Origin of the sequence: Streptomyces sp. NPDC092045, from assembly GCF_044756005.1 — a bacterium.
GTDB lineage: Bacteria > Actinomycetota > Actinomycetes > Streptomycetales > Streptomycetaceae > Streptomyces.
This window is the reverse complement of the sequence record NZ_JBIVSC010000002.1, coordinates 149,247-373,432: the sequence shown is the minus strand read 5'-3', so window position 1 is coordinate 373,432 and position 224,186 is coordinate 149,247. Positions and strand designations below refer to the sequence as shown.

Genomic DNA, 224,186 nt, shown 5'->3' with positions numbered 1-224,186 from the left:
CGACGAACACGAGGCCGAGCTGCCCGGCCCACACCTTCGCCACCTGCGGCGAGCGCCCGACGACCGCGATCACGTGCTCCTCCAGACCCGCCCCGCGCAGGGTCCGGCGGAAGGTCGGCAGGGTGTCCATGAGCCCCACCTCGGGGTCCACCACGGTCGGGTCGTGGTACTCCCAGCCGGGCTGCTGCTCCTCGCTGCCCCGGTGGTGGTCCACGGTGACCGCGACGGTCCCCGCCCGCCGGGCCGCGTCCGCGAGCAGGACCGTGGACCGCCCGCAGTACGTCCCGACCTCCAGGAGCGGCAGCCCCAGCTCCGCGGCCTCGACGGCCGCCCCGTACAGCGCGAGCCCCTCCCCGACGGGCATGAAGCCCTTCGCGGCCTCGAAGGCGGCAAGGATCTCGGGGCTGGGCTCGGACATGGTGGCTCCTACTGGCGAGTACGGCGGTACGGGCGCCCATCGTGCCCTACCCGTCGCACTCGAACCACACCGTCTTCCCGCCGGCCCGTTCCTCGACCCCCCACCGGTCCGTCACGGCCTCCACCAGGACCAGTCCCCGCCCGCCCTCGTCCAGCTCCCCGCCCGCCTTCGCGACCACGGTCCCCGGCGCCCCGTCCGCCACCTCCACCCGCAGCCCGTACGGCTCGCGCAGGATCAGCACGGAACACCGGCGGCCCGGCACGTGCCGGACGACGTTCGCGACCAGCTCGGTGAGCGCGAGGGTCGCGGAGTCGGACAATCGGACGAGCTCCCACCGCGTGAGGAACATGTGCAGGATGCGGCGCATGTGACCGGCGGAGTGCTCACCGACGGTGAAGCCCATGCGGTAACTCGACGTAAGTTCCGCAGGGTAGAGGTCTGTTGCCTGATTCATGCCACCAGGGTGGACGCTTTTCGTTACGCTCGGCTACGGCCCGAACACAACGCCTCATGGCGTCGATCTGGGGGGTGACCTCGCCGTGGTCAACATCCGCAACCTCGATCCCAGCGCCTCGCCGCTGGACTACTACGGAGCGGAATTACGCCGTCTGAGGGAGGCGGCGGGGCTGAACCAGTCGCAGCTCGGTGACGTCGTCCACTGCACGGGCTCGCTGATCGGCCAGATAGAGACGGCGAAGAAGGTTCCGACGAGGCGGTTCTCGGAACAACTCGACGCCGCGTTGATGACGGGCGGGACGTTCTCGCGGTTGGTGGGGCTGGTGCTGAAGAGCCAGTTGCCGACGTGGTTCCAGCCGTACGCGGACATGGAGGCGAGGGCGACCTACATCTACTCGTTCCAGCCCCAACTGGTCGTCGGCCTGCTCCAGGCGAAGGAGTACGCACGCGCTGTGCTCGGAGTCCGGACGGAAGGGGATCTCGATGCCAAGGTCGCTGCCCGAATGGATCGCCAGCGGATCCTGGAGAGGGAGACCCCGCCCCTGATGTGGGTCGTCCTGACCGAGGCGGTGCTGCGTCAGGAGGTCGGCGGCAAGGAGGTCATGCGAGAACAACTCGCCCACCTGTTGCGGATGCAGGAGCACGACTGGGTCAAGATCCAGATCCTGCCGTTTACTGCCGGGGCACACGCTGGCCTGCCAGGTGAGTTCAACCTGCTGCGCTTCGACGACGACCCCGACATCGTCTACACCGAGGACTTCGTCCAGGGGCATATGACCGCCGATCCGGCCGCGTTCAGGGAGGGTTCGCTCCGTTACGATCACCTGCAAGCGGCTGCCCTCTCGGTGGAAGACTCGGCCGCACTGATCGCCCGCGTCATGGAGGAGCAGTATGGGAACCAACCAGAACCTGACGGGCGCGCGCTGGCGTAAGTCTTCGTACAGCTCCGACACCGGCGGCAACTGCATCGAGTGCGCCCCGCTCGGTACCGCCGCCTGGCGCAAGTCGTCCTACAGCGGCGACAACGGCGGTGAATGCGTCGAGGTCGCCGACCTCGCCGCCCACGTCGCCGTGCGCGACTCCAAGAACCCCGAAGGCCCCGCCTTCCTCGCCGCCCCGGCCGCCTTCGCGGCCTTCGTGAGCGCCGCCGCCGAGGGGCGTCTCGGCCGCTGACCGCGGCGACCCTCCCCCCGCGGGAGCGGTGATCCCCGTCCCGGCGCCACCCGCCGGGGCGGGGATCGCGTGAATCCGGCTCCAACCCGCCGCCCGGCAGCGGCATTCGAGCCAATCTATGGCTGAAGAACACCATCTCGCGCCTCCCTTCTTCACAGGTTGCACACAGGTGGCACCCGGTATGACCTCGGGGATTGCGCGCGCCGCGCCGTGAGCCACCGGCAAGCGGTTTTCCGTTCCGCGTTCCGGACCCTCCGGCCGGGCCTTGCCGAGCTTTGTTGACTCGGGGTTAAGTAACGCCGCGCGCCGGGGACCGACCATCCCCATCGTGACGCGCTCACATCATCAACGGCGGCCGGGGGACAACGCCGCCACGGGGGAGAACGGCACCGCCATGCCTCGGTGCCGGCCCACTGTGAACGTCGCCCGGGTCATCCCTGCCCGCCTTCGTTCCCCGTGAAGGAAGCCCCCCTTGCGATTCACCCCGGGGTTGTTCAGCCCCCGCTCCCGCTCGTCCGGCACCCTCGCCGGCGCCCTCACCACCGCCGTCACGTCCACCGCCGCCCTGGCCGTCCTCGCCGGTCTCGGCGTCCGGCCCGACCTGGCCCCGCCGGACGCCGTGCCGGTGGCCGCGACGGCCGACTCGTACGACGGCTACGACGCCAAGGCGGCCCAGCAGCTCCGCGAGGACCAGTGCGTGGGCATGGAGGCCCTGCGCACGGGCGGCCCCAACCTGCACGCCCTCGCGCAGAGCGCCCTGCTCCTGCCGCCCGACCAGATGCACAAGCAGTTCGAGCGGGACCTGTTCAACGACAAGACCCCGCTGCACGTGGCCCGCGAAGCGGACGTCACCCTGACGAGCCAGGCGCTGGAGAAGGTCCGGCAGCAGGGACACGCGTGGTCGAGCGCCGCGAGCCTGGAGTCCTACCCCAACGAGCCGAAGGACCCGGAGAAGGTCTTCGAGCGGACCGGGCTCGAGCCGTGGCTCTCCCAGGGGTACTGGGCGTCGGTCGACGTGGTCAACCCGTGGCACGACTCCTCGCCCACCGCCGACGACCGTACGAAGGCCGCCGCGCTCGCGGTCGGCGACCCGCTCTACACCAACGCGGGCACGCCGAAGGAGCAGGAGGCGTGGGCGCTGTGGAAGAAGAACTCCGGGAAGGTCGAGGAGAACAACTTCTTCATCCCGCGGGTGTTCGCGGACGACGCCCGCATCTTCCTCGCCTCCGGCGGCTTCCCCCGCACGGCCCCCGAGCCGGACTCCCCGGAGTTCCGGATCGCGGTCGAGGACCTGAAGGCCCGCTTCGGGGCCTGCGGCTGGCACGACCCGATCGATCCGAACCGGGTCCTCGGCAAGCAGGTGGCGCAGGCCGCGGCCGAGTGGCAGCAGGAGATCGCCGGCCAGACCGCCCAGCGGCAGCAGATCCTCACCGCGGGCAAGGACGCCACGAAGGCGCTCCAGGACGGCACCCAGGCGCTCAGCATGCTCCTGGGCCAGTCCTGGCTCGCCGACTACTACACCCGCTGGCAGGACCACTGGACCCCCGGCGGCGTCGGCTGGATCGGCACCGGCTACACGGTCGTCGAGGTCCCGGGCGCGAAGGGCATGTGCCTGGACGTCCAGGGCGGCGGCAAGACCAACGGCACGCCGGTCCAGATCTACACCTGCAACGGCGGCGCCGCGCAGGAGTGGTCGCTGGAGGGCGGTGAGGAGGACCTCCACCTCCGCAACACCGGCTCCTTCAAGTGCCTGGACGTGGCCGGGAACGCCTCGGCCAACGGCACGAAGATCCAGATCACGGACTGCTACAGCACCAGGGGCCAGTCCTGGAAGGCCGACGTCCGCGCCCCCTCCGTCCTCAAGAGCGTGACCACGGGCAAGTGCCTGGACCTCAGCTCCTTCACCAAGAGCACGGACCTGCGGCTGTGGGACTGCAAGGACACCAGCGCGCAGAAGTACCTGATCAAGCCGAACGGCAAGAAGGGCCCCGGCAGCGCGCCCCAGCCCGCCAAGGCGGAGTTCGACACCGCGAAGAAGGGCCTCACCGACGCCCAGGCAGCCGCGAAGACGCACCTCGCCGCGGTCAGGGCCCAGCTGGAGAAGGCCAAGAAGTCGGCCACCGCCTCCGACACGGCCCTCCAGGCCGCGTACGGCGTCGCGGACGCCGCGGGCGCCCCGCGCGGCCGCGGCCTCCTGGTCGGCCGGCAGAAGGCGCAGATCACCAAGGGCGCCGTCGCCGCCCTGACCGCGATGGTGAAGGCCGGCGAGACCGCCGAGGCCGCCACCCGGGCCGCCGCGGCCGACAGCGCCACCATCACGCAGCGGGCCGTCGCCCAGACCGCCCAGGCCAACGCCGAGTTCCGCAAGGAGGCCGCGCACACCGCCGAACTCCAGGCGAAGGCGGCGGCCGACGGGGCCAAGCTGCACCGCGACAACGCGAAGAAGGACAAGGAGACGGCCGAGGCCAAGCTCGCCGTCGCCCTGAAGGCCGAGGGCGACGCCAAGGCCGCCGCGGCCGACGCGCACGCCAAGCGGCTCGCGGCCGAGGCCGAGGAGGCCAGGGCGAAGGCGGAGAAGGACACCGCCGCCGTCAAGCAGAACGAGGCCGCCCAGCACAAGAGGACCGCCGAGGCGGAGGCCGTGAAGGCCGACGACGCCAGGAAGGCGGCCGAAGCCTCCGAGGCGACCGCGGTCGCGCGGAAGGACGACGCGGTCAAGGCGCGCGACAAGGCCCGCGACCTCAACGCCGACGCGTGGGACGCCGCGCAGAAGGCGGACGCGGCCCGCGCCAAGGCCGACGCGAAGGAGGCGTACGCCCAGGCCCACGAGTCCGACGAGCAGGCCCAGGCGTCCAGGGCGGCGGCCGACGCGGCCTCCGCCCACGCGGACGACGCCGAGGCCGCCGCGGGCCGGGCCCGTTCCGCCGCCGACGCGGCGGGCGAGGCCGCGGCCGAGGCGGACGCCGCCGCCACCCGCGCCGAGGCCGCCGCCAAGCGGTCCCGCGCGTACGCGGACGGCGCCCGGGCCGCCAAGCTGAAGGCGGACGCCGCGGTGTGGACCGCGACCAGCGCCGCCGCCGACGCCCTCAAGGCGTCCGACCACGCCGCCGCCGAGGCGCGCACGGCGGTCGCGCTGGCCGACGAGGCCCAGCGCAGGGCGAAGGAGGCCAAGTCCCACGCGGACGCCGCCTCGAAGGAGGCCGCGACCGCGCGGGCCGCGTCGGTGAAGGCCGCCGGGTTCGCCTACGTCACCGCCCGCGCGGCGGCGGAAGCCGGCGCGGCCGCCTCCCAGGTCGCCAAGCCCGCCAACGACGCGATCCAGCTCGGCTCGCCGTACGCCGAGACGGACACCGCCGCGAGCCTGGTGGTCCTCACGGGCCAGGCGTCGAAGACGATCGCCGAGCAGCAGAAGGCCGTCGCCGACGCGCACGCCAAGAACGCGCAGGCCGAGGCGGTGGCCGCGAAGAGCCTCGCGGACCAGGCCACCGGCGACGCCAAGCAGGCCTACGTGCACGCGGCCGCCGCCGCCGGACACGCGGCCGACGCGCGCGGCTACGCGAAGGAGGCCCTCGGCCACGCGGCCGAGGCCGCCGCCGCGGCGGCGAAGGCCGCCCAGTCGCTGGCCCGCACCGTCGAGTACGACCGCAAGGCCGCCGAGGACGCCGCCGCCGCCGACCAGGCCGCCGGCCGCGCCGAGGGCCACGCCCGCGCGGCCCGCGACTCCGCCGACCAGGCCGCCCTCGACGCCGAGGGCGCCCGCCAGGCCGCGTCCCGCGCCGAGCAGTCCGCCAAGGACGCGCGGGCGGCGGCCGAACGCGCCGACACCGCCGCGACCGAGGCGGAGCAGGCGGCGAAGGACGCCCTGAAGTACGCCCAGGAGGCGCAGAAGGCGGCCGAGGAGGCGGCCCGCAACGCCGCGAACAAGCAGGTCTCGTCGGGCGCGGGAACCGGAGTCGGCGGGACGTGGTACGTCGTCGACGAGGACAGCATCGAGATCACCGACGCCGAGCAGCACGAGCCCTGCGAGATCACGATCGGCTTCGAGGGCTGCACCACCACCTTCACGGTCACCTTCAGCGCGGTGGTCGACTTCTTCCTCTGCACCGACCCCGAGGTGGCGGGCGGCGCCGGAAGCTGCCCGAAGGCCGACACCCTGCTCGTCGAGAGCAAGCGCGTCCCGGGCCTGAAGAAGGACGTCACCCGGTACTTCTCCAAGCTGGAGCTCATCCAGCAGACCCTCACCTACAAGCTCATCAAGGCGGTCCTCGTCCAGGACTTCGTCGACTGCTGGCACGGCAGCGCCAGCGGCTGCGCCTGGGCCGCGAGCAACTTCGTCCCCGGCAAGGCGTTCGGCACGGTCTTCGAGGGCATCCGCGCCCTCGACGCGGCCATGAAGACCGGCATCGGAGTGCGGGACGCGTTCAGGGCCCTCAACGTCCTCGACCTGGACCCGGGCACCCTCGCCAAGCTCAACGCCATCGTCAACGCCCACGAGGACCTCTACACCGCCTGCAAGCTGAACAGCTTCCCCGGCACCACCCGGGTGCTGATGGCGGACGGCTCGCAGCGGCCCATCAGCCGGGTGAGGGCGGGCGACCTCGTCAGGGCCACCGACCCGGCCACCGGCCGGCCGGAGGCCCGGCGGGTCACCGACACCTTCGCCCACGACACCCGGCGCCTGGTGGACATCACCGTCGCCGGGGGCGGGAAGCTGGCCAGCACCGCCGGCCACAAGTTCTACGTGGCCGACCGCGGCTGGACCCTGGTCTCCGACCTGAGGACCGGCGACCGCCTGCGCACCCCGGACGGCTCCGTCCGCGCGGTGACCGCCCTCCTGGACCGTCCGGGCCTGGCCCCGCGCACGGTCCACGACCTCACGGTCGACGACCTGCACACCTTCTTCGTGCTGGCGGGCGCCACCCCGGTCCTGGTCCACAACTGCAACGTGGCCCTGGGCTGGCAGCGCGGCGGCGAACTCGACAAGTGGGCCGGCGCGAACAAGTTCGCCACCTTCTCCATCGCGTCCCCGGCCGACTTCGCCCGGATCGCGGAGATGGCCATCGCCGACCCGAACGTGATCCTGCACATCAACCTGACGGGCCTGGACGGTCTCGGAGGCTTCATGGCGGCCGCGCAGCGAGGCCTCCGGGCCGGCGTGCACGGCCAGGCCACGGACTACGAGATGTCCATGATCGCCAGGGCCCTCCACAACGGGCAGCGCTCGTGGGACTCGATCAAGTTCTACTCGCCGACGGGCCCGAAGGGAGCCATGGAACTGAATCCCGGCACCCCCATGCCGGACCTGTCGACGCTGAAGGGGGACATGGACCGCGTGAAGGGTTCGATCATCGGTTACTGCCACTGCCGGGAAGACGCGCATGGAAGCCCGTGAGGAGGACCCGTACCCGGACGTGACCGCCGCGGGCGGCCTCGCACCGGCCCTGCGGGAGGAGGCGGAGCGGCGCGGCCGTGACGTCGGGCTGCCGCCCTGGGCCACCGACGCCCTCGGCATCGAGACGACGCGCGGCTACCTGTCGGTCGACACCGAGCCCGGGGAGCGGCTGTTCAGGCTGCGCGTCCACATCCCCGACTTCGGCTGGGACATCGGCTCCACGGACGACCTCGGAACGCTCGTGGAGGCGATCGCCGCGTGGCGGGAGGACGTGCTGCTCGACGAACTGGCGGCGAGGTTCGGCTTCCTGGACCTCGCCGGGTTCACCGGCGCGCTCGAAGCCGGAGAGCCCACGACCACCCAGTGGGCCGCCCTCCTCTCGTCCGAGTACCACCGGGGGCAGCGGAGCCTCCTGCTCCGCCTCCACGCGGACGAGGCGCTGCGGAACGCGTTCCCGACCATGACGCACCACGCCGTCCGCCTCCAGGCGAACCCGATGGACTGGGCGAGCCGCCAGGTCCTGGTGCGCGCAACGGACGGGGGGCGCCACGAGATCGTGCGCGTCGGGACGCCCGGGGCCGACTGGACCGAGGTGCCGGACGACGAGCTGATCACCCGCCTGCGGGCGGCGCTGGACGGCGAGCGGGCGTGACGGCCCGCTGAGACCGAAGCCCCGCCGGGCTCGTCCCGGCGGGGCTTCCCCGTGCCGTCGGAAGGCGTTCCGGACGGCCCTCACGCCCCCGCCAGGACCGCCCGCAGCCCCCGCACCCCCGCCTTCCACTCCTCCCCGTCCGACTCCTCCCACAGTTCGAGCAGCTCGGACGGCTCGGTGAGGATCCGGTCCAGGGCCTCGACGGCCTCCGGGCGGAGCGCGGCCGGGAGGGCGGGCAGGGGGGCCTTCGGGCCGTACGAGGTGGTGACCGGGGCGCCGCCGGGGCACTGCGCCGCGAGCAGGGCCGCCGAGGCGATCGCCTCCACCGCCAGGTCCGCGTCCAGGTAGTCGCCGCCGGTGCCGGTCACCTCGCGGAAGGCGCCGCGCAGCACCTCCGCCTTCCGCTCCGCCGGGGCCTCGTCCACCCGGTAGGAGAAGTCGGCCGCGGTGTCGTTGTCGAAGGGGCCGATGTCCCAGGTACCCATGGCGTGCTCGCTCTCTGTCTTCCGAGGCCGGAGGCCGTCTGCGCCCGCATCGTGACAGCCCCCACTGACAACGCTCGGGCCGGGGCCGTAGGACCCACGGCGTATGTACGGGGCTGAGGGCGTCTGCGACCATGACCGTCATGCCGCAGACCGACTCCGCCACCAGTACGTCCCCCCTCGTCCCTCCCGCCCCCGCGCCCCGCGCCTGGGCGGTCGTCCTGGTCGCCTGCGCGGGACAGTTCCTCGTGGTGCTCGACGTCTCCGTCGTGAACGTGGCGCTGCCGTCGCTGCGGGCCGACCTCGGGCTCTCGGCGCTCGGTCTCCAGTGGGTCCTCAACGCGTACTCGATCGCCTTCGCCGGGTTCATGCTGCTCGGCGGGCGGGCCGCCGACCTCTACGGGCGCAAGGCGATGTTCCTGCTCGGGCTCGTGGTGTTCACCGCCGGGTCCGTCGCGGGCGGCCTCGCCCAGGAGGGCTGGCAGCTCGTCGCCGGGCGCGCCGTGCAGGGGCTCGGCGCCGCCGTCCTGTCGCCCGCCACCCTGACCCTGGTCACCGGCGCGGTCGCCCCCGGGCCCGCCAGGAGCCGGGCCATCGGCACCTGGACGGCGGTCGGCGCGGCCGGCGGCGCGGCGGGCGGCTTCGTCGGCGGCCTCCTCGTCGACCTGCTGTCCTGGCGCTGGGTCCTCCTCGTCAACGTCCCCGTCGGCGCCCTCGTCCTCACCGGCGCGCTCCTCTGGCTCCGCGAGAGCCGCCCCGGCACCGGCCGCCGCCTCGACCTGCCGGGCGCGATCCTGGTCACCGGCGGGCTCGCCACCCTCGCGTACGGCATCGTCCAGACCGAGGAGGCGGGCTGGGGCGACCCGAAGACCCTCCTGACGCTCCTCGGCGCGCTCGTCCTGCTCGCCGTCTTCGTCGCGGTCGAGGCCCGCACGGCGGCCCCCCTGATGCCGCTGAAGATCTTCCGCACACGGACGGTGTCGGCGGCCAACACCGCGATCCTGCTGTTCGGTTCGAGCTCCTTCGGCATGTGGTTCTTCATGACGGTGTACGCGCAGAACGTCCTCGGCTACACCCCGCTCCAGGCCGGTCTCGCGCTCGTGCCCAGCTCCCTGAGCGTCGTCCTGGGCTCCAAGCTCGCGCCCCGCCTGATGCCGGCCCTCGGCGCCCGCACCGTCGCCGTCGTCGGCGCGCTCGTCGCCGCCTCCGGCTTCGCCTGGCAGTCCACGATGCAGGTCGACGGCACCTTCCTGACGACGATCCTGGGCCCGGGCATCCTCATGATGGGCGGCATCGGCCTGGCCACCACCCCGCTGGCCACCCTCGCCACCTCCAGCGCCGCCCCCGGCGACGCGGGCCTCGTCTCCGGCCTCGTCAACACCTCCCGCACCATGGGCGGCGCCCTCGGCCTCGCGACCCTCTCCACCGTCGCCGCCGCCGTCACCGGCCCGGTCCACGGCACCCCGGACCCGGCCGCCCTGACCTCGGGCTACGCGACGGCCTTCCGCGTCTCGGCGTCGGTCCTCCTCGGCGCGACCGTGCTGATGCTGTTGTGGCTGCCGAGGTCCGGGCGCCGGAACGCCGAGCAAGACATCCCCTAGGGCCTCTGTCGGAGGGGTGTGCCAGAGTCTGCGCATGCTCGACATCGTGGTGCAGACGGAGAACGGGGAGCGGCACGTCCGCGTGTCCGCCGGGGAACTGGCCGGGCTGGTCCGGCGCATCGGCGGCGACGAGGACCGGTTCCTGGTGGTCCAGCGGATACCCGACCTGCCCGACGTCTTCGCCCAGGTCTGGCACGAGACCGGCGGCGACTACACGCTGGAGCACCGCGACGGCGCTCCCGACCGGCACTTCCAGGTGGTGACCGGCGGGCCCGAGGCCGTGGCCGCGGCGATGACCGGCTGGGCCCGCGGGGAGGCGGGCTGGGACGACGGCCTGTCCTGGTCGCCGCTGGACATGGGTCCGGCCCGCGAGGTGCCGCCGCTCGACCTCGGCGAGGACGAGCGCGAGACGCTGGAGGGGCGCGTCCGCGAAGTGCTGGCCGGCGGCTACGCCTCCCGCGCCGAACTGGCCGAGCTCGCGGAGGAGTACCTGGTCACCGAGGGCCGCCGGCCCGTCTCCCGCGAGCAGGCGCACACACTGGCCGACCGGCTGTGGCTGGAGCGGGTCGCGGAGCAGGCCGCGTGGCGGGGCGAGACCGACCCCGAGCGGCTCACCCGCGCGTTCGCCGCCCTGGAGGAGTCCGGCATCACCGCCCGTGAGAATTTCACCTGCTGCCGCACCTGCGGCCGGTCCGAGATCGGCGACGCGGGAGGGCCCGACGCCCGCGGCTTCGTCTACTTCCACACCCAGTGCACGGACTCCGCCGCGGCCGGCCACGGGCTGATGCTCCTCTACGGGAGCTTCGACGGCTCGTCCGAGACCACCGCGGCCGTCGGCCACGAGGTGGTGGCCGCCCTCGCCGCGGTCGGCCTCCCCACCGAGTGGGACGGCGATCCCGGCCGGGCCGTCACCGTCACGCCCCTGGACTGGCGCCGCCGCCTCGTCGGTTAGGGCCGACCTCCGCGCCGAGGGCGACGACGGGGCCCGGCGGCCCCGTCGTCGTACCGGGTACGGCTCCAGCCCGCCTCGTCCGCGGGGCTGTCGACCCCCACCCGCCCTCGGCGGCCGAACGCCCGCCACCGGGCACGGGCGACCTCCGGACCGGCCCGGGGGCCGGCACCGAGCCGTGGACCACGTGCGGTCCGTGGGCGCGTCCCGTGTCGTGTCCGTTCGTGAGTTCGCTCATGGGGGAGGACGCGCGGACCGCCGCCCGCCGGTCTTGTACGGATGTCCGCGCGGAGCCGCCGGCCACCGGTCCCGTACCCACTCGGCGCGGAGCCGCCGGTCACCGGACCCGTACACACGCCCGTGCGCGGTCGTCGACCACCGGCCTCGTCCGTGCTTCTTCCGGAGTCGCCCCCCGTACGGCCTTTCCGCGCGGCGGTCGTCGTGCCGCGCGGCTCAGAGCCAGCCCTGCCGCCGGGCCGCCCTCACCGCCTCCATGCGGTTGCGGGTGCCCGTCTTGCCGATCGCGGAGGAGAGGTAGTTGCGGACCGTGGACTCCGAGAGGTGCAGGACCGCCGCGATGTCCGCGATCGTCGCGCCGTCCACCGAGGCCGCCAGCGCGTCCCGTTCGCGGGCCGTCAGGGGGTTCGGGCCCGCGCCGAGGGCCGCCGCGGCGAGGGCCGGGTCGACCACCGTCTCGCCCCGCAGGACCGTGCGGACCGCCTCGGCCAGCTCCTCCACCGGCCCGTCCTTCACCAGGAACCCGGCCGCCCCCGCCTCCATCGCCCGCCGCAGGTAGCCCGGCCGGCCGAACGTCGTCAGGATGAGGACCCGGCAGTCCGGCACCTCGTCCCGCAGGTCCGCCGCCGCGTCGAGGCCCGAACGCCCCGGCAGCTCGATGTCGAGCAGCGCCACGTCCGGCCGCGCCACGAGCGCCGCGTCCACGATCTCGTCGCCCCGCCCGACCTGCGCGACCACCTCGATGTCCGGCTCCATGCCGAGCAGCAGGGCCAGTGCCCCGCGCATCATCCCCTGGTCCTCGGCGAGCAGGACCCTCACGGACTTTCCCGGGCGGTGGTCCCTCGGCATCTCGGTCACGGGGACCAGGGTAGGGCGCGCGGAGGCCGGGTCACGGTGGGCGCGCTCCGGGGGGACGGGGCGGCGATCCGCAGAACGCACGGGTGCGGGGTGGGGAGATGCCGAAGCGCCGGCTGTCCGGAGTCGGCCGCGACTCCTGGGACGCCCCGGTCGCCCTCGTCGGCCGACGGCCCGTCAGCAGGCGTCGGTCCGGGCGTCCCCGAGGTCCGGACCCGGCCCGGCGGGCTCCACCGGGAGTTCCGCGACGACCCTGAACCCGCCGTCCGGCACCGGCCCCGACTCCAGGGTGCCGCCCGCCGCCGCGAGCCGTTCGCGCAGGCCGCGCAGACCGCTGCCGGGAGCGTGCGCGGGGCCGGCGGCCTGCGGACCCGGCCCGCCGTTCCGCCCGTCGTCGGTGACCGTCAGGCGGGCCCGGCCGTCCGAGCCGGAGATCTCGACGACGCAGCGGGACGCCCCGCTGTGCCGCACCGCGTTCGTCACGGACTCCCGCACCACCCAGCCGAACAGCGCCTCCGCCGCCGGTTCCAGGAGCGGGCCCGAGCGGCGCACGACCGGCTCGATGCCCGCCGAGGAGAGCGCGTCGCGCGCCCGGTCCAGCTCGGCCGCCAGACTGCCCTCCCGGTAGCCGGTCACCGCCTCCCGGATCTCCGTCAGCGCCTGGCGGCCCACCGACTCGATGTCCGCCACCTGCGCCAGGGCCGCGTCCAGGTCGTGCGGGGCGAGCCGCCGGGCGGCCTCCGACTTGACCACGACCACCGAGAGCGTGTGGCCCAGGAGGTCGTGGAGGTCGCGCGAGAACCGCAGCCGCTCCTTCTCCACCGCCGTCCGCGCCAGCTCCTCCCGGGTCGCCCGCAGCTGCCGGACCGTCTCGTTCAGGGCGAGGATCGCCGCCGTCACCATCACCGAGATGAACGTCCCGTACACGACCCCGAACGAGTCCCAGCCGTCCCGCCAGAACGTCACCGCCGCCACCCCGGCGACCAGCGGGAAGGTGATCCGGGACAGCAGCCTCCCGCGTCGCACCACCGCCCCGACCGCCAGGCCCAGGAGCGGGAAGAGCAGCAGCCACTCCCGGCCGTAGCCGGTGGCGAGCCCGAAGGTGAGCGCCGCGAGCGCGCCGAGCAGCCACCAGGTCAGCGGCGCCTCCCGGGCGCGCGGGTCGAAGGCGCGCAGGACGATCGCGATGTACAGGGTGTTGAAGGCGAGCAGGCCCAGGCCGCCGATCCACGGGTTCGGCGCCTCGCCGCCGAGGAGGTGCGAGAGCGCGCCCAGGCCCATGAGCAGCCAGGGGAGCAGGCTGAGCCCGCTCGGGCCCCGCTCGCGCAGCCTCTCCCGCCGTCGCCGCCGGATCTCCATGACCGCCCCCGTGTCCTCTCGTGGTTCCGCGTCCGTCACGCCGTCCGTGCCGAACGACGGTACGAGACCGCCGCGTACGCGCCGAACAGCGCCGCCCACCCGGCGAGCACCGCGAGGGCCGCCGTTCCCGGGGCCCGTCCGTCCGTCACCGCCACGCCCAGCTCCGCGAAGCGGTTCGTCGGCGTGTACTCCGAGAGCGTCCGGAGCCAGTCGGGGAAGAGCACGACCGGGAACCACAGGCCGCCGACGACCGCGAGCCCCAGGTTGCAGGCGACGTTCACGGCGCCGGTGGTCTGGGCGGTGAGACGGTAGCCGTTGCCGATGCCGAGCAGCGTGAAGGGGAGCGAGCCGAGCCACAGCGTGACGGCGACCGCGACCCACTGCCAGGCCGCCATCCGCACCCCGTTGGCGAGCCCGCCCGCGAGCAGGACCCCCGCGATGGCGGGCAGGACGACCACCGAACCGGTCAGGGCCCGCCCCGCCACCACCTGGCGGGGCGTCATCGGGGTGATCCTCAACTGCCGCAGCCAGCCGGTGGACTTGTCCTCGGCGACCCCGGTGCCGAGGGAGAGCGCGGCGCCCAGCGCCCCGTACGCCGCCATGCCGACCATCCCGGCCGTCCGGTACGCGCCGTCGTCCGTGCCGAGGTTGGTGAAGAGGAGGTACATCATCACCGGGATGCCGATCGTCGAGATCGCGAATCCGGTGTCGCGCAGGGTGCGGCGCACCTCCAGGCGTACGTACGCGGTGATCATCGGGTGGTCTCCGGGCTCGTGGTCGGTGCGGTCGGCGTGGTCTTCGTGGGCGGCGCGGTCGGTCCGGTCGGTACGGTCTTCGCGGGCGCGGGCGCGGGCGCGGGCGCGGGCGCGGGCGCGGGTCCGTCGGCCGTCGGCGGCTTCCGGGTGAGGGCGAGGAAGGTGTCGTTCAGGGAGGCCGGGGCGACCTCCAGGCCCCGGATCGCGTCCCGCTCCGCGAGCGCCCGGACCGTCGCGTCGGAGTCGGTGGTGCGGAGCCGGGCGCGGTCGCCCCGGATCTCGTACGAGGTCACGCCGGGCAGCGAGTCGAGCCGGGCGGTCGGCCCGCCGGCCAGGTCGAAGGAGACCAGGCTGCCGCCGACCGCCCGCTTGAGCTGCTCGCTCGTGCCGTCGGCGGCGACCCGGCCGGAGTCGAGCACGACGATCCGGTCCGCGTGCGCGTCGGCCTCCTCCAGGTAGTGGGTGGAGAACAGGACGGTGTTGCCCCGGCGGGCGTAGCCGCGCATCGCCGTCCAGAACTCCTGCCGGGCCTCGACGTCGAGCGCGGCCGTCGGCTCGTCCAGGACGATCAGCTCCGGGTTCCCGACGAGGGCCACGGCGAACCGGACCCGCTGCGCCTGGCCGCCGGAGAGCCGGTCCGCGCGGCGGCCGGCGAGGCCGGTCAGACCGGCGAGCGCCAGGGCCTCCGCGACCGGCATCGGGGCCGGGTGGGTGCGGGCGACGAAGCCGACGAGCTCGCGGACCGTGACCCGGGGGACCGGCCGGCCCTCCTGGAGCATCGCCCCGACCCGCCCGGCCGCGACGGCCCGGGCCGGGGGCCCGCCGAAGAGCTCGACCCGGCCGCCGTCGGGCTCGTCGAGGCCGAGGAGCAGGCCTATGGTGGTGGACTTGCCGGCGCCGTTGCGCCCCAGCAGGGCCACGGTCTCGCCCCGCCGGACGGTGAGGTCGAGCCCGTCGGCGGCGCGGACGGCGCCGTACGCCCTGGTCGCGCCCCGGAAGACGATCGCGGACTCGCCGGCCGGGTCCTGCTTCTCTCGCGTCTGCTGCTTCATGACCACGACGTTACGGAGAGTGAGGGAGGCTCGGGCAGGCCGTTGTGTACTCGTCCGACGGTGACAAATGTCCCGGGGGCCGATCCCGTAGGGGTGCTGACGTGCCGTCACCGAGGGTTCCCAAGCCCCGCCGCCTCGGCTATACATGGGGCCACCGAACTGGAACGCGTTCTAGGCGATCGCGGTCCGGAGCGACCGCGATCCGGGACGACCGCGTTCAGGACGGCCGCGTTCCGGGGCGATCCCGTGAGGAGCAGCAGCCCGATGCCCATCGACGCAGCCAAGGCCGTCGCCGCCGAACCCCGCAGCACCGAGATCGCCTGGGACCACAAGGACGTCCAGCTCTACCACCTCGGCCTCGGCGCGGGCGCGCCCGCCACCGACCCCGCCGAACTCCGCTACACCCTGGAGTCCCGGCTCCACGTCCTGCCCAGCTTCGCCACCGTCGCGGGCGGCGGCATGGGGATCGTCGACGGACTCTCCGCCCCCGGCGTCGACGTCGACCTCATGGCCGTCCTGCACGGCGCCCAGTCGATCACCCTCCACCGCCCGCTCCCCACCGGCGGACGCGCCGTCTCCACCTCCCGCGTCGCCGCCGTCCACGACAAGGGCAAGGCGGCCGTCCTCGTCCTGCGCTCCGAGACCGCCGACGCCGACGGCCCGCTGTGGACGAGCGACGCCCGGATCTTCGTGCGCGGCGAGGGCGGCTGGGGCGGCGACCGGGGCCCCTCCGACCGGCTCGTCCCGCCCGACCGCGCGCCCGACCTGACCGTGGAGCGCCGCGTGCGCGAGGAACAGGCCCTGCTCTACCGGCTCTCCGGCGACTGGAACCCGCTGCACGCCGACCCGGAGTTCGCGGCCCTCGCCGGCTTCGACCGGCCCATCCTGCACGGCCTCTGCACCTACGGGATGACCCTCAAGGCCGTCGTCGACACCCTGCTCGACGGGGACGTCACCCGCGTCCGCGCGTACCGGACCCGCTTCGCCGGGATCGTCTTCCCCGGCGAGACCCTGCGCATCCGGACGTGGACGGTGCCGGGCGGCATCCAGGCGACGGTCACGGTGGCGGAGCGCGACGACGCCCCCGTGCTCGCCGACACGTTCGTGGAGCACGCCTAGCACGGCGGGGCGAGGGCAGGGGCGGCGCGGCCGGGAACGCGGGAGGGCCCCGGGGTCTCCCCCCGGGGCCCTCCGGTTCACCCCGTGCGCCCGGTCACTGCGCGTCGGGTTCGCGGCGGTGGCGGCCGTGCGGCGAGGACGAGGAGTCCTCCGCCGGCGAGGCCTCACCACGATGCCGCCCGGAGCCGTGCGACTCCGTACCCTCCGTGCTTGTCTCCGACATGCTGCGACTCACCCCGTAGAAATCGATCTTTCCGTGCGGCCCGAAAGTCTAGGGCCTGCCCGGCGGATCGGCGGCGGGGTGCGCCGCCGTCGGGCGTGTCCGGCGGATCGGGGCCGGGGCGGGAACCGGTCGGCGGCCCGGCGACGACGGCGAGGCGGCGGCTGGCGGATCGGGGCCGGCGCGGGGCCCGGTCGGCGGATCAGGGCCGGGGCAGGGCCCGGTCGGCGGGCCGGCCGTCCGCGAGGGGGGCCTGCTGGAGCGGTACGGGGCGGCACGCCCGGGGCTCCTCCGGGACCGTCGCCGGCTCCGGCGCGGGGTCCGGCTCGGGCGGCGGCTCCAGGGCCGCGAGCCCGCACGGCGTCCCCGGCGCCGCGTACGGCAGCCGCAGGACGCCCCCGGGCGTCCACAGGCCCGCGCCCGCCAGCCAGCCCTGCGGGACCGCCAGCTGGTCCATCCGCCGGGACGAGGGCCGCCAGGTCCCCACCCAGCTCCCGGCCGCCGCGTCGATCCGCAGCGCCACCGCACAGCCCTCCGGCATGAGCACCTGCCCCGGCTGCACGGCGAACGGCGTCACCGCCGCGTCGTCGAGCCGCAGGCAGTCCGGGAAGCGCACCGGGAGCAGACTGCCGAGGACGCCCCAGCCGAGCCGGTCGTGGCCCGGCGACGGCGCGTCGGAGCGGATCAGGAGCAGCCCGCTGTCCGGGTCCGCGAGCAGCAGCCGGTCGTCGCTCTCCTCGGTGATCTGGAGCAGCGGCGTCACCTCGCCGCCCCGCTCCAGGTCCACGGCGACCGCCTTCACGGGCCCGTCGCCGAGCCGCCGGTCCAGGGCGAGCATCCGGCCCGTGCGGTCCAGCCACACCCCGCCCGAGCAGTGCCCCTCGACCTCCGCCACCGGCTCGGGGCCGAAGGCCCCGCCCGCCACCAGCCACAGCGTCGTGCTCCCGGGGCCGACGCACATCGCGTACGCGCAGATGCCGTCCGGCGAGGGCGGGAGCAGGACGAGGGCCTCGGAACCGGGCGCCTCCACCGAGCCGAGCCGGAGCTCCCCGGTGGCCGGGCCGGTCGGGTAGAGCAGGGAGAAGGAGTTCCGCCGCCCGTCCACGCGGCGGCAGACGAGGACCCGGCCGTCCGCGAGGGGCAGGAGCTGGGTGTGCGGCTCCTCCGGCTGGTCGAGGGGGAGCGGCACGGCGTACGGCTCCGGGCCGTCGAGGGTCCACCTCTCCACGTACAGGGCGTCCCCGACGCCCGCGAGCCTGGCCGCGTACGCGCCGTTCGCCGTGGTCGTGAACCCCGTCGGCCGGCCGTCGCTCCCGCCGTGCTTCCCTTCGCGGTCGTCGTCCTCGGCCGTCGTCTCGATGGCACACGCTGTCATCGACTCGTCACCTCCGGCGACGAAGCTAGTTTTCGCACTTCCAGCCGAACAACACGAGCCCGCTCACTTCACACGTAAGGATGGCCGTCCGGCGGTTCTGCTGAGCGGGAGCGGACGGGTGTGCTGGAGTCACCGGCGGTGACCCCGGGTAAGGGGAGCCTCAGTGGAGTCGGGGGCTCCGGTGGCGGGGTGCGGCCGGGGCGGGGCCGTCCGGGGGAGGGCCGGGCCCGGACGGGGTTGTCCACAGGCCAGGGCGGTGGAGCACGCGGGACAGGTAGCCTTTCCCCCGTGCCCCGTCTGTCTGAAGTCATCGCCGAGCTCGACGCCCTCTGGCCGCCCGACCGGGCCGAGCAGTGGGACGCCGTCGGCACCGTCTGCGGCGATCCCGACGCCCGGGTCGGCCGCGTCCTCTTCGCCGTCGACCCCGTCCAGGAGATCGTCGACGAGGCCGTCTCCCTCGGCGCCGACCTGATCGTCGCCCACCACCCGCTCTACCTGCGCGGTACGACGACGGTCGCGGCCGGCCACTTCAAGGGCCGCGTCGTGCACGAGCTCATCAAGAACGACATCGCCCTCCACGTCGCGCACACCAACGCCGACACCGCCGACCCCGGCGTCTCCGACGCCCTCGCCGGCGCCCTCGGCCTGCGCGTCACCGGCCCGCTCGTCCCGGAGAACGGCCTCGGCCGGATCTGCGAGCTCGACCGCCCGGAGACCCTCGCCGAGTTCGCCGCCCGCGCCGCCGCGCGGCTGCCCGCCACCGCGCAGGGCGTCCGGGTCGCCGGCGACCCCGGCATGCTCGTGCGCCGGGTCGCCGTCAGCGGCGGCTCCGGCGACGGCCTCTTCGACGCCGTGCGCGCCGCGGGCGTGGACGCCTTCCTCACCTCCGACCTGCGCCACCACCCGGTCTCCGAGGCCACCCAGCGCACTCCGCTGGGCCTGGTCGACGCCGCCCACTGGGCCACCGAGTGGCCCTGGTGCGAGCAGGCCGCCGCGCAGCTCGACGCGATCTCCGACCGTCACGGCTGGGACCTCCGCGTCCACGTCTCGAAGACGGTCACCGACCCCTGGTCCTCCCACCACACCTCTTCTCCTGGAGCCCCCAACTGAACGCCGCGCCCGCCGACCAGATCCGCCTCCTCGACGTCCAGGCCCTGGACACCCGCCTCCAGCAGCTCGCCCACAAGCGCCGCTCGCTGCCCGAGCACGCCGAGATCGAGGCGCTCACCAAGGACCTCACCCAGCTGCGCGACCTGCTCGTCGCCGCGCAGACCGAGGAGAGCGACTGCGGCCGCGAGCAGACCAAGGCCGAGCAGGACGTCGACCAGGTCCGCCAGCGCGCCGCGCGCGACCAGCAGCGCCTCGACTCCGGCGCCGTCTCCTCCCCGAAGGACCTGGAGAACCTCCAGCGCGAGATCGTCTCCCTCGCCAAGCGCCAGGGCGACCTGGAGGAGATCGTCCTGGAGGTCATGGAGCGCCGCGAGTCGGTCCAGGAGCGCCTCGCCGAGCTGACCGAGCGGGTCTCCGCCGTCCAGGCCAAGACCGACGACGCCACCGCCCGCCGCGACGCCGCCCAGGCCGAGCTGGACGCCGAGACCGCCTCCGTCACCAAGGAGCGCGAGCTCGTCGCGGGCTCGGTCCCGGCCGACCTGCTCAAGCTGTACGAGAAGCTGCGCGAGCAGCAGGGCGGCGTGGGCGCGGCCCGGCTCTACCAGCGCAAGTGCGAGGGCTGCCACATCGAGCTCAACATCACCGAGCTGAACGAGGTCCGCGCCGCCGCCAAGGACGCGGTCGTCCGGTGCGAGAACTGCCGCCGGATCCTCGTCCGCACCTCGGAGTCCGGCCTGTAATGACCTCCGCGCGCGAGCTCGTCGTCGAGGCGGACGGGGGTTCCCGGGGCAACCCGGGGCCCGCCGGGTACGGGGCCGTGGTCCTGGACGCGGCGACGGGCGAGACGCTCGCCGAGGCCGCCGAGTACATCGGTGTGGCGACGAACAACGTCGCCGAGTACAAGGGCCTGGTCGCGGGCCTCAAGGCGGCCCGGGAGCTCTTCCCGGACGCCACCGTCCACGTCCGCATGGACTCCAAGCTGGTCGTCGAGCAGATGTCCGGCCGCTGGAAGATCAAGCACCCGGACATGAAGCCGCTCGCGGCCGAGGCCGGCCGGGTCTTCCCGGCGGGCCGCGTCCGCTACGAGTGGATCCCGCGCGAGCGGAACAAGCACGCGGACCGGCTGGCGAACGAGGCGATGGACGCGGGGCGGCTCGGGCGCCGGTGGGAGCCGTCCGGCTCCACGGCGGTCCTGGACGCCTCGGCCGCCCGCAACGCCGCCGCCCCGCCGCCGTCGGGCCCGCCCGGCGACGCGCGGGCGGGAGCGGCCCGGGCGAGGGCGGCGCTGTCCGGCTCCCCGACCACCGGGACGCCCGGCCCGACGACGACCGACACCGCTGCGGGCACGGGCACGGGTGCGAGTACGGGTACGGGTACGGGTACGGGCGCCTGGCCGACCGCGGACGACGGCCTGTTCGCCGCCGAGGACGCCACCGCGACCTCGGCCGCCCCGGTCGCCTCGGGCGACTTCGAGGCCGAGGCCGGCGTCCTGGCGCCGACGGGCCACGCGGCCGAGAAGGCCGGCACGGCCCGCGCCGCCGGAGCCACCCGGTCCGACGCGCCCGCCTCCACCCCCGTACGGCCGCACGGCACCTCCCCGCAGGGCTGGGGAGCGGCCGACATGGGGGCGCCCGCGACCTTCGTGCTGCTGCGGCACGGGGAGACCGCGCTCACGCCCGAGAAGCGGTTCTCCGGGAGCGGGGGGAGCGACCCCGAGCTGTCGGCGGCCGGGCTGCGGCAGGCCGAGGCCGTGGCCGCGGCGCTCGCCGCCCGGGGCACGATCCAGGAGATCGTCAGCTCGCCCCTGACCCGCTGCCGCCAGACCGCCGCCGCCGTCGCCGCCCGCCTCGGGCTCGACGTGCGGATCGAACAGGGCCTGCGGGAGACCGACTTCGGCGCCTGGGAGGGGCTGACCTTCGGCGAGGTCCGCGAGCGGCACCCCGAGGACCTCGACGCCTGGCTCGCCTCCCCGAAGGCCGCGCCGACCGGCGGCGGGGAGAGCTTCGCGACCGTCTCCCGGCGCGTCGCCGCGGCCCGGGACCGGCTGACCGCCGCCCACGCGGGCCGCACCGTCCTCCTCGTCACCCACGTCACCCCGATCAAGACCCTGGTCCGGCTCGCCCTCGGCGCCCCGCCGGAGTCCCTGTTCCGCATGGAGCTGTCCGCCGCCTCGCTCTCGGCCGTCGCCTACTACACGGACGGCAACGCCTCCGTACGCCTCCTCAACGACACCTCGCACCTCCGGTAGGGAGGACGCACCTCCGGGAGGAGGACGGCGGGGACGGTGGAAAACGGGTGGCGGGGGGACCCGCCCCCGTACCACCATCACCGTCCATGACCTGGCACTTCACCGAGGAACCCGCCGTCTTCCGCGCGGCGGCCGGAGCCCTGCTGTCCGCCGGGTCCGCCCGCAACACCGGTGTGCTCGCGCTCGTGGACGCGGCCGGGCGGTTCGGCTGGTGGACCGGTCCGGACGGGCGGGTCACCGGGGTGCTCGTGGTGGCCGCGCCGGGGGAGCCGACCTTCGGGACGGTGACGCCGGAGGCGGCCCGCGCCCTCGCCTCCTCGCCGGACCTCCCCGGGAACGGGGGACCGACGGTCGTACGGGGCGAGACGGCGGCCGTCGAGGCGTTCGCGGAGGCCACCGGCCGCCCCTGGACCCCCACCGTCCGGATGCGGCTCTTCCGGCTCGGGACGCCGACCCCGCCGGACCCCGCTCCCGCCGGCCGCGCCCGCGTCGCCACCGCCGCCGACGTACCGCTCGCCGCAGCCTGGGCGCGGGAGTTCGTCCGCGACATCGGCGAGGAGCCGGGGGACGACTGCACCGGACCCGTCACGGAGCGGATCTCCGACGGCCGGCTGTTCCTCTGGGAGGACGGCGGACGGCCCGTCTCGATGGCGTGCTTCTCGCCCGTCACCGAGGGCCAGTCCCGCGTCCACCTCGTCTACACCCCGCCCGCCGCCCGCGGCCGCGGGTACGCCGCCGGGGCCACCACCGCCGTCGGTCGCGCCGCCCGGGACGCCGGGGCCGCGCAGGTCCTGCTCTTCGCGGACGTGGCCAACCCCACCAGCAACGCCCTGTACCTGCGGCTCGGCTACCGGCCGGTGGCCGAGCACCTCACGGCGGAGGTCACCGGCCGCTGACCGGTGTCCGCAGCGCCGCCGCCTCGCGGGCGAGGGCCTCGACCCGGGCCCAGTCGCGGGCCGCGAGGGCGTCGGGCGGCAGCATCCACGTACCGCCGACGCAGCCGACGTTCGGCAGGGCGAGGTAGGCGGGGGCGGAGGCGGGCGAGACGCCGCCGGTCGGGCAGAAGCGCGCCTGCGGGAGCGGGCCCGCCAGGGACTTCAGGTACGGGACGCCGCCCGCCGCCTCCGCCGGGAAGAACTTCATGGCGTCCACGCCCTGTTCGAGCAGCGCCACGACCTCGGAGACCGTCGAGACCCCCGGCAGGAAGGGCACCCCCGACTCCCGCATCGCGCCGAGCAGCCGCCCGGTCCACCCGGGGCTGACCAGGAACCGGGCCCCGACGCCGACCGCGTCCGCGACCCCGGCCGCCGAGACGACGGTCCCGGCACCGACGACCGCCCCCGGCACCCCGTCCGCGATCGCCCGCAGAGCGTCGAGCGCGGCCGGGGTGCGCAGGGTGACCTCGATCAGCGGCAGCCCGCCGGCCACCAGGGCGCGGGCCAGGGGGACCGCGTCGGCGGCGTCCTCGATCACCACCACGGGGACGACGGGGGCTGCCGGGGCAAGGTCGAACACGCTCGTCATGGGCTCATCCTGACGAGGACCGACGCTCTCCGCAACGCTCGTTGCGCAGCGTGCAACGACCCGCTCCGGCGGGACCCGCGCCACGGCCCCTCAGTGGATCTCGTCCACCAGGACGTCGAGCGCCCCCGGCCTGCCGCCCTCCTCCACCACGTACCGCAGGTCCCGCAGCGCCTCCGCCAGCTCCGCCGGGGAGCCCGGCTCCGCGCCCGCCTCCAGGAGGCTCCGCACGATCCGGCCCTTCGTCGCCTTGTTGAAGTGGCTGACCACCTTCCGGGTCGGCGCGTGCAGCACCCGCACCGTCGCCGTCCGCGCCGCCACCCCGCCCTTCGGCCGCCACGCCGTCGCGTACGCCGACGAGCGCAGGTCCAGGACGAGGCCGTCCCCGGCCGCCTCGGGCAGCACGGAGGCCATCGGCCCCCGCCAGTGCGCGCCGAGCGCGCCGAGGCCCGGCAGCTTGATCCCCATCGAGCAGCGGTACGACGGGATGCGGTCGGTCACCCGCACCGCGCCCCACAGGCCGGAGAACACCAGGAGCGCCTCCCCGGCCCGCTCCCGGGCCGCCGCGTCCAGGGTCGCCAGGCCGAGCGCGTCGTACAGGACTCCGGTGTAGACCTCCCCGGCCGGGCGCGCGCCGGCCGTCCGCAGCCCGGCGTTCTTCGCGACCTCGCCGCGCAGCCCCTCGCTCAGGCCGAGCACCTCGCGGGCCTTCTCCTCGTCGGCGGCGCACAGTTCGACCAGCTCGTCCAGGACCGCCGCCCGCGCCTCCGCGAGCCCCGGCAGGGACAGCGACTCCGGCTTGAGGGGCGCCCCGCTCCCCGACGGAGCCTTGCCTTCGGAGGGCGGCAGCAGCACGAGCACGGTGGTTCTCCTTCGTACGGACGGGGGCGGGGGTGCGGCCCCGGCCGCCCAGCCTACAAAGCGCGGCGGGCCCGCGAGCGCGGCCGGTTCGCGGGGAGCGGCCGGAGCGCGGGGGCGGCCGGCCCACGGGGATCGGCCCGGCCATGGAGCGCCGTCGGCCCACGGGCCCGCCCCGCCCCCACACCGCTCCACGGACCCGCGCCGAAATGACGGACCCGCCGCCGCCCCCTACGCTCGGTCCATGCCCCGCCGCCCCATACACGTGACCGGCGCAGCCGAGGCTCCGCTGCGGGCCGCCCTGCGCGCACTCCGTACCGAACTCGCGATCCCCGACGCCTTCCCGCCCGCTGTCCTCGCCGAGGCCGAGGCCGCCGCGAAGGAGCCCCGGCTCCCCGCGCACGACGCCACCGACCTGCCCTTCTTCACCGTCGACCCGCCCGCCTCCACCGACCTCGACCAGGCCGTGCACCTGGCCCGCAGGGCCGACGGCGGCTATCGCGTCCACTACGCCATCGCCGACGTCGCCGCCTTCGTCGCGCCCGGCTCCGCGCTCGACGCCGAGGCCCACCGCCGGGTCCTCACCCTCTACTTCCCCGACGGCAAGGTCCCCCTCCACCCCGCCGTCCTCTCCGAGGGCGCCGCCAGCCTGCTCCCCGGCGAGGTCCGCCCCGCCGTGCTGTGGCGGATCGACCTCGACGCCGAGGGGCGCAGGGTCGCCACCGACGTCCGCCGCGCCCTCGTCCGCAGCCGCGCCAGACTCGACTACGCGGGCGTGCAGCGGCAGCTCGACTCCGGCACGGCCGAGGAGCCGGTCGCCCTGCTGCGCGAGATCGGCCGCCTGCGCGAGGCCATCGAGATCGAGCGCGGCGGGATCTCCCTCGACGTCCCCGAGCAGGAGATCGTCGAACGGGACCACGGCTACGACCTCGTCTACCGGGCCCCGTTCCCCTCCGAGAGCTGGAACGCGCAGATCTCCCTGCTCACCGGCATGGCCGCCGCCGACCTGATGACCGCCGCCGGCACCGGCGTCCTGCGCACCCTCCCCACCGCGCCCGACGGCGCCGTGGCCCGGCTGCGCCGCTCCGCGCAGGCCCTCGGCGTCGACTGGCCGCACCACGTCCCGTACGCCGACGTCGTCCGCTCCGCCGACCCGTCGAACCCGCGCCACGCCGCCTTCCTCCAGGAGTGCACCACCCTCCTGCGCGGCGCCGGGTACACCGTCTTCACCGACGGCCACGTCCCCGACCCGGCCGTGCACGCCGCCGTCGCCGACGAGTACACCCACTGCACCGCCCCGCTGCGCCGGCTCGTCGACCGGTACGCGAGCGAGCTGTGCGTGGCGGCGGTGGCCGGGGACGAGCCGCCCGAGTGGGTGCGGGCCGCGCTGCCCGCGCTCCCCGACGAGATGGCCGCGGGCTCGCGCCGCGCCAACGCCGTCGAGCGCGAGAGCGTCGACATCGTCGAGGCGGCGCTCCTGAAGGACCGGATCGGGGAGCTCTTCGACGCGTACGTGATCGACGTCAAGGAACGCGAACCGTCCACCGGCACCGTCCACCTGGAGAACCCGGCGGTGGTCGCCCGGATCGCGGGCGGCGACTCCCCGCTGCCGCTGGGGGAGTGGCTGCGGGTCAGACTCGCGGAAGCGGATCCCGGTCGGGCGAAGGTGCTGTTCGCACCCGCGTGAGCGCCTCGTTCACGGCCTTGTACAGGGCGTGCGGGTCGTCGGCGTGGACCCTGACGGCCCGTACGGGCCGGGGCGCGCCGAGCAGCCGGGGCGCGTCGACCGGTTCGGCCAGCTCGACGGTGACGGAGGTCTGCGCGCCGACGGCGAGGTTCAGCTCGCCGTCGGCCCTCTCGTGCGAGAACAGCGTCTCGCGCCGTACGGACGCGATCCGGTCGAGCGGGATCCGCAGGTCGACGTGGGCGGCCTGCCGCAGCCGCAGCACGTCCCCGGCGAGGACGTGCGGGCGGGTCGCGGAGGCGGCGTGCAGACCGAGGACGAAGAGCACGGTGTAGACGTCCAGGAAGAGGACGATCCCGTGGACGACGGGCCAGCGGGCGAGCAGGTACGACATGCCGACGGTCTCGACCACGCACACGAACGCGAAGCCGTACATCAGCGCCGCCTGGTCGCGGGCGTGCGGGAAGACGCCGTCCGCGCCGGCGGTCCCGTGCGGCCGGCGCGCGACCCACCGCCCCAGGCTCGCGAGGAGCCGCAGCTCGTGCCCGAGGAGCCGCAGCACGGGCCCGGGCACCAGCTCGGCCACGGCGTCCCGCCGGGAGAGCCCGCGCCGCCGCAGCCGCAGGTAGGCGAGCCCTTCGACGAGGAGGAGCCCCGCCACGAGGACCTCGGCGACGCCCAGGACGACGGCGGGTATCCGCACGCCGCCGACGAGACAGCCGACGAGGACGACTTCGAGGGGGAGCACGGCGTAGGCGAGGAGCCGGAGCGGACGCACGGACATCACGGGGTTTCCTCCTGCCGGTCCCGGGGTGGTCGTACGGACGCCACGGGGGTTTCCTTCCGCCGGTCCCGGAGCGGACGTACGGGCATCACGGGGTTCCTCCCGTCGTCCCCGGAGCGGGCGTGCGGACGTCACGAGGTCCCCTCCTGCCGGTCCCGGACGAGCCGCACCGCGAGGCGTACCGCCGCCTCCTGGGCGGGGGAGAGGTCCGCGAAGACGGCGTCGGCGAGGAGGAGGCCGGAGTCCCGGCCCTCCGCCGTGCCCTCCGGCAGCTCGACCCCGGGCATGCCCGCCAGGGAGTCCGCGAGCACCCGGGCGGCCCCGTCCACGCGGGGATCGTCCGGCGCGGCGTCCTCCAGGGCGTCGAAGAGCGCGTACACCTCGTGCGCGGACGAGGCCGCCCCGCGCAGGGACTCCATCAGGCGCGCCCGGTCCTCCTCCGGTACGACCGCGTCGAGCAGGGCGAGGACCTGTCGGTCCTTCACGGCCATGGGGGACGCGGGCAGCTCGCCCAGACCGGCCAGGAGCGCGGCGAACTCCGGCGAGACGGGCCCGTCGGCGGGCAGCCGCCCGGCGCGCGCGTCGTCCAGGAGGACGGCGAGCCGCTCCCGGCGCTCCCGCAGCACGGCCTCCTGCCGGGCGAGGTCGTCGGCCAGCTCCTCCAGGACCTCCACGAGCCCGCGCCCCTCGTCGTCCGCGAGCACGTCCCGCACCTCGTCGAGGCCGAGCCCCAGCTCGGTGAGGCGCCGGATCCGGGCGAGCAGGACGGCGTCCCGGACGCCGTACTCCCGGTACCCGTTGGCCCGCCGCGCGGGCTCGGGCAGCAGCCCGGACTGGTGGTAGTGCCGCACGGCCCGGGGGGTGACCCCGACCAGGGCGGCGATCTCGCCGATGCGCATGGGCCCAGTAGAAACCCTGACGCCGCGGCAGGGTCAAGCACGGGCCGGCGCGGCGGGTAGCATGGTCGGCACGGCAGACGAGCCGGGCGGGCGGCCGCGTGGGGATCCCAGGATCCTCCCGAGGAACGTCCGGGCTCCACAGAGCAGGGTGGTGGCTAACGGCCACCCGGGGTGACCCGCGGGACAGTGCCACAGAAAACAGACCGCCGGGGACCTCGGTCCTCGGTAAGGGTGAAACGGTGGTGTAAGAGACCACCAGCGCCTGAGGTGACTCAGGCGGCTAGGTAAACCCCACTCGGAGCAAGGTCAAGAGGGGACACCCCGGTGTCCCTGCGCGGATGTTCGAGGGCTGCTCGCCCGAGTCCGCGGGTAGACCGCAGGAGGCCGGCGGCAACGCCGGCCCTAGATGGATGGCCGTCACCCCGACGACCGCGAGGTCCCGGGGTACAGAACCCGGCGTACAGCCCGACTCGTCTGCCCTTCCGGGCCCTTGACCGCGAAATCGCAGGTCGGGGCCCTTTTCCTTGGAGTCGCGGGCCGCGCGGATGCGGCCGGGGCGGTGAGGGGGGACCCTGGAAGGTGCCCGCTGACGGACAGACTCCGAGGAGTACCACGATGTCGATGCTGGACAAGCTGAAGCAGGCGCTCAAGGGCCACGAGGACCAGGCAGGAAAGGGCGTCGACAAGGCAGGCGACTTCGTCGACGAGAAGAGCCAGGGGAAGTACAGCGGCCACGTCGACACCGCCCAGGACAAGCTCAAGCAGCAACTGGGCCGCGACCGGGACACGCCGCCCCAGTGACGGAGAGGCACGGCGACCCGCCGGCCGGTGACCGGTCGGCCCCGGCCCGGCGGCTCGTGCCGCCGGGCCGGACCGTTCTCCCGCTCGCCCGGGTGGCCCAGCCCGGTCGCTGACACGCCGGGGCTGCGGCGCGGTTCCGGGGGACGGGCGGGGCGGGCGGTGTACGGGTAGGGCATGACCATTCCCGTGGAGCAGCTCTCCGACCCGGCCGTGCGCGCCTTCGTCGCGGCCCTCAACGCCAACGACCAGGAGGCCTTCCGGGCGGCCCTCACGCCCGGTGCCACCATGTCCGACGACGGTTCCGAGCGGGACCTCGACGAATGGACCGAGAAGGAGGTCTTCTCCTCGCGCGGCCACATGGAGATCGAGTCCCAGAAGGCCGACGGGCGCGACCTCGTCGCCCGCTACCGCAACGACACCTGGGGCGAGATGCGGACCCGCTGGCGCTTCACCGTCGAGGACGGGAAGGTCGCCCGCTTCGAGACCGGGCAGGCGTAGGGCGCCGGAGGCGCCGGTGAGGGGTGGGGGGGTACGGGGGAGTAGGAGGCGGGGGCGGGGACGCGAAGACCGGCGGCCCCGGCCCCCGTACCCGGGCCCGCCCGTACCCGGGCCCGCCCGTACCCGGGCCCGCCCGTACCCGGGCCCGCCCGTACCCGGGCCCGCCCGTACCCGGGCCCGCCCGTACTCAGGCCCCCCGCGGCCCCGCCCCTCCCCGTCCCTCCCCGCCCCTCAGCCCCGGCCCACGTACGGCATCGCCGTCGCCATCACCGTCGCGAACTGCACGTTCGCCTCCAGCGGCAGCCCCGCCATGTGCACCACCGTCGCCGCCACGTCCGCCGCGTCCATCACCGGCTCCGGCGCCAGCCGGCCGTCCGCCTGGAGGATGCCGGACCGCATGCGGGCCGTCATGTCGGTCGCCGCGTTGCCGATGTCGAGCTGGCCGCAGGCGATCCGGTACGGACGCCCGTCCAGGGACAGGGACTTCGTCAGGCCCGTCATCGCGTGCTTCGTCGCCGTGTACGCGATCGAGTGCGGGCGCGGCACGTGGGCCGAGATCGAGCCGTTGTTGATGATCCGGCCGCCCTGCGGGTCCTGCTCCTTCATGGCCCGGAAGGCGGCCTGCGCGCACAGGAACGCGCCCGTCAGGTTGACGTCGACGACCGCCCGCCAGGTCGCCGGGTCCAGGTCCTCGACCGGGGTCCCGCCGCCCGCGAACGTCCCCGCGTTGTTGAAGAGCAGGTCCACGCGCCCGTAGCGGTCCCGTACCGAGGAGAAGAGGGCCGCCACCTCCGTCTCCGACGTCACGTCCGTCGGGGCGCACAGGAAGTCCCCGTCCGGAGCGAGTGCCGCCGTCTCCTCCAGGGGCTCCGCCCGGCGGCCCGCGAGCGCCACCGACCAGCCCGCCGCCGCGAGCGCGCGGGCCACGCTCCGGCCGATGCCCGAACCCGCTCCCGTCACCACTGCGATGCTCATGGGCGCGCAGCGTACGCGAGACGCGTGCACCGTGAACTCATCCGTCCGACACGTGGATGTCCTGTACCCGACAACGTGTCGTCGCCCCGGCCCCCTCGAATGACGAGCGCATCGCATTCGTCAGGGGAGGGGCACATGAGTCGGACGCATGAGCATCATCAGGAACTCCGTGAGGCCGCGCGGCACTTCGGACGGCGGCGGTTCCTCACCGTCACCGGCGCCGCCGCCGCGCTCGCCTTCGCCACCCAGCTTCCCGCCGCCGGCTCCGCGGCCGCCGCCGAGCTCGACGCCCGGCACGTCACCGAGGACCCGTTCACCCTGGGCGTCGCCTCCGGCGACCCGCTGCCCGGCTCCGTCCTGCTCTGGACCCGGCTCGCGCCCCGCCCCTTCGAGCCCGGCGGCGGACTGCCCGACCGGCGGGTCGCCGTCCACTGGGAGCTCGCCCACGACGAGCGCTTCCGGCGCGTCGCGCGGCGCGGGACCGCCACCGCCCACGCCGAGTTCCGGCACACCGTCCACGTCGAGGTCGGGCACCTCGAACCCGGCCGCGCGTACTTCTACCGCTTCCGCGCCGGCGCCTGGACCAGCCCGGTCGGGCGCACCCGCACCGCCCCCGCCCCCGGCGCCCGCAACGCGGCGCTCTCGCTCGCCGCCGTCTCCTGCCAGGCGTACCACGACGGCTACTTCACCGCCTACCGCCACCTCGCCCGGGAGGACGTGGACGTCGTCCTCCACCTCGGCGACTACCTCTACGAGTACGCCGTCGACGCCGCCGGCGGCGCCCGCGCCCACACCGACCGCGTCCTGCCGGACCTCTTCAACCGCGAGACGCTCACCCTGGAGGACTACCGGCTGCGCTACGCCCTCTACAAGACCGACCCCGACCTGCGGGCCGCGCACGCCGCCCACCCCTTCGTCGTCACCTGGGACGACCACGAGACCGAGAACAACTACGCGGGCGACACCCCCGAGAACACCGTTCCGCCCGAGGAGTTCCTGCTCCGCCGCGCCGCCGCCTACCGGGCCTACTGGGAGCACCAGCCGCTGCGCCGTCCCCAGCTCCCCGACGGCCCCGACATGAGGCTGTACCGGCGCCTGAGCTTCGGGCGCCTCGCGCAGTTCGACATCCTCGACACCCGCCAGTACCGCTCCGACCAGGCGTACGGCGACGGCTGGCAGGTCCCGGGGCCCGAGTCCGAGGACCCGTCGCGCACCCTGACCGGCGCCGCCCAGGAGCGCTGGCTGCTCGACGGCTGGCGCCGCTCCCGGGCCCGCTGGAACCTGCTGCCGCAGCAGGTCGTGTTCGCCGAGCGCCGCGACCGCCCCACCGCCGACTTCAAGCTCTCCATGGACTCCTGGGACGGCTACCCGGCCTCCCGGCAGCGGGTCCTGGCGGGCGCGCGGGCCGCCGGCGTCGAGAACCTGGTGGTGCTCACCGGCGACGTGCACGTCTCCTACGGCCTCGACCTCAAGGCCGACTTCCGCGACCCGGCCTCCCGGACCGTCGGCACCGAGATCGTCACCACCTCGATCACCAGCGGCAAGGACGGCGCCGACCGCCCCTCCACCTACGACAAGCTGACGCGGGCCAACCCGCACCTGCGGTTCTTCAACGGGCGGCGGGGCTACACGAAGGTCTCCCTCGACCGCGAGAGCGCCCGCGCCGACTTCCGCACGGTCCCGTACGTGACGACTCCGGGCGCCCCCGTCACCACCGCCGCCTCCTTCGTCACCGAGGCGGGGAACCCGGGGCTCGTCCCGGCGTAGTCCCCCGTGGTTCCCGTGCGGAGGTCACTCCCCGGGATAGCGGACGCCGATGCGGTCCCGTACCGCGTCGAGCGTCCGCATCACCGCGAGCGAGCCGTCCAGCGGCACCAGCGGGGACTCCCGCTCACCCGCCCGCAGGCAGCGCATCACCTCGGTGGCCTCGTGCCGGAAGCCGTGCGGGTCGGCCTCCGCGACGAACTCCTCCGGCTCGGTGCCGTTCCGGTGCAGGGTGAACCGCTCCGGGAAGAAGAAGCCGCGCGGCACGTCGATCCGGCCGAGCGAGCCCGTCACCGAGGCCGTCAGCGGGGTGTCCGCGGCGATCGAACAGGACAGCAGGGCCGACGCGCCCGTGCCGGACCAGCCGAGGAGCATCCCCGTGTTCAGGTCGACGCCCTCCGGCGAGAGCAGCGCGTGCGCCCGGACCGAGTCCGGCTCGCCGAGCAGCAGCTGCGCGAACGACACCGGGTACACCCCGAGGTCGAGCAGCGCCCCGCCGCCCGTCTTCGGGTCCCGCAGCCGGTGGTCCGCCCCGAACGGGCCCGCGAGCCCGAAGTCCGCCTGGACCGTGCGGACCTCGCCGACCGCCCCGTCGCGCACCAGCTCCGCGATCCGCCGGATCATCGGATTGCAGTACATCCACATGGCCTCCATCAGGAAGAGGCCGCGGTCCCGGGCGAGGGCGACCAGCTCGGCCGCCTCCCGGGCGTTGAGCGTGAGGGCCTTCTCGCAGAGCACCGCCTTGCCCGCCTCCAGGGCGAGGCCGGCCGCCGTCCGGTGGGCGTGGTGCGGGGTCGCCACGTACACCACGTCGACGTCGCCGTCGGCGAAGAGCCCGGCCCACTCCCCGTACGCCCTCGGTATCCCGAACCGCTCCGCGAAGGCCTTCGCGGGCGCCTCGCTGCGGGAGGCCACCGCCACCACCTCGGCGTCGTCGAGCGTCAGCAGATCGGTGGTGAACCGCTCCGCGATGCCGCCCGTCGCCAGGATTCCCCAGCGCACCTTCTCGCCCACGTGCCCACCCGTCCCCATGTCCCCGCCCGTCTCGCAGAGGTCTCGACCATGCCGGTCGAGCTGAGAGCATAGGCAAGGTTTCAACGAAATGGAGCGGTCGATGCCGGAGAGCGGTCAGAAGACGACACGAGGGAACATAGACGGAACGGGGCCCGTCGCTCCCGACGCGCCCGGCGCCCTCGCCGCCGCAGGGGTCCCCGCCGCGACCGCCGGCCTCCCCGCGACCGCCGGCCCCGCCGGGGTCCCCGCCGCGACCGCCGACCCCGCCGCCCCCGCGCCCGGCGCCCCCGGCGTCACCGCCGCCCGCCGGGCCGGTCTGCTCGTCACCCTCGTCCTGGGCGGCCTCACCGCCCTCCCCCCGCTCTCCATGGACATGTACCTCCCGGCCCTGCCGGAGGTCACCGGCGCGCTGGGCGCGCCCGCCGCCACCATCCAGCTCACCCTCACCGCCTGCCTCGCCGGCATGGCCCTCGGCCAGCTCGTCGTCGGCCCCATGAGCGACAAGTGGGGACGCCGCCGCCCGCTGCTCGCCGGCATGGTCGTGTACGTCCTCGCCACCGCCGCCTGCGCCCTCGCGCCCACCGCCGAGGCCCTCATCGGCTTCCGGCTGCTCCAGGGCCTCGCGGGCGCCGCCGGCATCGTCATCGCCCGCGCCGTCGTCCGCGACCTCTACGACGGCGTCGAGATGGCCCGCTTCTTCTCCACCCTGATGCTGATCTCCGGCGTCGCCCCGATCGTCGCCCCGCTCATCGGCGGGCAGATCCTGCGGATCACCGACTGGCGGGGCGTCTTCCACGTCCTCACCGGCGTCGGCGTCCTGCTCACCCTCGTCGTCCACCGCTTCCTCGCCGAGACGCTGCCGCCCGAGCGGCGGCACGAGGGCGGGGTCGGGCAGGCCCTGCGCACGATGCGGGGGCTCCTCGCGGACCGGGTCTTCACCGGCTACACGCTGACCGGCGGCCTCGCCTTCGCCGTCCTCTTCGCCTACATCTCCGCCTCGCCGTTCGTCGTGCAGGAGATCTACGGGGCCTCGCCGCAGACCTTCAGCCTGCTCTTCGGCCTCAACTCCGTCGGCCTCGTGATCGTCGGCCAGATCAACGGCAAGCTCCTCGTCGGCCGCGTCAGCCTCGACAAGGTGCTCGGCTGGGGCCTCGGCACCATCCTCCTCGCCGCGATCGCGCTGCTCCTCATGACCGGCGGGGTCTTCGGCGAGGTCGGGCTCGTGCCCGTCGCCGCCGGGCTCTTCGTCCTGATGTCCGCGATGGGCCTCGCGATGCCGAACACCAACGCCCAGGCCCTGATGCGCACCCCGCACGCCGCCGGGTCCGCCTCCGCCCTCCTCGGCACCACCTCCTTCCTCGTCGGCGCCGTCGCCTCCCCGCTCGTCGGCATCGCGGGCGAGCACACGGCCGTCCCGATGGCCGTCGTCCAGCTCACCTGCGCCGCCCTCGCCCTGGCCTGCTTCCTGGGCCTGTGCCGCCCGTGGCGGAAGACGGCGGCCGGGTCCGCCGGGCCGGGGAACGGGCAGGACCCGGCCGCCTAGAATGTCGCGGTGAACGCCTCCGCCCCCTCCGCCGACTCCCTGCGCGCCGCCCTCGCCGGGCTCCTCGGCGGCCTGCCGCCCCACCGGACCGCCCAGGCCGTCGACCGGCTGATCGCCAACTACCGGGGCACCACCCCGACCGACGCCCCCGTGCTCCGCGACCGCTCCGACGTCGCCGCGTACGCCGCGTACCGGATGCCGGCGACCTTCGAGGCGGTACGGGGAGCCCTGGACGCCCTGCGGGACGCCGCGCCCGACTGGGAGCCGCGCAACCACACCGACGTCGGCGGCGGCACGGGCGCGGCGAGCTGGGCCGTCGCGGAGGCCTGGGGCGACGCCCCACCCCGCACCACCGTCCTCGACTGGGCCGAGCCCGCCCTCGCGCTCGGCCGCGAGCTGGCCGGCGGCGTCCTCGACGCGGAGTGGCGGCGCGAGCGGATCGGCGGCGCGCTGCGCCTCGCCGACACGGACCTGGTCACCGTCTCGTACGTCCTCAAGGAGCTGACGGAGGCCGACCGCGCCTCGCTCGTCACCGAGGCGGCCCGCGCCGCGCAGGCCGTCGTGGTGGTCGAGCCGGGCACCCCGGACGGCTACGAGCGGATCATCGCGGCCCGCACCCTGCTCGTCGACGCCGGCTTCGCCGTCGCCGCGCCCTGCCCGCACAGCGGCGCCTGCCCGATCGCGCCCGGCACGGACTGGTGCCACTTCTCGGCCCGGGTCAGCCGCTCCTCGCTGCACCGGCAGGTGAAGGGCGGCTCGCTGCCGTACGAGGACGAGAAGTACGCGTACGTGGCCGCCACCCGGTTCCCGGTGACCCCGGCGGCCGCCCGGATCGTCCGCAGGCCGCAGATCCGCAAGGGCCTGGTCCAGCTGGAGCTCTGCGACCCCGGGGGCCTCTCCCGCGACACCGTCACCAAGCGCCACGGGCCCCTCTACAAGCAGGCCCGCGACGCGGAGTGGGGCGACCCGTGGCCGCCGGAGGCGGACGGCTCCTGAGCGACCCGCCGCGCGGTGGGGGCGTGTCCGGCGGATCGGGGCCGGACGCGCCCTAACGGCGGCTCCCGCGCGCCAGGAACACCGGGGCGAGGACGGCGGCGAGGACGGCGGCCGCGTTGACCAGGACCGCGCGGCCGATGCCGTCGGGCAGCGTGGCGGCGGTGACGACCACGGCGCTCATGACCGGGGTGCCCAGGGTGATGCCGACCTGCTGGGTCATGGTGGCGATGCCGGTGGCCATGCCCTGCTCGGCGTCGGGCAGCCCGGAGGTGGCCGTCACCATGAAGCCGACGATGGCGAGCATGTTGCCGACGCCGCCCGCGAAGGTGGCGGCGAGCAGCAGCCCGTACGTGCTCCGCCCGTCGCCGAGCCCGACGAGGGAGAGGGTCGCGACGGCCTGGAGGACCCCGCCGGCGATCAGGGCGGTACGGGGCGAGAACCGGCCGATGAAGCGGGGGGCGAGCAGTCCGCCGAGGACCGTGCCCGCGCCCAGGACGCCGAAGGAGAGGCCGGCGGCGAGCGGGGAGAAGCCCAGGACGTCCTGGAGGTGCAGGGTCATCAGGAAGACCAGCGAGGTCTCGGTGGCGAAGGCGACGAGCCCGGCGAGGTTGCCCCAGACGACCGTGCGGCGCTTCAGGACCCGGAGCGGGACGAGGGGCGCGGTGGAGCGCCGCTCGACGAACGGGAAGGCGGCGAGCAGGGCGACGGCCGCGACCAGGGCGACGAGGACGCCGGGGTCGGTCCAGCCGTGCTCGCCGGCGGCGGTGAGGCCGTAGACGAGGGCGAGGAGCCCGCCGGTGACGGCGATCGCGCCGGGGACGTCGAGGCGCGGCCGCTCGGCCGGACGGCTCTCCCGGACGACGGCGGGGGCGACGAGCAGGACGGCGAGGGCGACCGGCACGTTGACGAAGAACGCCCAGCGCCACGAGAGCAGGTCGGTGAGAACGCCGCCGAGGACGGCTCCGGTGGTGAATCCGGCCGACATGAGGGCGCCGTTGAGGCCGAGGGCCTTGTCGCGCAGCGGTCCCTCGGGGAAGGCGGAGGTCAGCAGCGCGAGCCCGGCGGGAGTGACGGCGGCGGTCGCGAGGCCCTGGGCGACGCGGGCGGCCATGAGCACTTCGGGCGTGGTGGCGAGGCCTCCGGCGAGCGAGGCGGCGCCGAGGACGGCCATGCCGCCGAGGAAGATCCGGCGGCGGCCGAGCAGGTCGGCGACGCGCCCGAAGAGGAGGGTGAAGCCGGCGGCGGAGAGGGCGAAGGCGGTGGCGATCCACTGGAGGCCGCCGAGGGAGAAGCCGAGTCCCTCGCCGATGACGGGCAGGGCGACGTTCAGGATCGAGAAGTCGACGGCCAGCATGAACTGGGCGACGAGGAGGACGACGAGGACGAGCCGCATGCGCCCGTCCATGCGGGGGGCGGCGGCGGCCTCGGGTGCGGCCGGGACGGGCGGTGTGGCGAGGGCAGTCATGAGCGGGACCCCTTAAAGGGACGTCAGTTCCGTTAAGATGGCGCAGACGGTAGCAGAGTGAGGAGCTCTAATGGAACAGGATTCCCGTTTGGGTGGGGGGTCGTCGGCTTCGGGTACGGGTCCGTCGGGTTCGGGTGAGGACCCGTCGGGTTCGGAGGAGAGGGTTCCGGCTCCGGAGGAGGGGGTGTCGGGTCCGGAGGAGAGGGTTCCGGCTTCGGGGGAGGGGGTACCGGCTCCGGGCGGGGACCCGTCGGCCGTGCCCGGCACCCGGCGCCCCGGCGGGCGCACCGCCAAGGTCCGCCGCGCCGTCCTCGACGCCACCCAGGAGGCCCTGGCGGCCTCCGGCTTCCACACGCTGAACATGGACCAGGTCGCCGCGGCCGCGGGCGTCGGCAAGACCACCGTCTACCGCCGCTGGGGCTCCCCGGTCGGCCTGGTCGCCGACCTCCTCGACGACATGGCCGAGCGGTCCCTGCCCGCCGCCGACACCGGCGGCCTCGCGGGCGACCTGCGGGCCAACGCCGCGCTCGTCCTGGAGACCCTCACCGACCCCCGGATGGGCGCCGTCTTCCGGGCCGTCATCGCCGCGGCCGCCTGCGACGAGGAGTGCGCGCGCGCCCTGGGCGGCTTCTACCGCACCCGCCTGGCCGAGTGGGCCCCGGTGGCGGAGCGGGCCGTGGCCCGGGGCGAACTCCCGGCCGGCACCGACCCCCTCGAACTGCTCCGCGCGGTCTCGGCCCCGCTCTACTACCGCTTCGCCGTCACCCACGAGGGGCCGACCCCCGCCGACGCCGAACGGTCCGTCACGGCGGCCCTGGCCGCGGCTGCGGCGGGCGTCTTCGTGCCGGGGGGCACGGACACCCCCTAGGGAGGGGCGTCACGCCGTCGCCCCCGCACCGTGACGCGGTGCGGGGGCGACGGTCCTCCTCCTGCGGGGCCCCGGGGACCCCGTGCGCCGTGCGGGTCCGGCCCCTAGGGGCGCAGCTCCTGGGTGCAGCACTTCACGCTGCCGCCGCCCTTGAGCAGCTCGCTCAGGTCCATGCCGGCCGGCTCGAAGCCCCGGTCGCGCAGCGGCTCGAAGAGGCCCACCGCCGCCTGCGGCAGCAGGACGTTCCGCCCGTCGCTCACCGCGTTGAGCCCGAAGGCCGCCGCGTCCTCCTCCGTCGCGACCAGGGCGTCCGGGAAGAGCCGGGCCAGCACCGCCCGGCTGCCGGGCGAGAAGGCGCCCGGGTAGTACATGACCTCGTCGCCGGCGTCGTCCAGGACGCACAGCGCCGTGTCCAGGTGGTAGTAGCGCGGGTCCACCAGGTCCAGGCCGATCACCGGGCGCCCGAAGAACTCCTGCGCCTCGCCGTGGGAGAGCGGACTGGCGCGGAAGCCGCGCCCGGCGAGGATCCAGGAGGCGGTGACGGCGAAGTCCCCCTCGCCCTCGTTCACGTGCTGCGGGATCCCCAGGTCCTCCTCCGCCCAGCCGTTGCGGCGGAACCAGTCCAGGTGCGCGTCGGCCTCGGCCGCGCGCTCCGGGTACGCGAACCGCGCGCCGAGGACCCTGCCCCCGACGACGGTCGCGCCGTTCGCCGCGAAGACCATGTCCGGAAGTGCCGGGTCGGGCTCCAGGACCTCCACGGTGTGGCCGAGCGCGCGGTAGCGGTCCCGCAGGTCCTCCCACTGGGCGAGGGCGAGCGGCAGGTCGACGGGTTTCGTGGGGTCCATCCAGGGGTTGATGGAGTACGTCACCGTGAAGTGCGCGGGTGGGCACATCAGGTAACGGCGGGGCGAGGGCGAGCGCGGAGTGGTGCGCAAGAAGGGCTCCTCACGGGCGGACGGGCGGAAGCACCGAGGTGCGGTGGACCCCATGGTCCGCCCTCGGAGCCCCCGGCGCAGTGGACCGTTCGGGTGGTTCGCGCACCACCCGCCACGGCGAGACGCGTCGTCTCGGCCGCGGCTAGATTGACTCCATGCCCACGCCCGATCCCAAGCCCCGACCCAGGCCCGAACCCACGCCCGGCTCCGATGCCGCTCCCGCTCCTGTTTCCGGCGGCAGAGCCGAGTCGGGCGCCGGACCCGGACCCGACCCCGACGGCAGAACCGAGTCGGGCGCCGGACCCGGACCCGACCCCAGACCGGGGCCCAGGGCCCTCCCCGACGTCTCCCGCCGCAGCGAGCGCTCCCGCCGCGCCATCTTCGACGCCGCCCTCGCCCTCGTCTCCGAGAACGGCTACGCGAAGACCACCGTCGAGGGCATCGCCGCCCGCGCAGGCGTCGGCAAGCAGACCATCTACCGCTGGTGGCCCTCCCGGTCGGCCGTCCTCCTCGACGCCTTCCTCGACCTCCAGGCCCGGGTCGCCGAGACCGCGGGAGGCGACTCCGGAAGTGAGATCCCCGACACCGGCGACCTCGCCGCCGACCTCAAGCGCGTGCTGCGCGCCACCGTCGACGAGATGAACGACCCCGTCTTCGAGGCACCCACCCGCGCCCTCGCCGCCGAGGGGATCGTCGACCCCGACCTCGGCGCCCGCTTCACCGCCGCGCTGCTCGAACCCCAGCTCCAGCACTACGCACGCCGCATCGAGGCGGCCCGGCGGGCCGGTGACGTCGACCCCGGCACCGACCCCCGGCTCGCCGTCGAACTCCTGGTCGGCCCCCTCCACCACCGGTGGATCCACCGCACCCTGCCGCTCACCCACGCCTACGCGGACGCCCTGGTCGACCACGTCCTGCGCGGTCTCGCCCCGAGGAGCTGAGGGGCCGGGGAGCACCCCGGTTCCGCACTCCGGTCACCCGGGGCGCAGGATGGTGGGACCATGGGCAGAGCCGAACGGGCGAGCGCGAGGTTGTGAGGGGATAGATGGGCGACGGCATCGGCCGCTACCGCGGCACGGAGAGCAGACTCGCACAGTGGCTGCGCAGGCGCCCCAAACGCAGCGCGGCCGAGGACGAGAACGACCGCGAGAAGCTGCTCCTGGCCGTCGCCGCAGCCGGTCTGCCCCTGGCCCCCGCCGCGTACCCCGTCGGCTACAGCTGTTCCTGCGAGCGGATCGGCTGCCCCACCCCCGCCCGGCACCCCGTCTCCTTCGCCTGGCAGACCCAGTCGACCACCGACCAGGGCCAGATCGAGCGCTGGGCGCGCAACGAGCCCCGGGCGAACTTCGTCACCGCCACCGGCATGGTCCACGACGTGCTCGACGTGCCGCTGGCCGCAGGCCGGGCCGCGCTGGAGCGCCTCCTCGCCGAGGGCGTCGAGGTCGGCCCCGTCGCCCAGTCACCGGCCGACGGCCCCGACGGCGGACGGATGCTCTTCTTCACCGCCACCCGCGGCACCCCCGAGGACGAGGACGAGTGGTGGCCCTGTGAGCTCGACTGCCACCCGGAGACCATGGACGAGCATCCGGGGCTCCGCTGGCACTGCCGCGGCAGCTACGTCCTCGTCCCCCCGGCCCGGCTCCCCGGCGACGAGGACGCCCACCCGGTGGTCGCCTGGGTCCGCGGCCCCGAGCACCCGCTGCCCGACCCGCTGAACCTCCTGGAGACCCTCCAGGACGCCTGCGCCCGCCACGCGGCCGCGCGCGGGGCGGACGGCGACGGCGGACACGCGGCCCACGAGATCGCCTGGCCGCTGACCCGTTGATCTTCCGACCCGCCGACCCGCCGACCCCGGTCGAAGCGCCGGGGCGGGTAGGGAGGCGCGGCCGGAGCGTTACGAGCCCACCGCGCCCACCACGCCCTGGAGCCGGGCCGTGACCACGACCCCGTCCCGGTCCGTGCCCGCCGGCCCCACCAGCACCGACTGGCTGGACACCCACTCCCGGGTGACCGTGTTCTTCACCTCGCCGGTCATCAGCGCCTTCACGTCCCCGGGCACCTTGGGCCGGTAGCCCGGCGCCGCCGTCTGCCGCTCGAAGTAGCGGGTCGCGAAGAAGACCAGCGCGCCCCCGTCCCGGGTCCGCAGCCCCAGCGGCGCGAAGTCCCCCCGGTCGGCGACCCGGTCCGCGTACTGGGTGGCCAGCCCCGGCCGCGCGGCGGCCCTCGCCCGCTGCGCCCGCCACCCACTGGTGTGCGGACCGGCCGCGAACGCCCCCGGCTCCCCGTCCTTCAGGTACGCGACGTACTCCGCCCCGAGCTTCCCGGGCGCGACCGCCAGCGCGTCGCTGTCCGCGGCGACCGGCACCGCGTACCCCTCCTCCTCGGCGAAGTCCGGCACCTCGGTCGCCCGGAGGATGCCGAGGTAGGCCGCCTCCCAGCGCTCCTGGGGGCCGTTGCGCACGAAGACGAGCAGCCAGCGCTGGTCCTTGGACCCCTGGTCGACGTCCCGGTTGGAGTCGGCGTCCGCCACGAACCAGCGCGGCCAGCCCGCCTTGCGGGGCAGCAGGAAGCGCGCGTCCGTCAGCTCCAGCGGCCGGTGCTCCTTGTTGCCGCCCGGGTCGGTGACCGCACGGGCGCGCAGCCCCGCCTGGTTTATCTCCCCGAGCGGTCCGGTGACCCGGTCCGCGTTCAGGGACGGGTCGTTGGCCTCGTCGGCGCGGTTGAAGGCGCTCGTGAACTCCGCCACGGCCTTCGCCGCCTCGGCCTCCGTCGCCGGGGGCAGCAGCGCCAGCTCGCCGTGCACCGTCACGCAGCCGCTCGCCGCCAGTGCCAGGGCGGTCACGGCCGCCGTCGCCGCGAGCAGCCTCACCGGCCGCCGCTCACGAGGTCGTCCCGGCGCTCGCCCCACCCTCAGCCTGCTCATCGGTCGCCTTCTGCTTCTTCACCCGCGCGGACGGACCCGACCCTATCGGGGACAGGAACAGCGCGAGCGCCAGGACCGGATACAGCGCCCACACCGTGACCTGAAGGACCGTCGGGTCCGGCTGGAAGGCGAGCGCCCCGCCGAGGAACGTGCCGGACCAGCCGTCCGGCGGGACCGCCGACGAGACGTCGAAGGCCGTGTCCGCGAGGCCGCCGAGGAGGCGCGCCTCCTGGAGGTCCCGCACGCCGGACGCGAGGACTCCGGCCGTCATCACGAGCAGCGCGGCGCCGGTACGGGCGGAGGGCCCCGCCCGACCGGTCCGCACGGCGACCCGGTGGAGGAGCCAGCCCAGGAGGGCCGCGGTGAGCAGGCCGAGGAGGACCCAGGTCAGGGGCTCGAACGAGCCGCCGGCGCTGCTCGGCGAGGCCGCCCGCACCGACGACCACACGAAGGGCGCCGTCTCCGGGCCCTCGCGGCCCACCGCCAGGAAGGCGGTGACGGCCGACACGCCCGCCCCGGCGCCGAGCGCCACCTCTCCCGCGCCCGTCCCCGCACCGGACGCCGAACCCTCCGCCCCCGCACCGGACGCCGAGCCCTCCGCCCCCCGGAGCGCCGCGCGCCCGGTCCGGAAGACCGTCCGGGTCAGCAGGGCCGCCGCGGCGATCGACAGCGTGCCGGCGATCAGCTCCCGCGCTTCGGGGGTCGGTTCCCGGGGGCCGAACTCCAGGGCGGCGCCGAGGGCGAGGGAGACGCCGACGGCCGCGCCGGCGCCGGCCAGGACCGGCCCCGCGGCGTTCCGGCGCCCGCTCCCCGCCAGGTGCGCGACGAGGACGAAGACGATCAGACCGGCCTCCAGGCCCTCGCGCAGGCCGAACAGATAGGTGCCGAGCACGGCTCTCCCCTCCCGGTGTCACGCGTACGGGGCCCGGCCCCGCCGGACACCCCGGTCGCGGCCGCCCGTGCCGCCGCCGAACGAGTATCCCCGGCGGAGGCCCGCGCGCCGGGCCCGGATCGGGGCCGACCGTGACCGACGGAGCGTCAGGAACGCTTCGGGGAAGGCGGACCGCCCGCGTCCGGGTGCCGCACGGGCACGACGAGGGGGACGCCGGTCCGGGGGTGCGGGAGCACCTCCACCGGCTGCCGGTGGACCCGGCTCGGGAGCTCCTCGCCGAGCACCTCCGCAGGGGGCCCGTCCACCGCGATCCGGCCCTCGTGCGGCACCCCGACCCGGTCGGCGTGGGCGGCCGAGCCCACGAGCCCGGAGCCCACGGCGACGACGGAGCCGACCAGCCCGGCCCCCACGACCACCGAACCCACCGGCCCCGCGCCGACCGGCGGTCCGGCCCAGGTCGCCAACGGAAAGCTCACCCGGCGCGTGAAGGAGAGCCGGCGGCGGTACGCGGGCGGGTTCTGCGGCGGTGGGGTCACCGCTTCCGAGTGCGCGAAGAAGAACGGCGCGGCCCACGGCTTCGGCTTCGTCGAGGCCGACCTCGACGCCGAGGCCCGCGAGGCCGGGGCCGTCCTCTCCGGCAGGCTCGCCCTCGTCTGCGAGGCGCACGGCATCCAGTGGACCGTCGCCGACCTCAGGGCGGGGCGAGGGCGACCGGCACCGCCGGCACCCTCACCGCCGACGTCGCCTCCGCCACCGGCACCGAGAGGGACGTCGCCCTCGTCGACCCGGACCTGCCGAAGGCCGACCGGGCCGCGAGGGGCGGCGTCGTCACCCCCGCGGACGTCCCGGCGGAGCCGACCGAGGCCGGCTCCGCCGGCTTCTGCGCCCCGGGCGGCCGGGGCGGCTGCCCGGCGGGCACCGCGAGGGACCCGGTGACCGCCTCCTTCTCGCTCGACCGGGAGGCCACGCCGCCCCGGCCGCCGGCGGCACCTCCGGCTCGGGCGGCAGCGGCTCCACCGGCGATGACGGCGGCTCGTCCACCACGGGCGCCGGCGGCACGGCCGGTGGGCCCGCCCCCTTGCGGACGAGTGGTTGAATTCCGCCATGAACACGACCGCCACTGACATCGACGTCCTGCGGGTCTTCTGCGCGGGCGACGGCCGGTACGGCAACCCCCTCGGGGTCGTGCGCGACGCCCGTACCCACCCCGACGAGTCCTCGCGGCAGGCGCTCGCCAAGGAACTCGGCTTCAGCGAGACGGTGTTCGTGGACGACCCGGAGCGCGGGCTCGTCGACATCTACACGCCGGGCCTCCGGCTGCCGTTCGCCGGGCACCCGCTCGTCGGCGCGGCCTGGCTGCTCGACCTGGAGGTCGTCCACCCGCCGGCCGGCGAGGTGTGGGTGCGCGGCGACGGGGAGTTCACCTGGATCGAGGCGCGCGCGGAATGGGCCCCGCCCCGCACCCTGCGCCGGTACGCCTCCGCCGCCGAGGTGGAGGCCCTGGAGGTGCCGGAGCCCGGCGAGTGGGTCTACGCCTGGGCCTGGGAGGAGGAGGCCGCCGGGCGGATCAGGGCGCGGGCCTTCCCGGGGCGCGGCGACGGCATCGACGAGGACGAGGCCACCGGCGCGGCGGCGCTGCTCCTCACGGCGGAGCTGGGACGGGCCCTGAACATCACGCAGGGCCGGGGGTCGCAACTGCTGACCGCCCCCGGCCCCGACGGCATCGTGGAACTCGGCGGACGCGTCCGCCTGGAGGGCACGCTCACGCGCTGACCCTCCCGCACGGACCACCGCGTCACGCGCTCAGCGGGAACTCGCTCCCGAGCTGGTGGAAGACCGCGCTGTTGAAGGCGAAGGCGCGCTTGCACTCGTCGACGATCCGCTGCTTCTCCAGGTCGTCGGCGTTCACCCCGTCGAGCAGCTCCCGGTACGCCCGCTTGAACGCGGCCGGGTTGGAGATCTCCTCGAAGACGTAGAAGCGGACGCCGTCGCCCTTGCGCGCGAAGCCCCAGGTGCGCTCCGCCCTGTCGCGGATGATCTGGCCGCCCGACAGGTCGCCCAGGTAGCGCGTGTAGTGGTGCGCCACGTAGCCGGCGGGCCAGTCGCGGGCGCACTCGGCGACCCGCTCGGCGTACGCCGTGGTGGCCGGCAGCGGCGAGACGCCGTCCTGCCAGCCGGGGCCCCGCAGATGCGCGAGGTCCTGCTCCAGGGCGGCCGTGCGGAACAGCTCGGGCTGTATGAACGGCCCGGCGACCGGGTCCCCGCGCAGCGCCTCCGCACCCTCCTCCAGGGCCCGGTACACGAACCAGAGCTGCTCCGTGTAGCGGGCGTAGGCGTCGACGCCCAGGCGCCCGCCGAGGAGGTCACCCATGAAGGACGACGTCTCCGCCTCGGTGTGCTGCTCGTGCGACGCCGTGCGGATGAGCGTCGAGAAGGGGGTGTCCAAGGCGTGCCTCCGGGACCGATGGGACGGGAACCAGTGACGATCCTGCCGAGTTAGGCTTACCTAAGTCAACTGGTTCCCGACGTCCTGTCGGCAAAAGGGCTACCCACTTCCCGGGGCGGGGCAACGTCAGGGCAGGGTCAGGATCTCCGCCCCGGTCTCCGTCACGACGAGGGTGTGCTCGAACTGGGCCGTCCGCTTGCGGTCCTTGGTCACCACGGTCCAGCCGTCGTCCCACATGTCGTAGTCGTGGGTGCCGAGCGTCAGCATCGGCTCGATGGTGAAGGTCATGCCGGTCTTGATCTCGGTGGTGTGGTGCGGGGAGTCGTAGTGCGGCACGATCAGGCCGGAGTGGAAGGACTCGTTGATGCCGTGCCCGGTGAAGTCGCGCACGACCCCGTAGCCGAACCGCTTGGCGTACGACTCGATGACCCGCCCGACGATGTTGATCCGGCGGCCCGGCTTCACCGCCTTGATCGCCCGGTTCAGGGCCTCCCGCGTCCGCTCCACGAGCAGCCGCGACTCCTCGTCGACGTCGCCGCAGAGGTAGGTGGCGTTGTTGTCGCCGTGGACGCCGTTGACGTAGGCGGTGACGTCCAGGTTCACGATGTCGCCGTCCCGCAGCACCGTGGAGTCCGGGATGCCGTGGCAGATGACCTCGTTGACCGAGGCGCACAGCGACTTCGGGAAGCCGCGGTAGCCGAGGGTGGACGGGTAGGCGCCGTGGTCGCACATGAACTCGTGCGCCACCCGGTCGAGCTCGTCCGTGGTGACGCCGGGGGCGATGTGCTTGGCGGCCTCCTCCATCGCCCGCGCGGCGATGCGGCCGGCGATCCGCATCCGCTCGATCGTGTCGGAATCCTGCACCTCGGGCCCGGTGTACGGGGTCGGTGCGGGCTTCCCGACGTACTCGGGGCGGCGGATGGAACCCGGAACGGAGCGGTGGGGGGAGAGCTCCCCCGGTACGAGAAGCGACTGGCCAGACATGTCAGCGAGTGTAACGACCGGGTCTGGGGCACCATGATCCTCGGAGGAAGGAGCCGACGATGGCCCTGTTCAAGAAGAGCACCGCGGGCAAACCGGGCGAGTGGTACTACTGCCTGGAGCACAAGAAGGTCGAGGAGGGCCCCGAGTGCCCCTCGAAGAACCGTTTCGGCCCGTACACCACCCGTGAGGAGGCCTCCCACGCCATGGAGACCGCCCGCGAGCGGAACCTGGAGTGGGAGACCGACCCGCGCTGGCACGACGCCGGCGGCAAGAGGGACGAGAGCCCCGAGTAGGCGGCACGGGGCTCCCGGGCCCACCGCGCCCCGGAGCCCCCGGCCCGCTAGGGCCTGTCCGGCGGATCACGGCCGGGGCCGCGTCGCCTGGCACGGCACCTCGCCGCGTTGCCGAAACGTCCCGATAGCTCCGCTATCGAACCGCTCCGGCGCCTTGCGAGCCACCGCACCAGACGCCGCGTCCTATCCGACCCTGATCCGCCGGACAGACCCTAGGCGGTGTCGGCGGCCCCCGCGCGGGCCTTCTCCGCCGCCTCCTGCTGCGCCCTGCGCCGCAGCGAGTCCGCGTCGGTCTCGGAGTCGTACGCCAGGAGCTTCGGCAGCGCCATGCAGAGCAGGCCCACCGAGGCCACGCAGGCCACGCCGCCGGTCCAGACCGCCGTCCGGGTGCCGGTCCAGCCCGCCATCACGCCCGCCCGCACCTGGCCGAGCTGCGGGCCGACGCTGTAGGAGAGCACCTCGATGCCGGCGAGCCGGCCGCGCAGCTCCTCCGGGATCGTCTGGTTCCAGATGGTCGAGCGGCCCAGACCGCTCAGCATGTCCCCGGCGCCCGCGAAGGCCAGGCAGAGCAGCACCAGCCACACGTTCCCGAACCAGCCGGCCGCCGCGATGGCCAGGCCCCAGCCGGCCGCGCCGCCGGCCACGAGCAGCCCGTGCCGCCGCACCTTCGAGGTCCAGCCGCTGGTCAGACCGAGGAGCAGCGAGCCGACCGAGCCCGCCGCGTACATCAGGCCCAGCGACCAGTCCGCGTCCAGTTCGTCCGCGAGGAACGGGAAGATCGCGTTCGGGAAGGCGAAGAACATCGCCGCCAGGTCGACCGCGTACGTGCCGAGCAGCACCGGCCGCGACCAGGCGTACCGCGCCCCCTCCGCGATGCCCCGCAGCGACGGCTTCTCCGCGTCGTGCGCGGGCGGCGCGGGGGAGAGGCGCCGGCACATCAGGACCGAGACCGCGAAACCGCAGGCCGTCACCGCGTACGCGGGCGCGTGCCCCGCGAACGCCACGACCAGGCCCGCGATCGAGGGGCCCGCGATGGCGCCCATCTGCCAGCGCAGCGAGTTCAGGGCGGCCGCCGCCGTCTGGTGCTCGTGCGGCACGATCCGCGCGAACAGCGAGTCGAGCGCCGGCCGCTGGAGCCCCGCGAGCGCCGAGACGCCGGCCGCGACCACGTACAGCGGCCAGAGCATCGGCTCCGGCAGCACCGCGTTGACCAGCAGGACCACGGCGAGCGCGCCGAGGCCCGCCTCGGTCCACAGGATCACCCGCCGCCGGTCGACCGCGTCCGCGAGCGCCCCGCCGTACAGGCCGAACACCACGAGCGGCACCAGCTCGACCGCGCCCATCGCCCCGACCGCGAGCGGCGAGTTCGTCAGCTCCTTGATCTGGAGCGGCAGGGCGACCATCGCCATCGCGCTGCTGAAGAACGTCACGAGCCCCTGCACCCACAGGAGCCGGAAGTCGCGGGAGGCGCGCCACGGCGCCGTGTCGGGCAGGAGGGCGGAGAGCTTCGAGAACGCGGGGGGCACGAAGGGTCATGTTCCGTCCGGAAGGTGCCGAAGGCAACCTGATTATCGGTGGGCTCCGCCGGCCGTCCGGGCGCGGGCCGCTCACCACCGCTGCGGCGGCGGGGCCGTCAGCCGGTCCACGAGGTCCGAGAGCCGGTCCCGGAAGCGGCGGTTCCCGCGCGGCGACGGCAGGCTGTTCTCCCCGGCCGCCGCGCTCACCAGGTGCTGCACCGTCTCCAGGTCCACCCCCGACCCCTCCGCCACCGCGAGCGCCTCGTGCGCGAGCCCCCGCACCTCCGGGTCTCCCCCGTCGAGCGTCAGCACCGTCGCCCCCGCCCGCCGGGCGTCGTGCACCCGCTGGAGCAGCCCCGCCCCCGGCCGCTCCGGCGCCACCACCAGCAGCGTCGCCCCCCGCCCCGCCGACTCCAGCCGCCCCGCGCCCACCGACAGGTGCGCCGGACCGCCCGGCCGCACCCGGTGCCGCACCAGCGTCGGCGCCAGCTCCGGAAGCCCCGACCAGACGGACTCGTCGACCAGGTGCGCCGCCAGGTGCCAGGGCTCGTACTCCTCCGTGCCGACCAGGAGCAGCCCGCCCCCGCGCGGGACCACCGCGCCCCGGAGCGCCCCCGCGAACCGGCGGACCTCCCCCGGCCACTCCGTCCCGGCGAGCACTTCCCGCAGCAACGCGACCCGTACGGCATCCATGCGGACGCATCCTGTACGACGCCGGGCCCCCGCGCGGCCGAACGCCGGTGGATCACCCGTACGGGAAGCGGCCCGGCGGTCCGACCGGTCGGTAATGTCGGGGCCATGACTTCCTCCAGCGCACCCCAGGACCCCACCGCCAAGGCCCCCAAGGACCCGTGGGACCTCCCCGACGTCTCCGGCCTCGTCGTCGGCGTCCTCGGCGGCACCGGCGAACAGGGCCGCGGCCTCGCCCTCCGGTTCGCCCTGGCCGGCCAGAAGGTGATCATCGGCTCCCGCGCCGCCGACCGCGCCCGGGACGCCGCCGCCGAGCTCGGCCACGGCGTCGAGGGCGCCGACAACGCCGAGACCGCCCGCCGCAGCGACGTCGTGATCGTCGCCGTGCCGTGGGACGGCCACGCCGAGACCCTGGAGTCGCTGCGCGAGGAGCTGGCCGGAAAGCTCGTCGTGGACTGCGTCAACCCGCTCGGCTTCGACAAGAAGGGCGCCTACGCCCTGAAGCCCGAGGAGGGCTCCGCCGCCGAGCAGGCCGCCGCGCTCCTCCCGGACTCCCGGGTCACCGCCGCCTTCCACCACCTCTCCGCCGTCCTCCTCCAGGACACCTCCCTCGCGGAGATCGACACCGACGTGATGGTCCTCGGCGAGGAGCGCGCCGACGTGGAGATCGTCCAGGCCCTCGCCGGCCGCGTCCCCGGCATGCGCGGTGTCTTCGCCGGCCGGCTGCGCAACGCCCACCAGGTCGAGTCGCTCGTCGCCAACCTGATCTCGGTCAACCGCCGCTACAAGGCCCACGCGGGCCTCCGGATCACCGACGTCTGAGGCCGCCCGGGCCGGTGGGGCGAGCCGGAGAACGGACGCTTCCGGGCATGGGGGACACTGGACGGGCACCGCAACACGCCGTACCCGGACAGGAGCCGACCCCCATGCCCCGCCTCGCCCTCTACGCCCTCGTGGTCTGCGCCCTGGCCGTCGCCGCGGCCGTCGTCTCCTTCGTCCAGGGCAGCTTCCTCGGCATCGTCTGGGTCCTCCTGGCCGGCCTCTCCTCCAACATGGCCTGGTACTACCTCCGCCGCGCCAAGGTCGAGCGGGAAGCCGCCGCACGGGGCTGACCCGCCGGACACGTCCTAGACCCCGCAGAACTCCGGCGTCCCCTCCCAGAACCGGAAGAGCTGCGAGCCGCAGTACCGGCTCAGCTCCGGCACCCCGAGGGACCGCATGAGCGCGTCGACCGCGTCGAAGAAGGCGCCGTTGACCGCCGGGACGAACAGCAGCGCGATCACGACGAAGAAGCCGTACGGCGCGTACGGCTCGATCTGCCGCTTGACCTTGTACGACAGCCAGGGCTCCACCACGCCGTAGCCGTCGAGCCCCGGCACCGGCAGCATGTTCAGGAGCGCCGCCGTCACCTGGAGGAACGCCAGGAACGCGAGCGCGTACCGGAAGGCCGGCGGCACGCCGTGCAGCGCGTCCAGCCAGAACGGGGCCGTGCACACGAGCGCGAAGAGCACGTTCGCCAGCGGGCCCGCCGCCGAGACCAGGCTGTGCTTCCAGCGGCCCTTGATCCGTCCCTGCTCGATGAAGACCGCGCCGCCCGGCAGGCCGATCCCGCCCATGATCACGAAGAGCACCGGGAGCACGACGCTCAGCACCGCGTGCGTGTACTTCAGCGGGTTCAGGGTCAGATAGCCCTTCGCGCCCACCGTGACGTCCCCGCCGTGCAGGGCCGTCCGGGCGTGCGCGTACTCGTGCAGGCAGAGCGACACCACCCACGCCGAGGTCACGAAGAGGAAGACCGCCAGACCGGGCAGGGCGGCGAAGTCCGTCCACACCGCCCAGCCGGTGACGGCCATGACGGCGAGGATCGCCAGGAAGACGGGGCTGATCCGCCGTTCGTGGCTCCGGGTGGTGGCCGTGGTCATCGCGGGGGCTCCCAGGGGACGGGGGAAGGGGGACGGGAAGGCTGGTGTGCGGGAAACGTACCGGGCCCCGGCCCGGTTCCGGGGACGGCCCCGGTTTCGGGGACGGCCCCGGTTTCGGGGACGGCCCCGGTTTCGGGGACGGCCCCGGTTTCGGGGGTGGCCCTGCTTCCGGGGTGGTTCCTCGCTCCCGGAGGGCGGTCCCGCTTCCGAGGCGGCTCCCCGCCTCCCCGCCTCCCCGCCTCCCGGCCGCGCAGGCGCGGGTCCGGGGGCCCGGCCGGACGCCGGGGTCCGACGGGGTCCGGGGTCCGACGGGGTCCGGGGTTCCGGGCCGGGCTCCGGGCCGTCCGCCGGCCCGGACGGCTCCCCGCCGGGAGCGGGGGCCGGGCGCTCACGGAGAATGGGCCCGTGCGCTACTCCGTCCTCGGCCCCACCCTCGCCCACGCGCCCGACGGCACCGACGTGGCCGTCGGCGGCCCCCGGGTCCGCGCGCTGCTCGCCGTCCTCGCCCTGCGGGCGGACCGCCCCGTGCCCGTGCGGGACCTCGTGGACGAGGTCTGGCACGGCGACGAGCCGCCCGCCGACGCGGTCGCCGCGCTCCAGGCCCTGGTCGGACGGCTGCGCAGGGCCGTCGGCCGGGACCGGGTGGTCTCCGGCGAGGGCGGCTACCGCCTCGCCGCCGCCCGGGACGACGTCGACCTGTACCGCTTCGAACGGCTCGCCCGCGAGGGCGCCGCCGCGCTGGACGCCGGGGACGCCGCACGGGCCGCCGCCCTGCTCGACGAGGCCCTCGGGCTCTGGCGCGGCCCCGCCCTCGCCGACCTGCCGGACCGGACCGCCGAGGCCGCCCGCTGGGAGGCCCGCCGCCTCGACGCCCGCCGGGCCCGGCTCGACGCCGCCCTGGCCCTCGGCGACGCGCCCGCCGCCCTCCCCGAGCTGACCGCCCTCTGCGCGGCCCACCCGCTGGACGAACCCCTCCAGGCCCTGCGGATCCGCGCCCTGCGCGACACGGGCCGGGCGGCCGAGGGGCTCGCCGCGTACGAGTCGGTGCGCCGCGCCCTCGCCGAACGCCTCGGCACGGACCCGTCCCCGGCCCTGCGCGCCCTCCACGCGGAACTGCTCGCCGGGGAGGCACCGACGGCGACGGCCACGGCGAAGCCGGAGCCCGCCCCCGCCCCCGTCCCCGGCAACCTGCGCGCGCGGCTCACCAGCTTCGTCGGCCGCGACGAGGAGATCACCGCCCTCCAGGAGGACCTGCGGGCGGCCCGGCTCGTCACCCTGCTCGGGCCCGGCGGCGCCGGGAAGACCCGGCTCTCGCAGGAGGCCGCCGAGCGCGGCTCCGGAGCCTGGCCCGACGGCGTCTGGATCGCCGAACTCGCCCCCGTCACCGCCCCGGAGGCCGTCCCCGAGGCCGTCCTCGCGGCCGTCGGCGCCCGCGAGACCGTCCTGCGCGGCGCGGGTGCCGAGGAGCTGCGGACCGGGAACGACCCCCTCGCCCGGCTCGTGGAGCACTGCGCCGGGCGCCGGATGCTGCTGCTCCTCGACAACTGCGAGCACGTGGTCGGTGCCGCCGCCGAGCTGGCCGAGGCCCTGCTCGCCCGCTGCCCCGAGCTCCGGATCCTGGCGACGAGCCGCGAGCCGCTGGGGGTGCCGGGGGAGGTGGTGCGGCCGTTGGGTCCGCTGCCGGCGGGGACGGCGCTGCGGTTGCTGGGGGAGCGGGGGGCCGCGGCGCGGCCGGGGTTCGCGGTGGAGGAGGACCGGGCGGCGGCGGAGGAGGTGTGCCGCCGGCTCGACGGACTGCCGCTGGCGATCGAGCTGGCGGCGGCGCGGTTGCGGATGCTGTCGCCGCGGCAGATCGCGGACCGCCTGGACGACCGCTTCCGGCTGCTGACGGCGGGGGCGCGGACGGTGCTGCCGCGGCAGCAGACGCTGCGGGCGGTGGTCGACTGGTCGTGGGACCTGCTCGACCGTCCGGAACGGGCGGTGCTGCGGCGGCTCGCGGTCTTCACGGGCGGTTGCGACCTGGCGGCGGCGGAGGCGGTGTGCGCCGACGGCGGCGGGGCCGGGGACGTGCTGGACGCGCTCGGGGCGCTGGTGGACAAGTCGCTGGTGGTGGCGTCGCCGGGCGGAGAGGGAATGCGCTACCGGCTCCTGGAGACGGTGGCCGAGTACGCGCGGGAGCGGCTGACGGAGGCGGGGGAGCGGGCGGAGGTGGAGCGGCGGCACCTGGCGCACTACCGGGAGCTGGCCCGGCGGACGGATCCGGAGCTGCGCGGGCCCGGCCAGGTCGCCGCCATCGCCCGCTTCGGGACCGAGTACGGCAACCTCCGCACCGCCCTGCGCCGGGCCGTCGACGCCCGCGACGAGGACGAGGCCCTCGTCCTCGTCCACTCCCTGCTCTGGTACTGGCAGTTGCGCGATCTGCGCACCGACGCCCTGTACTGGGCCGAGGCCGCCTCCGCCCTCGGCCCCGACCCGTTCGCGCCGCCCGCCGCCCCCGTCGTCCCCCTGTACGAGCCGTGCACGGCCGCTCCGCCGCCGCTCTCCGAGGAGCAGCGCCGGGAGGCCCGGCGCGGGGTCCGGCTCGTCGAACTCATCAACATGAGCCACGAGACCGGCCGCTGGACCACCCCCGAGGGCGTCCGGCGGCTGCGCGAGATGACCGCCGGGTACGACCCCGGCCTGCCCCAGTCCTGCCGGCTGCCCGGCTCCTTCGCCGTCTTCGCGGTCCTCCTCATCGGGGAGGCCGGCCGGCTCGGCGAACTGCTCGACGCCACCGTCGAGGCCTGCCGCCGCTACGGCTACGACTGGGACCTCGCCAACATCCTCCAGCTGCGCGCCAACATGCTCGCCAACCGGGGCGACCGGGCCGCCGAGGCGATCGCCGACGCCGACGAGAGCCTGGAGATCTTCGAGCGGTTCGGCGATGCCTGGGGCGCGGCCGAGGCGCTCTCCTCCCGCGCGGAGGCCGAGGAACGGCTCCTCGACTTCGAGGCGGCCGCCGCGGACTTCACCGCCGCCATCGGCCACGCCGAACGGATCGGCGCCCAGGCGCAGGTGCTGCTCCTGCGGGCCCGGTACGCCGGCACGCTCGTCGAGTCCGGACGGCCCGCCGAGGGCGAGGCGATCCTCCGCGAGATCCTGGCCGACGACCACGGTCTGGGCCACGAACCCCGCGTCGGCGCCCGGATGTTCCTCGGCGTGGCACTCGGTCGCGCGGGACGCACCGACGAGGCGCGCGCGCACCTCCAGGAGCTCCTCGGGGAGTTCGACTCGGACACCCTCGCCCTCTTCAAGGGCTTCACCCTCGGCGTCCTCGGCTGGCTCGACGTCCTGGACGGGCGGTACGGCTCCGGGCTCGCCCTCGCCAGGGAGGCGTACGAGAGCTCCCTCGGCCCGCTGTCCATGATGATCGGCCCGCAGATGCCGGCGGTGCACCTGATCATCGCCGCCTGGGCGCTGGCCGGACTCGGCGGACCGGAGGCGCGGACCGGCGCGGTGCTGCTCGGCGCCAGGGACGGACTGCTCCCGCCGGGGCACCTGCCGCCGCCGACCGAGCGGGAGCAGCTGGAGCGGGCCACCGCGCTCGCCCGGTCCGTGCTCGGCGACGCGGAGTTCGGGGCGGCACGCGCCGAGGGCGACGGCCTCTCGCTGGAAGAGGCCGCCGCCCTGCTCGGCCGCGCCGCCGACGCGATCAGGGAGCGCGCCGAGTCCTGACCCCTCCCGGGGACGTCCCGCGACTCAGGTCTTGTTGCGGAACTTGGCGACCGCGATCGGCGCCGTGACGACCGTGATCAGCACCGACCAGCCGAGGGTCATCCACACCGAGTGGGCGACCGGACCGCCGTTGACGAGGTTGCGCGCGGCGTCGGCGAGGTTGGAGAGCGGGTTGTAGTCGGTGAAGGCCTCCAGCCAGCCGGGCATCGAGGTCGGCGGGGCGAAGATCGACGAGCCGAACTGGAGCGGCATCAGGACCAGCATCGCGACGCCCTGGACCGCCTGGCTCGTCTTCATGGTGAGGCCGAGCAGGATGAAGATCCACATCAGCGAGGCGCCGAAGACCATCGACAGGCCGATCGCGGCGAAGAGGTCGAGGACCGAGGTCTTGATCTCCAGACCGAGCAGGAAGCCCATGCCGAGCAGGATCGCGGTGGCGATCAGCATCCGGCCGACCTCGACGACGATCTTGGCGATCAGGACGGAGGACCGGGCGATCGGCATCGTCCGGAACCGGTCCATGACCCCCTTCTTGAAGTCCTCGTTCATCCCGGTTCCGACGGCCATGGCGATGTTCATGCCCATCATCGCCATCAGGCCGGGCGTCACGTAGTTCACGTACGCGTCGTTGTTGCCCTTGCCGGCGATCGCGCCGCCGAAGACGTACACGAACAGCAGGATGAAGATGATCGGCATCAGGACGGCGTCGAACATCGACTCCGGGTCCTGCTTGATCTGGAGGGCGTTGCGCCGGGCCAGGGCGCCGATGTGGCGCAGGTTGGCCCGCAGGCCGATCCGGCCCTCGCCGGGCAGCGCCCGCGCCGGCCCCGTGCCCTCGTCCGGGCCGCCGACGGGGGTCTTGGAGAGCGGTGTGGTCGTGGTGGCGGTGCTCATGCGGCGACCTCCTCGGGAAGCGCGTCGGACACGGTCGTCTTCTGGCCGGTGATCGCCAGGAACACCTCGTCCAGGCTGGGCAGGTGGGTGCCGATGTGGGCGATGCCGAAGCCGCGCGCGCCCAGCAGGGCCACGACGGCGGTCAGCTGCTCGTCGGCGAGGATCGGCACGTACAGCGCGCCCTCGTCGGGGACGACGGTCGCGCCGGCGACCCCGTCGAGGCCGGTCTCGCGGAGCGCGGCGGCCATGGCGGTCAGGTCGGCCGGGTCCACCGGCCGCACCTTCAGGGTGCGGCCGCCGACCCGGGCCTTGAGGTCGTCGACCCCGCCGTTGGCGATGACCTTGCCGCGGTCGATGACGGTCAGCTCGCTCGCGAGCTGCTCCGCCTCCTCCATGTACTGCGTGGTGAGCAGGACGGTGGCGCCCTCGGAGACCATCCGCTTGACCTCGTCCCAGACCTCGTTGCGGGTGCGGGGGTCGAGGCCGGTGGTCGGCTCGTCCAGGTAGAGGACGGCCGGGTTCCCGATCATCGAGGCGGCCAGGTCGAGCCGCCGGCGCATGCCGCCCGAGTAGTTCATCGCGGGCCGCTTGGCGGCCTCGGTGAGCGAGAAGCGCTCCAGGAGCTCGTCGGCGCGGGTCCGGGAGTCCTTGCGGGAGAGGTCGAGCAGCCGCCCGATCATGTAGAGGTTCTCCCAGCCGGACAGCTTCTCGTCGACCGAGGCGTACTGGCCGGTGAGGCCGATGGTGCGGCGCAGCTGCCGGGGCTGGCGCACCACGTCGTAACCGGCGACGGTGGCGGTCCCGGAGTCCGGGACGATCAGGGTGGACAGACAGCGGACGAGGGTGGTCTTCCCGGCGCCGTTGGGGCCGAGGACCCCGAGGACCGTGCCCTCCCGGACGTCCAGGTCGACCCCGTCGAGGGCCTTCGTCTCGCCGAAGTGCTTCACGAGGCCCCGTACCTCGACGGCGTTGGTGTGTGATCGCGTCATGGGCACCAGTGGACCAGTCACCACCGACAACGCCCCTACAGACGGCCGACAGCCCGCCGATGGGGGATGTCGGCGGGCTGTCGGAGGTGCCGCAGTGGCTTCTCGGGGCCTTTCCCGGGACCCTTCGCGAAGGGCCCTCCGGGATCAGTGGAAGGTGTGCTCCTCGGCGGGGAACGCCCCGCCGGAGACGTCCTCGGCGAAGGCGCGCGCGGCGTCGCCGAGCGTCTCGCGCAGGTTGGTGTACTGCTTGGTGAAGCGCGGCACCCTGCCGCCGGTCAGACCGGCCATGTCGGTCCAGACGAGGACCTGCGCGTCGGTCCCGGCGCCGGCGCCGATGCCGATGGTCGGGATGTGCAGCGAACGGGTGACCTCGGCGGCCAGCTCGGCCGGCACGAGCTCCAGGACGACCGCGAACGCGCCCGCGTCCTGCGCGGCCTTGGCGTCGCCGAGCAGCCGGTGGGCGGCCTCGTCGGAGCGGCCCTGCACCCGGTAGCCCATGGTGTTGACGGACTGCGGGGTCAGGCCCAGGTGGGACATGACGGGGATGCCGGCCTGGACGAGCAGCTCGGTCTGCGGCAGCGAGCGCTCGCCGCCCTCCAGCTTGATCGCGCCGACGCCGGCGTCCTTGACGAGCCGGGTGGCGTTGCGCAGGGCCTGGACGGGCCCCTCCTGGTACGAGCCGAAGGGCAGGTCGCCGACGACGAGGGCCCGCCTGGTGCCCCGTACGACGGCGGCGGAGAGCAGGGTCATCTCGTCCATCGTGACGGGCACGGTGGTGTCGTAGCCGAGGTGGCAGTTGCCCATCGAGTCGCCGACGAGGATCACCGGGATGCCGGCCTCGTCGAAGACGGAGGCGGTCATCGCGTCGTAGGCGGTGAGCATGGGCCACTTCTCGCCGCGGACCTTGGCGGCGGCGATGTCGTGGACGGTGATGCGGCGGGTGCCCTTCCCCCCGTAGAGCGACTTGTCGCCGTCGCCGCCGGAGGCGGGCGGCTTCTGGGCAGCCTGAAGCGTCATGGTGCACGGCTCCTTGTCGTCATCTCGAGGCGCCCTCACGGCGTCCCCGGACCACGTCCATGGTGGCACTTCGGCGGGCGGACGGGAAAGTGGGCCGGAGTGGCGCTGTTCACACCGCCGCAATGTGTGAAACCCGCGCGGCGCCGCTCCGGGGCCCGGCCCGCCCCGCTCCGGAAACCCGCCCGGCGGGTCCCCGGCCCCGCTCCGGAAACCCGCCCGGCGAACCCCCGGCCCCGTCCCGACCGCCGTGAATATGAGCGTTCTGTCACAGCCGTCCCCCTTCGGCGCCTCCCGAGGAACCCGCCACGCCCGCGGTGTCGTCCCTGGGGGAGTACGGCCGTCCCCTCATCGCCTAGTGTCGACGTCGGGCCACGGCAGCAGGCACGACGGTACGGCGGCAAGGCAGTGAGGGCAGCGATGACGCGGGTGGACACGACGGGGACCGAGTACGGCGGCGCGAACGGCGAGCGTCCCCGTTCCCGGTTCCGGGCCGCCCTCGACCGGCTCCGCCGCGACCGGGGGATCTGGCGCCGGGGCGTCCTGATCGCCCTGGCCGCCGTGGCGCTCACCCTCGTGATGGTCTTCCACGCCGACATCCCCAACCGGATCGGCAACCTGGGCAGCCTCACGGAGACCTTCCTGCCCTGGTTCGGCCTCTTCGTGCCGCTCCTGCTCGTCCTCGCGCTGCTGCGCCGGTCCGCCACCGCGCTGATCGCCCTGCTGCTTCCGGCCGCGGTGTGGCTCAACCTCTTCGGCGGGCTCGTCGCCGACAAGTCCGCCCCCGGCGGCGACCTCTCCGTCGCCACCCACAACGTGAACGCCGAGAACCCGGACCCCGAGGGCGCGGCCCGGCAGCTCGCCGCCTCCGGCGTCGACGTGCTCGCCCTGGAGGAGCTCAAGGGCGACATGGTCCCGGTCTACGAGGAGGGCCTCGCCGAGGCCTACCCGTACCACTCCGTCCAGGGCACGGTGGGCCTCTGGAGCAAGCTGCCGCTGCGCGACGCGCGGCCCGTCGACATCCACATGGGCTGGACCCGGGCCATGCGCGCCTCCGTCGTGACCCCGAAGGGCGAGGTGGCCGTGTACGTCGCCCACCTGCCCTCCGTGCGGGTCCGGATGAACGCCGGCTTCACCGCCAACCAGCGCGACAACAGCGCCGACGCGCTCGGCGAGGCCATCTCCCGGGACCGGCACGAGCGGATCGTCCTCCTCGGCGACCTCAACGGCACCATGAACGACCGCGCCCTCAACGGCGTCACCTCGCAGCTCCGCTCCACCCAGGGCGCGGCCGGCGACGGCTTCGGCTTCAGCTGGCCGGCCTCGTTCCCGATGGCCCGCATCGACCAGATCATGGTCAGGGGCGTCGAGCCCGTCTCCTCCTGGGCGCTGCCCGCCACGAGGAGCGACCACCTCCCGATCGCCGCCCGCGTGAAGTTCTGAACCGGCCCCCGCACCGGCCTCCGCGTCGACCTCCGAGCCGAAACGTCCCCTTCATCCTCCGGAAGCCACCGGGAACACGTCGTCTGCGACAATTTGTTCAGACGAAGAACTAATCCGGGGGGGGCAGCCCCCGGCCCCGTCCCCCGGAAGGCCCTCCCCCTCATGCCCCTGGCGTTGCTCGCCCTGGCCGTCTCCGCCTTCGGCATCGGCACCACCGAATTCGTGATGATGGGGCTCCTGCCCCAGGTCGCCGAGGACCTCGGCACCTCCGTCCCCACCGCCGGACACCTCGTCTCGGCGTACGCGATCGGGGTCGTCGTCGGCGCCCCGCTGCTCACCGCCCTCGGCTCCCGCGTCCCGCGCAAGCGGATGCTGCTCCTGCTGATGGCGCTCTTCACGGTCGGCAACCTCGCCTCCGCGCTCGCCCCCGGCTTCGGCTGGCTCGTCGCGGGCCGGGTCCTCGCCGGGCTCCCGCACGGCGCGTTCTTCGGCCTCGGCGCGGTCGTCGCCGCCCGGCTCGTCCGCGAGGGGCGGCAGGCGCGGGCGGTGGCCACCATGTTCCTCGGCCTCACCGTCGCCAACATCCTCGGCGTACCGGCCGCGACCCTCCTCGGCCAGCACCTCGGCTGGCGGGCCACCTTCCTCGTGGTCTCCGCGATCGGCCTGCTCGCCATGGCCGCGCTCGCCCGCCTGGTCCCGCCGATCCCCGCCGACGGCCACCGGAGCCTTGGCCGCGAGGTGCGGGCCCTCGGCCGCCCGCAGGTGCTGCTCGGCCTGCTCACCGCCGTCTTCGGCTTCGCGGGCGTCTTCGCCGTCTACTCGTACCTCGCCTCGATGACCACCGAGGTGATGGGCTTCGGCGACTCCACCGTCACGCTCGTCCTCGCCCTCTTCGGCCTCGGGATGACCGGCGGCGCGCTCGCCGCCGGACCGCTGACCGACCGGGCGCTGCGCCCCACCCTGTACGGCTCGCTCGGCGCCCTCGTCCTCGCCCTGGTCGCCTTCCGCTTCACCGTCCACGTGCCCTGGCTGGCCCTGGTCACGGTCGTCGTCCTCGGCGCGGTCGGCTTCATGACCACCACCCCGCTCCAGATGCTGGTCATGAACAAGGCCAAGGACGCCCCGACGCTCGCCTCCGCCTCCAACCACTCGGCCTTCAACCTCGCCAACGCGGGCGGCGCCTGGGCCGGCGGCGCGGCCGTCGCCGCCGGCTGGGGCTGGACCTCCCCGGCCCTGGTCGGCGCGGGCCTCACCGCCGTCGGCCTGGCGGTCGCGGCGGTGGCGGGCCTGCTCGACCGCCGCACGCCGGAGGGGGCCTCCCGCGTGGTCGCGGGAAGCCCCCTCGCGGACACCGGGAAGGACGCCGGAGAGGAAGCCGGAGGGGAAGCCGGGGCCGGGGTCAGCCGGCCGGGGACTCCCGCCAGCGGTTCGTGACCGGCAGGCGCCGGTCCTTGCCGAAGCCCTTCGCCGAGATCTTGGTGCCCGGCGGATACTGGCGCCGCTTGTACTCCGCCGCGTCCACCATCCGCAGCGTCCGCGTCACCAGCTCCGCGTCGTACCCGGCGGCCACGATCTCGTCCCGGCCCAGGTCCCGGTCCACGTACAGCGCGAGGATGCCGTCCAGCACCTCGTAGTCCGGCAGCGAGTCCGTGTCGACCTGCCCCGGGCGCAGCTCGGCGCTGGGCGGCTTGGCGATCGAGTTCTCCGGGATCGGCGGGGTCTGGCCGCGCTCCTCGGCCGCCCGGTTCCGCCAGCGCGCCAGCCGGAAGACGTCCGACTTGTACACGTCCTTGATGGGACCGAACCCGCCCACCGCGTCCCCGTACAGCGTCGAGTAGCCCACCGCCAGCTCGGACTTGTTGCCCGGCGCGAGGACGAGGTGCCCCTCCTGGTTGGAGAGCGCCATCAGGGTCGTGCCGCGCAGCCGGGCCTGGAGGTTCTCCTCCGCGAGCCCGGTGAGGCCGAGCGCGCCCATGTACGCGTCGAACATCGGCTCGATCGACACCGTGCGGTGGTTCAGCCCGGTCCTGCGGGCCAGCTCGGCCGCGTCGCCGCGCGAGTGCGCGGAGGAGTACTTCGACGGCATCGACACCCCGTGCACGTTCTCCGCGCCGAGCGCGTCGCAGGCGATCGACGCGACGAGCGAGGAGTCGATGCCGCCGGACAGGCCGACCAGGACCGAGCGGAAACCGTTCTTCGCGAGGTAGGCGCGCAGGCCGATGACGAGCGCCGAGTACACCTCCTCGTCGTCGTCGAGCCGGCGCGCGAGACCGCCCGTCAGCTCCGGCTCGTACGCGGGCAGCGGCTTCTCGGAGAGCACCACCCGGTCGATCCGCAGCCCGTCCTCCCCGGTCGGCCCCTCCGGCGCGTCCGGGTCGTACGCGGGCAGGTCCAGGTCCAGGATCACGCTGCCCTCGACGAACTGCGGGGCCCGCGCGATCACTTCGCCCTCCGCGTCCACGACGATCGAGTCCCCGTCGAAGACCAGCTCGTCCTGGCCGCCGGTGGCCGCCAGGTACGCCGTGACGCACCCGGCCTCCCGGGCCCGCGCCCGGACCAGTGCGAGGCGCGTGTCGTCCTTGTTCCGCTCGTACGGCGAGGCGTTCACCGACAGGAGAAGCCCGGCCCGCGCGGCGCGCGCCGCCGGGACCCGGCCGCCGTCCTGCCAGAGGTCCTCGCAGATCGCCAGGGCCACGTCGACGCCGTGGACCCGGACGACGGGCAGCGTGTCGCCCCGGACGAAGTGCCGGTACTCGTCGAAGACGCCGTAGTTCGGCAGGTGGTGCTTGGCGAACCGCAGTGCCGGCTCCCCGCCGTACAGGACGGCGGCGGCGTTCTCCGGCGACCCGGCCGGCCGGCCGAGCCGGGGCTCCGCCCGCTCCGAGCGGTCCAGGTGGCCGACGACCACCGGCACCTCCCCGAACCCCTCCTCGGCGAGGCGCCGGGCGAGCCCGCGCAGGGCCGTCCGGGACGCCTCCACGAAGGAGGAGCGCAGCGCGAGGTCCTCGACGGGGTATCCGGTCAGCGCCATCTCGGGGAACGCGACGAGATGCGCGCCCTGCCCGACGGCGTGCCGGGTCCAGTGCACGATCGCCTCCGCGTTCCCGGCGATGTCTCCGACGGTCGAGTCGATCTGATTCAGGGCGAGGCGTAGTTGAGGCACGCGCCCAGTCTAATCGTCAGACCGACGCTATGTCGTGGGGAACGGGGATTCCGGCGGCGCCGGGCCGGGCGCCCGCCCGCGCGGAGGCGTCCGCGGGGGCGGGCGGGCACCTGGCCCTGGGGGCGCCCGTGCCGAGCGGTTCGGACGTGGAGCCGCCTGTGCGGAGGAGCCTGCGGGGAGGCGTCCGCCTGTGGAGGCGTCGGCACCGGGGCGTCCGCTTGTGGAGCTGTCCGTAAGGAGGGGCCTGCGGGGAGACGTTCGCCCGTGGAGGTGTCCGTGCCGGGAGGTCCGTGCCGGGGCGTCCGCCCGTGGAGCTGTTCGTGCGGAGGGGCCTGCGGGGAGGCCGCCCGTGGGGGCGTCTGTGCCGGGACGTTCGTACTGGGGCGTCCGCCCGTGGAGCTGTTCGTGCGGAGGGGCCTGCGGGGAGGCCGCCCGTGGAGCCGTCCGTGCCGAGCCGTCCGTACCGGGGCGTCCGCCCGTGCGGGGAGCCCGCGCGGAGGCGTCCGCCCGTAAAGGCACCCGTGCCGGGCCGTCCGCCCGTGGAGCCGCCCGCGGGGCGGGGCGCGTCGCCGGGAACCCCCCGGCCCGTCCCGGCGTTCGAACCGGTATGTCCAGGAGTGTCGCGCGCACGGCCGCAGCCCTGTTGGCCCTCGGTGCGCTCGCGTACACCGCCTGGGTCCTCGAAGTCGTCGTCCGCACCGGCCTCGACCCGGTCCGGACGTACGTCTCCGAACTGGCCGCCGTCGACCAGCCCCTCGGCGGCCTCTTCCGCGCCACCGACTTCACGGCGGGCCTCCTGGTCCTGGGCGGGGCGCTGACCGGCCTGGCGGGGGCCTGGAGGGCGCGCGGAGGACCCGGCGGGCCGCCGGGGCCGGGCAGTCGCGCGGGCCGCGACCCCTGGGCCGTCGGCGGATGGACCGCCCTCGCCGTCTTCGGGGCCGCCACCGTCGCCGACTCCCGGCTGCCGCTGAGCTGCGCCCCGACCGTCGACCCCGTGTGCACGGCGCGCGAGACCGCCGGGCTCGTCCCCGCCACCCACGCGGCCCACGCCGTCAGTTCGAGCCTGGCGATGACGGGCGCGCTCGCGGCCCTGGTCGCCCTGACCGTCGCCGCCCGCCGCCACGACCGCCGGCTGCCCCTCGCCCGCACCGGACCGGCCCTGGTCGCCCTGGAGTTCGCCGCCACCGCCTGGACCCTCGCCGCCGTCGCCGCCTTCGAGGCGGGGAAGGGCGTCTGGGCGCTCGGCGCGGGCCAGCGGCTCCAGGTCCTCCTGGTGGCCGTGTGGCTCGCGGTCCTCGCGTACTCCCTCGCGCGCTCCCCGGCCGGGGACGGACGGAGGGGGCGGCGGTGACCTTCGTGAGGATCGGGGGCGTGCCCCACCACGTGGTGACCGAGGGCTCCGGGCCCGTCTGCGTCCTGAGCGCCGGCCTCGGCATGACCTGGTTCGACTGGGACCCGGTCGTCCCGCACCTCGCCCCGTACCGCACGCTCGTCCGCTTCGACCGCCCCGGCCACGGCCTCTCCGCCCCGGCGGCGGTCCCGCCGACGGCGGCGGGCGAGGCGGACCGGATCGCGGCGCTCCTCGACGCGCTCGGCCACCGCGGACCGGCCGTCGTCGTCGGGCACTCCATCGCCGGGTTCCACGCGGAGGCCTTCGCCCGGCTGCACCCGGACCGGACCGCCGGCCTGGTCCTCGTCGACTCCTCGGTGGAGGAGGACCCGCGGCCGTCCCGCACCACCGCGCCCGCCCGCGTCCTCGGCGCCGTCCTCTGCGCCGCCGGGCTCCCGGCGGCGCTCGGCCCGGCGGTCCGGGACCTCGCGGTCCGGGCGGCGACCGTACGGAGAGGAACCCCGCGCCCCGGCGCCGACCCCCGTACCGGCCCCGCCCCCACCGACCCCGCCCTCGTCCGCCGCGTCTACCGCACCTCGCGCGTGCTGCGCGGCACCCTCCTGGAGAACGCCCGGTACGGGGCCGTCGCCGCCGAACTCCTCGCCCTGCGGGAGGAGCGCCCGCTCCCGCCGGGCCTCCCCGTCACCGTCCTCGCCGCCCCCGACGGCTCCGCCCGCTGGGAGCGGCGCCAGCGCGCCCTCGCCCGGCGGCTCGGCGCCCGCCACGAGGCGGCCGGGGCGTCGGGCCACCTGGTCATGCGGGACCGCCCGGACGCGGTGGCCCGGGCGGTCCTGGACCTCCGGATCCGTCAGGAGGACGCGTAGGGGCTCCTGGCTCCCGGACGTCCGGAGAGCCGTCGGGAAGACGGCGTGGACGCCCGTGGACGTCCGCGGACTCCGAGACCCGGGTCCGTCAGGAAGACGCGTAGACGCTCATGCAGAACGCCTTGATCTGCTCGTCCGAGAGGTGCTGCGCCAGCTCGGCCTCGCTGATCATGCCGACGAGCCGCTTCTCCTCGATGACGGGCAGCCGCTTGATCCGGTGGCTCTGCATCTCCTCCAGGACGGCGCCCACGTCGGCGTCCGACTCGACCCAGCGCGGGGTCCCCTTGGCCATCTCGCCGCAGGTCACCTTGGACGGGTCGTGGCCCATGGCCACGCAGCCGACGACGATGTCGCGGTCCGTGAGGATGCCGCAGAGACGTTCGTTCTCGTCGGCGATGGGCAGCGCGCCCACGTTCAGGTTGCGCATCAGCTGCGCGGCGCGGTCGAGCGTCTCGTGAGCCGGGATCCACTGGGCCCCGGGGTGCATGATGTCCTTCGCCGTGGTCATGGGGTCGCGTACCTTTCGTCGTCGAACGTCGTACGAATCCCCGAGCCCACCCATTGTCGGCGCACGGCACGGCCCCCGCGACCGCAACGGGTCGCGGGGGCCGTACGGCCTCGGCTCACGGGCCAGGGATCAGGCCCCGCGCTCCTTCAACATGTCCGCCATCAGCAGCATCTCGGACTTCTGCGCGTCGACCATGCCCCGGGCGAGCGAGCGCTCGACGTCCACGGTGCACTTCTGCACGCAGCCCTCGGCCATGTGGACCCCGCCCCTGTGGTGCTCGGTCATGAGCTTCAGGTACAGGACCTCGGCCTCGCGGCCACTGGCCCTCCGCAACTCCTCGATCTGCGTCTTGGTCGCCATGCCCGGCATGAGCGCCCCGTCCCGCGGACCGGCGTCGCCCGGGCCGCCCATGCCCATCCAGGTCATCGGCTCGACGCCGGACTCGGCCTTGGGCAGCCCCCACAGGTCGAGCCAGCCGAGCATCATGCCCCGCTGGTTGGCCTGCGTGTTGGCGATGTCGTACGCGAGCCGGCGCACGGCCTCGTCCGTCGTCCGGTCCCGGACCACGAACGACATCTCGACGGCCTGCTGGTGGTGGACCGCCATGTCCCGGGCGAACCCGGCGTCCGCCGACGCGGAGACGGGGGTGGCGGGCGCCTCGTCGCGGTCCGCGGAGGCGACGGTCACCGCGCCCCCGGCGAAGAGCACCGCGAGGGCGACGGCGGCGATCGCCGCCCCCTGCGTGCGGTTCGGCCTCACTGGCCCATCCCGGCGCCGCCCGCACCCTCCGCGTCGAGCCCGCCCGTGCAGGCCGCGCCCGGCTCCGGGGTCTGCGGGCCCTGCACGTACTTGGTGAAGAAGGCGTCGACGCGCGGGTCGTCCGCGCCGTCCACGGTCACCTGCTTGCCCCAGGCGGACAGCATGATCGCGCCGGCCTGGTCGTCCACCGGGCTCATCAGCGTGTACTTGGTCTTGCCGACCTTCGCGGCGAGCTTCTCCACGTCGCCCTTGGGGGCCTGCTTGTTGTACGTCACCCAGACGGCGCCGTGCTCCAGGGAGTGCACGGCGTTCACGTCCGGGACCGGCTTCGTGTAGACGTCGCCGTCGCAGTTCATCCAGACCTGGCTGTGGTCACCGCCGACCGGCGGCTTCATGTCGTACTTCACGGCCGTCTGGACGTGGTTGCGGCCGAGCTTGGCGGGGTCCCAGCTCTTCTCGGCGGAGATCGGGGCCTTGGCGGCGGCCTCCTTCTGGTCCTGCTCGTCGGACTTCTTCATCAGCACGAAGCTGCCGAAGCCGACGAGGCCGAGCACGACGACGGTCGAGACGCCGATCGTGATCAGGCGGTTGCGGCGCTCACGGGCCTGCTCGGCGCGGCGCATCTCCTCTATTCGGGCGCGGCGGTCGGCGTTGGCGGAGCGGTTGGCGGCCATGGTGGTGTCGTCCTTCTTCGGGAGGTGGGGGTGGGGTTCGGTACGGGCACGGAGGTGCGGCGGCGGGGGCGGCGGACCGCCCCGTCACCCGCCTACGTGCGGAGAACCTGAAGGACGTGCAGGTCCGGCGCGCGCGGCCGGACGCCGGAGCGGCGCGCCGGACCGTCGCCGGAGACCGGGGCGAGGCGCGGAAGCCCGTCCGCCGCCTGGAGCGGGGGATCGGGCGCGGGCGCGCCGAGCACCGCGGGGGAGGGGGACGGGAAGAGGGAGCAGCCGCCGCGGTCGTACGGGCAGACGTACTCGACGGCGACGGTGGCCGCCGCCGTCCGCACCCGCTGCTCCGGGGCCGGCCCGTGGTGGGACTCCGCCCCGGGCCCGGCCCCCAGACAGAAGGAGAGCGCGGCGAGGAGCGTCGCCACGGCACTCACCAGTGCCATGGGACGCGCGTGCCGGGACGGGCGTACGAGCCGAGGGGCCCCCATGGGCGGAGATCGTAGTGGGCGAACGCCCTCCGTGGGCCGAACGGGGTGCCACCGGATGCCGGACGACGGGGCCGGACCGGAGGACGGAGGCCCGGATCGGCCCGTCCCCCGTTACCTGAGTCACAACCGAGCAGGCAGTATGGGTGTGCAACGTGCGCGAAACCATGTGGTGGGATGCTCAGGTGCCCCCGATGTGCCCGAGGCGGTGGGATCAGGCGGCCTGACCAGCGAGGATGGGTGTGGAAATGGACAAGCAGCAGGAATTCGTGCTCCGTACGCTCGAAGAGCGCGACATCCGCTTCGTGCGCCTGTGGTTCACCGACGTGCTCGGCTTCCTCAAGTCGGTGGCCGTGGCGCCGGCCGAACTGGAGCAGGCCTTCGACGAGGGCATCGGCTTCGACGGCTCCGCGATCGAGGGCTTCGCCCGCGTCTACGAGTCGGACATGATCGCCAAGCCGGACCCGGGCACGTTCCAGATCCTGCCGTGGCGCGCGGAGGCGCCGGGCACGGCCCGGATGTTCTGCGACATCCTGATGCCGGACGGCTCGCCGTCCTTCGCCGACCCGCGCTACGTCCTGAAGCGGGCCCTGGCCAAGACCTCGGACCTGGGCTTCACCTTCTACACCCACCCCGAGATCGAGTTCTTCCTCCTGAAGGACAAGCCGCTCGACGGCTCCCGGCCCACCCCGGCCGACAACTCGGGCTACTTCGACCACACCCCGCAGAACGTCGGCATGGACTTCCGCCGCCAGGCGATCACCATGCTGGAGTCGATGGGCATCTCGGTCGAGTTCTCCCACCACGAGGGCGCGCCGGGCCAGCAGGAGATCGACCTCCGCTACGCCGACGCGCTCTCCACGGCCGACAACATCATGACCTTCCGCCTGGTCATGAAGCAGGTCGCCCTCGAACAGGGCGTCCAGGCCACCTTCATGCCGAAGCCGTTCTCGGAGTACCCGGGCTCGGGCATGCACACCCACCTCTCCCTCTTCGAGGGCGACCGGAACGCCTTCTACGAGTCGGGCGCCGAGTACCAGCTCTCCAAGGTGGGCCGCTCCTTCATCGCGGGCCTCCTGAAGCACGCGGGCGAGATCTCGGCCGTCACCAACCAGTGGGTCAACTCCTACAAGCGCATCTGGGGCGGCTCGTCGCGCACGGCCGGCTCGGGCGGCGAGGCCCCCTCGTACATCTGCTGGGGCCACAACAACCGCTCGGCCCTCATCCGGGTCCCGATGTACAAGCCGGGCAAGACGGGCTCCTCGCGCGTCGAGGTCCGCTCCATCGACTCGGGCGCCAACCCGTACCTGACCTACGCCGTCCTCCTCGCGGCCGGCCTCAAGGGCATCGAGGAGGGCTACGAACTCCCGGCCGGCGCCGACGACGACGTCTGGGCCCTCTCCGACTCGGAACGCCGCGCGATGGGCATCGAGCCCCTCCCGCAGAACCTCGGCGAGGCGATCTCCCTGATGGAGCGCAGCGAACTGGTCGCGGAGACCCTGGGCGAGCACGTCTTCGACTTCTTCCTGCGCAACAAGAAGCAGGAGTGGGAGGAGTACCGCTCCGAGGTCACCGCCTTCGAGCTGCGGAAGAACCTGCCGGTGCTGTAGGCGCAGGTCAGAGCGGGTAGAGCCTGGAACTGACGATCAGGGCCGACGGTGGCGAACCGTCGGCCCTGATCCGTCTCACTAGCCCTGGGCCGTCCCTGGGCCGTCAGGCGTGGAATCGAACCCCTCGTAGAGCCCATCCACGGCCCGGCGGGCCCGTCCGTCGCTGCTCGGCATCAGGTGCGTGTAGACCCGGAGCGTGAACCCGGGGTCGCCGTGACCGAGGTACGAGCTGAGGGCCTTGATGTTCTCGCCGGCATCGAGGAGCACAGAAGCGTAGAAGTGCCGCAGTGCGTGCATTCCGTGCTCGCGGGCCGCCTGGTGACGCGCGCCTTCCTTGGGTTCCGGAATCACGCCGGCCTGGACGAGGGCGAGTTTCCATACGCGGGTGTTGAAGTCGGTCCGCCGTACGGCGCCGCCGCCGGTGAGCGAGAAGTACAGCCGCTTCGTGACGAGCGGCCCGTCCGGCTTCAGCCACGGCAGGGAGACGTCGACGGGCGGGAATTCCTCGGCGTGCTCGTGGAGAACGCGGGCGACTTGGCGGGGGAGTGGGACGTCCCGCTCCTTCCCGCGCTTCGGCGGCCCGAAGACGAGATGCCCATTGACGACCTTCACCTGATTCGCGACGCGGAGCCATCCGGTGTCGAACCTGACGTGCTCCTCCGCCAGTCCGAAGATCTCGCCCTGTCGGAGACCGCAGCCGCTGCCGATGTCGACCATCGCCTGATAGCGCTTCGGCAGCGCCGAGCGGATGGCGGACACCCGCTCCGCTGTCCACGGCCTCACCCGGGGATCGCCGGGCGCCGGCGGCCGGACCGAACGCGACTTGCACGGGTTCTTGGCGAGTAGCTCGTCGTCCACGGCCGCGGCGAGCACGGCGGAGACGCTGGCGAAGATGACCCGGCGGTACGAAGACACCGGGAGGGACTTCTCCAGCGCCGCGAGCCACTCGCGGATGTGCTCGGGCCGGAACGAATCGATCGGCCGCGTCCCGAGGTACGGGAACGCGTGCAGCCGAAGGTGGACGCCTACCGTCGTGCGTGTCGTCGGGTCCGTGGTCTGGGAGGCGAGCCACTTCTCGCCGTACTGCCGGAACGTGATCCGTCCGGCGGACGGGTCGATGTACTGCCTGCGGCTCATGTCGGCCTCAATGGCGGAGAGCCACTTCTCCGCGAGGCGCTTCTGCTTGTCCGGGAAGCTCTTGGACTTCTCGGTGCCGTCGGGACCGATGTAGCGGGCCCGGTAACGGAGTCCGAGACCGTAGCGGTCGGTCCTGACCCGGCGCTCCTTGCCGTCGGTGTCGGTCTCGGTCTTGTACCAACGGTCCTGGACGTGGCCAGCCATGGGTGGGTGCGGTTCCTTTCGATGCGTGGAAGGTCTGTGCCGCCCCACGACGGGGGCGGCACAGACCGGTGAGGGGCGGATCAGGCAGCGGCGTCGAACTCGCTCTGCTGGGTGACCCAGGTGCGGACGGCAGCGGGGTCGTAGCGGACGTGGCGGCCGACGCGGAATCCGGGCGGGCCGGTGCGCTTCTTGCGCCAGTGGTAGACAGTCTCCAGGGGGACGTCGAAGAGTTCGGCGATGTCCTCGGGGGTGAGGTACCGGTCCGGGAGTCCGGCCCGCAGGGTGGTCACGGCGGATGCCATATCGGCTCTCCTCTGGCTTGTGGACAGTCGGGTTGCCAGTCCTGAGAGGACGCCTCAGGGAGGCGTATGTGTCCGAGGTCGGGATTTCTGCGTCACTGCGTCATCCGCGTCACTCAAGCCCTCTGACCTGGGTTTTTTCGGTGACGCAGAGCGTTCGGGCTGTGTCACGGGTGACGCAGACGTCCGTCACGGGGTGACGCAGGTGACGAAGGGTGACGCAGAAATTCGGGGTCTGCGTCACCCCTGTCAGAGCAGCTCAGGAGCGGTTTCGGGGCCGCTGGTGACGTAGGTGACGCAGCGCTTCCTACTTAGGAAAAAGAGAGGGGTCTGTGTCTGTTGTCGTGCGCGCCTCCGGACGTGAAGAGGGAGCCGCGAAGCGGCACGACCTTTGGGCGGCGGCGAGCCGCCGAAGAGCAAGAGGAGCACCCGTCGCCACGGCGGCGGGGTGCTCCTCTTGTTTGTGCGCGAGCGGTCGCGGCGGGTGTGGGTCAGAACGCCGGCTGCTGCTCGTCGGCCGGGGGCAGGGGGCGGGCGAGTTCGATGTAGCGGGCGCTGTTCTTCCGGCCCCAGTCGACGAGCACGCCGCGTGCGGCCAGGACGGGTTGGAGGCGCTTGAGGCGGTCGGAGAGGACCTTGCCGGTGGTGGGCCACCCCTTGGGCAGAGGGCGCAGGTCCTCGCCGCTGTAGAGCTGGCTGAGGCAGTGCAGCCACTCCGCCGACGTCATCCGCACGTCCGCACCCGGGGCGATGCCGCCGGCGTGCTTGAGGACGGTCTGGGCAAGCAGGTCGCCTTCGATGACGTCGTCGTTGAGGTCGTCCAGGCTGGTGCGGTAGGCGTCCAGGGCGCCGAGGCTGGTGGCGGTGTCGAGCTGGGCGCACAGGTGGGCGAAGTCGGCCATGCGCAGGTCGGTAGGAATCTGCGCCTGAGTGGCGCGGACCTTGACCGTGAGGTCAAGCAGGGAACCGAGGATGACCGGCAGGGCCTCTTCGAACTCCGCCCACAGTTCCGCCTCGGTCCGCCGCACCCGGGGCCGCTCCAGGCGGAGGGGAAGGAGACGTTCGGCGAGGTCGGGGCGGATGACGCCGACGTCGATCCCGGTCAGCAGGAGCGGCCGGCGGTAGCGGGAGCGGACGACGTCGCCGTCGGTGAACAGGGCGCGCTTGATGGTCTCGGCCCCGGTGACGATGCAGCACATCAGGTCCGACAGGTCCGGGCCGAGGTGGGAGAGGTTGTCCAGGGCGGTGACCCATCCGGCCGCGACGGCGGTGATCAGGTTCTCCTCGTCCTTCGGTGCCCGGCGCAGGTCGCCGCTCATACCCTCGATGATCCGCACCAACATCCGCCCGGCGGTGGACTTGCCCGCACCCTGAGGGCCGGTGAGGAAGGGAGCGGGGACGGGGACGGAGGGGCCGAGGCAGCCGACCAGCCAGGCAAGGGCCAGGCTCTCGCCCTGGGCGCTGGCGAAGTTGCACAGCCGCATCAGCAGGTCGATGCCCTTGCCGTCAGTGTCCTTCGCCGGCAGCGGGAGTTCCCCGGTGAGCTGGGTGCGCCGCCAGCACACCTCGCGCGGGTCGGGAATGCGAATGTCCCAGCCGTTGGGGTGGATGCGGACGGAGCGGCCGTCGTCGCGGCCGAGGTCGAGCCAGGTGGCACCGTCGAATCCGGGAGCGACGCGGATGTGGGTGGGCTGGACGTCCTGGGACAGGGCGAGTGCTTCGATCAAGTCCAGTGCCTCCTTGAGGGCGGTTCCGTTGAAGACGCCGTGCCCGTCGTGGAACAGGCCGACCATGAGTTCCTGCCGGTGACTGCCGGTGGTGCCCTGCGAGCGAATGGGGCGGGCGACGGGGTGGCCGTTGCGCTGGGCGTAGACGGTGCCGTCGACCGTGCGGAAGTAGCGGAAATGCTGCTGCGCGTACTCGGTGATGACCTCGCGCGCCGGAGTCTTCTCGTCCTCGGACATATCACATCCCCAGAGCCGTGGAGGCGTTCGCCCACGCGTCGGTGCAGTGCCGCGGGGACTCGCCCTTGGCCTGGGCGGCGGTGAACAGGCGGCCGATGTGGGTTTCGGTGAGGCAGCCGCAGCGACCGTGGGCGGAGAGCACCGCGAGGAAGGTCCGGTACACCGCCGCGTGCACACCGCTGGTGGCGGCGGTGATGCGCTGCTCGGCCATGGCGATCCCGCGCTCCAGGTAGACCGGGGAGCGATGCGGACACTTCCCGACGCCGGCCGGGGCGGACACCGCTACCGGACGAGGCGCGGACCGGACGACAGGCTTCACCTTCACCAACTCATGCACGGTGGCGGGGACGTCGACCATGGGGCCGATGCCGGGGCCGAGCCAGCGGGCGTAGGACATCGTGGACTTGATGTCGACGCCTTCGCGGACGCCGTTCACCGACCGCACGGCGCCGGAGTAGATCCAGTGCTCTCCGCGCGTGGTGGCCACGGTCGTGGTGGGCGGCAGGTTCTCCCGGGCCCAGTCGATGGCGGCCTGGTTGTCGAGGTCGACCACGGTCATGCCAGCGCCGCCGGGGTGGTAGCCGATCGCCCGTGCCTGCCGCCATGTCGCCGCCCACTGCGGGGAGCCGACGACGGTGGGGTCGGTGGTGGCAGCGGCCCAGCCGTGGCACGGCCACGGGCAGGCGCACGGGCCGGGGGCCCGCATGTTCGGCCGTCCGCCGCAGGCGAGGTCGTCGCATGCGGCGCAGTTGCCGAAGGGCCGTTTGTCGGCTCGCAGGGGCAGCACCGGCAGGCCCTGCTCAGCGAGGCCGAGGGCGGTGGTGGGGATGCTGTTCACGCGGCCACCCCCGCACGCACCTGGGCGAGGAACTGGGTGCCGATCCACTGGGTGTAGGCGGGCGGGATGGCCTCGGTCAGCTCTTCGCGGACGTCGGTCCAGGTGATGCCCATGGCCGCCTGCAACTCGGGCACGGAGGGCTTGCCGCCGCCGTTGCCGTAGGCGGCGACGTACGGGCCGTCGAAGAACTCGCCGTGCCGCCACCCCCGGACCCGTCCCCGGTGCTTGGGGTGGGCGGGTCGGGTGACGGACCAGCGGCCGAGTTCGAAGTTGCGGTGCCGCAGCACCCCGAGGGAGAACTGCTCGCCGCACAGGGTCAGGTCCTTGCGGATCTCGGCCCGGCCGTTGGGCTGCTCGATGACGTACGGCAGCCCGGACGCCTCCAACAGCACCCGGGTGGGCGGTACGAGGTCCACATGAGTGCCGCCCCAGCCCTTGGACCGGTTGGTGCCCACGGTCAGCGCGCATCCGGCCTGGCAGGGCGGCGAGGTGTGGACGAGGGTGAACCGTCCGATCTCGCCGGTGGCGATCAGGTTCGCCAGGTACTCCAGGGCGTCGGCCCGAACGAAGGTGAAGGGGTAGTTCGGGCGCGGGGCGATGTCGACGCCGACGACGTCGAACCCGGCCCGCCGGTAGCCCATGGCCGCGCCGCCGGCGCAGCAGAACAGGTCCAGGAGTAACGGCCGGGCGCCGTCTCGCCGGATCGGGAGGTGATGGGTCATGCTGGAGACCTCCACAGGTCTGTTGATGGACTCGGAGAAGAGGGCGGTCCCAGTTCTTTGGCGAGACTCGGGGGCCGCCTTCGGCTTGTCAGCGGTGGTTGATGGTTCCGCTGGCGCGGCCGAACAGGCCGGTCGCGGTGATGGTCTGCGTGATGTGCGTGGCCCCGCCACCCTGCCCCGCCCCCGTGCCGGTGGCGCGGCGGGCGGTGCGGAGCAGGATGGGGACGGCGATGACGGCGGCGACGAGGAGGGCGGCGGCGGACCACAGGGCGTGGCTCATGGCGATCAGTCCCGGGGCGGCGTAGGAGAGGCCGATGCCGCCGGCGGCGATTCCGCCGCCGACGGTGGGGGCGAGTAGGGCGGTGGTCTTGGCCCACGTGGGAACCGGCTGCGAGGCGGTAACCGGAACCTGTGGCGTGGGCGCGGGCTGGGTGTAGGCGAGGGTGCGGACTCCGTTGGGGAGGGTGACCCAGTCGATGCCCGGCGGGATCTGGGCGGGCAGGATCACCGGCTGCCGGGCAGCGCTGAGGTGGTCGTAGAGAGGGGTGGGGGTGATCTGATACGGGGTCTCGGAGTGCACAACGCGGTCCTTTCAACAGCGGCGGGCAGCACCTTGTCGTGAGGTGCCGCCCGCCGGGCCTGGTGACGCTGTGTGGTTCTAGTGGGGTGCGCTACTGGGTAGCGGGTACTGGGTCCCCAGTAGAAAAACCTGATGAAAGCCCCTGTACGCCTTACTGGGGCGTCTACTGGGTAGTGGGGTGTCACCCCACTACCCAGTACCCAGTAGCTCTCTGTGGAGGGTTCTAGGCGTGGTCGGGGTGGACGTAGACGGAGTGCGGGCCGTTGTCCCGGTAGACCAACTCGCCCCGCTCGGCCGCCGCCTTGAGCCCGGCCCGAACGGTCTTACGGTCCTTGGCGACCGCGTCCGCGACGGCGGAGGGCTTCATGCCGTCCGTCCCGGCAGCCTTGATCGCGTCGAGCGCGTCGGGCAGCCAGTCCGGTCCTTCCGGCTTCTCCCGCTCCTTGCGGAACGCGGAGAGGTTGAGCCCATGAGACCGCTCACCCTCCTCCCGGTCGTCCGGAGCGGGCTCGTCGGTGGTGCCGAACTGGGCGTCGATCTGGGCCATGAACTGTGCGGCGAGTGCGTCCTCGTCGGCCGGCGGAGCGTCCGGCGCGGGAGCGTCGCGCAGGGCGGAGAGGTTCAGCCCGCCCGGACGCGCCGGGCGGGTCTCGGCCGTCGGGACCGGTCGTGTGCCGGTGCTGTCGGTGGTGCGCATCCAGGCGGTGCGGTCGCTGTCCCAGCGGCGGGCGTAGTCGGGTCCGGCGACCTTCGCGGACGACTCGTCCAGCCGCGGGTGGAGGGCGCTGGTGGCGCGGACGATGTCGGCGATCTGGTTGGGGGTGATCCGCCAGGACTTGAACAGGCCGGGGGCGGATTCGGGGGTGCCGATGAATCCGGCGCCCTTGTAGGGAGCCTGCTCGGGCCGCAGGCCCCGGGAGCCCTGGAAGATGCGGGAGAGGTCCATGCCCTCGACCTCGCCGCCGGTCAGGCAGACCCGCGTCTTGGCCTCGCGGCGGATCATCAGGTTCCCCAGCACCGCCCCGGTGGCCCCGAGGGCGGTGAGGACGGTGCGGATGCCCATGGACCGCAGCAGCCGGATGACTTCCACGATCTTCGCGGCGAGCTTGCGCATCTTCGGATCGTTGCTGGTCAGGATCTCGGCGCCCTCATCGATCAGGATCATGATCTGCGGGATCCGGGCGGAGATGGGCAGCAGGTCGGTGTTCTCCTTCGCCATCAGATCCTGATAGACGACCTTGCGGTGCTTGCCCACCCTGAGGGCGGTGTCGAGCATCAGCTCGGCCTCCTCCGGAGTGGAGGCGAGCCAGTCGATCCCGGGCCGCGTCTCCTTATCCGGAGTGCCGTCGCCGTCGAAGGCGGGGCGCACCCAGGGCAGGCCGGCGGATCCGGCGTTGAGGTCGATGACCCAGCTCAGAATGTCCGTGGCGCGTGCGAACCCGGCGAGGACGTCGTGCACCATGTTGGTCTTGCCCGACCCGGTCGGCCCGACGATCAGCGCGCACTGCTCACGCAGGTGCACCAGGACGCCCCGGCCGTCGGAGCGCACGCCCCAGGGCAGGCCGGTGTGGATGGACAGGGGCCCGTACTCGGACGGGTAGGGGATCTCCCTCTCCAGGACGTTGACGGTGGAGATGTCGATGAGGACCCGGCCCTGGTGGATGCCCGGGGTCGCCGCCACGGTGCAGCCGTGGGGCAGGCGGGCGTCGGCGGAGAGCAGGGCGGAGTCTTTGGCGATCCGGTCGTAGGTGGTGGCGCCGGGTAGTTCGGCGTCGATGGTGAACCCGGTGGCGGTGGGCCACTTCTCGATCGCCAGCACCGTCACCGTGACCCCGGAAACGCGCTGGATCCGCTCGACCCACTCGGCCGCCAGGGTGCGGCGTTCGGCCTGGATCTCGGCGTTGACCTGCCGGTCGGCCAGGGCGATCAGCTCCAGCTCGCGGGCGTCCTCATACAGGCCGACGGACCGTGATGCGGTGCCGATGCCGACGCCGAGGACGGCGAGGGAGCCGATGGCCTGCCAGGTCAGCGGCCCGTCCGCGATCGCCCACGTTGTCCACCCGGCGCCCAGGAGCCAGGAGGAGGCGCGGAGGGTGAGGGTGCGGGCGGAGAGGCGTTCGCGGAGGGTGGAGATGGTGTGGCCGATGGCGCCGGCGGTGCCGACCGCGAGGGCCCAGGCGGGCGGCATACCGGTGGCCGCTCCGGTGGTGGCCAGGGCGAGGGCTCCGGTGGTGGCGGACAGGGCGCCGGTCACGGGTCCGTGACCAGCCGCCCAGTCCCACACCGGCCCCGAGGAGGTCTTGGGGGTGGTGTTGGTGGCCATGATCAGACGTTCCAGCCCTTCTCGGCCTCGTGGCCGTTGCGGGGGTCCTCGTGGCGGGCGATGTCGTGCTCGTGGACCTGCCTAAACAGCGGGGCGAGGTCTCCGGAGGAGTCGACCGCGCGCATCAGGGCGCCGTAGATCTCGTCGAAGGCGCCGGCGATGTCCTTCTCCAGCGGGAACTCGCTGTCGGAGCGCTCGGCCAGGATGCGGAAGGTGTTGGCGACGCTGGTGAGGGCGTCGGGGAGGTTGTCGACCATGGTCAGGATCTCCATGGCCGTCTCGGGCTCGTAGGTGCGGGCCGCGTTCTCCATCTCGGCGGCGGCCTCTTCGAACTTGAAACCGGACACGTTCACGACCTCCACGGGCGATGCGGGCAGGGCGGGGGTGAGGAAGGCGGGACGCTGGACGGTGCCGCCGATCTGCTGCTCAGGAGCCAGGTCGGCGTCGATGGCGGCCTCGGCGGTCGCCTGCTGCTCACGGATCTTCTGATCGCGCAGGGCCTGCTGCTCCTCGGCCGTACGCATCAGGCGCCGATACAGGCGGCGGCCGGGGTGCTGGAGGGCCTTGATGCCGAGCTTGCGACCCAACGGGGTGGTCAGCATGCCGAGCACACCGATCGGGGCGGCCAGGAGTGCGGCGAGCAGGCGGCGGCCCTGCTTGCGCAGTGCGGATCGCCGCAGTGCCTTGCGGGCTTGCTTGCGTACCGCCCGGGTCATGGCCCGCTTCTGCTTGGCGGCCAGGGCGGCGCGGACTTTCCCGCGGGAAGCGTCCACCGCCTTCGCCGCCTGCCGGTCCCGCGCCGCCCGGGCCCGCTGGACAGCGGTGTCACGCCCGGACCGGACCTTCCCGCCCAGTCTGGACGCCAGACTTCGGTCCCGGCCCTGGTTCTTCGGGCCCGAGGTGCCCGTTCCGGCGGAGTTGCCGGTCCGGGCGGTCTGGCGGGAGGCGGGGGTGGTGCGGCGGGTGTCGGCGGCGTGCCGCCGGTTCTGCGAGGCCTGGGCACGGCGCTGGGACCGGGTCGGCGCCGACGTGCTCGCCGCCTGCCGCAGCGCCTTCACCTGCCCGACCCGCCCCGCCGGCCGACCCGTCCGGGCCGAAGAAGTACCCGAAGTGGTCGACCCGGTGGAACGGCCATTGCCCGGGGTGGGCTTGTTGGAGCGGGACAGCGCACCGGAGCTGCTTCGCTTCGCACCCGTACCCGTACCCGTGGTGCTCGCACCCCGTGTGCCGCCGGCGTGCTGGCGGGTGGTGCGGGGTGTGGGCACGTTCTTGGTCTTTGCTGCGGCGCGGGTGGTGGTCTTGGCGGTGCGGTTGCGGGCCGCCCGGCGGGCCAGGACCGCACCGCCCACGACCGCCATGCCGGCGACTGCGGTGGCGATACCGGCCGGGCCGCCGACCAGGGCGGCGGTGGCCAGACCGGTGACCGTGCTGTTCGCGCCGGTCGTGGCCAACGGCACCACCGGCCACCCACCCGCCGCGTGCTCCACCCTCGGATCCTGCTTGGCTGCCGCTTGTTCGGCGGGCGGCGTGGACGGAGGGGTGGACGGAAGCGGCGGTGCGGGGACGGTGATCTGTTCGGTGCTGAGGTCCGTCATCGGGCCACCTCCCCGGCGGGGGTGAGGTGGTTGGGCTCCAGGGCGAAGTAGAGGACGACCGCGCCCTCCATGGAGGGGTACTGGCGGACCATGTCGATGCGGAGCTGGGTCAGGGCGTCGTAGCGGGTCATGCCCGGGGGCGGGGTGTAGGTGCCGGAGAGGGTGCAGGCACTGTGCTGGGGGTTCTGCAGGGTGAGCACGTAGACGTGCGAGCCCTGCGCGGGACTGCGATCCATGAGGGAAACCTCCAGATCAGGAAGCAAGTGGGGTGGGGGCGTCCGCGCAGGGGACGCACATGCCGAGCGAGGCGGGGATGCGGTATCCGGCATCCCGACCGCACTCGGGGCAGACCTGCCGGGTGGCGTTCGCCTTGGCCAAGGCCGCCCGGCGGGCGGGGGTCATGGGGCGGACGGGCTTGGCCTGGTCAATGCGGTAGAGGTAGGCCACCAGGGGGCCGCGCCGGCGGCGGGGCCGTTCGAGCTGGGCCACCACCGGCTGACCACCCGGGCGCAGCCCCAGCGCGCGGAGCTGACGGAAGGTGGCCAGGCCCTCCGGGGCCAGGTGCCAGCGGTAGACGGGCAGGGCGCCCATCAGCCGAGCCGGTGGTGAGAGGCCCGGCAGGTGGTGGCGTGCTCGTTCGCGTCGCTGCGGGCGAAGGAGAGGCTGTGCTCCCCGGAACGGTCGCCGCAGCCGTGGCAGTGCCAGCGCGCGGAGTGCCCGTGCTCCTTGCCGGTGATGTCGATGGCGGCGTCGGTCTGGTTGTGGAACCGGATCAGCAGGTCGTTCGGCTCGGGCGGGTTGGCGTGCGGGGAGAGCTTCACCGGGACGCTCCTTCGAGAGCCGGGGTGGTGTCGCGGAGCTTCTGGTAGTGGCCGGTGACCCAGCCGGTGGACCAGCCGCACAGCTCGGCGGCCTGCCGCACCGACAGTCCTGCTGCGAAGGCAGCGGCCACCGTCCGCAGGGCCAGTTCCTTCTCCTGCTGCTCCTCGGCTGGGCCGGCGGCCAGGAGTGCGGCGCGTTCACGCTCGGCCCGCTCCTCCCGCTCACGCTGTTCACGGGCGGCCCTCTCGGCGGCCTCGCGACGCTCGCGCTGGGCCCGCTCGGTGGCCTCGCGTTCACGGCGTTCACGCTCCAGCCGCTGCTGTTCACGGGCGCGTTCATCGCGTTCACGAGCCTCCCGCGCCGCCCGCTCGGCCGTCTCGATCCGCTCGCGCTCGGCCTGCTGTGCGCGCTCTTCCCGCTCGGCCTGTTCACGGGCCAGGGCTGCTTCGTGCTCGCGCTGTTCACGGGCCAGCTTCGCGTCGAACTCCCGCCGCTCCCGCTCCCGCCGCTCCTCCTCATCCACCCGACGCCGCTCAGCCTCCTCGGCTTCCTCGACCCGCCGGCGGGCCTCCTGCTCGCGCTGCTTCCGCTCGGCCCGCTCCCGCTCCTCCAGACCCGCCACCGCCGCTGTGATGGCGCGGCGGTAGGCGAGTCCGGTCTCGGCGGTGACGATCAGCAGCAGCGGCGCCACCGCATGCACGGCCACGCCGACCAGGTCTTTCTTCAAGGCGGAGTCGGCGACGTTGAGGGCCAGGGTCATGGCGCCGGTCATCCAGCGCAGCACCACCGGCCATCGCCCGCCCTCCCCGCCCAAGCGGGCCAGGACAGAGTCGAGACGGACCACGATGACCACCGCGGCGTCCACCACGATCGGCAGGATCGGGGCGGTCCAGTCCCAGTCGTCCGAGGTGTGGGCCCGCATCAGCGGGGTGACGGTGAGGACGGAGTAGAGCATCGCCCCGCACACGATCAGCCACGTGCCCACGTTCAGGGCCTGCTCGGCTGAACGGATCTGAACACCGTTCACGACACCGCCCCCACACCCGCCGCAAGCGGCTCCGTGGCCGGGGTGGGGGTGAAGCCGACCAGCTCGATGTCGGCGCCGGCGAAGCGGCCGTGAACCTTCAGAACCTGAGTCCTGCCGTTTCCCTGAACGCGGTGAACAACCGCCACGGGGTCGATGTTCAGGGCCTCGCGCCACGCCTCGAACGCGCCCAGGTCGTCGTGGAGCGACAGCCGCAGCCGGTCCGGGAAGACCGGGCAGAGGTCCACGTTCGGCGCGGGCAGGTGCGAGAACTTCGCGTCCAACGCGACCAGCGCCGTCAGCGACGCGGCCATGTCCGTAAGCGACCGGGCGTTCACGCGGCACCACCCGACTGCACGGCGGTGCGGTTGGTCAGGTCCCGACGGGCCGCCAGCACCCGGCGCCGGTGCCGGCGCAGCCGCTGGGCGCCCAGCACGCTCACCGGCCGGTCCAGCAGAGCGATCTCCACGTCGAGCAGGTCAACCTCCGCCAGGATCAGCGGGAGCTCCTGCTCGATCGCGTCCAGCTCCGCGTCCGACGGCTCGCCGTCAAACGCCAGCTCCGCACTGGTGGCGGGGAGTGTGATGATGGACTTCATGGGTCGTGCTCCCTTCGTCGTAAGGGGGTGGAAACGGCCCGTACCGAACCCCCGGTGTTGGAGCACCGGGGGTTCATGCCGTTGAAGCTCGGGAGTTCAGCTCCGGCTCCCCTCGACCCCGCCCGTACGGCAACCCCAGCGAAGGGGGCCGGACGGGCGGAGGAGGCAACCGGCCGCAGCCTGCCGCGAGGCGGGGCGGAAAAGTTGAGTTGCGCTGATCCGTACGCGAGGACAGAACCCGCGCACGCCGCCCGCTTGTTGCCGGAGGGGGGCGGATACCTCAGCACTCTGTTCAGTTCTCAAGGTCCAGTCGCTTCCATCGAGCCCACCCGCCTGCGCGGAGCTCTCCGGGCGCCGCCCCGGATGGCAAGGGGGGGTTACCACCCAAGCCGTTCGGAGCCCCTCCTGTTAAGGGGGGGTTGCCGCAGAGCATGGCGGTGTCTGGCGGTTGGTGTCAATCCCCCCTTAACATGTGTCCTGTGAGCACTTCTCCGAGGCGATATGTGAGGCAGGGACGTTGATCGAGGAAGTCCGGCGAGTCTCGGCGATGCAGGACCACGCCCTGCGCGTCAAAGCCGCGGTTGACCTCATGACGGAGTTGCAGGCTGCCGTCATCGAGACCTCACGCATGCGCAAAGAGAGCATCGCGTGGCTGCGCAAAAACGGTCACTCCATGGCTGACGTCGCCAAACTCATGGGCGTAAGCCGTGCGCGTGTCGCCCAGCTCCGGGATGCCGGCCCGCCCCCCGAGCGGGCTTTCCTGGGGGCCCAGTACGTGCAGGTCGCTGTGCCGACGCGCCTCGGTGAGCGGGAGTACGTGGCGGTCGAGGACAGCTCGACGGGACAGCGGATGCTGGCGCTGGCCCAGAGCCTTCAGCTCGACGGAGAGCTCCAGTACATCCCGGTCTCCGGGGAGATCGACCTCAACCGGGACGACCTCGTCGTCGTCTGCGGACCGAAGAGCTCCGACGCCGTGGCAGCCGTGTTCGGCCAGGACCCCCGGCTGGCGTTCGAGACGCTGCCGGACGGGCGGTGGGCCCTCGTCGAGCGGGAGAGCGGCAAGGTCTACGCGTCGCCGAGTGACGACCCGCAGAATGCGACGCCGGCGGACGTGGCTTATCTGGGCAGGCTCCCCCGGCCGGACGGGCAGGGAACGTTCCTCCTGATCGCCGGAGTGCACGCTGTGGGCTCGCTGGGTGTGGCCCACTACCTGTCGGAGAACCTCGCTTATCTCTACGAGGAGGCTGGCACCTCACCGTTCTCCATGGTCGTGGCCTGCGACTACACGCCAGAGGGCAAGTCGGTGACGGCGAGCCGATCCGTCAGCGGCGTGCTGCTCCACGAGGCCGCCTGAAGTGCGCGTCGAGGCTTTCAGTAGCGGTTGCCCCGGCCGGGAGAACGAGGACTTCTCGACCTGGGACGACCAGATGGTCGTGCTTCTCGATGGCGCCGGCATGCCCAGCACGATGAACCCGCCGTGCGTTCACGGCGTCGCCTGGTTCGCCAGGACCCTGGGTACGGCGCTACGTGCGCAGGCGAGCCAGGGGTCGAGCCTCAGGGATGCACTGGCCTCGGCCATCGAGCAGACGGCGGAGATCCACCGCGACACCTGCGCCGTGGACGACCCGCTCTCGCCGTCAGCGACCCTCGCAGTGCTTCGCGAGCGTGGGGACGTCGTGGAGTGGCTGGTGCTGGGGGACTGCACCCTCATTCTTGAACGCGGGCACACCGTGGAGGCGATCTCGGACGATCGTCTGGCCTACGTCGCCCAGGGCGAGAGGGCCGCCATGGCGGCTACCGTACCGGGGTCTGCCGAACGTCTCCAGCTCCATGCCCAGCTCGTACGGGCGGAGCGAGCCCTCCGGAACCGCCCGGGTGGCTACTGGGTGGCGGCGGCGGAACCTCAGGCCGCCGAAGAGGCATTGCACGGGTCCTGTTCTCGCAGGGACATCGCCCGGGCCGCCCTGATGACGGATGGGGCGGCGCGGCTCGTGACCCCCTTCGCTCTGGCCGATTGGGAGGGGTGCCTCGACATTCTCGAAGAGCAGGGGCCGAAGCGGCTTGTCGAGCAGGTGCGTGACGCGGAACGAGGCGACACCTCCCTGGAGCGATGGCCGCGGAGCAAGCAGCACGACGATGCGACCGCGCTCTACATCCGTCCGTAAAAGGGCTGTCCAGAAGGGCTCGTGGGCCATCTATGGGCCAGGAGCTCGGCATAGTGATGCCCTCCAGGAAAGCCGCAGGTCAGGCGACGTAAGCGTGCTGTCCGCCGACCGGTCTTGAAAACCGGCAAGGTGGGATGCGGTAGAGGTTTCCCTACTTAGTCAAGGCACCCGCCGCGCACAGCGCGGCGCGCGCGGCCCGTCGCCCGGGCCTGCGCTCCTGTCTGCGCCCCACTCCAGCCCGGCCGCCGGCCCGCACGCCTGACAGCTCGGGTTGATGTGGTGGTGAACCCCTCTGTGGCTGGGGCGGTCGGCTTCATAGCTTTAGGCAGCCACTTTGGGACGAGTCTCTAAGATCATGGCCCCAACGTCGTGCCTTAACCGGGGAGGTCCGCAGACTGCCCGACGCGCCGGAAGCTTACGGGATCATGATCACTCGCCCCAAGCAGCTCCAGCCCAAAGCCGCTCCGTCAACCGCGTTCGTCAGCGTGCACCATCTATCGGCAGACGTTCTGCGCCATCCACTGACATCACAGGTCAGGGCGACTCATACCGCCATCACGCATCCTCCACGTGGTCACAGCACGTCAATGGCAGGCTGACTGTCAGTGGTGGACACTAGTCTTGCCCGTATCAAGTCCGCAGACCAGCGCAGTCGCCTGTGCGAGTACAAGGCTTCTGCCACACTGGGTAGTAGATGTGGGCGGATGCAGCTGAGAGCACGGCGGAAGGGGTGGTGATGGCAGCAACCAGCACGCGCGAAGAGCGTTTCAAGCACACCCTAAACACGCTAGTCACACGAGAAGGCGTGACTCAGGAAACTTTGCTCGACTTGCTGGGATCTAAGGAAGCATACGCATCTTTGATCTCGGGTCAGCGCCTTCCTTCCACGTACGAAGCAACGCTATTGAGCGCGTTCTTTCGAGTGGCTCCCGGTTTGCTAATTCATGACGATGAACCGTCGATGGGTGTAAGTCTCCGCCTCGGAACGGTCGAGGGGATTCACGACGTCAGCGATGTCGTTTCCCATGCAACCAAGTTGCTGGCCACAGATCGGTTGACGCGCGAATGGGGTTGCGCTCAACCGGTTATTGATGTAGCAAGCTTCGTTCCCTCGAAAGTCTGGCGTGACCGTGACGCGGGCGAACGAACTGCCGCACGTCTAAGAGCCTATCTAAACTTCGGCGAGACTGAACCAATCGAGGATCTGACGGGGCTCGTCGAGAGCCTTGGTGTTCCCGTCGAGTACAGGAGACTTCCGGACCAAGTGCACGGGATCTCGATTCCTGAAAAATGGGGAGATCAGGTTTCTTGGGTAGTGGTAATCAACTCGAATGACGTTTGGTCAAGGCAACGCTTCACGCTGGCACACGAGCTCTGCCACGTTCTGCAAAATGATCCGGGTCAAGTAATCGTCGACCGCGCTAGAATGCAGGACCTTCGCCCCGAAAGGGTCGCAAACTCCTTTGCGCGACACTTTCTACTGCCAGAAGACGCAATTCTCGACAGGCTAGATCAGGGCGGTTCTATTTCCACGCCCGCGCAAGCCGCTGCGCTGGTTGCAGACCTTGTGCTGACTTACGGAGTAAGTCGCGACGCTACGATGATTGCGCTTCAACAAGTCGCCGAGGGAGACGTCGAAAAGTCGCTCATAGAGTTCTGTCAGGAATCCACAGTTGGGGAACTGATGAGAATTTCGGGAAATTCTTCCGCATGGGAAGAGCTGAACTCGACCCTGGGGGAAAAGTTCCCATCGGAGCGGCTGTCCGAGCAAGTTCTAGATGCTTACGCTGGAGAACTCGTCAGTTTGCAAGCAGTTGCAGATGTCATCTCTGACGGCTCCATCACGGACGCTCGCAAGCAATTGAGTGCGGCTGGCTGGAATATCGGCGGAAAGTAAATGGCTTAACTTCGTTAAGTGCAGATTGGGCATCTGTCGTCGCGCTTGGCGCAGAGAAAATCGCTCACGCCACTCGGTTGACGACGCGCAGGCACTGTGGCGAACGTCCGTGTAACTTCATTGAAGCTGTTAAAGAGCTCCGCGGCGTCTACCGGATCCGCTTCGCACCCGAGCTCCGCCAAGAGCTGCCCGAGATCCTTACAGGGGACGCCGTGGCTCTCTGCAACGGTGATCGCGCCGCCATCATTTGTAAGCAGAACGGTCTTGCCGCCTAGCTCCACAGTTCGGGCAGCGCAGACGATGCTGTGCGTCTCGCCGGCATGTTTGTGCGCGGATGTCACAGGATCTACGGTCCTGCCAGCACGTTCAGCAGCAGCGGCGTCGATTCCGTGCAACTGCCTGAGTACCTGGTCGAGTTTGGCGAACGTGTCGAAGGTGTCTGAGCCAGTCGGAAGGGGACACTCCTCGATCCGTCCATCGTTGAGAAACCGGACGACGGTATCGGCACCGCTGCACAACAATCGTGTTTGGGGCGTACGTTGCGCTTCGGCTGTTCCTGAGAGTCGCCTGATCTCTGCGGCGACTGCCTCGGTCACTACGAGAGACGCTCCGTAGAGGTCCAAGATCCTTTCGAGCAAGGCCGGCCGACGGGCGAGCGCACAGAGCAACCCTGTGTCCGCCCACGCGCGGGACACACCTACGTGGCATCGAGGAAGAGCAGGGGAAGTTGAGGTGCGGACACGCGCCTGGGTCCTCGGCTGGAGGCTCGGCCGCCGAAGGGCCATCCCCTTTGGAGAGGGGCGCTCCAGATCGTCCAACTCCCCCTCCGGCAACTTGCGATGTGCGCCGACGAGGCGTCAGAGCATCGTTCCTAGCGTAGCCGTCGCATCGAGTGGATGCACACGCCTCCGGCTTACCAAACGCTCAGGGTCGCCGACGGAGTCAGGGGATGCGGAACTGGTCGTCATCTTCCTCGTCCACGGTCGCATCGGGACACCAGCCGCGAACCGGGCACCACCGGCAATGCTCCCCGGGGTTACTTTTCCAGGATGTGTCCCGGTGCCATTTTTTGGCGCGCAGCCTTACTTCAGCCTTCGCCATACGCAGCAGACGAGCGTCGCCTAGGTCCCAGGAGACGACAATGCTTTCCTCCGGTGCCAGAACTTCTAGTTCGAGTCGAGTCTTTTCGCTCTCGTAAGGCCCTCGGTAGCCGCTGGCAATCAAGTTGATGAGCCAGGGTACAGCGAAGAATCTGTCAAAGGCTTCTTGCGAGTTCGCTGGAAGGCTCAAAGTGGTCGTCTTGGTTTCTCGGATTACGAACGTGTCATCGGAATCTACGTATAGCAAATCAGGCTTGCTGACAATCACTGCATCTGCAAGCGCATCGTATCCGTAGATCGATACCTCGCTCCCAATTACTCGAACTCCGTCCCCGATCGGGCAAATGGCACCGTGCTGCGCCACATACTTGCGCGATTCGAGGTACTCGCTTTCATCGAGACCAGGGGGGAAGTTTTCATCAATTGCATCAAGGTCACTTGGATCGCATTTCTGGCCACTCATGTGCGCGTGAGCCAGCCACTCATGTATGTGTCTTCCTCGTGCCGAGGAGGGGGAAGTGCTGGATATTTTAGGCAGGTTATTCGAAGTCAGGTGCCACTGAGAAGGGCACTTCTCATAGACTTCTAGATCGCGCGCGCTAACCGAGCGAGTACCTGGCCCTTTTCGAGACTGCCCCAGGAACCCATCAAGCTTGCTCAACGAGGGGCAGCACCCTGCGATTTTGCACTTTCCGCAGCTAGTTCCGGGTGTCGGGACCCTCGATGTGGCAATTTTTGCGACTACAGGGAAGACTTTAGTTACATAAAGGGACTCTGCCGCGGAAGGGCTATCGTCAAAGAGGGTCTCCATGGACCCGTCGGTGAGGCCAATCTCTACAACACGAACCCGCTCTAGATCTCCGCGTGGCCGGATGAGCCCCGCAATGTGCGCTGCCGTGATCGCCCAATTCTCCTCATCCTTGGCGAGAGGGCGGGCCTGGCCGAAACGGAGCTTGCGAAGTTCCCTAACCCCGGAGTCGTTATCGTAAACGGGAGCCCAAGCCGTCAGCTGATTCATCGGAACGCTAACGTCTGGGACGACATTTGGGTCGCATGTGCGGAGATTGAGGTGCCCAAGTTCGGCCTCTGAGATCTCGTGACAAAGCAGATAGTTCTCAATTGCTCTGGCTATATAATTCTTGTCGCCCGCGTGCAGTTGGTACTGAGTCAACTCGCTCATTGTGAGCCTATTGAGCTCTTCCCAGTCGTTAGAAGTTCTCGGAGTATTGAGCAGCCTCAGGCTTACTTCGCGGACGATACCGAGAACGAAGGTTTCCGTATCGTCCCTTCTGCGTACCCAGTCTGTTGGCTTGAGGTCGGGTCGCACCTTCAATGCGCCATACAAGCCGCAACCACGAGGCAGCCATTGCACGTCCGAGGCGCTCACGCGAAGCAAGTCCGCTTTACCGCTGAACCTAGGCCACATGCTCGGCGTCGCCATCCCGCCTCCCAGCTACGCAACGTCACGTTGAATGTCACAGGGTAGGCAAGTATGACAGGGGTATAGCTCTGCTGCGCACCACTGATCACAAGTGACTGACAAACGGGGTGACCGGTGCTTGTCCTCACTGCTCGGCTGGCTGATGTCGACGCGGGGTGCCGTCGGCTTCAAGGTGTCCTGCGAGGAGGGAGCGACGATCAGGGTTCTCGGGCTACTGGCCCTGACCCCCACGGCCGGTAACCGATCAAACTTGCAAAGCAGTTGTCGCCGACCGCAGGACAGGACGGTGGAGGTGCGGCCCATGTGTGGACCAGCGGGACGCGCCAGCCCACCTCTACGCCCTTGACCTGCCATAACGACCGAGGCGCACGCGCCCTCCGGAGTCATGTGTGAGTAGCTGTGCCTGTCCTTCCGCTTCAACGTCCCAGTCGCCGGCATCGTATAGGTGTCACTCGTCCGCGTGACGCACTGCCGGAACGCTAGCCCGGCGCTTGCCGATGGCTACTGTGGGATGTGGGTTGGTTGCCGACTGGTCGTTGGTGTGCCGCCTGTGCGTCCCCGCCCTGCTGCGGGGGCGCAGTCACTTCCCGGCGCTGCGGACCGGACACCCGCAGCCCTTAGAAGCAATCCTTATGGCTGGTCATCCACCCTTTGTGCAGCAACTCAATTGAGCCCCGGACCAGACGTCTGGGGCTCAACTCGCGCCGTTCCTAGAGCCGCTGACTCGGAAGCTCCCAGGGTCAGCGCTTCTTCGTCTTCCGCTGCTGCCGAGGCGTCCACTTTCCTCGATGCTCCTGGCATCGGGAGTAGCCGATCATCGCTGGATTCTTACACGGCTTCCCCGACTTGGTCTTAGTCGATCCACACTTGACCTGGTAACCCACACATCCTCCCTGCGACTGGAGCAAGACAGGAAAATCGTCCCCTGGGCTGGAGGGCTTCGGGGCGCCGCTCCCCTCAACGGGCCAGTTCCTTCGCTAATGCGGCCAGATCTAACCGGCGACACCAGGGGGACGAGGGCCGATGAGACCGGGCCGCATTCGACCTCGGAGGAGCACACGGCAGGGTCCAAGGGGGCGGCGCTTGGGCCGTCTGTGGGCCGTCCCAAGGCCGCCATCGGTAGCCACGGATACCCAACAACAACCACATGGGAGACGGCTTCAAGTGCTCGTTTGAGCTGTAGCCGAGGTGTCCTCGGTGTCTCGCCACTTCCTGCGCAACAAGAAGCAGGAGTGGGAGGAGTACCGCAGCGAGGTCACCGCCTTCGAACTGCGGAAGAACCTGCCGGTGCTGTAGGGATGCCGGAGATCCGCGGCGGCTTCCACGAGGTCCCGGCGGGGAGCGTGCCGGAACTCCTCGCGGAGGCCCACGGGGACCACGTGATCGCCCTGGACGTCCTCCGGGACCTGCCGACGAGCCCGGCGGACGCCCGCTGCACCGCGGGCCGCCGTACGGAACTCTCCGTGTACGTGGCTCCCGCGCACCGGGACGGCGGGCCGTCCCGGTCGGCGCCGCCGCGTACGGCCGACGCGCGGTGATCGGACCGTAGCGGCGGCGGTTATCCGGTGGTCGGCGGCCCGGCGCCGCACGTACGGTCCCGGCATGTGCACTTACGCCTTCGTCCACTACAAGCTGCACTACGCGTGCGTCTCGTGCCGGATCGGTTTCAAGCGGCATCCGAACGGCGCCAGGCATCCGTGTCCCCGCTGCTCCGAGCCGATGCTGTGCGCCGGGCACGACTTCGCGGCGCCCCGGCGCAGCGACCGGAAGGCGTGGTCGGTCGTCGCGGTCGTGCTCGGGGCCGGGCTTCGGTACGAGGGGTTCGAGGGGTGCGGGTGCGGGCGGGAGCCCAAGTTCCGGCCCCGGACGCGGGCCCAGGTGCGGGCCCGGCGCATCGCCGCCGCCCGGACCGGCGTTCCGTTCGCGGAGGTGCTCGGGCGGGTCGAGCCGATGGAGGTGCGGTGATCCCGCGGGCCTCCGGGACGGAGGTTCCCTCGGTCGCCACCGCGCGGCTCCTCCTCCACCCCCTGTCCGTCGCCGAGGCCGAGCGGATCGTCGCGCGGGCGCCCCTCGCCGGGGACCCCTGGGCGGAGGAGTACCCGCAGGACGGGGACGTGCGGGGATGCGGCGGGTTCCTGCGGGGGGTCTTCGAGCGGGGGGATCCCGGGGTCTTCCGGGCCTATGAGGTGCGGCTGATCGAGAGCGGGCTCGCCGTCGGGGGCATCGGGTTCCACGGGCCGCCCGACGAGGTCGGGGTCGTGACCGTGGGGTACGGGCTCGTGCCCGGGGTGCGGGGGAAGGGGTACGCCTCCGAGGCCCTGCGCGCGCTCCTCGAAATCGCCCGGGTGGCCGGCGTCGCCGGGGTCAAGGGGGACGCCGACCTGGACAACCCCGCCTCGCACCGGGTCATGGAGGCCGCCGGGATGCGGTGCGTCGCGGAGAGCGACGGGCTCCGGCACTTCTATGCGGGGTTCTGACGCGTTCGGGGTTCTGAGGCGCCCGGGGGCCTGACACGCCCGGAGACCTGACGCGCCCGGGGACCTGACACGCCCGGAGACCTGAGGCGCCCGGAGGCCCGAGACGCCTGGAGTCCCGCGGCCCCCGCCCCTCAGCGTTCCGACAGCTCCGACGGCGCCTCCTGGACCACCCAGCCGTTGCCGTCCGGGTCCGCGAAGGTCATGAACGAGTTCCAGGTGCCGCCCTTCCCCTCCTCCCAGCCCGTCGCGCCGACGTGCATCACGGGGGAGACCTCGACGCCCCGGGCCACCAGCTCCTTCCGCGCCGCCTCGATGTCCGTGACGCAGAGCTGGAGGCCGTGCAGGCCTCCCGGGGGCGTCTCCCGCGTGCCCGGCATCGGCGGCATCCCGCTCAGCAGCGCGATCGAACAGCGCGAGCCCGGCGGCGTCACCTGGACGATCCGCGTGCCGGGGGCCACCTCGTCGTCCAGGTCGACGGTGAAGCCGCACCTCTCGCCGTAGAACTCCTTCGACCGGTCCATGTCCGTGACGGGGACCGGGACCACTTCCAGGGTCCAGTTCATGGGTTCTCCTCTTCCGTTTCCGGAGCTCCGAGGGGCCGGGATGCCGGAGCCGGTACGCCGGGGCCGGGCCCTTCCACCGTCGCCCACCCGGGCGGGCCGCGCACCTCGACCTGACGGAAAACCGTCGTTCCCGTCGTCCGGTTCTCGCACCGGGAGGATTCGCCGGGGTGGGAATGCTCCCTCTTGTTCCCTGTTGTTCCGTCGTCGATCGTCAACTGGCCCGTATCTTCTGCCTGCTGTGCGGAATTGATCGCGATTGAGGGCTCCTGCGACACACAACCTCCCTATAGTGAGCCAGCGTTGATCACATGAACGCGACACGTGCGGCTGTCGCCACAGGAGTCGGGAGTTCAGGACTCATGACGCGCCCCCACCCAGACCAGCCGCCCCCCGGGTGCCCCGCCCACGCCGGTACGGCCGCCCCCGGCGCCGTCCCGCTCGACGGACCCGGCTTCCAGGCCGACCCCCACGCCCTCTACCGGGCCATGCGGCGCGACCACGGGCCCGTCGTCCCCGTCGAGCTGCCGGGCGGGGTGCCCGCCTGGCTGGTCATCGGATACCGCGAGCTCCACCGGGTCACCAGCGACGGCGAGCTGTTCCCGCGCGACGTGGGCCTGTGGAACCAGTGGCCGCACATCCCCGAGGACTGGCCGCTGCTCCCGATGGTCGGGCAGCCCATGCCGTCCATCTACTTCACCGCGGGGGAGGAGCACCGGCGGCACGTCCGGATGGTGGTCCCCGCCCTGGAGGGCGCCGACCCGTTCGAGATCCGCGGGCACTGCGAGCAGCTCGCCGACCGGCTCGTCGACGCCGTGTGCGGCCGCGGCACCGCCGACCTCGTGGCCGACTTCTGCGAGCCCCTGCCCGTCCTCGTCCTCGCCCGCCTCATAGGCTTCCCCGACTCCGAGGGCGAGGACATCGCCAAGGTCCTGAAGGACCTGGCCGACGGCGGACCCGGCGCGCAGAGCGCCCACCAGCGGTTCGCGGAGCACATGGCGCGCCTGGTCGCCGTGAAGCGGGCCGCGCCCGGGAACGACGTCACCTCCCGCATGCTCGCCTTCCCCGAGGCGTTCACCGACGAGGAGTACATGCTCGACCTGATGGCCGTCACGGCCGCCGGGCACCTCACCACCGCCGACTGGCTCGGCAACTCCCTGCGCCTGATGCTCACCGAGGACGAGTTCGCCGACTCGATGGCCGGCGGCCGGCGCAGCGTCTCCGAGGCCACCACCGAGGTGCTCTGGGAGGACGCCCCCACCCAGATCCTCGCCGGACGCTGGGCCGTGCGGGACACCCGGCTCGGCGGGCGGCAGATCCGGGCCGGGGACATGCTGCTGCTCGGCCTCGGCGCGGGCAACGCCGACCCGCTGATCCGCCGGGGGGCCCACGGCGCCCACGGGGGCGGCGGCGCGCACCTGGCGTTCAGCCACGGCGAGTACCGGTGCCCCTTCCCCGCCCAGGAGATCGCCGAGATCGTCGTCCGCACCGGCATCGAGGTCCTCCTCGACCGGCTGCCCGACCTCGAACTCGCCGTCCCCGCCGGGGAACTGGTCCGGCGGCCCTCCGCCTTCCTGCGCGGCACCACCTCGCTCCCCGTCCGGTTCACCCCCGTTCGCACGACAGGAGATCCCTCGTGAACTGTCCCCACGCCGCCGCCCGGGACGGCGGGACCGTCGTCATCGACCCGATGGTCCAGGACCTGGACGGCGAGACGGCGCGGCTGCGCGACGCCGGTCCGCTGGCCCGGATCGACCTGCTCGGCGTGCCCGCCTGGGCCGTCACCCGGCACGCCGACGCCCGGCGGCTCCTGGTCGACCCCCGGCTGGTGAAGGACCTGGACGCCTGGGGCCTGTGGCGCAGCGGCGCGGTCACGCGCGCCTGGCCGCTCATCGGGATGATCGACGCCGGGCGGTCCATGTTCACCGTCGACGGCGCCGAGCACCGCCGGCTGCGGGCGAAAACCTCCCAGGCGCTCACCCCGCGTCGCCTCGAAGCGATCCGCCCCGACATCGAGGAGTTCACCGCCGAACTCCTCGACGCCCTGGAGGAGGGCGGGAAGGACGGGGCCGTCGTCGACCTCAAGTCCGTGTTCGCGCAGCCGCTGCCGATGAAGGTCGTCGGCATGCTGATGGGCGTCGACCCCGCCGCGAACGCCATGCTCACCCGGCAGTACAAGAAGTTCTTCTCGATGCTCACCCCGCAGGACGAGCGCCTCGCCCTCCTCGCCGACCTGGACGTCTTCTACGCGGGCCTCGTCCGCGAGAAGACCGCGCGGCCCACCGACGACCTGACCTCCGCGCTCATCCTCGCCGACGAGGGCGGCGAGCCGCTGACCGAGGAGGAGGTCGTCGGCAACCTCAAGGCGATGGTCGCCGCCGGGCACGAGACCACGATCGGTCTCATCCTCAACGCCGTGCGGGCCCTGCTCGCCCACCCCGACCAGCTGAGGCTGGTCCTGGACGGGGAGGTCTCCTGGGAGGCCGTCATCGAGGAGACCCTGCGCTGGGACACCCCCACCACCCACCTCCTGATGCGGTTCGCCACCGAGGACGTCGAGGTGGGCGACGGGGTCGTCGCCGAGGGCGAGGGCGTGGTCATCTCCTACCGGGCGATCGGGCGCGACCCCGAGCAGCACGGGCCGGACGCCGACGCGTTCGACGTCACCCGGGCCGCCCCGATCCGGCACATGACCTTCGGCCACGGGCCGCACATCTGCCCCGGCGCCGCCCTCTCCCGCGTCGAGGCCGGGATCGCCCTGCCCGCGCTCTTCGCGCGCTTCCCCCGGCTGCGGCTCGCGGTCGCGGACGCCGACCTCCGCAAGCTCCCCGTGATGACGCAGAACGACATGGAGGCGTTTCCCGTCCTCCTCGGGGACTGACCCGGGGGCCGTGTGCGGCCGGGCCGCTGCCGGCCGGGTGCCCGTCGCCCGGGACCCGGGGCCGTCAAGGCCCCGGGACCGGCTCCGGAGGCCCCGGCTCAGCGTCCCGCCGGCGTCCAGTGCAGCCGCCCGTCCAGGCCCATCGCCGCGACCCCGTCCGCGCCCGCGTGCGGCGCGCCCGCGAACAGGAAGCGGTCCAGCGTCCACAGCGGCCGCGTCCCGGCCCCCGTCCTCCCCGTCCCCGTCCTGCCCTGCGCCGCCGTCGCCAGGAAGCCGGTGCGGGAGCGGACCGCGAGGAGGCCGTCGCCACCGCTCACCGGGCCGAAGCCGGCGACCCCGGTGCCCGGCAGCTCCGTGAACGGCGAGGCCGGGGCCGTACCCGAGAAGTCGGCGCTGCGCAGGTCGCCGGAGGCGGGCTTGCGGAACCAGAGCCGCACGCCGTCGCCGGACGGGGAGGCGGTCGCGCTCAGCGCCAGCGTCGTCGGCGGCAGACCGGTCCGCGCCGGGCCCGCCAGCGGTGCGCCGGGGCGCGGGCGCGTCCAGGACAGGACGGTCTTCGGGGTGCTCGCGAAGACGTATCCGCGTCCGCTCGCGTCGGTCGCCGCCACCGGGTCGCCGATCACGTTCGCACCGCCCAGGACGCGCCACGGCCCCCACGTGCCGTCGGCGCGCTGCTCGCGGGCGGTGAGGCGGTGGTGGCTGTCCCGGACGGCCAGGACCGCCCGGCCGTCGGCGCCCACGGTCACGGCGGGCGCGCTGATGTCCGAGGTGCCCGAGGCGTCGTTCCGCTCGGGGGTGCCGAGCGCGCGCCACGGGCCGAAGCCGCCGCCGGGCGCGGTCTGGGTCGTGCTCACCACCTCACGGTGGTAGCCCTTCAGGACCGTCCGGGTTCCGTAGACGGAGACGCGGCCGTCGGGCAGGGCCACGGAGGTGACCCCGGAGTCGACGCCGTCGCCGGGCAGCAGCTCCGGGCCCCGCCACGCGACGGCGTCCGCCGCCTTCCGCCAGACGCCGAGGCGCCCGTCGAGGACGGAGAAGGCGAGCAGGCCGCCGTCCGGCTCCCGCTGCACCCAGGAGGTGGAGGTGGACCGGGCGTAGCGGACGGTCTGGGTCCAGCCCCGTCCGGCGGGCCGGGCGGCCACCTTCAGGTCGCCGCAGCCCGCGAGGGTCCCGCAGTCCCTGACCCCGTCGGTCCACGCGTACGTCTTCAGGGTCTTCAGCTTCGCGCCCGCCGCCTCGGCGTCGAGGGTGTGCGGCAGGGTGCTGGTCGGGTAGCCCAGGTAGTTCTGCACCACGACGTGCGGGCGGCCGGGCTCCTTCGTGTACCGGGCCAGCGCCTCCTGCGCGAACCGGGCCCCGTACATGTGGTCCTGGTGGTCCCAGAGCTTCCCCGTCTTCGGGTCCCGGCCGGGGCTCGGGTCCTGCATCCGCACGAAGGTGGGCCGGAAGCGCTCCAGGAGCCCGGTCACCGTCGCGACGACCTGCTCCTTGGTGTACGTGAAGTCGGCGGGGACCGGGGTGCCGGCCGTCCGCTGGGAGCCGAGCCGCGCGACGCGGCCGTGCCAGAGGCCGTTGAGGCTGTACGGGCGGTCGTCGCTGATGGAGCCGGCCTCGCGTATCTGCAGCCACACCAGCTTGACCTGTGGCTTCGCCCGCAGGGTGTTCAGCTCGGCCCAGCCGCCGCCGGCCGTGCGGATCGCGGTCCGGTCCCAGGGGCTGGTCCGGTGGCCCGTCACCATCTCGGCGTACGCGGCCCGTATGCCGTTCTGCCGGGCCTCGGTGTAGCCCGGCTTGTCGGGCGTGATCCGGGGGTGGCGCAGGCGCGAGTTGACGCCGTCCGACTCGCCGCCGGTGAGGTAGACGGAGGTCAGGGGGCTCTCGGAGCGCAGCGACTGGGATATGTCCGGGTTCATGAAGAACAGGTCGTCGTCCGGGTGCGCGACGACCTGCACCACCGAGACCGCGGACGCCGGGACCGCCCCGGGCCGCGTCCGTATCTCCGACGGCCGGACCCTCGGGAGGGCGGGGCGCGCCTGCGGCTTCGCGGGGACGTCGGCCTCCAGGACGGGGCGGGCCCGGTGCGGCTCGGCGGCCGCGTGCGCCCCGCCCTCCTCCGGCGTTCCCGCCATGGAGGCGACCCCGGCGAAGACGCTGCCCACCAGGGCGGCCGTGACCACCGTCACGGCGGCCCTGCGGCGGGACGGGGGAGCGGGGCGGCGGACGCGGCGGCTGAGGCGGATGGGCATGGGTCGGGGTCGCGCTTTCGAGAGATCGGACGGGTCGGGGCGGGCGGTTCGGGCGTGCGGGCCCCGGGCGGGGGCGCCGACGGGCGGGTGGGCGTGCGGGCCCCGGGCGGGGCGCGGTCGGGCGGGTGCGCGGGCCTGCGGCGCGCTGGTCGAGCGGGCAGGCGCGCGTCCCCCGGGCCGGGGCCCGGGTCGGAAGGAGAGGCGCGGCGACCTTCGGCGGAGGGTCGCGGTGGTGCGTGTCGGCCCTCGGCGGAGGGTCGTGGTCGAACGGTGGTGCGGGTCGACCCCCGGGTGGGGGGCATGGTCGAACGGTGGAGCGGCTCGGCCCCCGGTGGGGGGTCGTGGTCGAACGGGCGGGCGGATCTCGCGATCAGCTAGATGGACTTTTAAGGAATACGGTTCACTGGGCCCGAAAAGCTACTAATGTGCGGGAAGTCACGTGTGTCCCACTGTGATCCAAAGGCCCGGCCGCTTCCCGCCCCCGTGCCGGATAGGCTCGGATCCCCGGGCTCGCCCCCAGCCCGGACGGTGCTCGGAGGGAGCGGCGGAATGACGGTGCCGGGACGCAGGAGCAGCACGTTCACACGTCTGCTGCGGCACGGGTTCACCGACCCCTCGGGGGCCGAGCGGCTCCTCGACGTGCCCGAACTGTCCGAGCTGCGCGGCGACTCCGTCCTCCTCGACGCCCTCGGCGCCACCGCCGACCCCGACCTCGCCCTGCGCGGCCTGGTCCGGCTCGTCGAGGCGCAGCCCGAGGCCGAGCGGCAGCGGTTCACCACCACGCTGCTCTCCGCCAAGCCCTTCCGCGACCGGCTCCTCGGCGTGCTCGGCGCCTCCGAGGCGCTCGCCGACCACCTGGCCCGCCACCCCCGCGACTGGGAGACCCTCGTCACGTACGAGGCGGCCGACCTGCACCCGGGGGTCGCCGAGTTCGAGCGGGGGCTCGCCGACGCGACCGACCCGGTCGCGCTGCGGGTCTCCTACCGCCGCTGCCTGCTCGCCCTGGCGGCCCGCGACGTGTGCGGCACCACCGACGTCGCCCAGGCCGCCGCCGAGCTGGCCGACCTGGCGACGGCCACCCTGCGCGCCGCGCTCGCCGTCGCCGAGGCCGCCGCGCCCGACGACGCCGCCCAGTGCCGGCTCGCGGTGATCGCGATGGGCAAGTGCGGCGGCCACGAGCTGAACTACGTCTCCGACGTCGACGTGATCTTCGTCGGGGAGCCGGCCGACGGCGCCGACGAGGGCAAGGCGATCCAGGCGGCGACCCGGCTCGCCTCCCACCTGATGCGGATCTGCTCCGAGACCACCGTCGAGGGCACCATCTGGCCGGTCGACGCCAACCTGCGCCCGGAGGGCCGCAACGGCCCCCTCGTCCGCACCCTCTCCTCCCACCTCGCCTACTACCAGCGCTGGGCGAAGACCTGGGAGTTCCAGGCCCTCCTGAAGGCGCGCGCGGTCGCGGGCGACCAGGAGCTCGGCGAGCGGTACATCGAGGCCGTCTCGCCGCTCGTCTGGCAGGCCGCCGAGCGCGAGAACTTCGTCCCCGACGTGCAGCGGATGCGCCGCCGGGTCGTCGACAACATCCCGGTCGCCCAGATCGACCGCGAGCTGAAGCTCGGCCCCGGCGGCCTGCGGGACGTCGAGTTCGCCGTCCAGCTCCTCCAGCTCGTGCACGGCCGCAGCGACGCCACCCTGCACAGCGGCGCCACCCTCGACGCGCTCGCGGCCCTCGCCGCCGGCGGCTACGTCGGCCGGGCCGACGCGGCCCAGCTCGACGAGGCGTACCGCTTCCTGCGGGCCATGGAGCACCGCATCCAGCTCTACCGGCTGCGCCGCACCCACCTCGTCCCCGAGGACGAGGCCGACCTGCGCCGGCTCGGCCGCTCCCTCGGCCTGCGCACCGACCCGGTCGCCGCGCTCACCAAGGAGTGGCGGCGCCACGCGGCCGTCGTCCGCCGGCTGCACGAGAAGATCTTCTACCGCCCGCTGCTCGACGCCGTCGCCCAGCTCGCCCCCGGCGAGATCCGGCTCAGCCCGAAGGCGGCCGGACAGCGGCTCGAAGCACTGGGGTACGCGGACCCCGCCGCCGCCCTGCGCCACCTGGAGGCGCTGTCCTCCGGGGTCAGCCGCAAGGCCGCGATCCAGCGGACCCTGCTGCCCGTGCTGCTCGGCTGGTTCGCGGACTCGGCCGACCCGGACGCCGGACTCCTCGGCTTCCGCAAGGTCTCCGACGCCCTCGGCAAGACCCCCTGGTACCTGCGGCTGCTCCGCGACGAGGGCGCCGCCGCCGAGAACCTCGCCCGGGTCCTCTCCGCCGGGCGGCTCGCCCCCGACCTGCTGCTCCGCGCCCCCGAGGCGGTCGCCATCCTCGGCGACCCGGAGGGCCTGAAGCCGCGCGGCCGGGACCACCTGGAGCAGGAGGTGCTGGCGGCGGTCGGGCGCGCGGACGACGCCGAGCAGGCGGTCGCGGCGGCGCGCGGGGTGCGCCGCCGGGAGCTGTTCCGCACCGCCGCGGCCGACCTCATCGGCTCGTACGGCACCGAGGACAGCCCCCGCGAGCCCGACCCGGGCGCGCTCGTCGACCGGGTGGGCGAGGCCGTCACCGACCTCAACGCGGCCACGATCGCGGGCGCGCTGCGGGCCGCCGTGCGCGCCGAGTGGGGCGAGCAGCTGCCGACCCGGTTCGCGGTCATCGGCATGGGCCGCTTCGGCGGCCACGAGGCGGGGTACGGCTCCGACGCCGACGTGCTGTTCGTGCACGAGCCGCGCGAGGGCGTCGACGAGCAGGAGGCGGCCCGGGCGGCGAACCGGGTGGTCACCGAGATGCGGCGGCTCCTCCAACTGCCCACCGCCGACCCGCCGCTGCTGATCGACGCGGACCTCAGGCCGGAGGGCAAGAGCGGCCCCATGGTCCGCACCCTGAAGTCGTACGCCGCCTACTACCGCCGCTGGTCGCTCGTCTGGGAGAGCCAGGCGCTGCTGCGCGCCGAGCACATGGCGGGCGACCGGGACCTCGGCGAGCGGTTCGTCGAACTGATCGACCCGCTGCGGTACCCGGCCGAGGGGCTCGGGGAGGACGCGATCCGCGAGATCCGCCGCCTCAAGGCCCGGATGGAGTCCGAGCGGCTGCCGCGCGGCGCCGACCCGACGCTCCACGCCAAGCTGGGGCGCGGCGGTCTGAGCGACGTCGAGTGGACGGTCCAGCTCCTCCAGATGCGGCACGGCTGGGCCGAGCCGGGGCTGCGGACGACCCGTACCCGCGAGGCGCTCGCCGCCGCCCACGCGGCCGGGCTCGTCCCCACGGAGGAGGCGCAGATCCTGGACGAGGCGTGGGTCCTCGCCACCCGCGTCCGCAACGCGGTGATGCTGGTGCGCGGCCGCCCCGGCGACACCTTCCCCTCCCAGCCGCGGGAACTCGCGGCGGTCGGGCGGTACCTGGGGTACGAGTCGGGCCACGTCGGCGAGATGGTCGACGACTACCGGCGGATCACCCGCCGGGCCAGGGCGGTCGTCGAGGAGCTGTTCTACGGGGCGTGACGCCCCGGGCGGGGCCGGGCCGGCGACCGGGGCCCGTGCTCCGGCCCGCGCCCCGCGGCGCCCCGGCCCGGCTCACTGCCGCGGGCGGCCGGATCACGCGCCGCGGGGGCACGCCCCGGGGTGTGTCCCCGTGGTCCGGCCCGATCGACAGGACAACCCCCTAGCGCCGGGAGTCGACCGGCCGTTCCAGGTCGTCCTCGCGGTCCGCCTCCGGGGCCGGGCCGCCGTGCGCGACCACGCCCACGGGGCCCACCGGCTCCACCAGCTTCGGCAGCCGGTGGGGCCGCGAGCCGTACCAGAAGTACGAGACGGCGAAGCCGAAGGCCAGGCAGATCATGCCGCCGACCGCGTCCAGCCAGAAGTGGTTGGCGGTGGCCACGATGACGACGAGCGTCGCCGTCGGGTAGAGCAGGCCGAGGATCCGCGCCCAGGGCGCCTTCGCGAGCAGGAAGATCGTGATCCCGCACCAGAGCGACCAGCCGATGTGCATCGACGGCATCGCCGCGTACTGGTTCGACACGTGCTTGAGGTTCCCCGAGGCCATCGAGCCCCAGGTGTGGTGGACCAGGACCGTGTCGATGAAGTCCTGGCCGTTCATGAGCCGCGGCGGCGCGAGCGGGTACAGGTAGTAGCCGACCAGGGCCACGCCGGTGGTCGCGAACAGGACCGTGCGGAACGCCGCGTAACGGCCCGGCTGCCATCGGTACAGCCACACCAGCACACCGATGGTCACGACGAAGTGCAGCGTCGCGTAGTAGTAGTTCATCGTCACGATCAGCCACGTCACCGAGTTCACGGCGTGGTTGACGGTGTGCTCGAAGGCGAGCCCGAGGGACTCCTCGGCCCGCCAGATCCAGTCGGCGTTCCGGAGCGCCTGGGCCTTCTGCTCCGGCACCGCGTTGCGGACCAGGGAGTACGTCCAGTAGCTCACCGCGATGAGCAGGATCTCGAACCAGATGGTGGGGCGCCGGGGCACGCGCGTGCGCAGCCGCGACAGCCTGCCGTCGGCCACGATGGGTGACGACGGGGTCGTCCGGTTGTCCACACGCTTCACGGTCGTTTCACCCATGGGGAGAGAGTCTGCCAGATGGCCGCCCCCGACCGATCATCCCAAGGTCGGGCCCCGCGCGCACCCCGTCGGTCTCAGGAAGGAGGCCTGACGGAGGACGGCGCGGAGGCGGTGGAACCCCGGACCACCAGCTCGGGCATGAAGACGAACTCGGAGTGCGGGGCCGGGGTGCCGCCCACCTCTTCGAGCAGCGCGCGGACCGCGGCCTGCCCCATCGCCTGCACCGGCTGCCGGATGGTGGTCAGCGGCGGATCGGTGAACGCTATGAGGGGGGAGTCGTCGAAGCCGACGACGGAGACGTCCCTCGGCACGTCGAGCCCCTGCTGCCGGGCCGCCCGGATCGCGCCGAGGGCCATCATGTCGCTCGCGCAGACGACCGCCGTGCAGCCCCGCGCGATCAGCGCGCCCGCCGCGGCCTGCCCGCCCTCCAGGGTGTACAGGGAGTGCTGGATCAGCTCCTCGGACTCCTCCGGGGTGAGGCCGAGCCGCTCCTCCATGCCCTTCTGGAAGCCCTCTATCTTGCGCAGCACCGGCACGAACCGCTTCGGCCCGACGGCGAGCCCGATCCGGGTGTGCCCGAGCGCGGCCAGGTGCGTCACCGCGAGCCGCATCGCGGCCCGGTCGTCGGGCGACACGAAGGGCGCCCGCACCTTGGGGGAGAAGCCGTTGAGGAGGACGTACGGGACGCCCTTGCCGCGCAGCAGGTCGTAGCGGGACATGTCGGCGGTGGTGTCGGCGTGCAGCCCCGAGACGAAGATGATGCCGGCGACGCCGCGCTCCACCAGCATGTCGGTCAGCTCGTCCTCGGTGGACCCGCCGGGGGTCTGGGTGGCGAGGACCGGGGTGTACCCCTGCCGGGTCAGGGCCTGCCCGATGACCTGCGCCAGGGCGGGGAAGATCGGGTTGTCCAGCTCGGGGGTGATGAGGCCGACGAGCCCCGCGCTGCGCTGCCGCAGGCGCACGGGCCGCTCGTAGCCGAGCACGTCGAGCGCGGCGAGGACGGATTCGCGGGTGGCGGTGGCCACGCCGGGCTTTCCGTTGAGCACGCGGCTGACTGTGGCCTCACTGACCCCCGCCTGGGCTGCGATGTCGGAGAGCCGCGCGGTCATGGGAGTGGACTGTACCGGTCACGGGGCGTATTTCCCACCGCTCCGGCGCACCCCGTCCGCCGTGGCCGGGAGTCGTTCCTCTGCAAGGTCTTGCAGTCCTTGCGGGGCGTGCCGGAGGTGCGTCGGGGGCGCGCGAGGTACGGAAGGGCGCACTTCCGCCCCTGTCAAGCGACCCGTCGGCAACCTTAGGGACACGCGGATGTAACGATCGCCGGGTCTTGCAGAAAAATCCCGCAAGGTCTTTCGGCTCGTTTTCATCCCTGTTACGTTCCTGCCAACCCGGAGCGCCGCGAGGGAGCGGTCGCATGAGGAAGGTTCCAGCCCCTCGTCACCCCGGGATCAGTTGAAGGAGTTCACATGCGGCGTGGCATAGCGGCCACCGCGCTGGTCGCGGCCCTGGGCGTGACCCTGGCGGCGTGCGGGAGCGACAGCGGTTCCGACAACGGCGGCTCGAAGGGCTCGGGCGAGCTCTCCGGCACCGTGACCTGGTGGGACACCTCCACGGTCGGCTCCGAGGACAAGGTCTTCAAGAAGATCGCCGAGGACTTCACCAAGAAGCACCCCAAGGTCACCGTCAAGTACGTGAACGTGCCCTTCGGCGAGGCGCAGAACAAGTTCAAGAACGCCGCGCAGTCCGGCTCCGGCGCGCCCGACGTCATCCGCTCCGAGGTCGCCTGGACCCCCGAGTTCGCGGACCTGGGCTACCTGGCCCCGCTCGACGGCACCGCGGCCCTCAAGGGGGCCGACGACTTCCTGGAGCAGGCCGCCGCCTCCACCAAGTACAACGGCAAGACCTACGCCGTCCCGCAGGTCATCGACTCCATGGGCATCTTCTACAACAAGAAGATCCTCAAGGACGCGGGCGTCGAGGTCCCCAAGAGCATCGACGAGCTGAAGACCGTCTCCGCCAAGATCAAGGAGAAGACCGGCAAGACCGGTCTCTACCTGCGCGGCGACGACCCGTACTGGTTCCTCTCCTTCCTGTACGGCGAGGGCGGCGACCTGGTCGACGCCGAGAAGAAGACGGTCACCATCGACGGCGAGCCCGGCGTGAAGGCGCTCAAGGTCGTCAAGGACCTGGTCGACTCGAAGACCGCGATCACCGACGCGACCAACGGCTGGGACAACATGCAGGCCGCCTTCAAGGACGGCAAGGTCGCCATGATGATCAACGGCCCGTGGGCCGTCGCCGACACCTACGCCGGCAAGGAGTTCACGGACAAGGCCAACCTGGGCATCGCCCCGGTCCCGGCCGGCTCCGGCGGCCAGGGCGCCCCGCAGGGCGGCCACAACCTCGCCGTCTACGCGGGCTCCAAGAACCTCGACGCCTCCTACGCCTTCACCGAGTACATGACCTCGGTCGAGACGCAGACCGCCATCGCGAAGGAGCTCAGCCTCCTCCCGACCCGCGAGTCCGTCTACATCAAGCCCGACGTGGCGACCAACGAGATGATCTCCTTCTTCAAGCCGGTCGTGCAGAAGTCCGTCGAGCGTCCGTGGATCCCCGAGGGCGGCAGCCTCTTCGAGCCCGTCAAGGTCGAGTACACCAAGGTCCTCACCGGGCAGACCACCCCCGAAGCCGGCGCCAAGGCGATCGGCGAGTCCTACCGCAAGCTCCTGAAGGACTGGAAGTAAGAAGGAAGGCAGGCCGGCTGATGGCCGTGGACACCACCGGCCAGTCGGTGGCGAAGGCCGCGGGCGACACTGTCGCCCGCGGCCGGAGCCGCGGAACTGGCAAGCGCCGGAGCACCCGGAAGCGCTCCTTCGCCACCCACTGGTACGCCTGGGCGATGGTCGCCCCGGTGGTCGTCGTGATCGGCGTGATCATCGGCTACCCCCTGGTGCGAGGCATCTACCTGTCGTTCACCGACGCGAACGAGCGGAACGTCGCCCGGTCCATCGGCGTCAACCAGATCCCCGCCACCTACGAGTTCGTCGGGGTGGACAACTACGTCGACGCGCTCACCGGGAGCCAGTTCCTCGACACCCTCGTCTGGACCGTCGTGTGGACGGTCGCGTGCGTCTCGATCACCTTCGCCCTCGGCCTCGGCCTCGCCAACCTGCTCAACCGCAGGATCGCCGGCCGGTCCGTCTACCGGATGCTGCTGATCCTGCCCTGGGCCGTTCCCGGCTTCGTCTCCGTCTTCGCCTGGCGCTTCCTCTTCGACGAGCGCCGCGGCCTGCTCAACGAGATCCTGGCGGGCGGCGGGATCTCCGCCGTGCCCTGGCTCAACGACCCGACGGTGGCGAAGCTCGCGGTCATCGCCGTCAACGTGTGGCTCGGCGTCCCCTTCATGATGGTCGCCCTCCTCGGCGGCCTCCAGTCCATCCCCGGCGAGCTGTACGAGGCCGCCGAGATGGACGGCGCCAACGCCTGGCAGCGGTTCCGCAACATCACCATGCCCGGCCTCAGCTCGGTCTCCACGACGGTGATCCTGCTCTCCACCATCTGGACCTTCAACATGTTCCCGGTGATCTTCCTGCTCACCCGGGGCGGGCCCGGCGAGGCCACCCAGATCCTCGTCACCCAGGCCTACAAGTTCTCCTTCGAGATCAGCCCGCGCGACTTCGCGCAGTCCTCCACGTGGGGCGTGCTGATCCTGGTCCTCCTGATGGTCTTCGCCGCGATCTACCGGCGCGTCCTCCGCAAGCAGGGAGAAGTCTGGTGACCACCACGACCCCCACCCCCCGGACCGTGAACGCCCCGGTCCGCGGCCGCCGCTCGCCGCTCGCCTCGGCCGGGCTGCACCTCACCCTGATCGTCACCTCGGTGATCGCGGTCTTCCCGGTCCTCTGGGTGCTGCTCACCTCGCTGAAGCCGGCCAAGTACGCCTCCACCACGGACTTCGTGAAGGAGACGACCTTCGAGAACTACACGAAACTCCTGGAGGACACCCCGTTCCTCACCTGGTTCGGGAACTCGCTGCTCGTCGCCGGCCTCACCACGCTCGTCGGCGTCTTCATCTCGGCCACCACCGGCTACGCCGTCAGCCGCTTCCGCTTCCCCGGCAAGCGCGGCCTGATGTGGACGCTCCTCATCACCCAGATGTTCCCGGTCGCCGTCCTGATCGTGCCGATCTACAACATCATGGCGTCGATGGGCCTGCTCAACCGGCCGGCCGGCCTGGTCATCACGTACCTGACCATCGCCGTCCCGTTCTGCGCCTGGATGATGAAGGGCTTCTTCGACACCATCCCGCGCGAGATCGACGAGTCCGGCTACGTCGACGGCCTCACCCCCTTCGGCACCTTCTGGCGGCTGATCCTGCCGCTCGCCAAGCCGGGCATCGCCGTCACCGCCTTCTACTCCTTCATCACCGCGTGGGGCGAGGTCGCCTACGCCTCCGCCTTCATGGTCGGCGACGAGAACCTCACCCTCGCGGGCGGACTCCAGAAGTTCGTCAACCAGTACGGCGCCCAGTGGGGCCCGATGTCCGCGGCCTCCGTGCTCATCGCCATCCCCGCGGCGCTGGTGTTCCTCTTCGCCCAGCGGCACCTGGTCACCGGCATGTCCGCCGGTGCCGTCAAGGGCTGAGCCCGACCACCGCCCCTGCACGCCCCTCCTTACCTCCCAGGGAAGACATGACCCAGCATCTCGCCGCCCCGGCCGACGTCCCCACCACCGGAACGCACACGGGCTGGTGGAGAGACGCCGTGATCTACCAGGTCTACCCGCGCAGCTTCGCCGACGGCAACGGCGACGGCATGGGTGACCTGGAGGGCGTCCGCAGCCGGCTGCCGTACCTCAAGGACCTGGGCGTCGACGCCGTCTGGCTCTCGCCGTTCTACGCCTCCCCGCAGGCCGACGCCGGCTACGACGTCGCCGACTACCGGGCCATCGACCCGATGTTCGGCTCCCTGCACGACGCCGACGCGGTGATCCGCGAGGCCCACGACCTGGGCCTGCGGATCATCGTCGACCTGGTCCCCAACCACTCCTCCGACCAGCACGAGTGGTTCCAGCGGGCCCTGCGCGAGGGCCCCGGCTCGCCGCTGCGCGAGCGCTACCACTTCCGCCCCGGCCAGGGCGCGGACGGCGAACTGCCGCCCAACGACTGGGAGTCCATCTTCGGCGGCCCGGCCTGGACCCGCACCGAGAACCCGGACGGCACCCCCGGCGACTGGTACCTGCACCTCTTCGCCCCGGAGCAGCCCGACTTCAACTGGGAGCACCCGGCCGTCCGCGACGAGTTCCGCTCCATCCTGCGCTTCTGGCTCGACATGGGCGTCGACGGCTTCCGCGTCGACGTCGCCCACGGCCTGGTCAAGGCCGCCGGCCTGCCCGACATCGGCGCCCACGACCAGCTCAAGCTGCTCGGCAACGACGTCATGCCCTTCTTCGACCAGGACGGCGTCCACGAGATCTACCGCTCCTGGCGGAAGGTCCTCGCCGAGTACGACGGCGAGCGCGTCCTCGTCGCCGAGGCCTGGACCCCCACCGTCGACCGCACCGCCAACTACGTGCGCCCCGACGAGATGCACCAGGCCTTCAACTTCCAGTACCTGGGCACCCACTGGGACGCCACCGAGCTGCGCACCGTCATCGACGCCTCGCTCGCCGCGATGCGCCCGGTCGGCGCCCCCACCACCTGGGTGCTCTCCAACCACGACGTCACCCGGCACGCGACCCGCTTCGCCAACCCGGCGGGCCTCGGCACCCAGCTCCGCGAGGCCGGCGACCGCGAACTCGGCCTGCGCCGGGCCCGCGCCGCCACCCTCCTCATGCTGGCCCTGCCCGGCTCGGCCTACGTCTACCAGGGCGAGGAGCTCGGCCTGCCCGACGTCACCGACCTGCCCGACGAGGTCCGCCAGGACCCGTCCTTCTGGCGGGCCAGCGGTCAGGACGGCTTCCGCGACGGCTGCCGGGTGCCGATCCCGTGGACCGTCGAGGGCTCCTCGTACGGCTTCGGCGCGGGCGGCTCCTGGCTGCCGCAGCCCGCGACCTGGGGCGCGCTGAGCGTCGAGGCGCAGGCCGGCGACCCGGGCTCCACCCTGGAGCTGTACCGCAGCGCGCTCGCCGTGCGCCGGACGCGGCCCGGACTGGGCGCGGGCGAGGCCATCGAGTGGCTGGAGGCCCCCGAGGGCGTCCTCGCCTTCCGGCGCGACGGCTTCGTCTGCACCGCCAATACCACCGGCCGGGCCATCTCCGTCCCGCTGCCCGGCCGGTTCCTCCTCTCCAACGAGCCCGTCGCCCCCGGCGCGGACACGGTGGAGCTGCCCGCCGACACCACCGTCTGGTGGGCGGTGTGACGATCCCCCTGCCGCGGGGCGCCGGAACGGGCGCCCCGCGGCTCGCGGACATCGCGGCCCAGTCCGGCGTCAGCGAGGCCACCGTCAGCCGCGTCCTCAACGGCAAGGCGGGGGTGGCCGGCGCGACCCGGCACAAGGTGCTCGCGGCGCTCGACGTGCTCGGCTACGAGCGCCCCGTACGCCTCAAACGGCGCAGCGCGGGCCTCGTCGGGCTCGTCGTGCCCGAGCTGACCAACCCGATCTTCCCGGCGTTCGCACAGGTCGTCGAGCAGGTCCTCGCCGGACACGGCTACACCCCGGTGCTCTGCACCCAGATGCCCGGCGGCGCCACCGAGGACGAGCTCGTCGAGCAGCTCGTGGAGCGCGGGGTCTCCGGCATCGTCTTCCTCTCCGGCCTCCACGCCGACGCCACCGCCGACCCGGCCCGCTACGCCCGGCTCGCCGCCCGGGGCGTGCCGTTCGTCCTCATCAACGGCTACAACGAGCACGTCGACGCCAACTTCGTCTCCCCGGACGACCGCGCCGCGGCCCGCATGGCCGTGCGGCACCTGGTCGAGCTGGGCCACGAGCGCATCGGCCTCGCCATCGGCCCCACCCGCTACGTCCCCTCCCGCCGCAAGGCCGAGGGCTTCGCCGCCGAGCTGTACGAGCTCCTCGGCGTCGAGCGCGCGGACGCCGAACGCTTCATCCGGCCCACCCTCTTCGGCGTCGAGGGCGGCCACGCCGCCGCCGAGATCCTGCTGCGCGAGGGCTGCACCGGCATCGTCTGCGGCTCCGACCTGATGGCGCTCGGCGTGATCCGCGCGGTCCGCGCCCGGGGCCTCGACGTGCCCGGGGACGTCTCCGTCGTCGGCTTCGACGACTCGCCCCTGATCGCCTTCACCAGCCCGCCGCTCTCCACCGTCCGCCAGCCCGTCCAGGCGATGGCCACGGCCGCCGTGGGAGCGCTCCTGGAGGAGATCGAGGGGAACCCGGTGCAGCGCACCGAGTTCGTGTTCCAGCCGGAGCTGGTGGTGCGCGGTTCCACGGCGCAGCCGCCGGCGCGGGACGCCTCGGGCACCGAAGGGCCGCAAGTCCTTTCGTAACAACTTGCGTTGCGGCGTCCGGAGGGTTGACCGGGCGTCGGGCCACTCATACGGTCACGGCTGAAAACAGTTGCTGAAGTTTTCGGCAACTTCTTGCGACAGTGAAGTCAGCAGGAGGAAACATGGCCAGAAAGACCGTGGCCGCTGCACTCGCCCTCGTGGCGGGAGCCGCTGTGGCCGTCACGGGAAACAGTCCCGTCCAGGCCGCGCCGCCCGGCGAGAAGGACGTCACCGCGGTGATGTTCGAGTGGAAGTTCTCCTCGATCGCCCGGGAGTGCACCGACCGCCTCGGACCCGCCGGATACGGCTACGTCCAGGTCTCCCCGCCCCAGGAGCACGTGCAGGGCGGCCAGTGGTGGACCTCGTACCAGCCGGTCAGCTACAAGATCGCCGGCCGCCTCGGGGACCGCACCGCCTTCAAGAACATGATCGACACCTGTCACGCGGCGGGCGTGAAGGTCGTCGTGGACTCCGTCGTCAACCACATGGCGAACGGCTCGGGCACCGGAACGGGCGGGACCCCGTTCTCCAAGTACGACTACCCGGGCCTCTACTCCGGCGCCGACATGGACGACTGCCGGGCCGAGATCACCAACTACCAGGACCGGGCCAACGTCCAGAACTGCGAGCTGGTCAAGCTCCCCGACCTCGACACCGGCGAGGACCACGTCCGCGGGAGGATAGCCGGCTACCTCAACGACCTGCTCTCCCTCGGCGTCGACGGCTTCCGCATCGACGCCGCCAAGCACATGCCGGCCGCCGACCTCGCGAACATCAAGTCGCGGCTCACCCACCCCAACGCGTACTGGAAGCACGAGGCCATCCACGGCGCCGGCGAGGCCGTCTCCCCGAGCGAGTACCTCGGCAGCGGCGACGTGCAGGAGTTCCGCTACGCCCGCGACCTCAAGCGCGTCCTGCAGAACGAGAAGCTGGCGTACCTCAAGAACTTCGGCGAGGCCTGGGGCCACATGCCCTCCGGCCAGGCCGGCGTCTTCGTCGACAACCACGACACCGAGCGCGTCGGCGACACCCTGTCCTACAAGGACGGCGCGAACTACACCCTCGCCTCCGTCTTCATGCTCGCCTGGCCCTACGGCTCCCCGGACGTCCACTCCGGCTACGAGTGGACCGACAAGGACGCCGGACCGCCCAACGGCGGCCAGGTGAACGCCTGCTACAGCGACGGCTGGAAGTGCCAGCACGCCTGGCGCGAGATCTCCTCCATGGTCGCCTTCCGCAACACCGCGCGCGGCCAGGCCGTCACGAACTGGTGGGACAACGGCAACAACGCGATCGCGTTCGGCCGCGGCTCCAAGGCCTACGTGGCCATCAACCACGAGTCCTCGGCGCTCACCCGCACCTACCAGACCTCCCTGCCCGCCGGCACCTACTGCGACGTGCAGTCGGGCAACCCCGTGACCGTCAACGCCTCCGGGCAGTTCACGGCCACCCTCGGCGCCAACACCGCGCTCGCCCTGCACACCGGCGCCAAGAGCTGCGGCACCACCACCCCGCCGCCCGTCTCCACCGGCACCTCCTTCCAGGCCACCGCGACCACCGTCGTCGGCCAGAACATCCACGTCACCGGGAACCGCGCCGAACTCGGCAACTGGTCCCCGGCCTCGGCCCCCAAGCTCGACCCGGCCGCCTACCCGGTCTGGAAGCTGACGCTCTCCCTCCCGGCCGGCACGACCTTCGAGTACAAGTACGTCCGCAAGGACGCCGCCGGGAACGTCACCTGGGAGTCCGGCGCCAACCGCACCGCGACCGTCCCCGCCTCCGGACAGCTCGTCCTGAACGACGCCTTCCGCGGCTGACCCCCCACCAGCCGCACTCCACCCGCTGATCCCGCACCGCAAGGGCCGCCCCACCCGGGGCGGCCCCCTCTTCCCGTACCTCCAGGGAGAAACCCCGTGATACGCAAGAGAACGGCGGTCGCACTGGCCGCCGCCCTGTGCGCGGCCCTCGTGCCCGCCGTGCCCGCGACCGCCGCGCCGAAGCCCCCGGCCCCGCCGTCCGACCGGGCGCTCGCGGCCGAGCCCGCCCGCCAGGACCTCACCCGCGAGCAGTTCTACTTCGTCCTGCCCGACCGCTTCGCCAACGGCGACCCGTCCAACGACCGCGGCGGCCTCACCGGCAGCCGCACCCGCACCGGCTTCGACCCCGCCGACAAGGGCTTCTACCAGGGCGGCGACCTCAAGGGCCTGACCCAGCGGCTCGACTACATCAAGGGCCTCGGCACCACCGCCATCTGGATGGCGCCGATCTTCAAGAACCGGCCCGTGCAGGGCGAGGGCGAGAACGCCTCCGCCGGCTACCACGGCTACTGGATCACCGACTTCACCCAGGTCGACCCCCACTTCGGCACCAACGCCGACCTGGAACGGCTGATCGCCGCCGCCCACGCCAAGGGCATGAAGGTCTTCTTCGACGTCATCACCAACCACACCGCCGACACCGTCGACTACGCCGAGAAGACGTACGGCTACCGCCCCAAGGGCGCCCACCCCTACCTCGACAAGGACGGCCGCCCCTTCGACGACCGGAACGCGATCGGCCGGGTGGACGCGGACTCCTTCCCGTACACCCCGGTGGCCGAGAAGGGCGTCAAGGTCCCGTCCTGGCTCAACGACCCCACGATGTACCACAACCGGGGCGACTCCACCTGGGCCGGCGAGTCCGCCGAGTACGGCGACTTCGTCGGCCTGGACGACCTCTGGACCGAGCGGCCCGAGGTCGTCGAGGGCATGAAGCGGATCTACGAGAAGTGGGTCCGCGACTTCAAGATCGACGGCTTCCGGATCGACACCGTCAAACACGTCGACCTGGACTTCTGGACCCAGTGGGCCACCGCCCTCGACGCCTACGCCAAGAAGCGGGGCCGCGAGGACTTCTTCATGTTCGGCGAGGTCTACTCCGCCGACCCGGCCGTCACCGCCCCCTACGTCACCCGGGGCCGCCTCGACGCCACCCTCGACTTCCCCTTCCAGGACGCGGCCCGCGCCTTCGCCTCCCAGGGCGCCGGCGCCGACCGCCTCGCCAAGGTCTTCGCCGAGGACCACCGGTACACCACCGACAAGGCCAACGCCTACGAGCAGGTGACCTTCCTCGGCAACCACGACATGGGCCGCATCGGCACCTTCCTCAAGCAGGACAACCCGAACGCCACCGACGCCGAACTCCTCCGGCGGGCCCGGCTCGCCAACGAGCTGATGTTCCTCTCCCGGGGCAACCCGGTGATCTACTCCGGCGACGAGCAGGGCTTCACCGGCGCCGGCGGCGACAAGGACGCCCGCCAGCCCCTCTTCGCCTCGAAGGCCGCCGACTACCTCGACGACGACCAGCTCGGCACCGACCGCACCCACGCCACCGACGCGTACGACACCGGCCACCCGGTCTACCGCTCCGTCGCCGCCCTGTCGAAGCTGACCCGCGAACACCCGGCGCTCCGCGACGGGATCCAGCAGGAGCGGTACGCCGAGGGCTCCGTCTACGCCTTCTCCCGCACGGACGCGAAGGCGCGCACCGAGTACCTCGTCGCCGCCAACGGCTCCACCGCCGACAAGACCGTCACGGTCCCCGTCGACTCGGCCGCCTTCCGCACCCTGTACGGGGGGCAGGGCGCCGTCGCGGCGAAGGGCGGCAAGGTCACCGTCACCGTCCCGGCCCTCTCCTCCCTGGTCCTCAGGGCCGACCGGCCCCTCCCGGCACCGGCCGTGAAGCCCTCCGTGAACCTCAGGGCCCCCGCCGCCGGAGCCACCGGCACCGTCGAGCTCTCCGCCGACGTCACCGGCGGCGGACTCAACCGGGTCGTCTTCGCCGCGCAGGTCGGCAACGGCCCCTGGCAGACCCTCGGCACCGCCGACCACGCCCCCCACAAGGTCACCCAGCACGTGACCGCCCCCGCCGGCACCGTCCTGCGCTACAAGGCCGTCGCCGTCGACAGCTCCGGCCGCACCGCGAGCGCCACCGCCGCCACCACGGCCGGCGCGCCCCCGGCCCCCGAGAAGCCGGTCGCCGTCGAGCGCACCCACGCGATCGTCCACTACCGGCGCGAGGACGGGAACTACGACGGCTGGACCCTGAGGGCCGCCGGACAGCAGGCCGCGTTCACCGGCCGCGACGCCCACGGCGCCTTCGCCTGGGTCAAGGTCCCCGAGGGCGCCGCCACGATCCCGTACACCGTCGAGAAGGACGGCGCAGCCGACGGCCCGCGGCGGACCGTCGACCTCGGCCGCACCGGCGAGGTCTGGATCACCCAGGGCCAGGACGGCCAGTCCGACAGCAACCCGGCCCCCGTCACCCCCGACAAGACCAAGGCCGTGCTGCACTACCAGCGCGCCGACGGCGACCACGACGGCTGGGGCCTGCACACCTGGACCGGCGCCGCCCAGCCCACCGACTGGTCCAAGCCCCTGATGCCCGTCCGCGTCGATGCGTACGGCGCCGTCTACGAGGTGCCGCTCGCCGAGGGCGCGACCTCCCTCTCGTACATCCTCCACAAGGGCGACCAGAAGGACCTGCCCACCGACCAGTCCCTCGACCTCGCCACCTACGGCCACGAGGTCTGGCTGCTCGGCGGAGAGCCCACGTACCTCCTGCCCACCGTCGGCGGCGCCCCCGACCTCGACCTCGCCAAGGCCTCGGCCCAGTGGATCGACCGGAACACCGTCGTCTGGAAGGTGAAGGCCACCGACGCCACCAGCCAGCAGCTGGTGTACGCGAAGGACGGCGGGATCGCCGTCACCGGCGGCGCCCTGAACACCGAGGGCCAGTGGCTCCGGCTCGACCGGGCGACGCTCACCGACGCCCAGAAGGCCGCGTACCCGCACCTCAAGGACTACCCGGCCTTCACCGTCGACCCGCGCGACGCCGACCGGACCCGCGAGTCCCTGCGGGGCCAGCTCATCGCCACCCAGCGCGCCGCCAACGGCGCCCTGCTCGCCGCCACCGGCGTCCAGACCGCCGGCGTCCTCGACGACCTGTACGCGAAGAAGGCCGCGAGGACCGCCCTCGGCCCGGTCTTCGGCCGCCACGGCGTCACCCTCTCCGTCTGGGCCCCCACCGCCCGGTCCGTCGACCTCGAACTCGACGGCCGGACCGTCGCCATGCGCCGCGACGACACCACCGGCGTCTGGTCCGCCACCGGCCCGAAGTCCTGGACCGGCAAGCCGTACCGCTACGCCGTGAAGGTCTGGGCCCCCACCGTCCAGAAGGTCGTCACCAACAAGGTCACCGACCCCTACTCCACCGCCCTCACCACCGACTCCGCCCGCAGCCTCGCCGTCGACCTCACCGACCCGAAGCTCGCCCCCACCGGCTGGAAGAACCTGAGGAAGCCCGCCGCCGTGCCGCTGCGGGACGCCCAGATCCAGGAACTCCACATCCGGGACTTCTCCATCGCCGACCCCACGGCCCGCGCTGACCACCGGGGCACCTACCTCGCCTTCACCGACAAGGACAGCAAGGGCTCCGAGCACCTGCGCGACCTCGCCGCCTCCGGCACCTCCTACGTCCACCTCCTCCCGGCCTTCGACATCGGCACGATCCCCGAGAAGAAGGACGACCAGGCCGCCCCGGCCTGCGACCTGAAGGCACCCGCCCCCGACTCTGAGGAGCAGCAGGCCTGCGTCGCCGCGGCTGCGGCGAAGGACGCCTTCAACTGGGGCTACGACCCGCTGCACTACACCGTCCCCGAGGGCTCCTACGCCACCGACCCCGAGGGCACCCGCCGCACCGTCGAGTTCCGGCGGATGGTCCAGGCCCTCAACGGCGACGGACTGCGCACCGTCATGGACGTCGTCTACAACCACACCGTCGCCGCCGGACAGTCCGACAAGTCGGTCCTCGACCGGATCGTGCCCGGCTACTACCAGCGCCTCGACGCCGACGGCGCCGTCACCACCTCCACCTGCTGCGCCAACACCGCGCCCGAGAACGCCATGATGGGCAAGCTCGTCGTGGACTCGATCGTCACCTGGGCCAGGGACTACAAGGTCGACGGCTTCCGCTTCGACCTCATGGGCCACCACCCGAAGGAGAACATCCTCGCCGTCCGCAAGGCCCTCGACGCCCTGACCGTCGCCAAGGACGGCGTCGACGGCAAGGCGATCGTCCTCTACGGCGAGGGCTGGAACTTCGGCGAGGTCGCCGACGACGCCCGCTTCGTCCAGGCCACCCAGAAGAACATGGCCGGGACGGGCGTCGCGACCTTCTCCGACCGGGCCCGCGACGCCGTGCGCGGCGGCGGCCCCTTCGACGAGGACCCGGGCGTCCAGGGCTTCGCCTCCGGCCTCTACACCGACCCCAACACCTCGCCCGCCAACGGCACCCCGGCCGAGCAGAGGGCCCGCCTCCTGCATTACCAGGACCTCATCAAGGTCGGCCTGACCGGCAACCTCGCCGACTACGCCTTCACCGACACCTCGGGCCGCACGGTCAAGGGCTCCGAGGTCGACTACAACGGCTCCCCGGCCGGCTACGCCGCCGCCCCCGGCGACGCCCTCGCCTACGCCGACGCCCACGACAACGAGTCCCTGTACGACGCGCTCGCCTTCAAGCTCCCGGCGGGCACGTCCCCGGCCGACCGCGCCCGCGCGCAGGTCCTCGCCATGGCGACGGCCACCCTCTCGCAGGGCCCGGCGCTCTCCCAGGCCGGCTCGGACCTGCTGCGCTCCAAGTCCCTGGACCGCAACTCGTACGACAGCGGCGACTGGTTCAACGCCATCCACTGGGACTGCCGCGACGGCAACGGCTTCGGCCGCGGCCTCCCGCCGGCCGCCGACAACCGGCCCAAGTGGGGCTTCGGCAAGCCCCTCCTGACGAACCCGTCCCTCACCGTCGGCTGCGCGCAGATCGACGGCGCCTCGGCCGCCTACCGGGACCTCCAGAAGATCCGCACCACCGAGCCGGTCTTCTCCCTGGCCACCGCCGACCGGGTGCGGTCGGCCCTGTCCTTCCCGCTCTCCGGCCGCGACGAGACCCCCGGCGTGATCACCATGCGCCTGGGCGACCTGGTCGTCGTCCTCAACGCGACCCCGGGGGCGCAGGAACAGCGGGTCGCCGACCTGGCCGGCAAGGACCACCGCCTGCACCCGGTCCAGGCGAAGGGCTCCGACGCGGTCGTGAAGACCGCCTCCTACGCGAAGGACTCGGGCACCTTCACGGTCCCGGCGCGGACGGTGGCGGTGTTCAAGGCCGGATGACCGGTTCCCGGGGGAGCACCCGCTCCCCCGGGGCCACCCCGCAGTGCGTGCCGTCGGCGGCGGGCCTTCCCGGCTCCCCGCCGGCGGCACGGCGGTTCGCGGCCCCGCACCCTCCTACGGCAGGCGCTGGTCGGGTACGGCGGGCAGGGCGTCCGGGGCGGGGGCGGGGGCCGGTACGAGTGCGACCAGCCGGGCCACCAGCTCCCCGAAGGGCCCGTCGGCCGGCTCGTCCGCCAGGATCCCGACCATGATCTCCGCCATCCCGGGGTCGTACGCGGCGCTCACCGCCGCGAGCGCCGCGAAGTCGTGCACGAGCTGGAGCTCCAGCTCCGCGCGCGGCACCCGCCGCCCGTCCAGCCAGAGCAGCGCCGTCGACTCGGCGAGGGACACCCAGGAGCGGACCACCAACTCCAGGCGGGCCGAGGGCTCCTCGACCTCCAGGTGTGCGAGGATCTGCTCGTACGCGGCCTGCCGCACCTCGTCGATCATTGCGTTCGTGGTCGAGGACCCGACGGCCGGACCGCCCCGCATCAGCGCAGCGAAACCGGGGCCGTGCCCCTCCACGAAGTCGAAGAACCGTCCCATCACGCGCAGCAGCCGCGCGCCCAGGGGGCCTTGGGGCGGCTCCACGAACCTGGCCGCCAGCTCGTCGGCCGCCCGCCGGAGGGCCGCCTCGTAGAGGCTCTGCTTGCCGGGGAAGTAGTGGTAGACCAGCGGTCGCGAGATGCCCGCGGCGGCGGCGATCTCGTCGATGGAGACCTCGTCGGGAGAGCGGTGGCCGAAGAGTTCGAGGGCCACCCCGATCAGCTGCTGCTTGCGCTCCTCGACGCCCATCCTGCGGCGTACCCCGGTCGTCATGCGAACAGCCTAACGGTGTCCGTTACGCTCCTGCCCCATGAGCGCTCCCGACCAGGACACCCCGGCGACCGGGGCCACGAAGACCCCCGGGGCCCCGAAGGCCGCCCGGGCCGCGGCAGGCACCGAAGTCCCCGACGCGGCGGGGGCGACCGGGGCGCCGGGCCCGCAGGAGCCCGCCGCCGACGCCCTCCGGGGAGAGGACGAACTCGCCGAGGAGGGCGGGGAAGAGACGGACGACGGGGAAGAGGCGGACGGCGAGGCGGACGGGCGACCCGTCGGGGGACTCACCCCCAAGCAGGCCAGGCGCCTCCGCGTCGCCGCCGCCTCCGTCCTCCTCGTCGCCCTCGCCGTCGTGCTCGTCGTCCGCCTCGCGAGCCGCACGTCCGTCCTGGTCGTCGGCGTGTACGGACTCGCCATGATCCTCTGCGGAATCGTGATCGAGCTCTCCCGCAACGGCCGCACCAGACTGGGCACTTGGCTCCTGGCCGGCGGCCTGCTCACCGCGCTCGCCCTGGACTGGCTGGTCCTCCCGTAGGGGAAGGGCCCCCGTGGGGCGGGGGCCTACAGGTCGAGCACGAGCCGCTTCCCCGTGCAGCGCGAGACGCAGATCAGCATCGAGTCGTCCCGCTCGGCGTCGGTGAGCAACTCGTCCCGGTGGTCGATCCCGCCCGCGAGCACCCGCTGCCGGCAGGTCCCGCAGAAGCCCTGCCGGCAGGAGTACGGGACGTCCGGCACCTCCGCGCGGACCGCGTCCAGGAGCGACTGGCCGGCCGCCACCGCCACCGTGCGGCCGGAGCGGCGCAGTTCGACCTCGAAGGGGGCGCCGCCGGTCGTGGCGGACGCCGAGAAGCGCTCCAGGCGCGGGACCAGGCCCTCGGGCATCGCCGCGCCGACCGCGTCCATGAGGCCGTCGGGACCGCAGCAGTACACGGCCGTCCCCTCCGGTACGTCCGCGAGGAAGCCCAGGTCGGGGAAGCCCGACTCGTCCTCGGCGACGACGGTCGTACGGCCGCCGCCCAGCGCCTCGACCCCGGCGAGGTACGGCATGGTGGCGCGGCTCCGGCCGCAGTAGAGCAGCCGCCAGTCCGCCCCGGCCGCCTCGGCGGCGCGCAGCATGGGCAGGACCGGGGTGATGCCGATGCCTCCGGCGACGAAGACGTACGCGGGGGCGTCGACGAACGGGAAGCGGTTCCGGGGGCCCCGGATATGGACCTCCACGCCCTCGCGGAGCCGCTCGTGGACCTCGCGCGAACCGCCCCGGCCGCCCTGCCCGGCCCCGACGAGCCGGGTGGCCACCGTGTACGCGCCGGTGTCGGCGGGGTCGCCGCAGAGCGAGTACTGCCGGACGAGCCCGGAGGGCAGGACCAGGTCGATGTGGGCGCCCGGCCGCCAGGCGGGCAGATCGGCGCCTTCGAGGCGCAGCTCCACGACGCCCTCGGCGGGCGCGGTGCGGCCGGTGATCAGCGCCTTGCGCGGGACGGTGCCGCCCCGGCCGTAGCCGGAGACCGGCTCGTCCAGGGCGGGCATCGGCCACAGCGGGGCGGTGGACATGCGGCGGCGGACGGCGCGGCGGACGAGCAGGGCGGTCCCGGCGGCGAGCGCGACGGCGGCGAACCGGGGCATCAGTGGCCCCCGTTGGCGCCGGGCGAGGAGGCGAGGTAGGCGAGGGCCTGCTCGGTGTCGCCCTCCTGGGAGGGGTGGTAGGACCGGCTGAGGTAGCGGGGGATGGACCGCAGCATGGCCGGGGTGGAGGGCAGCACGCCCTGCCGGCCCTTGCGGACGAAGTCCGCGAAGGAGGCCTTCGGGTCGAGCAGGCTCGGGTCGTTCTCCATGAAGAACCGGATGCCCCGCTGCCAGAGGAAGACGAGCGCGCCGAAGGCGAGCGCCCAGGTGCGGGCGCGGCGCCGGTAGCCGCCGTCCAGGTGGATGAAGAGCTCGAAGGCGACCGAGCGGTGCTCGACCTCCTCGGCGCCGTGCCAGCGCAGCAGGTCGAGCATGGTCGGATCGGCGCCGACCCGGTCGAGCTCGTCGGCGTTGAGGACCCAGTCGCCCAGGAAGGCGGTGTAGTGTTCGATGGCGGCGATCATCGCGACCCGCTCCATCAGCCACCAGCGGCGCGGCCGGCCCGGCGGCAGGGTGCGGTCCCCGAGCAGCTTCTCGAAGAACCAGTCGACCTGCGCGGTGTACGGGGTGGGGTCCAGGCCCAGCTTCCGCAGGTGCGGCAGGACGTCGTCGTGGGCCTGGGAGTGGATCGCCTCCTGGCCGATGAAGCCGATGACGTCCTCGCGGAGCCGGTCGTCCGTGACGTGCGGCAGCGCCTGCTTGTAGACGTGCACGAACCAGCGCTCGCCGGCCGGGAGGAGCAGGTGCAGCACGTTGATGGTGTGCGTGGTGAACGGATCGCCCGGAACCCAGTGGAGCGGCGTCTCCTCCCAGTCGAAGGAGACTTTGCGGGCCCTGAGCTCGACGTGCTCCGACGCCACCGGTGCGGGCTGCGTATTAGACATGCCGTCAATGTACTGAGGGGTAAGCGGCGGGAACAGGTACGTGCGGGCTCTTTTTGCGGGCGGGGGAGCGCGGGGCCCGGCACCCGAACCCGTCAGTCGTCCGCCGCCGTCAGCCGCTCGCGGATCCGCTCCGTCACCCCGTCCGGCACCCCGAGCCCCTCCCGCACGTACTTCTCCATCGAACCGTGCCGCACCGCCACCTCGTCGAGCGCCGCGTCCAGGTACTCCGGGAGCACTCCGATCAGTTCGAGCGCCAGCTCCGGGTCGCCGCCCTGGGCCGTGAACCCCTCGATCATCGGAGCGAACGCCTGCCGCACCGCCGGATTGACCGACAGGTACTCCTCCCGGACCGTCTCCTCGTCCGCCCCGAGCAGCGACAGGACGACCGTCGCCGCCCACCCCGTCCTGTCCTTGCCCGCCGTGCAGTGGAAGAGCAGCGGCCCGGCGTCCGGCGCGCCCAGTTCGGCGAGGAGGGCGGCGTAGGAGGCGCGGGCGGAGTCGGCCGAGACGAAGGCCCGGTAGGTGCGGGCGAAGGCCGCCCGCATCCGGCCCCCGCCGAGGTGCTCCTCGGCCAGGGCCGGCTGCGAGAGCAGCGTCTTCAGGCGCGCGGCCGGCGGCAGCCCGCTGGTGGCCAGCCAGTCGGCGAGCACGTCCGCGACGAGCAGCCGCGCACCGGCCGGCAGCCGGTCGGGCCGCTCCCCGCGCTCGGCGTCCGTGCGGAGGTCCACGACCGTGCGGACGCCCAGGCCCGCCACGGCGGGATCGCCCGGGTCGAGCCGGTCGAGCTGCGCGGACCGGAACGCGAGCCCCGGACGGACCGTCCGTCCGCCGGGGAGCGGCAGCCCCCCGAGGTCGCGGAGGTTGGCGACGGAGACGGCGGGAATGGCGGCCATGGCGTCGGCTCCTCCGGTTCGTACCTCGTCGGCACTCTTCGTTCCTCTTCGCCCCCTCCCTGCCGACCGTAAGCGATCGCGCCGGGAGGGGCAGGTCCTGGCGGCCCCCCGGGTCACCGGCCCCCGCCCGGCCGTGCCGGGGAACTGTTTGAATGCTCCGGTGATCGAGATTCTGATGGCCCTGGCGGCCGGCGGGCTGGTGACCTGGCTGGTCCGGCGCAAGGCGCGGCAGCGCGTGGAGGAGGCCGGGCGGGGCGACGGGGTCGCGGTCCCCTGCATGCTGCGGCACCCCGTGCGCGAGGGCCGGTGGCTGCGGGGGCGGATGCTGGTGGGCCCCGCCGGGATGACGTGGGAGCCGAGCACCAGGGCCGGGGCGGCGGTGTCGCTCCCGGCGGAGCTGCGGCGGACCGGCCTGCGCGCCCCCTCGCTGCGCGAGGCGATGACCATCAACGGCGCCTCCAGGATCGTCGAGTGCGCCTCCCCGGAGGGCCCCGTCCTCATCGCCGTCATGCCGTACGAGGCGGAGCAGGTCCTCAAGGCGCTGGACGGGGTGGAAGAGGAGTAGCGGGGGAGCGGGCACCCGCCGGTCGGGAGCGGGCGTCCGCCGGTCAGGAACGGCCGCCCGCCGGTGAGGAGTGGGCACCCGTCGGTCAGGAACGGCCGCCCGCCGGTGGGGAGTGGGCACCCGCCGGTCAGGAACGGCCGCCCGCCGGTGGGGAGCGGGCACCTGCCCGTCAGGAACGGCTGCCTGCCCGTGGGGAGCGGGCACCCGTCCGTCAGGAACGGCCGCCTCCCGGAACGGCGACGGCCACGGACGACGTCTTCCGGGCGGGCGCCCCCGAACGCGCCCGCCCGCCCCCACCCCTTCACCCCCCGGCGAGCGCCGCCAGCACCTCCGCCTCGCGCTCCGGGGAGAGGCCGACCCCCGGGCGGTCCGGCCGCTGGGGCGCGACCCCGCCGAGGGACTCCAGCCACGCCCAGGTGTCCGCGACCGTCTCCGCCACGGGCCGGCAGCGCAGCCCGGCCGCGAGCGCGCGGGACACGTCGGCCGTGTGCATCGCGTCGTACGTCTCGCCCGGCGGCAGCCACACGGGCAGCTCCGACCACGGCTCCGCCCCCGCCGCGACCAGCTCCTCCGGCGCGGTCCAGCGCAGCTCGGCGCCCGAACCGGTCGCCCGGACACAGGCGTCCAGGAACTCGCCCATGGTGGTGTGCCCGGACGGCGAGACGAGGTTGTACGGCCCCGAGAGCCCGGCCTCCACCGCGTCGAGCGTCCACGCGGCCAGGTCGCGCACGTCCACGTACTGGATCGGCGCCGTCCTCGGCCCCGGGGCCAGGACCGGGCCGCCGCGCGCGATCCGGTTCAGCCACCAGGGCAGCCGCCCCACGTTCTCGTACGGACCGAGGACCAGGCCCGCGCGGACGAACAGCGCCCGGTCGGCGCCGAAGGCGGCCGCGGCGGCCAGCTCCCCGCCCCGCTTGGCCTCCGCGTACGGCACGTCCCCGTCGTCCGGCGAACCCTCCACCAGCGGCCCGTCCTCCGCGAGTCCGGCCGCCGGAGGCCAGGCGTACACGGAACGGCTCGACACGTACGCGTACCGCCCGACCCGGTCCGCGAGCAGCCCGGCCGCGTCCCGCACCGCCGAGGGGGCCGCCGACCAGGTGTCCACGACCGCGTCCCAGGAGCCCCCGGCGAGGGCGGCGAGACCGTCCGCACCGCCGGTGCGGTCGCCCGTGAGGGACCGGGCCCCCTTCGGGGCGGCGTGCCGGCCCCGGTGGAAGACCGTCACCTCCCAGCCCCGTTCGAGCGCGTCCTCGACGACCGCGCGGCCCACGAACTCCGTACCTCCGAGCATCAGCAGTTTCATGATCGGAGCCTGCCCGGCGGCCCGGTCGGGGGCCAGCGCTTCCGCTCCCGGAGGATTCCGCCGGGGGCGGAAACGGAAGGCGGAGGAGGGAGGGAGCGGGCGGGCGAGGGGGTCTGTTCGGCCAGATGGCGGGATGACACCATGGCGGGCGATGACGGATGCCCGGTCGCCCCTGCGCGCCCTGCGAGCCGCGCTGTTCGCGGCGGTGTGCGTGGCTTTGGCGGCCGTGGGGCATTCGTCCCTGTCTGCGCACCGGCTTCCGGCCGCCGCCCTCCTCGGCGCCTTCGCCGTGACGGCCGCCCTCGCCTGGGCCGCGGCCGGACGCCGCCGGGGCGCGCCCGCGATCGCGGGTGCGCTGCTCGCCCTCCAAGGGGCGCTCCACGCCCTCTTCTCGGCGACGGGCGCCCACGGAGGGCACACGGCCGGCCCGGCGCTCCCGGCCGGACCCGCCGCCGCGGCCCACCACCACGCGACGCACGGCACGCACGACGCGGCCGGCCCCGTGACGGGCACGGAAGGGGCCGCCTCCGCCCTGGACCCGGCCGTCGCGCAGACCGTGGACTCCGTCCTGGCCTCCGGCCCCGGCATGCTCGCCGTCCACCTCCTCGCCGCGCTCCTCTGCGGCCTCTGGCTGGCCCGCGGGGAGGCCGCGCTCTTCGCGCTCGCCCGCGCCGCCCTCGCGTACGCCTTCACCCCGCTGCGGCTGCTGTTCGCGCGCGTCCACGTCCCCGACGCCCCGCGCGGCCCGGTCCGCCGGGCCCGGCGGAGCGCCCACCGCCCGCACACCGTCGTCCTCGCCCACACCCTGTCCCGGCGCGGTCCGCCCCGACCGTCCGCACCCCGCGCCACGGCCCTCGGAGCACACGTCTGACCCGGGGGCCGCTCCCCCCTGTCTGCCGCACCGAGAACGAGGACGGTCCCCATGACGATCGACGATCCCGCACGCCCGGAAACACCCCCGCAAGAACCACCCGCCACGCCCCGGGAGACGCCCCGCAAGCCCACCACCTGGAGCGCCCTCCGCCCCCTCCTCCTCCGCGTCCACTTCTACGCGGGCGTCCTCGTCGCCCCGTTCCTCCTCGTCGCCGCCCTCAGCGGCCTGCTCTACGCGCTCTCCTTCCAGGCCGAGAAGGTGGTCTACGCGCACGAGCTGGAGGTCCCCGTCGGCGACACGACCCTGCCACTCTCCCGTCAGGCCGACATCGCCAGGGAAGCCAACCCGGACGGCACCGTCACCGCCGTCTGGCCCGGCGCCGAACCCGGCGCGACCACCCGGGTCCTGATGACCGACCCCGACGCCCCCGAGGGCACCTCGCTCGCCGTCTTCGTCGACCCGTACACCGGGGACGTCCGCGGGCAGCTCCCCAGCTACGGCAGCTCCGGCGCCCTGCCGCTGCGCACCTGGATCGACGGCCTCCACCGCGACCTGCACCTCGGCGAGGCCGGCCGCAACTACAGCGAGCTCGCCGCGAGCTGGCTGTGGGTGATAGCGCTCGGCGGCCTGCTGCTCTGGCTCGGCCGGCGCCGGAAGAACCGCCGCGCCCTGTTCGTGCCGGAGGGCGGCCCGGCCTCCCGCCGCCGCACCCTCTCCTGGCACGGCTCGGTCGGCCTGTGGGCGGCGGCCGGCCTCGTCCTGCTCTCGGCCACGGGCCTGACCTGGTCGCGGTACGCGGGCGAGAACATCGGCACCGTCCAGGACGGCCTCGGCGGCGCGACCCCCGTCCTCACCGCGACGGTCGGCGGCGCGCCCACCGGCCACGAGGGGCACGAGGGCCACGGGGGCGGCCCCGGCGGCACCGCCGAACCCGCCGCCCAGGGACCGGACATGGGTCTGGACGGGGCCGTCGGGGCGGCCCGCGCGGCGGGCGTCGACAGCCCGCGGATCTCGGTGGTCCTGCCCGCCGACGGCAAGGGGTACGTGGTCAAGGAGACCGACACGCAGTTCCCGCTCGAACTGGACTCGGTCGCCCTCGACCCGGCCGACGGCACGGTCCTCGACCGGCTCGCCTTCGCGGACTACCCGCTGCTCGCGAAGCTCACCCGGATCGGCATCGACGCGCACACGGGCGTCTTCCTGGGCCTGTTCAACCAGCTGCTGCTGGCGGCCCTCGCCCTCGCGCTCGTCCTGTTGATCCTCTGGGGCTACCGGATGTGGTGGCTGCGCCGCCCGGGCCGCCCGGCGGCGCGCGGGGCCTGGCGGAAGGTCCCGGTCACCCTGCTGCTCCCGCTCGCGGCGGCCACGGCGCTCGTCGCGTGGTTCGTCCCGCTGCTCGGGATCAGCCTGCTGCTGTTCCTGGCCGTCGACCTCGCCCTCGCCCTGGCCGCGAGGGTCAGGACGAGGGCGGAGGAGAGGAACCGGCCGGTCTGACCGGGCCGAACGCCCCGGTCAGGGCGTGTACTTGTAGCCGACCCGCCGCACGGTCTGGATCGTGTGGCGGTGCTCGGCGCCCAGCTTGCGGCGCAGCCGCGCCACGTGGACGTCGACCGTGCGCCCGTCGCCGACGTGCCCGTACCCCCACACCGTGGTGACCAACTGGTCCCGGGTGTGCACCCGGTGGGGGTGCGCCACCAGGTGGGCGAGGAGTTCGAACTCCAGGTACGTCAGGTCCAGCTGCTCCCCGTCCACGACGGCGACCCGCTGCACGTCGTCGATGGTCACCGGCCCCCGCTCCTCGGCCGCGACGGGCGCGGTCACGGGGGAGGGGACGGCCACGGGCAGGTGCGGCTGCTGGTCGGCCGGGACGAGCACGAGGTACCCGATCATCGGCGGGCGGCCCGGCAGCACGGGCAGCGCGTGCTGCGGCGCGGGCAGCAGGGTGGCGCCGGGCGGCAGGAAGTCCGCCACCTGGGAGAAGTCGACGACCTCGTTCGGATCGACGGCACGCAGTCGGTGCCGGCCGGGACGGACGGCCGTGAGGGAGGCGCTCTGGGTGTGGGCCATGGCAGGTCAGCTCTTTCGCGCGGAGAAACGGACGGACAGGAGTCGTACGTCGTGCGCGTCGGCCGAAGGCCGGGTATCGGACGGGGCCGATCGGGGCTTTAGAGGGCCGACGCGTTCCTCGCGCGGCAACACACCCGGTCGAAGTCGTGATGCTGCCGGGAAGGCCAGAACGGCTCCAGGTCGTGACGACCCGTCGCGGTGTCGTTCTGCAGGTTGGCCATATCCCTATTGAACCAGAAGGGAAACACCGGGACGACCCCCGGAGCGGTCGGAACCTGTGGCGTGCGTCCCACATGACGGAAGGGGCGCCCACCGTACGAAACGGTGGGCGCCCCTCCGGAAGTCGTCCGGCAGCCTTCCGGTCAGACCTGGCCGGCCTTCGCCAGGGCCTCGCAGCAGGTGTCCACCAGGAGGCGGGTCACCACGTACGGGTCGACGTTGGCGTTCGGGCGGCGGTCCTCGATGTAGCCCTTGCGGTCCTGCTCGACCTGCCACGGGATGCGGACCGAGGCGCCGCGGTCCGAGACGCCGTAGGAGTACTTGTCCCACGGGGCGGTCTCGTGCAGGCCCGTCAGGCGGTCGTCGATGCCGGCGCCGTAGTTCTTGACGTGGTCGAGCGGCTTCGAGCCCTCGCCGAGGGACTCGCACGCGGTGATGATCGCGTCGTAGCCCTCGCGCATCGCCTTCGTGGAGAAGTTGGTGTGCGCGCCCGCGCCGTTCCAGTCGCCCTTCACCGGCTTCGGGTCCAGCGTCGCCGAGACGTCGAAGTCCTCGGCCGTGCGGTACAGCAGCCAGCGGGCGATCCACAGCTGGTCGGAGACCTCCAGGGGCGCCAGCGGGCCGACCTGGAACTCCCACTGGCCGGGCATGACCTCGGCGTTGATGCCGGAGATGCCGAGACCGGCCGCCAGGCAGTTCTCCAGGTGCGCCTCGACGACGTCGCGGCCGAAGATCTCGTCCGCGCCGACGCCGCAGTAGTAACCGCCCTGCGCGGCCGGGAAGCCGGCCTCGGGGAAGCCCAGCGGGCGGGAGCCCTTGAAGAAGGTGTACTCCTGCTCGATGCCGAAGATCGGCTCCTGCGAGGCGTACGTCGCGGCGACCTCGGCGAGCGCGGCGCGCGTGTTGGACGAGTGCGGCGTCATGTCCGTGTTGAGGACCTCGCACAGGACCAGGACGTCGTCGCCGCCGCGGATCGGGTCCGGGCAGACGAAGACCGGCTTGAGGACGCGGTCCGAGGCGTGGCCCTCGGCCTGGTTCGTGCTGGAACCGTCGAAGCCCCAGATCGGCAGCTCGTCGAGCGCCGGGACCTCACCGACGATGATCTTCGTCTTGGAACGGAGCTTCGCGGTCGGCTCGGTGCCGTCGATCCAGATGTACTCAGCCTTGAAGGTCACGGGGCTCATCCTTAGGGCGCGTGGCGTGCTGCTGGGGTTTCCCCCGGCGCCCGGAGGCGGCGGGAGGGGCTGCCCGCGGCGGCTCGCGGCGCTGCGAGAAGCTGCGGTCTCCGCGCGCTCCGGCCGGGGCCGGACCGTACGGTTGCTTTCGGACCGCAGCTTCGCAACACGGGATTTCCCGTCGGTTGCCCGTTTGTGAACCCCGTGTTACTCAGCCTTCCCGGTCCTCCCGCAGCCTCCGTGCGACGACGTGGGCCTCCAGGAGGCCCCCGAGTCCGGCCGCTTCGATCCGCCGCACGAGCTCGGCGTACGTGGTGCCCAGCGCCTCCGCGGTCCGCCCGAGGTGCCAGTCGTGGTCCGCCAGGCGGTGCAGCAGGTGCCCCTTCCTGACCTGCTTGTCCGAGAGCCGGAAGGTCTTCAGGTAGGCCGTCCGCCCCCGGTGGTCGGTGATCAGCTCCCCGATGTGCTGCTCCCGCCCGTCCCGCCGGAATGGCGGCAGGAACCGGTACAGGTCGAACGGCCCCGCCCGGTACACCCGCTCGAAGGAGTACGACGTCTCCAGGAGGTCCCGCGCCATCAGCCCGTCGTGCGCCGCCGCCCACGCCCGCTCCTGCCCCAGGGCCGCCGCCCGCAGGTCCGCGAGCGTGCGGATCCCGCCGGCGCCGTCCCGGATCCGCGCCGTGAACTCCGGCACCGGGGCGCCGTAGTGGGCGTACTGGTGGACGAGCTCCCCGTACAGGTCCTCGATCAGCGTCGGGTGCAGGACCCGGTAGTCCTCCGGGTGCGGCACCACGAAGGCGGCGGCCAGCGCGTCGGCCACGTACAGGAGCGTCCCGCACTGCCCCGGGTGCAGCTCGAACACCCGCAGCGCCTCCCCGAGCCCCGGCACGCCCCACCCGGCGTACGCGGCCTCGGCCCGCGGCGAGAGCCCGCGCCGCACCGCCTCCCGGGACCAGTCGTCCCAGACCACGGACGGCCCGCCGAAGTGCAGCGCGAGATAGCCCTCCAGGGCGAGGTGCAGCGGCAGGAACCGCAGCCGCCGCTCGCCCCGCCGGCGCTTGGCCAGGCGGTGGACGCGGCGCACGGGCACGCACGGCGGCGGCTCTCCGGCGCGGTCGCCGAGCAGCGTCCCGTACGCGGCGGACTCGCCGTCCTGCCGGGCGCCGGACCAGTCGGCGACGAAGCCGTGCGGGACGTACGAGGTGTACGCCGTCCGGTCGCCGAGCTCCACCGAGGCCGTCCCGGACCCCTCGTACGCCTCCCGGCGCAGCCGCAGTCCGGCCACCGGCTCGGACCGCACGAGCGGCACGAGCCGCACCCCGCCCCACACCTGCGCGGGCCGCACGTCGAGCCCGCCCAGATCGATCCGGGTCACCCTCCGGCCCCCTTCAGAAACGTCTCCACCCGCCGGTCCAGATGGGCCCGCAGCTCCCCGAACCCCGTCCGGCCCTCCGCGAACTGCGCGATCTCCACCAGGGCCGCCAGGTCCTCCGCGTCCCGGACGCCCGCGGTAGGCACCCCGGGCGCGAGCCGGCGCACGTCGAAGCCCTCGGCGTCGTATACGGGGTTGAGGTGCACGACGCTCGTCCGCCGCTCCGGATCGAGCCGCGTCCGCCACACCCGGAGGACCTCGCCCGCGAGCCCCGGCGGGGCGTTGTCCCAGCCGTCCGAGACGATCACGAGCCGCTCGGGGCCGGTCTCCAGGGCGTCCAGGACCCGCAGGCCGAGCGGGGTCGGGCCGTACGGCCGGACGAGCAGCGGATCGTTCCCGCCGGAGGTCCACAGCGGGGCGTACGCGCCCGGTGCCGCGAGGGCCTCCAGGAGGAAGTGGCAGCCCAGGGCCACGGCCAGCGGACGCCGCCGCTTCACCGCCGAACCGGAGGACGAGAAGCTGTCGTCGAGCACGGCCGCCACCCGCCCCCAGCTCCCCGCGTGCGGCCCGGCCGCGCGCCGGGCGGCGGCCCGCAGCGCCCCGGTCAGCTCGCCCCGCCGGGCGGCCCGCTCCCCGAACGGCAGCGAGAGCACGTACACCGCGAGCCGGGTCAGCGGCATGGCCGACAGGTCCCGCGCGGTCCCCGCCGCGCGCGCGGTCCTGAGCCGTTCGGACCGGGTCATCCGGGGCGCGATCCGCTCCAGGAACGCCGCGCGGGGCACCCCGTGCCGCGCGGCGAACCCCTCGGCGACGGTGAACGGCAGCTCGTACAGCGCGCCCTGCTCGTGGTGCGCCCTGCGGTACGCGTCGAGCAGCGGGCTCCCGTACCGGACGCGGCGGCGGGGCGCGAAGAGGAAGTCGCCCGTCTCCGGGTCGGCGGCCGGCCCGTGGACGTGCCGGAGGGCGGTCTTCAGACCGGGCCGGTACTTCACGGCGTCGAGCGCCGGGTCGGGCCGGGCCGCGATCCACTCGCGCACGATCGCGCGCGTGCGCCGGTTGTTGACCCCGGCGGCGCGCAGCGTCCGGAACAGCCGGTAGACCCGCTGCGGCGGCATCAGGGCGAGCCGGGCGGCGATCAGCCGTCCCTCGCCCGGCCCGGCCTCCGCCGGGGTGCGCAGCAGGTGCTCGACGACGAGGGCCGCGTTGTGGTCGTTGATGTCGAGCGCGAGCGCGGCGGCGTACACGGGACGGTAGTTGACCCGTACGTACGCGTGGAGGAAGGCGAGCGAGAGCCGCTGCTCGCCGGCGGAGGAGCGGAACTCGCGCTGCCCGGTGGCGGTGACGGCGGCGTTGACGAAGAGGAGCACGTCCTCGGCGGCGACGAGCTCGGACACGGGCCTTCCCCCCCCTCGTTCAGGTGCCGGCCGGGGAATGAGGGCGCGAACAGCGAAGACGTTGCTTCAGAGGCAGGTTCCGGAAGTCGCGCCGGAGTCCCGCGGCCGGCGGGGGAACGCTAACCCGGACGGGACGGGCGGGGCCAGGGGATTTCGCACCCGCCGCCGTCGTGCGGGGGGACCACCCGGCAGACTGTGACCATGGCGAAGCAGCTCGGGGCGAGGCCCCGCATCGGACTCCTCGGCACCGGCCCCTGGGCCGGTCACACGCACGCGCCCGCGCTCGCCGGGCACCCGGACGTCGAGTTCAGCGGGGTGTGGGGCAGGCGTCCGGAGGCGGCGGAGGCGCTGGCCGCCGCGTCGGGCACGCGCGCGTACGGGGACGTGGACGCCCTCTTCGCGGCGAGCGACGCGGTGGCCCTCGCCCTCCCGCCGGACGTGCAGGCCCCGCTGGCGGTGCGGGCCGCGGCCGCCGGCTGCCACGTCCTCCTGGACAAGCCGGTCGCCACGACGGTGGCCGGGGCCCGCGAGGTGGCCGGCGCCGTCGAGGCGGGCGGGGTCGCCTCGGTGGTCTTCTGCACCCTGCGGTTCGCGGAGCCGACGGCCTCCTGGATCGAGGAGCGGGCGGCGGCGGACGGCTGGTTCCTGGGCGAGGCGCACTGGCTGGGCTCGCTCTACGGCTCCGGCTCCACGAGCGAGTACGCGGCCTCGCCCTGGCGGCGCGAGAAGGGCGGCCTGTGGGACGTGGGCCCGCACGTCCTGTCGGTCTACCTGCCGATCCTGGGGGACGTCACGGAGATCACGGCCGCGCCGGGTCCGGGCGACACCCACCACCTGGTGCTGCGGCACGCGTCGGGGGCGAGCAGCACCGCGACGCTCACCCTGAGCGCCCCGCCGGAGGCGGCGGAGGCGGCCCTCGCCCTGTACGGCACGGAGGGCCGCGCCGAGATGCCCCGCTGGGACGGCGCGGTGGACGCCTTCGGGGCGGCCGTGGACGCCCTGGTCGCGTCGGCCCGCACGGGCGTGCCCCACCCCTGCGACGCCCGCTTCGGCCTGCGCCTCACGGAGATCCTGACGGAGGCGGAGCGGCTGGCGGCCGGGGCCTGAGGCTCCGGGCCCGGCCTCGGGGACACGAACCCCGGGACCACCCCTCGGCGGCCGGGACAGGCCGGCCAGGGACCACCCCTCGGCGGCCGGGACGAGCTGCCCCGGGACCGCCCTCGGCGGCCTGTGCAGACCGGCCCCGGGGCCCCTCAGCCGCGGGAGAGCGCGTCCCGCACGGCCTCCTCGGACCGCCCCACGACGGCGGTGCCGTCCTCGGCGGTGATGATCGGCCGCTGGATGAGCCCCGGGTGCGCGGCGAGGGCCTCGATCCACCGGTCGCGGCCCTCCGCGTTCCGGGGCCACTCCTTCACCCCGAGCTCCTTCGCCTCGGCCTCCTGGGTCCGGGCGACGTCCCACGGTTCGAGCCCGAGCCGCCCGAGCACCTCCCGGATCTCGTCGGCCGAGGGCACGTCCTCCAGATAGCGCCGGACGGTGTACTCGGCCCCTTCGGCGTCGAGCAGCGCGAGGGCGCTCCGGCACTTGGAACAGGCGGGATTGATCCAGATCTCCATGGCGCACACGGTACCCCCGCGACCTCCCTCCGTGAGCCCCTCCGTGCCCCCGAAAACCCGTCCTGGCCAGGGACGACTGTCAGTGGGGGCCGGTAAAATAATGGGTGAAGGTGAGGGTCCCGAGGAGGGCCCGCACCCCGCCGTTCGCCAGGAGGTAGCCCATGGCTCTCGCCGTGATCCGGACGCCGTCCCTCGAACCCTGGAAGCCGCTCCAGAAGCAGCCGCTCCCCGCGGGCCGGCCCCGCGAGTGGTACGTCACGCACAACCGGCGCCTGAAGGCCATGCGCCTCGCGATCGCCCTCCTCGACGCCGGCGTCTACGTCCCGTCGAAGGCCACGAACGCGACCATACGCACCACGGCCGAGCAGCTCGGCATCCACCCGCCCTCGGACACCACCTGCCGCATGGTCCGCGCCCTGATCCGCTACGGGCGCTGACGGGGCCGCGAGCACGGCGAAGGCCGCCGCCCGGAGCCTTCCGGACGGCGGCCTTCGCTTTTCGCCCCGCGATCTAGAGGTCGAAGTAGAGCTCGAACTCGTGCGGGTGCGGGCGCAGCTGGATCGGGGCGATCTCGTTGGTGCGCTTGTAGTCGATCCAGGTCTCGATCAGGTCCGACGTGAAGACGCCACCGGCCTGGAGGTACTCGTTGTCCTCCTCCAGGGCGGAGAGGACGGCCTCCAGGTTGGTCGGGACCTGCGGGACGTTGGCGTGCTCCTCCGGAGCCAGCTCGTACAGGTCCTTGTCGATCGGCTCCAGCGGCTCGATCTTGTTCTTGATGCCGTCGAGGCCCGCGAGGAGCAGCGCCGAGAAGGCGAGGTACGGGTTCGAGGACGGGTCCGGCGCGCGGAACTCGACGCGCTTGGCCTTCGGGTTCGCGCCCGTGATCGGGATGCGCATGGCGGCGGAGCGGTTGCGCTGCGAGTACACCATGTTGACCGGGGCCTCGAAGCCCGGGACCAGGCGGTGGTACGAGTTCACCGTCGGGTTGGTGAAGGCGAGCAGCGACGGGGCGTGCTTGAGGATGCCGCCGATGTAGTAGCGGGCGGTGTCCGACAGGCCCGCGTAGCCCGTCTCGTCGTAGAACAGCGGGTCGCCGTTGGCCCACAGCGACTGGTGGACGTGCATGCCCGAGCCGTTGTCGCCGAAGATCGGCTTCGGCATGAAGGTCGCGGTCTTGCCGTTCCGCCAGGCGACGTTCTTGATGATGTACTTGAACAGCATCAGGTCGTCGGCCGAGGCCAGCAGCGTGTTGAACTTGTAGTTGATCTCGGCCTGGCCGGCGGTGCCGACCTCGTGGTGCTGGCGCTCGACCTGGAGGCCGACGTTCTCCAGTTCCAGGGACATCTCCGAGCGCAGGTCGGCGAAGTGGTCGACCGGCGGGGCCGGGAAGTAGCCGCCCTTGTAGCGGACCTTGTAGCCGCGGTTGTTCTCCTCCGCACCGGTGTTCCAGGCGCCGGCCTCGGAGTCGATGTGGTAGAACCCCTGGTTCGCCGAGGTCTCGAAGCGCACCGAGTCGAACACGTAGAACTCGGCCTCGGGGCCGAAGTACGCGGTGTCGGCGATGCCGGTGGAGGCGAGGTACGCCTCCGCCTTCTTCGCGATGTTGCGCGGGTCACGGCTGTACGCCTCGCCCGTGATCGGGTCGTGGATGAAGAAGTTGATGTTCAGAGTCTTGTCGCGGCGGAAGGGGTCCACCCGGGCCGTCGACAGGTCGGCGCGCAGCGACATGTCCGACTCGTGGATGGCCTGGAAGCCGCGGATCGACGACCCGTCGAACGCGAGCTCCTCCGACGGGTCGAAGGCCGAGGCGGGGATCGTGAAGTGCTGCATCACGCCCGGAAGGTCGCAGAACCGGACGTCGACCATCTTGACGTCGTTGTCCTTGATGAACTTCTGAGTCTCTTCGGCGTTCTGGAACCCGTGCGTCTGGGACATCCCACTCCTCCTACTCCCGGCCCGGGGAGGGGCGGGGTTTGCAGCTCGGTCGTGCGGCCAGTGCGGTGGCACACGCTGGACCCGACCATAGGCAGACGGGATTTCTCAAGCATGACCCAATTGTTTCGTCGAAGTTAACCGGGGTGGGTGCCGGTCGTGCTCCGGGCATGGGTCCGTTCCCGCCGCCGGGGGGTCCTCGGACCTCCACCCGCTACCCGGGCCGAAGAGATCGAAAACGGGCACAGTACCGTGGTCGGGTGGACAACAGGCAAGCAATCGGATCGTGGCTCTCCGGCCCCCGCGCGGCGGCCGAGGACGCAGGCGTCGACTTCGGCTACCGGGGTCAGCAGCTCGGACTGCCCGAGGAGGGGCCCGGCTCGATCGCCCGCCCCGGACGGCGCCTCGGCGCCCTCGCCGTCGACTGGGCCCTCTGCATGCTGATCGCATACGGCCTGGTCACCGACGGCTACGATCAGGCCACCGGCAACTGGGCCCTCGTCATCCTGCTCGTCCTGAGCGTCCTGACGGTCGGCACCGTCGGCTCCACGCCGGGCAAGCGGCTCTTCGGCCTGCGGGTGGTCTCCGTGCGCGGCGGCCGTCTCGGCCTCCTCCGCGTGGCGCTCCGCTCCGTCCTCGTCTGCCTGGCGATCCCGGCCCTGATCTGGGACCGTGACGGCCGCGGCCTCCACGACCGCCTCTCCGGCGCCGTCCAGGTCCGCATCTGACGCACCGAACACGCGAGGGGGGCTCCGGACCGCACGGTCCGGAGCCCCCCTCGCGTGTTCGGTCGGGCGCGTCAGCGCATCTTTCCGCCGCGCGGCATCCGCATGCCCTTCGGCATCGGACCCTTCGGCAGCGGCATGTTGCTCATCAGGTCGCCCATCGCCCGCAGCCGGTCGTTGGCGGCGGTCACCTGCGGGCCGGAGAGCACCCGGGGCAGCTTCAGCATGGTCGTGCGGACCTTCTTCAGCGGCACCTGGCCCTCGCCGTCGCCGACGATGATGTCGTGCACGGGCACGTCCACCACGACGCGGTTCATGCGCTTCTTCTCGGCCGCGAGGAGCGTCTTGACCCGGTTCGGGTTGCCCTCGGCGACCAGGACGATGCCCGCCCGGCCGACCGCGCGGTGCACGACGTCCTGGCTGCGGTTCATCGCGACCGCGGGGGTCGTCGTCCAGCCGCGCCCGACGTTCTGGAGCACCGCCGCCGCCGCGCCCGGCTGGCCCTCCATCTGCCCGAAGGCCGCGGTCTCGGCGCGCCGTCCGAAGACGATGGCCGCCGCCAGGAGGCCCAGGACCAGGCCCAGGACGCCCAGGTAGACCGGATGACCGATGAGGAAGCCGATCGCGAGGAGGACACCGAGTACGCCGATGCCCACGCCTGCGACGACGAGACCGACCTTCGGGTCGGCCTTCCGGGTCATCTTGTACGTGAGGGCGATCTGCTTCAGTCGCCCGGGGTTGGCAGCGTCAGCGCTGCTCGTGTTTGCCTTCCTCGCCATGTCCTGAAGTTTACGTGGCCCGGGAAGCCCGGCCCGACGCGACCTCCATCACGCGCTGGGCCTCGACCCGGTCCTTGGCGCGGCGCCGGTCCTCCAGGACGGAGTTCCAGGCGTTGCGCCGGGCGGTGCGCTGGCCGGAGCCCAGGAGCAGCGACTCCACGGCCCTCAGGGCGTCGGTGACGGACGGGATCGCGGTGACGCGGACGTGCGTCGATGCGGCCGGCATGGCGGGGTCCTCCCTCGAAGGCGGGTGAGACGAGGCGGGGGTGCGAGCGGGCGGTGGCGGTGGGTGAAACCAGGCTCACAGATCGGTGTTACCAGGACGTGACCCGACGGTCAAACACTGATGAAACGTCGGTGCGGCCGGTCGGCCCAGTGGGGAAACGGCGGTGCGGCCCGTACGCCCCCGCTGAGCTGCGGGGTCGTACGGGCCGCACCGGATCCGGCCACTACCGGCCGGTAACTACTTGTGCTCGGATTCACACGCCGGTCGGCGCACCCGCGCACGGGCTCACGCGGTCTGCGTGGCCTCCCGCTTCTCCCGCGCCTGCTGGTACAGGCGCCCCGCGCGGTACGACGAACGCACCAGCGGGCCCGACATCACGCCGGAGAAGCCGATCTCGTCGGCCTCCTCCTTGAGCTCCACGAACTCCTGCGGCTTCACCCAGCGCTCCACCGGGTGGTGGCGGACCGAGGGGCGCAGGTACTGCGTGATCGTGATGAGCTCGCAGCCCGCGTCGTGCAGCTGCTGGAGCGCCTCGCTGACCTCCTCGCGGGTCTCGCCCATGCCGAGGATCAGGTTCGACTTCGTGACCAGACCGTAGTCGCGCGCCCGCGTGATGACGTCCAGGGAGCGCTCGTACCGGAAGCCGGGGCGGATGCGCTTGAAGATGCGCGGCACCGTCTCCACGTTGTGCGCGAAGACCTCGGGGCGGGAGTCGAAGACCTGCTCCAGGAGTTCCGGCACCGCGTTGAAGTCGGGGGCGAGCAGCTCGACCTTGGTGCGGCCGTCCTCGCGGCCCTCCGTCTGCCGGTGGATCTGGCGCACGGTCTCGGCGTACAGCCAGGCGCCGCCGTCCTCCAGGTCGTCGCGCGCGACGCCGGTGATCGTGGCGTAGTTCAGGTCCATCGTGACGACCGACTCGCCCACGCGGCGCGGCTCGTCGCGGTCGAGGGCCTCGGGCTTGCCCGTGTCGATCTGGCAGAAGTCACAGCGCCGGGTGCACTGGTCGCCGCCGATGAGGAAGGTCGCCTCGCGGTCCTCCCAGCACTCGAAGATGTTGGGACAGCCCGCCTCCTGGCAGACCGTGTGCAGGCCCTCGCTCTTCACGAGGCCCTGCATCTTCGTGTACTCGGGCCCCATCTTCGCCCGCGTCTTGATCCACTCGGGCTTGCGCTCGATGGGGGTCTGGGCGTTCCGGACCTCCAGGCGCAGCATCTTGCGTCCGTCGGGTGCGACTGCGGACACATCGGCTCCTGTAGCTTCGATTCTTCGGCGTACACCAGGGTACGCCCGTGGCTTCCATGCCTGCCTACGCCCTGCCAACCTCTGGCCAGTGCCCCGCATTCCTGGGGACCGTGCGGACGCGGCGGCCCGGGGTCAGGCGGTGGCGGGCTCCACGGCCCGCGGCTTGGGCTCCGCGTGCTCCAGGACCTCCCGCAGGTGCTTCTCCACGACCGGGAGCACCTCCCGGACCGTGACGTCCCGGCCCAGCTCGTTGGCGAACGAGGTGACGCCCGCGTCGCGGATGCCGCACGGGATGATCCGGTCGAACCAGGCGTTGTCCGGGTTCACGTTGAGCGAGAAGCCGTGCATCGTGACGCCCTTGGCGACCCGGATGCCGATCGCCGCCAGCTTCCGGTCCTCACGGCGCTGCCCCGCGTTGGAGGGCGCGTACTCCGGCCCGTTCAGGCGCGGGTCGAACTCCTCGTCGTTCAGGCGCGGGTCGAAGTCCAGGGAGAGCCCGCCGAGCGACGGCCTCCGCTCGACCGGGTCCCCGAGGACCCACACCCCGCTGCGGCCCTCGATCCGCGTCGTCTCCAGACCGAACTCGGCGGCCGTGCGGATCAGGGCCTCCTCCAGGCGGCGCACGTGCGCGACGACGTCCACCGGGCGGGGCAGCTTCATGATCGGGTAGCCGACGAGCTGGCCGGGGCCGTGCCAGGTGATCTTCCCGCCGCGGTCCACGTCCACCACCGGCGTCCCGTCCAGGGGGCGCTCGCTCTCCGCCGTGCGCCGGCCGGCCGTGTAGACCGGCGGGTGCTCCAGGAGCAGACAGGTGTCCTCGACCTCGTCGGCGAACCGCGCGGCGTGCACCTCGCGCTGCTTGTCCCAGGCCACCTGGTAGTCGACGGCCCCGTCGCCGAAGCCGAGACGGACGAATCGCAGCTCACTCACGGCCTTGCCTCCTCCTGCGCCGGAAGTCCGGGGACCGGGGATCATCCCGGGCCGGCTCGGCACCATGCGTCATTCGCGCCCATGCCACTGTACGGCCGCGCCGGGGCCGTCCCTCCGGCGGGCGGACGGCGGCGGACGAGGGCGCCCACGTCAGCGATGCCGCCAATCCTCACACGATCGGATGAATGTGGGGCGAAGGTGGCGGTACGGATCGCGGGGGCCGCTAAATTCACGCCGTTCCAGGAGGGTCCGAAGGGGTGCCGCCCGGGCCCGGAAAACAGGAGACCGCACAGCTCATGACGGAACGACCCCCGCAGCGCATCCCGAACAGCCGGCTCGCCGCGCTCATCGCCGAAGCAGGGTTCTCCCACGCGGGCCTCGCCAGACGGGTGGACCAGCTCGGCCTGGAACACGGCCTCGACCTGCGGTACGACAAGACCTCCGTGACCCGCTGGCTCCGCGGCCAGCAGCCGCGCGGCACCACCCCCGCCCTCATCGCCGAGGTCTTCACCCGCCGCCTGGGCCGCCGGCTCTCCGCCCAGGACCTCGGCCTCGACGCCTGCGCACCCGTCTACGCGGGCCTGGAGTTCGCCGCCACCCCCGAGGAGGCCGTCGACATCGTCGGCGGCCTGTGGCGCAAGGACTCCGGCAGCCACGCCGAACTCCGCAAGATCGCCTTCACCCCGGCGGGCCTGGTCGTCCCCAGCCGGGACTGGCTGATCGGCCGCGCCGACGAACGGGTGGCGCGCGGCGAACCCGCCCCCTCCCGCGTCCCCGCCGGAACGCCCCCGCACGACCCCCGGGTCCCGGCCCAGGGCCGCTTCTCCGTGCCCCGCCAGCGCGGCACGGACCGGGGCCCCGGACAGCGGGTCTCCAGCGGCGACATCGCCGCCCTCCGCTCGGTCGGCGACCTCTTCCGCACCCTCGACCACGCCTACGGCGGCGGCCACGCCCGCCAGGCCCTCGTCCGCTACCTGGAGCACGAGGCCGAGCCGATGCTGCGCGGCACGTACGGCGAGTCCACCGGCCGCCGCCTCTTCGCCGCCGTCGCCGACCTCACCCGGCTCGCGGGCTGGACCTCGTACGACATCGCCGCCCACGGCCTCGCCCAGCGCTACTTCGTCCAGGCGCTGCGCCTCGCGCAGGCCGCCGGCGACCGCGCGTACGGCTCGTACGTGCTCCTCACCATGAGCTGCCAGGCCGTCTACCTCGGCCACGGGCGGGAGGCCGTGCAGCTCGCCCGGGTCGCCCAGCAGGGCGTCGGACCCGCCGCGCCGCCCGTCGTCCAGGCGATGCTGCACGCGGTCGAGGCGCGCGGCCACGCCGTCCTGGGGGAGGCGCGGGTGTGCAGCGCCTCCCTCATGCGGGCCGAACGGGCCCTGGAGACGGCCCGGCCCGGCGACGAGGTGCCGTACTGGGCCCGTACCTTCGACGAGGCGCAGCTCGCCGACGAGTTCGGGCACTGCCACCGCGACCTCCAGCAGTACCGGACCGCCGCCCAGTACGCCGAGCGCTCCCTCCAGCTCCGCGCCCCCGGCTTCGCCCGCAGCCGCCTCTTCTGCCGGGTCGTCCTCGCCACCTCCCGGCTCGCCCTCGGCGAACTGGAGCAGGCCTGCGCGCTCGGCGCCGAGGCCGCCAAGGAGGCCTCCGAGATGCGCTCGGCCCGCGCCGCCGAGTACGTGCGCGACTTCGAACGGCGCCTTGAGCCCTACCGCGACGCGGCCCCGGCCCGCACCTACCGCGACCGGGTGGCGGCGATCGGCTGAACCGGGACCCGTCCGGCGCGTCAGGGGCGCGGCCCCGACCCCGGTCCGCCGTCCGCCGGACACGCCCCGGGGCCCGTCCGGCGGATCGGGGCCGGACACACGCCCTAGGCGGCCTCCGTCGCCGAGGACTCCGACGGCAGCCGTACGCCCAGGTCCGTCAGGAGGGCGCGGGCCGCGCGGTGGCCCGAGGCGAGGGCGCCCCGGGGGGTGCTCGTGGCGCGGTGGTCGCCGCAGACGTAGAGGCCCGCGAGCAGCCGGACCGAGCGGTGCCCGTCGTGCGGCGGCGGCATCGCCGGGACCGCGTCCGGGGTGTGCCGGAGCGCCAGCAGCTCCCACTCGTCGGTCGACGTGCCGTACAGCGTGGCGAGGTGCTTGCGGACCCGGCGCTCCGTGTCGTCCGGCGGCGTCCCGAGCACCGTCGAGGTGATCAGGGTCCGGCCCGCCGGGGCGCGGCCCGGGTCGACCGCGCTCATCACGGCCGTGTGGGCCACCGGCCCGCCCTGGTCCGACTCCAGGAGCAGCGCCGGGTCGCCGGTGGGCGCGGCCGGGGCCGTGTGGTGCAGGACCGTGACGGGGTGGAACGCGGGCGTCCGCAGCCCCGGCAGCAGCTCCGCCGCCGTGCGCGCCCCCGTGGCCAGGACCACCGAGCGGCAGCGGAACACCCCGTGCTCCGCCGTCGTGACCCGGGAGACGGACGCCTCCGTGACCCGCACGCCGGTGCGGACCGTGCCCGGCGGCAGCCCGGCCGCGAGCAGCTCCGGGAGCGCCGACGCACCGCCCTCCGGCACCGCGAGCCGCCCCCGGGCGAAGGCGCGCAGCGCCAGGTCCGCCCGCCGGCTCGACGTGCCGAGGTCCGGGTCGGCCAGGAGCGCCGCGAGCAGCGGCCGCAGCACCCCCTGGACGGTCCGGGCGGGCAGTCGCGCGTTCAGCGCCTCGCGCGCGGTCCGCTCGGGCCGGGCGAGGAGCCGCTGCGCCGGGGTCGCGGCCAGCCGCACGAGGGACGCGCCGAGCCGCGCCTGGTCGAGCGAGGCCGCCGGATGGCGGGGGGCGCTCGCGAGGGCGCGCGCCACGCTGAACGCTCCCCCCACGCTCCGGCCGCCCGTCGCCCGGGGCGCTCCTGCCGCCCGGCGCGGGTGCGGGGCGCCCCACCGCGCGTACCGGCCGTCGCTGTGCACGAGGACCCCCGGGGCGAAGGGCCGCAGCGCGAGGCCGCCGAGCCCCGGCAGGGTCCGCAGCTCCTCGTGCGACAGGGTGAGCGGCCCGCCCACCCGGTCGAGCAGGAAGCCGTCGACGGACGCGGTCGCCATCCGGCCCCCGATCCACGGCTCCGCCTCCAGGACGGCGACGGAGAGCCCGGCGCGGGTCAGCCGGTGGGCGGCCGCGAGACCCGCCGCCCCGGCCCCCACGACCACGACGTCGACGCTCCCGCCGGTGTCTCCCGTGGTGACTGTGCTGATGGTGCTGTCCGTGCTGCTGACGGTGTTGTCTGCGCTGCTGAGCACGTGCCCCTCCCCAGGTCGGCGCGGCCGGTGGGAGGCCTATGCCCCCAACGGGCCTCCGGAATGCCGGAGTTCACGGTCCGCGTCGAGCCTAGGCAGCGCTCCCACGGGTGCCAGGAGCGCGTACCGGGGTGCGCGCGGCACGGGGGAGCACGGAGGGGGCCGGTGGGAGGTCCCCGGAGGGGTCCGGGGAGGGGGCGCGTCAGCGGGCGGCGGCCCGGATCGCGTCGTCGATCGTCGGGAACGCGAAGTCGAAGCCGCTCTCCAACAGGCGTCCCGGCAGCACCCGCTGACTGCCCAGCACGTCCTGCGCGAAGTCCCCGAGGGCGATCCGCAGGGCCGGCGCCGGCACGGTGAAGAGGGTCGGCCGGCGCAGCACCCGGCCCATCGCCGCCGTCACCTCGCGGTTGGTGACCGGGTCGGGGGCCGTCAGGTTCACCGGGCCCGACAGGGAGGCCGTGTCGACCAGGTGGCGCAGGGCGGCCACCTCGTCGTGCAGGGAGATGAAGGACCAGTACTGGCGGCCGTCGCCCATCCGTCCGCCGAGCCCGGCGCGGAAGACCGGGAAGAGCCGCCCCCACGCCCCGCCCTCGCGGGCCACCACCAGGCCGGTGCGGGCGTAGGCGACCCGGATGCCGGCCTCCTCGGCGGGGGCCGCCGCGGCCTCCCACTCCACGCAGACCGACGGCAGGAAGCCCGTCCCCGCCGGGGCGCCCTCGTCGACCGCGCGGCTGCCGGTGTCCCCGTACCAGCCGAGCGCCGTGCCGCACACCAGGACCTCCGGCGGCTCCGCGAGCGAGGCGAGCGCCTGCGCGATCGCCGTCGTGCCGAGCACCCGGCTGTCCCGGATCTCCTTCTTGTACGCCTCGTTCCAGCGGCGCTCGCCGACCCCGGCGCCCGCCAGGTGCACGACGGCGTCCACGCCGACGAGTCCGGCGGCGTCCACGTACAGCCGCGCGGGATCCCACTCGACCTCGTCGGCGGTGCGGGCCGGGCGGCGCACGAGGCGGAGGACGTCGTGGCCGTCGGCGCGCAGGGAGCGGACCAGGGCCGAACCGATGAGACCGGAGGCGCCGGTGACGGCGACGCGCTTGCGGGAGGCGGAACGCTGCATGGGGCCATCCTGCCCCCTTCCGGCCCGGGCATGGCACAGTGACGCTCATGACCGAGCCGGAGACGAACGCGCCCGAGACGGAACCGCCGGGGGCGCGCGCGTCCGGGACGAGCCCGAGGGAGGCGCGCGGGTCCGGGACGAGCCTGCCGGGGGCGAGCACGTCCGAGGAGAACGCGCCGCGGCCGGGCGCGCCCGGGACGCTGATACGCGTCGCCGTCCACGGCGACGACGCCGGGCTCGGCGTCCTGGACCGGGTCACCTGGTCCACCCTCCACGCGGTGGTGCCCGCGCCGGCCCCGCCGTACGGCCCCTTCTTCGACGACCGGCACCTCCCCGAGGACTACCTGGTGGCGGTGCGCGGGGGCACGCTCGTCGGCTACGTCCGGGTCGCGCAGCCCATCCCGCTCCCCTCCCACGCGCACGTGCTCCAGATCCAGGGCCTGGTGGTCGCCGAGTCCGCGCGGGGCGAGGGCGTCGCCCGGGGGCTGCTGCGGGCCGCCATGGACCGGGCGAGGGAGCGGGGCGCCACCCGCCTCACCCTGCGGGTCCTCGGCCACAACGCGCCGGCCCGCGCGCTCTACGCCTCCGAGGGCTTCGCGGTGGAGGGCGTCCTGACGGGCGAGTTCCTGATCGGCGGGCGGTACGTGGACGACGTGTGCATGGGGCGGTCGCTGGTGGACTGAGAGAGGCCCGCCGTTTTGAGGGGGCCGCCGCCCCGAGGGGGCCGCCACTCCGACGGATCTGCTCCTCCGACGGATCTGCTCCTCCGAGGGGGCCGTTCCTCCGATGCGGCCTGCCCCTCCGGAAAGGCCCGGCACCTCCGAGAAGGCCCAGCTCCTTCCGAGGGGGCCCGTTCCTCCAGGAGGGTCCCGCTCCTCCAGGAGGGTCCCGCTCCTCCCTTCACCCCCTCAGCATCCCGATCCCGCCCGTCAGTTCGCGCAGGCAGTGGAGCGCCAGGGCCGCCGGGGAGCCCTCGCCGCGCACCGGCGGCTCGCCGTCCGGCTCCGCCCAGCCCTCCAGGGCGATCCGGATCGCGTCCGTGGCCGCCGCCGCCACGAGCCGTACCTCCAGCGGGTCGGCGTCCGGCCCCGCGAGTCCGGCGAGGACCTCGCGCAGCCGCTCCTCGGACTCCTGGTTGACCCGGTACCAGACGGCCCGCAGGGCGGGGTCCCCGGCAGCCGCGCGCAGCAGCCCCCGGGTCCTGCGCAGCTCCTCCTCGGCCTCCGCGTCCGCCGGGGTCAGCGACGCGGTGACGGACCGCTCCAGGGCGTCGGCCAGGGGCGTGCCCGGCGCGGTGGCGGCCAGGTCGGCGCGCCAGCGGTGGGCGCCACCCGCGAGGAGCGGGGCGACGGCGTCCTGCTTGGAGCGGAAGTAGCGGTAGAAGGTGCGCAGCGCGACCCCGGCCCGCAGGGCGACGTCCTCGGCCGTGGTGTCGTCCGGGCCGCGCTCGGTGAACAGCTCGACGGCCGCGCGGGCGATGTCGAGCTGCGTGGCGGCCTTGCGGCGCTCCGTCAGGGAGGGGGCCCGGGAGGGCGTCTTGTCGCTCACCCACCCAGCGTACGCCCGCGACTGCCAAGCGTGCGCGTCATGCATGGATGGCAAAACGTGCCACTTGGGCGTACGGTGACAGTGCTCCACGCGTGGACCCCCTGGACTCCATGGACCCCAGGGACTCCAAGGGACTCCATGGACCCCGTAGACCCCATGGATCTCGTGGAGCCCGTGAAAGTCGTGAAGACCGTCGTCGAGAGGCCGCCCCATGAACCACCTCACCCGTTACGAAGGACGCCGCGCGCTCGTCACCGGCGGCGGCTCCGGCATCGGCCAGGCCACCGTCCTGCGCCTGCTCGCCGAGGGCGGCCGGGTCGTCGCCGCCGACATCAGCGAGGACGGACTCAAGGACACCGCCGACAAGGCCGGCGACGCCGCCGTCCGCCTCACCACCGTCCTCCTGGACGTCGCCGACGAGGCTTCCGTACGGGCCGGCGTCGCCGCCGCCGTCGAGGCGCTCGGCGGCCTGGACGTCCTGGTCAACGCCGCCGGGATCCTGCGCTCCTCGCACACCCACGAGACCGCCCTGGCCGCCTTCGAGCAGGTGATCCGGACCAACCTCACCGGCACTTTCCTGGTGATACGCGAGGCGATCCCGGCCCTCCTGGAGGGCGACGGCCCGGCCGTCGTGAACTTCTCCTCCACCTCGGCGGCGTTCGCCCACCCGTACATGTCCGCCTACGCGGCCAGCAAGGGCGGCATCCAGTCCATGACCCACGCGCTCGCCGCCGAGTACGCCGGGCGGGGCGTCCGCTTCACCGCCGTCCAGCCGGGCTCCATCTCCTCCGGCATGACCGACGGCAGCGGCGCCAGCCGCCGTTCCACCGGCCCCGGCCTCCCCGCCGACGCCGACATGGCGCTCTTCGCGAAGCTCGCCCCCGCCCTGGGCCGGGGCTTCGCCGGTCCCGAGACCGTCGCGGGCGTCGTCGCGATGCTGGCGAGCGAGGACGGCAGGTTCATCACCGGCACCGAGGTCCGCGTCGACGGCGGCACCCACTTCTGAGCCCGCCCGGATCCGGTCCGGGAGCCCTCGGAGCCGGTCCGTGAGCCGTGCTCCGGGGCCCGCCCCTGATCCGGTCGGCCCCGGCCGCCTCCGTCACCCCGCCCCGAAGCGCTCCCACAGCCGGGGGAAGCGGGCCGCCAGGGCCTCGTCGTCCGCCAGGTCGAGCGGGGCCCCGAGCGGCTCGCCCCCCGGCATCGGAATGCCCAGGTCCGGCGTCTCGGCGCCGGTCAGCGCCTCGTACGCCTCGTCCGCCGCGAAACCGATCTCCTCGCCGTCCCCGTCGATCTCCACGTCGAAGTCGTCGAGCAGCTCCGCGAGGGCGTCCGGGTCGTGCACGGCCCCCTCGTACACCTCCCGGCCCTGGCCGATCAGCCAGCAGCGGAAGGAGTCGAAGGCCTCCTCGCCCGCCCCGTCGAACAGCACGGTCGCCGCGCCCCACAGGTCCCAGAGGTACGCGCGGTTGTAGCGGGCCTCGAAATGGCGCGCGTAGTCGAGCACCGAGTCGGGGTCCAGCCGGGTCAGCCGCTCCACCAGCAGGTCCGCCTGCTCCTCGGCGTCGCCCTCGGCGTCCTCCCGGGCGGCGTCGATGATCTTCCAGAACTCGGTCTCGTCCATCACGGGACCAGCATCCTGCCCCGGCGGGGACGACGCACCCGGAAAGCCCGAAATGAATCCGGACGGAATCCGGACAGAAGATGTCCGGCTTTCCTGTCAGGGTCGGGTCCATGAGCACCGAGACAACCGACAGCAAGCCCCTGCGCGGACGGATCTGCCTGGTCGCCGGGGCGACCCGGGGCGCCGGACGGGCCATCGCCGTCCAGCTCGGCACCGCCGGAGCCACCGTCTACGTCACCGGGCGCACCACCCGCGAGAAGGTCAGCGAGGTCGGCCGGACCACCGAGACCATCGAGGAGACCGCCGAACTGGTGACGGCCGCCGGAGGCGAGGGCGTCGCCGTCCCCACCGACCACCTGGAGCCCGACCGGGTCGCCGCCCTGATCGACCGGATCGACCGCGAGCGGGGCCGCCTCGACGTCCTCGTCAACGACATCTGGGGCGGCGAGCACCTGGTCGTCGCCGGCTTCGGCAGGAAGATCTGGGAGGTGGACCTCGCCGACGGCCTGCGCATGCTGGAGCTGGGCGTGAAGAGCCACCTGATCACCAGCGCGGCCGCCACCCCGCTGCTCACCCGGAACCCCGGCGGCCTCCTCGTCGAGGTCACCGACGGCACCCAGGAGTACAACGCCACCCGCTACCGCGAGAACGTCTACTACGACCTCGCCAAGAACGCCCCGATCCGGATGGCCTTCGGCCTCGCCCGCGAGCTGGAGCCGTTCGGCGGCACGGCCGTCGCGCTCACCCCCGGCTGGCTCCGCTCGGAACAGATGCTGGACCACTTCGGCGTGACCGAGGAGAACTGGCGCGACGCCGCCGAGAAGCTCCCCGACTTCGCCGTCGCCGAGTCCCCGGTCTACGTCGGCCGCGCGGTCGCCGCCCTCGCCGCCGACCCCGACCGGGCCCGCTGGAACGGCCGCTCCCTCTCCAGCGGACAGCTCGCCGAGGAGTACGGCTTCACGGACGCGGACGGCTCGCGGCCGGACGCGTGGGGCTTCATCGTCGCCAAGGAGACGGACGAGGACGTGTCGGTGGACGACTACCGGTAGAACCCGGCGGGTTCCATCGGTACGGCCTCCTCGGGTACCGGCGGGTTCCATCCGCACGGCTTCCCCAGGTACCGGAGGGTTCCATCCGCACGGCCTTCCCAGGTACCGGCGGATTCCATCCGCACGGCCCCCTCGGACACCGCCGGGTTCTCCCCGCACCGCCTCCCCAGGTACCGGCGGGCCTCACCCGTACAGCCTCCCCAGGCCCCGTGCCGCCTCCGTGAACCTCTCCCGGAGCGCGGCCGGGGCGGTCACCTCCGCCTCCGGTCCCAGGCCCAGGAGCTGCGCGAGGGCGACCTCCTCGCTCTCCACGCGCAGGGTCGCCCGGAGGCGGCCGTCGGCCTCCGCCGTCGCCGCCGCGAGCGCCTCCTCGGCCGCCGCCCGGTCCGTCACGTACGGCAGCCGCCGCGCCCCCTCCTCCGTGAGGAGCAGCACGGCCTCGGACCGGAGCAGGGAACGGGTGAACTCCAGGGAGCGGGCGGACCAGAACGCGGGCAGGTCGAAGTCCGGGTCCCGCTCGAAGCGCTCCCCGCCCACCGCCACCGCCGTGAACCGGTCCACCCGGTACGTGCGGAACGAGCCGTCCGTCCACGCGCACGCGTACCAGACGCCCGCCTTCAGGACGAGCCCGTACGGCCGCAGCTCCCGCTCCACCTCCGTGCCGTCCCCGCGCCGGTAGCGCACCCGGGCGCACCGGTCGTCCCAGACCGCCTCCGCGAGCGCGGGCAGCAGCTCCGGGGTCACCGGCTCCTGGTACCAGCCGGGCGCATCCAGGTGGAAGCGCTGGGCCGCCGTGCGGGGGGCGTCCCGCAGCGAGGGGAGCAGCGCCGCCGACACCTTCAGGCGGGCCGCCGAGGCCGCGTCCTCCAGGCCCATGTCCCGCAGCGCGCCCGGCAGTCCGGACAGGAACAGCGCCTCCGCCTCGCCCCGGGCGAGGCCGGTGAGCCGGGTGCGGTAGCCGTCGACGAGCCGGTAGCCGCCGGCCCTGCCCCGGTCCGCGTACACCGGCACCCCCGCCTCCGAGAGGGCGAGCGCGTCCCGGGCGACCGTCCGCTCCGACACCTCCAGCTCGGCGGCGAGTTCGGCCGCCGTCATCGACGGGCGGGACTGGAGCAGCAGGACCAACTTGATGAGGCGGGCGGCGCGCATGACTCCATCATGCGTGCCGCCCGCCCCGTCCGGACCGGAGGTCCCCTACAGGCCGTAGCGCTCGCGCGCCTCCTTCACGGCCGACGCCTGCACCTCGCCGCGCCGCGCGAGCTGCGCGAGCGCCGCGACGACGATCGACTGCGCGTCGACGCCGAAGTGGCGGCGGGCCGCGTCGCGGGTGTCCGAGAGGCCGAAGCCGTCGGCGCCCAGCGAGGACCAGTCCTGCTCGACCCACTGCGCGATCTGGTCCGGGACCTGGCGCATGTAGTCGGAGACCGCGAGCACCGGGCCCTCGGCGCCCGCCAGGGCCTCGCGGACGTACGGCACCCGCTCCTCGCCGCGCAGCAGCGCCGCGTCCGCCTCCAGGGCGTCGCGCCGCAGCTCCGTCCAGGAGGTCGCGGACCACACGTCGGCGGCCACGCCCCACTCGGCGGCGAGCAGCTTCTGCGCCTCCAGGGCCCAGTGGATGGCCGTGCCGGAGGAGAGCAGCTGGATGCGCGACGGGTTCGCCGGCAGGTCGACCCCGGCGGACTCGGCCGTGTTGAAGCGGTAGAGGCCCTTGACGATGCCCTCGTCGATCCCGGCCGGCTTGGCGGGCTGCGGCATCGGCTCGTTGTAGACCGTGAGGTAGTAGAAGACGTCCTGGTCCTCGCCCTCGGCGGCCTCGCCGTACATCCGGCGCAGGCCCTCCTTGACGATGGCCGCGACCTCGTAGGCGAAGGCCGGGTCGTACGTCAGGGCCGCCGGGTTGGTGGCCGCGATCACCGGCGAGTGGCCGTCGGCGTGCTGGAGGCCCTCACCGGTCAGGGTGGTGCGGCCGGCGGTCGCGCCGACGAGGAAGCCGCGGCCGAGCTGGTCGCCGAGCTGCCACATCTGGTCGGCGGTCCGCTGCCAGCCGAACATCGAGTAGAAGATGTAGAACGGGATCATCGCCTCGCCGTGCGTGGAGTACGCGGTGGAAGCGGCGATGAAGTCGGCCATCGAACCGGCCTCGGTGATCCCCTCGTTGAGGATCTGGCCGTTCTTGGCCTCCTTGTAGTACATGAGCTGGTCGCGGTCGACCGGCTCGTACGTCTGGCCCTTCGGCGAGTAGATGCCGAGCGACGGGAAGAGGCTCTCCATGCCGAAGGTGCGGGCCTCGTCCGGGACGATCGGGACCCAGCGCCTGCCGGTCTCCTTGTCGCGGATCAGGTCCTTCACCAGGCGGACGAACGCCATCGTCGTGGCCATCGACTGCTTGCCGGAGCCCTTGTCGAAGACGCCGAACGCCTTCTCGGCCGGGGCCGGCAGCGGGGCCAGCGGGTGGACGCGGCGGGCCGGGGCCGGACCGCCGAGCGCCGCGCGGCGCTCCTGGAGGTAGCGGACCTCGGGGGAGTCGGCGCCGGGGTGGCCGTAGGGCACCTGGCCGTCGGCGAACCGCGCGTCCGGGATGGGGAGCCCGAGCAGGTCCCGCATGTTCTTGAACTCGTCGGTGGAGAGCTTCTTCATCTGGTGGTTCGCGTTCTTCGACGCGAAGCCCTCACCGAGGGTGAAGCCCTTGACGGTCTGCGCGAGGATGACCGTCGGCGCGCCCTTGAACTCCAGGGCGGCCTTGTACGCGGCGTACACCTTGCGCGGCTCGTGGCCGCCGCGGGAGAGGTGGAAGCACTCCAGGATCTTGTCGTCGCTCAGCAGCTTCGCCATCTCGACGAGCGCCGGCTCCTTGCCGAAGAAGTCCTGGCGGATGTAGGCGGCGTCGCGGGTCTGGTACGTCTGGACCTGCGCGTCCGGCACCTCGCGGAGGCGGCGGACCAGGGCGCCGGTGGTGTCGAGCGCGAACAGCTCGTCCCAGGCGTTGCCCCACAGCGACTTCACGACGTTCCAGCCGGCGCCGCGGAACTGGGCCTCCAGCTCCTGCACGATCTTGAAGTTGGCGCGGACCGGGCCGTCGAGGCGCTGCAGGTTGCAGTTGATGACGAAGGTCAGGTTGTCCAGGCCCTCGCGGGCCGCGAGCGCGAGGGCCGCGGTCGACTCGGGCTCGTCCATCTCGCCGTCGCCGAGGAACGCCCACACGTGCGAGGCCGAGACGTCCTTGATGGCGCGGTTGGTCAGGTAGCGGTTGAAGCGCGCCTGGTAGATCGCGGAGAGCGGGCCCAGACCCATGGAGACGGTCGGGAACTCCCACAGCCAGGGGAGGCGGCGCGGGTGCGGGTAGGAGGGCAGGCCGTTGCCGCCGGACTCCTGCCGGAAGTTGTCGAGGTGCGCCTCGTTCAGGCGACCGTCGAGGAAGGCGCGGGCGTAGATGCCGGGGGAGGCGTGGCCCTGGATGTAGAGCTGGTCGCCGGAGCCGGGGGCGTCCTGCGCCTCCTTGCCCTTGAAGAAGTGGTTGAAGCCCGTCTCGTACAGCCAGGCGGCGGAGGCGAAGGTGGCGATGTGGCCGCCGACGCCGTACTTGGAGCCGCGGGAGACCATCGCGGCCGCGTTCCAGCGGTTCCACGCGGTGATCTTCCGCTCCATCTCCTCGTCGCCGCCGAACTCGGTGACCGAGGGCTCGGCGGAGGTGGGGATGGTGTTGACGTAGTCCGTCTCCAGGAGCTTGGGGAGGGCGAGGCCCGCGCCCTCGGCGTGCTGGAGCGTGCGGCGCATCAGGTAGGCGGCCCGGTGCGGGCCGGCGGCCTTGGTGACGGCGTCCAGGGAGGCCGCCCACTCGGCGGTCTCCTCGGTGTCACGGTCCGGGAGCTGGTCGAGCTCGCTCGGAATCTTGCCTACGGGATCGGTCATGATCGCCGCCTTCCGGACAGGTGGGGGTGAAGATGGGGCCTTGTCTGGCAGGACAGGGCGGAGGGCCGGGTGTGGCCCGCCGAAGACTGTAAACCGGCGATCGATGATCGATCAAAGGGTTGAAGGTGAAAACCTCTTCGGATCGAGAAAGTCGGCACAGGGTGCCGCGAAAAGGGGCACCCGGTGCCTTGTTTTCGCAGGTGGGGGCGGCTTTCTGAGGGGGTGCGCGCACGGATGAGCGGGCCGCGGGACGCGGCCGGACGGGCGTGTCCGGGCGACCGGACAGGAAGGGTGTGCGAACAGGTGTGCGAGTATCCGTACGGGTGGGCGTACGAGAAGTCGTACGGGCAGGAGTGCGGGCGGGCCTACGGGCGGGCGTACGGGCACGGAAAAGCGGGTCCCGGAAAGGGACCCGCTCGGAGGGACGGCGGCGGCGTCAGGCGCGCGGTGCGCAGCCCAGGACGTGCGCCTTCACCAGCGCGCCGATGTTCGGGTCGCCCCGCCGGAACGCCTCCACCAGCTCCTGGTGCTCCTCCGCGTACGACTTCTGGACCGTGCCCAGCCAGCGGATCGAGAGGGCCGTGAAGACCTCGATGCCGAGCGTCTCCCAGGTGTGCAGCAGCACGGCGTTCCCGGCCGCCTTCACCAGCTCCCGGTGGAAGGCCACCGTGTGCCGCACCTGCGCCGTCCCGTCCGAGACCGCGTCCGCCTCGTACAGGGCCGCCACGTGCGGCTCCAGGGCCGAGCAGTCCGCCGAGAGGCGTCCCGCCGCCAGCTCGGCCGCGATCTGCTCCAGACCGGCCCGTACGGGGTAGCTCTCCTCCAGGTCGGCCGCGGTGAGGTTGCGGACCCGGACGCCCTTGTTGGGCGCCGACTCGATCAGCCGCAGCGACTCCAGCTCGCGCAGCGCCTCGCGGACCGGGGTCTGGCTGACCTCCAGCTCGGTCGCGATCCGGCGCTCCACGATCCGCTCGCCCGGCTTCCAGCGGCCGCTGACGATCCCCTCCACGATGTGCTCGCGGATCTGTTCGCGCAGCGAGTGGACGACGGGGACGGTCATGAAGGGCTCCTCGGGGAGTGTTGACCCTTAGACAATACGGCGGCGCCCCCGCCCGGAAACACTTCCGGACGGGGGCGCCGCAGGTGAGGCTCGTTACGTTGCGGACGGGCCGGAGCCCGCCCGCACGCGCCTACAGGCCGAGGTCGACCTCGAACTCGCCGGCCTCCAGGATCGCCTTGACGGCCGTCAGGTAGCGGGCGGCGTCGGCGCCGTCCACCAGACGGTGGTCGTAGGACAGCGCGACGTACGTCATGTCGCGGATCGCGATCGTCTCGCCCAGGTCCGGGTGGTCGATCACGACGGGACGGCGCACGGTGGCGCCGATGCCCAGGATGGCGACCTGGTTCGGGGGCACGATGATCGTGTCGAACAGCGCGCCGCGCGAACCGGTGTTGGAGATGGTGAAGGTCGCGCCGGCCAGGTCGTCCGGCGTGATCTTGCTGGCGCGCACGGCGCCGGCCAGCTCCGCGGTCTTCTTCGAGATGCCGGCGATGTTGAGGTCGCCCGCACCCTTGATGACCGGGGTCATCAGACCCTTCTCGGAGTCCACCGCGATACCGATGTTCTCGGTGTCGAAGTAGGTGATCGTGCCCTCGTCCTCGTTGATCCGGGCGTTGATGACCGGGTGGGCCTTCAGCGCCTGGGCCGCCGCCTTCACGAAGAACGGCATCGGGGAGAGCTTGACGCCCTCACGGGCGGCGAAGGCGTCCTTGGCGCGGGCGCGCAGCTTCATCAGCTTGGTGATGTCGACCTCGACGACCGAGGTCAGCTGGGCCTGGCCGTGCAGCGCCTTCATCATGTTGTCGCCGATGACCTTGCGCATGCGGGTCATCTTGACGGTCTGGCCGCGCAGCGGGGAGGCCTCCGGGGCCGGAGCCTTCGGGGCGGACGCGGCCGGGGCGGCGGCCGGAGCCGGAGCCTTCTTGGCCTCGGCCGCCGCGAGGACGTCCTGCTTGCGGATGCGGCCGCCGACCCCGGAGCCCTTGACGGACCCCAGGTCGACACCGTTCTCGGTGGCGAGCTTGCGGACCAGCGGGGTCACGTACGCGCCATCCTCCGACGGCGCAGCGGGAGCCGGGGCGGACGGGACGGGGGTGACGACGGCCGGGGCGATCGACGGGGCGGCCTGGGCCGGAGCCTGGGCGGCCGGAGCCGGAGCCGGGGCCTCCTGGGCCGGGGCGGCGGGAGCGGCCGGCTCGGGAGCCGGGGCCTGGGCGGCCGGAGCCGCGGGGGCCTCCTCCTGCTTCGGGGCCGGAGCGGCCTCGGGGACCGGGGCCTCCTGGGCCGGGGCGGCGGCCGGAGCCGAGCCCTCGGCGCCGATGACGGCCAGCTTGGCGCCGACCTCGGCGGTCTCGTCCTCGTTGACGACGATCTCCAGGAGGACACCGGAGGCCGGGGCCGGGATCTCGGTGTCGACCTTGTCCGTGGAGACCTCCAGCAGCGGCTCGTCGGCCTCGACGGTCTCGCCGACCGACTTCAGCCAGCGGGTGACGGTGCCCTCGGTGACGGACTCGCCCAGCGCGGGCAGCACGACGTCGGTGCCCTCGGCCGAACCGCCGCCGGAGGCGGCCTCGGCCGTCGGGGCCGGGGCGGGCTGCTCGGTCTCGGTGGACGGCTCGGCCTGCGGGGCCTCCGGAGCCGGGGCCTCCTGCGCCGGGGCCTCCTGCGCCGGAGCGGACTCGGCGGCCGGGGCCTCGGCCGCGGCGGAGTCGCCGGAGCCGTCGTCGATGATGGCCAGCTCGGCGCCGACCTCGACCGTCTCGTCCTCGGCGACCTTGATGGAGGCCAGGATGCCCGAGGCGGGGGCGGGGATCTCGGTGTCGACCTTGTCGGTCGAGACCTCGAGCAGCGGCTCGTCGGCCTCGACGCGCTCGCCCTCGGCCTTGAGCCAGCGGGTGACGGTGCCCTCGGTGACGCTCTCGCCGAGCGCCGGCAGGGTTACGGAAACCGACATGGTTTCAGTTGCTCCTAACGAATTGCGGAAAGTGGTCGTCGCGCCCTGGGATGACGTGAGCGTCAGTCGTGGGAGTGCAGCGGCTTGCCGGCCAGGGCCAGGTGGGCCTCGCCGAGCGCCTCGTTCTGCGTCGGGTGGGCGTGGATGAGCTGCGCGACCTCGGCCGGCAGCGCCTCCCAGTTGTAGATCAGCTGCGCTTCGCCGACCTGCTCGCCCATGCGGTCACCGACCATGTGGACGCCGACCACGGCACCGTCCTTGACCTGGACGAGCTTGATCTCGCCCGCGGTCTTCAGGATCTTGCTCTTGCCGTTGCCCGCGAGGTTGTACTTCAGGGCCACGACCTTGTCCGCGCCGTAGACCTCCTTGGCCTTCGCCTCGGTGATGCCGACGGAGGCGACCTCGGGGTGGCAGTACGTCACCCGCGGCACGCCGTCGTAGTCGATCGGGACGGTCTTCAGACCGGCCAGGCGCTCGGCGACGAGGATGCCCTCGGCGAAGCCGACGTGCGCGAGCTGGAGGGTGGGGACGAGGTCGCCCACGGCGGAGATCGTCGGCACGTTGGTGCGCATGTACTCGTCGACCAGGACGTAGCCGCGGTCCATCGCGACGCCCTGCTCCTCGTAGCCGAGACCGGCGGAGACCGGGCCGCGGCCGATGGCGACCAGGAGGACCTCGGCCTCGAAGGCCTTGCCGTCGGCCAGGGTGACCCTGACGCCGTTGTCGGTGTACTCGGCGGACTGGAAGAAGGTGCCGAGGTTGAACTTGATGCCGCGCTTGCGGAACGCGCGCTCAAGAAGCTTCGAGCTGTTCTCGTCCTCGACCGGCACCAGGTGCTTCATGCCCTCGATGACGGTGACGTCGGTGCCGAAGGACTTCCACGCCGAGGCGAACTCGACGCCGATGACGCCGCCGCCCAGGATGATCGCGGACTCCGGGACCCGGTCCAGGGTCAGCGCGTGGTCCGAGGTGATGATCCGGTTGCCGTCGATCTCCAGACCGGGCAGCGACTTCGGCACGGACCCCGTGGCGAGCAGGACGTGGCGCCCCTGGACGCGGCGGCCGTCCACGTCGACGGAGGTCGGGGAGGAGAGGTGACCCGTGCCCTCGATGTAGGTCACCTTGCGGGAGGCGACGAGACCCTGCAGACCCTTGTAGAGGCCCGCGATCACGTCGTCCTTGTACTTGTGCACGCCCTTGATGTCGATGCCCTCGAAGGAGGCCTTGACACCGAACTGCTCCGCCTCGCGCGCCTGGTCGGCGACCTCGCCGGCGTGGAGCAGGGCCTTCGTCGGGATGCAGCCGTTGTGCAGGCAGGTGCCGCCGAGCTTGTTCTTCTCGATCAGTGCGACGTCCAGGCCCAGCTGCGCTCCGCGCAGCGCCGCGGCGTAACCGCCGCTACCGCCGCCGAGGATCACTAGGTCGAAAACGGTGCTGGCGTCGTTCGCCACGTCACGTCCTCCATGCATGTGCGCTCGTCGCCGGTCGTCCATGACCGGGCGGCGGCTGGTGTTCGGCCGCTATATTTTCGGCCCTGTGATGGGGGCCCTGTCCTGCCGAGAACCCATCTTCGCACTTGTTGACGGATGGCGGGACGCGGGGCCGCCCTCCGAGACGGCCGATCGTCCGTACGGAGGGTCCCGGACGGCGCCCGGGCCCGCGGATTCCGTCGCGGTTACGTCGGGAGCGAACGGGGACGGCCCCGGGCGCCGAGCCCGGGGCCGTCCCTTCGTACGGGGTCGCGCGATGCTCAGAGCTCGCCCTCGGCGGCCCGCTCGGCCAGGCGCACCAGGGTGCGGACCGAGGAGCCGGTGCCGCCCTTGGGGGTGTAGCCGTACGGGGCGCCCTCGTGGTAGGCCGGGCCCGCGATGTCCAGGTGGGCCCAGGTGATGCCCTCGCCCACGAACTCCTGGAGGAAGAGGCCGGCGACCAGGCCGCCGCCCATCCGCTCGCCCATGTTCGCGATGTCGGCGGTGGGGGAGTCCATGCCCTTGCGCAGGTCCGCCGGGAGCGGCATCGGCCAGGACGCCTCGCCGACCTCCTCCGCGACCTCGTGGACCGTGGAGCGGAACTCGTCGTCGTTGGCCATGATGCCGAAGGTGCGGCTGCCGAGCGCCAGCATCATCGCGCCGGTCAGGGTCGCCACGTCGACGATCGCGTCCGGGTGCTCCTCGGAGGCGCGGGTCAGCGCGTCGGCCAGGACCAGGCGGCCCTCGGCGTCGGTGTTCAGGACCTCGACGGTCTTGCCGCTGTACATGCGCAGGACGTCGCCCGGGCGGGTGGCGGAGCCGGACGGCATGTTCTCGGCGAGCGCCAGCCAGCCGGTGACGTTGGCCTCCAGGCCGAGGCGGGCCGCGACGACGACGGTGGAGAACACGGCGGCGGCGCCGCTCATGTCGCACTTCATCGTCTCGTTGTGGCCGGCCGGCTTCAGGGAGATGCCGCCCGAGTCGTAGGTGATGCCCTTGCCGACCAGGGCGAGGGTCTTCTCCGCCTTCGGGTGGGTGTAGGCGACGCGGACCAGGCGCGGCGGGTTCTCCGAGCCGGCGCCGACGCCGAGGATGCCGCCGTAGCCGCCCTTGGCGAGCGCCTTCTCGTCGAGGACCTGCACCTTGAGGCCGTGCTCCTTGCCGGCGGCCTGGACGGCGGCGGCGAAGGCGGCCGGGGTCAGGTCGTTCGGCGGGGTGTTGATCAGGTCGCGGGCGCGGTTCATCTCCTCCGCGACGGCCTGGGCGCGCTCGGCTGCGGCCTTGTGGGCCTTGTCGCGCGGCTTGGCACCGAGCAGGGCGACCTCGGCCGGCGGCCGCTTCGCGTCCTTGCCGGCCTCCTGGTACGCCGTGAAGGCGTACGCGCCGAGCAGGGCGCCCTCCGCGACGGCGGAGACGGCGTCGGCGTCGGCGACCGGCAGGGCGAAGGCGGCCTTCTTCGAGCCGAAGAGCGCGCGGGCGGCGGTCCCGGCGGCGCGGCGCAGGGTCTCCGTGCCGAACGCCTCGCCGTCCTCGGGGGCACCGCCCAGGCCGACGGCCAGGACGACGGGGGCCTTGAGGCCGGCGGGGGCGGGCAGCTTCGTCGCCTCACCCTCGGCACCCGAGGCGCCCAGGGTCTCCAGGACGGCGGCGAGCCGGCCCTCGAAGGCCTTGTCGACGGCCTCGGCGCCCGGGGCGACGATCAGCTCCTTCCCGGACTTGGCGACGCCGACGACGAGGGCGTCGGCGCGCAGCGTCGCCGCGCCGGCAGTGCTGAGAGTGAGAGCAGTCACGGTGGTGAATTCTCGCTTCCATTGAGTTCTGTGGCGGTCGAGGGATGGGCCGACCGTGCCCGCCGCATCGTATTTCGGCCCGGAGAGCGCCGGGAACGAGCCTACGCTCGCTCGCCCGGTTCGCTCACGGCGGCGTTGATTCACTCATCCGTGGTGTCTCTTTCATGTTTACCGGCCAAAGTCGAAGAGCACCCCCCACACTCGCCTCAATCACGCAAGGGCGACGCCCTCGCCTTCGCGCCATCTGCAACATCTTCACAGGCCCGCCCGGTCCCGTCCCGGCCCGGCGCGGTCCTGCACGAGGGGGGAAACCACCGATGGACTCCGGCCGAATCCGTATGCCCGGAAACATGTCACGCACCGCCCCGGACCACCGCGCCCCGTCCCGCACCGCGTCCCGCATAGCCCGCACGGCGGCCCTCGCCGCCGCCGCGCTCGTCGCCACCGTCGTGCCGTCCGCGCAGGCCGCCACCGCCCCGGCGGCGCCCCGCGTCGACCTCACCGTCCTCGTCGTCGACGACGGCGGCAGCGCGGTCGGCGCGATCACCGCCGAGCTGAAGGGCTCCGGCATCCCGTACCGCAGGATCGACCTCAACGACCCGAACCGGCCGGTCGTGAACCAGGCCTTCCTCAGCGAACCCTCCGACAGCGCGACCGGGCGGCCCCGCGCCAAGTACCAGGGCGTCGTCCTGCCCCACGAGACCGCCTTCGGCCCCGACTCCGCCGAGCAGGCCGCGCTCCGGGCGTACGAGCGGACCTTCGGGATCCCGCAGGTCGACGCCTACACCTGGTCGCACCCGGGCGTCGGCCTCGACTACACCAGCGAGGGCGGCACGTCCGGCGTCCTCGACGGGGTCACCACCTCCGTCACCGCCGCCGGCAGGGCGGGCCCCTTCCGCTACCTCGCCGGCTCGCTCACCTTCGAGGACAACGACCCGGCGGTCTCCGAGAGCTACGGCTACGCGGGCCGCCCCCGCGCCGGCTACACCAGCTACCTCGACGTCCCCGTCGACGGCGGCCGGGCCAGCCTCGTCGGCGAGTACGCCGCCGACGGACGCCGCGAACTCGTCGTCACCTTCGCCTACAACCAGTACCAGCGGCAGTTCCGGGCCCTCGCCCGCGGCATCGTCGAATGGCTGACCCAGGGCGTCCACCTCGGGCAGAGCCGCAACTACCTCTCGGTCCACGTCGACGACGTCTTCGCCCCCGACGCCCGCTGGGACTCCGCGCGCGACTGCACCCCGGGCGACTTCGACTGCGTCGGCGACGACGGCGAGGGCGCGGACCCGATCCGCATGACCGCCGCGGACGCCCAGTACGCCGCCGCCTGGCAGAAGGCCTCCGGCCTCACCCTCGACATGGTCTACAACGGCGGCCAGGGCGAGCAGTGGAGGACCGAGCACGGCGGTTCCGACCCGCTCGCCGACCGGCTCGTCGCCGACCGCGCCCAGTACCGGTGGATCAACCACACCTACACCCACCCCTTCCTCGGCTGCGTCCAGGACACCACCGTCGTGCCCTGGCGGTGCGCCGCCGACGCCCAGGGCGACACCCTCTGGGTGAGCCGCGCCGAACTGTCCGCGCAGATCCGCGACAACCACGACTGGGCCGTCCGCAGGGGCATCTCCGTCGACCGCTCCGAACTCGTCACCGGCGAGCACTCCGGCCTGAGGACCCTGCCCCAGCAGCCCGTCGACAACCCCCACCTGGACGGCGCGCTCGCCGACAACGGCGTGAAGTGGATCGCGAGCGACAACTCCCGCGAGCCCGGGCAGCGCACGGTCGGCACCTCCTCCGGCGCCGCCAGGACCGTGCCCCGCCACCCCGTGAACGTGTACTACAACGTGGGCACCGCCGCCGAGATGGCCGACGAGTACAACTGGGTCTACACCTCCCGCGCCGACGGCGGCAGCGGCATCTGCGAGTCCAATCCGGCCTCCACCTGCCTGCCCGCCCCGCTGCCCGTCGCCACCGGCTACGCCGACCACATCGTCCCGCAGGAGGCGCGCACCGCGCTCTCCCACGTCCTCGGCAACGACCCGCGCCCGCACTACGTGCACCAGTCCAACCTGGCCGAGGAGCGACTCCTCTACCCCGTCCTCGACCGCGTACTGGCCGACTACCGGGCCCTGTTCGCGCCCTCCGCGCCCCTGGTCAACCCGGCCCAGCGGGAGGTCGGCACCGAGCTGGCCCGCCGCGCCGCCTGGGACCGGGCCCTCGCCGCCGGAAAGGTCACCGCCTACCGGATCGGCACCACCGTCACCGTCAAGGCCCCCTCCGGCGTCACCGCGCCCGTGACCGCCCCCGAGGGCACCCGCAAGAAGCTGCTCCTCGGCACCACCGCCTTCGGCACGGCCTACGCCGGCACCCGCTCCGCCTGGACCTCGCCCGAACTGCTCCAGAGCGCCGTCACCCTCACGATCCCGACCACCTGACCCAGCACGTTCCGGGGGGAACCGAACATGCCGAGCAGTGGCCGCCACGTCACCATGCTCACCGAAGGCACCTATCCGCACGTCCACGGCGGGGTCAGCACCTGGTGCGACCAACTCGTCCGGGGCATGCCCGAGGTGGACTTCGACATCCTGGCCCTCACCGGCAGCGGACGGGAGCCCGTCGCCTGGGACCTGCCGTCCAACGTCGTCCGGCACACCGCGTTCCCCCTCTGGGGCCCCTCCCGGGGCCCGGCCGCGCCCGTCCGCGCGCGCCGGGCCCCGCGGGGGCGGGACCGCCGCCGCTTCCTCGACACCTACGAACGGCTCCTGCTCTCCCTGCTCGACCCGGGGACCGGCTACGACTTCGGCACGAGCCTGTACGAACTGGCGGCCCTCGCCCGGCGGGGACGGCTCACCGCGGCCCTCCGCTCCGAGGCCGCCCTGCGCTCCCTGATGTGGACGTGGGCCATGCCGCACCTGCCGACGCGCGCGGCCCGGCCCACCGTCCACGACGCCCTCACCGCCACCGACCTGCTCGAACACGCCCTGCGCCCGCTCGCCGCCCGGATATCCCCCGGCGGTGTGGCGCACGCCGTCTCCAGCGGCCTCGCCACCCTGCCGGCCCTCGCCGCGCAGCACTTCGAAGGGGTCCCCTTCCTGCTGACCGAACACGGCATCTACCTGCGCGAGCGGTATCTCGGGTACCGCACCGAGACGCAGCCCTGGCCCGTCAAGGCCCTGATGCTCGCCTTCTACCGCGAGCTCAACACCCTCGGCTACCGCAAGGCCGACCTCATCACCCCCTGCAACCGGTACAACCGGCGCTGGGAGGAGCGCGGCGGCGCCCCCGCCGACCGCATCCGCACCGTCTACAACGGCGTCGACCCGGCCCTCTTCCCCGAGGCCGGCCCCGAGCCCGCGACCCCCACCCTCAGCTGGTGCGGACGCGTCGACCCCATCAAGGACCTGGAGACCCTGATCCGGGCGTACGCGATCTGCCGCGCCGAACTCCCCGCGCTGCGGCTGCGGTTGTTCGGCCCGGTGCCCGCCGGGAACGAGGACTACCGGACCCGCCTGGAGAAGCTCGCCGCCGAACTGGGCGTCACCGACGGCGTCACCTTCGAGGGCCGCGTCTCCGACGTGCCCTCGGCCTACGCGGCCGGCAGCGTGGTCGTGCTCTCCTCCATCAGCGAGGGCTTCCCCTTCTCCCTCATCGAGGCCATGTCCTGCGGCCGCGCGACCGTCTCCACGGACGTCGGAGGGGTGCGGGAGGCCGTCGGCGACACCGGGATCGTCGTCCCGCCCCGCGAACCGGCCGTCATGGCCGCCGCCCTCTCGGCGCTCCTGGGCGACGGCGCCCGCCGTGCCGAACTGGGCCGCCTGGCCCGGCAGCGGGTCGTCGACCGCTTCACCCTGAACCGCTCGGTGGACGGCTTCCGCCGGATCTACCGCGAACTGGCGGGCGACCGGCCACGCGCCCGCGCGGACCGCCCCGACCGCCCGGCCCCGAGGCCCCGGACGGCCGGCGCCCCCGCCGTCCGCCGCACCCCGGCGGCCCTCGTGGCGGGAGGCACCCCGGCATGAGCGGCTCCCTCTGGCTGAAGCCCCCGAAGGAGGGGGACACCCTCCCGGCGATCCCGAGACCCCGCCGGGAGGACGCCCCGAAGGACACGCACGCACCGAAGGGCCCGGACACGGAGAGGACTCCGGGCACGCAGAGGGCCCCGGACCCGGGCCCCGCCCCCGACCCCCTCGACGAACTCGCCGAGCGGCTCGACGGGTTCGTCGCCGCCGCCGTGCACCCCGACGAGGTGGCCGCGCTCCTGGAGTCCGACGGCATGACCGACGACCACATCCGGCTCACCTACGGCCGCGCCGACTCCTTCGCCCTCGCCGAGGACCTCTACGCGCGCGTGGAGCGGCGTCACCCCGCACCGCAGGCGCCGCCCGCCGGGCCCCGGTTCGGAGGGCTCGCGAACTGCCTCCTGCGCGGGCTCGTCTTCGCGCTGCCCGGCCTCGCGTACGTCCTCGCCGCCCCGCTGCTCGCCGGGGAGCACGGCCGGTACGGACTTCCCGGCGGAACGGTTCCGCTGCTCGCCGGGGCCGTCACCGGCTGGGTCTGGAACCAGGCCCTGTCCCACCGCGCGTACACCTGGCTCGGCCTCGGCGACCGGCCCGCCGCCGCCCGCGCCCTGCTCACCGGCGCGCCCCCGGGCGCCCTCGCCGGGACGGGCGTCGCCCTCGCCGTCGCCGCGCCCGGCGAGACCCCGGCCGCCGTCTTCGCCGCCGGACAGGCGCTCTACCTCGCCGCCGCGACCGCCCTCCTGGTCCTCGGCCGCGAACGGGCCCTGCTCGGCGCCCTGGTGCCGCTCGCCGGGGCCGTCCCCGCCTTCCGCTGGGACCTGCCCGACCCCCTGCGGACCGGCCTCCTCCTCGCCTCCCTCACCGCCACGACCGTCCTCGCCGCGCTCGTGCTCCGGCCGGGCCTGCGGCGGTCGGCGGCGGGAAGCGGCGGACCCCCGCGCGCGGCCTCGCTCCCGTACGGGCTCTTCGGCCTCGGCAGCGGTCTGCTCGTCCTGCACGCGGGCGTCGGCACCACCCCGGTGAGCGGCGCGGGGGCCGTCGTCGCGCTCACCCTCTCCATGGGGCCCGCCGAATGGCTGCTGCACCGCTTCCGGGGCGAGAGCCTGGCCCGGCTGCGGACCCTCACCACCGCCCGCGAGTTCCGGCGGGCGGCCACCGGCACCCTCGTCCTCTGCCTCGGGAGCTACCTCACCGTCCTCACCGCCCTCGCCCTCGCCGTGACCCTGCTCTGGCCCGGGGCGCCCCGGCCGGCCCTCCCGCACCTGCTCGCCCTGCTCCTCGTCGGGACCGCGCTCTGGCTCGGGCTGCTGCTCCAGGCCTTCGGCGCGGTGCTCGGCGCCGCCACCGTCTGCCTGCTCGCGGCGGCCGCGCAGACCGCGCTGCCCGCGGCGGGCCCGGCGGCGACCGGGGGAGCGGCGGCCGTGCTCGCCGTCCTCACCTGTGTTCTGCTGGTACGACCCACCGCCCACCGCTAGGGGATGCGATGACGACCCCGTCCCTCCTGGTGCCGTTCTACGAGCACCCGGCCGAACGCCCCGACGCCTGGGCGGCGCTCGTCGGCGCGGCGCCCTCCCTGTACGGCGTCGTCCTCAACCCGGCGAGCGGCGCGGGTCCGGCGCCCGACCCGGCGTTCGCCGGGGCCGCCGGGCGGCTGCGGGAGGCCGGCGTCCGGGTCCTCGGCTACGCGGACACGGCCTACGGGCGCCGCCCGCAGGCCGAGGTCGTCGCCGAACTGCTGCGCCACCGCGACTGGTACGGCGCCGACGGCGCCTTCCTGGACCAGGTGGCGACCGCGCCCGAAGCCCTCGCCCACTACCGCCGGATCGCGGTCGCCGCCCGGGCCGCCGGGGCCGCGACCCTGGTCTTCAACCACGGGGCCCACCCGGACCCCGGCTACGAGGCCCAGGCCGACCTGCTCGTCACCTTCGAGGGCCCCTGGGACACCTACCGCACCCTCGACCTGCCGGTCGCCGCCCACTACTGCCACCTGGTCTACGCCGCCCCCGCCGGGTTCCGCCCCGCCACCCCGGTGCACTGCGCGGTCCCCGGCGCGGGCGCGCACCCCTGGGGCACCCTCCCGCACCTCCCGGAGCCCGCCCGATGAGAAGACGCCCGCTCTCCCTGCTCGCGGGGCTGCTGCTCCTCGCCACCGCCTGCACGACGGCCCCCGACCCCGCCCCCGACGCCAAGCGGGCGCAGGAGCGCTGGCGGCCGAAGCCCGGCCTCGCCTGGCAGTGGCAGCTCAGCGGCCGGCTCGACCCGACGGTCGACGTCCCCGTGTACGACATCGACGGCTTCGACCACCCGGCGTCCGCCGTGAAGGACCTGCACGCCCGGGGCCGCAAGGTGATCTGCTACCTCTCCACCGGCGCCTGGGAGGACTTCCGCCCGGACGCCGGCCGCTTCCCGGAGGCCGTGCTCGGCGGGGGCAACGGCTGGAAGGGCGAGCGCTGGCTCGACGTCCGCCGCACCGACGTCCTCGGCCCCCTGATGGCCGAACGCCTCGACATGTGCCGCGACAAGGGCTTCGACGCCGTCGAGCCCGACAACATGGACGGCTACAAGAACCGCACCGGCTTCCCGCTCACCGCCGCCGACCAGCTCCGCTACAACCGCCTGATCGCCCGTCTGGCCCACGAGCGCGGACTCGCGGTCGGCCTGAAGAACGACCTCGACCAGATCCCGGAGCTCCTCCCGGACTTCGACTTCGCGGTCAACGAGCAGTGCGCCGAGTACGAGGAGTGCGACCGCCTCACCCCGTTCGTGAAGGCCGGCAAGGCGGTCTTCCACGTGGAGTACGAGCTGACGACCGCGCGGTTCTGCCCGCAGTCCCGGCGCCTCGGCCTCGGCTCCATGCTCAAGAAGTACGAGCTCGGGGTCTGGCGCAGGCCCTGCTGAGGCCGGTCAGCCCAGCGTCAGCGCCATCAGGGCCGCCGTCGCCGCCGTCTCCTCCACCGCGCCGAACACGTCGCCCGTGACCCCGCCGAACCGGCGCACGCAGCGGCGCAGCAGCAGCGCCGCCGCACCCAGGGCGGCGCCGGCCGCGAGGACGTTGCGGACCGCGTCGTACGGGGAGAGCAGCAGGCCCGCCCCGGCGGCCAGGACCAGGAAGGCGCCGGTCACCAGGGTCGCGGAGCGCACCGGGACCGTCGCGGCGACGATCGCGCCGAGCCCCTCGGGCCGGGCCGCCGGGACGCCGAGGCGGGAGGCGTGGGTGAGGGCGAGGCGGGCGACGGTGGCGGCGAGGACGGCGGCGGTGACGCCGTGCGCCCAGCCCTCCTCGTACAGGTGGGAGAGCGCGGCGACCTGGGCGAACAGGACGAGGACCACGGCGATCACGCCGAACGGGCCGATGTCCGACTGCTTCATGATGCGCAGCGCGTCCTCGGCCGGCTTGGCGCTGCCGAGGCCGTCGGCGGTGTCGGCGAGGCCGTCGAGGTGGAGGCCCCGGGTGAGGACGGCGGGCACGGCGGCGGTGACGACGGCCGCGAGCAGCGGGCCCGAGCCGAGCAGCAGGAACGTCCCGCCGAGCGCGGCCGAGGCCAGGCCGACGGTCAGCCCGGCGAGCGGGGCGCAGAGCATGCCGGCGCGCGCCGCGTCCCGGTCCCAGCGGGTGATGCGGGCGGGGAGCACCGTGAGGGTGCCGAAGGCGAAACGCAGGCCGTCCATCCGGGCAGGGTAATCGCCGGTTCCGGGCGGTAGATTGCGCATAAAGCCCATTTCGGAAGGGGGTGGCATGGGTCACTGGTTCTCGCGGAACATCCTCGAGCCGGGGAAGCTCCCGCTGCTCCTCGCCCTGACCTCATTTGTCGTGACGTTCCTGGTCACACGGACCATCACCCGTCTCATCAGGGCGGGGAAGGGACCCTTCGGGAACGTCTCCTCGGGCGGCCTCCACATCCATCATGTCGTGCCCGGCGTCGTCCTCTCCGTCATCGGCGGCTTCGGCGCGGTGGGCAGCGGCCGGCACGGCGTCGGCGCCGCCGTCTTCGCCGTCGTCTTCGGGATCGGCGCGGGGCTCGTCCTGGACGAGTTCGCGCTGATCCTCCACCTCGACGACGTGTACTGGAGCGAGGACGGCCGCAAGAGCGTCGAGGTGGTCGTGCTCACCGCGGCCCTGGTCATGCTCGCCCTGAGCGGCTTCTCGCCGCTCGGCGTCGACGACGTGTCCGAGGACGAGCGCCAGGACCGGGCCGCCTTCGTCGTCACCATCGTGCTCAACTTCCTCTTCATCCTGGTCAGCCTGGTGAAGGGGAAGTTCAGGATGGCCGTGATGGGGGTCTTCGTCCCCTTCGTGGCGATCGTCGGCGCCGTCCGGCTGGCCCGCCCCGGCTCCTGGTGGTCCAAGCGCTTCTACCGCCGCCGCCACCGGGCCAGGGCCCGCTCCCGGCTGCGCACCTACCGCCACGACCGGCGCTGGACCAAGGTCCGCCGCCGCTTTCAGGACCTGATCGGCGGCTTCCAGGAACGCGTCTCGGGCCCCGGCTCGACCCCGCCCTGACGCCGCTCGCGCCGGGAGGCGCACGCGATCAGGACGAGGACGGCGGCGATGGCCGCCAGGTGCTCCTTGCCCGCCAGGTTCGGCTTCACGACCACCTCCACGACCATCGCGAGGACCACCAGGCCGCCGGTCCAGTACGCGCGGTACCGCCAACAGACGTAGACGGCGAGGCCCACGACGGCCGCCGACGGGCCGGTGTCGACCACCAGGGCGTCGGAGGCCGGCAGGCCGAACGGGCTGTCCGGGCCGATCGCGACGCCCACGCGCGCGTAGAGCGTGCCGGCCAGCGTCGACAGATAGGCGACGGCGAGCGTCCGCCGGCGCCCGAGGCAGATCTCGGCGATCCCGAACACCAGCAGCACCTGCGCGAGGGCGCCCCAGACGGGCAGGTCGAGCGCGGGCACGAAGAGCGAGAGGGGGGTGCGGAGCAGCGCGAGCCAGAGCGGGTCCCCGGCCCGTACGAAACCGATGTCGTGGACCGGCCCGTAGCCCCAATCCTGGTTCTGCACCACCTGGAACAGGGCCGTCAGGCAGACCGCCGCCAGCGTCACGGGTATCGCCCGCCACCGCTTCGTGACGAGGGCCGTCCGCACGGCGGTGAACAGCGGTCCCCACTCGCGGCGGGCGAACCCCCGGACGCCGCCGCCCCGGGAGGCCCCGCCCCGGGAGGTTCCGTTCAACGCCCGCCCTCCAGGTGCCTGCGGTGCAGCCACTTCGGCAGCCCCGGGGCCTCCAGGAACCCTTCGGCCCGTCCGGCGGCCAGGCCGATGCGCAACAGGTCGGCGCTCTTCTCGAAGAGCATGAATCGGGGCTCCCAGATCGGTCGGTACTTGGCGTTGGCGCGGTACAGCGACTCGATCTGCCACCACCGGGAGAAGAAGCTGAGCAGCGAACGCCACATCCGCAGCACCGGCCCCGCCCCGAGCTTCGAGCCGCGTTCGAAGACGGAGCGGAACATCGCGAAGTTCAGCGAGACCTGAGTGATCCCGATCTCCTCGGCGCGCTGGAGGAGTTCGATGACCATGAACTCCATCAGGCCGTTCTCGGACTCCCGGTCGCGGCGCATCAGGTCGAGCGAGAGCCCCTTCGGCCCCCACGGCACGAACGAGAGCAGCGCCCGCAGCTCGCCCTCGGCATCGGTGCACTCCAGCATCACGCAGCGTCCGTCCGCCGGGTCGCCGAGCCGGCCGAGCGCCATCGAGAAGCCGCGCTCGGTCGCCCCGTCCCGCCAGTCGTCCGCCTTGCGCACCAGCGCGGCCATCTCCTCGGCGGGGATGTCCTCGTGGCGCCGGATCCGGACCTCGTACCCGGCCCGCTTGACCCGGTTGAAGGCCTGCCGGACCGTCCGCATGGCCCGCCCGTCGAGGGTGAACTCGTCGGTCTCCACGATGGCCTCGTCGCCCAGCTCCAGGGCGTCCAGGCCGTGCCGGGCGTAGATCGTCCCGGCCTCCTCGCCCGCGCCCATCACCGCCGGGATCCAGCCGTGCTCGCGCGCCTCGGCCAGCCAGGGCTCGATGGCGCCCGGCCAGGCCTCGGGGTCCCCGATCGGATCGCCGGAGGCCAGCGAGACCCCGCCGACCACCCGGTAGACGACGGCGGCCTTCTCGCTCGGGGACCACACCACGCTCTTCTCGCGGCGCAGCGCGAAGTAGCCCAGCGAGTCGCGGTCCCCGTGCCGGTCGAGCAGCGCCCGCAGCCGCTCCTCGTCCTTCTCGGTCAGCGGGTCGACGGCCCGGCGGGAGCGGAAGGCGGCGAAGAGCACCGCGCACAGCAGCAGCGTGGACAGGACGTTGACGGCGACGTCGACCCAGCCCGGGGGTGCGATCCCGGGGAACCGCGCGTCGTCGGAGGCGAGCGTGACGAGCCGCATCAGGCCGTAGCGCCAGCGGTCCGCGAAGGTGGAGTGGCCGGAGGAGGTGTTGGTGACGGTCACCAGGAGGGCGGCGAGCAGCGAGGTGACGAGCAGTCCGCCGACCGCCACGACCGCGGCGAGCAGCGGGTTGGAGCGGTCGCCCTTCGCGTAGAACTCCTTGCGGCCGAGCAGCAGCGCGAGGACGAAGGCGGCGGTCAGGACCAGCGAGACCCAGTTCTGGGCGTGCCCCCGGACCTCGGGGAAGAGCATCACCAGGGCGAAGAGCAGCAGGAAGAGGCCGCCGAGCACCAGGTTGAGGATCCACGCGGCCCGCTTGCGGCGGCGCATGGTGATCGCCAGGAAGAGAGTGAAGAGCCCCGAGGCGAAACCGGCCGTGAGCAGGTACGGCGTGAAGTAGTCGTCCTCGTTGTGCCGGCGCAGGTCCTGGCCGAACGAGACCCAGACGGCGCTCAGGAGGTTGATGAACGTGACGACGCGCAGGTACCAGACGGCGAACGCGGCGCCGCGCCGTGAACGGGCGGTGGTGCCCCGGGGCGTGCCTTCGGCGGACAAACGGACCTCTCCCATGAAAAGCGATCATATGGGGCACCGTCGGTCGTGCGGCGACGCCGGAGGCGGCCGCACGCGCGTCGCGTGCGGCCGCCCCGGAGACGATGTGAGTCCGCCGTGCTTCCCCGTCAGGCCCCGGGGACACCCGGGAGGTCGCCGTCGTCCGGAGTGGTCGGCTCCGGACGCTCGGGCAGCTCCGCGGCGAGCGCCGCCGCGGCCTGGACCAGGGGGAGCGCGAGCAGTGCCCCGGTTCCCTCACCCACATGGACGCCGTGGTCGAGCAGCGGGTTGAGCGCCATCCGGTCCAGCGCCTTCGACTGCGCCGGCTCGCCGCTCACCTGGCCCGCCAGCCACCAGTCCGGCGCCCGGAACGCCGCCCGCTGCGCCACGAGCGCGCAGGCCGCCCCGACCACGCCGTCCAGGATCACCGGCATCCGCCGCACCGACGCCTGGAGCAGGAACCCGGTCGTCGCCGCCAGGTCCGCGCCGCCGACCGCCGTGAGCAGCGCCGCCTGGTCGCCCAGGACCGGCCGGGCCCGCCGCAGTGAGTCCCGGATCGCCGCGCACTTGCGCATCCACGCCAGGTCGTCGATCCCGGCGCCGCCCCGGCCGGTCACCACCGAGGCGTCCGTCCCGCACAGGGCCGCGATCAGGGTGGACGCCGGGGTCGTGCCGCCGACGCTCAGGTCCCCGAGCACCACCAGATCGGTGCCCGAGTCCGCCTCCTCGTCCGCGATCGCCACGCCGAGCCGGAGCGCGGCCGCGGTCTCCTCGGACGTCAGCGCGTTCTCCACGTCGATCCGGCCGCTGCCGCGCCGGATCCGGTGCCGCACGACCTCGGCGGGCAGCAGCTCCGGGTCGCAGTCCAGACCGGCGTCCACGACCCGCACCGGCACGTTCGCCGCGCGGGCGAGCACGGCCAGCGGGCTCGTCCCGTCCAGGACCGCCCGCACCAGCTCGTGCGCGGTGCCGGCCGGACGCCCCGACACGTCGAGCGAGGCCACCCCGTGGTCGCCCGCGAACAGGACGACCTTCGGCTGCGCGATCGCCCGCACCTTCACCGAGGCCTGCGCGGCGGACAGCCACTCGCCCAGCTCGTCGAGCCGCCCGAGCGCCCCCGGCGGCACCGCGAGCCGCTCCCGGCGCTCCTCGGCGTCACGCCGTATCCCCCCGTCGGGGCGCTCGATCAGATCGGAGAAGTCGTCCAGGTTCACGGTTCCGCCTTGAGACACATCAGCCAGGGCCATCGGTGATCGCACCCTACCCGCGCAGCACCAGCGCCTGCCCCGCGACCACGAGCACCACCTGCTCGCACTCCTCCGCGAAGGCCGCGTTGAGCCGGCCCAGTTCGTCCCGGAACCGCCGCCCCGCCGCAGTCGCGGGCACCACGCCCGCGCCGACCTCGTTCGTCACCGCCACCAGCGTGCGCCGCGTCGCCCGCACCGCCGCCACCAGCTCCGCCGTCCGCTCCCGCAGCGCCTTCTCCCCGCCGTCCGCCCAGGCCTCGTCGTCCCAGGCGCCCACCTCGTCCATGGCGTGCGTCAACCACAGCGACAGACAGTCGACCAGGAGCGCCGGCCCGTCCTCCCCGAGCAGGGGCACGAGGTCGCAGGTCTCGGAGGTGCGCCACGAGGCCGGCCGCCGCTCCCGGTGCAGGCCGACCCGCTGCGCCCACTCCGGGTCGCCCTCCCGGGTCCCGCCGGTCGCCACGTACAGCACCTCGGGGAAGGTCTCCAGACGCCGTTCGGCCTCCACCGACTTCCCCGACCGGGCCCCGCCCGTCACCAGGGTCCGCCGGGGCACGTCCGGCACCTCGTGGTACTCGCCCGCGTACAGCGTCGTCCCGTCCGGCACCGCCCGCGCCCCCGCCGCCGCGAGCCGCCGGTCCAGCTCGGCGCCCGTCGGCGCGCCGTGGTCCAGGTGCGCCGCGATCACGTCCGTGGCCGGTCCGACGGCCCCGGTCGCCCGCAGCCGGGCCAGGCCGTCCGGACGGCCCGTCACGTCGGCCACCACCACGTCGTACGGCGCGAGGCGCTCCTCGCCGAGCCCCGCCGGGGCGCCGCCCGGCGGCAGGTAGAGCAGCCGCTCGCCGTCCGCCGAGGTCACCTCGTACCCGGTGCCGGGGGAGTCCATCGCCACCGCCCGCACCCGGTGCCCGCTGATGAGCGTCAACTCGCGTCCGTCCGGCACCCTCCCCGCCGTCGGGAGTCCGGCGGGCAGCTCCACGGCCGGTCCGTCGTGCGGATGCGTGAGCAGCACCTGCCGCACGCCCACGAGCGAGTGCCCCGACCGGGCCGCCGCGAGGGCGGCCCCCGGGGTCAGATCGAGCAGCAGGGCCCCGTCCACGAGCAGCGCGGTCGCGGCACGCGCGCGCGGCCCCCGGGAGCGCGCGCACACGGCGCAGGGGCAGTCGGGACGGGGGAGGCCGAGCGGGGCGCCGGTGCCGAGCAGAGTCAGTTCCACCCTCAGATCCTCCCGCGTGGCCGCGAGGCGTGCGCGCCCGGCTACGCTGCGGGCAGGAAACCGATCATCCGGTGAGCGCCAGGAGGCGGACATGGCATGGACGTGGCGGTTCGAGAAGTCCGACGGCACCGAGGTCGAGCCGGTGGTGACACCCGAGGAGTTCACCACCCAGGGCGACGCGGAGAGCTGGATCGGAGAGCACTGGCGTGACCTCCTGGGCGGCGGCGCCGATCAGGTGACCCTCTCGGAGGACGGCACGAAGATCTACGGCCCGATGCCCCTGAACGCGGAGGGATAGGGAGCCCGGCGGCCTCGGGGGGCGCGGAGCCGACGGGTCCCGCGCCCCCTCGGGCCACGGGACACGGGTCCCGTCCTCCCCCGGGGTGACGTACCTCGTGCCTGCTCGGCTTCCGGGAGCCGACGGGTCCGGCGCCCCTCGGGTCCGGGGAGCCGGCGGTCCCCGTCCCCTCCGCGGCGGCTACATCTCGCCCAGCGTGACCTCCGTCTTCGCCGTCTCCGTGCCCCGCACGTACGTCACCTGGACCTTCTCGCCCGGCTTGCGCGAGGCCAGTGCCTCCGACAGCGAGGTGATCGTGGTGATGTCGGCGTCGCCGATCCGGGTGATCACGTCGCCCGGCTTCAGGCCCGCCCGGCCCGCCGCGCCGTTCGCCGGCGCCTCGACCACCGCGACGCCGGCCGGCTCGTAGTCGTCGTTCAGGACCGTGCGCCCGGTGATGTTCAGGGCCGCCCGGCCGGAATCCGTCACCTTGCCGTCCTTGATGATCTGGTCCGCGACCGTGCTCACCATCGACGCCGGGATGGCGAAGCCGATGCCGGGCGCCGAGCCGCCGCCCATCTCCGGGTCGGACGCCGCGAGCGTCGGGATGCCGACCACCTCGCTGTCGAGGTTCACCAGCGCGCCCCCGCTGTTCCCGGGGTTGATCGCGGCCGACGTCTGCACCATGTCCCCGATGGTCGCGCCCGTGCCGCCGCCGGCCCGTCCCTCGCTGACCGTCCGGCCGGTGGCCGAGACGATGCCCTGGGTCACGCTGCCGGAGAGGCCGAGCGGGGAGCCCATCGCGAGCACGATCTGCCCCATGTCGACGGCGGACGAGTCCCCGAACCTCGCCGCCTTCAGCCCCTGCGGCACGTTCTCCAGCCGGATCACGGCGAGGTCCTGCTCGGGGTACGAGGCGACGAGCCGCGCCGTCACCGGCTGCCCCCCGGTCGCCGCCGTGACCTTGAAGCTCTTCTCCTGGCCGACCACGTGCGCGTTGGTGACCACGTGGCCCTTGTCGTCGTAGACGACGCCCGAGCCGAGGCTGTTCGCCGCGTCGATCTGCACGACCGACGGCAGGACGTCCTTGATGACGGCCCGGTAGTCCTCCTCCAGTTCGTTGGCGGAGCGCGGCGCCGCCGCCTGGGTCGACCGCTTGGGACCGGCCGCGTCCCCGGCGGAGGAGCAGCCCCCGACGAGCGCGGCGGCACAGGCCCCGGCGGCCAGGGGGAGGAGGAGACGGCGGGTACGGGCGCGGGCACGGGATACGTCCATGTCCGGAGTATCCGTTCGGTCCCCGCCCCGGGCCCGGCGAGCGCATCCGATCAGGGGGCCACCGCGGCCCCGCCGTGCCGGACTCCGCCGCTCACGGCCCCGCCGTCCGCGCACCACGTACGGGTACGGCCGCCGTCCGCGACCCCGCATGGACACGGCCGTTGTCCGCCCACACCGCATATGGATACAGCCGCTGTCCACGCACCCCGCACGGATACGACCGCTGTCCGCGCGCACCACACACAGATACAGCCGCTATCCGCGCACTCCGCACAGGTGCAGCAGCGCCGCGATCCGCCGGTACGGGTCCGTGCGCCCCGCCCGCTCCTCGGCGGCGAACAGCCGGTCCAGCGCGTCGGCGGCCGGCAGGCCCATCTCGGCCGGGACGCCGTCCGTGAAGACCCGCACCCCGTACCAGGCGTGCAGCGGCGCCGCGATCCCCGCGAGCGTCGACGTGAGCGCGTCGAGCCGGTCGGCCCGCACCTTCACCCCTCCGTCGTCGCTGTAGACGTCCGAGTCGAAGCCCGCGAGCGCCCCCGACCAGTCCCCGGCGAGCCCCGGCCGCATGGCCAGGGCGTCGGCGTTCCGCACCACCAGGGAGAGCAGACCCCCGGGGGCCAGCATCCGGGCCAGGCCCGCGAGCAGCGCGTCCGGCTCGTCGGCGTACATCAGCACGCCGTGACAGAGGACCACGTCGAAGCTGCCCGGCAGGAAGTGCACCCCGGTCTCGCGCCCGTCGCCCTCGATCATCCGGACCCGCTCGCGGATCCCGGCGGGCTCCGTCGCCAGCGACTCGCGGGCCGCCTTCAGGAGGTCGGGATCGGCTTCGAGGCCGGTCACGGTGTGACCGGCCCTGGCCAGGCGCAGGGCCTGCGCGCCCTGCCCCATGCCCGCGTCGAGGATGCGCAGCCGCTGCCCCACGGGGTAGCGGCCGGTTATCTGCTCGTCGAGCTGGCGGGCGACGATCTCGTGGCGGATGGTGTCACGCAGCCCGCCGGAACCGGCGGGCCAGTGCGTGACGACGGGCAGCACGGGGCCGGCCGCCTCCGATGCGGACCCGTCGAACCCGGGCCCGCCCCACTCCGAGCGATCGGCGCTCAGGGCCGCTCTCCGCGCTTGACCTGCGGCTTCGGCAGTCGCAGTCGGCGCATCTGGAGCGTACGCATCAGACCGTAGGCCACGGCTCCGCGCTTCGGCTCGTTCGGGAAGCGGGCGTGGAGCTGCTTCCGGAGCCGGATCCAGATGCCGATCGAGTCGATGACGATCAGGATGATCACGCCGAGCCACAGGAGCAGCGAGATGTTCTGCAGCGACCGGTTGGCGTTGCCGAACAGCGACAGCACGAGGATCACCACGGCCATCGGCAGGAAGAACTCGGCGATCGCGAACCGGGAGTCCACGAAGTCGCGCACGAAGCGGCGCACCGGACCCTTGTCGCGGACGGGCAGGTAACGCTCGTCACCGCTGGCCAGGGCCTCGCGCTGACGGGCCAGGTCCGAGCGGCGTGCCTCGCGCTGGCGCTTGGCGGCCTCCTTGCGGTCGAGCGGCACCGTCGAGGCGCGACGGCGCTGGGTCTGCGCCTCGCTCCGCTTCGGCGTCGGGCGGCCCTTGGGGGCCTCGGGGTCGCGGGGCTGCTTGGTGGAGAGGTCCGCCGTCACCTTGTCGGTGGGGGCCTTCTCGTCCTTCGAACGGCTACGGAACACAAAACCCAAGGGTACGGGGTGGGGCGCATGAACCCCATGCCGGGCGGGAACGATCCGCTAACGGACTGCGTCTTGGCCGGTACGTACGGGGAAAGGGCACGGGTTTCCCCGGACTCCGTCTACTCCCTGCGCGGGAGGGGACGCCGCACGCAGTCGTCCTTGGGGAGGAGCGCATCCCGCCCCGAACAGTGCGGTAATGGAGTCGGGGCCCGTACTGTGGACCTTGTTGAAGAGCTGGAGCCGAGTCCGTCAGAAGGGGGCGCGCGAAGCCCATGAGCGGTGTCATGAAGCGTATGGGGATGATCTTCCGCGCGAAGGCGAACAAGGCCCTTGACCGGGCCGAGGATCCGCGCGAGACGCTCGACTACTCCTACCAGAAGCAGCTGGAGCTGCTGCAGAAGGTGCGACGGGGCGTCGCCGACGTCGCCACCTCCCGCAAGCGGCTCGAACTCCAGCTGAACCAGCTGCAGGGCCAGTCCTCCAAGCTGGAGGACCAGGGCCGCAAGGCGCTGGCGCTCGGCCGCGAGGACCTGGCCCGCGAGGCGCTGTCCCGGCGGGCCGCGCTCCAGCAGCAGGTCAGCGACCTGGAGGTGCAGCACCAGACGCTCCAGGGCGAGGAGGAGAAGCTCACCCTCGCCGCCCAGCGCCTCCAGGCCAAGGTCGACGCCTTCCGCACCAAGAAGGAGACGATCAAGGCGACCTACACGGCGGCCCAGGCCCAGACCCGGATCGCGGAGTCCTTCTCCGGCATCTCGGAGGAGATGAGCGACGTCGGCCTGGCGATCCAGCGGGCCGAGGACAAGACCGCCCAGCTCCAGGCGCGCGCCGGCGCGATCGACGAACTGCTCGCCTCGGGCGCCCTGGACGACCAGTCCGGGCTCGCGAAGGACGACATCCAGGCGGAGCTGGACCGGCTCTCCGGCGGCACGGACGTCGAGCTGGAGCTCCAGCGGATGAAGGCCGAGCTGGCCGGCGGTCCGTCGGCGCAGCAGCAGGCGATCGAGGGCGGCAACGGCGCGGCGGCGCCGCAGCAGCAGAACCAGCAGCAGTCCCACCCGCGCTTCGAGAAGTAGCCCGGCCCTCCGGAAGAAACCGGACGACGGAAGCAACCGGACGACGGAAGAACAGGACGCGTCATGATCGTACGGATCATGGGGGAGGGTCAGTGGAAGCTGGCCGACAGCCACTTCGCCGAGCTGAACCGGCTCGACGACGAACTGCTCGCGGAGATGGAGACCGGTGACGCGGACGGCTTCCGCCGGACGCTCGGCGCCCTCCTCGACGCCGTCCGCCGCCTCGGCGAGCCGCTCCCGGACGACGTCCTGGAGCCGTCGGAACTGATCCTCCCGGCCCCGGACGCGAGCCTGGACGAGGTCGGGAAGATGCTCTCCGACGACGGCCTCATCCCGGGCTGACCCGCCTCCGCACACCCGCCGCGAAGGTCCCGGCCCCTCGGGGGCACCGGGACCTTCGCGCTGCCGGGCCCGCCCGGGCCACGCCGCGCGCACGTCGGCGGGCCGGGGCCGCCCGTACCGTGCCGCCGGGCCCGGGGCCGCACCCGCCGCCGGGCCGGGGCCGTACACACGCACGTACCTCCGGGCCCTGCCCCGGGCCGCCTGGACCTGTCCCCGGGCCCGCACCCGCGTCCTCTGCCCCGAGCCCGCACACGCGTCCCCTGCCCCCCGGGGCCCGCACCCGCGTCCCCTGCCCCCTCCGGGTCCGCACACGCGTCCCCGGGCCCGGGCGCCCCGCGCCGCCGCGCACCCGCCCCCGTCCCGTCCCGCCCCGTACCGTTGCCTCCCGTGACTCCCACCGGATCCGCCGTCGGCGCGCTCTCCGCCCGGCGGCTCGTCGACTGGGCGCGGACGCACCCGCTCGCCCTCGACGCGGCCCTCGCGCTCGGCGCGCTCGTCTGCATGGTCGCCGGGTCGTTCACCGACCCGCACGGCAGCCCCGACGGGCCCACCTTCGGCGACCGCGCGCCCGACGCGCACAGCGTGCTGCTCATGGTCGCCGGAGCCGTCACCCTGGTGTGGCGCCGCCGCAACCCCTTCGTCGTGCTCGCCCTCACGGTCGGGTTCACCCTCGTCGAGCTGCTCGACGACAGCAGGCCCGCCCCCATCGCCATGAGCGCCGTCGTCGCGCTCTGCACCGTCGCCGCCCGCACCGACCGGCCCACCACCTGGCGGGTCGGCCTCGCCACCATGACGGTCCTCACCGCCGCGGCCATGGTCTTCGGCCCGACGCCCTGGTACGCGCAGGAGAACCTCGGCATCTTCGCCTGGACCGGCATGGCGGCCGCCGCCGGGGACGCCGTCCGCAGCCGGCGGGCCTTCGTGGACGCGATACGGGAGCGCGCCGAGCGGGCCGAGCGCACCCGCGAGGAGGAGGCCGGGCGCCGGGTCGCGGAGGAGCGGCTGCGGATCGCCCGCGACCTCCACGACGTCGTCGCCCACCACATCGCCCTGGTGAACGTCCAGGCCGGGGTCGCCGCCCACCTCATGGAGAAGCGCCCCGACCAGGCCAAGGAGGCCCTCGCGCACGTCCGCGAGGCCAGCCGCTCCGCCCTGGACGAGCTGCGCGCCACCGTCGGCCTGCTGCGCCAGTCCGGCGACCCGGAGGCCCCCACCGAGCCCGCCCCCGGCCTCGCCGTCCTCGACGGGCTGCTCGACAGCTTCCGCAAGGCCGGCCTCCCGGTCGCCCTGGCCCGCGCCGACGGCGACAGGCCGCTGCCCGCCGCCGTCGACCTGGCCGCGTACAGGATCGTGCAGGAGGCCCTGACCAACGTGCGCAAGCACGCCGGACCGGACGCCGCGGCAGAGGTCAGCGTCGTGCGGGTGGGTCGTACGGTCGAGATCACCGTCCTCGACGACGGCCCGCCCGCCGTCGTCCCCGCCCCGGCCCCGGCCGGCGGCCACGGGCTGCTCGGCATGCGCGAGCGGGTCGGCGCGCTCGGCGGCACCCTGACCGCCGCACCCCGCTACGGCGGCGGTTTCCGCGTCCAGGCGATACTGCCCGTGGCCCCCCGCACGGGGGAGGGCGAGGGGGAGGACACATGACGATCCGGGTGCTGCTCGCCGACGACCAGGCCCTGCTGCGCAGCGCCTTCCGGATCCTGGTCGACTCCGAGCCCGACATGGAGGTCGTCGGCGAGGCGCCCGACGGCGCCCGGGCCGTCGAGCTGGCCCGCGCCGAGCGGCCCGACGTCGTCCTGATGGACATCCGCATGCCGGGCACGGACGGCCTCGCCGCCACCCGCGCGATCACCGCCGATCCCGGCCTCTCCGGCGTGCGGATCGTCATGCTGACCACCTTCGAGGTCGACGAGTACGTCGTGCAGTCGCTGCGCGCCGGCGCCTCCGGCTTCCTCGGCAAGGGCGCCGAACCGGAGGAGCTGCTCGGCGCGATCCGGGTCGCCCACGCCGGCGAGGCGCTGCTCTCCCCGGCCGCCACCAAGGGCCTGATCACCAGCTTCCTCGCCCAGGGCCCCCGGGACGACGGGGCGGACGCCGCGGGCGAAGGCGCCCGGGCCCGCTCCGAACGCCTGGACGCGCTCACCGCCCGCGAGCGCGAGGTCCTCGTCCTCGTGGCGGGCGGCCTGTCCAACGACGAGATCGCCCGGCGGCTCGACGTCAGCCCGCTCACCGTGAAGACCCACGTCAACCGGACCATGGCCAAGCTCGGCGCCCGCGACCGGGCCCAGCTCGTGGTCACGGCCTACGAGTCGGGACTGGTGCGCCCGAGGGCGGAGTGACCCGCCACCCGCCGCCCCGCCCCCGGCGACCCGCCGCCGCTGCCCCCGCCGTCCCGGCGCGCTCCGGACCGGGCCCGGCGGGTACGCCGAAGGGCGCCCCGCGACACGGGCGGGGCGCCCTTCGGCGTACGTACAGGAGCGAGTACGGGAGGGTACGGAGGAATCGTTACGGCAGCGCCAGCATCCGCTCGAGCGCCAGCTTCGCGAAGCTCTCCGTCTCCTTGTCGACCTCGATCCGGTTGATCAGCTTGCCCTCGGCCAGGGACTCCAGGGCCCACACCAGGTGCGGCAGGTCGATGCGGTTCATGGTCGAGCAGAAGCAGACCGTCTTGTCGAGGAAGACGATCTCCTTGCCCTGGTCGGCGTACCGGTTCGCCAGCCGCCGGACGAGGTTCAGCTCCGTGCCGATCGCCCACTTGGAACCGGCCGGGGCCGCCTCCAGGGTGTTGATGATGTACTCGGTCGAGCCCACGTAGTCGGCGGCGGCGACGACCTCGTGCCGGCACTCGGGGTGGACGAGCACGTTCACGCCGGGGATGCGGGCCCGCACGTCCTCGACCGACTCCAGCGAGAACCGGCCGTGCACCGAGCAGTGCCCCCGCCACAGGATCATCTTGGCGGCGCGGAGCTGCTCGACGGTCAGCCCGCCGTTCGGCTTGTGCGGGTTGTACAGGACGCAGTCGTCCAGGGACATGCCCATGTCGCGGACGGCGGTGTTGCGGCCCAGGTGCTGGTCTGGCAGGAACAGCACCTTCTCGCCCTGCTCGAACGCCCAGTTCAGGGCCCGCTCGGCGTTGGACGAGGTGCAGATGGTGCCCCCGTGCTTGCCGGTGAAGGCCTTGATGTCGGCCGAGGAGTTCATGTACGAGACGGGCACGACCTGCTCGGCGACGCCGGCCTCGGTCAGCACGTCCCAGCACTCGGCGACCTGCTCGGCGGTGGCCATGTCGGCCATCGAACAGCCGGCGGCGAGGTCGGGCAGGACGACCTTCTGGTCGTCGCCGGTGAGGATGTCGGCCGACTCCGCCATGAAGTGCACGCCGCAGAAGACGATGTACTCCGCCTCCGGCTTGGCGGCCGCGTCGCGCGCGAGCTTGAAGGAGTCGCCGGTGACGTCGGCGAACTGGATGACCTCGTCGCGCTGGTAGTGGTGGCCGAGCACGAAGACCTTGTCCCCGAGCTTCTCCTTGGCCGCGCGGGCGCGTTCCACGAGGTCGGGGTCGGAGGGCGACGGCAGATCGCCGGGGCACTCCACGCCGCGCTCGCTCTTCGGGTCCGCCTCGCGGCCGAGCAGGAGGAGGGCGAGCGGCGTGGGCTGGACGTCGAGCTCATGACGGGTTGGGGCCGTGGTCACGTCACGCACCCTTTCTTCGGGGAACCTTTTCGTCTAAATGACGCTATCTATCATAACCCCTTCACGTCACGTTGACGATGTCCATAGTGTCGATGTGACGAATTCGCCGTCCGCACGTCTGGACAGGGTGTGCGAGCATGAAAGAAGGAAAAATCCACTCGGCCCGGAATGAATCCGGGGCACCGTCGGTTTCCACCGTCGGCAAGCAGTCTCCGTACACACCGGGAGAGAAGCAGATGTCCGTATCGGACGAGAAGACCACTGTCAGCGACGGCATCCTCCTGTCCGACGCCGCCGCGGCCAAGGTCAAGGCCCTCCTCGACCAGGAAGGCCGCGAGGACCTGGCCCTGCGCGTCGCCGTTCAGCCCGGCGGCTGCTCCGGCCTGCGTTACCAGCTCTTCTTCGACGAGCGCTCGCTCGACGGCGACGTCGTGAAGGACTTCGACGGCGTCAAGGTCGTCACCGACCGCATGAGCGCCCCGTACCTGGGCGGCGCTTCGATCGACTTCGTCGACACCATCGAGAAGCAGGGCTTCACCATCGACAACCCGAACGCCACGGGCTCCTGCGCCTGCGGCGACTCGTTCAGCTAAGTCGTACGCGTGCGTGAGGGCGGGCCCCGGAACTCCTTCCGGGGCCCGCCCTCACGCGTGTGCCGGGGACCTCAGCGGCGCGGCACCGTCTCGCCGCTCGCCGCGTCCACCACCGGCCGCGAGCCGAGCGGGGCGTCCAGGGTCACCGTCCTCACGACCTCCACCGCCATGGCCACGCACATCCGGCCCGGTTCGGCCGGGGTCTCCTCGATCCGGAGGACGACCCGCTCCGGGGTCTGCTCCGCCGTCACCCCGTACGTGCTGCACACCCCGCCCCAGAAGGCGACCGTCAGCTTCCGGCCGTCGTCCCCGGCCTCGTACGACTGGACCTGCCGGGCCGGTGCCGTGCCGTCGTCGGGCGCCGGCGGGGTCTTCACCGGCGGCGCCGGGGAGCGGTCCTCGACCGCCGTCCGCACCACCGTGTACGGCGCCGCGTCGGCCGGGTCCGCCGTGAACAGCCACGCCGGTACGAGCAGCCGCTCGCCGTCCACGTCCTGCGCGGCGAGCCCGAAGACCGCGCCCGTCACCGGCACCTCGACCGGCGGGCCCTGGTCGGCGGACGACTGGCAGGGCGGAACGGGCCCGCCCGTGGGCTTCCCGGCGCCCGGGACCTCCTCGACCGTCCCGGGCCTCCCGGCGCCGGGAACCTCCGCCGTTCCCGGCTTCCCGGCGCCCGGGACCTCGTCCGTCCCCGGCTTCCCGGCGCCCGGCGCCTCCCCGTTCGGGGCGGGCGTGGCACAGCCGCCGATGCCGATCGGGCCCGTGCCCTTCGAGTCCTCGTTCAGCTCCCGGAGGGCCTCGGCCGCCCCCACCACGGGGTACGCGGCGCCCTCGGCCGGCACCTTGAGCATCCCGCTCCCGCCGGACACCCGGCCGTCCGGCTCGACGTGCAGCCCCGTCGACCAGCCGTAGGTCGGGAGGCCGCCCACCACCGGCTCGGCGTTGACCACCCGTACGGACCCGTTCATCACCTGTCCGGCGCCCACCTTCGCGCCGTCCTGGCCGATCGCCTTCAGGACCGGGGCCGCCGCGGCCTTCGCCGCCGCCTCGCTCACCGGCGAGCCGCCGCGCGAGGGCTTCGTCTCTCCCGGCGGCGGACACGCCTTGCCCTTGAGGCAGGTGTCGCCGACCGGACCGCCGTCGTACCAGGAGTACGTCCAGTTCCCCGGCGCCTTGCGCGCCACGTCGAGGCGCGGCCCCGAGCCGTCCTTCTCCGGCGCGATCGACCAGACGTCGCCCGCCAGGACGGGGCGCCCGGAGACGCCGAGCGCGTCGGCCAGCCTGGTCACCTCCGCCGAGGTGACCAGGCCCTCGGGCCGGTGGACCGCGGCCGAGGAGGGCCCTTGGGGGAGTGGGCCCTTGGCTTTGTAGACGGTCCCGCGCGGACCGCCGCCGGGGTCGGGCTCGCCGGGCGCGATCCCGGGGCCCCCGTCCGTCCCGCCGTCGCCGGCCCCCAGGCGCAGCTGGGGCGGGGGCGCGGCGGCGTCGGCGGACCGGCTCGCGCCGTCCGCCCCGCCGTCGCCGGACGCCGCGGTGGCGAGGTAGACCCCGCCGCCCCCGGCGAGCAGCACGCCCGCCGCCACCGAGGCGGTGAGCAGCGTCCGCCGCCTCCGACCGTTCTCCGTACCGCTCACGGCTCAGCTCCTTCGGCCCTTGGTCATCTCCGTGGAAGACACCGATGGGACGGGGCGGGAGCCCGGACGGTTCCGTCAGCCGCCGTACTCGGCGGTGGCGTCGATCAGCCGGGCCGAGGCGGCCGGCACAACGACCCCGTTGATCAGGGCGGGGGAGACCGGAGCGGACTCCGGCTCCACCGGCGCCACCCAGTGCGGGGCCATGCGGGCGCCGTCGCCGCGGAGCTGCGCCAGGCTCAACTCGGACTCGTATCGCTCTCGAGGAGCGGGGTGGAGACTCATGGGCGCACCGTACGCACCGCCGGCCCGCGGAGAAAAGGCCTACTCTGGGGTAGTTTCCACTGTTCGGCAGGGCGGGCCCCAGCGGGTAGCGTGAACTGTCATTACCGCCTTCCCGCAGGAGCGCCCGCCGTGCGTATCGCAGTCACCGGCTCCATCGCCACCGACCACCTCATGACCTTCCCCGGAAGGTTCGCCGACCAGCTCGTGGCCGACCAGCTCCACACGGTGTCCCTCTCCTTCCTCGTGGACAACCTGGACGTGCGCCGGGGCGGCGTCGCCGCCAACATCTGCTTCGGCATGGGGCTGCTCGGCAGCAGCCCGGTCCTGGTGGGTGCCGCCGGCTTCGACTTCGACGAGTACCGGGCCTGGCTCGACCGGCACGGCGTCGACACCGACTCGGTCCGCATCTCCGAGGTCCTGCACACCGCCCGCTTCGTCTGCACCACGGACCGGGACCACAACCAGATCGGCTCCTTCTACACGGGCGCGATGAGCGAGGCCCGGCTGATCGAGCTCAAGGCCGTCGCCGACCGCGTGGGCGGCCTCGACCTGGTCCTGATCGGCGCCGACGACCCCGAGGCGATGCTCCGCCACACCGAGGAGTGCCGCACCCGCTCCCTCCCCTTCGCCGCGGACTTCTCGCAGCAGATCGCGCGCATGGACGGCGAGGAGATCCGCACCCTCCTCGACGGCGCCACCTACCTCTTCTCCAACGAGTACGAGAAGGGCCTCATCGAGTCGAAGACCGGCTGGTCCGAGGCGGAGATCCTCTCCCGCGTCGGCCACCGCGTCACCACGCTTGGCTCGCGCGGCGTGCGCATCGAGCGGGCCGGCGAGGACCCGATCGAGGTCGGCTGCCCCGAGGAGACGGCCAAGGTCGACCCGACCGGCGTCGGCGACGCCTTCCGGGCCGGCTTCCTCACCGGCCTCATCTGGGGCGTCGGCCACGAGCGCGCCGCCCAGATCGGCTGCATGCTGGCCACCCTCGTGATCGAGACCCTGGGCACCCAGGAGTACACCCTGGGCCGCGCCAACTTCATGGAGCGCTTCACCAAGGCGTACGGCGACGAGGCCGCCGCCGAGGTCCACGCGCACCTCGTCTGACGCCCGCCCCCGCCGGGCCCGGGACCTCCCGGGCCCGCGCGGGCCGGTGCGCCGCCGTGCCCGGCCCGCGCGGTCAGGCCGCCCGCCGCACCCGGTACGCGACGCCGCCCCGCGGGGACGGCTCCTCGCCCAGGTACTCCTGGCCCCGCATCTCGCACCACGCCGGGATGTCCAGGCGCGCCGCCTCGTCGTCCGCGAGGACCCGCACCGTGCCGCCCACCGGGACGTCCCCGATCACCTTCGCCAGCTCGATCACCGGGATCGGGCAGCGCCGCCCCAGCGCGTCCACGACCAGCGCGTCCACGACCGGTACGCCGTCGGCCACCGCGCCCGAGTCGGCCACCGGGCCCGAGTCGGCCACCGGGCCCGAGTCGCCCACCGCGCCGGAACCGCCCACCGCGCCGGAACCGGCCACCGCGCCGGAACCGGCCACCGCGCCGGAACCGGCCACCGCGCCGGAACCGGCCACCGGCGTCGCCGCCGGGACGCCCAGCCGCTCCCGCACCCCCGCCACCACCCCCGGCAGTACGTCGAGGAAGCGGTCCACGTCCTCCTCCGCCGTGCCGGCCGGCAGGGAGACCCGGACGTTCCCCTCGCTCAGCACTCCCATCGCGCGCAGCACGTGGCTGGGCGTCAGCGTCGAACTCGTGCACGACGAACCGGACGAAACGGAGAAACCCTCCCGGTCCAGTTCGTGCAGCAACGTCTCCCCGTCGACATAGAGACAGGAGAAGGTGACGAGGTGGGGGAGCCGGCGCACCGGATCGCCCACCACCTCCACGTCCGGCACCAGCTCCGGCACCCACGCCCGGATCCGGTCCACCAGCCCCCGGAGCCGTGCTCCCTCGGCCTCCGCCTCCGCCCGGACCGCCCGCAGCGAGGCCGCCGCCGCCACGATCGCCGGCAGGTTCTCGAAGCCCGGCGCCCGGCCCGACTCCCGCTCGTCCGACGGCCCTTGCGGGGCGAACCGCACCCCCTTCCGCACGGCGAGCAGCCCCACCCCCGCCGGACCGCCCCACTTGTGCGCGCTCGCCGCGAGCAGCGACCAGCCGCCCTCCACCGGGCCCCAGCCGAGCGACTGGGCCGCGTCCACCAGCAGCGGCACGCCCACCCCCCGGCAGGCCTCGGCCACCTCGGCCACCGGCTGCGCGGTCCCCACCTCGTGGTTGGCCGACTGGAGGCAGGCCAGGGCCGTCCCCTCCCCGAGGGCCGCCGCGAAGGCCCCGGCGTCCACCGCCCCCGACCGGTCCACCGGCACCTCGGTCACCGCCCCGCCCGCCGCCGCGTGGACCTCGGCCGCGTGCAGGACGGAGGAGTGCTCGACCGCCGACACCACGAGCCGGTTCCCGGCGCGCCGGCGCCCCGCGAGCGCGCCGGACACCCCCGCGTGAACCGCGCGCGTACCCGAAGGAGTGAACACGAGCTCGTCGGCGCGGCAGCCCACCGCCTCCGCCGCGGCCTCCCGCGCCGCGTCGAGCAGCAGCCGGGCCCGCCGCCCCTCCCGGTACAGCCGGGCCGGATCGGCCCAGCCCTCGTCGAGGGAGGCGAGCAGCGCCTGGCGGGCGACGGGGTGCAGCGGGGCGGCGGACGCGGCGTCGAAGTACGGCATCCGCCCACGGTAGAACGTGCGCCGCCCCGACCCCCGGCGGCACCCCTCCGCAGGCCCTCCCCCGCCCCCGGCACACCCCCTCCGCCCCGGCGTGTCGTCCGGACCCTCCCGATGAGCCCTCGTCAGAACACCCGCCCGGCCCGTCCCCGGACCCCCGGACGGGTGCGCCGGACCCCCCTCCGGAACCTCCGGCTCCACCCCTTCGGGGAGTCGGACGGCGCGTTGGGCACCCTCCCCGCGCGACCCCAAATAGCGTCCAGTAGGGTTTGGTCCGCATAAACATCCAAACCCCTGCCCGCGGCACGGGGCGGCGACCGACCAGCGAGACGGACGGCCGTGGCCGACCAACGCGGGCCGAGACTCTCGGGAAGGCGCTACGTGAGTCCCAACGGCTCCGACCGCTCGTCGCGGCGCCCGATGCGGCGGAAGCTGCCGCAGGTGCTGACTGCGGGCCTGATCCTGGCGACAGCCACCGGCTGCTCGTACAACTGGGAAGACTTCCCCCGCCTTGGTATGCCCACCCCCGTCACGGAGGAGGCTCCTCGGATCCTCTCCCTCTGGCAGGGCTCGTGGGCGGCCGCCCTCGTCACCGGTGTACTGGTGTGGGGCCTGATCCTGTGGTCCGTCATCTTCCACCGGCGCACCCGCACCAAGGTCGAGGTACCTCCGCAGACCCGTTACAACATGCCCATCGAGGCGCTGTACACGGTCACCCCCCTCATCATCGTCTCGGTGCTCTTCTACTTCACCGCGCGTGACGAGTCCGAGCTCCTCAAGCTCTCCGACAAGCCCGCCCACACGGTCAACGTGGTCGGCTACCAGTGGAGCTGGGGCTTCAACTACGTCGAGGACGTGCCCGGTGTGAAGGGCGACGCCAAGACGGACAAGAACCTCGCCTCGATTCCGGACAAGTTCATCAACGACTTCCCGGAGAACGCCGGCGGCGTCTACGACGCCGGCATCCCCGGCGACCGGAACCCGCAGACCGGCAACCCGGGCCCGACCCTGTGGCTGCCCCTGGGCGAGAAGGTCCGGTTCGTCCTGACCTCCCGTGACGTGATCCACTCCTTCTGGGTGGTCCCCTTCCTCATGAAGCAGGACGTCATCCCGGGTCACACCAACTCCTTCGAGGTCACTCCGACGCGTGAGGGCACCTTCCTCGGCAAGTGCGCCGAGCTGTGCGGTGTCGACCACTCCCGGATGCTCTTCAACGTCAAGGTGGTCTCCCCGGAGCGCTACCAGCAGCACCTGAAGGAGCTGGCCGAGAAGGGGCAGACCGGCTACATCCCGTCCGGCATCGAGCAGACGGACCCGGCCAGGAATGCGGAGAAGAACCAACTGTGAGCATCCACAACGAAACCCAGGGTGCCGCCGCAGCAGCTGAGGGCTCGTACGAGAACGAGCTGCCCGTACGGCGCAAGCAGCCCGGCAATGTCGTGGTGAAGTGGCTGACCACCACCGACCACAAGACGATCGGGACGATGTACCTGGTCACGTCGTTCGTCTTCTTCTGCATCGGCGGACTCATGGCGCTCTTCATGCGCGCCGAGCTGGCCCGTCCGGGTACGCAGATCATGTCGAACGAGCAGTTCAACCAGGCGTTCACGATGCACGGCACGATCATGCTGCTGATGTTCGCGACGCCGCTGTTCGCCGGATTCGCGAACTGGATCATGCCGCTGCAGATCGGCGCGCCCGATGTGGCGTTCCCGCGGCTGAACATGTTCGCCTACTGGCTCTACCTCTTCGGCTCGATCATCGCGGTGGCCGGCTTCCTCACCCCGCAGGGTGCGGCCGACTTCGGCTGGTTCGCCTACTCCCCGCTGTCGGACGCCGTCCGCTCGCCGGGCGTCGGCGCCGACATGTGGATCATGGGTCTGGCCTTCTCCGGCTTCGGCACGATCCTCGGTTCGGTCAACTTCATCACCACGATCATCTGCATGCGCGCTCCGGGCATGACGATGTTCCGCATGCCGATCTTCACCTGGAACGTGCTGCTGACCGGTGTCCTGGTCCTGCTCGCCTTCCCGGTCCTGGCGGCCGCGCTGTTCGCCCTGGAGGCGGACCGCAAGTTCGGTGCCCACGTCTTCGACGCGGCCAACGGCGGTGCCCTGCTCTGGCAACACCTCTTCTGGTTCTTCGGACACCCAGAGGTGTACATCATCGCCCTGCCGTTCTTCGGCATCGTCTCCGAGATCATCCCGGTCTTCAGCCGCAAGCCGATGTTCGGCTACATCGGCCTGGTGGCCGCGACGATCGCGATCGCCGGTCTGTCCGTGACCGTGTGGGCCCACCACATGTACGTCACCGGCGGCGTGCTCCTCCCGTTCTTCTCCTTCATGACGTTCCTCATCGCCGTACCGACCGGCGTGAAGTTCTTCAACTGGATCGGAACGATGTGGAAGGGCTCGTTGTCCTTCGAGACACCGATGCTGTGGACGATCGGCTTCCTGATCACCTTCACCTTCGGTGGTCTGACCGGCGTCATCCTGGCCTCGCCCCCGATGGACTTCCACGTCTCCGACTCGTACTTCGTCGTGGCCCACTTCCACTACGTGGTCTTCGGCACCGTCGTCTTCGCGATGTTCGCCGGCTTCCACTTCTGGTGGCCGAAGTTCACCGGCAAGATGCTGGACGAGCGCCTCGGCAAGATGACGTTCTGGACGCTGTTCATCGGCTTCCACGGCACCTTCCTGGTGCAGCACTGGCTGGGCGCCGAGGGCATGCCGCGCCGTTACGCGGACTACCTGAACGCCGACGGCTTCACCGCCCTGAACACGATCTCGACGATCTCGTCCTTCCTGCTCGGCCTGTCGATCCTGCCGTTCTTCTACAACGTCTGGAAGACCGCCAAGTACGGCAAGAAGATCGAGGTCGACGACCCGTGGGGCTACGGCCGTTCGCTCGAATGGGCGACGTCCTGCCCGCCGCCGCGGCACAACTTCCTCACGCTGCCGCGCATCCGCTCGGAATCCCCGGCGTTCGACCTGCACCACCCTGAGATCGCCGCTCTCGACCAGCTCGAGAACAAGCCGCACGAGGCCGAGGCCCTCACGGGCAGCAAGGAGGCCGGCAAGTGAAGATCCAGGGCAAGATGTTCATCTGGCTGAGCGTCTTCATCCTTGCCATGGCGATCCTGTACGGCGTCTGGTCCAAGGAGCCGGTCGGCACGACGGCGCTCTTCCTGGCCTTCGGCCTGGCCATCATGATCGGCTACTACCTGGCCTTCACGGCCAAGCGTGTCGACGCGATGGCGCAGGACGACAAGGAGGCCGACGTCGCGGACGAGGCCGGTGAGCTGGGCTTCTTCGCCCCGCACAGCTGGCAGCCGCTCTCGCTCGGCATCGGCGGCGCGCTCGCCTTCCTCGCCGTCGCGATGGGCTGGTGGATCCTGTACTTCTCCGCCCCGCTGATCCTCGTCGGCCTGTTCGGCTGGGTCTTCGAGTTCTACCGCGGAGAGAACCAGAACCAGTAGCCGTACCCCGCTCCGCACCGGAGCACACCGAGGGGCCCGGACGCTTCGTCACCGAAGTGTCCGGGCCCCTCTTTTGCCGCACTCGGCGCGCCCCCTCCGAGCGTTGTTCTTACGGTGAGGTCATGAACGACACGCCGCGCATTCGGACTGTTCTGAGCTGCACTCTGTTGGCCGTGACCGTCACCGCGGGCGCCACCGCGTGCGCCGGATCGGACGACCACCCGCTGACGGTGAAGGCGTACGACGCGGCGGACCAGCTCGCCGTCAGCGCCCCCGCCGACGGAGCCAAGGCGGACCCCGAGAAGCCCCTGGAGATCACCGCCAAGGGCGACGAGGGCCGGATCACCGACGTCACCGCCGTCGACGCCTCGGGGCGCCACCTGGCGGGCGAACTCACCGCGGACGGGCGGCGCTGGCGCTCCACGGCCACCCTGGCCGCCGGGGCCCGCTACACCGTCCGGGTGGCCACGGAGGACGAGGACGGCGCCCCCGGCGCCCGTACGTTCACGTTCGAGACGGCCCCGGCGAAGCGGGCCCTGACCGCGGTCTTCGGGCCGGAGGCGGGCACGTACGGCGTCGGACAGCCGATCACCGCCGAGCTCAGCCTCCCCGTCAAGGACCGGGCCTCCCGCGCGATCGTCGAGCGCGCCCTCAAGGTCCGCTCCACCCCCTCCGTCGAGGGCTCCTGGTACTGGGTGGACGACAAGAAGCTGCACTTCCGCCCGAAGGAGTACTGGCCCGCCGGCGCGACCGTCACGGTCAGCGGCAACCTGGACGGCCTCAAGGTCGGCGACAAGCTCTACGGCGGCGGGTCCAAGCCGCTGAAGCTCACCATCGGCGACCGGATCGAGGCCGTCGCGGACGCCGGGACCCACCACATGACGGTGAAGCGCAACGGAGAAGTGATCAACACCATTCCGGTGACCACCGGCAAGCCCGGCTTCGACACGCGCAACGGCGTCAAGGTGGTGCTCGGCAAGGAGTACTACGTCCGGATGCGGGGCACCACCGTCGGCATCGCGGAGGGCAGCTCCGAGTCGTACGACCTGCCGGTGTACTACGCCACCCGGGTGACCTGGAGCGGCGAGTACGTGCACGCCGCGCCCTGGTCCGTCGGCTCGCAGGGCGTGGCGAACGTCAGCCACGGCTGCGTGGGCATGTCGACCGGCAACGCGGCCTGGTTCTTCGAGACCGTGCGCCCCGGCGACATCGTGAAGACCGTCAACAGCTCAGGGGACACGATGGAGGGGTTCGGCAACGGCTTCGGCGACTGGAACCTGTCCTGGGACAAGTGGCTCCAGGGCAGCGCCCTGGTGGAGGCCGCCGGCGAGCCGGTGGTCTCCACCGAGCAGGCCCGCCTGCGGCCCTCCCTCTGACCGGCCCGGTCAGCTCACGCGTCGATCGAGAGGCGGGAGCGCAGCAGGGAGGCCAGGGACGCCGCGAACTCGACCGGTTCCACCGGAAGGGTGACCGCGGCGTCCGCGCGGCTCCAGGTGGCCAGCCAGGCGTCCTGCGGGCGCCCGATGAGCAGCAGCACCGGCGGGCAGCGGAACACCTCGTCCTTGATCTGCCGGCAGACCCCCATGCCGCCCGCCGGCGCGGCCTCGCCGTCCAGGACGCAGACGTCGATCCCGCCCTCGTCCAGGCGCTTCAGGACCGCCGGCAGTGTGGCGCACTCCACGAACTCCACCGGGGGGACGTCGGCCGCGGGCCTGCGCCCGGCCGCGAGCCGCACCTGCGCGCGCGTGTTCGCGTCGTCGCTGTAGACCAGGACCGTGGCACTCGACTGCATCGTTCCTCCGTGGGGAAGTCCGTGGGAAGGTCGTCGACCGATGCGGCGGATGCTACTCCGGTCCACAGCCCGTCAACACCCGTTCAACACCTGTTCGAAGGGCGTCCCGGAGGCCCCGCACTGGGCCGTTCGGGCTGGACACACCCCCCTGACACTCCGAACGGCACCCCCCGGAGTGAGGGCGGGATAAGCGACCGACATAATGTCGGTCGTGGCGACAGTAACGACAGTAGAAACAGGGCACGCGCACCCGTCGGTCAATCGACCGAACCTCACCAGCGTCGGAACCATCATCTGGTTGAGCTCCGAGCTGATGTTCTTCGCGGCCCTCTTCGCGATGTACTTCACCCTGCGATCGGTGACGGGGGCCGACTTCTGGACGGAAAAGGCAGACGCCTTGAACTTCCCGTTCTCGGCGACCAACACCACGATCCTGGTGCTCTCCTCCCTCACCTGCCAGCTCGGCGTGTTCGCCGCCGAGCGGGGCGACGTGAAGAAGCTCAGGACGTGGTTCATCATCACGTTCGTGATGGGTGCGATCTTCATCGGCGGCCAGGTCTTCGAGTACACCGAGCTGGTGAAGCACGAGGGGCTCTCCCTCTCGTCGGACCCGTACGGCTCCGTGTTCTACCTGACCACCGGCTTCCACGGCCTGCACGTGACGGGCGGACTCATCGCCTTCCTGCTGGTCCTGGGCCGGACGTACGCCGCCAAGAGGTTCACTCACGAGCAGGCAACCGCCGCCATCGTCGTGTCCTACTACTGGCACTTCGTCGATGTCGTCTGGATCGGCCTCTTCGCCACGATCTACATGATCAAGTAATCGGTCCCGCCGACACGGCGGACCGAGACATCCAGCAAGCATCGACGCAGAAGATCCTGACACCGGGGTAATCCGTGAAAAAGCTCTCCGCACGACGACGCCATCCGCTGGCGGCGGTCGTCGTCCTACTTCTCGCGCTGGCGGCCACGGGGGGGCTGTACGCCGCGTTCGCGCCCGCGGGCACGGCGAAGGCCGATGAAACCGCCCAGTCCCTCGCCATCGAGGAGGGCAAGAAGCTCTACTCCGTCGGCTGCGCCAGCTGCCACGGAACCGGCGGTCAGGGCACCACTGACGGCCCCTCCCTCGTAGGCGTCGGTTCGGCCTCCGTGGACTTCCAGGTCGGCACGGGCCGCATGCCGGCCCAGCAGCCGGGCGCCCAGGTCCCGAAGAAGAAGAACATCTACTCGCAGGCCGAGATCGACCAGCTCGCCGCGTACATCGCCTCCCTCGGCGCCGGCCCGATCACGCCGACCGGGAAGCAGTACGACCCCGCGGGCGCCGACGCCGCCAAGGGCGGCGAGCTGTTCCGCACCAACTGTGCCCAGTGCCACAACTTCACCGGTGAGGGCGGCGCGCTGACGCACGGCAAGTACGCCCCGAGCCTCGAAGGCGTGAGCCCGAAGCACCTCTACGAGGCCATGCAGACCGGCCCGCAGAACATGCCCTCCTTCCCGGACACCACCATGCCGGAGCAGCAGAAGAGGGACATCATCGCGTACGTCCAGGCCGTCAACAGCGAGAAGTCCGACAACCCGGGCGGTCTCTCGCTCGGTGGCCTCGGCCCCGTCAGCGAGGGCCTGTTCGCCTGGGTCTTCGGTCTGGGCGCGCTGATCGCAGTTGCCGTCTGGGTCGCGGCCCACACCGCTAAGGCCAAGAAGTCATGAGTAGCCAAGAGATTTCAGAAGAGAACCTGCCGGCAGGGCAGGACACCGCGCACGGCGCGGTGAAGGTCGCCGACGACCCGTTCGCCGACCCGGGCCTTCCGCCCCACAAGCCCCGCATCCAGGACATCGACGAGCGGGCCGCCCGTCGGTCCGAGCGCGCGGTCGCCTTCATGTTCACGCTGTCGATGCTGGCCACCGTCGGCTTCATCGCCTCGTACGTGATCTTCCCGGTCGACAAGATCGTGTACATCTGGCCCTTCGGCCGGGTGTCCGCGCTCAACTTCGCCCTGGGTCTGACCCTCGGCGCGGCCCTCTTCTTCATCGGCGCGGGCGCGGTCCACTGGGCCCGCACCCTGATGTCCGACGTCGAGGTCGCCGACGAGCGTCACCCGATCGAGGCGTCGCCCGAGGTCAAGGCGCAGGTCATGGCGGACTTCGCGGCCGGCGCCGCCGAGTCCGGCATCGGCCGCCGCAAGCTCATCCGCAACACGATGTTCGGCGCGCTGTCGCTCGTGCCGCTCTCCGGCATCGTCCTGCTGCGCGACATGGGCCCGCTGCCCGAGAAGAAGCTCCGGACCACCCTGTGGGCCAAGGGCAAGCAGCTCATCAACATGAACACCCACGAGCCGCTGCGTCCCGAGGACGTCGCGGTCGGTTCGCTGACCTTCGCGATGCCCGAGGGCCTCTCGGAGCACGACCACCACTTCCAGACCGAGATCGCCAAGGCCGCCCTGATGATCGTCCGGATCCAGCCGGAGGACATCAAGGACAAGCGCGAGCTCGAGTGGTCGCACGAGGGCATCGTCGCGTTCTCGAAGATCTGCACCCACGTGGGCTGCCCGATCTCCCTGTACGAGCAGCAGACGCACCACGTCCTCTGCCCGTGCCACCAGTCCACCTTCGACCTCTCCGACGGCGCCCGCGTCATCTTCGGCCCGGCCGGTCACGCCCTTCCGCAGCTGCGGATCGGCGTGAACGACAAGGGCTTCCTGGAGGCGCTCGGCGACTTCGACGAGCCCGTCGGTCCTGCCTTCTGGGAGCGCGGATGAGCACCGTGACGGATACGAGCAAGAAGGCGCCCGCCGGTGAGCGGGTCGCCGACTGGGCCGACGGCCGCCTGGGGATCTACACGCTGGCCAAGGCCAACATGCGGAAGATCTTCCCGGACCACTGGTCCTTCATGCTGGGCGAGATCTGCCTCTACAGCTTCATCATCATCATCCTGACGGGCGTCTACCTGACGATGTTCTTCCACCCGTCGATGAACGAGGTGGAGTACGCCGGACCGTACGTCCCGCTCCAGGGACAGCTCATGTCCGAGGCGTTCAACTCGACGATGCACATCTCGTTCGAGGTGCGCGGCGGTCTGCTCATCCGGCAGATCCACCACTGGGCGGCGCTGATCTTCCTCGCCGGCATGTTCGTGCACATGATGCGCGTCTTCTTCACGGGCGCGTTCCGCAAGCCGCGCGAGATCAACTGGCTGTTCGGCTTCCTGCTGTTCTTCCTGGGCATGTTCACCGGCTTCACCGGTTACTCGCTCCCGGACGACCTGCTCTCCGGCACCGGTGTCCGCTTCATGCAGGGCGCGATCCTGTCCGTGCCGATCGTCGGCACGTACCTCTCGATGTTCCTGTTCGGCGGGGAGTTCCCCGGCGGTGACTTCGTCGCCCGGTTCTACTCGGCGCACGTGCTGCTGCTGCCCGGCATCATGCTGGGCCTGATGGTCGCCCACCTCATCCTGGTGTTCGTCCACAAGCACACGCAGTTCGAGGGCCCCGGCCGCACGAACAAGAACGTCGTCGGCATGCCGCTGCTGCCCGTGTACATGGCGAAGGCCGGAGGCTTCTTCTTCCTGGTCTTCGGCGTCATCGCGGTCATCGCGGCGATCGCCTCGATCAACCCGATCTGGGCGCTCGGCCCGTACCGCCCGGACCAGGTGTCCACCGGCGCCCAGCCCGACTGGTACATGGGCTTCGCCGAGGGCCTGATCCGCGTCATGCCCGGCTGGGAGATCAACCTCTGGGGCCACACGCTCGTCCTGGGCGTGATGATCCCGCTGGCGATCTTCCCGGCGGTGCTCGCCGCGATCGCGGTCTACCCGTTCATCGAGTCCTGGATCACCGGCGACAAGCGCGAGCACCACATCGCGCAGCGCCCGCGCAACGCTCCGACGCGCACCGCCTTCGGCGTCGCCTGGATCACCGCGTACATGGTCATGCTCGTGGGTGGTGGAAACGACCTCTGGGCGACCCACTTCCACCTGTCGATCAACTCGATCACCTGGTTCGTGCGGATCTTCTTCTTCCTCGGCCCGGTCATCGCGTTCGTCGTCACCAAGCGGATCTGCCTCGGCCTCCAGCGCCGCGACAAGGAGAAGGTGCTGCACGGCCGCGAGTCGGGCATCATCAAGCGCCTGCCGCACGGTGAGTTCGTCGAGGTCCACGAGCCGCTCAGCCAGGGCGAGCTGCACCGCCTCACGGCGCACGAGCAGTACGCGCCCGCCGAGCTGCCGCCGGCCGTCGACGAGAACGGCGTCGAGCGGAAGGTCGGCCGCATGGAGAAGCTGCGGGTCAAGCTGAACAAGGGCTACTACGGCGAGGACAGCCAGATCGCCAAGCCCACCGTCGAGGAGTACAAGGAGATCCAGAGCGGCCACGGCCACCACTGATCGCCCGACTCCCCGACTTCCCGAGAAGTCGCCACGGCGAGAGCCCCGTCCATTCGATGGACGGGGCTCTTTGCCGTCCCCGGGGGTCGATAGGGTGGGGCCGTATCCGTACGCGATGACGATCAGGAGCCGCCATGAGCGCCGCGACCCCCGCTGGAGGACCTACCACGGCGGGCCGCTCCTGGCCCGTCGTCCTGGACGGTCTGCTGACCGGCCGCGACCAGAGCGCCGAGGACACCGCCTGGGCCATGGACCGCATCCTGCGCGGCGAGGCCACCGACGCGCAGATCGCCGGCTTCGCGGTCGCCCTGCGCGCCAAGGGCGAGACCGTCGAGGAGATCTCCGGCCTCGTCCGGACGATGTACGAGCACGCCAACACGATCGAGGTCCCCGGCCCCTCCGTCGACATCGTCGGCACCGGCGGCGACGGCGCCAAGACCGTCAACATCTCCACCATGTCCGCGATCGTGGTCGCCGGCACCGGCGCCAAGGTCGTCAAGCACGGCAACCGGGCGGCCTCCTCCGCCTCCGGCGCCTCCGACGTCCTGGAGAAGCTCGGCGTCAACCTGGAGCTGACCCCGCGCCGGGTCGCCGAGGTCGCCGGGGAGGCGGGCATCACCTTCTGCTTCGCGGTGAAGTTCCACCCGGCGCTGCGGCACGTCGCCGCCGCCCGCAAGGAGCTCGGCATCCGGACCACCTTCAACTTCCTCGGTCCGCTCACCAACCCGGCCCGCGTCCGGGCCCAGGCGACCGGCGTCGCCGACGCCCGGATGGCCCCGATCATGGCCGGGGTGCTCGCCGAGCGCGGCTCCTCCGCCCTGGTCTTCCGCGGCGACGACGGGCTGGACGAGCTGACCACCACGGCCACCTCGCGGGTCTGGGTGGTCCGGGACGGCTCGGTGCGCGAGGAGGCCTTCGACCCCCGGGACGTGGGCATCGACCTGGTGCCCGTGGAGGCGCTGCGCGGCGCGGACGCCTCGTACAACGCCGACGTGGCCCGCCGGCTGCTCGCGGGGGAGACCGGCCCGGTGCGGGACGCGGTGCTGCTCAACTCGGCGGCGGCGCTCACGGCCCTCGAACCGGGGGACGGCACCCTGGTGGAGCGGATCCGCGCCGGCATCGCGAAGGCCGCCGAGGCGATCGACTCCGGCGCCGCCCGCCGGACGCTGGAGCGCTGGATCGCCGTCAGCAACGCGTAGCCCTCCGGCCCTTCGCCACGAGACCCCGGTCCAGCATGCGGACCGGGGTCTTGCGCATCGGCGATCATGTGGCAGGATTCTCTTCAGGTCACGAGTGACAGCGTTTTGGCCCCGGCTTGCTGTCCGGCAACCCTCCGTCCGTGGCGGGGTGCCCCGGGTGATGACCAGGCCGTAGGCAGCGAGGTCTACGGCAAGCGCGGACCCCTCGAACACCAGGGGTCCTGGTCTCTCGAGGAGCTTTTTCCGTGAGCAAGCGAATGCGATAGGGCGAGTCCGCCCCTTCTTCACCCTCGGATCAGGGTCCCTTTCGCGTACCCCCACGTCTTCCGAGGCCTCACCCGTACCCCGCCGTGTCCGGCCGCGTACGGGATCACCGAAGCCATTCCGCACCGCCCGCCGGGAGATACCGCCATGTCCGCACGTCCTGACGCCGTCGCCACCACCGCTGCCACCGCCGTCGAGCCCGCCGTCACCGCCGTCGTCGAGACCGTCGCCACCGAGTCCGCCGACCCCTGCTGCGCCGCCCCGCTGCCCGTCCTCGGCCGGGACGTGACCGTCCCGCTCGTCACCGGCGGCGAGGTGACCTACGCGGCGCTCGACTACGCGGCCAGCGCCCCGGCCCTCCAGCGGGTGTGGGACGACGTCGCCGCGTACGCCCCGTACTACGGCAGCGTCCACCGCGGCGCCGGGTACCTCTCCCAGCTCTCCACCGACCTCTTCGAGAACAGCCGCGCCACCGTCGCCGAGTTCCTCGGCTGCCGCCCCGGCGACCAGGTCGTCTTCACCCGCTCCACCACCGACTCGCTCAACCTGCTCGCCGCCGCGGTCCCGGCCGGCTGCGAGGTCTTCGTCTTCGAGACCGAGCACCACGCCTCGCTGCTGCCCTGGCGGGACGCCCGGGTCACCTACCTCAACGCGCCCCGGACCCCGGCCCAGGCCGTCGAGACCCTGGAGCGGGCCCTGGCGGACCGCGACCCCCACGGCCCCGCCCTGGTCTGCGTCACCGGCGCCTCCAACGTCACCGGCGAGCTGTGGCCGGTCAAGGAGCTGGCCGCCGCCGCGCACGCCCACGGCGCCCGGATCGTGCTCGACGCCGCCCAGCTCGCGCCCCACCACCCGGTCTCCGTGGCCGAACTCGACGTGGACTGGGTCGCCTTCTCCGGGCACAAGCTGTACGCGCCCTTCGGCTCCGGCGTCCTCGCGGGCCGCGCCGACTGGCTCCAGGATTCCCAGCCCTACCTCGCGGGCGGCGGCGCCTCCCGCAAGGTGGCGCGTCGGGCCGACGGCGGTGTGGACGTGGAGTGGCACACCACCGCGGCCCGGCACGAGGCCGGTTCCCCGAACGTCATCGGGGTCTACTCGATCGCCTCCGCCTGCAAGGCCCTCGCCGAGGCCGGCTTCGACGCCCTCGTCGCCCGCGAGAACCACCTGATCGCCACGGTCCGCGCGGGCCTGGCCGAGGTCCCCGAGGTCCGGGTCCTCTCGCTCTTCGGCGACGACGCCCCCCGCGTCGGCGTCATCTCCTTCGTCGTGGAGGGCTGGAACAGCTCCCACTTCGCCGCCGCGCTCTCCGCCGAGTACGGCATCGGCGTCCGCGACGGCCTCTTCTGCGCCCACCCGCTGGTCCGCACCCTGCTCGGCAGCGACCCGCAGGACCCGGGCGAGTGCGGCGCCCCCGAGGCCGCGCCCGGCGAGCGCTCGCTCAACGCCATCCGGGTGAGCTTCGGCGCCGGCACGCCCGACGAGCACGTGGAGCGGTTCGTCAACGCCGTGAAGGAGCTCGTCCGGAACGGCGCCCGGTGGAAGTACCGCACCGAGGACGGCCGCTGCGTCCCCGACCGCGGCTGATCACTCACTCGTACGGGTGAAGGGGCCTCCCGACCGGGAGGCCCCTTCACCGTTTCCGCGCGCGGGGAGCCTCAGGACTCCAGGCCGATGGCGAAGGCCGCCTCCAGGTCGTGCTGCGAGTACGTGCGGAACGCGACGTGCGTGTCCGTGGCCTCGACGCCCGGGATCTTGCTGATGCTGCCGGGGATCACGTCCGCGAGGTCGTCGTGGCGCGGCACCCGGACCATGGCGATCAGGTCGTACGTGCCGGTCACCGAGAAGACCTCGCTGACGCTGTCGAGCGCCGCGATCGACTCGGCGATCTCGGGGATGCGGTCCACGCTGGTCTTGATGAGCACGATCGCGGTGATCACGGCTGGCTTTCTCCCTCGGTCGCCGCGGCTGGGGCCTTCACTCTATCCCCACCCCGGTGGCGCACCCAGGCGTAGACGAAGCCCAGCGCGAAGCCCACCACGTGGGCCAGATAGGCGACGCCGGGCCCCGCGCCCGCCGCCCGCGCGGCCATCCACTGGAGCGTGAACCAGAAGACGAGCACGATCCAGGCGGGGAAGCGCAGCGGCAGGAAGAAGAGGAAGGGGAAGAGGCTGGTGACCCGGGAGCGCGGGAAGAGGAAGAGGAAGGCCCCGAGCACCCCGGAGATCGCCCCCGACGCCCCGACGAGGGTCTGCTCGCTGTGGGCGTGCGCCGCCGCGTACCCGGCGAGGGCGAGGTAGCCGGTGCCCAGGTAGAAGAGGGCGAACCCGATCCGCCCCATGCGCTCCTCGGCCATCGCGCCGAAGACGTACAGGAAGAGCATGTTCCCCAGGAGGTGGAGCCAGCTCCCGTGGACGAAGAGCGCGGTGAACGGGGTGAGCAGGGCGCGCGGCTCACCGCCCATCAGCTCGGCGGGGACGACCCCCCAGCGCCGGAAGTACGAGCCCTGGGCCGCCAGGAGCGCGTCCCCCGTGCCGTGCGCCGGGTTCAGCGCGGAGACCGGACTGAAGAGGAAGAGGAGGCAGCAGGCGGCGATGAGCCCGTACGTCACCGAGGGGCCGCCGCGGGCGTCCCGCCAGGCACCGGTCACCGCGCTTCGCCAATCGATCACGGACAGATCATGGCGTACCGGCGGCGAACTGGACAGAGTGCCTCGCCGTGCCCCCGCCGAGCCGTGAGGCCGTAGGGTTGCGGGCAGTACGACCGCAGTTCGACGGCGCACCGCGGCTCCCGCACCTGAGTACCACGCAACAGGAAGAAGGACGGCTCGATGACGACGGTTCCCCTGCCGACCGCCGAGACCCGCTGGCGCTGCACGCTCTGCGGCAACCTCACCCGCTTCGACGTGACCCGCTCGTCCAAGGTCGTCGAGTACGTCCATCTGGACCTCGCCGGGGAGCCGACGGTCGAGGAGCGGCAGGTGGTCAGTGAGACCATCGAGTCGGTCCGCTGCCGCTGGTGCAACGCGGTGGACCAGATCGAGCTGGTGGACAGGCCGGGCGCCGCCTCCTGAGGGACGGCGCGGACGACATAGGGGTGACGGATCGTGGAGCAGCCCGCGCACGGTGGAGAGCCGGCCGGCGCGGCAGGTGACGCTGCCGAGACGCTCGACCACCCACTGCCGGAAGGCGTACGGCGGCGGGTCGTCGCGCTGGTCGCCGACGCCTTCGGCGGGCTGACCGTCGCGGAGCTGCCCGCGACCCTGCGGCAGTACGCCCGTTTCACCCCGAGCCGGCGGGCCAAGTTCGCCGGCACCGCGATGGCGGCCGCCCTCGAGGGCGATCCGCTCTTCCGGCAGCGGATCGGCGAGCGGTTCAAGCAGGCCCGGCCCGAGCTGGCCGGAGCCGTGGAGGGCGGCACCCCGCCCGCGGCCGCCGACCCCGTCGACGTGGCGGCGGCCGCCTACGTGCTGCGCCCGCCCGGCTGGGTCAAGCTGGTCGCCGCCGCGGGCGAGGAGGCCCTGCGGGTCGACGCCGAGCGGGCCGACGAGGCCGGCCGCCGCGAGGTGGAGCGGCTGCGCGAGGAGCTCGCCGCCGCCCGGGACCGCTCCCGGGGCGAGACCGAGCAGTTGCGCCACGACCTCGACGCGGCCCGCAAGGAGGCCGAGTCGCTCCACCGCAAGCTGCGCAGCGCGCAGAGCGACGTGAAGCGGGGCGAGGCAGCGCTGCGCAAGGCGCGGGGCGAGATCGAGGCCGTGCGGGCGGAGGCGGCGGCCCAGGTGTCGGCCGCCGAGAGCGAGGGCCGGCGGCTCAAGGCCCGGCTCGGGGAGGTCGAGGCGGCCCTGGAGGCCAGCCGCAGGACCGCCCGCGAGGGGCGCTCGGTGGAGGACATGCGGCTGCGGCTGCTGCTCGACACGGTCCTCGACGCGGCCCAGGGGCTGCGCCGCGAACTCGCGCTGCCGCCCGTCTCGACGCATCCGGCGGACACCGTGGACGCGGTGGAGCCGGGACGGATGTCCCCGAAGGACATCGCCGCGCGGGCGCTCTCCGAGACCGACCCGGCGCTGCTCGACCAGCTCCTGTCGCTGCCGCAGACGCATCTGGTCGTCGACGGCTACAACGTCACCAAGACCGGCTATCCGACGATGCCGCTGGAGAAGCAGCGGCTGCGGCTGCTCGGCGGGCTCTCGGGCCTCGCGGCCCGCTCGGGCGCCGAGGTCACCTGTGTCTTCGACGGGGCGGAGCTGGCGGCCCCGGTGCTGCTCGCGCCGCCGCGCGGGGTGCGGGTGCTGTTCTCCAAGCCCGGCGTCACGGCCGACGAGTTGATCCGTCAGCTGGTGCGGGCGGAGCCGCCGGGGCGCCCGGTCGTGGTGGTCTCCACGGACCGCGAGGTGGCCGACGGGGTCGCCAAGGCGGGGGCGCGTCCGGTCGCGTCCGCCTTGTTGCTGAAGCGGCTTTCGCGGCTCTCGTGACCACTCGTAACTCCTGGGCGCTATGCCCGGATTCTGGACGGCGGACCGTCAAGTGCCCGTCACAGCCCGTGCGATGTATGTAAATAATGTGGTGTGTGAGCGAGATTTTCTCCGGTGGGATTTGAATGATCACAACTCGGTCACTAGGGTCAGGCCTCGAACCTTCGCGCGGTTGATCGCCCATCCGGGGTGACGGCGGAGGAACCGCCTGCCCTGACCGGCCGGGCGGCTCGAGGAAGAAGGAGACCGCCTTCGTGGCGTCCCACCGTCGACCCAAGCAGCCGAGCCGTGCCCGTGTGACCGTGCTCACCGTGACCGCGGCCGCGGCCGTCGCCCTCACCGCCCAGTCCGGCGCCCAGGCGGCCCCCGCCAAGCCCAAGATCGACGAGGTCAAGTCGAAGGTCGACGAACTGCACCACGAGGCCGAGGAGGCCACGGAGCAGTACAACCAGGCCGACGAGCGCCGGGGCAAGCTGCAGAAGGAGATCGGCGAACTCCAGGACAAGGTGGCCCGCGGTCAGCAGGAGCTCAACACCCTGCGCGACCAGATCGGTTCGGTCGCCAGTGCCCAGTACCGCTCCGGCGGCATCGACCCGGCGCTCCAGCTCTTCCTCTCCGGCGACCCGGACACCTACCTCGACAAGGCGTCCGCGATCGACCAGCTGAGCGCCCAGCAGGCCGACGTCCTCACGCAGATCCAGGCCAAGCAGCGCACCCTCGCCCAGCAGCGCGCCGAGGCCACCGGGAAGCTCGCCGACCTCGACGGCGTCCGCAAGTCCCTCGGCGAGAAGAAGCAGAAGTACCAGGGCAAGCTGGCCGAGGCCCAGAAGCTCCTCAACACCCTCACGGCCGCGGAGAAGGCCAAGATGGAGCAGGAGGAGAAGGCGAAGGAGCAGCGCGCCAGCCGCGCCGCCGGCGAGCGGCTCGACCTGGGCAACGAGGCCCCCGCCAGCGGCCTCGGCGCCGCCGCGCTCAGCGCCGCCGCCACCCGGGTCGGGTACCCGTACGTCTCCGGTCACGAGGGCCCCACCTCGTTCGACTGCTCCGGCCTGACCCAGTGGGCCTACGGGAAGGCCGGCGCCAAGCTCAGCCGCGTCACCTACACCCAGCAGAACGACGGCACGAAGATCGGCCGCAGCCAGCTCAAGCCGGGCGACCTGGTCTTCTTCAACAGCCTGTCGCACGTGGGCCTCTACGCGGGCAACAACACGATCCTGCACGCCCCCAAGCCGGGCGCCAACGTCCGCTACGAGTCCATGGACTACATGGGCACGTTCCAGTTCGGCGTGCGCATCGGCGGCTGACCCCCCGACCCGCCGCGGCATGCCGCCCGAACGGGTGGTTCGCCGCGACGCACCCTGACGCGACGCCCCGCCGGTGACCTGTGGTCTCCGGCGGGGCGTCACTTTGTGTGCCCGGCGCCTTCGTTGGACGGAGAGTGATCAGCGGCTACTGTCTGCCGCGCCAGTCTGCGTCGAGCCGAACGGAGCGCGATCCGTGGCGTCCCACCGCCGACCCGCCCGGGTCACCGTCCTCACCGCCGCCGCCGCGGCCACCGCGGCGGCGTCCCTCGGGGCCGTCCCCGCGAACGCCGACCCCGGGGCCGGTGCCGAGGCCGCCCGGACCAGGGTCGACCGCCTCTTCGAGGAGGCCGAGCGCGCCACCGAGGGCTACAACGAGGCCGACGAGAAGGCGGACGCGCTGCGCCGCACGGTCGCCCGCGCCCGCGACGGCCTGGCCCGCGGCCAGGAGCGGGTCAACCGCATGCGGGGCGTCCTCGGTTCGCTCGCCGGGGCCCAGTACCGCTCCGGCGGCATCGACCCCTCGCTCGCCCTGATGCTCTCCTCCGACCCCGACAGCTACCTCGAACGCGCCTCCGCCCTCGACCGGCTCACCGCCCACCAGAGCGCCGCGCTCGGCGAACTGCTCCGGGAACAGCGCCGGTTGGGCCAGAAGCGGAGCGAGGCCCGCTCGGCCCTGGCCGACCTGGAGCACAGCCGGACCGAGGTCGCCCGCCACAAGCGCACCGTCGAGCGGAAGCTCGCCGAGGCCCGCCGGCTGCTCGCCTCCCTCACCGCCGAGGAGCGCGCCGGCCTCGACCGCGCCTCCCGCACCGGCGGCCGCGAGGACTCCCGCACCGGCGCCGCCGGCGTCGCGGGGGAGGCCGGAGAGGTGACGGCCGCCGACCCGGGACCGGTCTCCTCGCGGGTCGCCGCCGCGGTGGCCGCCGCCCGGGGCGCGGTCGGCAGGCCGTACGTGTGGGGCGCGACCGGGCCCTCCGCCTTCGACTGCTCGGGCCTGATGGTCTGGTCCTACCGCCAGGCCGGGATCAGCCTGCCGCGCACCTCGGCCGCCCAGCGGCACGCGGGCCGGCGGGTGCCGCTCGCGCAGGCGCAGCCCGGAGACCTCGTCACGTACCGGAGCGACGCCAGCCACGTGGCGATCTACGTCGGGAACGGGCAGGTCATCCACGCCCCCTACCCGGGCGCCCGGGTCCGCTACGACCCGGTGAACATGATGTCGCACGTGACGGTGACCCGGGTTTGAGGCGGGTAGCGGGGTTGTGGTGACCCGGGTCCGAGGCGGGTAGCGGGGTTGTGGCGACCCGGGTCCGAGGCGGGTCGCGGGGCTGCGGTGACCGGGGTCCGAGGCGGGCCGCCGGGTCGCGACGGTCCCGGCCCCGCGCGCTCCGGGAGCCCGGTCCGCCCACCCCGGGAGCCGCGTCCGCCGTCCGGATCGTACGATCGGAGGCGTGGCGGGTCAGGGGTACGGAGCGCGACGGCCGGCGGTCTTCTGCCTGCTGGTCCTGCTGCTCGCCCTGACGGGCCTCGTCGGCTGCGCGGAGGACGGCCCCGCCGCCCGCACCGCCTCCCGGGAGATCCAGGCGCTCCTCGACGAGCACGCCGGGGCCCTCCTCGCCCGCGACGAGCCCGGCTACCGGGCCGCCCTCGACCCCGCGTACGCGCCGGCCGCCCTCACCGTCTACCGGCGGCTCGCGGCGGTGCCGCTCGACGGCTGGTCGTACGAGGTCACCGGCGTCGACCGGACAGGCCCCGACCGGGTCGCCGTCCGCGCCGAACTCGGCCACCGGCTCAAGGGCCAGGACCGGCGGCCCGTCACCAGTGCCCGCGTCCTGGACCTCACCGAACGCGGCGGGCGCTGGTACCTGACCGGCGAGCGGCCCGCGGAGGGCGCGCCCCGACAGCTCTGGGAGCAGGGGGACGTCACGGCCGTCCACGGCGCCCGCTCGCTGGTCCTCGGCACCGGCCGGGACCGGGCGCGGCTCCGGGAGATCGCGGCGGCGGCCGACCGGGCGGTCCCCGCCGTCGACGGCGCCTGGCCCGAGGACTGGGCCCGCCGGGTGGTCGTCCTCGTCCCCGGCTCCCTGGACGCCATGGGGGAGCTCCTGGGGGAGCCGGGGGACTCCTACCGGGGGATAGCGGCCGTCACCACGGGCGAGACCAGGGGCGGACCGGACGGGCCCGCCGACCGGGTGATCGTCAACCCCGACGCGTACGGGGTCCTCGGCGACTTCGGCCGGCAGCTCGTCCTCACCCACGAGACCGCCCACGTCGCCACCCGCGCCCACACCACCCCCTCGACCCCGGTCTGGCTCTCCGAGGGCTTCGCGGACTGGGTCGCCTACCGGGACGCCGGCCGCACGCCCGCGGAGGCCGCCCCCGAGCTGCGCCGCGCGGTCCGGGGCGGCGAACCGCCCGTCCGGCTCCCGGAGGACGCAGACTTCTCCTTCGGCGGGGACGCGGGGACCCTGGCGCGCGCCTACGAGGGCGGCTGGCTGGCCTGCGAACTGGTCGCGGAGCGCTGGGGCGAGGAGGAGCTGACCGCGTTCTACCGGGCGGTGGGCGCGCACCCCGGCCGGGAGGGCGCGGTGGAGAAGGCGCTCCACGACGTCCTCGACACCACCCCGGAGGAGTTCACCGGGGCCTGGCGCGCCTACGTGGCGGAGAAGCTCGGGTAGGACCCGTCCGACGTGTCGCCGGGACCGGTCCCGGCGCTCAGCGCGCCGAGCCGGACAGCGTCCCCTCGCGCTCCGTCCGCGAGGCCTGCGCGGGGACGGCCGCGGCGGCGAGGCGCGGCTCCGTGACCGTCTGCCGCCACAGGATCCGGCAGGCCAGGACGGCGGCGGCGACCAGCAGCCCGTTCCGCGTGAAGAGGACCGCCATGCCCAGCGGATCGCTCCGCGTCACGTGCCAGAACCACACCGGGAACTCGAACTGCGTCACCGCGGTCGCCCAGACCACCAGGTGCGCGGGCCGCTCCATCCGGCTCGACCGGAAGGCCAGGCACACCGCCGCCAGACCGATCAGCCACAGCATGTACTGCGGGGAGAGCACCCGGCTCGTCAGCGTGAAGAGCAGCACCGCCACGAAGGCCGCGTCCGCCACCGTCGACGAGACGAACCGGCGCGCCCTGATCCGCCAGAGCAGCAGCCAGCCGAAGGCGCCGATCGTCACCGCCATCGCGGCCGTCGACACCGCGGACACGTACGGGCCGAGGAACTCCATCGAGCCGTAGTTCATCCGCACCTCGCCCTCCCAGCCGAAGTGCCGCAGGACGTGGAAGACCGTCGCGCCCAGGGACTCCACCTCGGTGCCCCGGTCCCGCTGGAAGGAGAGGAAGGACAGCGCCCCCGGCTTCCACAGCGCGCAGAGCAGCAGCACCCCGGCCACCGCGCCCGCCGCCGCCGACCAGGAGCGGAACGTCGCCCGGCCCTTCGCGGTGCCCACGAGCACCAGCGCCGGCCACACCTTCAGGACCGCCCCGAAACCGGCGAGCGCGCCGAGCACCCGCGGGCCGCGGCCGGCCGCGAGGAGCCCCGCCACCGCGACGGCGGTCACCATCACGTCGTACCGGGCGTACGCGGTCGGGCCGAGCAGCGCGACGCCCGCCAGCCAGATCCAGGCGCCCCGGGACGTCCGGCCCGCCCGGCGGCCCGTGTACAGGAGCAGCCCGAAGACCAGCGCGTCGCAGAGCAGGGCGAGGACGAAGAAGGCGGCCGCGTAGCCGAGGAAGGGCAGCAGGTCGGGGGCGAGCATCACGAACGCCGCCGCCGGCGGATACTGCCAGGTGACGTCGTCCCTCGGGTACGTGCCGTCCCGCAGCACCTCGTACCAGCCCCGGTAGATGTTCTCGACGTCGAACGCGACGTCCGGACCCGGGACCTCCACGACGTCGAACACGCACAGCAGCAGGAGGACGCGGGTGAGCCCCCAGAGGCCGACGGGAAGCCACAGGGCCGCGCGCGAACCCTTCCCCGCGGTGCCCGTCGTCACTGACTCGTCCTCGTCGGGTCGGCCCGCTCGCGCGGGGGGAGTGGTGGTGCCGGGCGGTGGGTGCGATCGCGTACTGTCGGCCACGATGCACAAGACCCTGATCGTAACCAACGACTTCCCGCCGCGTCCCGGGGGAATCCAGGCCTTCCTGCACAACATGGCCCTCCGCCTGGACCCCCAGCAGGTCGTGGTCTACGCCTCCACCTGGAAGCGCGGCCGCGAAGGGGCCGGGGCGACGGCGGCGTTCGACGCCGAACAGCCCTTCACCGTCGTCCGGGACCGCACCACCATGCTGCTGCCCACCCCCCGGGTCACCGCCCGCGCCACCGCGCTGCTGCGCGAGCACGGCTGCGAGTCCGTGTGGTTCGGCGCCGCGGCCCCGCTCGGCCTGATGGCCCCCGCCCTGCGCCGGGCCGGCGCCCGGCGGCTGGTCGCCACCACCCACGGCCACGAGGCGGGCTGGGCCCAACTGCCCGCCGCCCGGCAGCTCCTGCGCCGCATCGGCGAGGGCACCGACACGATCACCTACCTCGGCGAGTACACCCGCTCCCGGATCGCCTCGGCCCTCACGCCCGCCGCCGCCGGCCGGATGGTCCAGCTCCCGCCCGGCGTCGACGAGAAGACCTTCCACCCCGGCTCCGGCGGCGACGAGGTCCGCGCCCGCCTCGGGCTCAGCGACCGGCCGGTCGTCGTCTGCGTCTCCCGGCTCGTCCCGCGCAAGGGTCAGGACACCCTGATCAGGGCCCTGCCGGACATCCTGCGCCGGGTCCCGGACGCCGTCCTCCTGATCGTCGGCGGCGGCCCGTACGAGAAGGACCTGCGCCGTCTCGTCGACGAGACGGGCGTGGCCGGATCCGTACGCTTCACCGGCGCCGTCCCCTGGGCCGAACTGCCCGCCCACTACGGGGCCGGCGACGTCTTCGCCATGCCCTGCCGCACCCGGCGCGGCGGCCTCGACGTCGAGGGCCTCGGCATCGTCTACCTGGAGGCCTCCGCCACCGGCCTGCCCGTCGTCGCCGGCGACTCCGGCGGCGCCCCCGACGCCGTCCTCGACGGCGAGACGGGCTGGGTCGTGCGCGGCGACTCCCCGGAGGAGACCGCCGACCGCGTCGCCACCCTCCTCCTCGACCCCGAGCTCCGCGCCCGCATGGGCGAACGGGGCCGGGCCTGGGTGGAGGAGAAGTGGCGCTGGGACCTCCTCGCGGAACGGCTGCGCGAACTGCTCTGAGCGGTACGGGGAAGGGCCCCGGGCGGATCGCCCGGGGCCCTTCCCCGTTCGTGCGCCTTCCGGGCTCAGCCCCGGTAGATCGCCTCGATCTCGTCCGCGAAGTCCTTCGCCACCACGTTCCGCTTCAGCTTCAGGGACGGGGTGATGTGCCCCGCCTCCTCCGTGAACTGGGCCGGCAGGACACGGAACTTGCGGACCGACTCCGCCTTGGACACCGCCGCGTTGCCGTCGTCGATCGCCCGCTGGACCTCCGCCAGGAGCTCCGGGTCGTCGCGCAGGGACGCCGCCGTCGCACCGGCCGGCTTGCCGTGCTCGGACGCCCAGCGGCCGAGGAACTCCTCGTCCAGGGTGACGAGCGCGCCCACGAACGGACGCCCGTCGCCGACCACCATGCACTCCGCGACCAGCGCGTGCGCCCGGATCCGGTCCTCGATGACCGCCGGGGCGACGTTCTTGCCGCCCGCCGTCACCAGGATCTCCTTCTTGCGGCCGGTGATCGCCAGGTAGCCGTCCTCGTCGAGCGTGCCGATGTCGCCCGTGTGGAACCAGCCGTCCGCGAGGGCCTCCGCCGTCGCCGCCTCGTTGTTCCAGTACCGCGAGAAGACGTGCTCGCCGTGCAGCAGCACCTCGCCGTCGTCGGCGATCCGCACCACCGAGCCCGGCAGCGGCTGGCCGACCGTGCCGATCTTCTGCCGGTCCCACGGGTTGAACGCGGTCGCCGCGCACGACTCCGTCAGGCCGTAGCCCTCCAGGACGGTGAAGCCGATGCCCCGGAAGAAGTGCCCGAGCCGCTCGCCCAGCGGCGCGCCGCCCGAGATCGCGTGCTCGCCGCGCCCGCCGAGCACCGCCCGCAGCTTGCCGAAGACCAGCTTGTCGAAGACCTTGTGCTTCAGCCGCAGGCCGAAGGACGGGCCCTGCGGGGTGCCGAGCGCCCGGCTGTACGCGATGGCCGTCTGCGCGGCCCTGTCGAAGATCTTGCCCTTGCCGTCGGCCTGCGCCTTCGCCCGCGCCGAGTTGTAGACCTTCTCGAAGACCCGGGGCACGCCCAGGATCAGCGTCGGCCGGAACGAGGCCAGCTCGTCCGTGAGGTTCTTGATGTCCGGGACGCAGCCCAGCCGGATCGGCGCCATCACGGACGCCACCTCGACGAGCCGCCCGAAGACGTGCGCGGCGGGCAGGAAGAGCAGGACCGAGCACTCGCCCGTGCGGAAGAGCGGCTTCAGCCGCTCCACCACGTTGCCGCACTCGGCGAAGAAGGCCCGGTGGGTCAGGACGCAGCCCTTGGGGCGGCCCGTGGTGCCCGAGGTGTAGACGATCGTCGCCGGGTCGTCCGCGTTCGCCGCCGACATGCGCGCGTCGAGCAGCTCGTCGGAGACGCCGGCCCCGTCGGCGGTGAGGCGGGCGACGGCGTCGTCCTCGATCCGCCACACGTTCCTCAGCTCCGGCAGGTCCGCCCGGACCGAGGCGACCGACTCCTCGTGCGCCGCGCTCTCCACCAGGACGGCGGTCGCGCCCGAGTCGCCCAGGATCCACTGGATCTGCTCCGGCGAGCTGGTCTCGTACACCGGCACGGTCACGCCGCCCGCGCTCCAGATCGCGAAGTCGAGGAGCACCCACTCGTAACGCGTGCGGGAGAGCAGCGCGACCCGGTCGCCCGGCTCCACCCCCGCGGCGATCAGACCCTTGGCGGCCCCGCGGACCTCGGCGAGGAACTCGGTGGCGGTGACGTCCGTCCAGACTCCGTCGACCTTGCGCCCCATCACGGCGACGTCTGGGTGCTGGGAGGCGTTGCGGCGGATGAGATCCGTCAGGTTGCCGTCCGTGGGGACCTCGTACAGGGCCGGAAGGCTGAACTCGCGCAAGACTGCTGCTCCTCATCGGGCGCCGGCGCCACGGCTCTGTGTGATGCACCGGTTAGTCCATATTCGGTCAGGTGCTCAGTGGGGGTGAGCACGACTGGACTGCCCGGACGTTACCCATCAGTACGTGGTTCCCGATAGGGGGTCCCGGCCAGATGTTCCGTGCGTCACACACGCATGACGGTGCTCCGTGAACAGTAGTCCACCCGTTTCCCGACTCGGAAGTAACCGCAGGTAGGGCGGCCGGGAGGCGGTCCGCGACCGGTTTCCCGGACCGGCCTCCGGGGCGCCCCCTAAGGTGGCTCCATGCGAGTCCATGTGGTCAGTGACGTGCACGGCAACGCCGGCGACCTCGCCCGCGCGGGGGAGGGCGCCGACGCCCTGATATGCCTCGGGGACCTGGTCCTCTTCCTCGACTACGCCGATCACGCCCGGGGCATCTTCCCCGACCTCTTCGGCGTCGAGAACGCCGACCGGCTCGTCGAGCTGCGCACCGCCCGCCGCTTCGACGAGGCCCGTGACCTGGGCCGCCGCCTCTGGGCCGAGCTGGGCATCGACCGCACCACCGCCATCGAGGCCGGCGTGCGCCGCCAGTACGCCGAACTCTTCGCCGCCTTCCCCACCCCCACGTACGCCACCTACGGGAACGTGGACATCCCCCGGTTCTGGCCGGAATTCGCCCGACCGGGGACGACCGTCCTCGACGGGGAGCGGATCGAGCTCGGCGGCCTCGTCTTCGGCTTCGTCGGCGGCGGCCTGCGCACCCCGATGCGCACGCCGTACGAGATCTCCGACGAGGAGTACGCGGCGAAGGTCGAGGCGCTCGGGGAGGTCGACGTCCTCTGCTCCCACATCCCGCCGGAGGTGCCGGAGCTGACGTACGACACGGTGGCCCGCCGCTTCGAGCGCGGCAGCCGGGCCCTGCTCGACGCGATCCGGCGCACCCGGCCCCGCTACTCCCTCTTCGGCCACGTCCACCAGCCGCTGGCCCGGCGGATGCGGGTCGGCGCGACCGAGTGCGTCAACGTGGGGCACTTCGCCTCGACGGGCAGGCCCTTCGCCCTGGAGTGGTGATCCCCGGCCGTTCGCACCCCCTCCGCGGCCTTCCCGTGGCAGGTCCGGGCCCGGGGCGCGATAGCCTGCCGTCGGCACGCCCGTGCCCCCCGACTTCCGCCGGACCGCACCGTGGAGGAGCCACCGCGATGGCCGAACACACCAGCTCGAGCATCACCGTCGAGGCGGCGCCGGCCGACGTCATGGGCGTGATCGCCGACTTCGCCCGCTACCCCGAGTGGACGGGCGAGGTGAAGGAGGCCGAGGTCCTGGAGAAGGACGCCGCCGGCCGCGCGGAGAAGGTCCGGCTGCTCCTCGACGCGGGCGCCATCAAGGACGACCACACCCTGGCGTACACCTGGACCGGCGCCGACGAGGTCAGCTGGACCCTGGTCAAGTCCCAGATGCTCCGCTCCCTCGACGGCTCCTACCGCCTGACCCCGCTCGACGGCGGCAGGCGCACCGAGGTCACCTACCAGCTCACCGTCGACGTCAAGATCCCCATGCTCGGCATGATCAAGCGCAAGGCCGAGAAGGTCATCATCGACCGCGCCCTGGCGGGCCTGAAGAAGCGCGTGGAATCCGGCGCGTAGGCGCTGCGCGGCGGCGTACGGCTCCGGGGCCGGGCCGACGGCCCGGCGGCGGGTGCTTCCGCCGCCCGGGGCGGGCCCCGAGACGGGCCCCGGGGCGGGCGTCGTTCCCGCAGCCGCCCCCGTCTCCGGCCGGGCACGGGCCCGGGGGACGGGACCGGGGGCGTCTCCGCCCCGGAGGCGGGAGCGGGTCGCGGTCGCGGGCGGCCGGCGGGCTTCCGCCCCGTCCTCCCGGCCCCCCGGACCCCCCGCCGCCCCGGGCGGGTAGCGTCCTCCGCATGCGGATCATCCTTGTCACCGGCCTCGGCGGCGCCGGGCGCACCACCGTCGCCGCCGCGACCGCCCTCGCCGAGGCGCGGGCCGGGCGGCGGACGCTGCTCGTCTCCGAGGACGCCGGGCGGCTGCCGGACGACGGGAACCTGCGGGTGCTGCGGCCCGAGCCCGCCGCCGACTTCCGCCGCGAGTTCCTCGCCCTCCAGGCCCGCTCCGGCGTCGCCCTCGACCTGCTCGGCGCCGCGCCCTTCGAGGACGCCGAGCTGACCGAGCTGCCCGGCAGCCGCCCCTTCGCCCTGCTGCGGGCCCTGCGCGAGGCCGCCGCCGGCGACCACGAGCTGGCCGTCGTCGACCTGCCGCCGCTCCCCGAGGCCCTCGCCGTCCTCGCCCTGCCCGAGCAGCTCCGCCGCTATCTGCGCCGGCTCCTGCCCCGGGAGCGGCAGGCCGCCCGCGCCCTGCGCCCGATGCTCGCCCAGCTCGCCGGGGTCCCCATGCCCGCGCAGTGGCTGTACGAGACCACCGCCCGCTGGGAGGACGAACTCGCCGCCGTCCAGGCCGTCGTCGAGGCCCCCGGCACCACCGTCCGGCTCGTCCTGGAACCGGGGCCCGCCGCCACCCGCGCCCTGCGCACCGCCCGCCTCGGCCTCGCCCTCCACCGCCTCTCCCTCGACTCCGTCGTCGCCAACCGGCTGCTGCCTGCGGGCTCCGAGGACCCCTGGCTCGCCGGACTGACCGCCGAGCAGCACCGGCACCTCGCGGAGCTCCGCACCGCCGGCGGAGTGCTGCACGAGCTCCCGCACCTCGGCCGCGCCCCGCGCGGCGCCGACGACCTCGCCCTCCTCGCCCCCGCGGGGACCGACGCCGTGCCCGCGCCGACGTGGACCGTCGAGGACCGGCGGGACGAGGACGGCGTCCTCGTCTGGCACGTCCCCCTGCCCGGCGCCGCCAAGGAGGAGCTCTCCCTCGTCCGGCGCGGCGACGAGCTGCTCCTGGCCGCCGGACCGTTCCGCCGCAACCTCCCCCTCCCCGGCGCCCTGCGCCGCTGCGCCGTCACCGGCGCGGGCCTCGTCGACGGCGACCTCCGCGTCCGCTTCACCCCCGACCCCGGACTCTGGCCCGACCGGCCCACCCCCTAGGGGGTGTCTCGCCGCAGGCCCGATCGACAAGAGACCCCCCGGGGGGTGCGGCACCGGACGCCGCTCCCGATCCGGTACGACCGGCCCCGTGCCCCCCGGCGCCCGTGTACCGTCGAAGTACCAGCCGACTGAGGAGTGCGCCATGAGCGATTCGGACGCCTGGGCCAAGGCGTGCGCCGAGGACCTGGAGGCGGAGAGGGCCCGCCGCCGGGCCGAGCGCGGGGCCGGGCCCGAATCGGCCGCCGAGGAGTTCCGCAAGCTCTTCGAGGCCGTCGCGGGCAAGGTCTCCGAAGGCTTCGGGAACCCGCTCCTCGCGGGCCGGGCCGTACGGACCGTCCAGCAGTTCGTCGACCAGGCGAAGGCCGCCGTCGAACCCGTCGTCGAGCGCAACCCGCAGGTCTTCGACCACCTCGCCGCCGCCGGCGGCGAACTCCTCGCCGCCTACCGCTCCGCCGTCGAGGGCCACGAGACCCGCTGGACCCGCGGAGAGACCCCCTCGGAAGAGCCTCCGAAGGCGCCCCGCGAGGACGGCGAAGGGCCCGGAACCGGCCAGCACATCGACCTGGATTGATCAGGGCGCGCCTCCCCCTCGGGTACGGTGGGCCCTAGCGGGGCTCGACCGAAAACTGAGGGACACATGGGACTCACCATCGGCGTCGACATCGGCGGCACGAAGATCGCGGCCGGCGTGGTCGACGAGGAGGGCAACATCCTCGACACGCACAAGGTGCCCACCCCGCCGACCCCCGAGGGCATCGTCGACGCGATCAGCACGGCGGTCTCCGAGGCCGGCAAGGGCCACGCGATCGAGGCCGTGGGCATCGGCGCCGCGGGCTACGTCGACGACAAGCGCGCCACCGTCCTCTTCGCGCCGAACATCGACTGGCGGCACGAGCCGCTCAAGGACAAGGTCGAGCAGCGCGTCGGCCTGCCCGTCGTCGTCGAGAACGACGCCAACGCCGCGGCCTGGGGCGAGTACCGCTTCGGCGCCGGCCAGGGCCACGAGGACGTCATCTGCATCACCCTCGGCACCGGCCTCGGCGGCGGCATCATCATCGGCAACAAGCTGCGTCGCGGCCGCTTCGGCGTGGCCGCCGAATTCGGCCACATCCGGGTCGTCCCCGACGGCCTGCTCTGCGGCTGCGGCAGCCAGGGCTGCTGGGAGCAGTACGCCTCCGGGCGCGCCCTCGTCCGGTACGCCCGGCAGCGCGCCGCCGCCACCCCGGAGAACGCCGAGGTCCTGCTGAGCCTCGGCGACGGCAGTCCCGAGGGCATCGAGGGCCGCCACGTCAGCCAGGCCGCCCGCGCCGGCGACCCGGTCGCCGTCGACTCCTTCCGGGAGCTGGCCCGCTGGGCCGGTGCCGGCCTCGCCGACCTGGCCTCGCTCTTCGACCCCTCGGCGTTCATCGTCGGCGGCGGCGTCTCGGACGAGGGCGAGCTCGTCCTCGGCCCGATCCGCAAGTCGTTCCGGCGCTGGCTGATCGGCGGCCAGTGGCGTCCGCACGCCCAGGTCCTCGCCGCCCAGCTCGGCAACAAGGCCGGCCTGGTCGGCGCCGCCGACCTGGCCCGTCAGGGCTGACGTCCGCACGGGGCGCCCGCACGGAGCCCCGCGCGACCGCACCCGTACGGGGACACCCGTACGGAGGCGGGTGAACACCTTGCGACGACCGCCCGCCGCGTCCTCCCGGACCCGGCGGGCGGTCGTCGTATGTTGGCTCTCATGGCGATCACCGAACTGCCCAACTCCCGCACCGAAGAGGACGGTTCGGCCGTCCTCCGGGTCCTGAGCTACAACGTCCGCTCGATGCGCGACGACGAGGACGCCCTCGCCCGGGTCATCCGGGCCTGCGCCCCCGACGTCGTCTTCGTCCAGGAGGCCCCGCGCTTCTTCCGCTGGCGCAAGCACGCCGCCCGGCTCGCCGCCAAGAGCGAGCTCGTCGTCCTGAGCGGCGGTGCCACCGCGGCGGGCCCGCTGCTGCTCTGCTCCCTGCGGGCCACCGTGGAACGCACCGAGGACGTGCTGCTCCCGCTCACCCCCGGGCTGCACCGCCGGGGCCTGGCGACGGCGGTCGTCCGCTTCGGCGGGGCCCGGGTCGGACTGATCAGCTGCCACCTGAGCCTGCGGAAGGACGAGCGGTACGCCCAGGCCGGCATGGTCCTCGACCGGGTCGCCGCCCTCGGCACCCCGCACGTCCTCGTCGCCGGCGACCTCAACGAACGGCCCGGCGGACCCGCCTTCACCCGGCTGACCGGGGAGCTGCGGGACGGCTGGGCCGTCAGCCCGTGGGGCGGCGAGCACACCTCGATCCCCGAGGACCCGCACCAGCGCATCGACGCCGTCCTGGCCACCCCCGGCGTCGAGTTCCTCGGCTGCGGGGTCCCGGTGGACCTGGACCCCGCCGACCTGAGGGCCGCCACGGACCACCTGCCGGTGCTCGCGGCGGTCCGGGTGCCCGCCGCGTAGGAGCGGCCCGGGGCCCGTCCGGCCCCGGGCCGCCGGACGGGCCCTACACGACCGCGCCGCGCCCCGGGTCGTCGAAGCCGTTCTCGTCGTCGTCCTGCTTCATGCGGGCGACCAGGGTCGCGAAGCCGCCCAGGAAGCCGCCCACGCAGACCGTCGTCAGCCACCAGGTCATGTCCCACTGGAGGAGGACGGCCACGAGCAGCAGCACCGGGCCGCCGATCACGCCGAGCCAGGCGAACTTGGCCGCCGCGTCCGCCTCCGGCAGCGGGGGCGGCTCCGGTGGCACGAAGTGGCCCTCGTCGTCGTCCTGCTCGACGGGGGAGTAGTCGCGGGGACCGGTGGACCGCACCCCGGGCGCGAACACGATCGAGCCGCCGAGCACCGGCTTCTCCGGACCGGCCCCGTCCGCCTCCGCCTCCGCCTCCTCGCCGTCCCCGGGCTCCTTCTCCGTACCGGAAGACTCCGCACCGGAGGCCCCCGAGGTCCCGGAAGCACCGGAGGTCCCGGAGTCCCCGGAGGTCCCGGTAGCACCGGAAGTCCCGGTAGCACCGGAGGCCCCGGAGCCCCCCTTCCCGCCGTCCGCCTTCGGCTTCCAGACCAGGTCCGGCTTCCCGGCCGCCTCCGGCGCGTCGCCGGCCTTCTTCTTCCGGAACCCGTCGTCCCCGTCCCCGTCGAGGTCCTCCGGCTCCGGCAGCGACAGGTTCTCGATCGGCCGGAACGGCCTCGTCCCCGGCGGGTCCGCGGGCTCCTCGCCGTACCCCGCGACGATCGCGGCCCAGGCGGCCTCCTCGTCGATGGGCTGCGGATCCCGGTCTCCGCCGTCCTGCTGCTCAGCCACCGCTCCTGCTCCCCTTCCCGCCGACCGGTTCCGGCGCGAGACGCTCGACGAAGGCCCAGCTCTCGTCGAAGATCCGCTCCGCGTCATGGTCCAACGTCGCCACGTGGTAGCTCTGTTCCAGCAGGACCTCGCGGACGTCCGTCGAGGAGACCCGGCTCAGGATCCTGGCCGAGTCGGCCGGCGGCACCACGTGGTCCTGCGGACTGTGCAGCAGCACCAGCGGCTGCGTGACCTGCGGCAGCTCCCCGTCCACCGTACGGAAGAACCGGCGCAGCGAGTACGCCGAGTGCAGCGGCACCCGGTCGTAGCCCACCTCCGTCACGCCCTCCTTGGCGATGTCGTTGGCGACGCCCTTCGTGGTGGGGACCAGGTGCCGGACGACCGGCAGCGCGTGCGCGGCCACGCCGTGCACCTTGTTGCCCGGATTGACCAGCACGAGCCCCCGCACCGCGTCCCCGTGCCGGGCCGCCAGGCGCAGCGCGAGCGCCCCGCCCATGGAGAGGCCGAAGACGAAGACGGTCCCGCACCGCTCCCGCAGCTCGCGCAGCGCCCGGTCCACCTCGGCGTACCAGTCGTGCCAGGTGGTGATCCGCATGTCCTCCCAGCGCGTGCCGTGCCCCGGCAGGAGCGGCACCGACACCGACAGGCCGCGCTCGGCCAGGTACTCGGCCCACGGGCGCATCGACTGCGGGGAACCGGTGAATCCGTGACAGAGAAGGACGCCGACCTCTCCGCCCTCATGGCGGTACGGCTCGGCTCCGGGAAGGACCGGCACCGGGGTCTCCTGTTCGCTCGGCTCCGCGTTCGCCACCGGACGCGTCCCGGGACGCGCCCTGGGTGCGCCTCCGGTGCGCCGAAGCGACGGAAAATGGGGAAGGGACTTCACCGTACGCGACCGGACCGACACCGACCAGGGCCGTAGCGGGGGGCGTGCGCCGGTACGGGATAAAGTCGGGGCCCGACAGCACACGGAAGGCATGGCGAGTTGATCTACGGCGCGATGAAGTTCTCCCTCGGCGGGTCCCTGAAGCTCGCCTTCCGGCCCTGGGTGGAGGGTCTGGAGAACGTTCCCGCCGACGGCCCCGCCATCCTGGCGAGCAACCACCTGTCCTTCTCGGACTCCTTCTTCCTGCCGGCCGTGCTCGACCGCAAGGTCACCTTCATCGCCAAGGCCGAGTACTTCACCAGCCCCGGGGTGAAGGGCAGGCTCACCGCCGCCTTCTTCAAGGGCGTCGGCCAGCTCCCGGTGGACCGTTCGGGTGCCCGGGGCGCCGGCGAGGCCGCGATCAAGGCGGGCATCGAGGTCATCGAGGGCGGCGGCCTCTTCGGCATCTACCCCGAGGGCACCCGCTCGCCGGACGGACGCCTCTACCGGGGCAAGCCCGGCGGCCTGGCCCGGGTCGCCCTGGCCACCGGCGCGCCCGTGATCCCGGTCGCCATGATCGACACCGAGAAGATCCAGCCGCCCGGCAAGCTCGTCCCCAAGCTGATGCGCCCGGGGATCCGGATCGGCAGGCCGCTGGACTTCACCCGCTACCAGGGCATGGAGGGGGACCGCTTCATCCTCCGCTCGGTGACCGACGAGGTCATGTACGAGATCATGAAGCTGTCCGGCCAGGAGTACGTCGACATCTACGCCACCGCCGCCAAGCGGCAGATCGCGGAGGCGGAGAAGGCGGCCAAGGAGGCCGTGAAGGCCGAGATCGCCGCCCGCGAGGAGTCCGGGGCCTAGGCCGACGGGCGCAGGAGCGGGAACGCACGAGGAGGACCGCCCCGCGAGGGGCGTCGGGGGGTGGGGGAGATGACCGGGCGCGAGCGCGTCGTGCGGATGTCGGTCGAGCAGCCGCTGTGGCGGGCGCTGACCGGCTACCGCGTCCTGACCATGGTCTACGCGGTCCTGGTCTTCGTCTTCGGACGCGACCGGTACGAGCGGCCCTGGATCGGCGTCGTCTACCTGGCGGTGCTCTGCGTCTGGACCCTCGCCACCCTCCCCAAGGTGGCGAACGCGGCCGGCTGCACCAAGCGCTTCCTCGGCGCCGACCTCGCCGTCGCCCTCACCGGCATCCTCCTCACCCCGCTCGCCGACGCCCACGCCCAGTCGGTCGACGGCCCCACCCTGCCCTCCATATGGACGGCCGGCTCCGTCCTCGCGTTCGCCATCAAGGGCGGCTGGCGCTGGGCCGGCGTCGCCTCCTCCCTCGTCGCCGTCGCCAACATCGTCGAGCGCGGCCACCCCAGCCAGGACACCGTCCACAACGTGATCCTGGTCTGGGTCGCCTCCATCGCCATCGGGTACGTCGTCGAGGTCGCCCGCGCCTCCGAGCGCACCCTCGCCCGCGCCCTGGAGATCGAGGCCGCCACCCGGGAGCGGGAGCGGCTGGCCCGCGACATCCACGACAGCGTCCTCCAGGTCCTCGCGATGGTGCAGCGGCGCGGCACCGCGCTCGGCGGCGAGGCCGCCGAGCTGGGCAGGATGGCCGGCGAGCAGGAGGTGGCCCTGCGCACCCTGGTGGCGGGCGGGCTCGCCCGGCCCAGTCTGGTCTCCGAGGACGAGTCCGAGGGGGCCGTGGTCCGGGTCGTGGAGGTGGACGACGAGGCCGACGGCTCCGCCCCCGTCGACCTGCGCGTCCTGATCGCCCCGCGCGCCGGCTCCCGGGTCACCCTCTCCGAGCCGGGCGCGCCGGTCCTCCTGCCGCCGCCCGCCGCCCGCGAGCTGGCCGCGGCCGTCGGCGCCGCCCTGGACAATGTGAGGGTGCACGCGGGCGAGGGGGCCCGCGCCTGGATCCTGATCGAGGACTGGCCCGACGAGGTGATCGTCACCGTCCGGGACGACGGACCGGGCATCCCGGAGGGCCGCCTCGCGCAGGCGGAGGGCGAGGGCCGGATGGGCGTCGCCCTCTCCATCCGGGGGAGACTGCGGGACCTCGGCGGCACCGCCGAGGTCGTCTCGGTCCCGGGGCAGGGCACGGAAGTCGAGTTGAAGGTCCCACGGGGGAAGGCGGAGAAGCAGTGAGCGAGCAGCGGATCAGAGTGATGGTCGTCGACGACCACCCGATGTGGCGGGACGCGGTCGCCCGCGACCTCGCCGAGGCGGGCTTCGACGTGGCCGCCACCGCCGGAGACGGCGAGCAGGCCGTGCGGCGCGCGGCGGCGGCCCTCCCCGACGTCCTCGTCCTGGACCTGAACCTGCCGGTCAAGCCCGGCGTCCAGGTCTGCAAGGAGCTGGTCGGCGCCCGGCCGGAGCTGAGGGTCCTCGTCCTCTCGGCGAGCGGCGAGCACGCCGACGTCCTGGAGGCGGTCAAGTCCGGCGCCACCGGCTACCTCCTCAAGTCCGCCAGTACGGAGGAGCTGATCGACGCGGTGCGGCGCACGGCCGCCGGCGACCCCGTCTTCACCCCCGGCCTGGCCGGCCTGGTCCTCGGCGAGTACCGCCGATTGGCATCCGAGCCCGCCCCGGTCTCCGGCGGCGACGAGCCGAAGGCCCCCCGGCTCACCGACCGCGAGACCGAGGTCCTGCGGCTCGTCGCCAAGGGCCTCAGCTACAAGCAGATCGCCGAGCGCCTGGTCATCTCGCACCGCACGGTGCAGAACCACGTCCAGAACACCCTCGGCAAGCTCCAGCTGCACAACCGGGTGGAGCTCGTCCGGTACGCCATCGAGCGCGGTCTCGACGACGCGTAGGCCCGTCCGACGGGCCGGGGCCGGGCGGGGGCCGTATATTCGCGCTGACAGGACACAGGCGCCGGAACACGGCCCGTCACCGCACCGAGGGGCATGCGTGGAAATCCTGGCATTCGGCGTGCAGGCGGACGAGAGGCCCCTCATCGAGCGGGCCTTCGAGGGGTACCACGACGTCCGCTGCCTGGACGTCTTCCTCACCGAGGACACCGCCCGCATCGCGGCCGGCTACGAGATCGTCTCCACCAGCGTCAACGCCGTCCTGGACCACCGCGTCCTGCAGACCCTCGCCGCCGGCGGCACCCAGATGATCGCCCAGCGCTCCACGGGCTTCAACAACATCGACCTGGAGGTCGCCGAGCGCCTCGGCCTCACCGTCGCCCGGGTGTCGTACTACTCGCCGTACTCGGTCGCGGAGTTCGCCTGGACCCTCGCCATGGCCGTCAACCGGCGGATCGTCCGCGCCTCCAACCGGACCCGCGACTTCGACTTCCGCCTCGACGGGCTGATGGGCCGCGACCTGCGGGGGCGCACCGTCGGCGTCCTCGGCACCGGCAAGATCGGGGAGGCCTTCACCCGGATCGCCCACGGCTTCGGGATGAAGCTCCTCGGCTGGGACGTCGCCGAGAACCCGGCCTGCGTCGAGCTCGGCATGCGGTACGTCGAGAAGGAGCGGCTCTTCGCGGAGTCGGACCTGATCAGCCTCCACGTGCCGCTGCTCCCCGCCACCCGGCACGTCGTCGACGCCGCCGCCCTCGGGGCCATGAAGGACGACGCCATCCTGGTGAACTCCAGCCGCGGCGGACTCGTCGACACCGAGGCCCTGGTCGCCGAGCTCCGCGCCGGCCGCTTCACCGGCGTCGGCCTGGACGTGTACGAGGCGGAGGCCGGGCTCTTCTTCCTCGACAAGTCCCTGGAGGTCGTCGAGGACGACACCCTGGCCCGCCTGGTCACCTTCCCGAACGTGGTCGTCACCTCCCACCAGGCCTACTACACGACGGACGCCGTCGGCCAGATCGTGGACACCACCCTCCGCAACGTCCTCGACCACATCGCGGGCCGGCGCAGCGAGAACGTCCTGGTCCCCAGGACCGGATGACCCGGCGGCCCGGTCCCGGGGACCCCGGACCCCTCAGACCAGCACGCCCGCGAGGAGCGAGGCCGTCAGGGCCGCGCCCTCCGTCGTCAGGACCGACTCGGGGTGGAACTGCACCCCGGCGAAGCCGGGCCCGCGCAGCGCGTGCACCTCGCCCGTCCCCGGATCGCGGCTCACCTCGATCCGGTGCAGCGCCAGCTCCTCGGCCGTCCGGTCGTCGCAGCGGGCGGTGAAGCTGTTGTAGAAGCCGACCGTCCGCTCCTGCCCGAAGAGGTCGATCCGCACCTGCGCGCCCTGGAACGGCACCCGCTTGCGGACGATCTCCAGGCCCAGCTCGGCGGCGATCAGCTCGTGGCCCAGGCACACCCCCAGCAGGCAGGGGCGGCCCGCAGGGTCCCGATGGGGGGCGGTGGCCGGGTGACGGGCGGGCCCGTGCCGGTGGCCCCGGACCAGGTCGGCCGTCAGCCCGCGCAGGAACCGCATCTTCGGGTCGGCCGCGTCCGTGGGGTCGCCGGGTCCGGGGCCCAGCACCACCGGCCCCTCGTGCGCGAGCGCCAGCTCCCGCAGCCCCGGCTCGTCGTAGCGGAGCACCGACACCTCGAGGCCCGAGGAGCGCAGCACGTGCGCCAGCATCGCCGTGAAGGTGTCCTCGGCGTCCACCACGAGCGCGTGTCCGGACAGCTCGGCCGAGCGGACCTGCATCCTCAGCCAGAACGGCGCCAGGTCCGCCCGGCGCGCGTCGAGCGCGGCCCGCACGCGGGGATCGTCGGCCAGCCGGGGGGACACGGGCGCCTCCGCCGCCGGCCGGCCCTCCCGCACGCCCAGCGCGGTGAGGATCCCGGCCGCCTTGGCGTGGGTCTCGGCCACCTCGCCCGCCGGGTCCGAGTGGCGCACCAGGGTCGCGCCGACCGGCACCCGCAGCCGCCCGTCGGCGGCGATGTCGGCCGTACGGATCAGGATGGGGGAGTCCAGCGTCTGCGCGCCGGACCCGTCCGTGCCCAGGAGGGCGAGGGCCCCCGCGTAGTAGCCGCGGCCCCCGGCCTCGTGGCGCTCGATCACCCGGCAGGCGTTCTGCACCGGCGACCCGGTCACGGTCGCCGCGAACATCGTCTCCCGCAGCACCTCCCGCACGTCGAGCGAGGACCGGCCGCGCAGCTCGTACTCGGTGTGGGCGAGGTGCGCCATCTCCTTCAGGCGCGGGCCGATCACCACCCCGCCCCGGTCGCCCACCGTGCACATCATCTTCAGCTCCTCGTCCACCACCATGGACAGCTCCTCGGTCTCCTTGCGGTCGCCGAGGAAGGCGAGCAGGTCCTCCGGAGTGGGAGCGGCGCCGGCCGGGTAGCGGTACGTGCCGCTGATCGGGTTCATCACGACCGTCCCGCCCGACATCCGGACGTGCGCCTCGGGGCTCGCCCCGACCAGCGTCCGCTCCCCGGTGTGCACGACGAAGGTCCAGTACGCGCCCCGCTCGCCCGCGAGCAGCCGCCGGAACAGGGCGAGCGCGTCGGCGCGCCCGAAGCCCGGGACCTCCCCGGTGTAGGTGCGCCGGATCACGAAGTTCGCGCCCTCGCCGGAGCCGATCTCCTCGTCGATCACCCGCCGCACGGTCTCCGCGTACTCCTCGTCGGAGACGTCGAACCCGCCGCCCTCGACCCGCACGCCGTGCGCGGGGAGCCGCTCCAGGACCTCGGCGAGCGGCAGTTCGTGGACCTCGTCGGCGACGAGCACGGAGAGCGGGGTGCCGTCGTCGCGCACGTCGAAGCCGCGCTCCCGGATCTGCCGGAAGGGCACGAGCGCGAGCACCGGCAGCGGGCCCACGGGCAGCTCCGCGAGGCGCTCGGCCTCGTGGACCCGGCCGATCAGCACCTCGACGGTGTCGTGGTCGCGGCCCGGGGCGCGTCTGCGCAGCAGGGCGAAGGGAGGGCAGGAGTCGTCGAGCAGACGGGAGAGGTCCATGGGGTCCGTCGTTCCTTCCGAGGGGGTGCGGAGAGGAACGGCCCCGGGTACGGGAAAGGCCGCCCCTCGGGCGGCCTTCGCGTGTGTTTCGGTGTACGCGCAGTCAGTGGGCCGCCGGAAGAGCGGTCCACCACCAGTTCGTGTTCAGCGGCGCGTACATGCGAGCACTGTAACCCAGCCGGGGCCCGGCACGGCGGCACGAAGCTCAGCGGCCGACATTCCGGGCACTCGTCTCAGCCACTGGTCGGTGGGACAGGACCGGACGAAGAACCCCGTAATGTTGTCCGTGTGACCGTGAACGCTGATTCCCACGCCGTCGCCGAGGCGACCTGGCGAGACCTGCCCGCGGCGCAGCAGCCCGAGTACCCCGATGCCGAGGCTCTGCGCGATGTGATCGCGGACCTCGAGTCGTATCCTCCGCTCGTCTTCGCCGGCGAGTGCGACCAGCTGCGTGCCCGGATGGGAGCCGTCGCCCGTGGCGAGGCGTTCCTGCTCCAGGGCGGCGACTGCGCCGAGGCCTTCGACGCCGTGTCCGCCGACCACATCAGGGCCAAGCTCAAGACGCTGCTCCAGATGAGCGCCGTCCTCACCTACGCGGCCTCCGTGCCCGTGGTGAAGGTCGGCCGCATCGCCGGGCAGTACTCCAAGCCCCGCTCCAAGGGGACCGAGACCCGCGACGGCGTGACCCTGCCGACGTACCGCGGCGACTCCGTCAACGGCTTCGACTTCAACGAGGCCGCCCGCATCCCGGACCCCGAGCGCCTGAAGCGGATGTACAACGCCTCCGCCTCCACGCTCAACCTGGTGCGCGCCTTCACCACCGGCGGCTACGCCGACCTGCGCCAGGTGCACGCCTGGAACCAGGACTTCGTGAAGTCGTCCCCCTCGGGCCAGCGCTACGAGGCGCTCGCCCGCGAGATCGACAACGCCCTGAACTTCATGAAGGCCTGCGGGACCGACCCGGCCGAGTTCAAGGCCGTCGAGTTCTACGCCTCCCACGAGGCGCTGCTGCTCGACTACGAGGGCGCCCTGACCCGTACGGACTCGCGCACCGGCAAGCTGTACGACACCTCCGGCCACATGGTCTGGATCGGCGAGCGCACCCGCCAGCTCGACCACGCCCACATCGAGTTCGCCTCCCGGATCGCGAACCCGATCGGCATCAAGCTGGGCCCGACGACCACGTCGGAGGAGGCGCTCACCTACATCGACCGCCTCGACCCGGACCGCGAGGCGGGCCGGCTGACCTTCATCGTCCGCATGGGCGCCGACAAGGTCCGCGACAAGCTCCCCGAGCTGGTCGAGAAGGTCACCGCCTCCGGCGCGGTCGTCGCCTGGGTCACCGACCCGATGCACGGCAACACCTTCGAGGCCGCCTCCGGCCACAAGACGCGCCGCTTCGACGACGTCCTGGACGAGGTCAAGGGCTTCTTCGAGGTCCACAAGGAGCTGGGCACCCACCCCGGCGGCATCCACGTCGAGCTGACCGGCGACGACGTCACCGAGTGCGTGGGCGGCGGCGACGAGATCTTCGTCGACGACCTGCACCAGCGCTACGAGACGGCCTGCGACCCGCGCCTGAACCGCAGCCAGTCGCTCGACCTGGCGTTCCTGGTGGCGGAGATGTACCGCGATCAGTAAGTGGTTTCCTACGACGACGGGGCGCGGATCCTTGTGATCCGCGCCCCATCCTCGTTTTCGGGTCTTTCACGGCCTCGGTCCGCCGGGTAAGGTTAGGTTAACCTAAACGATCTCGGCGGGAGGTGAACCGCGTGTACGTCTGCTCATGCTTCGGTGTCACGGAGAAGCAGGTGAAGGAGCACGCCGACGCGGGCGCCCACACGCCCCGCCAGATCGCCTCCGCCTGCAAGGCCGGGACGGACTGCGGTTCCTGCGTCCGCCGCATCCAGGCCATTCTGGGGCGCGGCAACTGCCCCCGGCGCGAACTCGTCGACCGGGGCGTCCCCACCCTGGCGGCCGAGACCGCCGTCGCTCCCGCCGCCGTCCTCGGGGAAGCCGCCTGACCTCGGGAGGAGGTCAGCTCGGCTGCTCGATGAGCGTCGAGATGTACAGCGCCTCGCCCAGGGACTCGATCAGCTCCAGCTGCGTGTCCAGGTAGTCGATGTGGTGCTCCTCGTCCGCGAGGATCTCCTCGAAGAGGTTGGCGGACGTGACGTCCCCCTTGGCGCGCATGACCTCGATCCCGCGCCTGAGGCGGTCGATCGCCTCCACCTCGACCTGGCGGTCCGCCTGGAACATCTCGGTGACGGTCTGCCCGACGCGCACGTGGAAGAGCCGCTGGTAGTTGGGCAGGCCGTCGAGCATCAGGATGCGCTCGGTCAGCTTGTCCGCGTGCTTCATCTCGTCGATGGACTCTTCGCGGGTGTACTTGGCGAGCTTCGTCCACCCCTTGTTGTCCTGGATGCGGTAGTGCAGCCAGTACTGGTTGATGGCCGTCAGCTCGCCGGTCAGCTGCTCGTTGAGGAACTCGAGGACCTCGGGGTCGCCCTGCATCGCAGAGGCTCCTTCCACTTCCACGTTGTGCGTCTACGCCGTAACTGGGCAGGATGGCCGCATCCTCGCACCCCGAATGGGGGGCGTCCAGTAAGTACAGGCTTAGTGGGAGTTGCCCCGATGAGGACCGGCGGAGTCGTCGCCTGGTCATGACCACCCCTTGCGGTCTGTCACCATGGATGACATGGGTCAGCCGGAGAGCGGAGCACACCGGGAAGCGGATCAGCCGGATCGTTCGCCGGGCCTTCCGGCGGATCTCCCGCCGGGACAGCGGATCCAGCGCGGCTGGCCGGTCACCCACTACGGGCCCGTACCCAAGTTCAAGCCGGACCGCTGGGAGTTCCGCGTCTTCGGGGCGACGGCCGACGGCGACAAGCGCTGCTGGAACCACGAGGAGTTCTCGGCCCTCCCGTTCTCCACGGTCACGGCCGACCTGCACTGCGTCACGAAGTTCAGCATGCTCGGGGCCGAATGGGGCGGCGTCCCCGCCCGCACGGTCCTGGAGCTCGCCCCGCCCGCGCCCCGGGTCACCCACGTGATGGTCTGGGCCGAGTACGGCTACAGCGCCAACATGCGGCTCGCCGACTTCGCCTCGGACCGCACGATCTTCGCCACCCACAAGGACGGGGAGCTGCTCACCGCCGAGCACGGCTTCCCGCTGCGGCTCGTCGTCCCCCACCTGTACGCCTGGAAGGGCCCGAAGTGGGTCCGGGGCGTGGAGTACATGGCCGCCGACCGGCGGGGCTTCTGGGAGGAGCGCGGCTACCACAACCTCGGCGACCCGTGGCGGGAGCAGCGCTACTCGTACCAGGAGGAGCCCGGGGACGGCCCCGAGCTCTGACCCCGCGGGCCGCCCCCGGGGGTCTCTCAGGGGCGCAGCTTCTTCAGCAGGTCCACGTCCGCCCGGTGCCCCTCCTTGCCGCCGGGCGTCTCGATGACCAGCGGCACCCCCTCCGTCGCCGGATGACGCAGCAGCTCCCGGAAGGCGTCCTCGCCGATGTGACCGGCCCCGATGTTCGCGTGCCGGTCCTTGTGGGCGCCCACGACGTCCTTGGAGTCGTTGGCGTGGATCAGTTTCAGCCGCCCCTCGCCGACGGTCCCGACCAGCAGGTCGAGCGTCTGCGCCGCCCCGGACGGGCCCGTCAGGTCGTGCCCGGCGGCGAACACGTGGCACGTGTCCAGGCAGACGCCCAGCTTGGGATGGCGGTCGAGGGCGTCGAAGTACGGGCCGAAGTCCCAGGTCCGCGAGCAGAGCGAGGAGCCCTGCCCGGCCGTCGACTCCAGGAGCAGGTCGGGGTCGTCCGGGTGCGTCAGCCCGTCGAGCAGCGGCAGCAGCCGCTCCCGCACCTGGGCGAGCGCCACCTCGCGCGGCCGGCCGCCGGTCGCCGAGCCGGTGTGCACCACCACGCCCTTCGCGCCGATCTCCCGGGCCCGGCGCAGCGAGTGCCGCAGCGACTCCACCGACCTCTCCGCGGTGGCCTCGGTGTGCGAGCCGAAGTTGATCAGGTACGGGGCGTGGACCCAGGCCGAGAGCGACAGCTCCGCGCACTCGGCGCGGAACCGCTCGTCCTGGGCCGGGTTGCCGGCCGGGGTGGCCCAGCCGCGCGGGTTGGCGACGAAGACCTGCACGGTCTCGGCGCCCAGCTCGCGGGCGTAGCCGAGGCCGACCGTGGCGAGACCGCCGGCCACGGGGACGTGGCCGCCGACGGGGTTGCGCATGGGTGTCTACAGTCCCTTGATCGTGAGGGTGATCGCGGAGCCCTCGGGGGCGGTGGAGCCGCCCTCCACGGACTGGTCCGCGACGGTGTCGCCGAGGTACGGGAAGGTCTTCTTGAGCTTCACCTCGAAGCCCGCCCCCTCCAGGGCGGCGCGCGCGTCCTCGGTGGTCTCGCCGGTGACGTCGGGGACCTCGACCGCCGCGGGTCCCTTGGAGACGGTCAGGGTGATCGTGTCGCCCGCGGCGGCCCGGCTGCCCTCCGCGAGGGACTGGGCGGCGACCGCGCCGGCCTCCTCGGGGGAGTTGATCCGCTCGGGGGCGACCCGGACGGTGAGCCCGGCCTCCTGGAGCTCGGCCGTGGCGGTGGCGACGGCCTCGCCGGTGACGTCGGGCACGTCGATCGGAGAGCCCTTGCTGACGACCAGGGCGATCGCCGAGTCGGGGGCGCGGTCGGTGCCGGGCTCGGGGTCGGAGCCGACCACGGCCCCCCGGGCGACGGAGTCGCTGAACTCGCGGGTGACCACCCCCACGGCCAGGCCCTCCTTCTCCAGGGCCCGCTTCGCCTCCGCGAGCGGCTTGCCCCTGAGGTTCGGCACCTTCACGGTCTCCGGGCCCCGGGAGAGGGTGAGGACGACCGTGCCGTTGCCGCGCAGGCGCTCGCCGGGGGCCGGGTCGACGGCCATGACGGTGCCGCGCTCGTACACGTCGCTGAAGGCGCGCCTCGTGCTGCCGACGTCCAGGCCCGCGTCGGTGATCCGCCGCGTGGCGGCGGCCTCGGTCTGGCCGAGGACGGCCGGGACGCGGGTGAACTGGCCGGAGTTGATGTACCAGACCCCGGCGCCCAGGCCGAGGACGAGCAGGACGACGGCGACCACGAGCAGCGGGCCGCGCGGAGGCAGCCGGCGGCCGGCGGGGGCCGCGGGCGGCTCGGGCGCCGGCATCCGGCCGGTGTGCCGCACCTCCGGGGCGTCGGCCTCCGCCGGCAGCGGGAGGTCGATCACGCCGGTGCGCTCCTCGGCCGGCACGGCGCGGGCGATCACGCTCGTCCGGTCGTCGGCGGTGTCCCGGGCGTCGGACCGGGCCTGCGGCGGCACCGCGTCGAGCTGAGCGTCGGTGAGCGCGGCGCGGGCCTCCAGGACCAGGCCGAGCAGGGCGACGGCGTCGTGCGGGCGGGCCTCGGGGGCGCGGGCCGCGGCGGCCGCCACCAGGCCGTCGAGCTCCGGGGCCAGGCCCGGCACGGCGGCGGAGGGCGCGGGCACGTCGGTGTTCAGGTGCCGGTAGAGCACCTGGGCGGGTGTGTCGCCCGCGTGCGGCTTGGCGCCGGTCAGCATCTCGTACAGGACGACGCCGCAGGCGTACACGTCGGCGCGGGTGTCGGCGGTGCCGTGCTCGATCTGCTCCGGCGCCAGGTACGAGACCGTGCCGAGGACCGAGCCGGTGGTGGCGGTCGCCGAGCCCACGGCCCGGACGAGGCCGAAGTCCGCGACCTTCACCCGGCCGTCGTCCCCTATCAGGACGTTCTCCGGCTTCATGTCCCGGTGCACGAACCCGGCCCGGTGCGCGGCGCCGAGCGCGGCGAGCACCGGCTCCAGGATGTCGAGCGCGGCCCGGGGCGCGAGGGCGCCCCGCTCGCGCAGCACGTCGCGGAGGGTGCAGCCGGGCACGTACTCCATCGCCAGGTAGACGTACGCGCCCTCGGCGCCCTGGTCGAAGACGCCCACGACGTTGGGGTGGGCGAGCCGGGCGACCGACTTCGCCTCGCGGATGAACCGCTCGACGAAGACGGCGTCGGCCGCGAGCTGCGGGTGCATCACCTTGAGCGCGAGGACGCGGTCGAGGCGGGTGTCGACGGCCCGGTAGACCGTGGCCATCCCGCCGACGGCGATGCGCGCGTCGACGCGGTAGCGGCCGTCGAGCAGCCGCCCGACGAGGGGGTCCTGAAGGGTCGTGTCCACGGCGACGAGTCTACGAGCCGCGCACACGCGTCCGGTGCGCGCGCCCCGGACCGCAGCACACCTGTGACGAGCGCGCCGGGCCCCGGGGGGCGGGCGCCCCGGAAGGCCCCGGGACGGGCGGGGCGGGGCGCCCCGGGCCCGTGCGGGCGGGGTGCTCCCGGCCGTTCCGGGCCTCGGAAGGCCGGGCGCCCCGGGCCTCAGAAGGCCGGGCGTTCCGGGTCCAGGCGGGCCCGGCCCTCCACCGGAGAGGACGCCTCCGCGAAGTGGCGGCGCGGGATGCGGCCGGCCCGGTGCGCGAGCCGGCCCGCCTCGACCGCGTGCCGCATCGCCGAGGCCATCAGGACCGGTTCCTGCGCCCGGGTGACGGCCGACGCCAGCATCACCGCCGCGCACCCCAGCTCCATCGCGAGCGCCGCGTCCGACGCCGTGCCGGCCCCCGCGTCCAGGATCACCGGCACCCCGGCCCGCTCCGCGATGAGCTGGAAGTTGTGCGGGTTGCGGATGCCGAGCCCGGAGCCGATGGGGGAGCCGAGCGGCATGATCGCCGCGCACCCGGCGTCCTCCAGCTTCCGGGCGAGGACCGGGTCGTCGTTGGTGTACGGCAGGACGGTGAAGCCGTCGTCGACCAGGGTCTCCGCCGCGTTCAGGAGCTCCTCCCCGTCCGGCAGCAGGGTCCGCTCGTCGGCGACGACCTCCAGCTTGACCCAGTCGGTGCCGAGCGCCTCCCGCGCGAGCCGGGCGGTCAGGACCGCCTCGCCGGCCGTGAAGCAGCCCGCCGTGTTGGGCAGGACGCGGATGCCGAGCCGGTCCAGGACGGAGAGGACCGAGCCCCGCACGGTCGGGTCCAGGCGCCGCATGGCGACCGTGGTCAGCTCCGTGCCGCTGGCGACCAGGGAGCGTTCCAGGACGTCGAGGCTGGGCGCGCCGCCGGTGCCCATGATCAGGCGGGAGGAGAACTCCGCACCGCCCAGGACGAACACGTCGTCGGACATCGCGCTCAGCCCCCCTGCACCGCGGTGAGGACCTCCACCCGGTCCCCGTCGCCGAGCCGCGTCGACGCCCACTCGCCGCGCGGCACCACCGTCTCGTTGACGGCGGCGGCCACCCCGGAGGGGGCCGCGGTCAGGGTCGCGACGAGGGCGTCGAGGGAGACGGGGCCGGAGAGCTTGCGCGCCTCCCCGTTCACGGACACGGTC

202 protein-coding genes, 1 other RNA gene, 2 pseudogenes and 1 riboswitch (2 of these 206 cut by a window edge) are annotated in these 224,186 nt (G+C 73.2%); of the genes and pseudogenes, 101 read left to right on the top strand and 104 right to left on the bottom strand.

Going from position 1 to position 224,186, the window contains the following annotated elements:
• Nucleotides 1-418 carry the 5' portion of a class I SAM-dependent methyltransferase gene (locus tag ACIQKA_RS08455; RefSeq protein WP_383151296.1) on the bottom strand. It extends 212 nt beyond the left edge of the window, so the window shows 418 of its 630 coding nt (coding positions 1-418); it begins with the start codon at nt 416-418; its stop codon lies beyond the left edge, outside the window.
• 46 nt (nt 419-464) lie between these two features.
• Nucleotides 465-821, bottom strand: a complete 357-nt coding sequence (locus tag ACIQKA_RS08450; RefSeq protein WP_391092915.1) for an ATP-binding protein — start codon at nt 819-821, stop codon at nt 465-467.
• A 136-nt stretch (nt 822-957) separates the two neighbouring features.
• Between ACIQKA_RS08450 and ACIQKA_RS08445 the strand changes: the two genes are divergently transcribed.
• The 4 genes from ACIQKA_RS08445 (at nt 958) to ACIQKA_RS08430 (ending at nt 8,091) form a co-directional block, all read left to right on the top strand.
• Complete coding sequence (locus ACIQKA_RS08445; RefSeq protein WP_402540455.1) at nt 958-1,806, top strand: helix-turn-helix domain-containing protein; 849 nt, start codon at nt 958-960, stop codon at nt 1,804-1,806.
• Nucleotides 1,766-2,047, top strand: a complete 282-nt coding sequence (locus ACIQKA_RS08440) for a DUF397 domain-containing protein (protein WP_391092917.1) — start codon at nt 1,766-1,768, stop codon at nt 2,045-2,047. Before ACIQKA_RS08445 ends, ACIQKA_RS08440 begins: the two co-directional genes overlap by 41 nt.
• 703 nt (nt 2,048-2,750) lie before the next feature.
• A complete protein-coding gene (locus ACIQKA_RS08435) occupies nt 2,751-7,439 on the top strand; it encodes a ricin-type beta-trefoil lectin domain protein (protein ID WP_402540616.1) in 4,689 nt (1,562 codons plus the stop codon).
• Nucleotides 7,426-8,091, top strand: coding sequence for a hypothetical protein (locus ACIQKA_RS08430; protein WP_383151300.1), 666 nt, complete (start codon nt 7,426-7,428; stop codon nt 8,089-8,091). The genes ACIQKA_RS08435 and ACIQKA_RS08430 overlap by 14 nt, the downstream gene beginning before the upstream one ends.
• Before the next feature lie 80 nt (nt 8,092-8,171).
• Here ACIQKA_RS08430 and ACIQKA_RS08425 read toward each other — a convergent pair whose 3' ends face one another.
• Nucleotides 8,172-8,576, bottom strand: a complete 405-nt coding sequence (locus ACIQKA_RS08425) for a DUF4259 domain-containing protein (RefSeq protein ID WP_383151301.1) — start codon at nt 8,574-8,576, stop codon at nt 8,172-8,174.
• A 131-nt stretch (nt 8,577-8,707) separates the two neighbouring features.
• On the opposite strand from ACIQKA_RS08425, the gene ACIQKA_RS08420 reads away from it, so the two are divergent.
• Both ACIQKA_RS08420 and ACIQKA_RS08415 read left to right on the top strand, forming a co-directional pair.
• The gene (locus ACIQKA_RS08420) at nt 8,708-10,174 is read left to right on the top strand and encodes an MFS transporter (protein WP_383151302.1); all 1,467 of its coding nucleotides are present in this window, start codon (nt 8,708-8,710) and stop codon (nt 10,172-10,174) included.
• Between the two features lie 34 nt (nt 10,175-10,208).
• The gene (locus ACIQKA_RS08415) at nt 10,209-11,126 is read left to right on the top strand and encodes a DUF6891 domain-containing protein (protein ID WP_402540452.1); all 918 of its coding nucleotides are present in this window, start codon (nt 10,209-10,211) and stop codon (nt 11,124-11,126) included.
• 450 nt (nt 11,127-11,576) lie between these two features.
• Here ACIQKA_RS08415 and ACIQKA_RS08410 read toward each other — a convergent pair whose 3' ends face one another.
• The 4 genes from ACIQKA_RS08410 to ACIQKA_RS08395 all read right to left on the bottom strand — a co-directional run bounded on the left by ACIQKA_RS08410 (nt 11,577) and on the right by ACIQKA_RS08395 (nt 15,381).
• A complete protein-coding gene (locus ACIQKA_RS08410) occupies nt 11,577-12,209 on the bottom strand; it encodes a response regulator (protein WP_383431202.1) in 633 nt (210 codons plus the stop codon).
• 183 nt (nt 12,210-12,392) lie between these two features.
• Complete coding sequence (locus ACIQKA_RS08405; RefSeq protein WP_402540450.1) at nt 12,393-13,574, bottom strand: sensor histidine kinase; 1,182 nt, start codon at nt 13,572-13,574, stop codon at nt 12,393-12,395.
• 35 nt (nt 13,575-13,609) lie between these two features.
• Nucleotides 13,610-14,329 carry an ABC transporter permease gene (locus ACIQKA_RS08400; RefSeq protein WP_383151305.1) on the bottom strand — a complete coding sequence of 240 codons (720 nt, stop codon included), beginning with the start codon at nt 14,327-14,329 and terminating at the stop codon, nt 13,610-13,612.
• A complete protein-coding gene (locus ACIQKA_RS08395; protein WP_402540445.1) occupies nt 14,326-15,381 on the bottom strand; it encodes an ATP-binding cassette domain-containing protein in 1,056 nt (351 codons plus the stop codon). The genes ACIQKA_RS08400 and ACIQKA_RS08395 overlap by 4 nt, the downstream gene beginning before the upstream one ends.
• 264 nt (nt 15,382-15,645) lie before the next feature.
• On the opposite strand from ACIQKA_RS08395, the gene ACIQKA_RS08390 reads away from it, so the two are divergent.
• Nucleotides 15,646-16,500 carry a MaoC/PaaZ C-terminal domain-containing protein gene (locus tag ACIQKA_RS08390; protein WP_383151307.1) on the top strand — a complete coding sequence of 285 codons (855 nt, stop codon included), beginning with the start codon at nt 15,646-15,648 and terminating at the stop codon, nt 16,498-16,500.
• Between the two features lie 422 nt (nt 16,501-16,922).
• Here ACIQKA_RS08390 and ACIQKA_RS08385 read toward each other — a convergent pair whose 3' ends face one another.
• Nucleotides 16,923-18,095, bottom strand: coding sequence for a hypothetical protein (locus ACIQKA_RS08385; RefSeq protein ID WP_383431083.1), 1,173 nt, complete (start codon nt 18,093-18,095; stop codon nt 16,923-16,925).
• Between the two features lie 288 nt (nt 18,096-18,383).
• On the opposite strand from ACIQKA_RS08385, the gene ACIQKA_RS08380 reads away from it, so the two are divergent.
• From ACIQKA_RS08380 to ACIQKA_RS08365, 4 genes are all read left to right on the top strand, one after another.
• Nucleotides 18,384-19,205 carry a Nif3-like dinuclear metal center hexameric protein gene (locus tag ACIQKA_RS08380; protein ID WP_383151309.1) on the top strand — a complete coding sequence of 274 codons (822 nt, stop codon included), beginning with the start codon at nt 18,384-18,386 and terminating at the stop codon, nt 19,203-19,205.
• The gene (locus ACIQKA_RS08375) at nt 19,202-19,945 is read left to right on the top strand and encodes a zinc ribbon domain-containing protein (RefSeq protein ID WP_383151385.1); all 744 of its coding nucleotides are present in this window, start codon (nt 19,202-19,204) and stop codon (nt 19,943-19,945) included. The genes ACIQKA_RS08380 and ACIQKA_RS08375 overlap by 4 nt, the downstream gene beginning before the upstream one ends.
• Nucleotides 19,945-21,453 (top strand): bifunctional RNase H/acid phosphatase, encoded by a 1,509-nt coding sequence (locus ACIQKA_RS08370; protein ID WP_402540442.1) that lies wholly within the window; start codon nt 19,945-19,947, stop codon nt 21,451-21,453. Before ACIQKA_RS08375 ends, ACIQKA_RS08370 begins: the two co-directional genes overlap by 1 nt.
• Before the next feature lie 86 nt (nt 21,454-21,539).
• The gene (locus ACIQKA_RS08365) at nt 21,540-22,349 is read left to right on the top strand and encodes a GNAT family N-acetyltransferase (protein WP_402540440.1); all 810 of its coding nucleotides are present in this window, start codon (nt 21,540-21,542) and stop codon (nt 22,347-22,349) included.
• Here ACIQKA_RS08365 and eda read toward each other — a convergent pair.
• Nucleotides 22,336-22,977, bottom strand: a complete 642-nt coding sequence (eda, locus tag ACIQKA_RS08360) for a bifunctional 4-hydroxy-2-oxoglutarate aldolase/2-dehydro-3-deoxy-phosphogluconate aldolase (RefSeq protein ID WP_402540438.1) — start codon at nt 22,975-22,977, stop codon at nt 22,336-22,338. The genes ACIQKA_RS08365 and eda overlap by 14 nt on opposite strands.
• 90 nt (nt 22,978-23,067) lie before the next feature.
• Nucleotides 23,068-23,835 carry a peroxide stress protein YaaA gene (yaaA, locus tag ACIQKA_RS08355; protein WP_390105858.1) on the bottom strand — a complete coding sequence of 256 codons (768 nt, stop codon included), beginning with the start codon at nt 23,833-23,835 and terminating at the stop codon, nt 23,068-23,070.
• Between the two features lie 241 nt (nt 23,836-24,076).
• Here yaaA and ACIQKA_RS08350 point away from each other — a divergent pair, with 241 nt between their 5' ends.
• On the top strand, nt 24,077-25,519 hold the full coding sequence (locus ACIQKA_RS08350) for an RNB domain-containing ribonuclease (RefSeq protein WP_383151315.1): 1,443 nt from the start codon (nt 24,077-24,079) through the stop codon (nt 25,517-25,519).
• On the opposite strand, the gene ACIQKA_RS08345 is transcribed toward ACIQKA_RS08350, so the two are convergent.
• Nucleotides 25,464-26,300, bottom strand: a complete 837-nt coding sequence (locus tag ACIQKA_RS08345; RefSeq protein WP_402540436.1) for a hypothetical protein — start codon at nt 26,298-26,300, stop codon at nt 25,464-25,466. The two genes, ACIQKA_RS08350 and ACIQKA_RS08345, sit on opposite strands and share 56 nt — an antisense overlap.
• Nucleotides 26,301-26,431: 131 nt before the next feature.
• Nucleotides 26,432-27,199, bottom strand: a complete 768-nt coding sequence (locus ACIQKA_RS08340) for a MerR family transcriptional regulator (RefSeq protein WP_383440842.1) — start codon at nt 27,197-27,199, stop codon at nt 26,432-26,434.
• 78 nt (nt 27,200-27,277) lie between these two features.
• Between ACIQKA_RS08340 and rnpB the strand changes: the two genes are divergently transcribed.
• The 3 genes from rnpB (at nt 27,278) to ACIQKA_RS08325 (ending at nt 28,498) form a co-directional block, all read left to right on the top strand.
• Nucleotides 27,278-27,676, top strand: an RNA gene (gene rnpB / locus ACIQKA_RS08335) — RNase P RNA component class A.
• 138 nt (nt 27,677-27,814) lie between these two features.
• On the top strand, nt 27,815-28,000 hold the full coding sequence (locus tag ACIQKA_RS08330; RefSeq protein ID WP_383431093.1) for an antitoxin: 186 nt from the start codon (nt 27,815-27,817) through the stop codon (nt 27,998-28,000).
• A 174-nt stretch (nt 28,001-28,174) separates the two neighbouring features.
• Nucleotides 28,175-28,498: a nuclear transport factor 2 family protein gene (locus tag ACIQKA_RS08325; protein ID WP_383151319.1), complete on the top strand. Its 324-nt coding sequence runs from the start codon at nt 28,175-28,177 to the stop codon at nt 28,496-28,498.
• Between the two features lie 231 nt (nt 28,499-28,729).
• On the opposite strand, the gene ACIQKA_RS08320 is transcribed toward ACIQKA_RS08325, so the two are convergent.
• Nucleotides 28,730-29,473 carry an SDR family oxidoreductase gene (locus ACIQKA_RS08320; protein ID WP_383151320.1) on the bottom strand — a complete coding sequence of 248 codons (744 nt, stop codon included), beginning with the start codon at nt 29,471-29,473 and terminating at the stop codon, nt 28,730-28,732.
• 135 nt (nt 29,474-29,608) lie between these two features.
• Between ACIQKA_RS08320 and ACIQKA_RS08315 the strand changes: the two genes are divergently transcribed.
• Entirely contained in the window at nt 29,609-31,240 is a 1,632-nt protein-coding gene (locus ACIQKA_RS08315) for an alkaline phosphatase D family protein (RefSeq protein ID WP_402540433.1), read from the top strand.
• 24 nt (nt 31,241-31,264) lie between these two features.
• Here the strand turns inward: ACIQKA_RS08315 and ACIQKA_RS08310 are convergent, their stop codons facing one another.
• Nucleotides 31,265-32,269, bottom strand: a complete 1,005-nt coding sequence (locus ACIQKA_RS08310; RefSeq protein WP_391092935.1) for a Gfo/Idh/MocA family oxidoreductase — start codon at nt 32,267-32,269, stop codon at nt 31,265-31,267.
• An 82-nt stretch (nt 32,270-32,351) separates the two neighbouring features.
• On the opposite strand from ACIQKA_RS08310, the gene ACIQKA_RS08305 reads away from it, so the two are divergent.
• Both ACIQKA_RS08305 and ACIQKA_RS08300 read left to right on the top strand, forming a co-directional pair.
• A complete protein-coding gene (locus tag ACIQKA_RS08305) occupies nt 32,352-33,794 on the top strand; it encodes a multidrug effflux MFS transporter (protein ID WP_402540432.1) in 1,443 nt (480 codons plus the stop codon).
• Between the two features lie 9 nt (nt 33,795-33,803).
• On the top strand, nt 33,804-34,790 hold the full coding sequence (locus ACIQKA_RS08300) for a small ribosomal subunit Rsm22 family protein (RefSeq protein ID WP_402540430.1): 987 nt from the start codon (nt 33,804-33,806) through the stop codon (nt 34,788-34,790).
• Nucleotides 34,791-34,842: 52 nt separating this feature from the next.
• On the opposite strand, the gene ACIQKA_RS08295 is transcribed toward ACIQKA_RS08300, so the two are convergent.
• Nucleotides 34,843-36,255, bottom strand: a complete 1,413-nt coding sequence (locus ACIQKA_RS08295) for an MFS transporter (RefSeq protein WP_402540429.1) — start codon at nt 36,253-36,255, stop codon at nt 34,843-34,845.
• A gap of 256 nt (nt 36,256-36,511) precedes the next feature.
• Between ACIQKA_RS08295 and ACIQKA_RS08290 the strand changes: the two genes are divergently transcribed.
• On the top strand, nt 36,512-37,123 hold the full coding sequence (locus ACIQKA_RS08290) for a TetR/AcrR family transcriptional regulator (RefSeq protein ID WP_402540428.1): 612 nt from the start codon (nt 36,512-36,514) through the stop codon (nt 37,121-37,123).
• A gap of 104 nt (nt 37,124-37,227) precedes the next feature.
• Here ACIQKA_RS08290 and ddaH read toward each other — a convergent pair whose 3' ends face one another.
• Nucleotides 37,228-38,058, bottom strand: a complete 831-nt coding sequence (gene ddaH, locus ACIQKA_RS08285) for a dimethylargininase (RefSeq protein ID WP_383151327.1) — start codon at nt 38,056-38,058, stop codon at nt 37,228-37,230.
• A gap of 377 nt (nt 38,059-38,435) precedes the next feature.
• On the opposite strand from ddaH, the gene ACIQKA_RS08280 reads away from it, so the two are divergent.
• Both ACIQKA_RS08280 and ACIQKA_RS08275 read left to right on the top strand, forming a co-directional pair.
• Complete coding sequence (locus tag ACIQKA_RS08280; protein WP_383431203.1) at nt 38,436-38,999, top strand: TetR/AcrR family transcriptional regulator; 564 nt, start codon at nt 38,436-38,438, stop codon at nt 38,997-38,999.
• Between the two features lie 104 nt (nt 39,000-39,103).
• Complete coding sequence (locus tag ACIQKA_RS08275; RefSeq protein WP_391092943.1) at nt 39,104-39,883, top strand: bifunctional DNA primase/polymerase; 780 nt, start codon at nt 39,104-39,106, stop codon at nt 39,881-39,883.
• A 69-nt stretch (nt 39,884-39,952) separates the two neighbouring features.
• Here ACIQKA_RS08275 and ACIQKA_RS08270 read toward each other — a convergent pair whose 3' ends face one another.
• From ACIQKA_RS08270 to ACIQKA_RS08255, 4 genes and pseudogenes are all read right to left on the bottom strand, one after another.
• Nucleotides 39,953-40,981 carry a hypothetical protein gene (locus tag ACIQKA_RS08270; RefSeq protein WP_383151329.1) on the bottom strand — a complete coding sequence of 343 codons (1,029 nt, stop codon included), beginning with the start codon at nt 40,979-40,981 and terminating at the stop codon, nt 39,953-39,955.
• Nucleotides 40,938-41,873 (bottom strand): FTR1 family protein, encoded by a 936-nt coding sequence (locus ACIQKA_RS08265; RefSeq protein ID WP_402540426.1) that lies wholly within the window; start codon nt 41,871-41,873, stop codon nt 40,938-40,940. The genes ACIQKA_RS08270 and ACIQKA_RS08265 overlap by 44 nt, the downstream gene beginning before the upstream one ends.
• A 146-nt stretch (nt 41,874-42,019) precedes the next feature.
• Nucleotides 42,020-42,262, bottom strand: a pseudogene (locus tag ACIQKA_RS08260) (hemin ABC transporter ATP-binding protein); the annotation flags it as partial.
• Nucleotides 42,263-42,564: 302 nt separating this feature from the next.
• Nucleotides 42,565-42,840, bottom strand: a complete 276-nt coding sequence (locus ACIQKA_RS08255) for a hypothetical protein (RefSeq protein WP_402540425.1) — start codon at nt 42,838-42,840, stop codon at nt 42,565-42,567.
• A gap of 137 nt (nt 42,841-42,977) precedes the next feature.
• On the opposite strand from ACIQKA_RS08255, the gene ACIQKA_RS08250 reads away from it, so the two are divergent.
• Entirely contained in the window at nt 42,978-43,646 is a 669-nt protein-coding gene (locus tag ACIQKA_RS08250) for a PhzF family phenazine biosynthesis protein (RefSeq protein ID WP_383431106.1), read from the top strand.
• Between the two features lie 22 nt (nt 43,647-43,668).
• On the opposite strand, the gene ACIQKA_RS08245 is transcribed toward ACIQKA_RS08250, so the two are convergent.
• Nucleotides 43,669-44,319, bottom strand: a complete 651-nt coding sequence (locus ACIQKA_RS08245; RefSeq protein WP_383151334.1) for a heme oxygenase (biliverdin-producing) — start codon at nt 44,317-44,319, stop codon at nt 43,669-43,671.
• A gap of 126 nt (nt 44,320-44,445) precedes the next feature.
• A complete protein-coding gene (gene map / locus ACIQKA_RS08240; protein ID WP_383151335.1) occupies nt 44,446-45,303 on the bottom strand; it encodes a type I methionyl aminopeptidase in 858 nt (285 codons plus the stop codon).
• A 59-nt stretch (nt 45,304-45,362) separates the two neighbouring features.
• Between map and ACIQKA_RS08235 the strand changes: the two genes are divergently transcribed.
• A complete protein-coding gene (locus ACIQKA_RS08235; protein ID WP_383151336.1) occupies nt 45,363-45,596 on the top strand; it encodes a hypothetical protein in 234 nt (77 codons plus the stop codon).
• Nucleotides 45,597-45,808: 212 nt separating this feature from the next.
• On the opposite strand, the gene ACIQKA_RS08230 is transcribed toward ACIQKA_RS08235, so the two are convergent.
• Both ACIQKA_RS08230 and ACIQKA_RS08225 read right to left on the bottom strand, forming a co-directional pair.
• A complete protein-coding gene (locus ACIQKA_RS08230) occupies nt 45,809-47,122 on the bottom strand; it encodes an MFS transporter (RefSeq protein ID WP_383151337.1) in 1,314 nt (437 codons plus the stop codon).
• An 81-nt stretch (nt 47,123-47,203) separates the two neighbouring features.
• Nucleotides 47,204-47,806, bottom strand: a complete 603-nt coding sequence (locus ACIQKA_RS08225; RefSeq protein ID WP_383151338.1) for a hypothetical protein — start codon at nt 47,804-47,806, stop codon at nt 47,204-47,206.
• 105 nt (nt 47,807-47,911) lie between these two features.
• On the opposite strand from ACIQKA_RS08225, the gene npdG reads away from it, so the two are divergent.
• Nucleotides 47,912-48,625, top strand: a complete 714-nt coding sequence (gene npdG, locus ACIQKA_RS08220; protein ID WP_383151340.1) for an NADPH-dependent F420 reductase — start codon at nt 47,912-47,914, stop codon at nt 48,623-48,625.
• 47 nt (nt 48,626-48,672) lie between these two features.
• Nucleotides 48,673-48,915, top strand: coding sequence for a hypothetical protein (locus ACIQKA_RS08215; protein ID WP_383151341.1), 243 nt, complete (start codon nt 48,673-48,675; stop codon nt 48,913-48,915).
• 15 nt (nt 48,916-48,930) lie between these two features.
• Here the strand turns inward: ACIQKA_RS08215 and ACIQKA_RS08210 are convergent, their stop codons facing one another.
• Nucleotides 48,931-49,725 (bottom strand): site-2 protease family protein, encoded by a 795-nt coding sequence (locus ACIQKA_RS08210; RefSeq protein WP_402540421.1) that lies wholly within the window; start codon nt 49,723-49,725, stop codon nt 48,931-48,933.
• A 405-nt stretch (nt 49,726-50,130) separates the two neighbouring features.
• Between ACIQKA_RS08210 and ACIQKA_RS08205 the strand changes: the two genes are divergently transcribed.
• Entirely contained in the window at nt 50,131-53,439 is a 3,309-nt protein-coding gene (locus ACIQKA_RS08205) for an AfsR/SARP family transcriptional regulator (protein ID WP_402540420.1), read from the top strand.
• Between the two features lie 24 nt (nt 53,440-53,463).
• On the opposite strand, the gene ACIQKA_RS08200 is transcribed toward ACIQKA_RS08205, so the two are convergent.
• From ACIQKA_RS08200 to panB, 3 genes are all read right to left on the bottom strand, one after another.
• The gene (locus tag ACIQKA_RS08200) at nt 53,464-54,333 is read right to left on the bottom strand and encodes an ABC transporter permease (RefSeq protein ID WP_383151344.1); all 870 of its coding nucleotides are present in this window, start codon (nt 54,331-54,333) and stop codon (nt 53,464-53,466) included.
• Nucleotides 54,330-55,322 (bottom strand): ATP-binding cassette domain-containing protein, encoded by a 993-nt coding sequence (locus tag ACIQKA_RS08195; protein WP_383431116.1) that lies wholly within the window; start codon nt 55,320-55,322, stop codon nt 54,330-54,332. Before ACIQKA_RS08195 ends, ACIQKA_RS08200 begins: the two co-directional genes overlap by 4 nt.
• A gap of 144 nt (nt 55,323-55,466) precedes the next feature.
• Complete coding sequence (gene panB / locus ACIQKA_RS08190) at nt 55,467-56,339, bottom strand: 3-methyl-2-oxobutanoate hydroxymethyltransferase (RefSeq protein WP_402540419.1); 873 nt, start codon at nt 56,337-56,339, stop codon at nt 55,467-55,469.
• A gap of 417 nt (nt 56,340-56,756) precedes the next feature.
• Here panB and ACIQKA_RS08185 point away from each other — a divergent pair, with 417 nt between their 5' ends.
• Together ACIQKA_RS08185 and ACIQKA_RS08180 are read left to right on the top strand one after the other, a co-directional pair.
• Entirely contained in the window at nt 56,757-57,779 is a 1,023-nt protein-coding gene (locus tag ACIQKA_RS08185; protein ID WP_383151347.1) for an endonuclease/exonuclease/phosphatase family protein, read from the top strand.
• 162 nt (nt 57,780-57,941) lie between these two features.
• Nucleotides 57,942-59,213: an MFS transporter gene (locus ACIQKA_RS08180; RefSeq protein ID WP_402540418.1), complete on the top strand. Its 1,272-nt coding sequence runs from the start codon at nt 57,942-57,944 to the stop codon at nt 59,211-59,213.
• Here the strand turns inward: ACIQKA_RS08180 and ACIQKA_RS08175 are convergent.
• A complete protein-coding gene (locus ACIQKA_RS08175; protein WP_383440872.1) occupies nt 59,179-60,942 on the bottom strand; it encodes an NAD+ synthase in 1,764 nt (587 codons plus the stop codon). The genes ACIQKA_RS08180 and ACIQKA_RS08175 overlap by 35 nt on opposite strands.
• A 607-nt stretch (nt 60,943-61,549) precedes the next feature.
• Between ACIQKA_RS08175 and ACIQKA_RS08170 the strand changes: the two genes are divergently transcribed.
• Nucleotides 61,550-62,293 carry a DUF998 domain-containing protein gene (locus ACIQKA_RS08170; protein ID WP_402540417.1) on the top strand — a complete coding sequence of 248 codons (744 nt, stop codon included), beginning with the start codon at nt 61,550-61,552 and terminating at the stop codon, nt 62,291-62,293.
• On the top strand, nt 62,290-63,156 hold the full coding sequence (locus ACIQKA_RS08165) for an alpha/beta fold hydrolase (protein WP_402540415.1): 867 nt from the start codon (nt 62,290-62,292) through the stop codon (nt 63,154-63,156). The genes ACIQKA_RS08170 and ACIQKA_RS08165 overlap by 4 nt, the downstream gene beginning before the upstream one ends.
• An 88-nt stretch (nt 63,157-63,244) precedes the next feature.
• On the opposite strand, the gene ACIQKA_RS08160 is transcribed toward ACIQKA_RS08165, so the two are convergent.
• From ACIQKA_RS08160 to ACIQKA_RS08145, 4 genes are all read right to left on the bottom strand, one after another.
• Entirely contained in the window at nt 63,245-63,664 is a 420-nt protein-coding gene (locus tag ACIQKA_RS08160) for a CBS domain-containing protein (protein WP_121831441.1), read from the bottom strand.
• Between the two features lie 129 nt (nt 63,665-63,793).
• A complete protein-coding gene (locus ACIQKA_RS08155; RefSeq protein WP_390105896.1) occupies nt 63,794-64,423 on the bottom strand; it encodes a DUF305 domain-containing protein in 630 nt (209 codons plus the stop codon).
• Nucleotides 64,420-65,097 carry a DUF3105 domain-containing protein gene (locus ACIQKA_RS08150; RefSeq protein WP_383151353.1) on the bottom strand — a complete coding sequence of 226 codons (678 nt, stop codon included), beginning with the start codon at nt 65,095-65,097 and terminating at the stop codon, nt 64,420-64,422. The genes ACIQKA_RS08155 and ACIQKA_RS08150 overlap by 4 nt, the downstream gene beginning before the upstream one ends.
• 92 nt (nt 65,098-65,189) lie before the next feature.
• Nucleotides 65,190-65,534 (bottom strand): hypothetical protein, encoded by a 345-nt coding sequence (locus ACIQKA_RS08145; RefSeq protein ID WP_386369303.1) that lies wholly within the window; start codon nt 65,532-65,534, stop codon nt 65,190-65,192.
• 290 nt (nt 65,535-65,824) lie between these two features.
• Here ACIQKA_RS08145 and ACIQKA_RS08140 point away from each other — a divergent pair, with 290 nt between their 5' ends.
• Nucleotides 65,825-67,186, top strand: coding sequence for a glutamine synthetase family protein (locus tag ACIQKA_RS08140; RefSeq protein WP_125666630.1), 1,362 nt, complete (start codon nt 65,825-65,827; stop codon nt 67,184-67,186).
• 78 nt (nt 67,187-67,264) lie between these two features.
• Here ACIQKA_RS08140 and ACIQKA_RS08135 read toward each other — a convergent pair whose 3' ends face one another.
• From ACIQKA_RS08135 to ACIQKA_RS08070, 14 genes are all read right to left on the bottom strand, one after another.
• Nucleotides 67,265-68,527, bottom strand: a complete 1,263-nt coding sequence (locus tag ACIQKA_RS08135; protein ID WP_402540413.1) for a tyrosine-type recombinase/integrase — start codon at nt 68,525-68,527, stop codon at nt 67,265-67,267.
• Nucleotides 68,528-68,607: 80 nt separating this feature from the next.
• Nucleotides 68,608-68,829, bottom strand: coding sequence for a helix-turn-helix domain-containing protein (locus ACIQKA_RS08130; protein WP_402540412.1), 222 nt, complete (start codon nt 68,827-68,829; stop codon nt 68,608-68,610).
• Between the two features lie 488 nt (nt 68,830-69,317).
• Nucleotides 69,318-70,790: an ATP-binding protein gene (locus tag ACIQKA_RS08125; protein WP_402540411.1), complete on the bottom strand. Its 1,473-nt coding sequence runs from the start codon at nt 70,788-70,790 to the stop codon at nt 69,318-69,320.
• 1 nt (nt 70,791) lies between these two features.
• Nucleotides 70,792-71,628, bottom strand: coding sequence for a bifunctional DNA primase/polymerase (locus tag ACIQKA_RS08120; protein ID WP_402540410.1), 837 nt, complete (start codon nt 71,626-71,628; stop codon nt 70,792-70,794).
• On the bottom strand, nt 71,625-72,350 hold the full coding sequence (locus tag ACIQKA_RS08115) for a DNA methylase (protein WP_402540408.1): 726 nt from the start codon (nt 72,348-72,350) through the stop codon (nt 71,625-71,627). The genes ACIQKA_RS08120 and ACIQKA_RS08115 overlap by 4 nt, the downstream gene beginning before the upstream one ends.
• Nucleotides 72,351-72,438: 88 nt before the next feature.
• Nucleotides 72,439-72,930 carry a hypothetical protein gene (locus tag ACIQKA_RS08110; RefSeq protein ID WP_402540407.1) on the bottom strand — a complete coding sequence of 164 codons (492 nt, stop codon included), beginning with the start codon at nt 72,928-72,930 and terminating at the stop codon, nt 72,439-72,441.
• A gap of 223 nt (nt 72,931-73,153) precedes the next feature.
• Nucleotides 73,154-75,253: a hypothetical protein gene (locus ACIQKA_RS08105; protein WP_402540406.1), complete on the bottom strand. Its 2,100-nt coding sequence runs from the start codon at nt 75,251-75,253 to the stop codon at nt 73,154-73,156.
• 2 nt (nt 75,254-75,255) lie between these two features.
• On the bottom strand, nt 75,256-76,848 hold the full coding sequence (locus ACIQKA_RS08100) for a hypothetical protein (RefSeq protein ID WP_402540404.1): 1,593 nt from the start codon (nt 76,846-76,848) through the stop codon (nt 75,256-75,258).
• A complete protein-coding gene (locus tag ACIQKA_RS08095) occupies nt 76,845-77,084 on the bottom strand; it encodes a hypothetical protein (RefSeq protein WP_402540403.1) in 240 nt (79 codons plus the stop codon). Before ACIQKA_RS08095 ends, ACIQKA_RS08100 begins: the two co-directional genes overlap by 4 nt.
• A gap of 16 nt (nt 77,085-77,100) precedes the next feature.
• Nucleotides 77,101-77,439 carry an RRQRL motif-containing zinc-binding protein gene (locus tag ACIQKA_RS08090; RefSeq protein ID WP_402540402.1) on the bottom strand — a complete coding sequence of 113 codons (339 nt, stop codon included), beginning with the start codon at nt 77,437-77,439 and terminating at the stop codon, nt 77,101-77,103.
• Nucleotides 77,439-77,669, bottom strand: coding sequence for a hypothetical protein (locus ACIQKA_RS08085; RefSeq protein WP_402540401.1), 231 nt, complete (start codon nt 77,667-77,669; stop codon nt 77,439-77,441). The genes ACIQKA_RS08090 and ACIQKA_RS08085 overlap by 1 nt, the downstream gene beginning before the upstream one ends.
• Nucleotides 77,666-78,697, bottom strand: a complete 1,032-nt coding sequence (locus ACIQKA_RS08080) for a DUF2637 domain-containing protein (RefSeq protein WP_402540399.1) — start codon at nt 78,695-78,697, stop codon at nt 77,666-77,668. The genes ACIQKA_RS08085 and ACIQKA_RS08080 overlap by 4 nt, the downstream gene beginning before the upstream one ends.
• Complete coding sequence (locus ACIQKA_RS08075; protein WP_402540398.1) at nt 78,694-79,008, bottom strand: hypothetical protein; 315 nt, start codon at nt 79,006-79,008, stop codon at nt 78,694-78,696. Before ACIQKA_RS08075 ends, ACIQKA_RS08080 begins: the two co-directional genes overlap by 4 nt.
• A gap of 20 nt (nt 79,009-79,028) precedes the next feature.
• Nucleotides 79,029-79,292, bottom strand: a complete 264-nt coding sequence (locus tag ACIQKA_RS08070) for a DUF6284 family protein (protein WP_402540397.1) — start codon at nt 79,290-79,292, stop codon at nt 79,029-79,031.
• 517 nt (nt 79,293-79,809) lie between these two features.
• On the opposite strand from ACIQKA_RS08070, the gene ACIQKA_RS08065 reads away from it, so the two are divergent.
• From ACIQKA_RS08065 to ACIQKA_RS08055, 3 genes are all read left to right on the top strand, one after another.
• The gene (locus tag ACIQKA_RS08065) at nt 79,810-80,646 is read left to right on the top strand and encodes a sigma-70 family RNA polymerase sigma factor (RefSeq protein ID WP_402540396.1); all 837 of its coding nucleotides are present in this window, start codon (nt 79,810-79,812) and stop codon (nt 80,644-80,646) included.
• Between the two features lies 1 nt (nt 80,647).
• On the top strand, nt 80,648-81,457 hold the full coding sequence (locus ACIQKA_RS08060) for a protein phosphatase 2C domain-containing protein (RefSeq protein WP_402540395.1): 810 nt from the start codon (nt 80,648-80,650) through the stop codon (nt 81,455-81,457).
• 736 nt (nt 81,458-82,193) lie between these two features.
• Nucleotides 82,194-83,354 carry an ImmA/IrrE family metallo-endopeptidase gene (locus tag ACIQKA_RS08055; RefSeq protein WP_402540394.1) on the top strand — a complete coding sequence of 387 codons (1,161 nt, stop codon included), beginning with the start codon at nt 82,194-82,196 and terminating at the stop codon, nt 83,352-83,354.
• A 14-nt stretch (nt 83,355-83,368) separates the two neighbouring features.
• On the opposite strand, the gene ACIQKA_RS08050 is transcribed toward ACIQKA_RS08055, so the two are convergent.
• Entirely contained in the window at nt 83,369-83,977 is a 609-nt protein-coding gene (locus tag ACIQKA_RS08050) for a hypothetical protein (RefSeq protein ID WP_402540392.1), read from the bottom strand.
• A 319-nt stretch (nt 83,978-84,296) separates the two neighbouring features.
• A complete protein-coding gene (locus ACIQKA_RS08045) occupies nt 84,297-85,265 on the bottom strand; it encodes a PD-(D/E)XK nuclease family protein (RefSeq protein WP_402540615.1) in 969 nt (322 codons plus the stop codon).
• A 1,839-nt stretch (nt 85,266-87,104) separates the two neighbouring features.
• Here ACIQKA_RS08045 and ACIQKA_RS08040 point away from each other — a divergent pair.
• The 4 genes and pseudogenes from ACIQKA_RS08040 to ACIQKA_RS08025 form a co-directional block, all read left to right on the top strand.
• Nucleotides 87,105-87,191: pseudogene (locus tag ACIQKA_RS08040) on the top strand (glutamine synthetase); the annotation flags it as partial.
• 2 nt (nt 87,192-87,193) lie between these two features.
• On the top strand, nt 87,194-87,433 hold the full coding sequence (locus ACIQKA_RS08035) for a hypothetical protein (RefSeq protein WP_402540391.1): 240 nt from the start codon (nt 87,194-87,196) through the stop codon (nt 87,431-87,433).
• A 64-nt stretch (nt 87,434-87,497) separates the two neighbouring features.
• Nucleotides 87,498-87,860, top strand: a complete 363-nt coding sequence (locus ACIQKA_RS08030) for a hypothetical protein (protein ID WP_402540390.1) — start codon at nt 87,498-87,500, stop codon at nt 87,858-87,860.
• On the top strand, nt 87,857-88,372 hold the full coding sequence (locus ACIQKA_RS08025; RefSeq protein ID WP_402540389.1) for a GNAT family N-acetyltransferase: 516 nt from the start codon (nt 87,857-87,859) through the stop codon (nt 88,370-88,372). Before ACIQKA_RS08030 ends, ACIQKA_RS08025 begins: the two co-directional genes overlap by 4 nt.
• Nucleotides 88,373-88,503: 131 nt before the next feature.
• Here ACIQKA_RS08025 and ACIQKA_RS08020 read toward each other — a convergent pair whose 3' ends face one another.
• A complete protein-coding gene (locus ACIQKA_RS08020) occupies nt 88,504-88,935 on the bottom strand; it encodes a VOC family protein (protein ID WP_402540387.1) in 432 nt (143 codons plus the stop codon).
• A gap of 359 nt (nt 88,936-89,294) precedes the next feature.
• Here ACIQKA_RS08020 and ACIQKA_RS08015 point away from each other — a divergent pair, with 359 nt between their 5' ends.
• Together ACIQKA_RS08015 and ACIQKA_RS08010 are read left to right on the top strand one after the other, a co-directional pair.
• A complete protein-coding gene (locus tag ACIQKA_RS08015) occupies nt 89,295-90,572 on the top strand; it encodes a cytochrome P450 (RefSeq protein WP_391092969.1) in 1,278 nt (425 codons plus the stop codon).
• Nucleotides 90,569-91,813: a cytochrome P450 gene (locus ACIQKA_RS08010; RefSeq protein WP_390105905.1), complete on the top strand. Its 1,245-nt coding sequence runs from the start codon at nt 90,569-90,571 to the stop codon at nt 91,811-91,813. Before ACIQKA_RS08015 ends, ACIQKA_RS08010 begins: the two co-directional genes overlap by 4 nt.
• Nucleotides 91,814-91,911: 98 nt before the next feature.
• Here the strand turns inward: ACIQKA_RS08010 and ACIQKA_RS08005 are convergent, their stop codons facing one another.
• Complete coding sequence (locus ACIQKA_RS08005; RefSeq protein ID WP_402540386.1) at nt 91,912-94,059, bottom strand: PIG-L family deacetylase; 2,148 nt, start codon at nt 94,057-94,059, stop codon at nt 91,912-91,914.
• Nucleotides 94,060-94,608: 549 nt separating this feature from the next.
• Here ACIQKA_RS08005 and ACIQKA_RS08000 point away from each other — a divergent pair.
• On the top strand, nt 94,609-97,596 hold the full coding sequence (locus tag ACIQKA_RS08000; protein WP_391092972.1) for a bifunctional [glutamine synthetase] adenylyltransferase/[glutamine synthetase]-adenylyl-L-tyrosine phosphorylase: 2,988 nt from the start codon (nt 94,609-94,611) through the stop codon (nt 97,594-97,596).
• 160 nt (nt 97,597-97,756) lie between these two features.
• On the opposite strand, the gene ACIQKA_RS07995 is transcribed toward ACIQKA_RS08000, so the two are convergent.
• Entirely contained in the window at nt 97,757-98,665 is a 909-nt protein-coding gene (locus ACIQKA_RS07995) for a phosphatase PAP2 family protein (RefSeq protein ID WP_383151381.1), read from the bottom strand.
• A gap of 74 nt (nt 98,666-98,739) precedes the next feature.
• Nucleotides 98,740-99,774: a LacI family DNA-binding transcriptional regulator gene (locus ACIQKA_RS07990; RefSeq protein WP_402540385.1), complete on the bottom strand. Its 1,035-nt coding sequence runs from the start codon at nt 99,772-99,774 to the stop codon at nt 98,740-98,742.
• A gap of 357 nt (nt 99,775-100,131) precedes the next feature.
• On the opposite strand from ACIQKA_RS07990, the gene ACIQKA_RS07985 reads away from it, so the two are divergent.
• The 7 genes from ACIQKA_RS07985 (at nt 100,132) to pulA (ending at nt 113,314) form a co-directional block, all read left to right on the top strand.
• Complete coding sequence (locus ACIQKA_RS07985) at nt 100,132-101,409, top strand: extracellular solute-binding protein (protein WP_383151383.1); 1,278 nt, start codon at nt 100,132-100,134, stop codon at nt 101,407-101,409.
• Between the two features lie 20 nt (nt 101,410-101,429).
• On the top strand, nt 101,430-102,443 hold the full coding sequence (locus tag ACIQKA_RS07980; protein ID WP_383184708.1) for a carbohydrate ABC transporter permease: 1,014 nt from the start codon (nt 101,430-101,432) through the stop codon (nt 102,441-102,443).
• Nucleotides 102,437-103,309 (top strand): sugar ABC transporter permease, encoded by an 873-nt coding sequence (locus tag ACIQKA_RS07975; RefSeq protein ID WP_383157562.1) that lies wholly within the window; start codon nt 102,437-102,439, stop codon nt 103,307-103,309. Before ACIQKA_RS07980 ends, ACIQKA_RS07975 begins: the two co-directional genes overlap by 7 nt.
• Nucleotides 103,310-103,356: 47 nt before the next feature.
• Complete coding sequence (locus ACIQKA_RS07970; RefSeq protein ID WP_386369329.1) at nt 103,357-105,024, top strand: glycoside hydrolase family 13 protein; 1,668 nt, start codon at nt 103,357-103,359, stop codon at nt 105,022-105,024.
• Nucleotides 105,012-106,109: a LacI family DNA-binding transcriptional regulator gene (locus ACIQKA_RS07965; protein WP_383157558.1), complete on the top strand. Its 1,098-nt coding sequence runs from the start codon at nt 105,012-105,014 to the stop codon at nt 106,107-106,109. The genes ACIQKA_RS07970 and ACIQKA_RS07965 overlap by 13 nt, the downstream gene beginning before the upstream one ends.
• A 122-nt stretch (nt 106,110-106,231) precedes the next feature.
• Entirely contained in the window at nt 106,232-107,926 is a 1,695-nt protein-coding gene (locus ACIQKA_RS07960; RefSeq protein WP_383440938.1) for a carbohydrate-binding module family 20 domain-containing protein, read from the top strand.
• 96 nt (nt 107,927-108,022) lie between these two features.
• The gene (gene pulA / locus ACIQKA_RS07955; protein ID WP_402540382.1) at nt 108,023-113,314 is read left to right on the top strand and encodes a pullulanase-type alpha-1,6-glucosidase; all 5,292 of its coding nucleotides are present in this window, start codon (nt 108,023-108,025) and stop codon (nt 113,312-113,314) included.
• A gap of 114 nt (nt 113,315-113,428) precedes the next feature.
• Here the strand turns inward: pulA and ACIQKA_RS07950 are convergent, their stop codons facing one another.
• A complete protein-coding gene (locus ACIQKA_RS07950) occupies nt 113,429-114,172 on the bottom strand; it encodes a TetR family transcriptional regulator (RefSeq protein WP_391092975.1) in 744 nt (247 codons plus the stop codon).
• Nucleotides 114,173-114,209: 37 nt separating this feature from the next.
• On the opposite strand from ACIQKA_RS07950, the gene ACIQKA_RS07945 reads away from it, so the two are divergent.
• A complete protein-coding gene (locus ACIQKA_RS07945) occupies nt 114,210-114,707 on the top strand; it encodes a hypothetical protein (protein WP_402540381.1) in 498 nt (165 codons plus the stop codon).
• Between the two features lie 26 nt (nt 114,708-114,733).
• On the opposite strand, the gene ACIQKA_RS07940 is transcribed toward ACIQKA_RS07945, so the two are convergent.
• The 3 genes from ACIQKA_RS07940 to ACIQKA_RS07930 form a co-directional block, all read right to left on the bottom strand.
• Nucleotides 114,734-115,795, bottom strand: a complete 1,062-nt coding sequence (locus ACIQKA_RS07940) for a PDR/VanB family oxidoreductase (RefSeq protein WP_402540379.1) — start codon at nt 115,793-115,795, stop codon at nt 114,734-114,736.
• Nucleotides 115,795-116,679: a metal-dependent hydrolase gene (locus ACIQKA_RS07935; protein ID WP_402540377.1), complete on the bottom strand. Its 885-nt coding sequence runs from the start codon at nt 116,677-116,679 to the stop codon at nt 115,795-115,797. Before ACIQKA_RS07935 ends, ACIQKA_RS07940 begins: the two co-directional genes overlap by 1 nt.
• Before the next feature lie 92 nt (nt 116,680-116,771).
• Entirely contained in the window at nt 116,772-117,572 is an 801-nt protein-coding gene (locus tag ACIQKA_RS07930) for a tyrosine-protein phosphatase (RefSeq protein ID WP_383157541.1), read from the bottom strand.
• A 160-nt stretch (nt 117,573-117,732) separates the two neighbouring features.
• Here ACIQKA_RS07930 and ACIQKA_RS07925 point away from each other — a divergent pair, with 160 nt between their 5' ends.
• Nucleotides 117,733-118,137 (top strand): hypothetical protein, encoded by a 405-nt coding sequence (locus tag ACIQKA_RS07925; RefSeq protein WP_402540375.1) that lies wholly within the window; start codon nt 117,733-117,735, stop codon nt 118,135-118,137.
• A gap of 301 nt (nt 118,138-118,438) precedes the next feature.
• Here the strand turns inward: ACIQKA_RS07925 and ACIQKA_RS07920 are convergent, their stop codons facing one another.
• On the bottom strand, nt 118,439-119,440 hold the full coding sequence (locus ACIQKA_RS07920) for an NAD-dependent epimerase/dehydratase family protein (protein WP_383157536.1): 1,002 nt from the start codon (nt 119,438-119,440) through the stop codon (nt 118,439-118,441).
• 151 nt (nt 119,441-119,591) lie between these two features.
• Between ACIQKA_RS07920 and ACIQKA_RS07915 the strand changes: the two genes are divergently transcribed.
• Nucleotides 119,592-120,311, top strand: a complete 720-nt coding sequence (locus tag ACIQKA_RS07915) for a hypothetical protein (RefSeq protein WP_383157533.1) — start codon at nt 119,592-119,594, stop codon at nt 120,309-120,311.
• Between the two features lie 51 nt (nt 120,312-120,362).
• Nucleotides 120,363-121,808, top strand: coding sequence for a PepSY-associated TM helix domain-containing protein (locus tag ACIQKA_RS07910; protein WP_402540374.1), 1,446 nt, complete (start codon nt 120,363-120,365; stop codon nt 121,806-121,808).
• Between the two features lie 18 nt (nt 121,809-121,826).
• On the opposite strand, the gene ACIQKA_RS07905 is transcribed toward ACIQKA_RS07910, so the two are convergent.
• From ACIQKA_RS07905 to ACIQKA_RS07890, 4 genes are all read right to left on the bottom strand, one after another.
• The gene (locus ACIQKA_RS07905) at nt 121,827-122,381 is read right to left on the bottom strand and encodes a winged helix-turn-helix domain-containing protein (protein WP_390105924.1); all 555 of its coding nucleotides are present in this window, start codon (nt 122,379-122,381) and stop codon (nt 121,827-121,829) included.
• 362 nt (nt 122,382-122,743) lie between these two features.
• Entirely contained in the window at nt 122,744-123,775 is a 1,032-nt protein-coding gene (gene glnII / locus ACIQKA_RS07900) for a glutamine synthetase (protein ID WP_383157527.1), read from the bottom strand.
• A 211-nt stretch (nt 123,776-123,986) separates the two neighbouring features.
• Nucleotides 123,987-125,150 carry an ARPP-2 domain-containing protein gene (locus ACIQKA_RS07895; RefSeq protein WP_383157525.1) on the bottom strand — a complete coding sequence of 388 codons (1,164 nt, stop codon included), beginning with the start codon at nt 125,148-125,150 and terminating at the stop codon, nt 123,987-123,989.
• Nucleotides 125,147-126,541 carry a hypothetical protein gene (locus ACIQKA_RS07890; protein WP_383441381.1) on the bottom strand — a complete coding sequence of 465 codons (1,395 nt, stop codon included), beginning with the start codon at nt 126,539-126,541 and terminating at the stop codon, nt 125,147-125,149. The genes ACIQKA_RS07895 and ACIQKA_RS07890 overlap by 4 nt, the downstream gene beginning before the upstream one ends.
• A gap of 201 nt (nt 126,542-126,742) precedes the next feature.
• On the opposite strand from ACIQKA_RS07890, the gene ACIQKA_RS07885 reads away from it, so the two are divergent.
• Nucleotides 126,743-127,648, top strand: coding sequence for a Gfo/Idh/MocA family protein (locus tag ACIQKA_RS07885; protein ID WP_402540371.1), 906 nt, complete (start codon nt 126,743-126,745; stop codon nt 127,646-127,648).
• Nucleotides 127,649-127,794: 146 nt separating this feature from the next.
• Here the strand turns inward: ACIQKA_RS07885 and ACIQKA_RS07880 are convergent, their stop codons facing one another.
• The gene (locus ACIQKA_RS07880) at nt 127,795-128,157 is read right to left on the bottom strand and encodes an arsenate reductase family protein (RefSeq protein WP_383441385.1); all 363 of its coding nucleotides are present in this window, start codon (nt 128,155-128,157) and stop codon (nt 127,795-127,797) included.
• A 161-nt stretch (nt 128,158-128,318) separates the two neighbouring features.
• Between ACIQKA_RS07880 and ACIQKA_RS07875 the strand changes: the two genes are divergently transcribed.
• Nucleotides 128,319-128,594: a hypothetical protein gene (locus ACIQKA_RS07875; protein ID WP_030205803.1), complete on the top strand. Its 276-nt coding sequence runs from the start codon at nt 128,319-128,321 to the stop codon at nt 128,592-128,594.
• Between the two features lie 73 nt (nt 128,595-128,667).
• Here the strand turns inward: ACIQKA_RS07875 and glnA are convergent, their stop codons facing one another.
• Nucleotides 128,668-130,092: a type I glutamate--ammonia ligase gene (gene glnA, locus ACIQKA_RS07870; RefSeq protein WP_383157515.1), complete on the bottom strand. Its 1,425-nt coding sequence runs from the start codon at nt 130,090-130,092 to the stop codon at nt 128,668-128,670.
• Between the two features lie 257 nt (nt 130,093-130,349).
• Here glnA and ACIQKA_RS07865 point away from each other — a divergent pair, with 257 nt between their 5' ends.
• A complete protein-coding gene (locus ACIQKA_RS07865; RefSeq protein WP_383431199.1) occupies nt 130,350-130,817 on the top strand; it encodes an RDD family protein in 468 nt (155 codons plus the stop codon).
• A gap of 71 nt (nt 130,818-130,888) precedes the next feature.
• Here the strand turns inward: ACIQKA_RS07865 and ACIQKA_RS07860 are convergent, their stop codons facing one another.
• From ACIQKA_RS07860 to lipB, 4 genes are all read right to left on the bottom strand, one after another.
• On the bottom strand, nt 130,889-131,593 hold the full coding sequence (locus ACIQKA_RS07860; RefSeq protein WP_383154466.1) for a DUF4191 domain-containing protein: 705 nt from the start codon (nt 131,591-131,593) through the stop codon (nt 130,889-130,891).
• 10 nt (nt 131,594-131,603) lie between these two features.
• On the bottom strand, nt 131,604-131,819 hold the full coding sequence (locus ACIQKA_RS07855) for a hypothetical protein (protein WP_062756304.1): 216 nt from the start codon (nt 131,817-131,819) through the stop codon (nt 131,604-131,606).
• A 285-nt stretch (nt 131,820-132,104) separates the two neighbouring features.
• Complete coding sequence (gene lipA, locus ACIQKA_RS07850; RefSeq protein ID WP_383154463.1) at nt 132,105-133,061, bottom strand: lipoyl synthase; 957 nt, start codon at nt 133,059-133,061, stop codon at nt 132,105-132,107.
• Nucleotides 133,062-133,193: 132 nt separating this feature from the next.
• Nucleotides 133,194-133,991 carry a lipoyl(octanoyl) transferase LipB gene (gene lipB / locus ACIQKA_RS07845; protein ID WP_383154461.1) on the bottom strand — a complete coding sequence of 266 codons (798 nt, stop codon included), beginning with the start codon at nt 133,989-133,991 and terminating at the stop codon, nt 133,194-133,196.
• Nucleotides 133,992-134,287: 296 nt separating this feature from the next.
• Between lipB and ACIQKA_RS07840 the strand changes: the two genes are divergently transcribed.
• Nucleotides 134,288-135,757 (top strand): regulator, encoded by a 1,470-nt coding sequence (locus tag ACIQKA_RS07840; protein WP_402540369.1) that lies wholly within the window; start codon nt 134,288-134,290, stop codon nt 135,755-135,757.
• Between the two features lie 104 nt (nt 135,758-135,861).
• On the opposite strand, the gene ACIQKA_RS07835 is transcribed toward ACIQKA_RS07840, so the two are convergent.
• Nucleotides 135,862-137,214 carry an NAD(P)/FAD-dependent oxidoreductase gene (locus ACIQKA_RS07835; protein WP_383154475.1) on the bottom strand — a complete coding sequence of 451 codons (1,353 nt, stop codon included), beginning with the start codon at nt 137,212-137,214 and terminating at the stop codon, nt 135,862-135,864.
• A gap of 244 nt (nt 137,215-137,458) precedes the next feature.
• Nucleotides 137,459-138,370 carry a TIGR01777 family oxidoreductase gene (locus tag ACIQKA_RS07830; protein WP_383154456.1) on the bottom strand — a complete coding sequence of 304 codons (912 nt, stop codon included), beginning with the start codon at nt 138,368-138,370 and terminating at the stop codon, nt 137,459-137,461.
• 47 nt (nt 138,371-138,417) lie between these two features.
• Between ACIQKA_RS07830 and ACIQKA_RS07825 the strand changes: the two genes are divergently transcribed.
• Nucleotides 138,418-139,053 carry a GNAT family N-acetyltransferase gene (locus ACIQKA_RS07825; RefSeq protein WP_402540367.1) on the top strand — a complete coding sequence of 212 codons (636 nt, stop codon included), beginning with the start codon at nt 138,418-138,420 and terminating at the stop codon, nt 139,051-139,053.
• 217 nt (nt 139,054-139,270) lie between these two features.
• Here the strand turns inward: ACIQKA_RS07825 and ACIQKA_RS07820 are convergent, their stop codons facing one another.
• Nucleotides 139,271-139,918 carry a TetR family transcriptional regulator gene (locus ACIQKA_RS07820; RefSeq protein ID WP_402540366.1) on the bottom strand — a complete coding sequence of 216 codons (648 nt, stop codon included), beginning with the start codon at nt 139,916-139,918 and terminating at the stop codon, nt 139,271-139,273.
• Between the two features lie 211 nt (nt 139,919-140,129).
• Here ACIQKA_RS07820 and ACIQKA_RS07815 point away from each other — a divergent pair, with 211 nt between their 5' ends.
• Complete coding sequence (locus tag ACIQKA_RS07815) at nt 140,130-140,924, top strand: SDR family NAD(P)-dependent oxidoreductase (protein WP_383154450.1); 795 nt, start codon at nt 140,130-140,132, stop codon at nt 140,922-140,924.
• Nucleotides 140,925-141,017: 93 nt separating this feature from the next.
• Here ACIQKA_RS07815 and ACIQKA_RS07810 read toward each other — a convergent pair whose 3' ends face one another.
• Nucleotides 141,018-141,539: a DUF4240 domain-containing protein gene (locus ACIQKA_RS07810; RefSeq protein WP_383435991.1), complete on the bottom strand. Its 522-nt coding sequence runs from the start codon at nt 141,537-141,539 to the stop codon at nt 141,018-141,020.
• A gap of 110 nt (nt 141,540-141,649) precedes the next feature.
• Between ACIQKA_RS07810 and ACIQKA_RS07805 the strand changes: the two genes are divergently transcribed.
• Nucleotides 141,650-142,588 (top strand): SDR family oxidoreductase, encoded by a 939-nt coding sequence (locus ACIQKA_RS07805; protein ID WP_383154448.1) that lies wholly within the window; start codon nt 141,650-141,652, stop codon nt 142,586-142,588.
• A 183-nt stretch (nt 142,589-142,771) separates the two neighbouring features.
• Here ACIQKA_RS07805 and ACIQKA_RS07800 read toward each other — a convergent pair whose 3' ends face one another.
• The 6 genes from ACIQKA_RS07800 to ACIQKA_RS07775 all read right to left on the bottom strand — a co-directional run bounded on the left by ACIQKA_RS07800 (nt 142,772) and on the right by ACIQKA_RS07775 (nt 152,770).
• Nucleotides 142,772-143,737 carry a helix-turn-helix transcriptional regulator gene (locus ACIQKA_RS07800; RefSeq protein ID WP_383154445.1) on the bottom strand — a complete coding sequence of 322 codons (966 nt, stop codon included), beginning with the start codon at nt 143,735-143,737 and terminating at the stop codon, nt 142,772-142,774.
• Between the two features lie 45 nt (nt 143,738-143,782).
• Complete coding sequence (aceE, locus tag ACIQKA_RS07795; RefSeq protein WP_383154443.1) at nt 143,783-146,497, bottom strand: pyruvate dehydrogenase (acetyl-transferring), homodimeric type; 2,715 nt, start codon at nt 146,495-146,497, stop codon at nt 143,783-143,785.
• 436 nt (nt 146,498-146,933) lie between these two features.
• Nucleotides 146,934-147,557: a GntR family transcriptional regulator gene (locus ACIQKA_RS07790; RefSeq protein ID WP_381404459.1), complete on the bottom strand. Its 624-nt coding sequence runs from the start codon at nt 147,555-147,557 to the stop codon at nt 146,934-146,936.
• 130 nt (nt 147,558-147,687) lie between these two features.
• A complete protein-coding gene (gene sucB / locus ACIQKA_RS07785) occupies nt 147,688-149,511 on the bottom strand; it encodes a 2-oxoglutarate dehydrogenase, E2 component, dihydrolipoamide succinyltransferase (protein WP_402540364.1) in 1,824 nt (607 codons plus the stop codon).
• Nucleotides 149,512-149,573: 62 nt separating this feature from the next.
• Nucleotides 149,574-150,962 (bottom strand): dihydrolipoyl dehydrogenase, encoded by a 1,389-nt coding sequence (gene lpdA, locus ACIQKA_RS07780; protein ID WP_383154438.1) that lies wholly within the window; start codon nt 150,960-150,962, stop codon nt 149,574-149,576.
• Between the two features lie 299 nt (nt 150,963-151,261).
• Nucleotides 151,262-152,770, bottom strand: a complete 1,509-nt coding sequence (locus ACIQKA_RS07775; RefSeq protein ID WP_383154437.1) for a leucyl aminopeptidase — start codon at nt 152,768-152,770, stop codon at nt 151,262-151,264.
• 350 nt (nt 152,771-153,120) lie between these two features.
• Between ACIQKA_RS07775 and ACIQKA_RS07770 the strand changes: the two genes are divergently transcribed.
• From ACIQKA_RS07770 to ACIQKA_RS07750, 5 genes are read left to right on the top strand one after another with little or no spacing between them, the layout of a single operon-like run.
• Nucleotides 153,121-155,205, top strand: a complete 2,085-nt coding sequence (locus tag ACIQKA_RS07770; RefSeq protein ID WP_402540362.1) for a hypothetical protein — start codon at nt 153,121-153,123, stop codon at nt 155,203-155,205.
• 27 nt (nt 155,206-155,232) lie between these two features.
• Complete coding sequence (gene pelF, locus ACIQKA_RS07765) at nt 155,233-156,789, top strand: GT4 family glycosyltransferase PelF (protein WP_391092999.1); 1,557 nt, start codon at nt 155,233-155,235, stop codon at nt 156,787-156,789.
• The gene (locus ACIQKA_RS07760; RefSeq protein WP_402540361.1) at nt 156,786-158,264 is read left to right on the top strand and encodes a hypothetical protein; all 1,479 of its coding nucleotides are present in this window, start codon (nt 156,786-156,788) and stop codon (nt 158,262-158,264) included. The genes pelF and ACIQKA_RS07760 overlap by 4 nt, the downstream gene beginning before the upstream one ends.
• An 8-nt stretch (nt 158,265-158,272) precedes the next feature.
• Nucleotides 158,273-158,893, top strand: a complete 621-nt coding sequence (locus ACIQKA_RS07755) for a spherulation-specific family 4 protein (RefSeq protein WP_383154427.1) — start codon at nt 158,273-158,275, stop codon at nt 158,891-158,893.
• Nucleotides 158,890-159,687 carry an endo alpha-1,4 polygalactosaminidase gene (locus tag ACIQKA_RS07750; RefSeq protein ID WP_402540360.1) on the top strand — a complete coding sequence of 266 codons (798 nt, stop codon included), beginning with the start codon at nt 158,890-158,892 and terminating at the stop codon, nt 159,685-159,687. Before ACIQKA_RS07755 ends, ACIQKA_RS07750 begins: the two co-directional genes overlap by 4 nt.
• 6 nt (nt 159,688-159,693) lie before the next feature.
• Here ACIQKA_RS07750 and ACIQKA_RS07745 read toward each other — a convergent pair whose 3' ends face one another.
• Nucleotides 159,694-160,500 (bottom strand): adenosylcobinamide-GDP ribazoletransferase, encoded by an 807-nt coding sequence (locus ACIQKA_RS07745; RefSeq protein ID WP_383435959.1) that lies wholly within the window; start codon nt 160,498-160,500, stop codon nt 159,694-159,696.
• Between the two features lie 25 nt (nt 160,501-160,525).
• Here ACIQKA_RS07745 and ACIQKA_RS07740 point away from each other — a divergent pair, with 25 nt between their 5' ends.
• On the top strand, nt 160,526-161,290 hold the full coding sequence (locus tag ACIQKA_RS07740; RefSeq protein ID WP_383154420.1) for a hypothetical protein: 765 nt from the start codon (nt 160,526-160,528) through the stop codon (nt 161,288-161,290).
• On the opposite strand, the gene ACIQKA_RS07735 is transcribed toward ACIQKA_RS07740, so the two are convergent.
• From ACIQKA_RS07735 to ACIQKA_RS07720, 4 genes are all read right to left on the bottom strand, one after another.
• Entirely contained in the window at nt 161,230-161,970 is a 741-nt protein-coding gene (locus tag ACIQKA_RS07735; RefSeq protein WP_391093005.1) for a hypothetical protein, read from the bottom strand. The genes ACIQKA_RS07740 and ACIQKA_RS07735 overlap by 61 nt on opposite strands.
• Nucleotides 161,967-163,730 carry a phosphatidylglycerol lysyltransferase domain-containing protein gene (locus tag ACIQKA_RS07730; protein ID WP_383154417.1) on the bottom strand — a complete coding sequence of 588 codons (1,764 nt, stop codon included), beginning with the start codon at nt 163,728-163,730 and terminating at the stop codon, nt 161,967-161,969. Before ACIQKA_RS07730 ends, ACIQKA_RS07735 begins: the two co-directional genes overlap by 4 nt.
• A 110-nt stretch (nt 163,731-163,840) precedes the next feature.
• Nucleotides 163,841-164,926, bottom strand: coding sequence for a nicotinate-nucleotide--dimethylbenzimidazole phosphoribosyltransferase (cobT, locus tag ACIQKA_RS07725; RefSeq protein ID WP_402540357.1), 1,086 nt, complete (start codon nt 164,924-164,926; stop codon nt 163,841-163,843).
• Nucleotides 164,927-164,972: 46 nt separating this feature from the next.
• Nucleotides 164,973-166,175, bottom strand: coding sequence for a bifunctional adenosylcobinamide kinase/adenosylcobinamide-phosphate guanylyltransferase (locus tag ACIQKA_RS07720; RefSeq protein WP_402540355.1), 1,203 nt, complete (start codon nt 166,173-166,175; stop codon nt 164,973-164,975).
• Between the two features lie 91 nt (nt 166,176-166,266).
• On the opposite strand from ACIQKA_RS07720, the gene ACIQKA_RS07715 reads away from it, so the two are divergent.
• Nucleotides 166,267-166,473, top strand: a complete 207-nt coding sequence (locus ACIQKA_RS07715; RefSeq protein ID WP_030205728.1) for a hypothetical protein — start codon at nt 166,267-166,269, stop codon at nt 166,471-166,473.
• A gap of 180 nt (nt 166,474-166,653) precedes the next feature.
• Here ACIQKA_RS07715 and ACIQKA_RS07710 read toward each other — a convergent pair whose 3' ends face one another.
• From ACIQKA_RS07710 to ACIQKA_RS07700, 3 genes are all read right to left on the bottom strand, one after another.
• Nucleotides 166,654-167,727, bottom strand: a complete 1,074-nt coding sequence (locus tag ACIQKA_RS07710; protein ID WP_402540354.1) for a S1C family serine protease — start codon at nt 167,725-167,727, stop codon at nt 166,654-166,656.
• 255 nt (nt 167,728-167,982) lie between these two features.
• Nucleotides 167,983-168,759 carry a class I SAM-dependent methyltransferase gene (locus ACIQKA_RS07705; protein ID WP_402540353.1) on the bottom strand — a complete coding sequence of 259 codons (777 nt, stop codon included), beginning with the start codon at nt 168,757-168,759 and terminating at the stop codon, nt 167,983-167,985.
• Between the two features lie 65 nt (nt 168,760-168,824).
• On the bottom strand, nt 168,825-169,430 hold the full coding sequence (locus ACIQKA_RS07700) for a DUF3043 domain-containing protein (RefSeq protein WP_383154404.1): 606 nt from the start codon (nt 169,428-169,430) through the stop codon (nt 168,825-168,827).
• Between the two features lie 293 nt (nt 169,431-169,723).
• Here ACIQKA_RS07700 and ACIQKA_RS07695 point away from each other — a divergent pair, with 293 nt between their 5' ends.
• From ACIQKA_RS07695 to ACIQKA_RS07680, 4 genes are all read left to right on the top strand, one after another.
• Nucleotides 169,724-170,503, top strand: coding sequence for a PspA/IM30 family protein (locus ACIQKA_RS07695; RefSeq protein WP_383154467.1), 780 nt, complete (start codon nt 169,724-169,726; stop codon nt 170,501-170,503).
• A 63-nt stretch (nt 170,504-170,566) separates the two neighbouring features.
• Nucleotides 170,567-170,845, top strand: a complete 279-nt coding sequence (locus tag ACIQKA_RS07690) for a hypothetical protein (RefSeq protein ID WP_383441409.1) — start codon at nt 170,567-170,569, stop codon at nt 170,843-170,845.
• Nucleotides 170,846-171,232: 387 nt separating this feature from the next.
• Nucleotides 171,233-172,489 (top strand): sensor histidine kinase, encoded by a 1,257-nt coding sequence (locus ACIQKA_RS07685; protein WP_383154398.1) that lies wholly within the window; start codon nt 171,233-171,235, stop codon nt 172,487-172,489.
• Nucleotides 172,486-173,184, top strand: a complete 699-nt coding sequence (locus tag ACIQKA_RS07680) for a response regulator (protein WP_402540350.1) — start codon at nt 172,486-172,488, stop codon at nt 173,182-173,184. The genes ACIQKA_RS07685 and ACIQKA_RS07680 overlap by 4 nt, the downstream gene beginning before the upstream one ends.
• Before the next feature lie 166 nt (nt 173,185-173,350).
• Here ACIQKA_RS07680 and nadA read toward each other — a convergent pair whose 3' ends face one another.
• Nucleotides 173,351-174,538: a quinolinate synthase NadA gene (gene nadA, locus ACIQKA_RS07675; RefSeq protein WP_383437575.1), complete on the bottom strand. Its 1,188-nt coding sequence runs from the start codon at nt 174,536-174,538 to the stop codon at nt 173,351-173,353.
• Nucleotides 174,539-174,774: 236 nt separating this feature from the next.
• On the opposite strand from nadA, the gene ACIQKA_RS07670 reads away from it, so the two are divergent.
• Nucleotides 174,775-175,131: an iron-sulfur cluster assembly accessory protein gene (locus ACIQKA_RS07670; RefSeq protein ID WP_015033024.1), complete on the top strand. Its 357-nt coding sequence runs from the start codon at nt 174,775-174,777 to the stop codon at nt 175,129-175,131.
• 71 nt (nt 175,132-175,202) lie between these two features.
• On the opposite strand, the gene ACIQKA_RS07665 is transcribed toward ACIQKA_RS07670, so the two are convergent.
• A complete protein-coding gene (locus ACIQKA_RS07665) occupies nt 175,203-176,765 on the bottom strand; it encodes a hypothetical protein (RefSeq protein WP_391093010.1) in 1,563 nt (520 codons plus the stop codon).
• A 75-nt stretch (nt 176,766-176,840) separates the two neighbouring features.
• Complete coding sequence (locus ACIQKA_RS07660; protein WP_383154387.1) at nt 176,841-177,047, bottom strand: hypothetical protein; 207 nt, start codon at nt 177,045-177,047, stop codon at nt 176,841-176,843.
• A gap of 129 nt (nt 177,048-177,176) precedes the next feature.
• Here ACIQKA_RS07660 and ACIQKA_RS07655 point away from each other — a divergent pair, with 129 nt between their 5' ends.
• Nucleotides 177,177-178,151 (top strand): carbohydrate kinase family protein, encoded by a 975-nt coding sequence (locus tag ACIQKA_RS07655; RefSeq protein WP_383154384.1) that lies wholly within the window; start codon nt 177,177-177,179, stop codon nt 178,149-178,151.
• A 73-nt stretch (nt 178,152-178,224) separates the two neighbouring features.
• On the opposite strand, the gene ACIQKA_RS07650 is transcribed toward ACIQKA_RS07655, so the two are convergent.
• Nucleotides 178,225-179,760, bottom strand: a complete 1,536-nt coding sequence (locus ACIQKA_RS07650; RefSeq protein WP_402540347.1) for a cysteine desulfurase/sulfurtransferase TusA family protein — start codon at nt 179,758-179,760, stop codon at nt 178,225-178,227.
• Between the two features lie 378 nt (nt 179,761-180,138).
• Here ACIQKA_RS07650 and coxB point away from each other — a divergent pair, with 378 nt between their 5' ends.
• The 4 genes from coxB (at nt 180,139) to ACIQKA_RS07630 (ending at nt 184,611) form a co-directional block, all read left to right on the top strand.
• Complete coding sequence (gene coxB, locus ACIQKA_RS07645) at nt 180,139-181,104, top strand: cytochrome c oxidase subunit II (protein ID WP_383154380.1); 966 nt, start codon at nt 180,139-180,141, stop codon at nt 181,102-181,104.
• A complete protein-coding gene (ctaD, locus tag ACIQKA_RS07640; RefSeq protein WP_376243641.1) occupies nt 181,101-182,840 on the top strand; it encodes a cytochrome c oxidase subunit I in 1,740 nt (579 codons plus the stop codon). The genes coxB and ctaD overlap by 4 nt, the downstream gene beginning before the upstream one ends.
• Nucleotides 182,837-183,235: a cytochrome c oxidase subunit 4 gene (locus ACIQKA_RS07635; RefSeq protein WP_121828458.1), complete on the top strand. Its 399-nt coding sequence runs from the start codon at nt 182,837-182,839 to the stop codon at nt 183,233-183,235. Before ctaD ends, ACIQKA_RS07635 begins: the two co-directional genes overlap by 4 nt.
• A gap of 122 nt (nt 183,236-183,357) precedes the next feature.
• Nucleotides 183,358-184,611, top strand: coding sequence for an Ig-like domain-containing protein (locus tag ACIQKA_RS07630; RefSeq protein WP_383154377.1), 1,254 nt, complete (start codon nt 183,358-183,360; stop codon nt 184,609-184,611).
• A 14-nt stretch (nt 184,612-184,625) separates the two neighbouring features.
• Here the strand turns inward: ACIQKA_RS07630 and ACIQKA_RS07625 are convergent, their stop codons facing one another.
• Entirely contained in the window at nt 184,626-185,027 is a 402-nt protein-coding gene (locus tag ACIQKA_RS07625) for a hypothetical protein (RefSeq protein ID WP_383219247.1), read from the bottom strand.
• A 202-nt stretch (nt 185,028-185,229) separates the two neighbouring features.
• On the opposite strand from ACIQKA_RS07625, the gene ACIQKA_RS07620 reads away from it, so the two are divergent.
• From ACIQKA_RS07620 to ACIQKA_RS07595, 6 genes are all read left to right on the top strand, one after another.
• Nucleotides 185,230-185,850: a heme-copper oxidase subunit III gene (locus tag ACIQKA_RS07620; RefSeq protein WP_121828461.1), complete on the top strand. Its 621-nt coding sequence runs from the start codon at nt 185,230-185,232 to the stop codon at nt 185,848-185,850.
• A 74-nt stretch (nt 185,851-185,924) separates the two neighbouring features.
• Nucleotides 185,925-186,734: a c-type cytochrome gene (locus ACIQKA_RS07615; RefSeq protein WP_383155618.1), complete on the top strand. Its 810-nt coding sequence runs from the start codon at nt 185,925-185,927 to the stop codon at nt 186,732-186,734.
• Entirely contained in the window at nt 186,731-187,783 is a 1,053-nt protein-coding gene (locus ACIQKA_RS07610; protein ID WP_383155616.1) for a Rieske 2Fe-2S domain-containing protein, read from the top strand. The genes ACIQKA_RS07615 and ACIQKA_RS07610 overlap by 4 nt, the downstream gene beginning before the upstream one ends.
• Complete coding sequence (locus tag ACIQKA_RS07605) at nt 187,780-189,405, top strand: cytochrome bc complex cytochrome b subunit (RefSeq protein WP_383155614.1); 1,626 nt, start codon at nt 187,780-187,782, stop codon at nt 189,403-189,405. The genes ACIQKA_RS07610 and ACIQKA_RS07605 overlap by 4 nt, the downstream gene beginning before the upstream one ends.
• 134 nt (nt 189,406-189,539) lie before the next feature.
• A complete protein-coding gene (gene trpD / locus ACIQKA_RS07600; protein WP_383155612.1) occupies nt 189,540-190,604 on the top strand; it encodes an anthranilate phosphoribosyltransferase in 1,065 nt (354 codons plus the stop codon).
• A gap of 86 nt (nt 190,605-190,690) precedes the next feature.
• Nucleotides 190,691-190,807, top strand: a riboswitch (SAM riboswitch).
• A gap of 208 nt (nt 190,808-191,015) precedes the next feature.
• Entirely contained in the window at nt 191,016-192,452 is a 1,437-nt protein-coding gene (locus ACIQKA_RS07595; protein ID WP_383437589.1) for an aminotransferase class V-fold PLP-dependent enzyme, read from the top strand.
• Nucleotides 192,453-192,523: 71 nt separating this feature from the next.
• On the opposite strand, the gene ACIQKA_RS07590 is transcribed toward ACIQKA_RS07595, so the two are convergent.
• A complete protein-coding gene (locus ACIQKA_RS07590) occupies nt 192,524-192,805 on the bottom strand; it encodes an Lrp/AsnC family transcriptional regulator (RefSeq protein WP_030205672.1) in 282 nt (93 codons plus the stop codon).
• Nucleotides 192,802-193,536 (bottom strand): rhomboid family intramembrane serine protease, encoded by a 735-nt coding sequence (locus ACIQKA_RS07585; protein ID WP_383155607.1) that lies wholly within the window; start codon nt 193,534-193,536, stop codon nt 192,802-192,804. The genes ACIQKA_RS07590 and ACIQKA_RS07585 overlap by 4 nt, the downstream gene beginning before the upstream one ends.
• 159 nt (nt 193,537-193,695) lie before the next feature.
• On the opposite strand from ACIQKA_RS07585, the gene ACIQKA_RS07580 reads away from it, so the two are divergent.
• The 5 genes from ACIQKA_RS07580 (at nt 193,696) to ACIQKA_RS07560 (ending at nt 199,315) form a co-directional block, all read left to right on the top strand.
• On the top strand, nt 193,696-193,938 hold the full coding sequence (locus ACIQKA_RS07580) for a hypothetical protein (protein ID WP_015033005.1): 243 nt from the start codon (nt 193,696-193,698) through the stop codon (nt 193,936-193,938).
• Nucleotides 193,939-193,971: 33 nt separating this feature from the next.
• Nucleotides 193,972-195,336 (top strand): NYN domain-containing protein, encoded by a 1,365-nt coding sequence (locus ACIQKA_RS07575; RefSeq protein WP_390105976.1) that lies wholly within the window; start codon nt 193,972-193,974, stop codon nt 195,334-195,336.
• A 254-nt stretch (nt 195,337-195,590) separates the two neighbouring features.
• On the top strand, nt 195,591-196,640 hold the full coding sequence (locus ACIQKA_RS07570) for an NlpC/P60 family protein (protein ID WP_383155603.1): 1,050 nt from the start codon (nt 195,591-195,593) through the stop codon (nt 196,638-196,640).
• A 193-nt stretch (nt 196,641-196,833) separates the two neighbouring features.
• Nucleotides 196,834-197,883, top strand: a complete 1,050-nt coding sequence (locus ACIQKA_RS07565; RefSeq protein WP_383155601.1) for an NlpC/P60 family protein — start codon at nt 196,834-196,836, stop codon at nt 197,881-197,883.
• A gap of 205 nt (nt 197,884-198,088) precedes the next feature.
• Nucleotides 198,089-199,315, top strand: a complete 1,227-nt coding sequence (locus tag ACIQKA_RS07560) for a hypothetical protein (RefSeq protein WP_402540340.1) — start codon at nt 198,089-198,091, stop codon at nt 199,313-199,315.
• 37 nt (nt 199,316-199,352) lie between these two features.
• Here the strand turns inward: ACIQKA_RS07560 and ACIQKA_RS07555 are convergent, their stop codons facing one another.
• On the bottom strand, nt 199,353-200,630 hold the full coding sequence (locus ACIQKA_RS07555; RefSeq protein WP_383155598.1) for a glycosyltransferase 87 family protein: 1,278 nt from the start codon (nt 200,628-200,630) through the stop codon (nt 199,353-199,355).
• A gap of 85 nt (nt 200,631-200,715) precedes the next feature.
• Here ACIQKA_RS07555 and ACIQKA_RS07550 point away from each other — a divergent pair, with 85 nt between their 5' ends.
• Complete coding sequence (locus ACIQKA_RS07550) at nt 200,716-201,858, top strand: glycosyltransferase family 4 protein (protein WP_383437601.1); 1,143 nt, start codon at nt 200,716-200,718, stop codon at nt 201,856-201,858.
• Nucleotides 201,859-201,923: 65 nt separating this feature from the next.
• Here the strand turns inward: ACIQKA_RS07550 and ACIQKA_RS07545 are convergent, their stop codons facing one another.
• On the bottom strand, nt 201,924-203,720 hold the full coding sequence (locus ACIQKA_RS07545) for an AMP-binding protein (protein WP_391093022.1): 1,797 nt from the start codon (nt 203,718-203,720) through the stop codon (nt 201,924-201,926).
• Between the two features lie 303 nt (nt 203,721-204,023).
• Here ACIQKA_RS07545 and ACIQKA_RS07540 point away from each other — a divergent pair, with 303 nt between their 5' ends.
• From ACIQKA_RS07540 to ACIQKA_RS07515, 6 genes are all read left to right on the top strand, one after another.
• Nucleotides 204,024-204,791 carry a metallophosphoesterase gene (locus ACIQKA_RS07540; protein WP_383155592.1) on the top strand — a complete coding sequence of 256 codons (768 nt, stop codon included), beginning with the start codon at nt 204,024-204,026 and terminating at the stop codon, nt 204,789-204,791.
• A gap of 128 nt (nt 204,792-204,919) precedes the next feature.
• Nucleotides 204,920-205,363: an SRPBCC family protein gene (locus tag ACIQKA_RS07535; RefSeq protein WP_121828477.1), complete on the top strand. Its 444-nt coding sequence runs from the start codon at nt 204,920-204,922 to the stop codon at nt 205,361-205,363.
• Between the two features lie 275 nt (nt 205,364-205,638).
• A complete protein-coding gene (locus ACIQKA_RS07530; RefSeq protein ID WP_383437336.1) occupies nt 205,639-206,769 on the top strand; it encodes an ArsA family ATPase in 1,131 nt (376 codons plus the stop codon).
• Nucleotides 206,770-206,911: 142 nt separating this feature from the next.
• A complete protein-coding gene (locus ACIQKA_RS07525; protein ID WP_383155587.1) occupies nt 206,912-207,340 on the top strand; it encodes a DUF5304 domain-containing protein in 429 nt (142 codons plus the stop codon).
• Nucleotides 207,341-207,406: 66 nt separating this feature from the next.
• Nucleotides 207,407-208,348 carry an ROK family glucokinase gene (locus tag ACIQKA_RS07520; protein ID WP_366375299.1) on the top strand — a complete coding sequence of 314 codons (942 nt, stop codon included), beginning with the start codon at nt 207,407-207,409 and terminating at the stop codon, nt 208,346-208,348.
• A gap of 141 nt (nt 208,349-208,489) precedes the next feature.
• The gene (locus tag ACIQKA_RS07515; RefSeq protein ID WP_383155583.1) at nt 208,490-209,233 is read left to right on the top strand and encodes an endonuclease/exonuclease/phosphatase family protein; all 744 of its coding nucleotides are present in this window, start codon (nt 208,490-208,492) and stop codon (nt 209,231-209,233) included.
• 43 nt (nt 209,234-209,276) lie between these two features.
• On the opposite strand, the gene ACIQKA_RS07510 is transcribed toward ACIQKA_RS07515, so the two are convergent.
• Both ACIQKA_RS07510 and ACIQKA_RS07505 read right to left on the bottom strand, forming a co-directional pair.
• On the bottom strand, nt 209,277-210,071 hold the full coding sequence (locus ACIQKA_RS07510) for a hypothetical protein (RefSeq protein WP_402540336.1): 795 nt from the start codon (nt 210,069-210,071) through the stop codon (nt 209,277-209,279).
• A complete protein-coding gene (locus ACIQKA_RS07505) occupies nt 210,064-210,846 on the bottom strand; it encodes an alpha/beta hydrolase (protein ID WP_383155582.1) in 783 nt (260 codons plus the stop codon). Before ACIQKA_RS07505 ends, ACIQKA_RS07510 begins: the two co-directional genes overlap by 8 nt.
• Before the next feature lie 210 nt (nt 210,847-211,056).
• On the opposite strand from ACIQKA_RS07505, the gene ACIQKA_RS07500 reads away from it, so the two are divergent.
• The 4 genes from ACIQKA_RS07500 (at nt 211,057) to ACIQKA_RS07485 (ending at nt 214,848) form a co-directional block, all read left to right on the top strand.
• Nucleotides 211,057-211,803 (top strand): lysophospholipid acyltransferase family protein, encoded by a 747-nt coding sequence (locus ACIQKA_RS07500; RefSeq protein ID WP_383155580.1) that lies wholly within the window; start codon nt 211,057-211,059, stop codon nt 211,801-211,803.
• A 69-nt stretch (nt 211,804-211,872) separates the two neighbouring features.
• The gene (gene macS, locus ACIQKA_RS07495) at nt 211,873-213,084 is read left to right on the top strand and encodes a MacS family sensor histidine kinase (protein ID WP_383155578.1); all 1,212 of its coding nucleotides are present in this window, start codon (nt 211,873-211,875) and stop codon (nt 213,082-213,084) included.
• A gap of 20 nt (nt 213,085-213,104) precedes the next feature.
• The gene (locus ACIQKA_RS07490) at nt 213,105-213,752 is read left to right on the top strand and encodes a response regulator (protein ID WP_383155623.1); all 648 of its coding nucleotides are present in this window, start codon (nt 213,105-213,107) and stop codon (nt 213,750-213,752) included.
• A 97-nt stretch (nt 213,753-213,849) separates the two neighbouring features.
• Entirely contained in the window at nt 213,850-214,848 is a 999-nt protein-coding gene (locus ACIQKA_RS07485) for a 2-hydroxyacid dehydrogenase (protein ID WP_383155577.1), read from the top strand.
• Between the two features lie 33 nt (nt 214,849-214,881).
• Here ACIQKA_RS07485 and ACIQKA_RS07480 read toward each other — a convergent pair whose 3' ends face one another.
• A complete protein-coding gene (locus tag ACIQKA_RS07480; protein WP_391093028.1) occupies nt 214,882-216,804 on the bottom strand; it encodes a chorismate-binding protein in 1,923 nt (640 codons plus the stop codon).
• Between the two features lie 103 nt (nt 216,805-216,907).
• The gene (locus ACIQKA_RS07475) at nt 216,908-216,964 is read right to left on the bottom strand and encodes a trp operon leader peptide (RefSeq protein WP_366375856.1); all 57 of its coding nucleotides are present in this window, start codon (nt 216,962-216,964) and stop codon (nt 216,908-216,910) included.
• A 128-nt stretch (nt 216,965-217,092) separates the two neighbouring features.
• On the opposite strand from ACIQKA_RS07475, the gene ACIQKA_RS07470 reads away from it, so the two are divergent.
• Together ACIQKA_RS07470 and ACIQKA_RS07465 are read left to right on the top strand one after the other, a co-directional pair.
• Nucleotides 217,093-218,445: a class II 3-deoxy-7-phosphoheptulonate synthase gene (locus tag ACIQKA_RS07470; protein ID WP_383155573.1), complete on the top strand. Its 1,353-nt coding sequence runs from the start codon at nt 217,093-217,095 to the stop codon at nt 218,443-218,445.
• Nucleotides 218,446-218,567: 122 nt separating this feature from the next.
• A complete protein-coding gene (locus ACIQKA_RS07465) occupies nt 218,568-218,828 on the top strand; it encodes a bacterioferritin-associated ferredoxin (RefSeq protein ID WP_402540333.1) in 261 nt (86 codons plus the stop codon).
• A gap of 13 nt (nt 218,829-218,841) precedes the next feature.
• Here the strand turns inward: ACIQKA_RS07465 and bfr are convergent, their stop codons facing one another.
• Entirely contained in the window at nt 218,842-219,318 is a 477-nt protein-coding gene (gene bfr, locus ACIQKA_RS07460) for a bacterioferritin (RefSeq protein WP_148004476.1), read from the bottom strand.
• A 184-nt stretch (nt 219,319-219,502) separates the two neighbouring features.
• On the opposite strand from bfr, the gene ACIQKA_RS07455 reads away from it, so the two are divergent.
• Nucleotides 219,503-220,159, top strand: a complete 657-nt coding sequence (locus ACIQKA_RS07455; protein ID WP_383155570.1) for a sulfite oxidase-like oxidoreductase — start codon at nt 219,503-219,505, stop codon at nt 220,157-220,159.
• Nucleotides 220,160-220,185: 26 nt separating this feature from the next.
• Here ACIQKA_RS07455 and ACIQKA_RS07450 read toward each other — a convergent pair whose 3' ends face one another.
• From ACIQKA_RS07450 to thiS, 4 genes are all read right to left on the bottom strand, one after another.
• The gene (locus tag ACIQKA_RS07450) at nt 220,186-221,037 is read right to left on the bottom strand and encodes a deoxyribonuclease IV (RefSeq protein WP_383437351.1); all 852 of its coding nucleotides are present in this window, start codon (nt 221,035-221,037) and stop codon (nt 220,186-220,188) included.
• A 6-nt stretch (nt 221,038-221,043) separates the two neighbouring features.
• On the bottom strand, nt 221,044-222,990 hold the full coding sequence (gene pknB, locus ACIQKA_RS07445; RefSeq protein ID WP_402540330.1) for a Stk1 family PASTA domain-containing Ser/Thr kinase: 1,947 nt from the start codon (nt 222,988-222,990) through the stop codon (nt 221,044-221,046).
• 197 nt (nt 222,991-223,187) lie between these two features.
• Nucleotides 223,188-223,982, bottom strand: a complete 795-nt coding sequence (locus tag ACIQKA_RS07440) for a thiazole synthase (RefSeq protein WP_383155563.1) — start codon at nt 223,980-223,982, stop codon at nt 223,188-223,190.
• Between the two features lie 5 nt (nt 223,983-223,987).
• Nucleotides 223,988-224,186, bottom strand: the 3' portion of a protein-coding gene (gene thiS, locus ACIQKA_RS07435; RefSeq protein ID WP_390105999.1) for a sulfur carrier protein ThiS. 35 nt of this gene lie beyond the right edge of the window; 199 of the gene's 234 nt are visible here — the last part of the coding sequence; its start codon lies off the right edge, out of view — the gene reads right to left on this strand; it ends in the stop codon at nt 223,988-223,990.

What these genes read in the sequence shown, in the direction of transcription:
- ACIQKA_RS08450 (WP_391092915.1), bottom strand. Translation starts at nt 821, where the DNA reads ATGGGCTTCACCGTCGGTGAGCACTCCGCCGGTCACATGCGCCGCATC.
- ACIQKA_RS08440 (WP_391092917.1), top strand. Translation starts at nt 1,766, where the DNA reads ATGGGAACCAACCAGAACCTGACGGGCGCGCGCTGGCGTAAGTCTTCG.
- ACIQKA_RS08435 (WP_402540616.1), top strand. Translation starts at nt 2,751, where the DNA reads ATGGAGGCCCTGCGCACGGGCGGCCCCAACCTGCACGCCCTCGCGCAG.
- ACIQKA_RS08430 (WP_383151300.1), top strand. Translation starts at nt 7,426, where the DNA reads ATGGAAGCCCGTGAGGAGGACCCGTACCCGGACGTGACCGCCGCGGGC.
- ACIQKA_RS08425 (WP_383151301.1), bottom strand. Translation starts at nt 8,576, where the DNA reads ATGGGTACCTGGGACATCGGCCCCTTCGACAACGACACCGCGGCCGAC.
- ACIQKA_RS08420 (WP_383151302.1), top strand. Translation starts at nt 8,708, where the DNA reads ATGACCGTCATGCCGCAGACCGACTCCGCCACCAGTACGTCCCCCCTC.
- ACIQKA_RS08415 (WP_402540452.1), top strand. Translation starts at nt 10,209, where the DNA reads ATGCTCGACATCGTGGTGCAGACGGAGAACGGGGAGCGGCACGTCCGC.
- ACIQKA_RS08410 (WP_383431202.1), bottom strand. Translation starts at nt 12,209, where the DNA reads ATGCCGAGGGACCACCGCCCGGGAAAGTCCGTGAGGGTCCTGCTCGCC.
- ACIQKA_RS08405 (WP_402540450.1), bottom strand. Translation starts at nt 13,574, where the DNA reads ATGGAGATCCGGCGGCGACGGCGGGAGAGGCTGCGCGAGCGGGGCCCG.
- ACIQKA_RS08400 (WP_383151305.1), bottom strand. Translation starts at nt 14,329, where the DNA reads ATGATCACCGCGTACGTACGCCTGGAGGTGCGCCGCACCCTGCGCGAC.
- ACIQKA_RS08395 (WP_402540445.1), bottom strand. Translation starts at nt 15,381, where the DNA reads ATGAAGCAGCAGACGCGAGAGAAGCAGGACCCGGCCGGCGAGTCCGCG.
- ACIQKA_RS08390 (WP_383151307.1), top strand. Translation starts at nt 15,646, where the DNA reads ATGCCCATCGACGCAGCCAAGGCCGTCGCCGCCGAACCCCGCAGCACC.
- ACIQKA_RS08385 (WP_383431083.1), bottom strand. Translation starts at nt 18,095, where the DNA reads ATGACAGCGTGTGCCATCGAGACGACGGCCGAGGACGACGACCGCGAA.
- ACIQKA_RS08370 (WP_402540442.1), top strand. Translation starts at nt 19,945, where the DNA reads ATGACCTCCGCGCGCGAGCTCGTCGTCGAGGCGGACGGGGGTTCCCGG.
- ACIQKA_RS08365 (WP_402540440.1), top strand. Translation starts at nt 21,540, where the DNA reads ATGACCTGGCACTTCACCGAGGAACCCGCCGTCTTCCGCGCGGCGGCC.
- eda (WP_402540438.1), bottom strand. Translation starts at nt 22,977, where the DNA reads ATGACGAGCGTGTTCGACCTTGCCCCGGCAGCCCCCGTCGTCCCCGTG.
- ACIQKA_RS08350 (WP_383151315.1), top strand. Translation starts at nt 24,077, where the DNA reads ATGCCCCGCCGCCCCATACACGTGACCGGCGCAGCCGAGGCTCCGCTG.
- ACIQKA_RS08345 (WP_402540436.1), bottom strand. Translation starts at nt 26,300, where the DNA reads ATGTCCGTGCGTCCGCTCCGGCTCCTCGCCTACGCCGTGCTCCCCCTC.
- ACIQKA_RS08340 (WP_383440842.1), bottom strand. Translation starts at nt 27,199, where the DNA reads ATGCGCATCGGCGAGATCGCCGCCCTGGTCGGGGTCACCCCCCGGGCC.
- ACIQKA_RS08330 (WP_383431093.1), top strand. Translation starts at nt 27,815, where the DNA reads ATGTCGATGCTGGACAAGCTGAAGCAGGCGCTCAAGGGCCACGAGGAC.
- ACIQKA_RS08325 (WP_383151319.1), top strand. Translation starts at nt 28,175, where the DNA reads ATGACCATTCCCGTGGAGCAGCTCTCCGACCCGGCCGTGCGCGCCTTC.
- ACIQKA_RS08320 (WP_383151320.1), bottom strand. Translation starts at nt 29,473, where the DNA reads ATGAGCATCGCAGTGGTGACGGGAGCGGGTTCGGGCATCGGCCGGAGC.
- ACIQKA_RS08315 (WP_402540433.1), top strand. Translation starts at nt 29,609, where the DNA reads ATGAGTCGGACGCATGAGCATCATCAGGAACTCCGTGAGGCCGCGCGG.
- ACIQKA_RS08310 (WP_391092935.1), bottom strand. Translation starts at nt 32,269, where the DNA reads ATGGGGACGGGTGGGCACGTGGGCGAGAAGGTGCGCTGGGGAATCCTG.
- ACIQKA_RS08305 (WP_402540432.1), top strand. Translation starts at nt 32,352, where the DNA reads ATGCCGGAGAGCGGTCAGAAGACGACACGAGGGAACATAGACGGAACG.
- ACIQKA_RS08295 (WP_402540429.1), bottom strand. Translation starts at nt 36,255, where the DNA reads ATGACTGCCCTCGCCACACCGCCCGTCCCGGCCGCACCCGAGGCCGCC.
- ACIQKA_RS08275 (WP_391092943.1), top strand. Translation starts at nt 39,104, where the DNA reads ATGGGCGACGGCATCGGCCGCTACCGCGGCACGGAGAGCAGACTCGCA.
- ACIQKA_RS08270 (WP_383151329.1), bottom strand. Translation starts at nt 40,981, where the DNA reads ATGAGCAGGCTGAGGGTGGGGCGAGCGCCGGGACGACCTCGTGAGCGG.
- ACIQKA_RS08250 (WP_383431106.1), top strand. Translation starts at nt 42,978, where the DNA reads ATGAACACGACCGCCACTGACATCGACGTCCTGCGGGTCTTCTGCGCG.
- map (WP_383151335.1), bottom strand. Translation starts at nt 45,303, where the DNA reads ATGTCTGGCCAGTCGCTTCTCGTACCGGGGGAGCTCTCCCCCCACCGC.
- ACIQKA_RS08235 (WP_383151336.1), top strand. Translation starts at nt 45,363, where the DNA reads ATGGCCCTGTTCAAGAAGAGCACCGCGGGCAAACCGGGCGAGTGGTAC.
- ACIQKA_RS08225 (WP_383151338.1), bottom strand. Translation starts at nt 47,806, where the DNA reads ATGGATGCCGTACGGGTCGCGTTGCTGCGGGAAGTGCTCGCCGGGACG.
- npdG (WP_383151340.1), top strand. Translation starts at nt 47,912, where the DNA reads ATGACTTCCTCCAGCGCACCCCAGGACCCCACCGCCAAGGCCCCCAAG.
- ACIQKA_RS08215 (WP_383151341.1), top strand. Translation starts at nt 48,673, where the DNA reads ATGGGGGACACTGGACGGGCACCGCAACACGCCGTACCCGGACAGGAG.
- ACIQKA_RS08210 (WP_402540421.1), bottom strand. Translation starts at nt 49,725, where the DNA reads ATGACCACGGCCACCACCCGGAGCCACGAACGGCGGATCAGCCCCGTC.
- ACIQKA_RS08200 (WP_383151344.1), bottom strand. Translation starts at nt 54,333, where the DNA reads ATGAGCACCGCCACCACGACCACACCGCTCTCCAAGACCCCCGTCGGC.
- ACIQKA_RS08195 (WP_383431116.1), bottom strand. Translation starts at nt 55,322, where the DNA reads ATGACGCGATCACACACCAACGCCGTCGAGGTACGGGGCCTCGTGAAG.
- panB (WP_402540419.1), bottom strand. Translation starts at nt 56,339, where the DNA reads ATGACGCTTCAGGCTGCCCAGAAGCCGCCCGCCTCCGGCGGCGACGGC.
- ACIQKA_RS08185 (WP_383151347.1), top strand. Translation starts at nt 56,757, where the DNA reads ATGACGCGGGTGGACACGACGGGGACCGAGTACGGCGGCGCGAACGGC.
- ACIQKA_RS08180 (WP_402540418.1), top strand. Translation starts at nt 57,942, where the DNA reads ATGCCCCTGGCGTTGCTCGCCCTGGCCGTCTCCGCCTTCGGCATCGGC.
- ACIQKA_RS08170 (WP_402540417.1), top strand. Translation starts at nt 61,550, where the DNA reads ATGTCCAGGAGTGTCGCGCGCACGGCCGCAGCCCTGTTGGCCCTCGGT.
- ACIQKA_RS08160 (WP_121831441.1), bottom strand. Translation starts at nt 63,664, where the DNA reads ATGACCACGGCGAAGGACATCATGCACCCCGGGGCCCAGTGGATCCCG.
- ACIQKA_RS08150 (WP_383151353.1), bottom strand. Translation starts at nt 65,097, where the DNA reads ATGGCCGCCAACCGCTCCGCCAACGCCGACCGCCGCGCCCGAATAGAG.
- ACIQKA_RS08145 (WP_386369303.1), bottom strand. Translation starts at nt 65,534, where the DNA reads ATGGCACTGGTGAGTGCCGTGGCGACGCTCCTCGCCGCGCTCTCCTTC.
- ACIQKA_RS08140 (WP_125666630.1), top strand. Translation starts at nt 65,825, where the DNA reads ATGGACAAGCAGCAGGAATTCGTGCTCCGTACGCTCGAAGAGCGCGAC.
- ACIQKA_RS08135 (WP_402540413.1), bottom strand. Translation starts at nt 68,527, where the DNA reads ATGGCTGGCCACGTCCAGGACCGTTGGTACAAGACCGAGACCGACACC.
- ACIQKA_RS08130 (WP_402540412.1), bottom strand. Translation starts at nt 68,829, where the DNA reads ATGGCATCCGCCGTGACCACCCTGCGGGCCGGACTCCCGGACCGGTAC.
- ACIQKA_RS08125 (WP_402540411.1), bottom strand. Translation starts at nt 70,790, where the DNA reads ATGTCCGAGGACGAGAAGACTCCGGCGCGCGAGGTCATCACCGAGTAC.
- ACIQKA_RS08115 (WP_402540408.1), bottom strand. Translation starts at nt 72,350, where the DNA reads ATGACCCATCACCTCCCGATCCGGCGAGACGGCGCCCGGCCGTTACTC.
- ACIQKA_RS08105 (WP_402540406.1), bottom strand. Translation starts at nt 75,253, where the DNA reads ATGGCCACCAACACCACCCCCAAGACCTCCTCGGGGCCGGTGTGGGAC.
- ACIQKA_RS08100 (WP_402540404.1), bottom strand. Translation starts at nt 76,848, where the DNA reads ATGACGGACCTCAGCACCGAACAGATCACCGTCCCCGCACCGCCGCTT.
- ACIQKA_RS08095 (WP_402540403.1), bottom strand. Translation starts at nt 77,084, where the DNA reads ATGGATCGCAGTCCCGCGCAGGGCTCGCACGTCTACGTGCTCACCCTG.
- ACIQKA_RS08090 (WP_402540402.1), bottom strand. Translation starts at nt 77,439, where the DNA reads ATGGGCGCCCTGCCCGTCTACCGCTGGCACCTGGCCCCGGAGGGCCTG.
- ACIQKA_RS08075 (WP_402540398.1), bottom strand. Translation starts at nt 79,008, where the DNA reads ATGGCCGCGTCGCTGACGGCGCTGGTCGCGTTGGACGCGAAGTTCTCG.
- ACIQKA_RS08070 (WP_402540397.1), bottom strand. Translation starts at nt 79,292, where the DNA reads ATGAAGTCCATCATCACACTCCCCGCCACCAGTGCGGAGCTGGCGTTT.
- ACIQKA_RS08055 (WP_402540394.1), top strand. Translation starts at nt 82,194, where the DNA reads ATGGCAGCAACCAGCACGCGCGAAGAGCGTTTCAAGCACACCCTAAAC.
- ACIQKA_RS08045 (WP_402540615.1), bottom strand. Translation starts at nt 85,265, where the DNA reads ATGGAGACCCTCTTTGACGATAGCCCTTCCGCGGCAGAGTCCCTTTAT.
- ACIQKA_RS08035 (WP_402540391.1), top strand. Translation starts at nt 87,194, where the DNA reads ATGCCGGAGATCCGCGGCGGCTTCCACGAGGTCCCGGCGGGGAGCGTG.
- ACIQKA_RS08030 (WP_402540390.1), top strand. Translation starts at nt 87,498, where the DNA reads ATGTGCACTTACGCCTTCGTCCACTACAAGCTGCACTACGCGTGCGTC.
- ACIQKA_RS08020 (WP_402540387.1), bottom strand. Translation starts at nt 88,935, where the DNA reads ATGAACTGGACCCTGGAAGTGGTCCCGGTCCCCGTCACGGACATGGAC.
- ACIQKA_RS08015 (WP_391092969.1), top strand. Translation starts at nt 89,295, where the DNA reads ATGACGCGCCCCCACCCAGACCAGCCGCCCCCCGGGTGCCCCGCCCAC.
- ACIQKA_RS08005 (WP_402540386.1), bottom strand. Translation starts at nt 94,059, where the DNA reads ATGCCCATCCGCCTCAGCCGCCGCGTCCGCCGCCCCGCTCCCCCGTCC.
- ACIQKA_RS08000 (WP_391092972.1), top strand. Translation starts at nt 94,609, where the DNA reads ATGACGGTGCCGGGACGCAGGAGCAGCACGTTCACACGTCTGCTGCGG.
- ACIQKA_RS07995 (WP_383151381.1), bottom strand. Translation starts at nt 98,665, where the DNA reads ATGGGTGAAACGACCGTGAAGCGTGTGGACAACCGGACGACCCCGTCG.
- ACIQKA_RS07990 (WP_402540385.1), bottom strand. Translation starts at nt 99,774, where the DNA reads ATGACCGCGCGGCTCTCCGACATCGCAGCCCAGGCGGGGGTCAGTGAG.
- ACIQKA_RS07985 (WP_383151383.1), top strand. Translation starts at nt 100,132, where the DNA reads ATGCGGCGTGGCATAGCGGCCACCGCGCTGGTCGCGGCCCTGGGCGTG.
- ACIQKA_RS07980 (WP_383184708.1), top strand. Translation starts at nt 101,430, where the DNA reads ATGGCCGTGGACACCACCGGCCAGTCGGTGGCGAAGGCCGCGGGCGAC.
- ACIQKA_RS07970 (WP_386369329.1), top strand. Translation starts at nt 103,357, where the DNA reads ATGACCCAGCATCTCGCCGCCCCGGCCGACGTCCCCACCACCGGAACG.
- ACIQKA_RS07960 (WP_383440938.1), top strand. Translation starts at nt 106,232, where the DNA reads ATGGCCAGAAAGACCGTGGCCGCTGCACTCGCCCTCGTGGCGGGAGCC.
- ACIQKA_RS07950 (WP_391092975.1), bottom strand. Translation starts at nt 114,172, where the DNA reads ATGACGACCGGGGTACGCCGCAGGATGGGCGTCGAGGAGCGCAAGCAG.
- ACIQKA_RS07945 (WP_402540381.1), top strand. Translation starts at nt 114,210, where the DNA reads ATGAGCGCTCCCGACCAGGACACCCCGGCGACCGGGGCCACGAAGACC.
- ACIQKA_RS07940 (WP_402540379.1), bottom strand. Translation starts at nt 115,795, where the DNA reads ATGCCCCGGTTCGCCGCCGTCGCGCTCGCCGCCGGGACCGCCCTGCTC.
- ACIQKA_RS07935 (WP_402540377.1), bottom strand. Translation starts at nt 116,679, where the DNA reads ATGTCTAATACGCAGCCCGCACCGGTGGCGTCGGAGCACGTCGAGCTC.
- ACIQKA_RS07930 (WP_383157541.1), bottom strand. Translation starts at nt 117,572, where the DNA reads ATGGCCGCCATTCCCGCCGTCTCCGTCGCCAACCTCCGCGACCTCGGG.
- ACIQKA_RS07920 (WP_383157536.1), bottom strand. Translation starts at nt 119,440, where the DNA reads ATGAAACTGCTGATGCTCGGAGGTACGGAGTTCGTGGGCCGCGCGGTC.
- ACIQKA_RS07915 (WP_383157533.1), top strand. Translation starts at nt 119,592, where the DNA reads ATGACGGATGCCCGGTCGCCCCTGCGCGCCCTGCGAGCCGCGCTGTTC.
- ACIQKA_RS07910 (WP_402540374.1), top strand. Translation starts at nt 120,363, where the DNA reads ATGACGATCGACGATCCCGCACGCCCGGAAACACCCCCGCAAGAACCA.
- ACIQKA_RS07905 (WP_390105924.1), bottom strand. Translation starts at nt 122,381, where the DNA reads ATGGCCCACACCCAGAGCGCCTCCCTCACGGCCGTCCGTCCCGGCCGG.
- ACIQKA_RS07885 (WP_402540371.1), top strand. Translation starts at nt 126,743, where the DNA reads ATGGCGAAGCAGCTCGGGGCGAGGCCCCGCATCGGACTCCTCGGCACC.
- ACIQKA_RS07880 (WP_383441385.1), bottom strand. Translation starts at nt 128,157, where the DNA reads ATGGAGATCTGGATCAATCCCGCCTGTTCCAAGTGCCGGAGCGCCCTC.
- ACIQKA_RS07875 (WP_030205803.1), top strand. Translation starts at nt 128,319, where the DNA reads ATGGCTCTCGCCGTGATCCGGACGCCGTCCCTCGAACCCTGGAAGCCG.
- glnA (WP_383157515.1), bottom strand. Translation starts at nt 130,092, where the DNA reads ATGTCCCAGACGCACGGGTTCCAGAACGCCGAAGAGACTCAGAAGTTC.
- ACIQKA_RS07860 (WP_383154466.1), bottom strand. Translation starts at nt 131,593, where the DNA reads ATGGCGAGGAAGGCAAACACGAGCAGCGCTGACGCTGCCAACCCCGGG.
- ACIQKA_RS07855 (WP_062756304.1), bottom strand. Translation starts at nt 131,819, where the DNA reads ATGCCGGCCGCATCGACGCACGTCCGCGTCACCGCGATCCCGTCCGTC.
- ACIQKA_RS07840 (WP_402540369.1), top strand. Translation starts at nt 134,288, where the DNA reads ATGACGGAACGACCCCCGCAGCGCATCCCGAACAGCCGGCTCGCCGCG.
- ACIQKA_RS07830 (WP_383154456.1), bottom strand. Translation starts at nt 138,370, where the DNA reads ATGCAGCGTTCCGCCTCCCGCAAGCGCGTCGCCGTCACCGGCGCCTCC.
- ACIQKA_RS07825 (WP_402540367.1), top strand. Translation starts at nt 138,418, where the DNA reads ATGACCGAGCCGGAGACGAACGCGCCCGAGACGGAACCGCCGGGGGCG.
- ACIQKA_RS07815 (WP_383154450.1), top strand. Translation starts at nt 140,130, where the DNA reads ATGAACCACCTCACCCGTTACGAAGGACGCCGCGCGCTCGTCACCGGC.
- ACIQKA_RS07810 (WP_383435991.1), bottom strand. Translation starts at nt 141,539, where the DNA reads ATGGACGAGACCGAGTTCTGGAAGATCATCGACGCCGCCCGGGAGGAC.
- ACIQKA_RS07805 (WP_383154448.1), top strand. Translation starts at nt 141,650, where the DNA reads ATGAGCACCGAGACAACCGACAGCAAGCCCCTGCGCGGACGGATCTGC.
- ACIQKA_RS07800 (WP_383154445.1), bottom strand. Translation starts at nt 143,737, where the DNA reads ATGCGCGCCGCCCGCCTCATCAAGTTGGTCCTGCTGCTCCAGTCCCGC.
- aceE (WP_383154443.1), bottom strand. Translation starts at nt 146,497, where the DNA reads ATGACCGATCCCGTAGGCAAGATTCCGAGCGAGCTCGACCAGCTCCCG.
- ACIQKA_RS07790 (WP_381404459.1), bottom strand. Translation starts at nt 147,557, where the DNA reads ATGACCGTCCCCGTCGTCCACTCGCTGCGCGAACAGATCCGCGAGCAC.
- sucB (WP_402540364.1), bottom strand. Translation starts at nt 149,511, where the DNA reads ATGTCGGTTTCCGTAACCCTGCCGGCGCTCGGCGAGAGCGTCACCGAG.
- ACIQKA_RS07770 (WP_402540362.1), top strand. Translation starts at nt 153,121, where the DNA reads ATGTCACGCACCGCCCCGGACCACCGCGCCCCGTCCCGCACCGCGTCC.
- pelF (WP_391092999.1), top strand. Translation starts at nt 155,233, where the DNA reads ATGCCGAGCAGTGGCCGCCACGTCACCATGCTCACCGAAGGCACCTAT.
- ACIQKA_RS07760 (WP_402540361.1), top strand. Translation starts at nt 156,786, where the DNA reads ATGAGCGGCTCCCTCTGGCTGAAGCCCCCGAAGGAGGGGGACACCCTC.
- ACIQKA_RS07755 (WP_383154427.1), top strand. Translation starts at nt 158,273, where the DNA reads ATGACGACCCCGTCCCTCCTGGTGCCGTTCTACGAGCACCCGGCCGAA.
- ACIQKA_RS07750 (WP_402540360.1), top strand. Translation starts at nt 158,890, where the DNA reads ATGAGAAGACGCCCGCTCTCCCTGCTCGCGGGGCTGCTGCTCCTCGCC.
- ACIQKA_RS07745 (WP_383435959.1), bottom strand. Translation starts at nt 160,500, where the DNA reads ATGCGCAATCTACCGCCCGGAACCGGCGATTACCCTGCCCGGATGGAC.
- ACIQKA_RS07740 (WP_383154420.1), top strand. Translation starts at nt 160,526, where the DNA reads ATGGGTCACTGGTTCTCGCGGAACATCCTCGAGCCGGGGAAGCTCCCG.
- ACIQKA_RS07730 (WP_383154417.1), bottom strand. Translation starts at nt 163,730, where the DNA reads ATGGGAGAGGTCCGTTTGTCCGCCGAAGGCACGCCCCGGGGCACCACC.
- ACIQKA_RS07715 (WP_030205728.1), top strand. Translation starts at nt 166,267, where the DNA reads ATGGCATGGACGTGGCGGTTCGAGAAGTCCGACGGCACCGAGGTCGAG.
- ACIQKA_RS07710 (WP_402540354.1), bottom strand. Translation starts at nt 167,727, where the DNA reads ATGGACGTATCCCGTGCCCGCGCCCGTACCCGCCGTCTCCTCCTCCCC.
- ACIQKA_RS07695 (WP_383154467.1), top strand. Translation starts at nt 169,724, where the DNA reads ATGGGGATGATCTTCCGCGCGAAGGCGAACAAGGCCCTTGACCGGGCC.
- ACIQKA_RS07690 (WP_383441409.1), top strand. Translation starts at nt 170,567, where the DNA reads ATGATCGTACGGATCATGGGGGAGGGTCAGTGGAAGCTGGCCGACAGC.
- ACIQKA_RS07680 (WP_402540350.1), top strand. Translation starts at nt 172,486, where the DNA reads ATGACGATCCGGGTGCTGCTCGCCGACGACCAGGCCCTGCTGCGCAGC.
- ACIQKA_RS07670 (WP_015033024.1), top strand. Translation starts at nt 174,775, where the DNA reads ATGTCCGTATCGGACGAGAAGACCACTGTCAGCGACGGCATCCTCCTG.
- ACIQKA_RS07660 (WP_383154387.1), bottom strand. Translation starts at nt 177,047, where the DNA reads ATGAGTCTCCACCCCGCTCCTCGAGAGCGATACGAGTCCGAGTTGAGC.
- ACIQKA_RS07650 (WP_402540347.1), bottom strand. Translation starts at nt 179,760, where the DNA reads ATGCCGTACTTCGACGCCGCGTCCGCCGCCCCGCTGCACCCCGTCGCC.
- ACIQKA_RS07630 (WP_383154377.1), top strand. Translation starts at nt 183,358, where the DNA reads ATGAACGACACGCCGCGCATTCGGACTGTTCTGAGCTGCACTCTGTTG.
- ACIQKA_RS07625 (WP_383219247.1), bottom strand. Translation starts at nt 185,027, where the DNA reads ATGCAGTCGAGTGCCACGGTCCTGGTCTACAGCGACGACGCGAACACG.
- ACIQKA_RS07620 (WP_121828461.1), top strand. Translation starts at nt 185,230, where the DNA reads ATGTCGGTCGTGGCGACAGTAACGACAGTAGAAACAGGGCACGCGCAC.
- ACIQKA_RS07610 (WP_383155616.1), top strand. Translation starts at nt 186,731, where the DNA reads ATGAGTAGCCAAGAGATTTCAGAAGAGAACCTGCCGGCAGGGCAGGAC.
- ACIQKA_RS07605 (WP_383155614.1), top strand. Translation starts at nt 187,780, where the DNA reads ATGAGCACCGTGACGGATACGAGCAAGAAGGCGCCCGCCGGTGAGCGG.
- trpD (WP_383155612.1), top strand. Translation starts at nt 189,540, where the DNA reads ATGAGCGCCGCGACCCCCGCTGGAGGACCTACCACGGCGGGCCGCTCC.
- ACIQKA_RS07595 (WP_383437589.1), top strand. Translation starts at nt 191,016, where the DNA reads ATGTCCGCACGTCCTGACGCCGTCGCCACCACCGCTGCCACCGCCGTC.
- ACIQKA_RS07580 (WP_015033005.1), top strand. Translation starts at nt 193,696, where the DNA reads ATGACGACGGTTCCCCTGCCGACCGCCGAGACCCGCTGGCGCTGCACG.
- ACIQKA_RS07550 (WP_383437601.1), top strand. Translation starts at nt 200,716, where the DNA reads ATGCACAAGACCCTGATCGTAACCAACGACTTCCCGCCGCGTCCCGGG.
- ACIQKA_RS07540 (WP_383155592.1), top strand. Translation starts at nt 204,024, where the DNA reads ATGCGAGTCCATGTGGTCAGTGACGTGCACGGCAACGCCGGCGACCTC.
- ACIQKA_RS07535 (WP_121828477.1), top strand. Translation starts at nt 204,920, where the DNA reads ATGGCCGAACACACCAGCTCGAGCATCACCGTCGAGGCGGCGCCGGCC.
- ACIQKA_RS07530 (WP_383437336.1), top strand. Translation starts at nt 205,639, where the DNA reads ATGCGGATCATCCTTGTCACCGGCCTCGGCGGCGCCGGGCGCACCACC.
- ACIQKA_RS07525 (WP_383155587.1), top strand. Translation starts at nt 206,912, where the DNA reads ATGAGCGATTCGGACGCCTGGGCCAAGGCGTGCGCCGAGGACCTGGAG.
- ACIQKA_RS07520 (WP_366375299.1), top strand. Translation starts at nt 207,407, where the DNA reads ATGGGACTCACCATCGGCGTCGACATCGGCGGCACGAAGATCGCGGCC.
- ACIQKA_RS07515 (WP_383155583.1), top strand. Translation starts at nt 208,490, where the DNA reads ATGGCGATCACCGAACTGCCCAACTCCCGCACCGAAGAGGACGGTTCG.
- macS (WP_383155578.1), top strand. Translation starts at nt 211,873, where the DNA reads ATGACCGGGCGCGAGCGCGTCGTGCGGATGTCGGTCGAGCAGCCGCTG.
- ACIQKA_RS07490 (WP_383155623.1), top strand. Translation starts at nt 213,105, where the DNA reads ATGGTCGTCGACGACCACCCGATGTGGCGGGACGCGGTCGCCCGCGAC.
- ACIQKA_RS07480 (WP_391093028.1), bottom strand. Translation starts at nt 216,804, where the DNA reads ATGGACCTCTCCCGTCTGCTCGACGACTCCTGCCCTCCCTTCGCCCTG.
- bfr (WP_148004476.1), bottom strand. Translation starts at nt 219,318, where the DNA reads ATGCAGGGCGACCCCGAGGTCCTCGAGTTCCTCAACGAGCAGCTGACC.
- ACIQKA_RS07455 (WP_383155570.1), top strand. Translation starts at nt 219,503, where the DNA reads ATGGGTCAGCCGGAGAGCGGAGCACACCGGGAAGCGGATCAGCCGGAT.
- ACIQKA_RS07450 (WP_383437351.1), bottom strand. Translation starts at nt 221,037, where the DNA reads ATGCGCAACCCCGTCGGCGGCCACGTCCCCGTGGCCGGCGGTCTCGCC.
- ACIQKA_RS07440 (WP_383155563.1), bottom strand. Translation starts at nt 223,982, where the DNA reads ATGTCCGACGACGTGTTCGTCCTGGGCGGTGCGGAGTTCTCCTCCCGC.